Below are 230,686 nucleotides of genomic sequence, written 5' to 3'. Positions count from 1 at the left end.
GGACACTGCCCGATCTCGCCTACGCCCACTGGCTGCGCATCCGCGCCCTGACACTCCTGGACCGCCTCGACGATGCCGTGGCCGCCGGACGCCAGTGCCTGGACTTGCTGCGCATCGCCGCCTCCTCCTCCCTCCCGCACCTTGGGACGCTGGTGACGGCCCTGGAGCTGACCTCCGACCTGCTGGCCGACGCCAAAGAACACGATGAAGCCCTCGCGCTGGCCGCCGAGGCCCTCGAGGCGGCAGACCGGACGGAAAATTCCTTCCTCCAGCTCTTGGCGCTGTGGCTGCACAGCCGCCGCATCCTGGACCACCCGGGCGACTCCGAGGACTGGGACGACACCACGGTCGACGGACTCCTGTCCGCCTACGCCACCATCGTCGAGCACGCCCCCGCCCCATGGCTGGAGGAACTGGCCGTCCAGCTCATGACCCTGCACGGGCGCCTGGCTGACCTCACCCGCGTTGGTGACGCGGCCACCGCCGTAGCCCTCGCCCTGACGCCCTACCGACAACTGGCCGCCGCCGATCCCGACTGGGCACCTCCCTACTGCCACGCCCTGGGCGTGTATGCCGAACTCTGCCTGCGCATCGGGGCACAGGACCAAGCCCTGCCCATCGCCGAGCACCACGTGTCCGTTGCCTCGGCATATGACCACGGCAGCGCCGTACATGCCCGCGCACAGGAGACCTTGGCCACCTGCCTGGCCAGTGTCGGACGCGCGGAAGAGGCCGAACAGGCCAGCCGTGCCGCCGTCGGCCTGTGGACCGCGCTCGCCGACGCGGGCGACGACAACCCCGACGTCCCCGGTGGCCTGGCGCACGCCTGGAACACCCTTGCCAACCGCCTACTCGGCCTGGACCGCCCCGAGGAGGCTGCCGCCGCGGCCGCCCGGGCCAACGCGCTGTGGCCCGCCGACAGCATCGGCCGCGGCAGCGCCCTGTACCTCGTCGGCGTCGCCCTGGCCCGACTCAACCGCCACCGGCAGGCCGCCGAAAACTTCCGCGAAGCCGTCGCGGTCTACGACGGTCACGCACCGCTCGCGCCGCACCAGGAAACCCAGCTGAGCGACGTGCTCCACAACCTCGCCGTCAGCCAGGGCCGATTGAGGGAAAACGCCGAGGCCTTCGCCTGTGCGTCCCGCGCCGCGGCGATCCTGCACCGCCAGTGGCAGGCCGACCCGGTCGCGCACCACGCGCACCTGCTGAGAGCCCTGGTAACCCTGATGCACTGCGGTGCCCAGGCCGACGAACTGACCACCGCGGCCGAGGCCGCGCGACTGCGCGTTACCGTGCTTGAGACGCACCCGGGAACCGAGCCCCTCCAACTGGGCATGGCCCTTGGCGATCTGGGCGGACTCCAGCTGGACATCGGTGCTGCGCAGGACGCCATCGAGTCCTTTACTCGCAGCGCCAAGGCCGTCCCCGAGGACCCACACGCACGCGCCATGATCCACTGCCGAGGGGCCCTCGCACTGCACCGCTGCGGCCGAACCAAGGACGCGATCCATCTGGCCCGGCACGCCATCGATCTGCTCGGCCCGATCGAAAACGAAACCGACCACCCCTACCTGCTCTGGCTCGCCCAACTCCACCACGATCTCGCTGTCTACCTGCTCGCCGATGCACGTCCCCTGGAAGCTCTCGGCGCCGTCGGCCGGGCCGTCCCGCTGCGCGAACGCCTCGCCGAGACCGATCCCGGCATGCACACCGCCTCCTTGATCTCCGACCTTGAGCTGACCGCGACCCTGTTTTACGCCCTCGACCGACCCGACCAGGCCCAAAGAACCCGGGCACGCATCAAAGACCTCACCTGTTGACGGATACCGGGAGGCATTGAGGAGCTACCTCCCGGCTCAATAAGATCACTGCCCCTGTAGGAAGCTAGCCTCCGAAGGTGCGCTGCGCTGGCGTCCGGGAAACGAGATCGGCATCGTCATGTTCGACACCGTACCCGGCGGCGCTGACGCCGCGGTCGCAGTATGGCTACGACGCTGTCTCAGAGAGACCGGCCGCATCGACGTGTTGCTGCGCGAGCATGCGGAGGGGGGATGTCTTGTCCCACACGTGCCAGCGGGCACCGCACACGGGGTTCGTCCCATAGGCAACTTCGGCGGGAAAGCCCTTCACAGCCACTCTCAGCGCTGCGGGCGGTTCCTGGAGGGACCGTCCGCAGCCTGGACAGGTCTTGGGTGTGGGCATGGGGTACATCCCCATTGCGATCTTCCTCCGGGGGTGATGGTTGGTGCGCAAGTCCTTCGTCTTTGGCGCTGTCACATGCATGGGCCGGCGCATCTCCGCCTAGGTTCATCCCTGGCCGGCGCCCAGGGCGGTTTCCGCCTCCTGGCCGCCCCAGCTGTCCCGCGTGCGCCATATGACGTGGACGCCGAAGACGCCGTGCACGGCGTCGCCCGACCAGTCCTCGGCGGGCGGCTCCGAGAGGACCAGGTAGAGGCGGTCGGCAGGAGTCGACAGGGTGTGGTTGATCTCCAGGAGGCGGGTGGCTCCCGAGCGGAGGTCGGCGTAGGTGGAGCGGCCGGCACCGAGGACCTCGTAGAGGAAGTGGCCGTCGTCGGCGACGCGGCTGACATCGATGACCGGGGAGTCGGTCGGCAGGAGGTCGGCCCACAGCAGGGCCGACATCAGGGCGTGGCGGACCGCTTCGTGCTTCTTGCAGGCGCGGTCCTCGGCCGCCGCGGCCTCCAGCGCGTGCAGGAGATCCTTAGCGGGTGCTGCCGGTGTCGCAGGGGTGTCATCGACGGTGGTCACGGACTCGGCTTCCTTCGGATCGGGGTGCTGCTCAGCGGGGGCGGGCGCCTGCTCGGATTCCGGTTCGACCATGGCGGCCAGTCGGTGCTGGAGCGTTTCCCGGGCGTCGGCCAGGGCTTGCGCCCAGCCGGAGCGGGTCAGCTCGTTCTGGAGCTGGGTCAGGTCCAGGTCGTCGTCCTTGAGCGCGCGGTTGGTGCGTCCCGCGAGGTCGCGCAGGAGTCGCAGACGATGACGGTCCGGGGAGCCGAGGATGCGCTGCACGTCCACCCAGTCCGCCTGGTCACGGCGCAGGATGCGGTTGGCCATCCCCTTGAGTTCGGAGAGGTGATCGCGGGCGTTCTCCGGGATGGCGTCGGCGCCGCTGATCAGCTCGTCGAGAACTCCGAGGGCCGGCACATAGCGTTCCGCCATCCGGCGTGAGATGGGCTGGCGGCCGCGCGGATCGGCCGTGAGTACCGAGTGATTGGTCTCGTGGGCGAACACCCAGCAGTCCAGTTCATCGCCAGGGCGCGGAGGAACCGAGCCGTGGCGGACGGTCAGGAAGAGGGGGCCCTGGACGGCGGGGGACAGAGCCTTGACCTTGTAGCGGCCGCCGGGTCCTGTGCCGATCACCCGGACTCGTATGTCCGTGCCGATGTCGGGCACGTCGCCCGTGCCCTGCGCAGGGGATTCGTCGGGCGCATGGTTGGTGGCGCCGTCGCTGTTCGTGAGCGACTCCGGGAGGGGGGAGGAGTGGAGGACAGTGAGGCTCTGGGTGCTGCGGGTGAGGGCGACGTAGAGCTGGCGCAGTCCGGCCGGGCCGCGGTCGGCGATGGTGGCCGGTTCGACGACGAGCACGTGGTCGTATTCCATGCCCTTGGCCTGAGCGGCAGCCAGGACGGACACCGCCTCACGTTCTTGGGCGGTGATGCCGTGGGCCTGGTCCAGGCGGAGGCCGATCTCGTCCAGCCAGCCCGAATCGTCGGGAACGATGACAGCGACGGAACGCAGCATGTTCCCGTCGCTGGTCCCGACGAGACGAGTGACCTGGGCGACTGTCTCGTCGAGGAGCTTCCACGGCTCGGTCGCCATCGTCCGTACGGCGTCCGCTCCGGCCTCCCGTACCGCCTGTGGATGGGGCAGCGTGGGTGCGATCGTGCGGGCCAGGGGCGCGACGAAGTCCATGATCTCGGCGGGCACGCGGTAGCTGGTGTTCAGCTCGGCGACGTGCCAGTCGCCGTGATCGGAGAGGAGGTCGCCGAGGCGGTCCCAGTCGGTGTAGGCGTGGGGGCCGGTGGCCTGGGCGAGGTCGCCCAGGACCGTCATGGAGCCGTTCACGGCGGAACGCCGGCGCAGTGAGCGAGCCTGCATGGGCGTGAGGTCCTGTGCCTCGTCGCAGACGATGTGCCCGTACCGTTGCGGCGTCTCCCCAGTGATGAGGTACTGCAGTTCTTCGAGGCAGACGTGGTCGTCGAGGGTCCAGGGTTCTGTCTCGGCCTTCTCAGCCCGGGCACGGTGCAGAGAGGCCTGTTCTTCCTCGTCGAGAATGCCCTCGGCGCAGGTGCGCAAGAGGTCTTGCGAGTCGTAGAGGGTGCGCAACGCCTCCCTGGCGCCCGGTGACGGCCAGACGCGCTCGATCAGGCGCTCGACTTGGCGGTTGCGTTCAAGATCGCGGCGGATCGTGTCGTCCCGGCTGCGGCGCGGCGCGACGGCGACGAGTTCCTGCAGCAGGCGGTCGACGAGCAGGCTGCGGAAGCGGTCGCGGCGCTCACGGTAGGAGCCGTCGCTCTCGCGCACGTCCTCGAGGAGGGCGAGTACCTCGGGCCCTGGGATACGCAGGGTGGTGCTGCCGACCGAGACGGTGACCTCCGGCTTGGCCCCTTCGTAGGAGGGGGTGCTGGTGAACTCGTCGACGGCCTCAGGTCGGCACTCGATCTCCACGCGCCGCCGCAGGACGGCCGCCATGCGCTCGTCGGACTTCACAGCCCGAGCCCACGGCGAGTCAGTGCCGAGGATCTCGCCTTCCCACAGGCGGGTCATCTGCACGGCGTTGACGTTCCGGGTGCCGAGGGTGGGCAGGACCCGGCTCACGTAGTCCAGGAACCGCTGATGGGGGCCGACAACGAGGACTTCCTGCGCCTTGAAGTGCTCATTGTTGACGAGCCAGGAGACCGACCGCGGACTTTCCGGTACCCGGACCGCCCTGCACCACCAGGATGTCGGAGGGCCATCCGGTGACCAAAGCCATCTGGTCGCGTCGTATGGTCTCGACGATGTCCCGCATGCTGCCGCTGCGAGAGCGCTGGAGCTCGCGCAGGAGGAAATCGTCCGGCTGCTGCGGCTTTCGCCGGTGGAGGCCGGCGATGTCGGTCGGAGTGAGAGCGGGCTTGCCTGCCTTGTCCTCCTGCTGTGCAACGGTGACCCCATCGGTGACCGGACCGGCGTCACCTGTGGCGGGCCTCAGGCCGGGGACGGCGATCTCGTCGAAGAAGTCATCGACGACATGCTCCGTGCAACGCAGTTGCCGGCGGAGGAGCACATCCCCTGGAGCATCGGGCTGCGCCTCGTACCACTTCTTCGCGAGCGGGCTTGTCCACAGGACGACGACGGCGTCACGGGTGTGGACGTCGGAGACGGCACGGCGACCGACGTACCAGGTGTCGGGTTCGCCACCGTCAGCGCACCGTTCATCGATGCGGCTGATGACGAGTGATTCATTACCGAGTCCGCCGTAGTCGGCGGCCCGCTCCTCAGCCGCGAGACGGTTGGACACACTGTCCTTGCCACTGGCGGATGCCGAGGCGACCGATCCTCCGGTTAGTTCGGCCAGCCGCTCGGCGTAGCAGTCGTAGGCGCGGTCCACCGCCTTCTGTTCTTCGGTGATGATCTCGCTGCGCGTGGTGGTTCCCATGTACATCCCCTCCCTTGCAGCACCTCCCCAGGTGCCGCACCGGGCTATTGCCCGTACCCCGGCGAAAGAACTATCAGAGACCAGCTGGTAGCAAGCAGTCAGGCGGCCAATGCCTGGACCAGCTCCCCGACCTCCGCCCGCCTGGTGCGGACCTGGGCGTGGGTGGGGCCGATCCCGTGCCTGGACGTCATGTGCGTGAGTGCTTGGCGGGCGATCTCTCCTGTGCGCGGTACCCTGCGGCGGAAATGGCAGACCCATAAGGTCGGTTCGGCATACGTACGCCTATGGAGTGTGCCTGCGTCTGACGCAGGCACAGCCGCTGAACTCGGTCATCCTTGAGACTCCTTCCGTGTAAGCGCGCCCAGCAGTGCGGCCACTTCGTCGCGCCAGGCACGCAGCTCACCAGCGGTGGGGGAGAGTTCGTAGGAGTGGTAGTGGCAGGCCTTGCTGAGGCCGGACCAGACGGCGGACCAGCGGCGGGCGAGCTCAGCGCCTGTGTACGACTCAAGGCAGAGTGCCTGCGCGTGCGTCGGGCAGCGGGCCAGTTCGGGGCGGACGGTGCGCCAGTACTGCCGCAGTCCCTCCTCGAGGGCCAGGCGCAGCAGGAGAGCGGCGGCGCGCGGCCAGACGCCAGTTGTGGAGTTGGTGACCTGGGCAGAGCCGAGCAGCCGGTCGGTGCTCGACAGGAGGTCCATGGGGGAGGTGGGGAGCGCCGCGGCGGCAGGGCTGGGCTGCGCTGGTCGCGGCGGCGTCGGCTGAGGTACGGCCGAGGGCGCCGGTCGATGGGTGGGCGAAAACCTCGGTGTCGGGGTGGTCACAGCTCTTGCACCTTCCCGGCGAGCCGCTTGGTCTCATCGATCAACTCGTCGACATCGGGGACTGGTACGGCTTCGTGAGAGCCGCGGTTGCATAGCCGGATCAGTTCTGCGGCCCAGCTGCCGTAGGCGCGTTCGAGGTCACGGAGCACGTCGGCGCTGCGGGCCCGGTCGCCGTACATGGCCAGACCGGCGAGCTCGGTCAGCTTGTGCGCACGGGAGATCTCCCGCTCGACAGAGGCATGGTCGCGGCCGCTGCGGAGCAGCCGACGGCGGGCGGCGGGCAGGAAAGCGGCCTCCAGTGCGGTGCGGCACAGGCCCGGGAGCACCCGGGAGACGACCTCGGGAGGCATGTTGCGGGCCTTCGTGAGCGCCTTCGCGTCGTACAGGGCCTGTTTCACCGGTTCGTCTCCCTGTTTCACCTGGACGACGGACCGCTCGCGCCGTACGACCTCCAGGACGGTGGCGGGCAGCCGCAGGTACTTCAAGGCCTGGGGGAGGCGGGTGTCATGTGTGAAGACGACGACCTGCTGCTCCAGGGCGAGCGCGGACAGGACCGTGGCCAGGCCCTCGACCTTCGCAGGGTCCATGGACTGGACAGGGTCGTCGATGACCAGGAAAGGGAAGGGATTCTCCGCGAGTGTGGTGCGGGGCAGGAAGAGGGACAGCGCGAGGGAGTGCAGCTCGCCCTGACTCATCACACCGAGAGCGGGGGCGTCGATGTCGTCGACGGAGACGTCCAGGACGACGCGGCGCTGGGTGCCGGTACCGCCGAGCTGCACCGGTCCGAGGCTGACGTTGCTCTGCTGCCGAAGCGCGGCCCAGGTGGCCTGCGCGCCATTCGCTATGGGCCGCATCCGTTCGGCGCGCAACTCGTCGTGAGCGTCCTTGAGCCATTTGCGGGCCGCTTTCACCTGGTTCAGGCGAGGGCGGCCGGCCTCCGCGGTGCGGGCCCGTTCCAGCCAGGCCGCGAGGCGGGCGGCGTGGCCGCGCCACTCCTCGTCGTGCTCCGCGAGCTGCTTGGCGGCCTGCTGGGAGGTGAGGCGACAGGCGTCGGCCAGCGCGGCGGCGCTGGCCTCGGCGCGCGATGCCAGCTCGGCGGCCCTCGCTTCGGTGAGGCTGCGGCAGCCGGCCCATGCGCGCCACAGGTCGGAGAGGTCGGGTGGCAGCCAAGCCGGGGGAGGCACGACCAGGTTCCGCAAGGCCGCGGCGGCGTCACTCAGCTCGCGGCGGGCGGCACGGGCGTCCTCGGCCTCCTCGCGCAAACGATCGACCTGCTCGGCGGCGGCCGCCGCCCAACGGCCGTCGATCCGGCCCTCGCTGCCGCAGACCGGGCAGTCGGGGCGGGCGGGGCGGCGGCGATGATGGTCCAGTGCCGCGGACAACAGCTCCGCACGCTGCCAGGAGTCCTCGGCCGAGGTGGCCCGTGCGTCCTCGGCACCCGCGGCCGCCTCGCGCAGCCGAGCCACCGCCGCGTCGACCGCGGCGAGGTCGGGACCGGTCAGATCGGCGAGGCGGCGCAGTCCGGCGAGGGCGTCACCGTCGACGGCAGACTGTCCGGCCACCAGCGCCGCGGCCTTGTCGAAGTCCTGCGTACGCCCGCTCAGCGCCGATACGGCCGCCGCGGCGCGCGGGTCATCGACGGAACCCAACTCCGCCATCAGCGCAGGAAGTTCAGCAGCAGCCTGCTTGAGAGCGCCGTCGAGCTCCTTCGACTGGTCCATCAGCCGTTTGTCGGCTCCCGCGAGCTGCTCCAGCCCGAGGATGGCCGCCACCGCGTCGTACATCTCGCTCGGCTTGCCGCCGATCAGCGCGCCGAGCTCGGAGTAGGAGAGGAACGGCCGGTAATGGGCGAGGTCCCGCTCCCACCCCAGTGCGGTCAGCGGCGCGGATTCGTGGCCGGGCCGCTCCCACTCCGCATGCGACTCGGCGACGTCCTGACCGGTCCAGGCGCGGTAGACGGTGCTGGGCGCGGTGTCACCCTCGACCAGCAGCTCCACGGCGACTTGCGGGTCGTTCCCCTCGTGCAGGTTGCGCCAGCTGCGCCGCCAGATGTCGGACCTGGTCTTCCAGCGCGCGTTGTCACCGGTGAGCGCGATCTCGATGGCCTCGGCGAAGCTGGACTTGCCGGAGCCATTGCGGCCGACGACCAGAGTCAGGCCGGGGCCGGGCTTGAGCGGGAGCCGGGCGGTGCGGCCGATTCCGCGGAAGCCGCTGACGGTGACCGACTGGAGGTAGGCGCGCGACGCGCGGTCCCTCGAGGAGGTCGTTTCCTCACCAAGGCATTCGAGCAGCAGTGCCTGGGCCTCGGGGGCGAGGGAGGAACCGGCCAGCCGGATCCGGATCAGGTCGCGCAGGGAAGGGGGTGCTTCGGCGGAATTGGCTTCGGGCTGAGTTGCGCCGGAGGGCTGCTCCGGGGGTGGGGTGGTCACGACGGTCTCCTGTGGGCGCGGTCCGGCGGCGAGATGGCTTTCGGGGTCGGCTGATCGCCCCCCGCGGAGCACACGAGGAGGGCGAGGCGACCGGAGTATGGCGACGGAGGGTCGTGCGGGGTCAGCCGTCCGTGGGGCCCGTGCGCTGCGCGCCACGACGCGGTGCCGGGAGCCCCAGGTGGGTGATGACATGTGAGTGGAAGCGGTCCACGGCGGTGTCGACGCTGCGGATGAAGCCGCTTTCGGCGTTGCCGCGGGTGTTGCCCATGGTCTTCGAGAGGGTGAGCCGGAAGCCCTTGACCTGAGCGGAGTCCTTGGGCAGCAGGTCGCCGGGTTCGGGGCGCAGCTTCTCCAGGGTGCCGCGCGGCCCGGCCCCCTGACCCTCGGCGAGCAGCGTTTCGACGTGCAGGTCGGCGGGCGCCTCGGCAAGCTGGCGGACCAGGCGTTTGGCCCAGGAGAGGGGGTAGCCCTGCTCGGGCACGGGCACGTCGATCGAAGTGCGGAGCCTTCCGGTGCGCAGATCGGCGGTGATCGCGAGGGTACCGATCGCGTTCTCGATGTGGATCTCCGCGTGCAGTTGCCCGTTGTCGGCGAGGCGGTCCGCGAGTTCGGCGCGCCGGACCTGAAGGTCGGTACCGCGTTTGGCGCGTACAGGGGACACCTTCTCGCCCAGTTCGCCGCTGAGACGGAGGCTGACCTGCTGGATGAGACGCTCCCAGCTCTCGACGACCTCCACGGCCTGCTTGTCGCCGCGGACCAGGGTGTCCTCGCTGATGGCGTTGCGGAGGGGCACCCAGGCCGTGCCCATGTTCTGGAAGCCGTGACAGCCGGAGTTCTCGTGCTGGAGGTAGTGCAGGAGTTCCTGGAGCAACCACGCGTGGGCCAGGTTGGCGACGCCTTCGTGGCGGACGAGCATCTGGGCCTGGTGGACGACCTCGGCCCAGGAGAGGTGCCACAGGGCGACCTTGTGCTTGCGTCGGCCGTCGACCTTGACGTTGACGACAGGGCTGCCGGGCAGGGCCACGTCATTGGAAAGCGTGATCACTGCCTCGTAGCCGCGGCGGCCCGCGATGTCCATGTAGGACTGGACCTGCTCGTCCTTGAGCGGATTGCCATTCGTCTTGGTTTCGACCAGCGCGGTCCAGATCTTCCCGGCGCGGGAGGCCCGGATGACGCCGTCGGGGCGGACCGTGGTTGCACCGTACGTGAAAGAGGTCTCGACGAAGGTCTCCATAGCACCGGCCGGGGCGTTGAACCCGGCGGTCAGGCGGCGGCCGAACTCCGGTACCTGCGCCATGACGGACAGCAGCACCGAGGTGGCGCGGACCTCACGCTCACGGTCGCTCTTGAGCTGCGGCACCGGGAACAGCCGGGCGGACCGCCAGGTCTCGTTCTCGGCCAGTGACTTCTTGGGGCTTGCGGGCAGCGTCACCTTCTTCTTCGCGATCCGTACGCGCCGCTGCGGTGCCGCCGGCCGGGCGGCCTCTGCCGGCTCCGGTGCTCGCGGAGCGTCGTCCTGCGCCCTGGCGGCGTCGGACTGCGCGGGGATCAGGGCAACGGCCGGTTCCGGGGCGGCGGCCTCAGGCTCGTCCTCCGTGACGTGGATGCCGTAGTCGGTGGCCAGTCCCGCGAGGCCGGAGTGGTATCCCTGGCCGACGGCCCGGAACTTCCACTCCCCGTTGCGGCGGTAGATCTCGCCGAAGACGAAGGCGGTCTCCACGCTCGCGTCCTTGATGGAGAAGTGGAGAAGCGGCTCACCGGTCGCGTCGGCCAGGGTCAGCCGCAGGTCCTCCAGTTCGCCGAACGGAGCGCTGCCGGTCCGACTGGCGGCGACCACGATGCACTCGATGTCGGCGGGGATGGCCGTCAGGTCGAGGCTGATGCGGTCCTCGCTGCCGTCCGCGGTCGCCGTCGAGCCGAGCACCTGGACACTGCCGTCCGCACTGGCGGGGTTGTTGTAGAAGTAGAAGTCCTCGTCGCTGCGGACCTTGCCATTCGCATTGAGGAGCAGCACGGACACGTCCGCTTCTCCGGTCCCCGAGGGATCGGTCCAGCCCAGGGCGACCTGGATGGATCCGGTGTCCTCGCTGAGCGTGGCCAGGCCGATGTTGGCGCCCTTGGATATCTCGTGCATGCGGTGTCCTTGTCGCGTGTGCTGCTGCGTCCAATGTGTATCAGGTATGCGCAAGTCGTGGATGAACGGTGTACAGAAGAGGAACGTGCCCAGTTGGCGCCCCCGCGATGGAGCGGTTCCGACCGGCGGACTCGTCAGCCGAGGGTGTTGGCGAGAGGCGGGCGAACGAGATGTCGCGCGGCGGTGGAGGACGTCAGTCAGCCGACCTGCGTCCACTTCGGAGCGACGTCCCGCAGGGTGTCGTTCAGGGGAACGCTTCGTCTCCGCTTGCGGGCCGTCGGGGTCAGGGTGCGGGGTCGGCCTTGGCGGTGTCGTTGACGTTGGTGAGGCAGGCCTTCATGAAGTCGTCGCGGTGGACCGTGCCGCCGGTGGGTTCCTTGGAGATCTGGGAGTACTGCAGCGAGCAAGTGGTGTCACTGGCGGTGAACGTCACTGTGCCGTCGTCGGTGTAGACGCCGCCTGCGATGACGCCGGCCGCGTAGCTGCCGAGCAGAGTTGAGCGGCCGAAGACCGGCTTGTCCACGGTCTTGGTGATCGTCTGGGTGACGACCTTGGGCGGGCGGGCCGCGGCCTGCTCGGCACGGTGCGAGGCAGAGGCGGCTTTGTGGCGGGCGGCGTCCAGCGCGGAGTGGGTGCGCAGATGGTCGACCACGGCCGCGGTACCGCAGGCGGCGGCCAGTCCGCAGGCAGCGATGGCGATGATCTTGTCTCGGGTCACCGGGTGTTCCTTTGCGAAGGAAGAGTGAAGTGGGACGCCGGCTGCGGCGACCGGTGGGTGGCGGGCGGCGCGGGGCCACCCGCCACTGGGCGGGACGAATGGCTAGGCGTGGAAGGTGCTCCGTGCGGGGTCAGGCGGTGCGGGCCGCGACGGAGCGGACTTGCGCGTAGACAGTGAAAAAGAGCTCCAGTTCGGCTGCCTCGTCCGGCGTGGCGCGGCCGGTGGCGAGCCGGGTACGGGCGTCGCGGTGGGCCTGGCGCAGGTACCCGCTGCGGTCCAGGTGGTGCCACAGGAGCCGGAAGGCCTGCTGGTGGTCGTACAGGCCCGTCTCGTACTCGCCCCGCGAGACGCGGCGGGCCTGTTCCAGAAGGGCGCGGAAGTTCTCCTCGTCGCTGCGCTGAAGCAGCGCGGCCAGGTGCCGGTAGTAGACGTTGAGCTCGGGCTCGCCGGACTCGGTCAAGCTGTGATTCTCCCTCTCGCTTGGGTGATGGCCGGGGGTTTGGGGGCAGCGGGTGTCGGGCGGTCAGCCGACCTTGGCCCACTTCTGGCAGCCGGTCGTCTTGAACACCTCGCCCTTGCGGACGGTCACCCGGCCGCTTCCCTGCAGGTTGTTGTTGGCGATGATCGAGTCGAAGTCGCCGGTGGAGTCCTTGGTGCGCTCCCAGTAGCACAGGGAGCCGTCGGGGCCGGCGGTGCGGTAGGTGCCGGCCTTCATGTCGCTGCCGACCAGGTACTCGCCGTCCCCGGCGACGCTGGTGGCGGGGCCCTTGGGCTTGGGCGGCTTGGCGGTCACCGTCTTGGTGGCGGTCACGGTCACCGTCGGGGCCGGGGCGGCGGCCGCCTTGGTGGTGGCGGTCACCGTGGCGGCCGGAGCGGGGGCCGAGTTGCCGTCGGCTTCGGCGCCTCCGCCGCCCGCGGCGGTGCCGAGGAATAGGGCGACGACTCCGACCGCGCCGTGGGTGATCCAGGCCTTGCGCCGCGAGGGCTTGCCCTGCGGCTGCGGAGCCGGGAAATGGGCGGTCGGGTGCTGCGTCGCCCACTGCGGGGTGGACGGGTTCGGCGGGTACGGAGGCATGGCAGAGCTCATGGCGGTTCCTTGGTGAAGTGGCCTGGGTAGCGCGAATGGCGCCAGTGGGCGTGGGAGTGCGCTGTGGCCGCCGGCAGGGTGGGGCCTGACACGGCGCATGGCAAAGATGTGCGCAGGCTCTGCCCGTTGGGCTGGAGCCGTGCGGTTGCCAGGAGCGTAGCGCCATCCGGTCGAACTTTGGAACCCTTTGGAAAACATTGGAAGCGAGTGGAGTCTGGGCTATGCTGCCGTCATGCCCGAGTCACTCGAAGCACTCGAACAGCGGATGACGGACCTGCGTGCCTCACTGCGCGAAGCAACGCGCGCGGGCGACAAGGCCGCCGCGACGAAGGCCCGACGTGAACTGAGCGACGTGGAGCAGGCGTGGAACGACGCTTTGGACGCTGAGGCAGCGGGCCCGGGCGCGGCGCCGCAGGCCGAAACCCCGCTGCGGCCACGACCGGACGCTCCGGCAAGGACCCTCGCCCGCGCCGTCGGCGGCGTGATCCCCGTGCGTGAGCAGGTGCACCAGGCGCTCACCGTCCTCGGCGCCAGCGCCGCTCCCAAACTGATCTCCGCCGCTCACGAGGCGTTCTTCGCCGACACGATCGTCACCACCCGCCTGGCGTCACTGCGACGTGACGAGGAGCGCTCCTTCGCCGCACAGGCCTACGCGCGCCCCTACTACATCTGCGCGGCCCTCACCCACGACCGGCTGACCCCTGCCAGAGGGCTCCTCGCCCTGTCCACCTGGCCACTGGAACAGCGCATCGTCGGGCCGCTCGGCCCGCGCACCGACTTCCTCACCCAAGCCGTCAAGGTCGCCAAGCAGATCCAGCGCATCCAGGCGACCGGCGAGCAGCCATCGGACGCCGCCTGGCGGCTCCTGCACCGCTTCGCGCAGAACGTACCCGGAGCCCACGAAGGCTTCGGTGCCGCCGACCCCGAACGGGTCATCCGCGCCGCCACCACGGAATCCGAGGTCCACGCTGCGGATGACGCCGAACATCGGCAGGCCGCCGCTCAGCGCGCGCGCAAACTGACCGATACGCAGAAACTCTTCGGCGCACCAGCGCTCGGACTCGCCGACCACACGGGCACCGACGGCTCATAACCACCTGCCCCATCCCGGTTCCATCACTGCTCACACGCACCACCCAGGAAGATGCCATGGCGCCGCCGCCCAGCACCGATGACAGGCTCTCGCACCTGCGCGGACCGATCGCCCCGCAGGCGTACACCGCGCGGAAGATCACTGCACTGACCGCCAACCCCGGCTGCGCCCGCCGTGCTGTGCTCGACGCCGCGGGCGTCGACAAGAACGCGCTCGCCGCTCGCGTCGGCTTCGACGCCCGCTTCGGGCAGTCCCCGTTTGCGATATCCCGGGGCAACGCGTTCGAAGACCTGGTCAAGGCCGATGGCTACGCCGCCCTGTTCACCCTGCTGCGCACGGAACTCGACGTACCCGTCCGCGAGGCCGGGGTGGCCGACCTCAACTCGGTCGGCCAGAACCCTGATCTCAAGCTCCGCGCCGCCGAGACCCGCCGATTGCTGGGTCGCGTCACGAAAGGCACCGACGAGCGTCTGATCCTGGACCACCCTGTCCTCACCCTCCAGGTCGCCGGGCAGACCGCCTACCTCGAGCCCGACGCCGTCACCCACCGCATCGGCGGCAGGTTCTACATCGCCGAGATCAAGTCGTTCGCCGCGATCGACGGACAGGCCGACCCGGGCAAGGTCGCCGAGGCGGCCAAGCAGGCCGCCGTCTACGTCATGGCGCTGCGCCAGACCCTCCTTGCCGTCGGCCTGGACGCGCAGGCGGCCGCCGACGCCGTCGCCCACCAGTTCCTGCTCATCTGCCCCAAGGACTTCGCCAACCAGCCGTACGGCAGTCTGGTCGACCTGCGCCAGAAACTCGACGCGATCGAGTTCCAACTCGGCCGCCTCGACCGTGCCGAGGACCTCGCCGCCATGCTCCCGGCCGACGCCAGCTTCGACCTGTCCGTGGGCCGGGACGGCAGCCCGGCCCGTACCGGCCGGGAACTCGCCGACGCCCTCGACGACCTCACCGCCGCCTACAGCCCCTCCTGCCTCGACTTCTGCGAACTCGCCCAGTACTGCCGGGACCAGGCCACCACCGCCTGCGAACCGGCCCGCTTGGGCACCTCCGTGCGCAACGAGCTGCCCGGAATCGACTCCACCCGCACCGCGCTCAGTCTCATCGACGCCGCACTCGAACCCGACCCCACCCAGGCCGACATCGTCGAGCGCCTCCGCGCCGCCGACCGTCTGCGCGCACGCCGGACCGGAGGCGCCGCATGAGCACCCTCACCGCCCTCGCCAAACTCCGTGCCGAGCAGGCGGGTCGAGCCCAGCCGGTCACCACCGTGCGGCACACCCACATCGCCGAGCGGCCCTTCGTCCTCATCCCGCTCAAGCTGGCCGGTGAGGCCTGCGCGCCGCTCGCCGCCATGGCCGGCACCGACCGCGACCAGCCGCACCTGCTCGTCGTACCCCAGCCGCGCAACCGCACCCAGCGCTTCCGCTTCACCGAACGACTCGCTGCGCTGCTCCTGCCGTATCTCGACTCGTGCCGTGAGCAGACCGAGACCTATGCGGCTGTCCGTGGCAAGGAAACCCGCGAACGCTACGCCGACGCCCCGCAGATCCTCCTGCCCAACCCCGGCGGTCTGGCCTTCACTCGGCTCCTGGGCCGCTCCACCCGCCTGCGCCGCACCACCGGCGAACACGCCGTCGACCCGGCCGTGCCGCTGCTCGGCAATTGGCTGACTTGGGCCTGCGACCAGAGCGAGTTCCCCGGCTCCAGCCTGCTGCTGAGCATGACGGGGCTGCTCACCGCGCACTGGGCCACCGGTCAGAGCAGCAGCGAGGACGGCAACCTGGCCGCAACTCTGGGCTGGATCGACCCGCCGTCCGACCTGACCGGCCCCGAAGCCGCTCTCCTCGCCGAGGACCCGGGCCAGCACCCGCCCGCCGGCCCCGCTACCGACCCGCTCTTCGACCGTAAGCTGGTCGAGCTGATCGCGGCCTACGACGCCGCCAGCGCAGGCGACGACGAGCAGCGCCAGGCCGCCGTCCGCAACCTCGAAACAGAACTGCGCACCCAACTGCAGCTCACCTGGCAGGACATGTGGCACGGCATCGACCTATTGCGCGACCTGCCGGCCGGCCGGAGCGTCGCCGACCGCTGGGCGTACGACCGGACCGCCTTCACCCTGCGCTCGCAGTACATCGCCGAGGGCGGAGCACCACAGCCGCGCCGCGACCACGCCGCGGGCGCCGCCCGCCGCCTCGCCCGCCTCGAGGACGCCGTCGCCCGCTACCAGACCGACCGCGCCTTCGACGATCCGCTGGTCATGGCCGAGTACGAACTCGACGGCGCCGCCTTTGCCGGCCAGGTGGTGGCCAGGGACGCCGAGCGCATGGTCCAAGGTCCCAAGCGCGCGGTGTTCCGGCCCCTGATCACGCTCCGAACCGAGACCAGGCCTCGCACCGGAGACGGCAAGGACGTGCGCAGTCCGGCCCGCACCGGCCAGAAGGCCGTGGTCATCGGCATCCGCGAGGTTGAGGACGGATTCCACGTCGATCTCGAACTCTCCGGCGGGCTCGGCAAGCAGAAACCGCCGGCACTTCCCGGCGCCATCCCCGAACTCGGCGAGGAACTCCTCTACACCGTCCTCGGCGGCCACTTCACCACGGCCTCCGTTCCGGACGACACCGACGTCCCCTGGACGCACGGGGGCCCGCGCGAGGGCTACCAGCCGACCGACGACGATGCCCAGGAGGTCTGGGAATGACCACACCGACGTCCCCCGCCCCTCAGAGCCCGGACAGCCCCGGTGCTCGAGCCGACGCCGCGGTCTCCGCCGTGCTCCACGACCTGGACACCACCGGCGAACGCGGCATCGTCGTCGACTCGCCGCCCGGCGCGGGCAAATCCACCCTCGTCGTCCGCGCCGCCGGACACCTCGCCGACCAGGACCGCCCCGTCATGATCGTCGCCCAGACCAACGAACAGGTCGACGACCTCGTCACCCGCCTCGCCACCGACCGCCCCGACCTGCGCATCGGCCGCCTCCACGCCAGCGGCTACACCGCCCCGCGCCGGATCCTCGACCTCGACAACGTCGCCTTGTCCGCCGACGTCAGCGACCTGCGGGACTTCCCGGTCGTCGTCGCCACCGCGGCGAAGTGGGCCTTCGTCAAGGATGCCTCGTGGGACTGGGCCATCGTCGACGAGGCCTACCAGATGCGCTCCGACGCGCTGCTGCGCACCGCCAAACTCTTCGACCACGCCCTCTTCGTCGGCGACCCCGGCCAGCTCGATCCCTTCGCCACCGTGGACACCGACCGCTGGGCCGGCCTCACCTGGGACCCGCTGCGCAACGCCGTCGACGTCGCCCTCGCCCACAACCCCGGCATGCCCCTGCACCAGCTGCCCATCTCCTGGCGCCTGCCAGCCTCCGCCGCGCCTCTGGTGGAGCAGGCCTTCTACCCCTTCTACCCCTTCACCCCCGGCACGCGCGACGGCGACCGGATCCTCACCCTGGCCACCTCCGCCCTCGGTGGCATCCCGATCGACCAGGTCCTCGAAAAGGCTGCCGCTACCGGCTGGGGCTACCTCGAACTGCCCCACCGCCACGCCCTGCGCACCGACGGCGAGCTTGCTGCCGCCCTCGCCGACACCGCCAACCGCCTGCTCCAGCGGGGCGCCGTCACGTACTCGTCCGGCGAAGCCTCCGAGCTCACCGCTTCCCGCATCGCCATCGGCGCCGCCCACAACGACCAGGTCGCCGCGGTCCGCGAACACCTCGACCGTCAAGGCCCCCACCTTGCTGACGTTACAGTCGACACCGCCAACCGCCTTCAGGGCCGAGAGTTCGACGTCACCCTCGTCTGGCACCCCCTGTCCGGTCGCGCCGACGCCAGTGCGTTCCATCTCGAAACCGGGCGCCTCTGCGTCCTTCTCTCCCGACACCGCCACGCCTGCATCGTCATCGGCCGCGCCGGCATCCGCGACCTCCTCGACCGCCACCCGTCCACCTCACCGGTCTACCTGGACGTCCCGCCGAAGTTCCCCGACGGGTGGCGGGCCCACCAGACCGTGCTGCAGCACCTGGGACAGACGGAGTACAGCGTCCCGGGCGGCTGAACGAACGGCAGGGTTGCCGAGGCGGCCAGGTGTCAATCCCCTCGCAACGTGCCGAACAGAACTCCCGCTCGACGGGGCACTGAGGTTGAACCGCTGGCCCCACATCGTGGCACGATGGCGGAACGCGTCAGCTCGGAGCCGTGTGATGGACGATGGACCGAGCCTTTAGAAGAGGCAAGCATGCGGTCCCTGATCAGCACGGTGCTGTCTGTCTGTCGAGGCACTCGCACGAAAACAACTGGGCTACTGGAGTAGGGACTCCGAGGGCACTCGAGGGTTGGTTCCTGGCATGATGTTCGGATGCAGCAGCTTGAGGCGCAGGAAGTCCCTCTGCACAAGGTGTTCAGTCACGACTACGACTTCCGAATACCAGATTACCAGCGGCCCTATGCCTGGGACGTCGAGCAGGCCGTTCAGTTGCTCTCCGATCTGGAGGAATCACTGGACCGGAGCTCGGACGAGCCGTACTTCCTAGGCTCAGTGGTACTGGTGAAGACGAAGGGCGTTCCCAAGGCCGAGGTCATCGATGGGCAACAGCGCTTGACCACCCTCACCATCCTGCTGTCGGTCCTACGAGACCTGGCTGAGAATTCGAACGTGCAGGGGTCTCTGGACAAGTTTGTCACTGAGCCGGGCGACCAGATGCTCGGGTTGGCGCCGAAACCCAGGCTCAGGCTACGCAAACGCGACGCTGGGTTCTTCGGGGACTACGTCCAGACCCCTGGGGCCATTACGGCACTGCTCGAGCTGAAGGAGCACACGCTGCCCACGGATGCTCAGAAGGCCGTGCGGCGCAATGCAGCGGCCCTGAAGGGCATCCTGTCCAGCTGGCCGGACGGGAGGCGGCTGCAGTTGGGCCAGATGCTCGCCCAGCGAACATACTTGGTCGTAGTCAGCACACCGGACCTCGACAGCGCACACCGCATCTTCAGCGTGATGAACTCCCGAGGACTGGACCTTTCGCCGACCGACATCTTCAAGGCGCGGATCATCGGCGCCCTCGGGGCCAGGGAGTCCGAGGAGTGCGCACGCAAGTGGGAGGACGCGGAGGAGGCACTCGGGCGCGAGGATTTCGCCGACTTGTTCCTTCACCTCCGTATGGTGTTCTCCGGGCGACGGGCCGAGCGGGAACTGCTCAGGGAGTTTCACGACCAGGTGCTCAGCCAGTACCTGGCCGGCCGGGCCGAGTCGTTCGTCAATGATGTTGTCGTACCATATGCGGACGCGTATGCGCAGATCCGCGATGCGAACTACGCAGCGCCGAACGGCGCGGAGAAAGTCAACGCCTGGTTCAAGAGGCTTGGGCAGATCGACAACAACGACTGGCGGCCCGCGGCCCTCTGGGCGGTGCGCAATTACGCGGACAATCCCGAGTGGCTTGACCATTTCTTCCGGGCTCTGGAGCGGCTGTCGGCTAGCATGTTCATCCGACGTGTCTACACAACCCCGCGAGTGACTCGCTACGCGGACCTCATACGCGAGTTGGACGCCGGCAGGGGCCTGGCATCGTCCTCCCTCCAGCTCACGGAGGAGGAGAAGGCCGACACTCTTGCCCGCCTGAATGGTGACGTGTACTCAGTCACCAAGACGCGCAAGTACATCCTGCTACGGCTGGATGAGCTATTGGCGGCCGCCTCTGGCGTGGTCTACGACCACAAGGTGATCACCGTCGAACACGTGCTACCGCAGTCCCCCAAAGCGGGCTCCCAGTGGCTCAAGGACTTCGATGACGAGCAGCGCGCTCACTGGACCCACCGGCTCGGCAATCTCGTACTGCTCAACCGGGCGAAGAATGCTTACGCCCAGAACTATGACTTCGTCGAGAAGAAGGGCAAGTACTTCACGGGCAAGCATGGCGCATCCCTCTTTGCCCTGACCATCGAGGTGATGCATGCCACCGAGTGGACGCCGGGACTGCTGCGGAAGCGGCAGGAGGAACTCGTCGGCCGGCTCGCCACCGAGTGGGGTCTTCTCCCGGACTGACTGTCCGGCGGAGCTTAGCCGACCGACGGCTCGGTGGGTGGTGCGCGGCCACCCGGCCTTCGTTCTAGTGGCTCGGTGTTGCAACGGGCGGCTAGCTGGTCGGCGGGCGCCATTGGGACTGGACTACCAACCATGTGCCTACCTATCAGAGAGGGGCAGCGATGTCTGACGACGACTACGAGGAGGGCGACGAGGAGCGGGACATTCACGCTCGCATCCGCGATGTGGACACTGACAAGGAGATCCACATCTCCACGATTCGCGATGACGACTACGAACGCTTTGTGGATTGCCGGATGTACAACGCCTCCCTGAAGGAGTACGGCGCAGGGGTGACCATCCCTCTCATGGAGCTCCATGACTTCCTGGAAGTTGTCGAGGATGCCGCCCGGCAAAGGGAGCGGCGGGGGCAAATTGAGCACCACTTCCGCGTCTATATGTCCGACGGCATGGAGATTCACGTCTCCACGATTCGCGATGACGACTGCGAACGCTGCGTCGTCCTCCGGGAGTACAACGTCTCCCTGAAGGAGTACGGCGAAGGAGTGACCATCCCTGTCGGGGTACTCAATGACTTCAGGGACGGCGTGACTGACGCCTGGCATGCCAACGGGTCGGGGAACTGGGGCCCTACATGGGGGCAGAGGGGCCTGATGAGTGAGTAGTTCAAGAAACCCCGTATAAGTCGCGGTTAAGGTGCTTTGGGATGCAATGTCCGCAGCCACACTAATGCTCTGCCGGTGAGTACCTGGCAGAGTAGGGCGCGGTCAATCTTCGATACATCAGCCACCTGATCCTGCATCATAATTCTGGCCATCGGTGAAGTGCGCGGTCAAGTCCAGCAATACCGCGAAGCGGCTTTCCAAGCAGCAACAGGAACTCTGGCGCCTGCGCGCATTACAGGACCTGGAGTTCGCCCGTGACGCCGAGCGACGGCGCAACGGACTGGGGGCTGCTCTGGTGAGAAGCCGTCGAAACCCGGCGAGGCCTGTACCCGTCAAACCGCAGGGGAAGCGGTCGAAGAACGCCACGGATGCCCGCGGCAATGCCTTCGCGGCCTCACGCGTCAAGAACAGCGGTGAGGGTGGCCTGCGCCTACCCCACGTGGTCGCGCATGCCAACATGTGACTGACCCCGGAGGAGATGCAGCGCGAGCGGCGGATTCGGCTCACCCGGGAGAAGAGGCAGACGGAGCGGAAACTGGCGAAGAAGAAGACGCAGTCCGCCAAGAAGTCCGGGGAAGCCCTCAACTGAACGAAGACGAGCGGAACAAGATCGCAGGACAAGCTCAGTCCCGCCGCCAGCGGATGAGGTACGCCGGCAGCCGTGCGGCCGGACAGGCCGACGCCTGTCACCTGATCAGGAATGGGCGCCGCGCCAGCTTCTGCCAGGGCTGTTCACCATGAATGCACAAGCCACTACGCTGCTCACGCGGTCGCCCCGACCTCACCCGCCTCTGTGGTGCGGCTTCGGCGTGACCACTTGGGGACAGCCCGGGGAGGGCCGTCCGTATGCCGGGGGGAGCGCGGTGACGCGTGCCGGTATGGGCGGATCGTGCGGCCTGCAAGGGGGAGGGACATGAACCGCTGGGTCGGCATCGTGTCGCTGCGGGAAACCGCGGCGCCGACACCCGTGCACCGGATCGCGCTCGCCATCGAGGCGGCGCGGCAGCGGACGTCGTACGTGATCGGCGGACGGCAGGTGTCGTACGCGCGGATGCGGGCGGCGCTGCGCAGCGTCGGTCAGGCGTACGCGCAACGCTCCGAATGGGATCGGTACACGTACTGCATGGACCTGGCCGGAGCCTTCTTCAACGGGGTTGAGCCGCCCCAGGGGCTGCCTGGCTGGCTTGTCGCAGACCTGCGCGACGCGCTGGACCGCATCGACGGTTCACGGACTGACCGGGCGCGGAAGAAGGACGTTCGCAAGTCGACGCCTGCGAAGCACGAGCCTCGGCGGACCCGGCCGGCTCGGCCCGAGCCCGCGGGCCAAGGTCGGAGCGCTCCTGCCCGGCCCGCACGGTCTGCGTCCCGTGGCGACCAGCGCACACCTGAGCCCGTCCGGCCCTACCAGCGGGTCGGACGACGGACGGTTGCCCGCGACGTCACGTACCCGCCGCTCCCCGCACCGCCGGAAGAATTGGTCGCCGAGCCCGGTGCTGCGGTGAGCGCGGCCGTACGGGAGGCCGTGGGGCAGTGGAGCCCAGGGGCGGAGGAGACCGCGTGGCTAGGGCTGGCCGCCGAACACCGCAGTCACCTATATGAGAGCTGTCAGGCCGACCAGGTCACGCCCTATGTTCTTCGCCTGCTGGACCGGCTTGGGGCCACCACACTCGACGTGATCCTGCTCGATGCCTACGCACGGTGGGCCGCCCCACAAAAGTCGGGCGAGCAGTCAGCCGAACACGTCCGGCGCCGTCATGCGGCCGACCTCGCGCTGGGCCAATGGATTTTCGACCACAGTTTGGCCCGAATGGGCACAGGCGAGGCGCAGCAGCCCGCCCGTTCCGTGTTCGAAGGGGTCGGCCGTCAGATCCTCGGTGCGCTCAGCATCTTCGGCGAGCACGACGTCGCCCGCCGGCTCGTCGCCGCCGTCTGGCGCGACCTGGACCGCCCGTCGGCCGAGCCCGATGCTGATCCTGTTGCGTTGGCTCACACGGCCTTTTACAAGGAAGGGCTGAGCTACGACTACGACGAGGAAGGGCCCGACCACCAAAAGGCCTTCCGTGCCATCGCCCGCACCGACAGAGGTCGTACAGCCGAGGGCACCGGGCCGTCGAAGAAGGCCGCACGGGCGGCCGCGGCCCGAGCGTTCCTGGAGCGGTACCCACAGGCGGCCGGGCCGGTAGGCAAGGGGCAGAAAACGACACTCACCACGGACCGGACTCTGCGTCCGCTGCCGTATGCGCAGCCGGGGAACAGTCACTTTGACGCCGTCAACGACCTGGCGGCGATGTTCGAGGTCGGCCACCGGGCGGACGGACTCCTCGCCCAAGCCCTCACCCACGCTTCGTGGATCCTTGAGAACCAGGCTGCCGTGGCTGCCGCACATCAGCGCAACAATCAGCTCCTCGCGCATCAGGGCTCGCACGTCATCGCCTACCTTGCCGCGCATGTCAGGGCACGTCGCGTCCTGGCACAGGGGCTCACCCCCGACGAGGACGAGGCCCGTATCCACACCACCGCGGACGAGGACACCGCCCGGCTTGGCGCGGCCCTCCACCTGGCGGAAGGGCTGCTGACCAGCCACGGAGAGAGCGGGCAGGGTCGCACGACGGTGTCGGACGCCGCCCAGGCGGTCGTCGCTGCGGCTTGGCGCACGCGGGGGCCGGGCCTGCTGCTGCGGCGGCCCGTGGTCGTCGACGAATGGCTCGACGGGCTGGAGCACCCCCTTGACCCGGTGACCGTCCTCGCCACCATGGCCACCACGTACGGCGTCGCCCACGACTACGAGTACGACTTCTCGGGGCCGGACCACCTCAAGAGCTTCACGGCCACGGTCGTACTGCGCGACACACGTGGCCGCGTTTACCAGTGGACCGAACAACTGCCCGGTACGCCCGGGAAACCGGAGGCCAAGAAGGCGACCGCCCAGGCCATTCTCGACGTCCTCGGCGCACCAGCCGACGACCTCGTCGACGCCCTCCTCGACCCGGAACGTGACCTGCTCGGCTACCTGCTGCGTGCCCAGCTCGATGGCCTCGGCCCGACCTCGGAACGGCAGCGCGCCCGCATCGTCGCTCGCGGCGACCTCGGCACCGACCTCCTCGCCACCGGCGACACCGAGGCGTTCGTCGCCTGGGCCGACCGCGTCACGGCCCTGCTCGGTCCGGACGGCAAGAGAGCATGCGAGACGCTGCGGGAGCTGTACCGCAAGATCGTCGACGACGCCCGGCACGGGCCGCGTTCCCTGCTGCGCCGGATGGCCGCGGATCCGGGCACCGACACCGGCAGCACGGTGCGGCGCCATGCTTCCGACGCTGTCCGGCGTGCAGCCGGAACCGGGCCTTGGGCCGCGTCCGTACGAGACATCGTGCAGGACTGGTGGCGCGACCAAGCCCCGCGTACCGGGGTCACGGTCCGCGACGACATGCGCCAAGGCACGTTCCTGCCGCTGCCGGTCCACCTCGGCGCGCTGAACGAGGCATTGACGTGGTGCGGTGAGGCGGCCGAAGCAGCAGGCACCCAGATTGACGCCGAGCTGACCATCCGGGACGGCACGCTGCACGTCTGGATTGGGCTCCCCAACGTCGACGTGCCGACGGCCTGCGACGACTTCGGGCGGCTGCTTTCCCGCACCCTGCCCTACACCGACTGCCTGGTCGCCGAGGACCACGTCCTGCTGCGGCTGCACGGCGCCCATGACACAGCTCGACTGTCGCCCCTGGCCGCAGCGGGACTGGACGCCTATGCGTCCGCTACCAGGTATCGGCAGAGGCCCGCCGAGGAGTTTCCCGAGGCGTCCATGGCGGAGGAGCGAGAGGGGAACATCTGACAACGCGCCGAACTGCCCCCGACCTCAGACAACACCGAGAGGAATCAGGTTTCTCGTGCCACACCGCACCTCCCGCTCCGTTCCGGACCACGGCGACTGGGCGGTCCCGTACCAGCCCGCCGACGTTATCGATCTCGACCCGACCGCCGGCTCTCACGGCGGGATCCCGAAGCCCCCACTCGTCGACGCCGTGTACCGGGTCGTCGAGGCCGAGGGGCCGATCCACCGGGAGGTGCTCCTGCGACACCTGGGCGAACTGCTGTACGCGCTCCGGCCGGTCAGAATGAAGTCGTCCGTGAATGCGGCGGCGGACCGGCTGCGAGATGAAGGCCGTATAAACGAGACCGGCGACTTCCTCGACATCCCCAACCGGCCCTGCACGTACGCCCGCTGGCCGCTGCCTGGGCTCACCCGCCGGCCAGTCGAGCACGTCGCACCCGTCGAGCGTCAACGCGCATTGCTCGGCCTCGTCGAAGACCGGCCGCGCGGCCTCGGCGCCGAGCAGGCCGTTGCCGCAGCCATCTCTCTCTTCGGCTGGTCGGGGGGTAATTCAGCGGCACGGGCCAAGCTCATGGCGGACCTGTACCGGCTGCGCGACACCGGGGCGATCACCGGTTGGCCGGACAAGTTGGAGCCAGTCGGCTGACCAGGAGCGGCGCTGGTTCGGTCAGGTCTGCAGATGGCCGGGCACGATCTGCCGAACCAGGCGCCACATCCCGCTCGACGGGTTGGCGTCTCTTCGCCGTCTCACTGGCCGGGGGCGCCATCAGTCGCAGCGCCGGCGCCCAATCCTGATCAACGCCAGCATGTGAAATTTCTATGGAGAAGATGATTGAATGCTACACGTCCCGTGTTCTGACTGTGCTCGTCAGTGACGCCGGGCACGCGTGACTGCGTCTCCAAGGAAGCATCGACTTCTAAGGCGGTCGGCGTCGAGGTCTCCTGGCGCCTGGTTGTGGGGGGAGAAGAAACCTATGCGCGCCGATGACGTCGAGCCTGGGGTTCGTCTGAGTGGGCTGGCCTCGGGGGCGGCCACGATCGTGGCTGTCACGCCGATCGGTGATGCCCTGCAGGTCACGATCCGTGACGACATCGGGAAGCTGACCGATCAGGTGCTCTTTCCCGATGACATTGCTGCGCTGCAGCCTGAAGCGCCGAAGTCGCGGTGGTCGTTCGATGCCGACCCCGGGCAGTTCCGTCTGGCGGCTGAGGCGCTGCGTATGCGGCACGCGGGGCTGTCGGACCCGATGCTGGCAGTGGAGACCAGCGACATCGACCCGCTGCCCCACCAGATCCGCGCTGTCTACGGCACCTTGCTGGCCCAGGCGGGCTCCCTGCGCTTCCTGCTCGCGGACGACCCAGGTGCCGGCAAGACGATCATGGCTGGCCTGTATCTCAAGGAGTTGCTGCTGCGCGGGGACGTGCAGCGTTGCCTGATCGTCGCCCCCGGTGGGCTGGTCGAGCAGTGGCAGACCGAACTGGCGGAGAAGTTCGGCATCGAGATGGCGATCTTGACCCGCGACCTGGCGGACGCCGACCGCGACGGCGACCCGTTCCGGCACAACCCGATGCTGATCGCGCGCATGGACCAGCTGGCCCGCAACGGAGAGTGGCAGACCGTACTCGCGGAGTCGGCGTGGGACCTCATCGTCGTGGACGAGGCCCACCGCATGAGCGCCTCCTGGTTCGGCAACGAACTCAAGCGCACCCGCCGCTACGAGCTGGGCCAGCTGCTCGGCAGCATCACCCGGCACTTCCTGCTGATGACCGCGACCCCGCACTCGGGGTCGGAAGCCAACTTCCAGACCTTCCTTGCCCTACTGGACCCCGACAGGTTCGCCGGCCAATACCGCCAGGGCGTGCATTCCACCGACACCACCGGACTGATGCGTCGGATGATCAAGGAGGACCTGCTCACCTTCGACGGTAAGCCGCTTTTCCCCGAGCGGGTGGCCGAAACCGTCGAGTACACGCTCTCCCCGCTGGAGATGCGCCTGTACGAGGAGGTCACCGAGTACGTACGCACGGAGATGAACCGGGCCGAGCAAGCCGACGGCAAGCGACGTACCGTCGGCTTCGCGCTCACGGTCATGCAGCGGCGCCTTGCGTCGAGCCCCGAGGCGATCTACCAGTCGATCCGACGCCGCGCCGCACGCCTGCGCGCCCACCGTGAGCAGACGCTGGCGGGGCCGTTCGTTCCCCCACCCGAGACGCTGTCGTTCGACCCGGACGACTTCGACTCCGACGAGCTGGGCGCCGCCGAGCGGGAGCAGCTGGAGAACGAGGTCCTGGACGCCGCTACCGCCGCGCGTACCGCAGCCGAGCTGGACACCGAGCTCGCGGTCCTGGCACGTCTTGAAGAGATCGCCCAGCAAGTCCGTGCCTCGGGTGAGGACCGCAAGTGGCAGGAGTTGCGTTCCCTTGTCCTCAAGGCCCGCGAAGAGGGCCTGAGCGGTGGCAACCACGCCCCGCACAAGATCATTGTCTTCACCGAGCACCGCGACACACTCAACTACCTCGCAGGCCGGATCACCACCCTGCTGGGCGGCGATGAGGATGCCGTGTGCACCATCCACGGCGGCACCGCGCGACAGGCTCGTCGGGAGATCCGCACCAAGTTCACCAACGACCCGCACTGCCACGTCCTGATCGCCACCGACGCCGCTGGTGAAGGACTGAACCTGCAGGCCGCACACCTGATGGTCAACTACGACCTCCCCTGGAACCCCAACCGAATCGAGCAGCGCTTCGGACGTATCCACCGCATCGGCCAGCGCGAGGTCTGCCGCCTGTGGAACCTCGTGGCCTCCGAGACCCGGGAGGGCCAGGTCTTCCAGCGCCTGCTGACCAAGATCGAGCAGCAGCGCCGCGCCTACGGCGGCAAGGTCTTCGACGTCCTGGGGGAGAACGCCTTCGCAGACGAGCCGCTGCGTGACCTGCTCATGCGAGCCATCCGCTACGGCGAGCAGCCCGAGGTCCGCGCCTACCTGGACCAGGTCATCGACAAGTCCGTGGCCGACGGCCTGCAGGAGCTGATCAAGGAACGCGCCCTGGCCACCCCGGAAATCGGGCTGGAGGAGTTGGCCGAGCTACGCCGGCAGATGGACGAGGCCCGCGCCCGGCGTATGCAGCCCCACTTCGTGCAGGCCTTCGTCATGGAGTCCCTGCGTGCCCTGGGCGGGCGGGCCTCCAAACGGGAGAAGGACCGGTTCGAGCTGACCCAGGTGCCCGCAGTCCTGCGAGAAGGTCGGCGTACTGTCAGCCCGCGCTATGGACGCATCACCTTCGAGCCCTCGGCCGTGGTGATGCCCGGCCGCCCGGACGCCGAGCTCATAGCGCCCGGTCATCCGCTGATGGACGCGATCATCACCGAGATCCTGAACAGGTACGGCGACGCCCTCACTCGTGGAGCGACCTTCCTGGACCGAACCATCACCACTCCCCAACTCGTGTTCGCCCTGCTTGAACAGCTCTCGGACGGGCGCGGCACCGCAATCAGCAAGAGGTTCGAGTACGTCTCCGTGCTGCCCGACGGAACCGCACAGCCGGCAGGCCCCGCCCCCTACCTCGACCTGTCCCTGCCCACAGACCTGAACCTTGAGCAGCACACCGCACTGACCCTTGCCATCAACTCCGAGCTGTCCTCGGCCTGGCTTGCCGACGGCGTTGAGAAGATCGCCCAGAGCTGGGCGATCCAGCACGGCCTGCCCGAGCACCGCGCCAACGTCGTGGCTCGCGTCGTCCCGGCTCTCGAGCGGACGCGCAAGCTTGTGCGTCAGCGGCTGCTGGCTCAGATGAACTACTGGGACGGCGAGTCGATCAAGCTCGCCGAAGCGCAGGCGGCAGGCAAGAAGATCCGTATCTCGCCGGCCACCGCACGTGATCGCGCCCGGTCGCTGGAGGCCCGGCTCGAACGCCGTCAAGGCGAGCTCGACCTGGAAATCCAGGTCAATGTGCACCCGCCGCAGATCATCAGCGCAGCGCTCGTCCTGCCGGTCGTCCCGGGCGCCGCGGGCGAACAGCCGACACCTGACAGCTTCGCACTGGACACCACCGTCACCGAGCGTCGTGCCGTAGACGTCGTACTGGCTGCCGAGCGTCGGCTCGGCCGGGTGCCCGAGGAGATGGCGCACTCCAACAAGGGCTTCGACATCCGTTCCCGCAAGCCCGACGGCCACCTGATCTTCATCGAGGTCAAGGGGCGTGTGCTGGGCGCTGACAACTTCACCGTCACCACCAGCGAGGTCGGCTACGCCAAAAACGCCGAGCCCGACTACCGGCTGGCGCTCGTCGTCGTCGACCCCGACGCCCCCGACGGGTCGAACGACCGGGTCCGTTACGTGCTCAACCCCTTCGCCGACCTCGTCCTGGACAGGTACGTCGACGACCTGCGCCGCAAGTGGAAGGCCGAATGGGACCGCGGCGTAGAGCCCCTCTGACACACAAGATCCACACGTTTCATCCGCTCGACCGCCACCCGAGGCACGGTTCGAGCGCCTCGGAATCTAGATTGAGCAGGTGAATACCGCAGTGCAGCCCGGAACGCCGTCAGGTTCTGTCCCTCGACGCAAGCTCATCGAGGTCTCCCTTCCGCTGGAAGACATCAACGCCGAGTCCGCCCGCGAGAAGTCGATCCGCCACGGGCACCCCTCCACGCTGCACCTGTGGTGGGCCCGCCGGCCGCTGGCGGCGGCCCGGGCGGTGCTGTTCGCCCAGCTCGTCGACGACCCTTCCAGCCACCCGGAACTGTTCCCCACCGAGGAGGAGCAGAAGGTAGAGCGTGAGCGGCTGCACGGGATCATCCGCAAGTTGGTGAAATGGGACAATGCCTCCAATGAGGGACTGTATCGGGAAGCACGCGAGGAGATCTTCAAGAGCACGAGGGGGAACCCGCCGGCAATCTTGGATCCGTTCGCAGGTGGCGGCACGATCCCGTTGGAGGCGCAGCGCCTCGGCCTGGAGGCTCACGCCAGTGACCTCAACCCCGTGCCCGTACTGATCAACAAGGCGCTCATCGAGATCCCGTCCAAGTTTGCAGGTCAGCCGCCCGTGTTTCCAGGGGCTGCAGAGGCTCGCATGGGGCCTTGGCCGCGCGCCAAAGGTCTTGCAGAGGACGTCCGCCGCTACGGCGCCTGGATGTGCGACCGAGCGCAGGAGAGTATCGGGCACCTGTACCCCAAGGCGCAGGTGCCTTTGCTGGGACCCGATAAGAAATTCACTGGGAAGCTCGCCGAAGCCACTGTCATCGCGTGGATCTGGGCCCGGACGGTGACCTGCCCGAACCCAGCGTGCGGCATCCGGATGCCGCTGGTGCGTACCTGGTGGCTCGGCAAGAAGAAGGGCAACGAAGCTTACGTAGTCCCCATCGTCGTGGATGACGCCACCGCGCCCGGCGGGCGGAGGGTGGAATTTAGCATCGAGCATGACCCGAAGCAGGCACCGACTGCCACTGAAGATGGCACAGTAGGACGCAAGGGGGCGAACTGTGTCGCTTGCGGCACAACGGTGGAACTCAAGTACATTCGCCTTGAGAGCCGCGCCAAACGCATGTTCGCCCAACTCGTGGCAATTGTAGCCGATCGAGACCGTAGGCGTATCTATCTTGAGTCAACCGGCGAGCACGTTGCCGCAGCAGATCTGCCCACGCCCGACGGCATCCCCGCTGGTGGAATTTCCAACTGGCCTGGCCGAATCAACGTCCACACGTATGGTTTGACCGAGTGGACGGAGTTGTTCACGAAGCGTCAACTTACCGCCATGACCACGTTTAGCGACCTTGCCGTCGAGGTCCGTGAGCGTGTCCTAGCCGATGCGTTGGCGGCGGGCCTTCCCCGCGGTGAGCGCCTGGCCAACAGCGGCGATAGCGCGGAAGCATACGCGGATGCAGTAGCTACTTACCTCGCATTCGCCCTAAGCAAGTTTGCTGCACGCAATAACACCATGTGCACCTGGGAAGCTCCAATGAACCGGCTTCGCGGGTCGTTTCAACGTCAGGCAATCCCAATGACTTGGGACTTCGCCGAAGCACACCCGTTGGAGGAATACGGCGGAGGATTCACCTCCGTAGTGACCTCCGAAGCTGAAGTTCTTGATGGAATGCCTGCCGCACGGGTCACTGGATCGGCGCAACAGGCGGACGCCGCGGGTCGGTCCTACGATGGTTTCCTTATTTCAACCGACCCTCCGTACTACGACAACATCGACTACTCAGACCTCTCTGACTTCTTCTATGTTTGGCTCCGTCGATCTCTCCGCAGCGTTCATCCGAACCTTTTCGGGACGATGCTCGTCCCGAAAGCAGAGGAACTCGTCGCTAACCCCTACAGGCACGGCGGAAAAGAGCAGGCAGAGGCTTTCTTCGAGAAGGGCTTCGAACGTGTCTTCTGGAACGCTCGACAGTCCGCATCTGCCGAATATCCAATTACCGTATTCTACGCCTTCAAGCAGGCAGAGCTGGAAAAGGAGGGCGTCGCAAGCACGGGGTGGTCAACGTTCCTGGACGGAATGATTAGATCTGGCTGGACCATCACCGCAACTTGGCCTGTTCGATCTGAACTACCAAATCGTATGATCTCCGTCGGGATGAACGCGCTAGCTTCATCTATCGTGCTAGCTTTGCGGCCTCGAGAAGAGGCAGCGTCTGCGACTGATCGCGCCGGTTTCCTTGTTGCTCTCCACAACGATTTGGATGCGGCCCTTCCAAAGATCCGCGAGGGCGCAATTGCGCCAGCGGACCTGCGCCAGACGATCCTGGGCCCAGGTATGGCGGTTTTCTCCCGCTACTCTCGTGTGTTGGAGGACGACGGTTCCGCCATGTCGGTGAAGACCGCGCTTGCGTTGATCAATCAGACGTTCGATGCCCTGCAGAATGAGCATGACGGCGAACTCGACGCCGACACCCGATTCTGTCTGGACTGGTTCCGCTCCTACGGCTGGGATACCCGCCTCTACGGTGACGCTGAGTCCATGGCTACGCCACTGGGTCTGTCAGTGGACGGGATCGCCCGTGGCGGGGTGCTCACCTCTGGCGGAGGCAAGGTCGCGCTGATCAAGCCACAGGATCTCGACCCCCAGTGGGATCCGGCTCGCGATGACCGTCTGTCGTTGTGGGAGGTCACCTGCCACCTGGCCCGCGCGTACGCGGCCGAGGGGCGTGAGGAGGCCGCCAGGCTCATGGCCGGGGTAAGGGGGCGGATAGACCTGGACGAGGTCAACCGCCTGGCCACCCGCCTGTATGAGCTGATGGAGTCTCAGGACTCCTCGACCGCTGGCTTGTTCAATGGGCTCGGAGGGGGGTGGGCTGATGTCTCCGCGACATCGTCCACGATTCGCCCGGCTGCTGTGGCCGAGACGCTCTTTGGGGAGGAGATCTGATGGCGCTGACGAACAATGAGAAGGTGCTGCGCAGCTTCGACCAGCTGCTCGAAGGCATGCGGCCGTGGGTCGATATGCGTATGTCCGCCCAGGCGCCGACCGGCAAGGACTGGATCGAGCTGATCGCCGCTGAGGACGAGGCAAAGTTCGGCACAGCCAAGGCGTACTCGCGGGACGACGTGCGGTTCCTGCTGCGCATGGTCACGGAGAGGTGGAAGGTCTTCGAGAAGGACCTCTCGCGCCCGCAGTCCGCGTTGGCTTCCGAGCTGCGGGAGACAGCGAACGCGGCTCACCACGGACAGAAGTTCTCCTCGGACGACACCTACCGTGCCCTGGACACGATCGAGCGTCTGCTGACGGTCATCGGTGCCAGCGACGAGGCCGATACGGTCGCAAAGATGCGCATGGAGCACCAGCGGGAAGTCTTCGAGAAGCAGACCCGAAACCGGCTGACGCGTGAAGCGCAGGCGGTCAAGGTGGCCGGCATGCAGGCCGGTACGGCTATCAAGCCGTGGCGTGAAGTCATCCGGCCGCACGCTGACGTGATCCGCGGGCAGTTCTCCGCCGCAGAGTTCGCCGCCGACCTGTACGCGGTGGCCCATGGTCACACAGCGGCGCCGGAGTATCTGAACCCGGCTGAGTTCTTCTCCCGCACCTATCTCACCAGTGGCCTGTCCGACCTGCTGACTCGTGCCCTCAAGCGCCTCTCCGGGGACGCCGGCGCAAGCCCGGTGATAAATCTGCAGACCCAGTTCGGTGGCGGCAAGACCCACTCGATGCTGGCCCTGTACCACCTGTTCTCCGACGGCCTGGCCACGAGCGCACTGTCTCAGGCCGTGCAGGACGTCGTGCATGCCTCACTGCCCACGGCCGAAGGTGACCCGCTGAGGTCCTTGGACGTGAAGCGGGTCACCTTGGTGGGCACGAAGCTCTCCCCGAGCCAGCCGATCATCAAGGACGACGGCACGCAGGTGCGCACGATCTGGGGGGAGCTGGCCTGGCAGCTCGGAGGCCGTCAGGCGTTCGACCGCGTCGCCATGGCGGATGCGACCGGCACCGACCCCGGCGACGCACTGGACGCCGTCGTACGCGACGTCGTCGCCGGCGGCAAGAGTGTGCTGATCCTGATCGACGAGTGGGTGGCCTACGCCCGCCAGCTCGTGGGGCGCGACGACCTGCCCGGCGGATCCTTCGCCACGCAGCACACCTTCGCCCAGCACCTGACCGAGCTGGCCAAATCCATCCCGGGCGTGATGCTCGTGGTGTCCATCCCTGCCTCCGACTCCCTGGACAACGGGGGCGGCGGCTCGGCACTGGAGGTGGGTGGTCCTAACGGGCACGTCGCTCTGGAGACCCTGCAGCACACCATCGGCCGCAACGCCGACGACTGGCGGCCGGCCAACAACATCGAGTCCTTCGAGATCGTGCGGCGGCGCCTGTTCGAAGAACCCAACGCCGTGGCTCTGGCGGACATCGCCGCGGTGGCCAAGCAGTACGTGAAGTACTACCAGGAGAACACCGGGTTCTTCCCGCGCGAGACAACCACCGGCGAATACGAACAGCGCATCCGAGCGGCGTACCCGATCCACCCAGAACTGTTCGACCGGCTCTACGAGGACTGGTCGACGCTGCCGAAGTTCCAGCGCACCCGCGGCGTGCTGCGTCTGATGAGCGTGGTCATCAACTCGTTGTGGGCCGCCAATGACACCACACCGCTCATCACTCCTGGCGCCGTGCCCGTCCACGACACCCAGGTCTTCAGCGAGATCACCAAGTATCTCGACGACAACTGGAAGCCGGTGGTGGACAAGGACGTCGACGGCGAGGGGGCCACCCCCGTTCAGATCGACCGCGAGCGTCCGTCGTTCGGGCAGCGAGCCCTTACCAGGCGTGTCGCCCGGTCGGTGTTCATCGCGACCGTCCCGACGCTGCGCTCGGCGCACAAGGGCGTGGACATCCAGCAGCTCCGCCTGGGCACGGCAGTGCCCGGCGACGTCATCAACCACATCGGTGACGCCCGCGCTCTGCTGGGCCAGCGTGCCACCTACTTCTACGAAGACGGCGATCGCTCCTGGTACGACCTGGCTGCTTCGGTCTCCCGTGTGGCCGCCGACCGCGCAGCCGGCTACAGCGAGGCCGACGTATGGGCCACGATCGTCGAACGCCTCAAGTCCACGGAGAAGGCACCCAAGGCTTCCTTCGGCGCAGTGCATGCGGCGCCTCTCGACACCGGGGACATCCCCGATTCCGAGGTGCTCAAGCTCGTTGTCCTGCATCCGAAATTCACCTGGGGCAAGGACGCCTCCACCGCCACGGACTTCGCCGCGCGTCTCCTGCGGGAGGCAGGCACCGGGCAGCGGCAGCGCCGCAACATGCTGGTCATGGTCGCCGCCGATCGCGACACCTACCCCGAGCTCGAAGGAGTGGTGCGCGAGTACCGGGCTTGGCAGTCCATCGCCGACGAGGCCGAGGAGCTCGAGCTCAGCGCCCAGCAGCGCAAGCAGTCCGTCACCCGCGCACGCCAGCTGGACGCGGCCGTCGACGATCGCGTTCGCGCAGCCTTCACCGCAGCGCTGATCCCGACCGAGCTGCCCGGCCAGAAGCCGACCATCTCCTTCACCCGTGTCGCCAAGGACGGTGGTTCCCTCGCCGAGCGCGTCACCGCGGCGCTCAAGGCCAAGGGCTGGATCACCCCGGTGCTCGGGGCCACGCTCGTGCGCATGGCTCTGGAAGGTGCCCTGGCCAACGCCTGGAGCAAGGGGCACGTGAGGTTCGGCGACCTGTGGTCCTGGTACACGCAGTACCCCTACCTCAAGCGCCTGCCTAACCGGCAAGTGCTCGAGCAGGCCGTACTCAGCGCTGCCGATGTCCTCCTCTGGCAACAGGACGCCTTCGCCCTCGCCGATGGCTACGACGAGACCACCGACGATTACCAGAACCTCTGGATTCACGGCGACAAGCCCGAGCCCAGCTTCGTCACCGACGGCACACTCCTCGTCCAGCCGGCACGAGCAGTCGCCCAACGTGCACGAGTCGTCGCCACCCCACCGATCGAACCGGTCACCCCGGCGGACGGCGACAACGGCAATGAAGGCAGCACCCCGCCCCCCGGCCCAGGCGCCATCGTGCCTACTCCGGGCCCCGGCTCTCAGCCTCCGATGCCTCCGGTCAAGAAAGTCACGCGCAGGTTCTGGGGCGTCAAGACCCTCAGCCCCAACCGCCCTGCCGCCGATTTCGCCAACATCCAGCAGGAAGTCCTCGCACACCTCGAGGCCGCCGACGGCGTCCAGCTCGAGGTCCGCATCGAAATCACCGCAACCACCACCGACGGATTCACCGAACAGCAGGTGCGCACCGTCCGAGAGAATGCCGCACAGCTAAAGTTTGAAGACAGCGGGTTCGAAGAGCACTAGCCCTTGTCCGGCAATACGCGCTACATGCGGCCTCAGCCGACCATCTGGGCCCAGATGGTCGGCTGAGGTGCCGTCTTGCTGGTCCTACCGGCCCGAACAGGCCTCTGAGCGGTCCTTCCCGCAGAGAAGTGCCTTCACCATCATCTGCCGCATGAGTACCCTTGATCACATCGTCATTGCGGCCCGACGGGCTTCCGCTCCGCTCCGGTGGAGTCTCGAAGGACATGCCCCCACCCGCACGAGTCACTTCGTGCTGCCTGGGGGAAGTCGTTGTTGCTCCGCGCGTCAGCCAGGACGGTCGCCGTCATGGCCCATGACGGATCGCTCCTCCATCACCTCACCGAGCGGTTCGTCCATATGCACGGCTACCGCCCCGGGCCTTCCGAGGCCCGCTCCTGGGAGCGCAGCATCCCTGTTCTCGCCGCGGCACTCAATGACGCCGGCCTCGGTGACGTGGAGATCATGCTCGAGTACGCGCTGCCCCTGAACAGCAAGCGCGCCGATGCTGTGCTTGCCGGGCTGCACCCGGTCAGCGGGGAACCCTCCTACGTCGTGGTCGAGCTGAAGCAGTGGAGCCAGGCCACACCGCACGATGACGACCCGGAACTCTGCCACGTCGACGCCTACGCCCGGCCCGTTCTCAACCCCATCGAGCAGGTACGCCGCTATTGCGAGTACCTGGTCAACTTCAACGGAGCGGTCGCTGAGCACCCGGAGCGCGTCAGCGGAGTCGCGTACCTGCACAACGCGACCGAGTTCGGCGTGAGCGGACTGCGCGACATCGAACGCGAAGGCCGGGGACAGTTGTTCACCGCCGGTAGTCGAGGAGCGTTCCTCGACTACCTCCGGACCAAGTTGAGCGACAAACATTCCGGCGCCCGCGCGGCCGACGAGCTCCAGGACGGCAAGACGGTCCCGTCCAAGCAACTGATGGCCGTCGCGGCACAGGAAGTGCGCGAGCGTGAGCAGTTCGTACTGCTCGACGAACAGCAGGTCGCCTACCGCATGGTGCTCAACGCCGTACGCAAGGCGAAGCACTCCGACCGCAAGGAGGTCGTGGTCGTCACCGGCGGACCTGGAACCGGCAAGAGCGTCATCGCGCTGTCCCTGCTGGGAGAGCTGTACCGGCAGGGTGCCCCAGCACTGCACGCCACCGGTTCTCAGTCGTTCACCAAGACGATGCGCAAGGTCGCGGGCGCCCGCAAGCGTGAGGTGCAAGACCTCTTCAAGTACTTCAACAGCTTCATGACGGCAGAGAAGAACACCCTGGACGTGGTGATCTGCGACGAGGCCCACCGTATCCGGGAGACCTCGGCGAATCGCTACACTTCGGCTGCCCACCGCACCGGCAGACCGCAGATCGACGAGCTCATTGACGTCGCCCGCGTCCCCGTCTTCCTGCTCGACGAGCACCAGGTGGTACGCCCCGGCGAGATGGGCACGGTGGCCGAGATCACGGCGGCCGCTGCCCGCAAGGGGCTCGAGTGCCATGTCGTTCCGCTGGACAGCCAGTTCCGCTGCGGCGGCAGCGACGCATACCTGAGGTGGGTGGTGCGGCTCCTCGGGCTGGAGCCCAGTGGTTCGGTGACGTGGGAGCCCGACGACCGCATGCAACTCCTCGTCACCGACAGCCCACAGGAGATGGAGGCGTTCCTCGAAGACCGCCGCGCGAAGGGTTACGGGGCTCGCATGTCCGCCGGCTACTGCTGGCCGTGGTCCCCGGAGCCCAAGCCCGGCGATCCGCTCCCCGCGGACGTCGTGATCGGCGACTGGGCCCGCCCCTGGAACCTGCGAGGCGAACGCGCCATCTCCGGGGCGCCCCCGTCCGCACTCTGGGCGACGGACCCGACCGGCTTCGGCCAGATCGGCTGCGTCTACACCGCACAGGGCTTCGAGTACGACTGGTCCGGGGTCATCATCGGCCCCGACCTGGTCTGGCGCACGGACCGCTGGGTCACTGACCGTACGAAGTCCAAGGACCCGGTCTTCAAGAAGTCCACGCCCGACGCCGACGTGGACCGACTAATCCGAAATACATACAAGGTCCTGCTCACGCGCGGCATGGTCGGCACGGTGGTGTACTCGACGGACCCGGAGACGCGGGACAAGCTGCGCGAGCTGGTGGGCCTGGAGCGACAGGCTGCCGCCGTGTGACGAAGTGAGCCTCGTCGGCAGCTGGTTCGGTGGTGGGCCGGACAAGGTGGGGACCGAGGGTCGACTGGCGCGAGGCCCTGCGGCAGGTCGAGTTCGGCCAACACCGTCTTGCCCACGTGGGAGCGTGGTTTGGCGCATTTGGATGCGAGTGCGGCGGCCAGCAGGTGGCCGTGGCTAGCGGAGTGGATGGCGACAGACGCAGCATCCGACCGTTCCACCCCGGGGCGTATGCGCCGCTCGGTCCGCACGCCGAAGATCTGTCTGTCGATGGGACGCCATGACGAGGTCAGCTCGCTGAACGCCATCGACTCGCGAAGCACGTTCCCCCCGACGAACCTGCCCAGGGTCAGAAGCATGATCTCGGGCCCGTCAGGTGTTCGCCACTGCGCACTCTGACGCACGCTGCTTGCGCATCAGGCAAAGCGCCCCGCACCAGGCAGTCGGTGACCGCAGTGTTTCCCGATTGCGCACCGTTCGATTGATGTTCGAGTATCTCCTCTGTGCCTGATTGCGATGCAGCAGTAAGGGGTCGGCCGGAGTGCTCACTCACCAACCACTGCGGCCGAACTCACCGTCTGCGATGGGGAGGAGGGCGGCGGGTGAGTGGCGCGTGACCTATGAAATGAGGACCACTTGGTCCCCGTTGGTGGGCGACGAGCAGGCGGGCGCGCTGCTCCGCCGACCATCGATCGGGCATGTCCGGAGGCTGGCTCGGGGCCGGAGCGGGCGGCGTATGCAGAATGCGCGGTATCCAGCGGAGGGGCGTCGAGGTTGCCAAGGCCCGTAGCGACCCAGGCCGTGCGGGCCGCTACGGTCCCTTCGTACGGGTGGATCGCTATGTGCGGTGCAGCCTCGGCACGCATCGGCGGCACTCGCACGGTGGCCACTCGGAAGACTGGAGGGGCTTGAGGTTGTCGTTGCTGTGGAAGTACAGGCGGCGCCCCCAGGTTTGGCCGCCGTCGCGCGATACGCGCATGGTCATTCGCGGAGCTTCGCCCCTACTCATCGGTGCATCCGGTCGTGAGGCGCATGCCGCGCGACTCGGCGACCCGTAGCGTGTTCGACAGCGCGTCGCAGAGACGTGCTACGACGAAGCGCGATTGGTCCGAGGTCAGTGGCTCGGTAACGGCGAGCATCTGACGGGTGAGCTGAAGCAGGTCTGATGCTGTGGTGAGTTGTTCGCGTTCCATGCGGTCGGCGAGTCGCGCGATCATGCCATCGGGATTGTTGTCGGGGGTGTATGCGGGCTTTCCATTGGGACCGTCCCACGGCAGTAGACGGAGCCCCGCCACAGCGTCAGTCATGCCGTGCGCTCCGGCACGTAGTCCTGCCCCATCGTGGCGAGTGCCAGTGCCCTTCGCCGGTCGCGCTGCCGCCGTGTTTCCTGGGCGCACTCGTGGTGGACGAGGAACCGGGGCACGAGCGGAAGGCTGTCAGCGTCGATCCACGCACTCGGACGTAAGGGCTGAGGCGTGGACAGCGGAACGAGATGGACTGCCTGCGCCGGCTCGGTCTTCGTGCGGCGCTTTCCACGAGCGGGTCGGAACCAGGCGGTAAGCGCGGCGATAAGGTTTCGCATAGCCGAAGCTCCATTCTTCGGTCAGCCCCTGAGCGATCCCTAGCCCGGATCTCCCAGGGGCGTCTTCATTTGAGGCTTCAGTGTACCTCGGTATACCTCAGTGCGCTTCGGATGCTGAGAACGCTTCGGAGCGCTTCAGTAGACCCATGATCGATCGCACCCGGGCCATGTGGCCGCAGATCGCTGACGTGATCATTGAGCGGATCGCGGACGGCACCTATCCGCCTGGCAGCAAGGTCCCCAGCGTGGTGCAGATTGCGGCTGAGTTCGGTGTGGTCAACTCGACGGCGCAGCGTGCGATGGAGCGGGTACGTGCTCAGGGGCTGACGCGCTCCGAGAAGGGCATGGGCACGTACGTGTTGAGACCGGAGGAGCGGGATCAGCCGTAGGTGGGCGCTGTCGCCGCGCTGGCCCAGACCAGACGCCGAGGAGTGCTGATCGCCCCATGGTGGTCTGACCTCCAGACGTCCACACGCCCCGGAACCCGCGAGAACGATGGCGTGCTCAGCGGGAGGACCTACAGGTAAACCGGTCCCCGCGTCCTCACGATGTCCGACGGTCGGCTGATGCCAAGTGCGCCCGCCTGCTCGTCGTCGAGCGTCGCGAACCACCGGGGCGCTCAGTGCGTTGCCCGACACCACTCACCGATTACCGCCTCAGCCGTGGACGGTGAGTGCGGCCGCAGTAGTCGGTGAGTTCCCACTCGGGCCGGCCACTCTCCGTCGTGCTTCAAGCAGGCCCGATAGCCGGGAGTGCGTTTCGTGGTGCGTGGGCTGTCGGGGAGTCGGGCGGTGAGTGGCGGGGCGGCTAGGACGCCGTGCACGGCGCCTGTGGGCCTGCCCGGTCAGTGACCCGCCGTTGCCGTCGGTGCGTACAGACGCCCCAACAGCGTTCCCTACAGTCCTCCCTACACACCGCCCTACGGTGACCTTCCACGTCCTGTGCAGGGTTGCCGCAAGTCAACCCGTGCATTGGCCGGTGGTGATTGCCTCGACAACCCCTTTGCTCCGTCTGTTCCTGGTCTTGTGTGTCAGTGGGGGGTGGTGGAGTGGTCGTGCAGGGGTCGCGAGGTGGGGCCCCGGGTGCCCGCCCCAGCCCCGGATCACCGGCTGCCGCCGTGGCGGCGCGGACGGCGGGTCCGCGGATGGGGTAGCGCGGCGCCGAAAGCTTGGGGAGGGAGAGCGTGATGACGGGCACGACGCGGTGGCGGTTCGGGTCGACGGCGCGGACGCGGAGTCTTGTCCTGCTGGCGCTCGGAGTGGTGAAGGTCGCTACTGTCGCGCAACTGCGGCAGTTGATCCTGCCGGGTACGTCCGATGTCCAGACCGTCCGCAACGCGTGCAAGGACCTGCGCGACGCCGCGCTGTTGGAATCAGTCGGCAAAGTGACCGGCACGAACCCGTCGGGCCAGCCGGTCAGCGAGCAATTGTGGAATCTCACCACGGCTGGATTGGCGGTGGCCGCGACCGAGCTGGACCGGCCGCTCGGTGAGATGGGTGGTACCGCTCGGGAGGCGGCCAGGGCCGGCGCGACGCACGCGGTGAAGGTGACCGACACCATCGACGCGTTCCTGCAAACATCGCCGCAGCCGACCAAACCGGTTGCCCGCCGCGGCACACCGCCCGCCGCCGGGCTGACTAAGCCGCTGCCTGCCAGGCCGCCAGGGCTGGGCACACTTGACGGGTGGCACACCGAGCTTGCTCTCCCCGTCACCGGCACGTTCGCCGCGCCGGGCAAGGGCAGCCTGCGCGCCGACGCGGTTCTGACCGCGCCGGAAGCCGGGCTGCCGGTGGTGTTCGTAGAGGTCGACAACGGCACCGAACCACCGGCCAAGGTGGCAGACAAGATCGTTCGCTACCGCCGGTTCTTCCAGCGCACCGTGAAGGACCAGGGCGGGCAGCAAGTCCCACTGTGGTCGACCCTCTGGCAGGCGTCCGGTCGCGACGGTTTCCCACCAGTGGCGTTCGTGTTCACCAAGCAGGTCGGCCCCAAGGCCCTGCAAGCACGGATACATGAGGTCGCACGCTTATCCGAGGAGCACTGGCAGGGCATGTGGCGTCCTGGCCGCCCGATAGGGAACACCGGAGAGCGGGACGGGTACCGGGACTACGACGGCACGGTGCCCGTCCTGGCCACCGCACTGGACCGGCTGCAGCAGCACGGCCCGTGCGGGGCGATCTGGTGGCGCTTCGGCCACGGTTCAGCCCAGACACTCACCGATGCCCTGCGCAACGCCGACGACCTGCATGCCTACGGCCGTCGAGACGAACAACGTCGCGCCGCCCAGCAGGCAGCTGAGGAGGAGGAAGCACGTCGGCAGGAGGACGAGCACCGGCAATGGGAGGCCTCGCTGTGGCCTTGCCCGACCTGCGGCGGCGACGTCGACCCTGACGATGCCCCTGGCTTGGCCCGCGGCGATGAATGCCCGCGCTGTCGTACGCAGCGCGAGCGCGTCGCGGCCGAACGAGCCGAAGCGGAGGCGGAGTGGGAGCGCGAACGGCGCGGCAATGGGCTGTTCGGATGGCTCCGCGGCTGACTCAAACCTTGGGTGCACGGCCGGTAGGCTGCCAAGTCGTGAGCGAGTACCAGTACTACGAGTTCCTCGCGCTTGACCGCCCGTTGGACGAGGACCAGGTCAGGCAGGTACGCGCGCTGTCCACCCGCGCCGACATCACCCCGACCCGCTTCGTCAACGAATACCACTGGGGCGACTTCCGCGGCGATACGACGAAGCTGGTCGAGCAGTTCTACGACGCTCATCTGTACTACGCGAACTGGGGCAGCCGTCGCCTCGTCCTGCGTCTGCCCGACGGCTCGCTCCCGGCCAAGGAAGCCACCGCGTACGCGATGGAGGATGCGCTCGGCGTCTGGACCCGGTCCGGACACACGCTGCTGGACTTCTCCGTGTCCTCGGAGGACGGCGGCGAGTGGGAATTCGATACGTCCTACACACTCTCTGCATTCGTGGGGCTGCGCGCCGAACTCGCGGCGGGAGACCTGCGGCCGTTGTACGTGGCGTGGCTTGCCGGGCTCACCGCCTGGGAGCTCGCGGAGGACGACGAGGAGAACTACGCCCGCGAGGTCGAGCCGCCCGTCCCCGCGGGACTGGCCTCGCTCACCGGCCCGCAGCAGGCCCTGGCGGACTTCCTTGGCGTCGACGCGGACCTGCTGGCGGTCGCCGCCGAGGACAGCCGGCCCGCCACCGCGGACGTCCTGGACCGGAAGGCCCTGGCGGCCTTCGTCGCCGGTCTTCCCGCCGCCGACAAGGACGCCCTGCTGGTCGAGGCCGCGCTGACCACCGCGTCCCCAGGGCCCCGACTCCTGGCCCGCTATCGGGCGGCGACCACTATCCCGGGCCCTCGTGACGTAATTGGCCGGCGCACTGCGGCCCAGCTCCTCGACATGGCCTACCGCCGTCGTACCGACTGCAGGCGGCGAGAGAAAGTCGCCCAGGCCGCGGCCGAGCAGGCTCGGGCGCGGGCCGCCGCCGAGGCGCAGGAGGCGCGCTTGGACAAGCTCGCCGAGAACACCGAACAGGCGTGGCGTGAGGTCGACGACCTGATCGCCCGGAAGAACGCCAGCGCCTACGACGCCGCCGTCGCACTCCTGGCGGACCTGCGCGCCCTGGAGGCCCGCGCCGGTGGCACCTCGGACTTCGACCGGCGGGCCGGTGAACTGCGGGCCGCCCACCTGGCCAAGCCCGCCCTCATGCGCCGCTTCGACTCCCTGGACCTCCCCCGGTCCTGATCCGGCTGCCTCCGGGACCCACCGCACCCGCGATCCGTCGCCACCGCTCGGGACCGATGGACGAGGAGAAGTGCTCCCGATCTCCTCGGCTGGGAACGCCCCCGGTCCCAGGGCCACGGGGGCGGACACGCGAGGTGGACACCGGGAGGAACAAGGCAGGGCCGGGTCCCGAGTTCCTGGTCAGAGGGCGGAAAGCGAGCTTCTGTCTGCTTGGTCCTTGGACGTGGGGCAGGTGTGCAGGTCAGAGCGCATTTGTTGAGGGTTGCGGGCTGCCGGACTCAAGGTGTCGGCCAGCAGGCAGGCTCGCCGGCACCCACCTGATGCGAGAGTCGGGCTCCCGGCGCAGCCGTCGAACTCCCCGTAGGGTACGGTCCCATGTCCTTCGCCGCGCGGCTGACCGCGTACAGCGCCGTCTCCACTTCCCTGGCTCTGCTCAGCGATCACGCGCTGGCGAAAGCCCTGGATGCGGCCGCGCCGATCGGATCCGGGATCGGCGGGAAGTCGGCGCTGTTGGAGGTCGCCGGGATGCCCGTGTTCGTCAAGCGGGTGCCGCTGACCGACCTGGAGCGGTGGCCGGAGAACGTCCGGTCCACGGCGAACCTGTTCGAGCTGCCGCTATTCTGCCACTACGGCATCGGCGGGCCGGGCTTTGGAGCGTGGCGGGAACTGGCTGCGCACGCCATGACCACAAGCTGGGTGCTCGCGGGCGACTACGAGGGTTTCCCGCTGATGTACCACTGGCGGGTGGTGCCGGATTCGACGCCGCTGCCCGAGGAGCTGTCCGACATCGAGGGCACGGTCGCCTTTTGGGGCGGCGGATCGCAGGTGCGCCGGCGTATCGAGGAGCTGCGGGACTCCTCGGCGAGCATCGCGCTGTTCCTGGAGTACATCCCGCAGAACGTGCATCAGTGGCTCGGTGAGCAGATAAATGCCCGTGGAGAGGCCGCCGATCGGGCGTGCGCGATGGTGGAGCGGAACCTGGAGGCAGGGATCTCGTTCATGAACGCCCGCGGACTGCTGCACTTTGACGCCCATTTCCAGAACATCCTCACCGATGGTGAGCGCCTGTATTTCGCGGACTACGGGCTGGCCATCTCCTCCCGGTTCGAGCTGTCGAAGGACGAATCCGCCTTCTTCGAACGGCACCAGAACTACGACCGCTGCTACACGGCCATGTACACGTCGCAATGGCTGGTCACCGCACTTTTCGGGTCCGGGCGGGAAGATCGCGAGGCCCGGCTGCGCGCGTACGCCCGGGGCGAGGTCCCTACCGGAGCCCCCGCGACGGCCGCGGCGATCCTCGCTCGCGACGCGCCGGCCGCCGTCGTGATGACGGACTTCTTCCGCAGACTCCAGCACGAGAGCAGGCAGGCGCCGTACCCGATAGAGCTTTGAGGGGTGCGGGGAGCGGGTTCGGCCTGGTGTGTCACCGAGCCCGGATCAAATCCCCGGCACGTGGCGTGGAGCGGACGTGATCATCGGCTGCAGAGTGCAAAAAGACCAGGCTCGTTCTCGGCGATCAAACCGCGGGCAACCAGCCGCTTGAGCTTGCAGCGCATTCCTTCGATGTTCTTCGGCTCAAGGCCGAGGTCGAGCACCTGGCACAGGTCTTTCGCGCGCACGGGCCTGTCCGCGTCGGCGAGGGCGGAAAGGATGTACTGGTAGACGGGATTGTCGGGCAGGGACCGCGGCTGCGGGTCGTGCTCGTCGATCCCTAGGGTGAGCAAGACCTTGCGGGTCGTGGCCAGGTCGGCGAGTTCGGCTTCCAGTTCGCTGATCTGGGCGGTGAGCTGGGCGAGTTGCACTCGTAGATAGTCGGCGTGGGTGCGTACGGCTTGCTCGCGGTCGGCGAGTTTGTCCAACAGCGAGGTCACCGTCATCGTCCTTCTATAGTCCGCGCCAGGTCGGGGCACTCGTGGCGGTCAGCCGACGGATCATGATCGAGCTTATGACCCAGTAGATCCGGGACTCGCTCGAGCGCGGGTTGCCCTCGTAATCACGGGTCAGCCGCCGATGCAGCATCAACGTGCCGAGGGTCTGCTCCACCCTCCACCGGATCGGCTGCGGCACGAAGCCGGTATCGGCCGGGTTGCGCTCGACGATCTCGACGTCGATACCGATCTCCCGGCCATGTTCGACCACGGTGTTCTTGAACCCCTGGTCCACCAGCGCCTTGCTCACCGTGCTCGTAGTGGTGGCGAGCTTGTCCAGCAGTGCGGTGCCGATGGCGTTGTCGTGCACGCTCGCGGCCATCACCACGACCGCGATGATCAGCCCTATGACATCGACCGCGATCCCGTGTTTGCGGCCCGGCACCTTCTTACCGGCGTCCTTGCCCGTGGTGGACGCATGGAGATTGACCGCCGCGTGCACCGACTGCGCGTCGAGCACCACCAGCGACGGGTCCTCCGCGCGCCCGGCGCGCTCGCGCACCTGGCAGCGCAGGAGCTCACAGATCACCTGATCCAGGCCGTCGTCGCGCCACCGGTAGAAGTAGTACTTCACTGCCGAGGCCGGCGGGAAGTCGCCCGGGAGCAGCGACCACTGGCAGCCGGTGCGATTCTGGTAGATCAGCGCGTCGACGATCCCGCGCATCGCATAGCGCCCGGTGTGCCCGCTGACCGACGAGTGCTGCGCCTTCCATGCCGCGATCACCGGCTCGATCAGCGCCCACTGTTCGTCGGTCGTGTCCGTGTAGTAACCGCGGCGCTCGCTCACCGCGCCAGCCTGGCACCACCTACTTGCGCCCTGCCGCCGGTTCGTGCAGGCGTCACTGAAACGCGCGACGACAGACCAGGACAAACAGAGTGGATCGACGTTGATCATCGGACCTGACCCACACCCAGCGGCAAACCGGGCAAAAACTCGCTCCCTGCCCTCTCAGGGCTTCCGCTCCCAGCCTGCAGTCGGACACGACGACCTGCGAAGACTCATTCTCCACCGCACCAGCGACAACCCGCCCCCGTATACGGCCCCGGGCGACTGCTGCGTCAGGCCGGCCGATCAGACTCGCGGTGCATGTGTTCACCAGGGGTTTTTCAGTCCGGGAGGCCACCCCTCGGTCAACGGCGCACGTGGTACCGCTCGCCGCGGAAGGCGGCCCCTTGCAGTTTCACCGGCCAGGAAGAGGGCTTGGCCGGGGCAGGGTCAGGAGACAGCGGACGTCAGGTACGTCAGGTACACCCCTCCCTCGCAGTCGGACATCTTCCGCAGGGTCCAGCGGCCCCGGACGTTCGTGGAGGAGAAGTTCGACTCGGCGTCGTCCTCCTCCACTTCGCCCTCCTTGGGGATGTAGCCGGCCTTGGGGAGCCGCTTGTGCAGGAACGCCAGCGTGGTGTCGAAGCCGCCCCGTATGACGGTGGCGACGACGAGCCGGCCGCCGGTGCGGTGCTCCACCGAGGTCACGACCGCGCCGTCGGGCACCGGCAGGTTCTCCGGGAAGTCCTTGGGGAGCGGCAGTGACGCGGCAGTGGGGCAGCCGCCGGGCGCGGCGCCGACCGCGTTCCCGGCCGGCGGATCGGTCGCATGCTCTGCCGCGTACGGTGTCGCCCGCGGTGGCTCGGCGTGCTTGTTCGCCGCTGAGCATCCGGTGACCGCGGCCAGGCTGAGGACGGCTGCTGCCAGTACGGCAGCCGGGGGCGATGGCTTCATCGAGTGGTTTCCTTAGGGCTTCTTGTGCGGCCGAGGATCAAGGCGTCGTACGCGCCGTACAGCGTGTTGCCTGAAGACTGGCGGGCGATGGACGCCAGCGCGTCGTAGTTCTGCGCACCTCCGGTCGCGCAGGTGCCGGTGCAGCCGTCGGCGTAGGCGGCGAGCACGCGACCCTGGGCGTCGGTGGTGACGTCGATGAAGTCCAGGAGATTGCGATCGTTGCCGCACGTGGTGCCGCCCGTGCAGATCGACCCCTTCTGAACCGGGTCGGTGGGGGTGGCGTCGACGGTCACCCAGGACTGGCCGCCGTCGTAGGTGGTGGCCACGTACAGGTGCCAGACGCCCGTGAAGTTGGCCGCGTCCTGATAGTTGCCGCCGGTGGTGGTGCCCAGGAAGGCGAACGCGGCGCGGTTGTCGTCGCCCGCGGTCACGGCCGGAAAGACGATGTTCTTGATGCCGAGGGCCGCGCCGACGTTCTGGTCGTACAGCCACGTCTTGCCCTTGTCGTGGCTGACGGCGGTACGCGGCGTGCCGTCGCTGTTCTGGTAGCCCATGTAGACGGTCCCGCCGGCCCCGACTCCCACGCTCGGGTCCGAGTCACCGGGGGTGCTGGACGGGTTCTTGCGGACGGTCCACGTCAGCCCGTTGTCCTCGGAGACGGCCACGGCCTGATTGCCACCGCAGCCCTTGTTGGGCACGTACACCGTGCCGTCCGGGGCGACCTTCACATGCCCGTGCAGGCCGCCGCAGTCCAGCAGCGAGTACATCGGAACGGCGGGACCGTACGTCAGACCGCCGTCCCGACTGACCGCGCAAGAGGCGTCGGCGATGTCCTGGGAACAGTAGTAGACGGCGTTCGGGTACGACGTGACGGTGCCTGGACCGCCCGTGGCGAAGGGGCCGCCACCGATGGTCTGGTGGTCCACACCGGAGTTGATGCCCGAGCCGCCCGTTGGCGTCCACATGTCACCGTCGTCGTCGGTGTAGCAGGTCAGGGCGGTCTTGCCGGCGAGCTGCGACTCGAAGGTGCGGTGGGTGACCGGGTCGGTGAACAGGATCGGGTCGAGGCTGGTGGTGCTTCCCTGGGGGCAGCCGTTGGCCGCGCTCGCGCTCTTGTCCTGCCATGTGGCGGCACCGGCACTGTCGTAGGTGACCTGGAGTGTCGACGTGTACGCCTGGAACATTGCGGCGCCACTCGCACGGTCGACGCCGATCGAGGGTTCACCGGCGTTGTGCGCATCCGCGATGCCGTCGGGTGCCCGGGAGTTCGCGTACGTCGGCGGCGTGGCCGTACTCGGCGGCGGATCGGCCGGAGTGGCGATCAGGCTCGCGGTGCCGGTGAAGCTGTTGCCGAGCGGCGCGTACGGCACCACGCGCACGGTGTACGACGCCGACACCGCCGGGAGCAGCACGGTCTCGGGGTCGCTGGAAGAGGCCGAGGTGGCCACCTCTCGGCCGTCCGCATCGAGGACGTACAGGTCGAAGTCGGCGGCGGAGCCCGGCCATCTGACGTCGATGCGCAGGCTGTGACCGGCGTCGTAGCCCGCAGGCACCGACACCTTCAGGGCGTAGTCGTCGCAGGGTTGCCCATGCCCGCAGCTCACCGTCCCGGCAGTGCCGGAGACATTCGGGACGGCGAAGGGCCCGGCGCTCCACGTGGTCGTCAGCGCGGTGTCGCTGACCGATCCGGAGGACGGGGTCGCGGCGCCGGCCGGCGCACCCGGCAGGGTTCCGGCGACGAGCACCAGCAACCCGACGGCGCGACGCCCCCGCGACCGCAGGTGGAGGTGAAGACGACGTGCGAAGAGGAGAGCCACAGGTACCTCGTGAATTCGCGAGTCGGATGAAGGGTGGCGGTACGGGTGAAGCCTTCATCTGCTCTACGGGGAGGCAGGCGGTGTCCGTCGCGAGCAACCGAACTCTTTTCGAAGCGGGCCGGACGGGTGCTGAGGGGGTTGGCCGGAGTCGGTGAGGCAGACCGCTCGGGGGCAAGAACGTCGCCCGGCCCACCACAGCCCGACCGCAGTGAAGCCCGCCGGCCCAGCCCGGCCGCGCCCGTTCCTCTGGAAAAAGTGCCCCCGCGCGACCGCGCGAGGGCAGTTACGGAGGCCTGGTCAGAGGGCGTCGACGCCGCTCACCTTCCAGCCGTCGGTGGTGTGGGTGAGCGTCATGCGCACCCGGTTCAGGTCCAGCCGCGGCTGTGGGACCTGAGTGCTCCGGGTGATCTGGTTGACGAAGAGCAGGACGACGGCCCGGTCCGGTGTGGCCGACACGACGGACACCGCCGGGGCGTCACCGTCGGGGGGTGTGGCCACGGTCGCCTTCACCACACCGTGGTACTTCGTCGCGGTCGGCGCGACCACCGCCTTCGTGGTCTTGCCGTACTGGTCGCGGAAGCGCCCGGTCAGCAGGATGCGGGCACGAGAGAAGTCCCGGTCCAGGTGACGGTAGTCGTACGACAGCACGACCGGCGCCGCATTCCGCGCGGCTGCGAGGGCCTCGTCGCGGGCTTGCTCCGCCTGCCGCCCCTGCTGGTACTCCCGCCCGAGTACGGCGGCCGCGACCAGGGCCGCCACGAGGACGATGCCCAGCGCCGCGGTGAGCACGCCCCGCCCGGCGTTGCGCGGGGACGCACCGACCTCCGTCTTCCCCTCGAACGACTCGGGTGACTCGGGCTCCGGCGGGTCCTCCCAGCCGTTCGGCGGGGGATCGACGAGCAGGGTGCGCCCGGAGCGGGTCTGCTCTTCCTGGTGGGCACCGCATTCGCGAGGCGCGGGCCGTCCGGCGCGCTTGGCCGCCGCGCGGGCGGCCGCGGTCATGGTGCGGCGGGCCGGTGAGCCGGTGCCGCGAGTGCTGCGGAAGGCCGGGTTCGCCACGGTGTCTCTCCTCATTGTTGGTCTCACGGCCGGGTCAGCCCACGAACACGACGTCGGAGGTCAACCAGCGACCTGCTACATATGCGAGGTCGAGCTGGAGCCGGTAGGTGCGCGCCTGGCCCTCGGGCGCGGCGGTGTTGGTCACCTCGCTGTCGGCCACGACCAGGACCCGGGCCGAGCGCCCGTCGTACCGCACGATGCCCGCTTCCAGGACCTGTCCGTCGGACACCGACTTGTTCTGTGCAACCAGCCTCGTCAGTTGTTCGGTCTGCGAGGCGAACTCCTTCTTGAACTCGCCGGTGGCGTTCGCCAGCACATTGGCGCTGTCCCGGTCGTAGTGCCGGTAGTCGAGCGAGGTGAAGCTCAGCGCCGACTGGCGGGCCGCAGCCAAGATGTCCTGACGGCGCTGTTCCGCCGCGCGCTGGTCGGACAGCTTCCAGCCCAGCCAGACACACAGCACGGTCGTCAACACGGTCGCAGCGACGAGCCCCGCAGACAGCAGCCTCATGCCGCCTCTCACACCATCGGTCCCACGAGCAGCCATTGCCACGACTCCTTTCCGAACACGGCCTGTTCCCCGCCCGTCGAGCCGATCTCGAGGAGCGTTCCGTCCGGGCCGGTCACGGTGCCGGTCTCCGGGTCGTACGGGGCCACGAACGCGGCCTGGTCACCGCTGTGCGGGCCGGTCGTGGCGCCGGGCGCGTTCTGCGCTCCGCGCACCGAGGACTTGCTGCCACGCGGTAGCGTGCAGCGCGCGTCGGTGTTCGCATGGCGCGTCCCGGTGTCGGCTGGGTCGCGCCGCTGGGTGTTGTAGCCCTTGGTGCAGGCGGGAGGGTCGTCGGCGTTCACGGTCAGCCCGAAGTGGGTGGTGCCGTCGCCGGGGATGACCGTGTAGCTGCCCGCGACAGTGAGTGGGAGCGTGACCAGGGCCTGTTCGACGCCGGGCAACCGGGCCACGGTGATCTGGCCGCCGCTGATGAGGTTGGCCAGCAGGATCGGCACGTGCGGCCGCGTGGACTTGAGCAGCGAATCGACCTGCCGTGCGGCGGGCACGGTGCTGCCGATCAGCCGGCGAAGGTCGCCGTCGCTCGACTTCAACTGTGCGGTGAGCGTGGCGAGATCGCGGGAGAACGACTTGATGGCCGAGCCCTGGTCGGCCTGTGTCCTGAGTACCTTCCGCGAGTCCTCGATCAGCGAGACCGTCTGGGGGAGCGACTCGGACGCCGCCTCCACCAGCGCGTCACCGGAGTCCACCAGCCGGCTCAGGTTCGGTCCGGTGCCGGAGAACGCCTTGCCCAGCTCGTCGACGGTGACCCGCAGATCGTCCTTGCCGACCGAGTTGACCAGCCGGTCGAGGCTGAGGACCAGGTCGGTGACCGGCAGTGGGGTCCGGGTGCGGCTGCGCGGGATCGGGCTGCCGTCCCTGAGGTACGGGCCGCCCGACCGCCACGGCTGGAGGTCGACGTACTGCTCACCCACCGCCGATCGGGCGGCGACCACTGCGAGCGTGTCGGCCGGGATCCTCGGGGCGCCGTCCTCGATCCTCAGCGCCACCGAGACCCCGGATCCGGTCAGCTGCAGATCGCCCACGCGGCCCACCGGCACCCCCCGGTAGGTGACCTCGGCACCCGGGAAGACGCCCCCTGACTCGGCGAAGTCGGCGCGCACGGTGTACCCGCGGTGCAAGACGTCGTCCACCAGGCCCGTGTACCGGGCGCCGACGTACGCCACCCCCAGAGCGGTGATGGTCGCGAAGGCCAGCAACTGGGCCTTGACCGTACGTGTGATCACGGCAGTATCCCCTTCAGCATCAGCTCGGCGAGCGCGGGATCGACCCCGGGCGGGAAGCGACGCGCGCCGTCCCCGGTGCCGTAGGCGGCGGTGCACACCGGCGGGCACAGCAGGGTGCTGCCGTGGGAGGGCGTCGACGGCACGGCGGGCGCGGAGGGAACAGAGGGCACAGGGGGCACGGACGGGATGCCCGGCAGGGAAGGGACGGACGGGAGAGGGATGGGAGTGGGGTGGCCGGGAAGATGCGGTGTCCCGGGGGCCGGGGACTTCCCGCCCTTGCCGGGCTTGCCGGTGACGTTGCCGTAGAGGTCCGCCAGGTCGAGGTCGGCGGTGATCTTCAGGTTGACGTAGTCGCCCTTGACGGCGTCCGTCGCGTTGCGCGGGAACGGGTAGGTGGTGAGGAGTTCGAGGGAGTTGGGCAGGTCGTCGCCTGCTTTGTTCAGCTCCTGCAGGATGGGCTGGAGCTTCTTCAGGTTGGCGACGGTGTCGTCGTGGGAGGCGTTCACCACCTTGGTGCCGGTCTTGCCGAGCCTGGACAGGGCGGTGAGCATCTTCGTCAGGTCCTCGCGCTGGTCGGCGAGGGCCTTCAGGGCGGGCGGCATGGTGTCGACGGCCAAGGCGATCGTTTTCTTCTCCTTCTTCAGCCGCTGCGCGAGCCGGTCGACGCCCTTCAGCGCGCGCACGATGTCCGCCCGCTGGCCGTCGAGGCCGCCGAGGAAGATGTCGAGCTGCTTCAGCAGGGACCGGACCCGGTCCTCGCGGCCGCTGAGGGCTTGGTTCAACTCGATGGTGATCGTCTTGAGCTGCGCCACCCCGCCGCCGTTGAGCAGCGCGGACAGCGCCGACAGCACTTCCTCGACCTCCGGGTTGCGGCCGCTGCGGGACAGCGGGATGCGGTCGCCGTCGCGGAGACGTCCGACGGGGCGTGTGTCGGCCGGTGCGGACAGGGCGACGTACTTCTCGCCGAGCATGCTGGTCTGCCTCAGATCGGCGACCGCGTTGCCAGGCAGCTTCACCGAGTCGGCGATCCTGAGCCGTACGCGGGCGTGCCAGCCGTCCAGTTCCACCTTCTCGACCGTGCCGACGGTGACGTTGTTGACCTTGACCGACGACTGCGGCACGAGGTCCAGGACGTCCCGGAACTCGACGGTGACGTGGTAGGCGTGACCGTCCGAGGCCGCGCCGCCGGGCAGCGGGACGTCATACCAGCCGTTGAACTCGCAGCCGGTCAGCAGCAGCGAGCAGACCGCCGTCCAGGCGGCCACCCGCCCCTTGCGCCGCACGCTCATGCAGGTGCCCCCAGAATGCCGCCGAGGGTCTTGTCGACCGAGCCCGTCGACGCCGGGACCTGCGGAACCTCGGGCAAGGAGGCGAAGAGCTTCTTCAGCCCCTCGCAGTTGTCATGGTCGTCGCCGGTCGTCTTCAGGATCGAGCAGAGAAGGGACGACGGGTCCTGGGAGGTTTGCGCGTTGTTGCGGGTGTCGAGAGTGCCGGCGGAGGGGTTGTAGGCGTTCTCCAGGTTCGACAGGCCCGTGGGCGCGACGGTCAAAAGCTCCTCCAAAGCGTCTCGTTGGGTGACGAGGACCTTGGTGACCTCGGCCAGGCCCTGCACGTCCGAGGCCAGCGCCTTCTTGTTTCCCTTCACGAAGCCGGACACGTCGCCGAGTGCGGCAGCCAGGTACTTCAGCGCGGCCGCGAGATCCTTACGCTCCCCGGCGAGCTGCCCGGCCACGTCGGCGAGGTCGGTGTTGAACGACCGCACGCTGGTGTCGTCCGCCGCCAGCGCGGCCGTGAACACCTGAAGGTTCCGCACGGTCCCGAACAGGTCGCCGCGCCCGTCGGACAGCGTGGTGACCGCCTGGGACAGGTCCTGCACCGTCTGGTTGAGGCTTGCGCCCTGCCCCTGGAGGTTGTCCGCGCTCACCCCGAGCAGTCGGGACAGCGAACCCTTGTTGTTGGCACCGTTCGGGCCGAGCGCCTCGGCGGTGGTGTGCAGGCTGTCGAAGATCCGGTCCAGCTCGACGGGAACAGCCGTACGGGACTCGGGGATGACAGCTCCGTCCCGCAGCACCGCGCCCTTGCGGTACACCGGCAGCAGCTGCACGTAACGGTCGCTGACCACCGAGGAGTTGACGATGGCGGCCTGTGCGTTGGCGGGGACCTTGCGGCCCCTGTCGTATTCCAGCTCGACCCGTACCCGGCCCCCCTCCGGCGTGATCTTCCTGACCTCGCCGATGCGGACACCGAGGACGCGGACGTCGGAGCCGGGGTAGATGCCGACAGTCCGAGGGAAGTACGCCGTGACGCGGACGGGGCCGGGGCCCGGCCAGAGGACGACGGCGAGGCCGACGACGATCGCGAGCGCGGTGAACAGGGCCAGGAGTCTGCGGGTCATCGGGTGCCTCCCGTACGTGGCGTGACCGGGGCGGCGACCATGTTCTGGATATAGGAGTCGAACCAGCGGCCGTTGCCGAGGGTGTTGGTGAAGAGCCGGACGTAGGGGGCGAGCAGCCGGACGCTGCGGTCGAGGCTCGCCTGGTTGCGTTCGAGCATCCTCAGGAAGGTGTTGAGGTTCTTCAGAGCGGGTCCGATCTCCTTGCTGTTGTCGTCGACCAGGCCGGACAGCTCGATGCCCAGCAGCGCGGAGCTCTTGAGCAGCTTGTGGATCGCCCAGCGCCGCTTGTCGATCTCCTTGAACAGGGCGTCGCCGTTCTTCACCAGTGCGGAGACGTCATTCGTGTGATCGGCCAGCACCTCGGTGACTCCGTTCGCGTGGTCGAGCAGCTGGCGCAGCGCCTTGTCACGGGCGGCGACGGTCCGGGATATCCGCGACAGTCCCTTGATCGACGCCCGCACTTCCTCGGGGGAGTCCTGGAAGGTGTCGGCGATCGTGTCCAGTGCCTTCGCGAGCCGGCCCGTGTCGACCTTCTCGGCGGTGGTCGTCAGGTCGCTGAAGGCCTGGACGACGTCGTACGCCGACACGGTCCGCCGAAGCGGGATCTCGCTGCCCGGCTTCAACTGGCCGGGCCCCTTTGGGTAGAGGGCCAGGTACTTCGCGCCGAGGATCGTCTTGACACGGATCGACGCCCCCGTGTCGGTGCCGAACGCCGGCCGGCCCTTCACTTTGAAGGTCACCTTGACGTGGTCGCCGTCCAGGTCGACGTCCTCGACCTTGCCGACCTTGACCCCGGCGATCCGTACCTCGTCGTCCGGCTTGAGCCCGCCGGCCTCGGAGAAGGCCGCGCTGTAGGTGTCGCCGCCGCCGATCAGCGGCAGGCTGTCGGCGTTGAAGGCGGCGACGGTGAGCAGCGCGAGGACGGTGAGGCCTACGGCGCCGACGACGACCGGGTTGTGCTCGCGGAAGGGTTTCAGGCGTGGGCGTGTGAGCCGGATCCTGGGCAGCTTCGGCGGTAGGACGCGCACCTTCGCGAGGGGTCCTGGTCGTGGTTTGGGCTTCGGCAGCAGCCTCGGCAGCTTCGGCAGCTTCGGTGGCAGGACCGGGAACCTCACCAGCGGCTCGGGGCGGCGGCCATCGCGCCGCCTGATGCGGAGGCTCATCCGCCACACCTCGCCCGTGCCACGTGCAGCTCCGGGGTGATCACCTGCTTGGTCTTCGGCAGCACGATCCGGCCGTCGAAGTCGCAGAGGTAGAAGTTGAACCACGAGCCGTACGAGGCCGTCCCCGTCAGCTTCTCGAGCTTGTTCGGCAGCCGTTTCAGGACGCCCTCGACGGTGTGCTCGTTCTTGTTCAGCGTTCCGGTGAGATCGCCGAGCCGGGCGATGTCGTCCTTCAGCGGTGGACGCGCGTCCTTGAGCAGCTCCGACGTGACGTCCGTGAGGTCGCCGATGCTCACCAGCGACTCCCCGATGGGCTTGCGGTCGGCGGACAGCCCTGCAACCACTCGGCGCAGCTGCGTCAGCAGCCCGGAGAAGCGGGAGCCGCGCTCGTCGAGCGTCGCCAGGACGGTGTTGAGGTTGTCGATCACCGATCCGATCAGCTTGTCGCGGTCGGCGAGGGTGCTCGTGAGCGAGGCCGTGTGCGTGAGCAGACTGTTCACCGTGCCGCCCTCGCCCTGGAGGGTCTGGACGATCTCGGTGGCCAGCTGGTTGACATCGTTCGGGCTGAGCGCCGCGAACAGCGGCTTGAAGCCGTTCAGCAGGGCGTTGAGGTCCAGCGCCGGCTCGGTCCGGGACAGCGGGATGGTGCCGCCCGGCCGCAGCCGGGCGGTGCCGTCGCCGGTGACCTCGGTGAGTGCGACGTACCGCTGCCCGACCAGGTTGCGGTAGCGGACGACCGCGTGAGTCCCAGCGAGCAGCGGCCGGTCCGCGCTGACGGTGAACGTGACCTCCGCCAGCGTCCGGTCCTTGATCCGGATACCCTCGACCTGTCCTACCCGTACTCCGGCCACCCGGATGTCGTCGCCGGTCTCCAGCCCGGTGACGTCGGTGAACACGGCGTGATAGGTGTCCTTGGGGGTGAAGGAGACATTGGCGATGGTGGCGGCGAGAAGCGCCGTCGCCGCGATCGTGACCAGCGCGAAGAGGCTGAACTTGACCAGCGGGGCGGCGGTCTGCCGCGCTCCGGACCCGCTCATCGGGACTCCTTCGTGGATACCACGGCCTTCAGGCCGGGGAGGAAACGAAGGTCGCGCGGAGTAGGGCAGGGAGAGGCGAATCGCCTCCGGGGTGATACGGCGTCTGCGGCCACCGGCGGACAACGGTCACTCGCGCGGGAGTTGATAGAGTGTGAGGTGTGACACAGCAGGTCAAGCGGGCGTTCAAGTACCGCTTTTACCCCACGGATGAGCAGGCAGCTGAGCTGTCTCGCACGTTCGGCTGTGTCCGCCTGGTGTACAACAAGGCGTTGGAGGAGCGCACTCGCGCTTGGTACGGCGAGCAGCGCCGGGTCTCCTATGTGCAGTCGTCCGCCGCGCTGACAGCGTGGAAGAAGAGCGAGGAGCTCGCCTTCCTGACGGAGGTGTCCTCCGTCCCGCTCCAGCAGGCTCTGCGTCACCTTCAGGCGGCTTTCGGCAACTTCTTCGCCAAGCGCGCGCGGTACCCGCGCTACAAGTCGCTGAAGAAGTCGAGGCCGTCGGCTGAGTACACCCGGAGTGCCTTCACGTGGCGGGACGGGAAGCTGACGCTGGCGAAGATGGCCGGTCCGTTGGACATCCGCTGGTCGCGTCCGCTGCCGCAGGCGGCGGAGCCGACGACGGTGACGGTGTCCCGCGACGCGGCGGGACGCTGGTTCGTGTCCCTGTTCTGTGAGGATGTTACCTCCCCGGCCCCCGCCACCAGTGCGGCGGTCGGTGTGGATGCCGGGATCACCTCCCTGGTGACGCTGTCCACCGGGGAGAAGATCGCCAACCCCCGCCACGAGCGCCGTGACCGCACACGGCTCGCGAAGGCGCAGCGTGAGTTGTCCCGCAAGGCCAAGGGCTCTAGCAACCGGGCCAAGGCCCGGCTGAAGGTGGCCAGGGTGCACGCGCGGATCGCCGACCGGCGCCGGGACTTCCTTCACAAGCTGTCGACTCGTCTCGTCCGTGAGAACCAAACGGTCGTGATCGAGGACCTGACCGTCCGCAACCTGCTGAAGAATGGCACGCTCGCGCGCGCCATCTCCGACGCGGCCTGGACGGACCTGCGCATGTTGCTGGAGTACAAGTGCGCCTGGTACGGGCGCGAACTCGTGGTGATCGACCGATGGTTCCCGTCCAGCAAGCTGTGCGGGAGCTGCGGTGCGGTCCGTGGGAGGCTGCCGCTGAACGTCCGTGAGTGGACGTGCGTCTGCGGCGCCGTGCATGACCGCGATGTGAACGCGGCACGCAACATTCTGACCGCCGGGCTGGCGGCGTCTGCCTGTGGAGACGGTGTAAGACCTCAACGGGAGTCCTCCCGGACGGGGCGGCCATCGGTGAAGCAGGAACCCCAGCGGGCGACCGCTGGAATCCCCCGCCTTTCGGCGGGAGAGGAAGTCAAGCGACAGTCACCGCCGTTCCGCGCGCCAGCGGCCCGAACAGTAGGGTCGCCACGGGCGGCACCTCGTCCGCGGGGACGCCCATGACGGGGGCCACGAGCGAGCCCACGGCCCGCTGCTCGGCACGGGTGGCGGACACGTCGGCACCTCCGGGGAGTGCGCCGCCGGAACCTCCGGCCGACGTACCGTCGTCGAGATGGGGCTTCGGCCCGGGCACCTGCGGATGCGGCAGACCGCGGCAGTTCGGGCCGGACCGGGCGCCGTACGCCGGCTCCTCGCCGGGCCGGTACGCCTCCTGCGGCCGGACGACCTCAAGGGTGATCCGCATCTCGCCGCCCCGGAACGCCTCCTCGGAGGCCTTCTCCTGCCGGACCAGGCCCTGGAACACGCACGGGTACTCGGGGGAGTACCGGGCGAACAGCTCCAGCGTGGGGCGGGAGACCCGGCCCAGGGTGATCAGCCGGTCGCCGTTCTCGGACAGGAAGTCGTTCGCTGTGCCCGCCACGGAGGCGGTCGCGCGCAGAGCCGACACCAACTGCTCCCTCTTCTCGACGATCGTCCGGCTGGTGGTGACGGTGTTGCGCAGGATCCGCATCAGGTCGGGCGCGGCGTCGCCGTACACCTCGGCGACGTCCGCGAACCGTGTGATGTCCTCCTTCAGGGAGGGCATGTGCGGGTTGAGGCGGCGCAGATAGCCCTCGACCTGGGCGAGATTGCCTCCGATCCGGTCGCCGCGGCCCTCCAGCGCAGTGGCGAACGCCGACAGCGTGGCGTTGAGCTCACCCGGCCGGACCGTGCGCAGCAGCGGCAGCAGGTCGTTCATCAACTGCTGCACCTCGATGCCGACCTTCGTTCGGTCCTGGGTGATGACGTCACCCGCACGGATAGGCCGAGCCGACGCGCGCGCAGCGCCGGCAGGAGCGACCAGGTCGACGTACTTCTCGCCGAACAGCGTCTTGGGCAGCAGCCGCGCGTGCACGTTCGAGGGGATGTACGACACGTACTGCGGCTTCAGCGCGATGTCCAGGGTCGCCCTGGTGCCGTCGGCATGCACCTCGCGCACCTCGCCGACCAGCAGCCCGCGCAGCTTGACGTCGGCGCGTGCATCGAGCTGGTTGCCGAGGGTGTCGGCCTCCAGGGTGATGGGCACCACCGAGGTGAACGCCTGCTGGTAGACGGCCACCGCGAGCGACAGCAGCAGTGCGAGCACGGCGAGGAAGGCAATGCCGTAGAGCCTGAACCGCATTCTCTGCATGCGCACCGCTCTCACCCCGCCACCCGTACCGTCGTGTTGGCGCCCCAGATCGCCAGGCTCAGGAAGAAGTCCAGGACGTTGATGGCGACGATCGAGGTCCGCACCGCCCGGCCCACCGCGACGCCGACACCGGCCGGTCCGCCACTCGCGTGGTAGCCGTAGTAGCAGTGCACCAGGATGATCAGCAGGGCGAAGACGATCACCTTGCCGAAGGACCAGAACACATCGACGGGCGGCAGGTACTGGTGGAAGTAGTGGTCATACGTGCCGGTCGACTGCCCGTAGTAGCCAGTGGTGATGGTGCGGGCGGCCAGGTACGAGGACAGCAGCCCGATCACGTACAGCGGGATCACCGCGACGAAGCCGGCGATCATCCGCGTCGTCACAAGGAACGGCAGCGACGGGACGCCCATCACCTCCAGCGCGTCGGTCTCCTCGCTGATCCGCATCGCACCCAGCTGCGCGGTGAACCCCGCCCCGACCGTCGCGGACAGGGCGAGTCCGGCCACCAGCGGGGCGATCTCCCGAGTGTTGAAGTACGCCGACAAGAACGCCACGAAGTTCGAAGTGCCGAGCTGGTTGAGGGCCGCATAGCCCTGAAGGCCGACCTCGGTGCCAGTGAAGAAGGAAAGGAACGCGATCACACCGACCGTGCCGCCGACGACGGCGAGCGCACCGCGCCCGAAGCTCACCTCGGCAAGGAGCCGCAGGACCTCCTTCTTGTAGCGTCGCAGGGTGCGGCCCGTCCAAGCCAAGGAGCGCCCGTAAAAGGACAGCTGGGCACCCAGCTCTTCGAGCGAGCGCAAGGGGCGATCGAGGAGGTTTTGCGGTCTCATCGGCTAACCCCTCTGCGGGACGACTTGGAAGTACACGGCCGTCATCACGAAGTTGGTCACGAACAGCAACATGAAAGTGATCACCACGGACTGGTTGACGGCATCGCCCACGCCCTTCGGCCCGCCCTGCGCCGTCAGCCCCTTGTACGAGGCGACGATCGCAGCGATGGCCCCGAACACCAGCGCCTTGATCTCCGCCGCCCACAGGTCAGGTAGCTGAGCGAGGGTGGTGAAGGACGCCAGGTATGCGCCGGGCGTGCCGTGCTGGAGAACGACGTTGAAGAAATAGCCGCCCGCAACACCAACCACCGAGACGAGGCCGTTGAGCAGTACGGCTACCACCATCGACGCCAGCACCCGCGGTACGACGAGCCGGTGGATCGGGTCGATGCCGAGCACCTGCATCGCGTCGATCTCGTCCCGGATCTTGCGCGCCCCGAGGTCCGCGCAGATCGCCGTGCCGCCCGCGCCCGCGATCAGCAGCGCGGTGACGATCGGCGATGCCTCCCGCAGCACGGCGAGCACGGACGCAGCACCAGAGAAGGACTGCGCGCCCAACTGCCGGGTCAGACTCCCGATCTGCAGCGCGATGACCGCCCCGAACGGAATCGAAACCAAAGCCGTCGGCAGGATCGTGACGCTCGCGACGAACCAAGCCTGCTGAATGAACTCCCGCGCCTGGAAGGGCCGTCGGGGCAGGGACCGGACGACGTCCAGCGCCATCGCGAAGAGGCTGCCCGAGTGCCGCAGCACACCCGTCGGGGAGAGCCTCATGTGCCCCTCACCCCCCTCCCGTGCAGCTTGGCCTCGCGCCTCGCGATCGCATCCCAGCGGGGCGAGCGGGTGATGCCGGAGCTGGGCAGCAGGCGCGGGGTCAGCACATCGGCCCGAACACCCTCATCGATCTGGGCCAGCTCCTGCTCGACCTGGGCCGCGTCCTTCTCCTCCGCCATGCCGATCGGCCCCTGCATCCGGCCGTTCAGGAACTGCCGTACGACGGGCTCGTCACTGGCCAGCAGCTCCTCGCGGGGCCCGAACATCACCAGCTCGCGCCGGAACAGCAGCCCGATGTTGTCCGGCACCTGACGGGCCGAGGCGATGTCGTGGGTGACGATGAGGAAGGTCGCGTCGATCTGTGCGTTGAGGTCGACGATGAGCTGATTGAGGTAAGCCACGCGGACCGGGTCCAGGCCCGAGTCCGGTTCGTCGAACAGGATGATCTCCGGGTCGAGGACCAGCGCACGGGCGAGCCCGGCCCGCTTGCGCATACCGCCGGAGATCTCGCCGGGCAGCTTCCCCTCAGCGCCGATCAACCCGACCATGTCCATCTTTTCGAGAACGATCCGCTTGATCTCGCTCTCGGACGTGCGGGTGTGCTCGCGCAGGGGAAAGGCGATGTTGTCGTAGAGGTTCATCGAGCCGAACAGCGCGCCGTCCTGGAACAGCACGCCGAACAGCTTCCGCACCTCGTACAGGTCGCGCTCGCGCAGGCGGGTGATGTCCCGGCCCGCGACCTTCACAGATCCCCGCTCCGGCTTCAGCAGCCCCACGAGCGTTTTGAGGAACACCGACTTGCCCGTCCCCGAGGGGCCGAGCATCACCGAGACCTCCCCGGCAGGCAGCGTCAGCGAGACGTCCTGCCAGATGACCTGGTGGCCGAAGGACTTGGTCAGCCCTTCCACACAGATCTCGACACCCATCCGGTTCCATCCTTCGCCCGTGGAGCAGTCCCGACAACTGCTCTACGGGGAAGAGAGGTGCGTCCGTCGCGGCGAACCAATAATTTTTTGCGGACGTGTGTGCGGGGCGCTACGGCAGCTTCGGCGACGACGTGAGCGAAGGCGTCCCCGGGCTGGAGACAGACAGCGAAGGTACGACCGAGGTCGGGGGAAGCGACGGGAGCGACGGGAGTGACGAGGCGACCGACCCCGTCGGCAGACCCGGCACGACGGTCGGCAGGCCCGTCACGGCAGTCGGCAGCCCCGGCACCTTCGGAACCCCGGGCACCTGAGGGACCTGCGGCGCCGAGGGCGGAAACGCGGACACGTCCGCCAGGGATGGCACCGGCACCGGCAGAAACGTTCCCCCGGTGGGTGAGGGCGTCCGGCCCCATGGCCCGTGCGCCGGCGACGACGGGGTGGGTGTTGCGGGGGTGCGCCCCCGGCCCGTGACCTCGCCGTGCAGGAGCCGCGGGTCGCTGGACACGGCCGGCCGCGGCGCCGGACCAGTCCCGTTTCCGCCCGCGTCGAGCGCGTACGGCAGCACGAACCCCGCCACCACCAGGGTTGCCGCCGTCGTAGTGAACGCGACCGCCTGCGCATTGCCGCCCCCGCGCAACCGTCCGCGCCCGACCAGGAACAGCACCAGCCCGAGCGTTCCGGCCAACGAGGCACGCAAAGTCCGCCGGGCCCGGGCCAACAGCGACTCGACGGTCCGGTAGCTGAGCCCCATCCGCACCGCGACCTGGTTCACGTCCAGGTCCTCGGACCTCAGCCGAAGCGCCTCCGCCTGCCGGGCGGGCAATTCGCCGCTGCGCACCGCCAGCCACTTCGCCTCGGCCCGGTCGCACACCGCCTCCTCGACGGGTACCGGGCCCGGTGTCATGAGTGCGGGGCGGCTGCCCACCTCGGCCTCGCGGTTGACCTGCCGGTGCCGGTCAACGCACAGCCGCATCGTTACCGTCGTCAACCAGGCGCCGAGCCGCTCGTCGTCGAGGTCCGGGCGCTCCGCGGCTCGCAACATCGCCTCATGAACGGCGTCCTCGGCGTCCTCCCGGCTCACCGATCGCCGCCGGGCCACCTTGAGCAACTGCTCACGATGGCTCCACAGGCGCTGCCAGCGCTCGTCGGCGGCCGCTGTGTCCGCAGGCATATCCGTCGCCATGAGGGCCCGCCCCTTCGCACTCACCCGCCGGTACATGCTTCCGACGTGGCGAGATTACCGCCGAGTAGTGGCAGTTGTGGAGAGGCGGACACCCATCGCGTTCCGGCCCTAGCCAGTGGTCAGCGGCCAACCTCAGGCAGCACCCCGCCCCCGGGCAGCGAGAGGGTCAGTTCGGGGACGGGAACCAGCGGCGTCGCGGACACCTTCGGGACTCCGGCCGCGAGGGACGGCCTGGGGGAGGGTGAGGCGGGCGACGTCGACGGCATGCGCGAAGGACCAGTGCTCGGCTTCCGGTCGTCCGACGGCTTCGGCGGCGCAAGCTTCTGCCTCTTCGGGCCGGACGGCTTCGGCCGGACTGGCCGGGATCCGGTGGATGCGTCCGGCACCACGCGGTGACCGGTCAGGTAGTACACATACCACGCCTTGACGGCGCGCAGATAGGCGTCCGAGTGGTTGTAGCCCAGTATCGCCCGGTCCAGGTCGGCCGGGTTCGACAGGTCCCGGTCGCCCGCGCACAGGTAGCGGCCGGCTGCGAGCGCCGCGTCGTAAACATTGTTCGGATCCGTCCGTCCGTCCCCGTTACCGTCCGCTCCCCAGCGGGCCCAGGTGGACGGGATGAACTGCATCGGACCGACCGCGCGGTCGTACACCGCGTCCCCGTCATACGCGCCGCCGTCGGTATCCGCCACGACAGCGAAGGCGCCGCCGGTCAGCCGCGGGCCGAGGATGGGCGTCACGGTGGTACCGTCCCGAGTCACCCAGCCGCCCCGTGCCTGCCCTGACTCCACCTGGCCAATCGCGGCCAACAACTGCCAACGCAGGTGGCAGCGCGGCGCGGTACGCGCCAGATCCTCCTCGGTACGCCGGTACGCGGCGAACACACTCGCAGGCACATTGCCGCCAGTCACTCCCTGTGCCATGCCCTTCTTCCGCGTCCGCAGCGGTGGAAGTTCGGTGCGGTACGGGGTATCGCCGGAAACGCTGAGGCCGTGCTCGGCGGGTGCCGCCTTCCGTGCGGGCTCTGCGGCTTCGGCAGTGACCGCCCTTGGCGCTTGTGACGCGGTCAGCACGGCAATCGCCGCCGCCGCGATCGCCGTACCCCTGGCACCCCTCAGTGTTCCGATGAGCGCACGCACTGTCATCGTGCAGTCCCCTCCGTGCATGAATCCGTCGTCTGCTCTACGCGGCCGGAGGGCAGGTCCGTCGCGCAAAAAATTTGGGGATCGGGCGGGCGCCCCTTCAGAGGGCGTGGCGGCGGGCCAGACGTGTGGACGATGTGAGGCGGACCGGGGCAGGCAGACCAGCTGGACCTGGTTGGCGGCAGCCCACGCGCGGACGTTGGGGTGCTTGTGCGGGGAGAAGTTGTCCAGCACGACGTGCAGCTTCTCCCCGGGCCAGCGGGCACGCAGGGCCTTGAGCAGGCCGAGGAACTCTTGCCACCGTTTGCGCTGGCGGATCCGGTAGTAGATCTTCCCGGTGGCCAGGTCGAGGGCGGCGATCATGTGCATCACGCCGTCGTAGCGGTGGTAGGCGGCCCGCATTCGGCGAGGCTTGCCGTGTGGCCGCCAGGCCTTGCCTCTGCGGGGGACCAGGTTGAGCGGGCCGAACTCGTCCACGCAAATCACCCGGCCGTCCGCGGGAGGTGCGTCGTACAGCTCCAGGACCCGGTGCATCTTGGCGATGAAGTCGGGGTCGCTGGAGGCCTTCCAGGTCGTGGTGGCCTGCTAGGAGACCTTGCCCTCGCGCAGGATCTGGCGCAGGGTCTCCCGGCTGATGGCGGGCACGACCTTCCGCTGGACCAGGTGTTCGGACAGTTTGGCCAGGCTCCATGTGGAGAAGGCGGCGATGCCCCAGTCGGTGGGGGACGTCCGGGCGATCAGACAGATGCGCTCACGCATCCGTTCACTGATCGCCCTCGGGCGTCCCCCGCTCCATTTTGGGTCCAGTGCGTCGAACCGCTCGTTGAAGGCGTGGATGACATCGCGCACCTAATCCTCTCTGACCTGCATCAACGAGGTGATGTCCTTCACCGACTGGCCCTGGGCGGACATCATCACCACGATGGCCCGCCGCAGCCTGACCGGGTCCTTCGTAGTCCGACTAATCTGCTGCAGTCGCCGGCCCTCCTCCATGCTCGCCAAACCGGACCAACACACCAGTCCGGTACACCGGGCGGTCCGCCGCTCACGGGACACGATGCTCGCCACTGCTAGGCGAGCGCGAGACCAACCGCGAAACCCCGCGCGCCGACGACGTCGCCGACGCATCGGCGGCCTGTCGAAACCGATTTCATACGCACAACATTTGCGTGGGGCCGAAGACTTGTTCTACGGTTCGCGAAACGTGGCCGCGCACCCGCGGGTCTTCGCGACCTTCACCGCACCCGGCTTCGGGCCCGTCCACAACCGCCCCACCGACAGCCGCGGGGGCAGGTTCGCCCTGGACCTTGATCGGGCCAGACGCGGCGAATCGGACACCCACCGGTCACTCGGCGTGGATGTCCGGCCGGACCTCCACGATGATGTCCGCGTCCGCCTCGTCGCCCTCCTCGTCACGCCAGAGGAGGACGCGCACGTGCCTCGCCCGGGAAAGGCCGCGCACCTCCCACTCGGTCATCAGGTCGGCGACGACGAGGGCGATGGCGTACCGGGGGCCCTCGCTCGAATCATCGGCGGTGATCGCGCCCCGCCACCGCTCGGAATCCCTGCCATAAGGGCGCCATCCCTCCGAGCCGTGCGGCTCGAAGACCCGGTACACCCAATCCGTCTCGGTGCCCATAGCACCGATCCTGTCACTGCTAGGAGTCCCCTGTGCCGTATCGGATCGACGCCCGCCGAGCGCGGGTCGACCGGCTACAACAACTGCCCCGACGTTCTGGGCTGGACGACGGCGAATTCCTCGTCATCAGGGAGCGGCTCGGCGCCGGACGTGACCCCCCGGGCGACTGACAGTGAGACCCGACTACCCACGGGATCTCGCCACCCTCTTCCCAGCCGCATTCCGGCCGGCAGCGCACCCCTGCGCACACGTCGTCTCGCGCGTGATCTAGCGCCCGCCAATGCTCCTCCTTCGAGCTGGGCGAACCGCAGCGAACACAGCCAACGGCCACCCTGGCGACCTTGGGGTACTTCGCCTCATAGGTCCGGCGCTGTACACCGCGGCGCCTCGGCTCCATCCCTCTGCACGGATGCTGTACGGCGCGAGGGTCGCCAGTTGGTCGAACTGCGCGTTCTCATGGACGGCCACTTCGATCCCCATCCTGGGGTCGTTGTCGAAGCCGCGGGCTTCGCGGCCAGCACCGATGTGTGGAGCCTTCGGCGGTCGCTAATCCCACTCGACCACGCTCAATAAACAATGGTGCGCATTGCGTCACTCCAATGGGGGCATCGAATGGCGGTTCCCTTCCGCCCCGCTCAGTCTGGTGGTCGTGCGTTCGATTCGTCGCGAATGCATGAGCCACTCAAGGAGGTCGAACCATGACCCGCACCAAGCTCCTCGCCCTGGTCGCCGCCCCCGCGCTGGCTCTTAGCCTGGCGTCCCCTGCGCTGGCTGTGGAAGTGACCGCCGCGTCCCCCGACACCGTGAACAGTCCGGTCGGGTCGATTGCAGCCAACCAAAGCAAGATCGTCACTGTCACCTGCCCTGCGGGCACCAATGCCGTCAGCGGTGGCTGGAAGGTGTCCTCCGCCAGCATCGACGTGACGGACAACCGTCCGATGAGCGCCACCCAGTGGCAGATCACGTTCCAGAACGAGGCGAAGACCTCCGGCACTGTGCAGGTCTTCGCCCGTTGCGTGGCCTGATGGCCAGTGCTCGCCAGGGCAGGTTGGTCCGTTCACCGCGCCGCCAGACGCGGTGAATGGGAAGGCCGAGCAGCCCCAAGCGTCGTAACCGGCTGACAGCGAGGAACGACGAGGACGCCGCGGACGGATACGGACGGCTGTATTGCTCTGGACGGCACAAGACCCAGGTCGGGAACCCATCTCCCGACCTGGGCCTTGCCTTCTGGAGCGCGTGATGAGAATCGTTGCGAGCGTGAGGACGGGGAGGTGCCGCAGTCGGAGATCGCGCGGGGCTGGGAGCGGCTCGACGGCTGCACGGTGGTACTCCTCGACGGCGCCGCCGGTCCGTGATCTTGTAGCGGCCCTTGCTGCGGCGAGCCGCGATCGAAGTCCTACGAAGGGCCGACCTGGCTGGTGCACGTGAACGGCTCGTCGATCCAGTAAGTATCGTGCTGCTTGTCGTAGACGATCGGGTACTTGGTGGTCGGATCGCAGAGCTTGCCGATCTGGGCCTGGTCCGCAGAGCTGATGGTGAACCAGTACTTGTTGGTGTCCGGGCCAACCCCCTGGCATTTGTAGAAGAACCCCTTCATGCCATGACCGAACACGTCGTCGCGGAAGTTGGCGGCCAGCTTCTTGTTGAGATTGATGTTGTCGCAGTCGGCCTTCATACCCTTGACGCTGGTGGTCTCGGCCGCCGCGGTCGTATATCCCTTGGCCGTGTGGGTACCCGACGCCGTCCAGGTCCGCGCCGGCAGAGAGATCTGCTCGGCGACCTGGGCGAGCAACGGGCTGCCGGGTGCGGCCGCCTCGGCCCGTGTCGTGGTGCCCGCATCCGCAATATTGCCGGAGTGGGAGCATCCGGCGACGGCGACACCGGTACCCAGAGCCGCCAGCAGGAGGGGTGCGATCCGGATCCCGTTTCGGACCAGGGATGAGGACGTCACTTTGCGCTCCATTCCGGGCAGGCCCGGCGGACGACTGGCGCCCGGGTACCCGATCGCACCCTAGCCACTCGGGCGAGTGACCGGTGGGATCGACGGCCGGTCGAGGTTCTTCTCCACCCGGTCGACCCAGACAGGCTGGATTGCTGCACCGCCGCCAAACAGCGCCTGAAGGCCAGGCCACCACCCCCGGCGCGGTGCAACAGCAACACCACCAGCGGTGTCATCGGGGCCGCGCCGGTTGCTTCCCGCCGTAGTCCGCGAATGGCAGGTGGCCGAGGGAGACAAGGAAGCGGAGTCCCGGTACTTCGACCGCTGGGCCGAGCACGCCCCTGAGCCTCCCGCCCACGTGAAGCCACAGGCAGGAGGCTGAGGGGTCGGGGAGCATTCATCTGCCAGGTGTAGCCACGCCCCCGCCGGCGCCGCGATGTCCGGTGGCGGCCCGCCGTCGTCTCCGCCGGTCGCCGGGGAATGCTGGCGGGCCGCCGGGGGCGCTACGACAGCCGGAGGTAGTCGATGTTGAAGCCGCCCGTCTCGCAGAAGAGCCTGACCACCTGGTCGCCCGCCGCGAGGGTGACCGGGGCGTGCACGGACTGGTAGGAGGCCCAGCCGCCCGTGTCCGGGACGGTCACCGTGGCCAGTGTGGTGCCGCCGGCGTCGCGGAAGGTCAGCGCGTCCGTGACGGGGGCGCCGGTGCCGGTGGCGACGCGGAGTTCCAGGTCGTACGTGCCGGGCTGCGGGACGTCGACGGCGTAGTCGAGCCAGTTGCCGGCGGCGGTCCAGCCGACGTTCGCGCCGCCGCTGGCGGCGGGGTTGGTCTCGATGAAGTTGGCCCCGCCGGCCGTCCAGCCGTGCTGGGCGGCGTAGGACTCCGCTTCGACCCGCACCCCGACCGGCGCGCTGTGCGGGCGCACCGTCACGTGCAGGGTGACCTGGGCGTGCGCCGTGCCGTCGGTGACGACCACCGTCACGTCGTTCTCGCCGGCCGTGGTCGGTTTGAGCGTTACCGTTCCCGTGGTGGGGTTGACGGTGACGCCGTCCGGGAGGTCGGTCGCGTAGAAGGCGAGCCGGTCGCCGTCGCGGTCGGTTGCCTTGAGCGGGACCTGCACCGTGCTGTACTGGTCGGCCACGACATCGGGCACGGGAGCCAGCACGGGCGCCCTGTTGTGCGGGGGCCGGGGGATGCGCTGCTGCCAGCGGTAGGTGGCGTAGGAGTTCGCCGGGACCTTCACCACGAACGACTTGTTGGCGAGGACGACCCGCACCGTGGTGTCGGTGCTGTTGCTGTTGCCGAGGACCGCGACGAACCTGTCGGCGCCGTGCCGGTAGACGACGTTGCTCACGCCGTCCGTCGTGGTGCTCGACTCCAGCCGGACGTCGCCGGGCGTGAGGTATTTGGCGAACTGCCCCATGGTGTAGAGCTCGTCGCGGACGGTGAAGTCCTTGGTCGTGGTGTTCACCTTGACCAGGCGGTCGGGCCACTTGGTGGTCGCGGCGACCTCGTCCCAGTCGATCTTGTTGTCCCGTGCGGGCGTCCAATGGAGCGTGCCGCCGTCCTGATCGGTGGCCTGCGCCCACAGGATGTAGGAGCTCGCGTCGAGGCGGAAGTCGTTCAGGATGGTGGCCGCGGACAGGTCGCTGGTCTCGGTCATGTGGACCGGCTTGCCGGTCTGCTCGAACGCGTCGCGCATGACCTTCGGGTCGCCCCAGTAGGGGTGGAAGGCGACGGCGTCGGTCGCGTTCAGGACCTGCTTGCCGGTCACGGACCCGTCGGGGGCGTCGTTGAAGATGCGGTAGTAGTTCTTGGTTGCGGTGCTGTTCGGGTCGCGCCAGTCCCAGAAGTTGAAGTCGTGGACGTACAGTCCCGTGTTCAGGTCGGCTTTGTGCAGGGCCTTCTTGATCGCGAGGGCGAGCTTCTGCTGCTGCGCGACGCTGATGTCCATGGCCGGGTAGACCACGTCCATGCCGGGCTCGTTCAGCAGGGTCAGGGCGTCGACGCGGATGCCCTGCCGGGCGTACGCCTGGACGAACTTGACGTAGTAGCGGGCGAAGACGTCGATGCAGTCGTCGCGCAGCTTGCCGACCTGGTAGTAGTCCGTCGTGCTTCCGGGCTTGAGCGCGACCTCGCCCGTGAAGCGGTTGTTGGTCTTCATCCACGCCGGGGCGCTCCACGCGGACGCGAAGAACGTGGCCTTGGGGTTGTAGCGCTGGATCAGCTTGATGGTGTCGACGATGTGCAGGTCGATGTCGCGCTGGATGGAGAAGTACTTCAGCCGGAAGTCGTCGGTGACACCGGCGGGGAGGTCGTCCTCCGACCAGAAGGGCAGGTGCTCGATGAGATCGGGGCTGCCGATGGTGAGGCGGAACCGGTTCAGGCCCGCCCCGGTCTTCGGGTCGACGAGCAGCCGGACGGCCTCCTCGCGCTTGGCGGGGGTGAGCTTCCACAGATTGGACACGCTCGTCTCGTCCAGGGAGAACCCGATGCCCGAGTACTTCTGACGGGAGGTGCTCGGGTCGACGACGACGGTTGCGTCGGCGGGGGCGCCCGGGCTGACGCTCGGCAAAGGCTGCCACGCGTGGCCGGCCCCCGTGGAGTAGGTGCCCGTTGCCGAGGAGCCGTGGTGCGGTACGGCGGCCGGGGCCGCCGACTCGGTGCCGACGAGAACGACCAAGGTGAGAGCTGCGGCTGCCCCGATGAGGGAACGTCTCACGATGTCCTTCCTTTCTGCTGGGATGCGCGGGTCGTACGCGGTCCCGATCCCACGGACAGCCGGCGCCCGGCCACTGGCGGTGGCTGGGGAGGACGTGTCCTGGGATCCCGTGCAACCCGCTGCTGACAGGGGTTCGTTCGGACGGTGACGTCGCGCCCCCTGCTGGGGGCCGGGCGGCGTACGGGGAAGCCCTCCTTCCTCCGGACGCGAGCAGATCGAAACAGCTTGTCGATGTTCTGTCAAGACATGAATTAAGGCGTGAGGAAAGTGGCCGCGTGCCTGATCGGTGAGATCTTGGAGGTGTGCCCGTGGAGGTACGGGGTGCGAGTGCGACGGCTTCCGTCCCCCCGTGGAATGCTCAACCCGGCTCGATTCAGGGTTGGTTGAGGTTCGCTACGATCACCGCAACGTGCCCCGGAGCGAAGGAGAACCTCATGACCGACCGGTCCGTGCACACCGTGGAAGTGCCGTTGGGCGATGGCACTGACGACGTGGTGCGGGTCCAGGTCCGCGAGGTGGACGAGGGGCTCGTCCGGGTCGGTCGCGGCAGCCGGGCCGTGCCGCGGGCGGAACGGACCCTCGGGCAGATGCTGGACACCGTGCGGCCCGTGGCGGACAGCTTCGTGGGGCGCTTCCGCGGGATGGTGAACGCCCCGGACGAGGTGACCCTCGAATTCGGCGTCTCCATCTCCGCCGAGGCGGACGTCGTGATCGCCAGCACCGCCACAGCGGCCAACTTCGCGGTCACACTGACCTGGAACAGAGGTGACCGCGTGGACAGCAACGGCGATACTCCGTAGGGCGGTTGGGTATATCGGGAGCCACGGGGACGCGGAGGCCACAGTGACGGCTGCGGTAACGGGGACGGGCACCGGATCACGCAGCCCCGAAGAGGCACTGGCCGCAGCCGTGGTCCGCGTCAAAGGCCCCGACGGCGAACTCGCCGGCGCCGGCTTCCTCGTCGCCCCCGACCTCGTCCTGACCTGCGCCCACGTCGTGAACGACGCCCTCGACCGGCCCCGCGAGGACGAGGTGGCCACAGGCACCGAGGTCCTCGTCGACCTGCCCTTCGCCCATGGAGGTGGCGCCGCCGAGGTCGAGCGCTGGGTGCCGGTACGGGAGGACCAGACCGGCGACATCGCGGTCCTCCGGCTGCGCGCCCCGATACCCGGGGCCCACCCGCTGTACATGGCCGACACCGAGCAAGTGTGGGGCCACGACGTACGCGTGCCGGGCTTCCCCTACCGCTCCCCGGGCGGCGTCTGGCACTACGGACGGCTGCGCGGCGCCACCGCGGAGGGCTGGGTGCAGCTGTCGCAGGCGGATCCGCACGGCGTACCCGTCGAGGAGGGGTTCAGCGGCAGCCCGGTCTGGGACGAGCAACTGCGCGCCGTGGCCGGGATGGTCGTCGTGATCCAGCCCGGCGGGGTGCAGCAGAGCTTTCTGATGCCCACCCGCACGCTCGTCGCCGAACTGCCGGAACTGGCGACGGTGGTCCGTCCGGCCTCGCCGTTCCGCGGCCTGTCGACCTTCCAAGAGGGCGACGCGGAGGTCTACTTCGGGCGGGAGGACGACGTCGCCGACGTCACCGCCCTGGTCGCCGGCTCGCACCCGTGCGTCACCCTCGTCGGACCCTCCGGCTGCGGCAAGTCCTCGCTCGCCCGCGCGGGCGTGGTGCCGCGGCTGCGGGAGCGGGGCCACGTCGTGCTGATGGTGCGCTCCGGTGAGGGCGCCACCCTGCGGGCGGCGCTCGCCTCGGAGCTCGTCACCGCCGTACGTCCCGGACTGCGCGGAGCCGCGAGGGTGCGGGAGGTCCGGCAGCTGGAGGAGCTTCTCGCCGAGCGCGGCCTCATGGACGCCCTGCGCATGGCCGGCGGCCAGGGGGAGCAGCGGCTGCTCGTCGTACTCGACCAAGGCGAGGAACTGCTCGCCGGGCCGGACCCCGAGATCGAGGAGGTGGTCCGTCTGCTCTTTCCCGAGCGCCATCCCGACGGACTGCGGGTGCTGGTCACCCTCAGGTCGGACTTCACGGACGCGGCCCTCAGCCATCCGCTCCTCGGCCCCGCACTCGGCCGCGGGCAAGTGCGGCTGCTCGCCCCCATGTCCCGCTCGCAGCTGGAGCAGGTGATCCGCCGCCCGCTCCGGCTGACACCTGCCGTGACGTACGACGACGGGCTCGTGGAGCGGATGCTGGACGACGCGGGGGACGGCCCCGGAGCGCTGCCGATGCTGGGCTTCGTCATGGCACAGCTGTGGGACGGGCAGATCGGGGGACGACTGCGATTCGACACCTACCGTGAAGTAGGCGGTGTCCAGGGTGCGCTGGGGCTGTACGCCGAGACCGCCTGGCGAAGTTGCGTGGGTGAGGCCGACGAGGCCGAGGCCATGCGGCTGCTCACCGACCTCGTCCGGTTCCTGCCGGGCGGCGATGTACCGATGCGCAATGCCCTGAGACAGCAGGACGCGGGGGAGGCACGGTGGCGGATCGCGACCGCGCTCGCCGAGCGGCGGTTGCTCGTGCTGCGCGGCGGTGGCGGTGAGGCGGTGACCGCCGAGCTCGCCCACGAGGCACTGATCGGCGCCTGGAAGCGGCTCGAGGAGCGCGTGCGGCAGGACCGCGAGTTCCTGGCCTGGCGGGCGGAGCTGCGGCACGACGTGGAACGCGGGCAGCTTCTGGAGGGCGAACAGCTCACGGAGGCGGAGCAGTGGGTGACGCGCCGGGGTCCCGTACTGACCGACACGGAGCGGCAGTTCGTCGACAGCTCGGCCGCGAGGCGGGTGGCGCAGGAGGAGCGGGCGCGACGGCGGGTGCGGCAGAAGCGCGGGGCCATCGGCGCACTCGTCGTCGTTACCGTGCTCGCGGTGGTCGCCTCCGGGCTGTTCTTCTGGCGCAACGCGCAGCTCGACGGGCAACTGCGGCGGGCGGCCTCGAAGCAGCTGGCGGCGCGGGCGGCGCAGCTCGACGACGTGTCGGTGGTGACGTCGGCGCTGTTCTCGGGGGCGGCGTACCGGACCGCCCAGGAGCCCGAGGCCCGCACCGCGTTGATCAGTCAGTATCTGCGGTTGCGCCATGTGGAGCGGGTCGTGTGGGACAACCACGCTCCGGTCCGTGATGTCGCGATGAGCGAGGACGGCAACCGGATCAATGTGGGCATGACCTCCGGCGACGCCGTCGGCCTGACGCTCGGCGCGGACCAGGTGCAGCGGAACTGGCTGCCGGCGGGATCGCGGATCGTCGCGCTCTCGCCCGACGGGCTCATGTCCGCGCGGGCCTCGGTCAACGGGAAGGTGTCCGTGGGAATCGGGCCGGACGGCGGGGGCAAGTGGCGCACAGTGATCCTGCGGGGTGTCGACGCCGTACGGAAGAACGCCCGCGCCCCTGTCGACCTGCGCTTCGATGCCACCGGGCGCAGGGTGCTCGCCGTGCTGCCCGGCGAAGGGGTCCTGGTCTGGGAGTCCGAGAGCGGCCGGCGCGTGGGCAAAGCGCTGCGCGCCCCGAAGGGATGGGAGGCGGCCCAGGCGTGGTTCGGCCCTGAGGGGACCGTGATCGGCAGGATCACCCAGGAAGGCGCGGCCGAGGGGGCCCAGGGCCGTCTGGTGCGCTGGAACCTCGCCGACGGCCGGCAGGACCCGGCGACGTGGGGAACGGACCTGACCGGTGCCGTCACGGTCAGCGGAGACGGCCGGACGCTCGTGCGGTGCACCCCGGACGGGGTCTTGCAGTCCTGGGACCTGACCGGCCGGCCGAAAGTGCGCCATCAGTACAGCACGCGGCAACTGGGGCTGGTCTGCCCGCTGAACGTGCCGCGCCTGGACCGGACCGGCCGGTTCCTCGTCAACCCGGTGCAGCGCTTCGGCGCCTCGCTCGGCAGGTTCCGGTTCCTGGTGTTCGACCTCGTCCAGGCACGCGCCGGCACCTTCGACCTGCCCGCGCCCGCACAACAGGACGCCTCGTTCACCGGCGAGTCCCAGCTGCCCGCAGTGTCACTCACCGGACCGCCGGGCAAGCTCCGGGCCGCGGTCGGCATCGCGGGGTCGGTGATGGTCGCGCGCGTCCCGGAGCCGTCCGCCTTCGACACCACCATGCTCACCGCCCGGATCAGGACCGTCGACGCCGACCACAACCGCGTCATGAGCGTCGACACCGACGGCAACGGACTGCGCCTGTGGGACCTGCGGACGCACCGGATGCTGGCCGCGGTGCGTCCGTCCCGTCCGCTGGCCGCCCTGTACGCCGCGTACAGCCGGGACGGCACACGGGTCCTCACGACGGCGGCGGACGGCAGCACCGTTTTGGTCTGGGAGGTGGGCGGGAGCACACTGCGAGAGCTGGACCGGATCGATCTGCCACGACCGCCGGACATCGACCCCACGGACCCCGACCCGCGCTCCGGGCGCACCCCGGCCTGGGTCGACGTCACCTTCGACGGTCCGGACCACGTGGTGATCTCTGCGCTGTCGTACGTCGAGCGATGGGACCTGGCCCAGGGCCGGGAAGTCGGCACGGCCTACCGACCCAGGGTCCAGGAGCCGGCCGAGGTCTCGATCGCGGCCGCCGGCACCTGGGCGGTGGCACGCCCCGGCCACGGGCAGGCGGCGGTACGCACCCCCGCCGGGAAATCCGACATCGTGATCTGGGACTTCGAAGAGGGCCGGGAGGTCGAGTCGCTGGACGTCGGGGGGTCCGACGGCGTCAAGCAGCTCGGCTTCGACCCGACGGGCCGGCTCCTCGCGGTGCTGACCTACGACGGCGCCGTACGGGTGTGGGACATGGACAAGGCAGGCAAGGACAAGTGGCTGGAGCCGCTGACGTACCGGGGCGTCCAATGGCTGAGCGCCTTCTCATCGGAGTCCACCCTGAGCACCCAGAGCACGCAGAACGAGTACACCGCCTGGGACGTCAGCGGCGGTACCGAGCGCTACCACTTCACACCAGGGTACGGAGCGACCGCCGATCTGACGGCGGACAGCGCGTCGATGGGCCTGGTCGACGGGTCCGACGGCTACGTCCTCACGCTCGATCCGGAGCGATGGCTGGAGAAGCTGTGCGCGGTCGCGGGACGCGGCCTCACGGCGGGGGAGAAGGCCTTGACCCCGCCGGGCAGCCGGACGGACCACGTCTGCGACTGAGCGGGTAGGCGCGAGGGAGTCGCAAAACCCGAGGCAGGCAGCCTCGTCGCATACCGCCTCGTTCGACGAGGTCCGGGCCGGTCGGGCGACGCCTGGTGGCGCGCAACGGCGACCATCAGCCGCGGAAGGTCACCACGTCGGCCGGCGCCGCCGGGCCGCCGGCTGACCGCGCAGTGGCAAGCCGACCACCAGGTCTTCAGGGACCGCGACCTCTCACCAACGGACTCGCCGACGCCCGGCACGCGGAGTGACCAAAGACACCCATTGTGCCCCCGGCCGGGCGGAGCGTGGAGAATGGCCGGGCCGCTCCGGGCCGTCATCCCGAGGTCGAAGCGGGGACAGCGTTCGTGGTTGACGAGAGGCCCGGCGACATGGGTGCACCACCATTGCTAGAGCTCAGCGGCGTCAGCCGGGTCTACGGCAAGCGCACGGCGCTGGCCACCATGAACCTGCGACTGCGGTCCGGGAAGTGCGTGGCGCTGCTCGGCCACAACGGCTCGGGCAAGTCGACGCTGCTGCGCATAGCGGCCGGCCGGGACAGGCCGAGCACCGGCACGGTGACGTTCGGCGGCAAGCCGATGAACGAGAACGACCCGGCGGTCCGGGCCCGGGTGGCGGTGGTCGGCGACACCGCGGCCTGTTACCCCGACCTGACCGTGCGCGAGCATCTGCAGCTGGTGGCGGTGGCCCACGGGGTGGAGGACGCCGGCGACTGGATCGGCCACGTGATGGCCGAGCGGAAGCTGACCGACCACGCCGACGCGCTGCCCGGCGCACTGTCCTCCGGGCAGCTCCAGTCGCTGCTGCTGGCCTCCGCGATGGTCCGGCCGCGCGACCTGCTGCTGCTGGACGAGCCGGAACAGCGACTGGACCCGGGCGCGCGGCGGCAGCTCGCGGACCTGATCAAGAAGGAGACCGCAGAAGGCGTCGCCGTGCTGCTGGTCACACACCACGGAGAACTGGCCCGTGCGGTCGCCGACCGGGTGCTGGTCCTCAGCGACGGCAAGGTGGTGGCCGACGGCCACCCGGACAAGGTGCTCGCCACCGGCACCGACGGACTGACCTGGCTGGCCGAGAACCCGGACGGTGCCCGGTGACCACCCTCGCCGAGGAGACCGAGGGGACCGGCGAGCACTCCGCGGCCTGGTCCGACGAGGACGACTGGACGCGGGAGACCTTGCGGCTGGTCCGTGACCTGCGCACCCCGCACCGCCGCAAGAGGACCGGCCAGATCGGCTACACCGTGTACTGCGTGGTGCTGCTCCTTGTGGTGTGGGGAGCGCTGCCGAGCATGGGGCTGTTCCTCGAGAAGTCGATGGGCGCCGACTACTCCGGTCACGGACCGGCGATTCTGGCCGCGCTGCCGGCCGGGTCCTGTGCGCTGGGGCTGGGATGGCTGCTGGTCGCGGCCTGGGACGCCCAGTGGCGCGGGCCTGTGGTCCCGCCGCGGGAGACCGTGGACTGGCTGCTGGCCCAGCCGGTGGACGTCGCCCGGGTGCTGCGGCCGTGGTTCTGGGGGTCGGCCGCGATCTCCGGCGGAGCCGGGCTGCTGGTCGCGGCGATCGGCATGGTCGCGCTGGGCCTGACGGTCGGTGTGGGGCTGCCGGCCGCGTTCGGCTGGTGCCTGCTGGGCGGCTGCGGTCTGCCGCTGCTGGCGACCGCGCTGGCCATCGCGGTGGAGGGCAGCGAGCGGGTGGCCCGCTGGGCCCGGCTGGCCACTCCGTACGTCGCTATGGCGGTGCTGGCGCTGGTGGCGCAGACCGTGCTGGCGGTCAGCGGCGACCGGCTGCCGGGACTGGAAAGGGTGGAGCTGTGGTCCGGGCCTTGGGGCTGGGCCGGGCTGGCCGCGCTGGCCCCCACGCCGGCCGCGCTGCCGGGCGGCTGGGCCGCGGGCGTCCTGCTGGCGGTGGTGGTGGCCGGCGCGTTGGCCGCCGCACACCGCTTCACCGGGTCGCTGTCCTTGTCCGCGGTACGGCGGCGTTCGCGGACCGCGACCGGGGTGATGGCCGCCCTGCGCACGGTGGAGTTCCGTACCGCGCGGCAGGCGGTGGCCGGGGTCACCGGCGGGGGCCGGTCGGCGCGATGGCGGCTGCCGGCGCCCCGTTGGGCGGAACTGGCGGTGCCGTGGCGGGACACCCTCGCGTTGCTGCGGACTCCGGGCAGGCTGGGCCGGGCGGTGGTGCTCGGGGTGCTTGCGGTGCTGGGCGCGGTGCTGGCGGCCTCAGCGCACCGCGGGACGGGCGTGGCGGCGGCGCTGGCCGCACTGATCTTCGGCTACTGGTCGCTGACCCAGCTGATGGAGCCGGCCCGGGTGGAGACCGACGACACGCGGCGCGGGTCGTGGGCGCCCTACCCCTACCGGGGCCTGATGCTGCGGCACACGGCGGTGCCCGTCGTGCTGGGGCTGGTGGGCGCGCTCGCGGCGGCGGGCGTGCTGGCCGCGGAGGGCGCGGGGGCTCGCGCGTTGCTGGCACCGGCGCTGGTGCCGTCGCTGGTCGGCGCCTCGCTGGTCAACGCCTGCCGGGGGGCGACCAAGCATCATCTGCTGATGTCCTCGGCCCAGTCCCCTGCGGGCGGCATGGGCCCGGTGCTGTTCCTGGGCTGGTACGGCGCCGGGATGCTGGCGGCGGTGATCACGCTGGTCGTCCCGTTCCTGACCGCGCTGCATTCCGGCTCGGCCGCCTCGATCGTCACCGCTGTCGCGGCAAGCGCCATGGTGACGGTGATCATGGTGCGCTGGGCGGTCACGCGGATCGGGAACCTGACGGCTCCCTTGGCGGACTGACAGGGGTGCCGGTGGCCTGTGCCGCCGGCATCCCTCACGCCGGCCGGCCGTTGACGTCCTGCTGCCCCTCCAGCGGGATGCCGGAGCACCCCCGGCGCGCGCGGAGCAGGGCGCCCGCGATCGCCGCGACGGCGTCGGTGTCCGTCCCGGCCCGCCGCCTCGACAGCCGGCTGTAGGTACTGGGTGGTGGGAAGCGGTCCACGGCCGGGCTCAGTTCGGGCGCGGCGGTGCGGGTGATGGCCGGCCAGGCGGCCTGGAACGCGTGGACGGCCCAGCCGTTGCTGTGGAACCGGTGCGGCGGGCGGCCTCCGCTTCGTCCAGCCGCTTCGCGGTCTCCCGGCGCTCCGCGGGCAGCAGGTCCAGGCCACCGCGTACACCGTCGAGGGTCCCGTGCAGCACCGCGGTACGGATGCCGGAGCCCCACAGGACACAGGCGTCGGCGCAGTCGGGGCCGGGGTGGGTGAGCGCGCTGACAGCGATGGCGGCCCTGGCGGGTCGCCGAGGCCGACCGCACCGCCGCCCTCGGCCACGGTGAATCAACCCCCTGGCCAGGGCGGGATGTCCGCCGGTGATGCTTGCCGCGGCGTTCACGTGTGCGAGCCCCACCGATGTCCACCCCTCGTCGAACGTGACCGACGGCTCCCAGTCCACCTACTCGGAGAGCGCCAACAACACGTTCCCGCAGTGGGTCCAGGTCGACCTCGGGTCGGCGCACAGCGTGTCCAGGATCGTGCGGCAACTGCCCGCAGGCTGGGGCGCACGGACCCAGACCCTGTCCGTGCTGGGCAGCACCGACGGCACGAACCTCACCACCATCAAACCCTCCACGGCCTACACCTTCGACCCGGCGACCCAGAACACCGTCACCATCACCTTCCCCGCCACCACCCAGCGCTACTTCCGCCTGAACATCGGCGCCAACACCAACACCGGCCGGCCGGCCGGACAGGTCTCGGAGTTCCAGATCTGGACCACCTGATCACCCCGGGACTCCCCGCCGGACGCTCCTGCCCCGGACGCTCCCCTGCGTCGGGGGCAGGAGAGCCGGTGTCCCCGTTCAGTCAGCGCGTACCGCCGGGCTCGCGACCGCGCTGAGAAGGCCCTCACCCTGCGGGACCGTCGCCCGCAGTTCCCTCACCAAGGCGCGCACGACAGCGGATCCGGCCAGTTCGGAGGTGGTGACATAGCCGACCTGGCGTGTCGGGCGCGCGGGGCCGAGATCACAGATCCCGACGGAATCCGGTGCTTCGACCAAGGAGAGCGCAGGCATGATCGCCATTCCGTGCCCCCCGCTCACCAGGGAGAGCACCGCACCGTCGTCCTCGGCCTCGACGGTCGCCTTCGGGATCCAGTCCTGCGCGGCCCACCACTCGCGGGTGTACGAGCCGCAGTTCTCGGCCCAGTCGACCAGCGGCAGTGAGCGCGGGGCGGCGTGACCCGCCGGGTGCACCAGGGCATACGGCTCTTCAAGGAGACGGCTCGCGACCAGACCCGCGGGAAGCGGCACCGAGCCGCCAAGTGTGGCAATGGCTATGTCGGCCTTCCCGTCGGCCACTTCGCCCGCAGTGCCGCGCCCGACCTCGCGTACGATCCGCACCCGCGGCTCGATCCCGGGGTGTCGGGCGCGCAGCCGCTGCAGGACGGGCGGCAGCAGGTGGAGAGCCGCGCTGCGGAAAGCCGCGATCCGCAGCGGCCCCTCCGCAACATCGGGCCGGCCCGCGCCGCGTGCCTCGGCGGTCAGGACGTCCAGCAGGCGGAGGATGCGGCGGGCGTGCGCGACGGCCTTCTCTCCGGCAGGAGTGGGGCGGGCGCCGGTGCGGCCGCGTTCGAAGAGGACGGCCCCGATCTTGCGCTCGCTGCCGCGCACCGAGTGGGAGACCGCGGACTGGGTCAGCCCGAGTGTGCCGGCCGCGGCCGAGAAGCCGCCGGTGTCCGCGACCGCCACCAGGACGCGCAGTTCGTGCGGGGCGAGATCGGAATCCGTCGTACGGGCCACGGGGCGTTCACCTCAACGTATGAGAACTGCTCATGGAACGGGGTGTCGCATGAGCCCAACCGGCTGCCCGGGTGGCGCATTCCCGCCCTACGGTCCGGTCATGAACGAGACCGCGCTCACCGTGCACCAGACCGCCCGCCCGCACGGCTTTCCCACCGCCGGGCACTTCGCCATCGTCGAGTCCACGCTTCCCGAGCCCGCGGCCGGCAGCGCGCTGGTGGAAAACCTCTACTGGTCCGTCGACCCCTACCACCGCGAGCTGATGGACGACGTGCCCGGCGGTTTCGCGCTCGACGCACCGCTGGAGGGCCGCACCATCGGGCGGGTGATCGCCTCGCGCACGCCTCGGCTGGCCGAGGGCGAGATCGTGTTCCACCGGCAGGGCTGGCGTACGCACGCGGTGGTCACGCCCGAAGTGATCCGGCGGCTGCCCCGCTTCGACGGGGTGCCCCTGACCGCGTACTTGAGCACCCTCGGCGGCACCGGCCTGACCGCCTACGTGGGCCTGACCCGGATCGCCCGGCTCCAGGAGGGCGAGGACCTGTTCGTGTCGGCCGCCGCGGGCGGCGTCGGCACGGCGACCGGGCGGTTCGCCAGACTGCTCGGCGCCGGACGGCTCGTGGGCAGCGCGGGCTCGGCAGCGAAGGCCGACCACCTCACGCGGGAGGTGGGCTATGACGCCGTCTTCGACTACCACGACGGGCCCGCCGCCGACCTGCTCGGCAAGGCCGCGCCGGACGGCATCGACGTGTTCGTCGACAACGTCGGCGGCGAGCAGCTGGCCGCCGCGGTGGGAGCGCTGCGCGAGTTCGGGCGCATCGTCCGCATCGGCACGATCAGCCAGTACAACGCCCCCGACGCGCCGTCACCGCGCTTCAACTATGCGGACATCGTGGAGAAGAGCATCCGCATGGAGGGCTTCCTGGTCAGCAACTACCGCGATATGCAGGATGAGTTGTACGAGTTCGCGGTGCCGCATCTGCAGAGCGGCCGGCTCGCTCTGGACGAGACGGTGGTCGACGGTTTCGAGCGCATCGTGGACGCGTTCCTGGGAATGCTGCGCGGCGAGAACACTGGCAAGGTCATCGTGCGGGACCGCACGCGAGCCCGTCCGCGAACCGGCACCCGAACTCCATCGTCATGAGGCGAATCCGCGCCCCCACCTCATCGAAGGACTCGGTACCGCAAAGCGGCGCCGCTTCCAAGACCCCGGCACCCGGCATCGTGACGGGCCCTTCGCGCTCTTCCTGAACCAGGTTCGGCCTCCGGCACCCACCCGTCCAGGCCCAGGCGGGGCGAGCCCCTGGACCGGAAGGGTCAGGCTGTGCGCGGTCGTACCGCGCTGGGGCGGCGTATACCTCCGCAGCCGCGTGGAGGGGAGGAGGAACGCCTCTGACGCTCGCTCCAGAAGTTGCTCCCGGCTCTTCCGCGAGCCGGGAGCGGGGTCGCTCAGTACCGGTCGAGGATCAGCTGGGTCTTGAGAATGTCGCCGTGGTACAGCCAGCCGTGCCCGTCGGCGACCGCGATGGCGTCGCTGTGCAGCCGGGCCGCGTCGGCGTAGTCGTCCGTCTTGAACGACAGCTCGACGATGTACTCGGTGCCCGTCCCGGCGGCGTTCTTGACGGGCAGCACCTCAATGCCGGCGTCGTCGGGCAGCCATCGTCTGGGTTCCTCTCATGAGACCCGTCTGACCCGCTGTCACCTCCCCCCCGCGTCTCGGGGGAACCTCAGGCCGCCATCGGGCCGCAAGCTCCTTTCCGACCGCGCTCCGGACCGTGTCGTCTCCCCGTCTTTCGAAGCCATCCCGAAGAAGTCCCCGTAACCGGAGGATCTGCATGGCCGCAACGCCCCTTGTCGCCACGGCCTTTGGCTGGGGGAGAACCTCCCCTCGGCCGGGCTGACCCGGCGATTTCCTCGCCCGATGGCTGCGGCAGGATACGCGGGCGTGCCGCTGCCGCCCCGTGGGTCCCTGTCGTCGCGAGGCTGCAGGGTCAGCCCACCGCCACACCATATGGGCTGGCTCCGACGGGCACCGTCGCAAGGACCTTGCGGGATGCCGCGTCGATGACCGTGAGGGTGCCTGCACCTTGGTTGGTGACGTAGATGGCGCGGCTGGTGACTTCCAGGTTGAAGGGGTCGGTGCCGGGAGGGCCGACGTCAATGGTCGCTGTCACGCGATGGCTGCCCACGTCGATCACGGAGATGTGGCCCGGGCCGAGATCGGCGGAGTAGGCGAGGCGCTCGTCCGGGCTGATGGCCACGTCAAAGGGGCCCTGGCCAACGGTCACGGCGGTCGGTTTCCCGGTGCGGGTGGCAATGGCCAGGACGTGTGTTCCCACTTCGTCGGCGACGTAGGCGGACTTGCCGTCTTTGGTGACGGCGACCGCGACGGGAGCATGGCCTGCAGCGAGGGTTCGTGTGACCCGGCGAGTGTGGGTGTCGATGACCGAGAGGTTGCCTGCTCCGGAGTTCGCCACGTAGGCCGTGGCGCCGTCGCCGCTGAAGGCCACGTTCAGCGGCGATCTGCCGACGGGGATGGTGGCGGAAGCTCTGTTGGTGCTGGTGTCGATCACCGACACGGTGTTCGAGCCGCCGTTGGCGACATAGACCGACTTGCCGTCGGGGCTGAGGGCGAGTCCCGTGGGGCTCTTGCCGACCGGCACTTTCGCCACGATCTTCCGGCTCCGCGTGTCGAGGACCGAGACCCGCGCCGACCCGCTGTTGGCGATATAGAGGTGCGCGCCGTTCTTCGTGACGGCGACGCCTTCGGGCGCCGTACCGGCGGGCACGGTCGCGATGACCTTGTAGGTACGGGCGTCGATCACCGAGACGGTGTTGTCCTGCTGGTTCGTGACGTAGACGTGTCCCGTGGAGTCGGCGCGCGCAGCCTCGCCCGGCACCCGCGTGGCACCCTGGTGGGCCGGGGCAGAGGCCGTGCAGGAGACCAACAGCGTCCCGAGGCAGGTCACTGCAACGAGCCCGTACGGTCCACCGGGTGGCCGTCGACCGCCATCGGCTCGATTCCGCAGGGCAGAGAACATCACGCCTCCTGTACGCAGTGCGATGGCAAATCCAGCGGTCGGGTGGTCTCCGGCCCGCTCGGGCGGCCGGATCAGGTCAGGAGCCCGCGGGCGTAGTAGTCCTTCTCGTCCCGGACACCTGGCAGCGCGAAGAAGTAACCCCCTCCGCGCGGGCTGATGTACGGCACCAGCGCTTCGCCTTCCAGCCGCGTCTGCATGGCGATGTAGGTGTCGAGCTCCTGCTGAAAACAGACGAATGCGTGTCCCATGTCGAGTTCCGGGACGTTGGGACTGCGGTCGTAGTCGTAGCTGCGGCGCAGGATGGTGCTGGTGGCCGCGGTCTGCGGGGTCTGCGGGTTGGCGAGGCGGATGTGGGAATTGAGTGGGGTGATGAGCCCCTGAGGGTCATTGGTGTAGATGGGGTCGAGAAGATCCGAGGCGTCGTCGCCCACCGCGTACAGGGGGGCACCGCTGGCCTTGCGGCGGCCGAAGACCCGTTCCTGCTGTGCGATGGGCACCTTCTGCCACGCCTCGATGAAGAAGTGCACGATACGCACCACGTGATAGGTGCCTCCCACGGCCCATTGCGGTTCGCCGCTCTTGGGCTGCACCCACACCACCTGGTTCAACTGAGACTCGTCGGTGACATCCGGATTGGCGATTCCATCCTTGAAGCCGAACCAGTCGCGCCGGACACCAACTGGGCGCTCGGGATTGCGCTGGCCGTCGATGCGCCAGCGCAATTTCATGGAGGACCTGGTGTGGGTCAGGATGTCGATCAGGGCGTGCACGGTCGTGTCGCGGTGGTCGGCGCAGATCTGCAACAGTAGGTCGCCCTGACTCAGCGCGGGGTCCAGATCGTCATGACGGAACGGCTTCATCGTGACGAGCTGCGCCGGCTTGCGTGGGCCCAGTCCGTAACGGTCGTCGAACAGGGACGCTCCTACGCCGACGGTCACCGTGAGACCATCAGCGACGACCTTCGGGCCCAGGATGCCGCTGTCTGACGGTGTCTCGGTGGGCGACACCTTCGCCGGTGTGCCGCCAGCGGTGAGGAAACGGGCCCTTGCCGTCAGGGTGCGGAACAGGTCGGTCAGTTCCTTGCGACTGGAGGCGGTCACATCGCACGAGACGAAGATCGCGTCCTGTTGCGGCAACGTGGCGATACCCGCCTGGTGACGGCCATGAAACGGGATCACGCGGGAACGGGGTTGCGCGGTCTGCCGGGCCGCAGTGCCGGCCACAGCCGCGTTCCCTCCCAGGACCGATCCACCCGCTGCCCCGGCCAGGCCCGCAGCGGACCCCTGCAGAAGCGATCGCCGGGCGAGCACACCGAACGGGCACCCTCCACTGCTCCATGCGTCGCCCAGCGGTGCAGATGCCCCATCCGTCATGTTCACTCTCCGTGATTACGTCATCACATGAACTGATATTGGGCATACTGTCGTACTTTCCTGCGGGACGCTCCCCCTGTCCCCTGCGCCCAAAGGCGGCGAGACGGCAACCCCGCGGCTGACACAAAGGGAGCGAACCTCACAGGTCATCCGGCTCTTCGGCTCTGCGGACGGCCGGGTCGAAGATGGTTACTGACGTTGAATGACACCCGGAGGAAGCTGCCCCAGTAGAGGCAACAACCGCTCAGGTCAGGGCCGGCGTAATTGCGGAGATGCTCCATGCCCGGCGCCTCACGCAAGAAGGTCAGAACCGTTCACCCAGCAGCCCCTCCCATGCCGTGCCTGCCCGATTCGCGAGGTGTGCTGCGGCTGAGCGCCGTCACTCCCCTGCGCTTGTAAAAGTGACAGCCCCTCATCAGCTGAAAAGACTGGCGTTCCAGCCCCAGGTCCGGGGTGCTGAGGCCCCCATGCGATGGAAGACGGAACACAGGGAGAAGGAATGGCACGCACAGCGCACCGTCGGCTCCGCCTCACCGGAACCGCAGGGGTCGTCGCACTGGGGCTGGTTGCTTGCCAGGCCTCCGAGCAGCGAGCGGCGGACGGGATGCATGCGCATGCTGCTCACGCAGGCGGGTCCGCGCCGTTCGCCCACGAGATGGACTCGAGCATGCAGGCCATGATGAAGGCCATGGCGGGCTCGTCCAAGACCGGTGACCCCGACCACGACTTCGCGGCGATGATGGTGCCTCATCACCAGGGGGCCATCGCCATGGCCAAGGCGGTTATGGAGCACGGCAAGGATCCTGTTCTGCACAGGCTGGCCCAGGAGATCATCGTCACGCAGCAGCAGGAGATCGGGGTGCTGAAAAGCCGGCTGTCGACGAAGCCCGCGGCCCGGCGGAACGCGTCGCCCCCCGCGGCGCAGCCGGGCAAGGAGAAGCCCCAGCCGCAGGCAGATGCTGCGGGTCCGCTGTTCCCGATATCCAGCCAGGACCGCGTCTACACCTCCGACCAGACGTCCAACACCGTCTCCGTGATCGACCCCGTCGCCAATCGCTTTCTCGGGGTGATCCGCCTGGGTGATCCGGTGCCCGGCGCGCTCAGTCCGCTGTACAAGAACCAACTGCTCGTGCACGGCGGCGGCTTCTCCCCCGACCACCGCACTCTTGCCACGGTCTCCGTCGGCTCCAACTCGGTCACGCTCATCGACACCGCGACGAACAAGGTGAAGGGCGTGGTGTACGTCGGCCGGTCCCCGCACGAGGCGTTCTTCACGCCCGACGGCAAGGAGCTGTGGGCCACCGTGCGCGGCGAGAACTACGTGTCGGTGATCGACCCCGTGCGGATGCGGGAGAAGCGCCGTGTCACGACCGCCAACGGGCCGGGCATGGTGCTGTTCCGCCCGGACGGCAAGTACGCCTTTGTGCCGTCCAGCTTCACCCCGGAAGTCGACGTCATCGACACCCGGACCTACCGGGTGGTGGCCCGCGTGCCGCAGGCCAGCCCCTTCTCCCCGAACCTGGCCGTGAGCCGGGATGGCACCGAGGTGTGGTTCACGCTCAAGGACAGCGGCAAGACCCAGGTCATGAGCGCGCGACCGCCGTTCCGCATCCTTGCCACGATCGACAGCGGGCCCATCAGCAACCACGTCACCCTCGTCGACAACAGTGCCGGCCATTTCGCCTACGTCACCGTGGGCGGCGAGAACGTCATCAAGGTCTACCGACGCGGCTCCGAACCGGCCCTGGTCGCCACCATCCCCACCGGGGACCTGCCGCATGGGATCTGGGTTTCCGGCGACGGCACGCGCGTCTACGTCGGACTGGAGAACCAGGACGCCGTTGTGGCCGTCGACACGCTCGAGAACAGGGTGATCGCGACCATCCCCGTGGGCCAGCAACCCCAGCAGCTGCTCTACGTGCCGCGTGCCGTCCCGCACGGCAAGGGAACCGCCAACCTGCAGCCGCCGGGAATCGCGGGCAAAGCAGGCCACCTCACGCTGTCCGCTCCGAAGGGCGAGGGCGGACATGCCCATGCGACCGTCTCGGTCAACGCGCTCGGCGCCCTGGACCTCCTCCAGGTCGCGGCCGCCGGCCTGGAGCCCGGCAAGAACTACAAGGTGTGGCTCACCGAGCACCGCACCGCGCCCTTCGGTCGCAAGCAGGCACTCACCATGTTCACCACCAACGCCGCCGGCGCGCAGGTCGGCCAGGCCATCGGGCTCCTGCGCGATGTGCTGACGCCGCCGAAGTCCGCGGCCTCCGCACCGTCCCAGCGCTACCTGATCATCACCCCGTCAGACGGCGACTCTCCCGTCGCCATTCAGGACCACTACAAGCCCATGCCCCGCCCGGAGGGCCCGTCCGCGGAACCCGCCCCGGCAGCAGGAGGCTCATAACCCGGGCGTCCTTCCCCTTGCCGCGCGGGTCGACGGGGGTGTTCCCGGGGACGAGGCGGGTTGGGCGCAGGAATGTCCGGTCGAGGCGGCTGGCCTCCGAGGCCGTATCTCAGCCGATCATGGAACGTGCAGGTCGAATAGGAAACCACGGATCGGACGCTCGCGAGGGCTCGCCCGCCCGCCGGTCAGGTGCGGCGGGGAAGGCTCCAGTGGTGCGGCGCGATCAGCCGGTGGACGCTCTCCGGGCCCCACGAGCCGGGGGCGTACGGCTGGACCGGGGGTGGGTCGTCCAGCAGCGGGGTGGATGCTTCCCACAGGCGCTCGATGCCGTCGGAGCGGGTGAACAGGGACTGGTCGCCGAGCATCGCGTCCAGGAGGAGGCGTTCGTAGCCTTCGAGCGCGTGCATGGTGTTGAAGGAGTCGGCGTAGCCGAAGACCATCTCCGCCGTGCTCAGGCGCATGGCGGGGCCGGGTTCCTTGACCAGGAAGGAGGTGGTGATCCGGCCCGGGTCGTCGAAGTCGATCACCAGCGCGTTGCTGCGGGCCTCGGAGCCGCCCCGTGCGGCCAGCGGGAACATGCGCAGGGCCGGTTCGCGGAAGCCGAGCGTCACCACATGGCGGGCCTCGCCCAGCGACTTGCCCGAGCGCAGGTAGAAGGGCACCCCGGCCCAGCGCCAGTTGTCGATCGTCGCGCGCAGGGCGACGAAGGTCTCGGTGTCCGAGGCGGGATCCACGCCCGGCTCGGCCCGGTATCCCTCGTACTGTCCCCGCACGACATGGGCCGGGTCGATGGGCTTCAGCGACTCGAAGACCTTCTCCTTCTCGTCCCGCATGGAGTGCGCCTCGAGTGCCGTGGGCGGCTCCATGGCCACGAATCCCAGGAGCTGGAAGAGGTGGGTGACGATCATGTCCCGGAACGTGCCGGTGCCCTCGAAGAACTGCGCGCGGCCCTCGATGCTGATGCTCTCCGGCACGTCGATCTGCACGTGGCTGATGTGGTCGCGGTTCCAGATCGGCTCGAAGAGACCGTTGGCGAAACGCAGGGCGAGGATGTTGTCGACGGACTCCTTGCCGAGGAAGTGGTCGATGCGGAAGACCCGGGACTCGTCGAAGACGGCGTGGATGGACGCGTTGAGCGCGCGGGCCGAGGCGAGGTCCGTGCCGAAGGGCTTCTCCACGATCACCCGAGCGTTGTCGGAGAGTCCGCTCGCCCCGAGCGTCTCGATCACGGAGGTGAAGGCGCTCGGCGGCACCGCGAGGTGGAACAGGCGCCGCGGGCTGCCCCCGATGGCCTGCTCGGCCTCCCGTACGGCCGCGAGCAGCGGCCCGGCGGCGCCGGGATCGCACGCGCCGAAGGACAGGGCGGCCTCGAACTCCTCCCACGCGCGGCCCTGGGGCTTCGACCGGCCGAACTCGGCGACCGCGTCCCGCGCGTGCTTGCGGAAGTCCTCGTCGCTCAGCGTGCTCTTGGCGGGCGCCGAGCCGACGATCCGGTAGCGGGCCGGCAGCAGCCCCGCCTTGGCGAGGTGGAAAAGACCGGGCAGCAGCTTGCGGCGGGCGAGGTCGCCGGTCGCGCCGAACAGCACCACCACGTGGTCCTCGGGGACCGGACCGTGACTGGGTGAGGGGGAACGATGGGACACGGCGCCTTCACCCGGTCTTCTCGGCGTGGCCGCCGAACTCGCCGCGCATCGCGGAAAGCACCTTGTCGCCGAACTCGCCGAGTCCGCGCGACGCGTACCGCTCGGCCAGCGAGGCGCTGATGACGGGGGCGGGCACGCTCTCGTCGATCGCGGCCTGGACCGTCCAGCGGCCCTCTCCGGAGTCCGAGACCCGGCCGGTGAACTGGTCCAGCTGCGGTGAGCGGGCGAGCGCGTCGGCGACGAGGTCGACCAGCCAGGAGCCGATCACCGAGCCGCGCCGCCACACCTCGGCGACCTCGGCCACGTCGATCTCGTACTGGTACGCCTCGGGCTCGCGCAGCGGCGCCGTCTCGGCGTCGACGGTCCTGCGGCCCAGACCCGCGTCCGCGTGCCGGATGATGCTGAGGCCTTCGGCGATGGCGGCCATCATCCCGTACTCCACGCCGTTGTGGACCATCTTCACGAAGTGGCCGGCGCCGCTCGGCCCGCAGTGGAGGTAGCCCTCCGGCGCGGTCCCGTCGGACCTGGTCCTGCCGGGCGTGGGCTCGGCGTTCCCGCGGCCGGGCGCGATGGTGCGGAAGATCGGGTCCAGCCGCGCGACCGGGTCGTCCTCGCCGCCGATCATGAGGCAGTAGCCGCGTTCGAGCCCCCAGACGCCGCCGGACGTGCCGCAGTCGACGTAGTGGATCCGATGCGGGGCGAGCTGCCGGGCGCGGGCCATGTCGTCGCGGTAGTAGGAGTTGCCGCCGTCGATGACGGTGTCGTCGGGTTCCAGCAGCGCGGTGAGCTCGTCGAGCGTCGACTGCACGACACCCGCCGGGAGCATCAGCCACACGTTGCGGGGCGGCGCCAGCTTCTCCACGAACTCCCGGAGCGAGGCGGCGGCCGTCGCCCCCTCCTTCTCCAGCTCCAGCATGGCGTCGCGGTTGAGGTCGTGGACGACGCATGGATGGCCGTCGCGCATCAGCCGGCGCACGAGATTGGCGCCCATGCGGCCGAGGCCGATCATGCCGAGTTGCACGGGTGAGTCAGTGGCCATCGTCGGTTTCCCCGTTCCTCAGCGGCCACCACGGGCCGAAGGTCTCGCTGTACGGACGGGCGGCGGCCGCCGCCTGGGTGCTGTGGATGACGGGCGTGCCCGTCCGTCCGCCCGGGCGGGGCACTCGGTGTGGTGCGACGGAAGGCGTCACGAGCGGCCACGCCCTGGGCGACTACAAGGAAATCTACCTATTTACGACATTTGACGCGAAGAGAGGGAGCGCTTCCCGTTGGCCGGGGCGCGACGGCGCGGTCCGCGTTGACCTGCGATCCCCCAGCGCGCTGGGGGCCCTGCCTCGCCAGGAACGCCCCTGCCGCACTGCGCCGTCCCGGTGACGTGCCCGCCGGGCGCCACGCCGGTCCGGCAGCCCGCGGTCGCTCGGCAGGGAGTGCGCTTCGGTGATCCCAGGCGTCGGGATCCAGCCGGTCGTTTCACCCGAGTGCGCGTGGCGGTCCTCTGGGGTCACCCTTGCCATCCCTTTCGGTGTCGCTGCGTCGAGGTCGCGGAGGTCGCCGTCGTCGGCCTGTTCGGCCGGCTGATGGTACGGGGAGCCGCCCCGCCCGCTGAATCCACCGGCCCGGCGGGCCGCGCGCGGGGCCACCGGGGTCACCCGGCGCACCCGCCGGTCCGGGTGACGACTTCCGCACTGGTCCGCGACGGAACCCCGATGGGCCCTGGAGGCGCCCTTGGTCCTGCCGCGGTTCGCGGTCCGGGGAGCACGGGGTCCGGAGGCGGCATGCCGCCGAGGCGACCGCCTCGGCGGCATCCTCCACGCGTACGTCACATGCTGCGAGACGGAACCTCCGTGAGGCCCGTCCGGTCCGGCCCGCCTGATCTTCAGGCGGGCCGGACCGGGACGGATCAGGTCACCGGCTTGTAGCCGAGCACGAAGGTGGCCGGCGCACCGCTCGCCGGGTTGCCCGGGGCGCTGGGCATGGCGAGCGAGTAGACGGGCGCACCCACCGCGGTCAGCGCTTCCAAGGCCTTGGCCTGGCCGGGCGCGGCGCCGTAATAGAGATGGAACTCGCCGACGAGGCCGGCGTCCGGATCACCCGGTACGGGTTCCACGGGGACGTTGAGATCGAAGAGAGTCCCCTGGTCGTACGGACCCGCATCGGTGAACGAGCCCTCGTGGTGGAGTTTGGGACGGCCGGAGGCCGGGTCGGGGTCGCCCAGGCCGTAGTCGCTCGCGAACTCCACATTCGGGTGGTCGGCCTTGACGGTGACGTACTCCTGGGTCGCGGTCGGTTCGACGTCCCAGTCGACCACCCGGCGGTAGGTGATGTGCGGCTGGTCGCCCGGCGGCGCGAGAGAGGTGACAGTGACCCTGACGTCGTACAGTTCGGGCCGGGATGACGGCTCGAACTCGTGGGTGACATAGAGGGGATAGTCGGTGCCCACGAGCCGTACGACGGACTTGGCGGTGGTCGCCGTGGTGGTGAACTCCATGACCTCCGCGTTCGTGGACAGCCCTCGTACGCCGTGAGACCAGCCGCTCCACTGCCCGACACCGCCGGGCGGCGTGACCTGGATGCCCCAGCCCTCACAGTGGCAGGCGACGGCGGAGACGGCCTCGTAATTCGTCGGCTTGTGGCGCAGGCCGAGCTCGGTCGTCCTGGTGCCGGCGCTCGGCCTGCCGCCGGGGGTGATCAGATTGCCGCCCGGCTGGACTCCGATCTCGACCTCGGAGCCGCCGACGGAGCCGCCGAAGAGTGAGGTGTACCGGGTCTCCCAGCGTCCTTCCTCTTCGTCCTCACCGGGGCGGCCATGGCTGAACATCAGCGTCACCACGTTGCAGGACCCGCCGATCCTGGTGTCGAGAGTCTTGTCCTCCTCGCGTGCGTCGTGGTCATCGGCGAAGCAACGCCTAGGAATCTTCTCCCAGTTGACAACGGTGAATGTGAGCCGCTTGTCGTCGTCCTGCATCGTCCTGACGGCCATGTTCCACAGTTTCGAGGGGTCGGCCTGGCCCACCAGGTCGACGTAGTGCACGCCGCCACCCTTGACGGTCCACTTGCCCGAGGCCTTGCCGTCGGCGGGGAGAGTGACGGTCTCGTGCTTGGGGCGCGCAACGGAGAAGGTGGAGTCCGAGCCGGTGCCGCCGAGCTGCGTGCACCATTGGGAGACGTCCGCGTCCTGATAGCGCCAGTATGCGCCGTAATCAGCAGCCGTACCGCCGCCGCACAGCTGGTAGTTGGCGACGCCGAAGACCCGGAATTCCTCGTTGGAGTCGCGGTCGTAGTCGTCCTCGATCAGGTCCTTGATCTCGGTCGCCCCGTCCGGGAACCAGGCGTCCCCGATCCGCTCCCAGGAGTGCCTGATGGAGTCCGTGCCGAGCCGCTCCTGGAGGAACTCCGCGAAGATGAAGGCCCCGTACTGGTGGCCCGATCCGAAGCCGTCCTGCTTGGTCAGCTCGTCCTCCGGCCGCTCGAAGAATGTGTCGAGTGCCTTGGCGTAGTCGTACTTGCTGGCCGTGGGGACCGCGTTGTCGGACAGCAGCGCCTGGTGCGCACCCCACTCGGCGGTGGCCTCCATCCAGGCGTTGAGGCTGCGCATGTTGAAGATCAGACTCCAGCCGATGTACCGGTACTGCATCGAGTGGAAGAGCTCATGCCTCGGCAGATAGAACTCCTCCGCCTCTTGGCCCGAGCTGAACTTGGTCCCGATGTGGATGATGTTCGCGTCAGCCAGCTCGTACGGCTGCACGAACCCGACGCCGGGAGGCACATGCGTCGAGCCGAGGAAGACCGCGACCTTCTTGTCCGTGTCCTCCCGGGGCTTGTACCCGAGAGAGGTGTACGTGGTCCAGGCCACCTCGAGGGAGCGGGACACCCGCTCGACGTAGTTCGGCACCCCGTTGCCCTGGATATCGCCCTGGTCGACGCTGCCGGCACCGTCGTAGGGATTGACGTTGTTCTCGCCCCCGACGCTGTAGAAGACCGAGAAGTCGGCTGTCTGATGGAGGCACTCGAACTCTCCGGGAAGCTGCCCCTGCTGACCGCACTCACCGGTCGGCGCCAGCGCCATCGCATCGGCCGAAGGTTCCGTCTGGTTCCGTGCGATCAGCGGCGCCAGCAGGTCGGCGTGCGCCATCTGGTTCTGGACGCTTCGCCGGACAGGGTGCGGCAGCCGGTCCAGCTCACGGCCGAGCGCCATCCCCAGGATCGCGCGCTGCGCCTGCGGCAGGTTCGCGTCCCTGTAGCGGTCAGGAACACCGCCTTGGTAACCGAGCTTGGCGTACGCATGGTTGACGAACGCCTCCTCCTGCAGCCGGCCTGAGCGTAGATCCTCCATCAGTAGCCGGAGCCCTGGTTCGAAGTCCCCGTAGTCCTCGGGCGCCGGCGTCTCGGGAGGGTCTTCGGACCTCGTGCGCGGCACAGGATCATACTCGGGCAACTGGTATGGAGCGGAGCCGGCCGCCTCTGCCGCTGCGATACCGGAGGTCTTCTCTATGGCGCCTCCTGTGCCGCCGCCGTTGCCTTCGGCGGACGCAGGAGGCTGGAACAGTGAGACGGACAGCGTGGCTATGGCGACCGCGACAAGTGCTGCACGACGTACAGGTCTGCGCCGAGAGGCGCCTAAGGAACGCCACATGGCGGATCCTCCCCCCAGGATCAACAACCCCTGCCAGCCTGGCGCCGGCGGGCGGCTGTGCGTGCGTGATGCAGGGAAGAGAGTAGAGCCAGCCCGATGGAGAACGCCATGGCCCTGACAAGCGATGAGATCCTCGGGCACCGAAGGTCCTCGGCGGAGCGGCCGCGGCCGGGCAACCGCTGCGCCCGCTCCGTCCTGCCACGGGTCCGGAGCAGCTCAGTCCCGGGCCGGGCGGGAAACCGCGGGGCCGCCAGATCAACGTCCGTGCCCTGAGGTTGCCTTGGGTCCGGGATCGTCCTGCCGGAGGTCCCTGGCACCAGGACGGCATCAACGACCCCCTCGAACTCGACCGACGTCGACGAGACGACCGACTGCCCGCACGTCGTGCTCGGCGCAGTGCTCCGGTTACCTGCCGCACGAGACCGAGACCAGAGTCCGCCACAGGGGCCGCGCCCGCGCCCTCGGCGACCGCGTCGACAACCCGATTTCGAAATCGCCCTGGACCCGCACGGCCTGCCCACCTCAATGAAACTGCCCTGAGTGCCTCACGACCCGTGCGGTTACTGCCTCACTTACAGGCTTCGGCGGAGCGCCACATAGGAAGGCAACCCAGAAACTCGGAAGAGTCCGCTCGAGTTGAGGGCACCATTCCGCTGCTTGTTTACCTGTGCTTTAACCGCGTTCATCTGCGCCGCCCAGGATCCGCCAGGGGCATGCCACAGCTCGACTCGGCGTGCCCTTCACCGTGCAGCGATCGGGAGGGACAACTGGTGATGCGGCCAACAGGGCGGTACAGACGGCCGGGTGGCGGATCCGGCGGGCGGCGGTTCGCCGGGGCGGCGCTTGCCGCGGCGCTCCTCGTGAGCGGGAACCTGACCGGGGCGTACGCCGACGCCGGTTCGGAGAAGCACCCGCCGGGGCAGAACCAGCCGGCGGACGCCACGAGCCTGCCGGCGCTCACCCCCGGGGACGGCGCGTACCTGGAGGGCACCGAGAAGGTCGCGGCCACGCCCACGCTGGCCGGCGACTCCGTGACACGGCTCGCGGTCGACGGCAAGGCCGTCGACGCCGAGCGGACGGTCGGGACCTCCCGGCTCAGCTTCGACGTCGGGTCCAACTCGACGGAGGCCCGCTACCACAACTACGTCCTGGTCAACGGCGACTACCGGGCCGACATCGGCGACCTCGTCAACCAGCGCGGCACGATCGAGATCCCCAACGACGAACTGGTCAAGGGCGAGAACAAGGTCGAGATCCTCGCCGGAACCGTCGACAGCTCCTGCGGCACCAACTTCGACGACTTCGTGCTCTCCGACATCAGCCTGGACCTGCTCGGCGAGGTCGCGGACGGCGAGGAGAACGAGTACACGTACTCCTTCGGCGATGGCAGCTGCGGCACCAACACCACGCTGCTCACCAAGGCCACGCTGACCTTCTTCGTCCTGGGCGACCCGCAGCGCACCACCGGCCTGCGCGCCGACCTGGACACCGCCGGGCTCGCCAACGGCACGCACGCCCTCACGGCGACGACGACCTCGGGCAAGACCGTCACGAACACCGTGACGGTGAACAACGCCCCCGCTGGCGCCCCCCGGCTGCTGCCCAAGGACGGCACGCTGGTGAAGGGCCGACAGCCGGTCTTCGCGAACTTCCCCGCGGGCGCCGAGGGCGAGCCGACGACGCTCACCGTCGACGGCAAGGAGCCCGCCACCGCCGCCAGTCTCGGCAACGGCGCGGCCACCTTCTCCTTCGACGTCGGGTCGAACTCGATCGACGACAAGTACGACAACCACCTCCTCGTCAACGGCAAGCGCATCGACCTGGGCGGCACCTGGATCAGCCAGCGCGTCGACATCGCCGTCCCCGCACGCTTCCTGGTCCCCGGTGACAACACGATCACGGTCGTGACCAGCGCCTACAAGGAGAGCTGCGGCAACAACCGCGACGACTTCGACATCTCGGGGCTCACGCTCGCCCTCGACGGCGGCACCGTCACCGGCCACGGCATCGCCGACTCGTACGCCATGGGCGACGGCAGCTGCGGCAACAGCGACACCCGCCTGCGCGAGGCCGAGCTGCACTGGACGATCGACGCCCCGGCCGTGCACGTCTCACCGACCCTCGGCTCCGGCAACGCGACCCTCGGCTTCACCGTGGGCACCAACTCGATCGAGGCCCGGTACCAGAACCACATCCTGGTCAACGGCCAGAAGCAGGTGCTCGACGCGGACTTCGTCAGCCAGCACGTCGGCCTGACGTTCCCCAACGAGTGGCTCGTCCCCGGCTGGAACACGATCGACTTCGTCACGGGCACCTTCCCGACCTCCTGCGGCGACAACCGCGACGACTTCGCCGTCTCCGACATCACCCTCACCCCGGCGAACGGCACCGCCGCCGGCCGGATGCTCAAGGGCTCGTACGGTCTCGGCGACGGCAACTGCGGCGACAACGTCAACCCGCTCACCGAGATCGACCTGGAGTTCTTCGTCGACGGCCCCGCCCAGGGCCTGTACGCCGACCTCGACACCGCGAAGACCGCCGACGGCAAGCACACCCTGGCCGCGACGTCGAAGAGCGGCAAGACCGCGACCCGCTTCCTGGTCACCGACAACTCCGCCCCCACGGTGGCGTCCAGCGTCCCCGCCGCCGGGCAGCGGATCACCGCCTCGGTCGTCCTCGACGTGCGGCTCCAGGACCTGTCCGGCGTCGTGAAGGGCCCGGACGTCACGCTCGACGGCAAGCCCGTCGAGCCCGGCGCCGCGGTGGGCCCCGGCCTGTCCGCAGGTGAGCACACGCTGAAGGTCTCCGGCACCGACGGCCTCGGCAACACCGGCACCCGCGAGGTGACGTTCACCTCCGCCGGCGTCCCCGACGCCCCCGCCGGCCTCACCCCGAAGTCCGGCACGACCGACGCGGGCGGCAGCGTGAAGCTCTCGGCCACGGTGGCCGAGCCCGACGGCGGTGACGTGACCGCCACGTTCTCCGAGACCGAGATCATCACGCCGGACCAGGTGTACCAGGGCACGGCGACGTCCGTCCCCACCACGCTCGAGGTCAAGGGCGAGAAGAAGGTCAAGGCCGCCGGCCTCGCGCCCGCCGACGGCAGGACGCTGCCCGCGCCCGCCGGCCCGGACGTCACCTTCCAGCGGTACGACGTCAAGGTGAAGGGCCACGTGGACGCGCCGGTTCTGCGCTGGGAGGGCGTCATCGACCCCGAACGGCTCGCCGCGCTGCGCGTGTGGAACACCAGGACCGACGCCTGGGACGTGCTGACCAGCGCCCGCGGCGCCGTCGAGGGCAACACCGTGCTGACCGCCGTCGTCGACCGGAAGTACGTCGACCGGCAGCAGGTCCACGTCATGGTGACCGGCGAGGACCCGTTCGCCGACGACATCGACGCCGGTGACCCGGACCGCTTCGCCGACCCCGGCTCGTACGACTTCTCGATCGTCCACTACACCGACACCCAGTACCTCTCCGAGGGCGCGGTGGAGCAGGAGACGCCCGAGGAGCGCGCGGTGTGGGAGAAGGCCTACGGCGACGTCTCCCGCTGGATCGCCGCCAACAAGGAACAGCGCAAGATCGCCTACGTCGCCCACACCGGCGACATCATCGAGAACAACATCCGCAAGCCCGCCGACGAGGCCACGCAGCGCCAGATCACCGGCGAGCTGGAGCTCTCCTCCAAGCAGCAGAAGATCCTCGACGACGCGGGGATCCCCAACGGCGTGATCGCGGGCAACCACGACAACCAGTCGGGCACAGAGAACGGCCCCGGCGCGATCTACAACAAGTACTACGGCCCCGACCGCTACCAGGCCCTGTCCAAGGGCTGGAAGCACGCCGAGTACGGCGGCCCCTGGCGGCCCGGCGACAACCAGAACCACTACGACCTGTTCTCCGCCGGCGGCCTCGACTTCGTCGTGGTCGGCCTGTCCTACGGGGTGACCCGCGAGGAGGCCGAATGGGCCGACTCCGTCTTCAAGCGCTTCCCCGGCCGCAACGGCATCCTGCTCTCGCACGACTACCTCGCGCCGAGCGGCAACCCGGACGGACGCGGCGCCCCGTTCTCCGCGCCCGACGGTTCGATGCTCTACAAGACGGTGGTCCAGGACAACCCGAACGTGTTCCTGATCCTCGCCGGTCACGAGCACGGCGTCGGCACCAACGTGAAGCCCAGGGTCGGCGAGGTCGAGCACGACGTCGTCGAACTCCTCGCGGACTACCAGTTCTACACGGTCTCCGCGGACCGGCTCGGGCTCACCGAGATCGGCGGCTACCAGCCGGACGACCAGCTCCAGTTCGGCGCGAGCTTCTTCCGGATGCTGCAGTTCGACGTGAAGCGCTCGGAGGTGACGGTGGACACCTACTCGCCGCTGCTCGACGAGTTCGGCGCCACCGAGTACGACACCGACCACCGCTACGACGGCACCGAGGACAACATGGTGCTGCCGGTCGACCTCACCAGCCGCAAGACGACCTTCACGACCGACTCGCTGGCGCTCTACGACCCCGTGAGCGTCATCGGCAAGGCCAAGGCCCGTTCCGGCGAGGTCGCCTCGGTGACCTGGCGGGGGCTCAAGCCGGGCACGACCCACGCCTGGTTCGTCACCGTGCGCTCCACCGGCGGCGGCGTCACCGCCTCCGAGCCGAGCGTCTTCGTGACCAAGGACGCCTACGGCCGCCCCGGCACGTGGGGACCGGACGCGCCCGCGTACCCGTGGTTCGCGCCGTCCACCGGCCGGCGGTGACCGGCTGACACGCCGGTAGGACCGCAGGCCCGCCCACGCCCGCCGTCCCGGACCCGACCGGTCCGGGACGGCGGGCCGCCGCCGTTCATCCCCACCCAGAGGACCGACCTCATGCGTTCCACCACCGCGCCCCGGCTCTTCGCCGTGCTCCTCGCGGCCCTCGTCGCCGTGCTCGCCGCGTCCCTCGCCTCCGCCGCACCGGCCGCCGCGCACGACGCGACCTCGAAGGCGTACGTCGAGGTCGAGGGCGCCGGAAGCCACGTGGAGGCGACCCTAGACCTCGAGTACGACCTGCTCATGAAGTCGGCCTGGCTGTACGAGGAGGCGTACGGTGCGAAGGGCCGCACCGAGCAGCTGCACCAGCTCAAGACCAACGCCGACGCGGTGCACGCGTACGTCACCGGGCGCTTCGCCGTCGGCCACGAGGACGCCGCCTGCTCACCCCGCCCCGCCCGCGACGCGGACGTCCACACCCGCGGCACCCGCCCGTACGCCGTCCTCACCCTGGCCTACGACTGCCCGGGCGGCGCCGGCGGCACGTACACCGTCTCCAGCGCCCTCTTCCCCGACGCCGAGAGCTTCGTGCACAGCACGCAGACGATCGTCCACTACGACATCGACGGCCGGCGGGGCTCCCAGGTGCTGACGGCCGCCGAGCCCACCCTGGAGACCACCGGGCACCACGAAACCCGGCAGATCACCGACTTCTTCCTGCTCGGCATGGAGCACCTGCTGTTCGGCCTCGACCACATCCTCTTCCTGCTCTCCCTGCTCATCGGCGCCCGCGGCCTGCGCGACGTCGTCCTCGCGGCGACCGCCTTCACCGCCGCGCACAGCGTCACCTTCCTGCTGGCGGCCATGGGCCTCGTCCACGTTCCCGGATCGGTCGTCGAGCCGGTCATCGCCGCCTCCATCGCCGCCGTGGCCCTCGCGGGGCTCCTCCTGCGCAACCGCGAGGCCACCGGCCGCTGGCGGCTCCCGGTCGTCTTCCTCTTCGGCCTCGTCCACGGCCTGGGCTTCGCGGGCGCCCTCGGCATCGACGAGAGCTGGTCCTGGGAACTGCTGCTGTCGCTGCTCAGCTTCAACGTCGGCATCGAGGCAGTGCAGCTCGGCATCATCGCGGTCACGTTCCCCCTGCTGGTCCTGCTGCGCCGCACCCCCGCCCACCGCTGGGCGCTGCCCGCGATGACGGCTCCGATCGTGGTCGTGAGCGTCTACTGGTTCTGCGAGCGGGTGGCCGTGCCGGCGTGACGGGGTGCGGCCGGGCGGTCAGGCCTCCAGGCGGACGGGCATCAGGACCGAGAAGGCGCCGTCGTCCTCCGCCCGGCGGATCGTCAGGGGCGCCGTGGGTGCGCCGAACTCCAGCACCAGCTGGTCGCGGTCTCCGGCGGCCAGGGCCTGGAGGAGGTACTCGCGGTTGACGGCGACGTCGTCCGGGCCCTCGTCGCCGTCCTCGCACACGCCCACCGTGCCGTCGCCCGCCACCGTGAGGACGCTGATGTCGGGGGACTTCCCGTCCTGCTCCCGGCTCTCGCCGGCGCGTACGGGTCCGGTCTCCAACGCGGCGCGCAGCGCCGGGACCTCGACGGGGACGCGCCGTCCCTCCGGCAGGCGCACGATGCGGCGGTAGTCGGGGAAGTCGTGGTCGAGACAGCGGCCGGCCGCCTGACGGTCGCCTGCCGCCAGGGCGACACGGTCACCGTCCACCGTGAGCTCGACGGACGCCTCGCCGCCGGCCAGGAGCGCCCGCATGGCGTCGGCGAGCGGGGACGGCACGACGACCTGACGGCGGGGCCCGCCGTGCCCGGCGACACCGGTCTGCGCGACGGCCATCCGGTACCGGTCGGTGGCCACGACATGGAGCGTCCCGCCGTCGATGTCGAACAGGACACCGCCGAGCACGGGCAGTTCGGGATCGGTCCCGGCGGCGAAACGGACCGCGTCGAGTGCGGCGGCCAGGCCCGAGGCGGGGACGGCCAGGCGGACGGTGGCGGAGGCGAGGGGCGAGGACATGGGGTTCTCCTTGCGGTCGAGTAGTGCGCGGATCGCGGAGAACTCGACGCGGGCGTCGGAAAGCCCCCGTTCGAGGCGGCGCAGTTGCGCCTGCAGCAGTTTCCTGACCAGGTCGGTGTCGGCATTGGACCAGCCGGCCAGCACCAGGCGGATGTCCGCCAGGGGCATGCCGGTCCGGCGCAGCCGTGCCAGCAACCGGGCCTCTTCGAGCTGCTCGGGGCCGTACCAGCGGTAGCCGCTCGACGGTTCCACCCGGGCCGGGACCAGCACCCCGGCGCCGTCGTAGAACCGCAGCGCGCTCACACCCAGGCCGCTGTCCCGGGCCAGCTCACCGATACTGCGCATGTCGTTCTCCACACCCGGGACTCTGCCCCCTCCACCAGGTCGAGGGTCAACCCGCCTGCCCGGAGGGGCCGCCCCAGGCCCCCACCAGACCCGCAGGTCGGCGGGTTGAACGGGGCGTGACGTCCGGCACCGGGGAGGGGAGGTGGACTTCACCTCCCCGTCACGCGTCCGCCAGGAGGCCCGGACACGATCGTGATCGTTCCCGCTTGCCGTCCCCCGGGAGGACCCCGTCATGCTGCGCCGGACCCTGTCCGCACTCGCCGTCGTCTTCGCGTTCATTGCCGCCACCACCGGCACCGCCGCCGCCACGACGGGCAAGGCCCCGGTCGCCGAGGGCCGCGGCGCGCGTGTGCTGGACGTGATGACGTTCAACATCCACCACGCCCAGGGCACGGACGACGTGCTCGACGTCCCGCGGGTCGCGGACGTCGTCCGCAGGAGCGGCGCCGACGTGGTCGGGCTGCAGGAGGTCGACAACCACTACTCCGCGCGCAGCGACTGGGCCGACCAGGCCGCCGACCTGGCGAAGCTGCTCGGCTACCACGTCGTCTTCGGCGCCAACATCGACAACGCGCCCCCGGCCGGCAGCGACCACCGGATCCAGTACGGCACCGCGATCCTGTCCCGCTACCCGATCACCGCGTCGGAGAACACCTGGCTGTACAAGTCGCCCGGCCAGGAGCAGCGCGGGCTGCTGCACGCCACCCTGAACGTGCGCGGCAAGGCCGTTCACTTCTACTGCACGCATCTGGCCGCCAGTTCGCAGACCGACCGCCTCCAGCAGACCCCGCAGATCGTGGACCTGATCGGCGACAAGGAGCCGGCCGTCCTCGTCGGCGACTTCAACGCCCTGCCGGACGCCCCCGAGTCGCAGCCGCTGCAGTCCCGCTACACCGACGCATGGGCCCGTTCGCCGCACGGCCGCGGCGACGGCGCGACCTACCCCGCCGAGGCGCCGACCGAGCGCATCGACGCCATCTACACCACCGACGAGGTCAAGCCGCTCGTCACGCGCGTGGTGCAGGCCGACCCGACGGCCTCCGACCACCTGCCGCTGATCAGCAAGGTCCTGGTCACGCCCTGATCAGGAGCCGGGGCCCAGCCGTTCCACGACCGAGCGGAGCTGGTCGCGGTCGAGCTCGTAGACCGTCTCGCCCGCCCGTGGGTCGCGTGCGTGGAGCACGTGGAACAGCGGGGCGTACGGACCGCCGAGGTCGACGAGGGTCGCCGAGGCCCCGCGTACCGCCCGCTCGGTGCCCTGCGGGCCGCTGAGGTCGATGCGGCTGAGAACGCCCGGGGTCACCCACACGGGGACCGACGCGAGGTGGCCGAAGAGCTGCAGGTGGAAGTGGCCGCACAGGACGAGCCGTACGTCCGTGCCGCGTACGGCGTCCGCCAGTTCGGCCCCGTCCTGCAGCCCCAGGGCCTTCTGGGTCGCGACGTCGAGGGTGACGGGCGGGTGGTGGAGGACCACCACGGATCCGTGCGGCGCGGGCTCGGCCAGCACCTCGCGGAGCCAGCCGAGCTGGCGCGGGCCCACCCGGCCGTACACCTTGCCGGGGACGAGCGAGTCGAGCGTGATGAAGCGGTGGCCGCCGATCACGCTCACGGCGGCCCGCTCGCCCTCCGGGGAGTCGACGACCGCGGTCGCCAGGTCGTCGCCGTCGGCTCCCAGGTGGCCGCTGCCCAGCACCTTGGCGAAGGCGCCGCGCTCGTCGTGGTTGCCGGTGCAGAACACCACGGGCGCCCGCCTGCGCGCGGCGAACTCCCGCACCATGTCGCGGGCCGCGGCGTACGCCTCCGGAGAGCCGTCGTCGGCGACGTCGCCGCTGACGACGACGGCGCCGACGTCCGGGACGGAGTCGAGGGCGGCCAGCATACGGCGCAGGGACTCCCGCGCGTCGATCCCGCGGGAGTTGGGCCCGTCGACGGGGCCGATGTGGATGTCGGACAGGTGAAGGATCCGCATCCCGACCACGGTACCCACCGCCTGACGCGACGTCACCGGGGCCGGGGCCGGGCGCGGGCCTCAATCGTGCCGGCGGGTACTCACTTCAACGGTTCCAGGCAGAGCGTGAAGTCCCGGCCGGAGCCGCCCTGGGTGTACCGGCGGTACTTGTCCTCGCAGGTCCCGTCCGTCCCGGACTGCCTGTCGACGACCTTGAACTGGGCCTTGGCGTCACCGCAGTCCACGATCTCGAACTCCGGGTCCCCGACGGAGATCACGCCCGTGGCCGCCGCGTTCCCCGCGTGCAGGCAGTCGCCCGCGTCGGCGGTCGAGGCGCCCCCGAACCAGGTGGTGTAGCCGCCGTAGACCACGAAGCCGATCACGACGAGGCTGATCACCCCCCTGACGATGCCCTTCACGCCGATGCGGCGTGCGGGCGCGGGCGCCGGAGGGCCGGGCACGCTGTACGGGTTGCCGGTCGGCGGACCGTACGGCGCGGGCGGCTGCTGGTTGTACGGGTTGGTGCCGGGTGGCGGCGGCGGAGTGCTCATCGCGATTCCCCCTGGATCTCGTAAAGACAAGGTCAAGTAGCCGGTGGAAGTTACCACCGGGACCCGCGCTGGGGACCGGATCACCGGAAATCTGTGGCCTTGACGTGACCCTCGGCCACGTCGGCCGCGCACGGGAGGCGCTCCGGGGTCCCGACCCCGGTGGACGTCGCTTTTGTCAAGCCCCGAATTCCAGGGGCGTGACGCGACGCACCGGGCCGGGCTCAATGGAGGCATCGGTTCACGCAGAACGGGTGGCCCTCCCGGAACCATCCGGTGTTGCCGTCATCCCTCAGCAAGGAGAATTCTCATGGCCCGCACACCTCGTTCCCGGCGTCTGGCGATCTTCACGGCCTCCGCGGCCCTGGCGGCAGGGGGCGCTCTGATCCCCACCACGGCGTTCGCCGCCCCCGCGTCGGCGCAGACAAGCGCCGTGTCCACCCAGGCACCCCAGCAGCAGACGAAGACCACCGGCTACGGCGGCGACAGCGATTGCTGGGAGTCCGACTACGAATACTGGGAGTACACGGAGTACTGGGACTACACGGATTCCTACGACTACTACGACGAGTACTGGGTGTACTACTGATCCACGGTTGCCCGAGACACACGGGTGCCGGCCCGGCGGTGGAGACCGCCGGGCCGGCACCCGTCCTCCGCTCAGGCGGCTCGCGTCTTCGCAGGGGCCGCTGAGGAAGTTGCTGACGACGAGCGCTACCGCTTCCCAAATTTCGCAGCTCGTCTCATCAGGGGGAGCCGGCATTCCGGGGGTGAACCTGCATGACAGACAGGTACTGGAACCCCTGGTACACGGCATACCGCCCATCCGCTCCCGCCGAGGACCACGCCGGCGAAAGCCCGCCAAGCCCCACGTCCCCGGCCCGCACCGTGCGGCGCGGGCCGGGGACGGATGCGGTACGGCCGTCAGGCGGTTCGGGTGCGCAGCCGGCGGGTCTTCCAGGCGAGCAGCGCAGCCTGTGCGATGAAGAAGACGCCACCGCCCGTGGCGTACGTCGACAGCACGTCGAGCGAGGGGTTGTCGCCCACGGCCTGGATGTTGTAGAAGACGCCGACCAGGAAAGACAGGCCGCCCGAGATCAGGGTCGGCCACTGGTTGCCCAGCTCGGAGCCGCGCCGCCGCAGGCCGACGACCAGCTGGGCCGCCCCGGAGATGATCGCCCAGGCGCCGAACGCATGGAGCACCGGCTCCACGCCGCCCGCTCCGGCGATGCCGACAGCGAGGGCGGCGAACGTGCTCAACACGCCGTTGAACGCTGTGACTCCGCGCTCCGAACCGTCGGGGGTGGCGCGGTAGTCGATCAGCGACGACACCGCGTCGATCAGCGGGTAGACGACCAGCAGCGTGATCGCCGTGGCGTCGACGGAGTCATGGGCGCGGGCGAACACCAGGGCCCACACCACAGCCAGGACGCCGCGGCACAGGTACAGCCTCAGCAGGGAGGAACGTTCTCCCGTTGTTGCCCGGGTGGTGGAAGTCGCCGTCTGCGTCCTCATGATGTTCGGCCTTTCTCGGGTTGTCGGATGGTCGGCGACGGTGTCAGTGCCGGGGCGGGAGGACGCACCGGAAGCTGGAGGCGACGTCCGGGTCTCCGTGGCCCTTGTAGCGGGACACCCCGGGGTAGCTGCACAGGTCTCGGGTGACGCTCCGGCCGGAGGCGTTGATCAAGGTGGCGGGCAGGGTCTTGGGGGCCTTGCCGTGCTCGACCCAGGCGGTCAGCGCAGCGAGGCCGTCGGCCGAGCCGTCGGTGCCGTTCAGACCGCAGTGGTCGGTGCCCGGGGCGAGGAAGAGGCGGTAGAAGTCGTCGACCCGCTTGGGGCCGCCCATCTTCCGCTCGACCTGCTTGCGGTACTCGACGGTGCCCTGGGTGGGGATGAACTGGTCGGCCTGACCGTGCCAGGTCAGCAGTTTGGCGCCGGACTTGCGGAAGCCGGACAGGTCGGGGTCGTCCGCGCCGATCACCTTGTCGTACTGGGCCTCGGACTGCCGGAACAACTGGGTGAACTGGCTGTAGGTGATCTTCGAGAGGTCGAAGGTCGGGTCCTTCTTCAGCCAGAGCTGGACCCACGCGGCGGGTACCGGAAACGGCGCACCCGTGATGTTGCCGTTCGCGTCCGGCTTGTTGGTGGCCGCAAGGCCGTTCAGGTCGGCCCCGATCGGGACGCCGGACCACAGCTCCTCACCGGTGGCGGTGCGCGGGCCGTCCCAGATCTTGCGCACCACGGCCGCGTCGGCCGCCGTGATGGTCAACTCCCGGCCGTCGCAGGCGACCTTGGTGCCGATCAGCTTGCGAGGGTCGAAGTCGCACCGCTCCGGGTCGTTGACCAGGCCGTCCTTGACGCGGTCCAGGGAGTCACAGGCCTTGACGGCGGCATCGGTGAACGCGTCGAACTCACACCTGGTCGGGTAGGCCTTCTCGTTGTTCATGACCACCTGCGGCCACAGGGTGGCGACCTCGAACTCGTCCCAGTTGACGGCGGGCGCGTCGGCGAGGATGCCGTCGTAGTCGTCGGGATGACGCTGGGCCTCCATGTAGCCCTGGCGTCCGCCGGTGGAGCATCCGGTGAAGTAGGAGTAGGCGGCGCGCTTGCCGTAGACCGCGTCGACGACCTCCTTGCCGACGACTGCCGCCTCGTGCTGGGAACGGGAGGCGAAGTTCTTCAGCGGAGTGGTGTTGACCTCGCCGTCGCCGTTCAGCGCCCAGCTGACGTCGAGGGCGTCACCGACGCCGGCGTCCGTGGTGGTCGCCGCGTAGCCGCTCTTGACCGCGGTGCCCATCCCGACACCGTTGTCCCCGGCGAGGTAGGCGCTGCCGCCGAGTGCCTGGAAGCGGCCGTTCCAGCCTTTCTCGGGCAGCCAGGTGGTCACCTTGGCGTGGTCACCCTCGCCCGGGTGGGTGAGGGTGACGGTCACCTTGCAGAAGGCCGGGACGCCGGTGACCTCGCCTTGGAGGACGCCGGTGCCCTTGATGGTGCCGCCCTCGTCGCGGACCGTCGTCACGGCCTCCACCTCGGTACCGGCCGGGGCCTGCACCGGCGTGTAGGCGCAGTCGAACGGCGCGGCCGGGGCGGGGGTGCGGGGCTCCGCCGATGCGGTCGGCAGGTAGACCGCCGCGGCCAGCGGCACACCGGCCGCGAGCACGGACAGAAGTTTCTTCTTCATTGCTTTCACATCCGGTAAGTAGGTGTGCGCCTGACTGCAGCGACACATGTGCACATCACACGATGAGAAGGGCGGGGGTGGGTCTACGGACGGGCTGCCCCGTGACCTCGACGGGTGCCCCGAGGCAGCCTCGGGGCGCCAAGACTGATCAGAACGTATCACCGGTTAAGGGGGTGACGAAAGTGAGTGAGGTGCATCCAAGGGTGTGACCCACGGTCTCGATGCGATCCCATGCCGAGCGGTGCCGTGGCGGCCGGGGTGTCTGGGCGTCAGCTGTCGCCGTTCGACGGACCGGGCGAGCCGGTCGGCATCACCGGTGTCCTCGACTTCCTGGCCGGTCCCGACGCGCGGTCAGTCCGCGGCCGGAACCTCCACGTCCATGGCGGAGCGACCCGGCTCGCCGTCTGACCCGCGCGGACCGGCCGGCGGGCGTCAGCCCAAGGTCAGCAGCCCGGTGACGGCGACGTGCAGGGTACGACCGAGCCGTTCGGCGAAGTCGACCCGTGTGCCGGCGAGCTCGGGGTCCCGCTGGGCCTCGGCGACCGCCTCCGAGGGGTGGGCGAACGGCCAGAGTCCGGCCGTGCACACGACGGTCAGGGAGACCAGCTCCCGGGCGGCCGTCGGCGTCAGGGCGGTGATGTTGCGCTGCACCAGATCCGCCAGCGTGCCCAGCAACCTGCCGTGGGCGAGCTTGAACTCGCGCGCGGACTCGGCGGAGAGGTTCCGCTCCAGTTCCGACCCCAGCGCGCTCAGCAGGTCGCACAGCAGGGACCGGCGGGCCAGGGACCGGGCCAGGGCGTTCGTCACGGCCACCGGTGAGGCGGCACCGTGAGCCCCCGCGGACGGGAGTTCGGCGGGCAGCTCCTCGATCCACTGCGCCAGGGACCGGTTGAGCAGTTCGAAGAAGACCGCTTCCCTGGTCTCGAAGTACCGCACGACGTTGGTCTTCGAAAGCCCGACCCGCCGGCTCAGCTCGCGCAGGCTGATCTCGCCGACCGGCATCTCCGCCAGGAGCTGTGTCGCGGCGTCGATGATGGCCTGCTTGCGGATCTCGCGCTGCTCGGCGCTTCGCGCCCGCTGAAATTCCGTCGACCGGTCGTCTGCCACTGTCACTTCCCCGGGAAACTTCCTCGGCCTGCACTCAGCGCCGCCTGCGGTAAGCCTAAGCCCCGACCGGGGAGGCAGGCCTGATGCCCCGGGTCATACGGACTCGCTCACCTCACGCCACTTGGCGTCGGAGGCAGCGAGGGTCTCGGCCACGAACCGGCCGACCCGGACCGCGTCCTTGCCGAGAAGCAGACGCAGCGGCGGCTCCTCGGCCTCCGTGATGGCCAGCAGGATCTGCGCTATCCGTGCGGGGTCGCCGGTCTGGTTGCCGTCCGACGCCCGCTGGCGGGTGATCGCGGGTTCGACAACCGGCTTGTAGGGCTCGCTGACCGGCGGGGTGGTCATCGAGGAACCCGCCCAGTCGGTGCGGATGGCGCCCGGCTCGGCGACGGTGACCTTGATGCCGAGGTGGGCCACCTCCTTGGCCAGGACCTCGGAGAAGCCGCCGACCGCCCACTTGGCCGCCTGGTAGGCGCCCAGACCAGGGCCGCCCACACGGCCGCCGACGGAGGAGATCTGGATGATGTGCCCCGAGCCCTGCTCGCGCATGACGGGCAGGGCGGCCCGGGTGACGTTGACGACGCCGTAGAGGTTGGCGTCGATCTGGTCACGGAAGGCCTGCTCGGAGATGTCCTCGATGGCGGCCATGTCGGCGTAGCCGGCGTTGTTCACGACGACGTCCAGGCGCCCGAAGGTCTCCACGGCCGCCTGCACGGCCCGCCGTGCGGCGGCGGCGTCGGTCACGTCAAGGGTGACCAGGCGGACCTTCTCGCCGTACGTGCCGACGAGGTCGTTCAGGGACTCGACGCGCCGGGCGGTCGCGACCAGATTGTGGCCCGCCGCCAGGACCGCCTCGGCAGTTGCGCGGCCCAGGCCGCGGGAGCTTCCGGTGATCAGCCAGGTCTTGCTCATGGTGGTGCCTCTGTCTCTGTTGCTCGGTGAGGGAAAGGGGGTCGGAATCTTCGTGGTTCAGATGAGGAACCCGCCGTCGACCGCGAGGTGGGCGCCGGTGACGTAGGAGGCCTCGTCGGAGAGCAGGAAAGCGACGGCCTTGGCCACCTCCACGCCGGTGCCGAGCCGACGGGCCGGGATGCGCTCGGCGATCTTCGCGACCTCGTCGGGGTTGCCCTGCTGGCGAGGCACCGGGATGACGCCGGGCTGGAGCTCGTTGATGCGGACACCGTGCCGTGCCCACTCGGAGGCCGCCGTGCGGGTCAGTCCGCGCATGCCGTGTTTGCTCGCGCTGTAGGCGGCGCGGGCGGACAGGCCTCGGTCGGCGAAGACGCTGGAGATGTTGACGATGGCGCCGCCACCGGCCTCCCGGATCGCCGGGATCTGGTACTTCATCCCGTAGAAGACGCCGGAGAGGTTGATCCCGATGGTCTTGTTCCACTCCTCCTCGGGGAGGTCGGGGACTTCGTGGAAGACCCCGGAGGTGCCCGCGTTGTTCACAGCCAGGTGCAGGGCGCCGAAGTGGCGGACGGTCTCGGCGACAGCGCGCTCGACGGCATGCGCGTCGCTGACGTCGGCCGGCAGGACGAGGGCCCTGCCGCCCGCCGCGGTGATCTCACCGGCGAGCTCCTTCAGGGGCTCCTCCTGGCGGCTCACCAGGGCGACAGCGGCCCCGCGGGCCGTGAGCAGTCGGGCGATGTCGGATCCGATGCCGCTGCCCGCGCCCGTCACGAAGGCGGTCCGGCCGGCGAATTGGTCGTCGAAGTTCATGAGGTGTGCTCCTTGCCCAGAGGGCCGGCCGGTCTCGGCCGGGCCCCTGCGTGCGGTGTCCGGTGTGGACGTCACTTATCGGTGTCGTCCTGGAGGGTGTTGAGGGCTCCGTAGCGGGCGCCCTTGACCCGCACGGGGTCGAACAGGGCGCCGAGGCCGGCCACGTCGTCGGCGCTGAGCCGGACCGAGGTGGCCGCGAGGTTCGCGCGGACGTTGTCCGGACGCTTGGAGCCGGGGATCGGGACGATGTCGTGGTGCTGGGCCAGCAGCCAGGCGAGGGCGATCTGGCCGGGGGTGGCGCCGGCGCCTGCGGCGAACCGCTCCAGCTCACGGACGAGCCGCAGGTTGTGCTCGAAGTTCTCACCCTGGAACTTGGGCAGCGTCGAGCGGAAGTCGTCGCGGCCGAACTCGGCTCCCCGGCGGAAGGCTCCGGCGAGCATGCCGCGGCCCAGCGGGCTGTAGGGCACCAGGGTGATGCCCAGGCGGCGGCACTCCGGCAGCACCTCGGCCTCGACGCCGCGTTCCCAGAGCGAGTACTCGCTCTGCAGGGCGGAGACGGGGTGGACGGCGTGGGCCCGTCGCAGAATCTCCGTACCGACCTCGCTCAGGCCGATTCCCCGGACCTTGCCCTCGACGACGAGGTCGGCCATGGCGCCCACGGTGTCCTCGACAGGGACGGCCGGGTCCAGGCGGTGGTAGTAGTACAGGTCGATCCGGTCCGTTCCGAGCCGCTTCAGGCTGGCCTCGCAGGCGGCCCTCACGTACTCGGGGCGGCCGTCGAAGAAGCTGCGGCCCTCGGGCGTGGGGCGCGCGGAGAACTTGGTCGCCACGACCGCCCGGTCCCGGCGGCCCTTCAGGGCCCGGCCCAGCAGTTCCTCGTTGTGCCCGAAGCCGGGCACCGGCCGGCCCGGGGTGGCACTGCTGGCCCCGTAGTAGTCCGAGGTGTCGAACAGCTCCACGCCCAGCTCGATCGCGTCCCGGATGGTGACGACCCCGGCGTCCGGGTCCGCCGCTCCGTAGAACTGCGACATCCCCATGAGTCCGAGGCCGACGGGCCGCACGGAGATGCCGGAGCTGCCCAGCGGCGCACGCGCTGCCGCGGTGGTGTCTTCGTTCACGCCCTGTACCGCCCTTTTGTGGAGCCTGTCCGGCAACCCCTTTAAGAGGCCACTGGAACCTTATTGCCTCCACGGTAAAGGTCCACTGGCCTCTTGTCGAGTCCCAGCGGTCCGGAGTGAGGTGCGCAACGTTTCCTGCGGGAGACAGCCGCTTTTCAACAGGCCCCCGACGTGGGTTCCTTGACTGTGCGGACTTAGGGTGTCCGCCGACGGGTTCGCGTCACGACGAGCTCGAGGGGTCACAGGGGGAGGACACAGATGTCGCCTACCGTGAAAACGGGTCGCAGAAGACGCCGGACACTCCGCGTGGTGAGGCTGACGGCGCTGGCGGGCGCCGCGGCCATGGCATCGGCGCTGGTCGTCTCGGGCGTCGGCGTCGGCGCCGAGTCGGCGGCGGGGTCCGAATCCGCGCGGGGCCGTGGCGTGGTCGGGGCGGTCGCGCAGATGAAGGACGCCCGGGACACCGCCCGGCTGGCGACCGGGGAGCGTGTGGACCTGGTCGGCGGCAGGTATCTCGACATCGCGCAGCGAAACGGGCAAGGCGCGGGGCAGTACGCCATCACTTCGACGGACGGCTCCATCGGGGTCCGCCCGGTGAGCCGGAACCGGCCCGTCGCCGGGACGCGAATGCGCGTCGGTACGACGCCGTCACTCACGCCCGTGGCGGCGGTCCAGGCGACGACGACGTACTCGGTGAAGTTCTCCATCACCAACGCAGACGTTACGACCAAGTCGATCGCTCTGTGGAACCGTTCCAACTGGGCCGCGGTACCGGTGAACGACGACGGCTACGGCCCGGACGCCACCGCCAAGCTCGCGCCGGGCAGCTACTTCGCCGTCGCACTGCATGCCGACTACGGGCAGCCCAGTTACCTCCTCACCCGTGCGTTCACCGTGACGACCTCCGGTCTGACGGTGAAACTCGACCAGAAGCTGGCCAAGGAGACGGCCATCAGGACCGACGACACCACCGCCGCCCGTGCCGCGGCCGCGGTGTGGATCTCGGTCCCCGGCGGCAACCTGGCGGGCTTCGCGGGCGGCGGCATGGGCAAGGTCTACACCACGCCCTTCTCGGTCACCGGGGCGTCCCTGCGCATCCATGAGGTGCTGACCAAGAAGGGGTCCTCCGCCTCCGCTCCCAGTCCGTACCGGTACGACCTGCTGCACTCCTTCAACAAGACCGTGCCCTCTTCGCCGATCGCGTCAGTAAGCCAGGCGGGTCTCGCCAAGGCCACCACTCCGATCCGTGCCCAGGGCGTCGCCATACGGGGGCTCCTGGAAACCGTGCCGCAGACCGGCGAGTGGACCGGCGTCTTCATCGGCGACTGGGTGAAGACCGCGGCGACCACCACCGAATACGTCACCCCGGGCATCTCGTACTCGCGGCTGGTCGACTACGGCAGCGGCGAGCACCAACTTTCGCTGCCTGACCGCACCCTGGCCGGCGGCACCACCACGGCCGGGCCCACCGTCGGTGCGGCCCCCTTCGGTCCCGGCACATCAGGCAACCGCTCCACCCGCAGCTCCACGAAGATGAGCCTGACCGAGTCGGCGACCATGAGCGACGCGGCAGGCAACCCCGGCACCGACGGCCGCTCGAAGTCCTCCTACCAGCTCACCTCCGGCGGGCAGACCCTCGCGTCGGCCGACGGCCTGTCGCCGTATTCGGGGCTGTCCGCCACCGTCCCGAGCACCACCGCCGCGTACCAGCTGACACACACCGTCACGCGCAGGAACGGCTACTCTCGCCTGTCCACGCTGGTGCGCAACGAATGGACCTTCACCTCCACCGGAAGCAGCACCTCCCGCGCGCTGCCCCTGATCGACACCTCCTTCGCCGTACCTGCACTAAATGCCCGCAACGCGGCCGGCACCGCCCCCGTGACCGTGGACGTCACAGCCGCGACCCGCAACTCCGAGGCGGCGGCGACGGTCACCGCCCTGGAGTACTCCACGGACGACGGCACCACCTGGACCCAGCTCCCGCTCACCCCCACCGACACCGGCACCACCGCGACACTGGCCGTCCCGGCCACCGCGGCATACGTCTCGCTGCGCGCCACGGCCGTCAACGACGAAGGCGGCAGCGTCCGGCGCACCGTGATCCGTGCCTTCGGCGGACCGGGAATTCAGGGTGACGAGCAGGCCGGCACGACGAAGATCTCGAATCTGGTCGTCAACGGCGGGAAGCCGGTGGTTCTCACCACCGCCGAGTTCCAGGAGTTCAAGGCGACCTTCACCGCCACCGACCCCTCCGGCGTCGCCGAAGGCGACCTGTTCCTGTACCACGGCTCGTACGACGCACCCGACGGCGTCCTCTTCGGAACCTGGCCCGCCACCTGCACCGCGCAGTCCGCCACCACCTCGATCTGCGAGACGCACGTGGCCTACGTCTGGCCGCGTTCCACGCTGGGGCTCAACTCCCTCGCGGGCACCTGGAAGGTTGCCGCCTGGGCGTGGTCGAAGGACGGCACCAGCCACACCGACCTGCACGCCGCCAAGAGCGTCCTCGTGCAGCGCCACTCCAAGCTCACGGCGAACGCCTCTCCCGAGCCGATCGCCAAGGGCAGGACGCTCACGGTCACCGGGACCCTGACCCAGGCGAACTGGCAGTCGGACACGAAGGCCTACGCGGGCTACGGCAGCCAGCCGGTGAAGCTCCAGTTCCGCAAGAAGGGCACCACCACCTACAAGACGATCAAGACGGTCAAGTCGTCGTCCACCGGCGCCCTGAAGACCACCGTCACCGCCTCTACCGACGGCTACTGGCGCTTCAGCTTCGCCGGAACGACCACCACCCCGGCCGTCTCGGCGACCGGCGACTACGTCGACGTGCGGTAGCGAGCGGCACGACAAGAGCAGCGCCCCGACCGTCCGCGGTCGGGGCCCTGCGTGGCGACCGGACTCCGGTCGGCGCACATCGGCCTGCAGGGGCCGTGGGCTACCACCAGATGACGACGTATCCCGGACCGCCGGGCCCGCCGTCGTTCCCGAAGACCCCAGGGCCGCCGTTGCCGCCGATACCCGCAAACGCTGGTGCCGGTTGGATGACGCCGTCCACTGCCGGACGGCCCCCCAGGCCCGGAATGCTGGTCCCGCCGGCCCCGCCGATGTTGCCTTGACGGGTCGTGCCCTGGCCAGGACAGGAGGCGCCGCCGCCCAGGCCGCCGCCATTGCCCGAGGCGGCCAGGCCGCCCTCTGCGACCACGACGCCGCCGAGACCGTTGTTCACCGTGCTCGATGTGCCCGGCTGGCCGCTCGTGCTCGCGGGCCCGCCTGCTCCTCCTGCGCCGATGTCCACCGTGACCGGTGTGCCCGCCTGGACGGCGAGGACGCACCAGGCGAAGCCCCCGGCGCCGCCGCCCGATCCAGAGTTGATGTCACTTCCCGAACCGCCTGCGCCGGCACCCCATGCCTGGACGAAGACCGTCGTGACCCCGTCGGGCGGCTCGAATTGACCGTCGCCGGTGAAGTCCTCCAGGCCGTGAGCGGGCGCGACACCAGGCTCTCCGGGATCACCCTTCGGCCCCTGGTCTCCGGGATCGCCCTTCGGCCCAGCGGGACCCTGCTGTCCGGGGGGCCCGGCAGGGCCAGGGGGCCCAGGAGGGCCGGGAATCCCGGGGCGCACCGGGTGCCAGTGATACCCGGGGCGGCTGGGGCAATACCCAGGGAAGAACGGGAACAGCAAGCACGGGTCCGCGAGAGCGGTCTCAACGCCGGGCTTCACGGCGCCGGCCTGACCACCGTCGGCACTCTCCGCGTACGCGGCACCTGTAAGGGCGCTGGACGCCAGGGCCACGCACGCTGCCATCGTCCACAAACGCAGACCACCTCGACGCCGCCGTATGGGCGCCTGAGACACGGATACTTGAGACAACACGTCACCTCCGCAAGGGGGCCCGCAACGCGCGGCAGACGCCGCCCACCAGGAGAGAAGAGCTGTCGAGACAGCGGCGAGCCCACAGCAAGAATGACTCTACGTAGCACGAATCGCACATTTGGTAGCCGACCGGGTGATCGCCCGGCCTGGTGTCCCGGCCCGGCCGGGCCTGCCTGGCCAACCGGCGCCTGCGGCGGATGTGCCCGGACCGCGACAGCGAGCCCGCAGGAGCGGGCGAGTGAGCAGCATCGGGACCTCGGCCCTGGCCGTCCTCGGCATGGTCACCGGCCTGACGGTCGTCGGTGTGTCGTCGGCATCCGCGCCGGACGGACCAAGCCGTGGCGGCCGCCGTCGCATGACGGCTCCGAGCGAACGCCAGCCCCCACCCTTCCGGGGCGGGCGTTCTGACGTGCGCAAAGCGCCCGCCTCCACCGCTGGGACGGGCGCTTCGGGTGCGCCGGGCCCGTTTCACGCCGGGCCGATGGCCACCGCCGGCACGGGTGATCAACCCGTGCCGGCGCAGACCGCACTGTCATACAGCCTGCGCCTACGGAGACCGGACAGCCCGCCGGCGTGTGACAACGAGCCGTCAACGCAGGCGATCTGACGCCCTACGTCATCATCCGGGGCCCTGCGGCAACGTCCGGTCTGTTCGAATCCCAGGCGCCTCGGACCCGGTAGCGCCGGGGGTCGAAGCGGGTCCGTCCGCCGCACGTCAGCGCACCGTGTCCGGCAGGAGGCCCTCCTCGCGGAACTGCGTGCGGTACAGCTCCGCGTACCGGCCGTCGGCCGCCAGGAGTTCGGTGTGGGTGCCGCGCTCGACGATGCGGCCGTCCTCGACGACGAGGATGAGGTCGGCGGCGCGCACCGTGGAGAGGCGGTGGGCGATGACGACGGCGGTGCGGTCGGCGAGGGCCTCGGCGAGGGCTTCCTGGACGGCGGCCTCGGAGGTGCTGTCGAGGTGGGCCGTGGCCTCGTCGAGGATGACCACGCGCTGGCCGGCCAGGAGCAGCCGGGCGATGGTCATGCGCTGGCGTTCACCGCCGGAGAGGCGGTAGCCGCGTTCGCCGACGACGGTGTCGAGGCCGTCGGGGAGCTCGGTGACCAGCCGGTCGAGACGGGCGCGGCGCAGGACGTCGCGCAGGTCGTCGTCGGTGGCGTCGGGCCGGGCGAGCAGGAGGTTGGCGCGGATGGTGTCGTGGAAGAGGTGGCCGTCCTGGGTGACCATGCCGACCGTGGCGCGCAGGGAGGCGGCCGTCAGGTCGCGGACGTCGGTGCCGCCGACGCGGACGGCGCCCCCGTCGGCGTCGTAGAGGCGGGGCAGCAGCTGCGCGATGGTCGACTTCCCGGCGCCGGACGAGCCGACGAGCGCGACGGTGTGGCCGGGTTCGGCGCGGAAGGAGATCCCGTGGAGGACCTCGCCGCCGGCTCGGGTGTCCAGGACCGCGACCTCCTCCAGTGAGGCCAGCGACACCTTGTCGGCGGACGGGTAGCCGAAGCGGACGTCCTCGAACTCGACGGAGACCGGCCCGGAGGGCACCGGGCGGGCGTCGGGGCGGTCGGTGATGAGGGGCCGCAGGTCGAGGACCTCGAAGACCCGCTCGAAGCTGACCAGGGCGCTCATGATGTCGACGCGGGCGCCCGCGAGCGCGGTCAGGGGCGCGTAGAGGCGGGTGAGGAGGAGGGCGAGGGTGACCACGGAGCCGGCGTCGAGGGCGCCGGTGAGCGCGAAGTGGCCGCCCAGGCCGTAGACGAGCGCCAGCGCGAGGGCGGAGACGAGGGTGAGGGCCGTGATGAACGCCGACTGCGCCATGGCGGTCCGTACGCCGATGTCCCGTACCCGGCGGGCGCGTTCGGCGAAGCGGGCCGACTCGTCGGCGGGCCGGCCGAAGAGCTTCACCAGGGTGGCGCCGGGTGCCGAGAAGCGCTCGGTCATCTGGGTGCCCATGGCGGCGTTGTGGGCCGCGGCCTCGCGCTGGAGGCGGGCCATGCGGGTGCCCATGCGGCGCGCCGGGACGACGAAGACCGGGAGGAGGACGAGGGCGAGCAGGGTGATCTGCCAGGACAGGGTGAGCATGACGCCCAGGGTCAGCAGGAGGGTGACGAGGTTGCCGACGACGCCGGAGAGCGTGTTGCTGAACGCGCGCTGGGCGCCGATCACGTCGTTGTTGAGACGGCTGACCAGGGCGCCGGTGCGGGTCCGCGTGAAGAAGGCGACGGGCATGCGCTGGACGTGGTCGAAAACGGCGGTGCGCAGGTCGAGGATGAGGCCCTCGCCGAGGTTCGCGGACAGCCAGCGGTTCAGCAGCCCGAGGCCCGCCTCGGCCAGGGCGATCACGGCGATCAGCAAGGCCAGCGTGGTGACCCGCCGGGGGTCGCCGCCGGAGACGATGGCCTCGACGATCCAGCCGGCGAGGACCGGGGTCGCCACGGCGAGCAGCGCGGTCACGGTGCTCAGCAGGACGAACTGGGTGATGCGGCGCCGGTGGGGCCGGGCGAAGGCGCCGACGCGGCGCAGGGTGTCGCGGGCCAGGGGGCGTCGGTCCTGCGTGGCGTTCATGACGCTGTGCAGCTGGGTCCAGGCGGTGGTCTCCATGCTCATGGAAGGACCGTAGAACCTCGACCGGCCTTGAGGTCAAGGAATATCCGACGGCGGGCAGGGCGGCGGCGCGAGGCGGCGTCCCACGATACCGGCGGGAGATCGATATCCTCACGATCAGTTCGGCGGAGCACCTCTCCAGGGAGCAGTTCATGCCACATTCGGGAGAAACCGCGGACGGAATTCCCCGGCCGCAGCGGTTCGCGGACGTCGAAGGCTGGTTCTGGCCGGTGGACCAATTGCTCTTCGACTGGTTCCTGCGGCGGCAGAACGACCGGGAACGCCCAGGTGACCTGCTGGAACTCGGCGCCTACATGGGGAAGAGCGCCATCTTCATGGGCCGCTACCTCCGCGAGGGGGAGCGGTTCACGGTGTGCGACCTGTGGGATTCGCCGGCCGTGGACGATCCCAACAGCGCCGAGATGAACAAGGCGTACGGGACACTCACCCGGCGTGCTTTCGAGGCCAATTACCTGTCGTTCCACGACCGGCTCCCCATCATGGTGCAGGGCCCGACCTCGGTGATCACCTCGCACGTCGGCGCCCGCAGTTGCCGGTTCGTGCACGTCGACGCCTCGCATCTGTACGAGCACGTCTCCGGCGACATCGCGGCCGCGCGCGAGCTGCTCGTCCCCGAGGGCATCGCGGCCTTCGACGACTTCCGGAGCGAGCACTGCCCGGGTGTCGCCGCCGCCGTGTGGGCGGCGGTGGCGACGGTCGGGCTCAAGCCCGTCGTGGTCACGAGCACCAAGCTCTACGGCACCTGGGGGGATCCGGAGCAGGTCCGCGAGGAACTGCTGCGGTGGCTGAGGACGCGCCAGGACCTGTGGCACGCCGTGGACCAGGTGGCGGGAGTGCCCCTGATCCGCATCAGGGGCACGAAGGCGAAGTCCCCGGCTCTGCCGGTCTCCCGCCACGAGCCGCTCCACGGGTACCCGTCCCCGTTCGGGGAACGGGCCTCCGCCGCCCGCCGCCTGGCCAAGGACCTCGTCCCGCCGGTCCTGGCCCGCGCCCTGCGGTCGGCGTCCGGCCGGCGCCGGACGTCATGAGGCGCTGAGCACGGCCTCACCTCGCAGGAACCCCGCGACGGACGTCACGAAGCGGCCGGCGTCGTCGAGCCAGGGGAAGTGCCCGGCCCCGGGCTGGACGACGAGCCCGGCGTCCGGGAACAGCGCGGCGAACTCGGCGACCGTGGCCGGGGGCGCCCCGAGGTCGACCTGCCCGGCCAGCAGGAGGACCGGTGACGCCAGAGCGGCGAGCGCGGCACGGGTGCCGTCCGGGTCGAAGGCGCCCTCGGCGCCGAACGCGGACACGACCTCGTCGCGCATCTGCTCCCGTTCCGCCGCCTGGTGGGCCCGCGCCGGCTCGTCCCAGCGGCCGTAGGAGAACGGCGCGACGGCCTGCCACCGCTCGGCGGTGGCCTCGCCCGCCACGATCGCCTCCAGGGCCGCGAACGCCTCCGGGAACCACGGCTCGTCCCGGCGCAGCAGGGCCGTCTCGCGCCGGAGGCCGCCCGTGATGGGGAGGCCGACGGCCCGGACGCTCGGCGTGACGAGGACGAGGCTGCCGACCCGGTCCGGATGGCGGCCCGCGTACCGCGCGGCGAGGTTGGCCCCCGCACTGTGCGCGAGCACGTCCATCCGGTCGAGGCCGAGGTGCTCGCGCAGGGCCTCGACGTCGTCGACGAGCCGGTCGCAACGGCAGGAGGCGATGTCCCGCGGCATCCCGGACAGACCGGTGCCCCGGAGGTCCAGCCTGATCAGCTGCCGGTGCGCGGACAGGCCGCCGAGGTCACCGAGGTACACGGAGTCCTGCGGCCCGCCGGGCAGGCAGACCAGCGGGCGGCCCGAGCCGAGGACGTGGTAGGCGAGCTGGGTGCCGTCGTACGAGGGGAAAACGGGCATGGCGGAGATCCTTTTCTGCGGTGTTGAGAGAAGCGCGGTACCGGGGCGCCCGGAGGGTCAGTGCTGTGCCTGTCGCGCGCCGGGGTGGTCCCGGACCAGACGGCTGGCGAAGAAGCGCTGTTCGCTCTCCACCTCGGACGTCGGCAGTTCCATGTGCCGGCCCGGGTTGGCGCGGAGCGTCTTGTCGCGGGAGGCGAAGGCGTCGAAGAGGGCGAGCGACGACGACCGCGGGACCAGCTCGTCGTCCCACTGCAGGAGGAAGCGGACCGGGACGGTGATCCGGGCCGCCGTCTCGGTCAGGGACTCGTGACCGAGCAGCCCGAACACGGCGGCGGTGATCCGGGGTTCGGCGGCCACCAGCGGTACGCCGACGGCGGTGCCCAGCGACACGCCCCAGAACCCGACGGGGACGTCCGGGCCGACACGGCCGTCGGCCTGCAGGGCGTCCAGGGTGGTGCGCCACTCCGGGACGGCGCGGGTGGCCAGTGCCGCGTTGTGGGCCGCGATGAGCGGGGCGACGGGTCCGCCCGAGGCCATCGCCTCCCTGATGCGTACCGCGGCGGCCTCGTCGTCGGCGGTCCGCGGGCGGTCGCCGTGCCCGGGCGCGTCGATGGCGGCGACCGCGAAGCCTCCGGTCGTCACATGGTGGTGGGCGCGGGCCAGGAGGCCCGGGGCCTTCTTGTCCCTGCCGCCGCCGTGGGCCAGCAAGATCAGCGGGCGGTCGCCGTCCGCGTCGGCGGGGGACCAGAGCACGCCGGTGATGTCGCCGAGGACGAAGAGGTGTTCCGAGACGCCGTTCGCGGTCGTCTCCGAGAGGAAGCGCATGGCTCGATGCCTTTCGGGATGCCTTCGGGCACTCCCGGGGACACCTGCGTCAGAGGGTCCGCGCAGCCGTGCGGGAGGGGAGTACCCGGCCTGTTACAGCGTTGATGGGTCTCACCTCCTCGGTCGTCACTGCACGGTGACGCTATCAGGTCCCGTGATCGTGGGGCAGCCGGTTTTCCCGGCCGCTTCCCGGCCCCTTTCCGACGGTCCCGTCACCCCCCGGCGGTACGGGGGGCGACGGGAAAGGGCCCTAAGGCTGCGGGGAGCTGAACGCGGTCAGGAAGCGGTCGCGGAAGGCGTCCATCCGCCAGACGGGCGCGTCGTGTTCGGGCTGCAGCCCGTCGCTCCAGCCCCAGTCGGAGACCTGGTCCAGCACCTTGGGGTCGTGGGCGACGATCGCGACCGGAACGTCCCGGCTGGCGTCGAGGCCGACGACCGTCGACACCGGCTGGTGGTCGCCGAGGAAGACCAGCACGGTGTTCTCGTTGCCGTACTTCGTCACGAAGTCGATGAGGTTGGTCAGCGAGTACTGGATGGCCTTGCCGTACTCCTGCCGCACCTGCCGGGGGTCCTTCCAGACCTCCTTGCGGTCCTTGCCCTCCTTCACGATGGTGTCGTAGACCGAGCCGTCGCCGACCTGGTCCCAGCCGATCGTGCGGGGGAGCGGTGCCCACGGGTTGTGGCTGGAGGTCAGGATGACCTCCGACATCATCGGCTGGTTCGACGCCTTCCCGTGCTCCAGGCGCTCGAACGCCGACAGGGTGTACTGGTCGGGCACCGGCGACCAGCCGAACTTGGGCCCCTGGTAGCCCATGGTGCGTGAGTCGTGGACGTGGTCCAGGCCGAAGAACTTGCTCTCCGGCCAGGCCCGCGTGACGCCGGGCATCATGCCGACCGTCCGGAAGTCGCCGGTGCGCTTGAAGGCACTCGTCAGGGTCATCCGGTCGCTGGAGCTGACGTAGCGGTAGCGCTGCTGGTCCGGGACCCACAGCCCGGACAGGAAGGTGGTGTGGGCGAGCCAGCTGCCCCCGCCGGTGACGGGCGAGGTCAGCCAGCCGCTGCGGGCGGAGAAGCCCGCGTCGGCGAGCTGCCGGGTGCCCTTGCCGAGCACCGCGTCGACGTCCGGCGCCATCGCCGGGTTCTCGACCGCGTCGCGGCCGTAGCTCTCGATGAACGTGAAGATGACGTCCTTGCCCCGCAGTCCGGACAGCAACTGGTCCGACGGCACCTTCGCGAAGCGGTCGTCGGCCACCTCCTTGGCGAACACCTTCTGGTCGGCCAGTCCCTGCTGCACCATGGCCACCTGGCCCCGGAGCCGCTGGCCGGCGTCCTTGGCGGCCACGCTCAGCCCGGAGACCTGGAGGCCGAGCGTCGCGCACGTCATCCAGACCACGCCGGCCACCAGGGTGCTGCGGCGCGCCACCGAGGAGTGCCGCACCATCAGCTTGGAGAGCCGCACGATCGCCAGCGGCATCAGCACGACCAGCGCGAGGACGGCGAGCAGGGCTCCGGCCAGGGTGCCGTACGCGGTCGTCGCCCCGGCCGTGTCCTTGAGGAACGACAGCCCGTCGGCGAACAGGGACCAGTCGAACAGCAGGTAGAACGGCCGTCGCAGCGTCTGGTAGAAGCCCATGTCCACGCAGTTGAGGACGACCAGCAGGGCGAGGAGGACACCGCTGAGGACCGCCACCACGCGCCGGGGCCTGGGCGGCAGCACGAGCAGCAGGGCGGCCAGCAGGATCGGCTCCGCCGGGACGCGGAGGAAGCGGGAGGCGGTCAGCTCGGGGAGCTGGTCGGGCATCAGGAAGGCGAAGAGCACCAGGGCGGCGGCGAGGACCGTGAGGCTCCACGACACGGCGCGGGTGACGTCCGGATGCCGCTCCCGCCACCGGGCGAGGGCGCTGCCCGTGGCAGGAGCCGGTTCGCCGGAGTCCTCCTCATGGGCCTTCCCGTCGTCCGTCCCGCCGGCGTCGGCGGGGGCTGCCTGGGTGGCCGCCTCCGCTTCGGGCCCGGGCTCGGGCTTGGCTTCGGGCTCGGGTGCCTCCGTGGCCGCCTCCTCCTCCGGCGCGTCGCCCGGGGGTGGTTGCTCCGTCGTGTCCGCCTGGTCCGTTACCGGTCGCTGATGAGCGCTGGAGAGCGACAACCCGAAGTTCCTTCCAAAAGCGAGCCACACAGATGGGGGCGACCCCCGCGGGAGGAGCTTGGGCCACCGACAAGTCTGTACGGCTCGCCCCACGCCCCGGTTCACCCATCTCCCGTACGCCGGGGAAAAGGGACCATTGCATGGGGATCTCTTTACGGAAGTGGGAGGGTTTCCGCCAGGGCGTCCTCGCGGGGCACGCACCGCATCGGCATCGCGGTGGGGTGGACGACCGCGCCGCGGGCGAGTTCGCGCACGTGCGGGCCGGCGTCCGCCGGGCGCAGGCGCCACCGGGCGGCGACGGTGGCGACCTGGATGACGGCCTGCGTGAGGGCGAAGACGTTGCCCGGGCACTGGCGGCCGCCCGCGCCGAAGGGGATGGACGCGGCCCTGGGCAGGCGCGCGGCGCGTTCGGGCAGCCAGCGGTCGGGGTCGAAGGAGAGGGGGTCGGGGTGGAGTTCCGGCAGGTGGTGCAGGACGTACGGGCTGAACAGCACCGTCGCGCCCGCCGGGACGCCGACGTCGCCGAGGAGCACCTCCTCCGGGGAGAGCCGCAGGATGATCCACGGCGCGTACCGGCGCAGGGCCTCCTGGACGACGCGCCGGGTGTGGGGGAGGCGGGGCAGGTCCTCGAAGACGGCCGGGCGCCCGCCGAGGACCCGGTCCGTCTCCTCGTGGAGCCGGTGCTCCACCGCGGGCTCGCGGGCGAGTTCGTGGAAGACCCAGGCCAGGGTGGCGCCGGTGGTCTCGGTGCCCGCGACGAGCATGTTGACCAGCTGGTCGTGGACCTGGTCGTCGGTCAGCCGCTCCCCGGTCCCCTCGTCCGCGGTGAGCAGCAGGACGGAGAGCAGGTCGCCGTGGTCGGTGCCGTCGGCGCGGGCGGCCTCCACCACGTGCCGGGTCGCGGAGCGCAGACGCCGTACGGCCCGGTCGAAGCGCCGGTTGGCGGGGGTGGGCAGCCGCAGCAGGGCGTCGGGGAGCATGGAGCGGCGGGGGATCTCGTCCAGGACGACGGGCAGGGAGCGCTGCACCTCGGTGACGGCGTCCGCGCCGAGGTCCGAGGAGAACAGCGCCCTGGCCACGGTGGTGAGGGCGAGCGCGTTCATCTCCTCGTCCACGCGCAGGATCCCGCCGGGCCGCCAAGCGGCGGTGCGCTCGTCGGCGACGGCGGTCATGGTGGCCGCGTAACGGGCGATGCGGGCCCGGTGGAAGGCGGGCTGCATCAGCCGGCGCAGCCTGCGGTGCTCGGCACCGTCGGCGGTGCCGACGCCGGAGCCGAGCAGGGGGCGCACCTTCTCGATGAGCACGCCCTGGTCGAACCGGCCCGCTTCGCCGACCAGCACGGCGCGGACCAGTTCGGCGTCGTTGACGACGTACGCGGGCAGGCCGCCCAGGCGGATGCGGACCACCGGGCCGACGGCGGGGAGCGAGCCGAGGAACTCCAGGGGCCGGCGCAGCAGTGCCGGGCCGTGGCCGAGCAGGGGCAGCGCGCCGGGGGCCTCGGGAGCCCGCCGGACGGCGGAGGGCGCGCCGGCGGTCGCGGTGCTGGGGAGGGGGGTCACGGCGTCCCGTCTTCCGTCGGGCCGGCGGTCGCCGCCGCCGGCGGGGCCAGAGGAGTGAGAGGGGTGAGATGGGTGAGCGGGGCGAGGTGGGCGCGGTACCAGGGTGCGGCGGCGGCGAAGCGGGTGGCGAAGGCTCCCGGGGTGTGTCCGGTGCGCCGCCAGACGCGGCCGCTGTCGTAGTGGTGGTCCTGGCCGAACAGTGCCAGGTGGCGCAGGTCGCGGGGCCGCCCGGCGAGGAGTTCGCGGGCCTCGTCGTACGTGAGGTCGGCCGCCGGGGCGGGCACGCCGAGGTGTTCGGTGAGCGCCGCGGTCAGGTCGCGCACGGCGACCGGCTCCGGGTGGCCGACGTGATGGACGGCCCCGCCCGGCACCGGACCCCAGTCGGCCACGGCCAGCGCGGCGATCGCGGCCGCCAGGTCCTCGACGGCGACCAGGGAGAGCAGGGCCCGGCCCCCGTCGACGGAGACCGGGAGGGCGGTGAGGGTGCGCACGAGCCGGGGGACCAGCCATCGGTCGCCCGGCCCGTACACGAACATCGGCCGCAGCACGACGCCTCCGGCGGCCCGGACCGCGCGCTCTCCGGCGAGCCGCGAGCGGCTGACGGCGGAGACCGGCGCGGGGACGAGGTCGCCCTCGACGGCGCCGCGGTGCGGGCCGTCGCCGTAGACGGCGGCGGTGCTGAGGTGGACGATCCGCCGCACCCCCGCACGCCGCGCCTCGGCGACCAGGGCGGCGGTGCCCCGGTCGTTGACGAGGCCGCAGGCCCGGGGATCGTCCTCGTCCACGGTGCAGGCCAGGTGGAGCAGGGTGTCCACGCCGTCGCAGACGCCGCGCAGGGTGCCGCGGCGGGCGAGGTCGGCGTGGACGAGGCGGGCCGCGGGGTCGGCGACGGGTGGACGACGGTGCGTCAGCAGCCGCAACTCCACACGCTGGTCACGGAGCAGGCGGTGGACGGCACGGCCGGTGAACCCGGCGGCGCCGGTGAGCAGGACGGTCGTCATCGGGGACCTCCGGGGGCGGACGGGAAGCCGACGACGAAGGCGATCGCCGCGGGTACGGGCCGGGCGCCGGTGCGGTGGCGCGGGAAGCCCGGCGCTGCCGAGTGCGGGAGGGTCGGCGAGGCGCAGGGCAACCCCGTCCGGTGGTTGCGGAGTTGCCGGTTGCCAACGGTCGTCATCGGGGGCCTCCGGGCGCGGCCGACTGGATCAGCAGCGCCGAGGTGAGCAGGGCGGACAGGAAGCCGACGACGAAGGCCATCGCCGCGGGCACCGGCCAGATCGCGGTGCGGTGGCGCAGGAAGCGCAGCGCCGCCATGACCGGCAGGGCCAGGAGGGCGCAGGGGAGCAGCGCCCGGGCGTCGCGCAGCAGGGCCGCCGCCAGCACGGCGGCGAGCACAGCCCAGCCCAGCGCCGCCAGGGCGCTGGGCACCGGGCCGATGACGCCCGAGTACGTCCGGGAGCCGGGCTCGGACCGCCAGCGGGTCTTGCGGGCGAACTCGAAGTGCAGGAAGACGCAGGCGGGGACGAGCAGCAGCGGTAGCGCCTGCCAACGGGCCGGCACGGGCGTGGAGTCGGTCAGGGAGACGTAGACGTACACGCTGAGCAGCAGTTGCACCGGGTGCGTGACGGCGAGGTTGAGCAGGACGCCGTCCCGGAGCCGGGGGGACCACCGCTCCAGCACCACCAGCAGCCAGGAGTACGCGAGGCAGGCGGCGAGCGGGAGCAGCGACACCGGTGACAGTGCCGCGTTCGGCGTGACGAGGAGCACCGCCACGACGCCCATCGCGCACCGCAGTTGGGCGACGGTGACCGTGCCCCGCACCAGGGGGCGGTCCGGGTTGTGCTCCCGGTCGTAGTCGAGGTCCTTCTGCTCGTCGACCACCCGCAGCCAGAAGAGCACCAGGACGGCCGAGGCGCAGCGCACCGCCGTGCCGGCGCCGGGGTGCCAGGGCGTGCGGGTCGCCGCCGCGGCGGCGGCCTCCAGCGACAGCACCCACAGCGTGGCGTAGGGGACGTACACGTACGGGGTGAAGACCTGGACGGTGAAACGGAAGAGTGCGGTGGCCGTCCTCATCGGCCCGCCTTCCGGTCCGGCGGGGGCGCGAGGATCTTGACGCGCCCGGTGGAGCCGTCCATCTCGATGAGCGCGCCGTCGGGGATGGCGGTGGTGGCACCGGAGACGGCGACGACCGTGGGGATGGCGAACTTGCGGCCGGTGATGGCGGTGTGCGAGAGCAGGGTGCCGCGTTCCACGACCAGCCCGCGCGCGCCCAGCATGAGGAAGAGCCAGCCGGGGTCGGTCTCCCGGGCCACCAGGATCATGTCCGGGCACGGTTCGACGGGCCGCAACGGGTCGAGGACGACGCGGGCGGTGCCGCGGACGACCCCGCCGCTGGAGCCCAGTCCCGACAGTTCCCCGTCGCCGTGCCCGCCGGAGGCGGTCGTCGTCGCCGGGCCGCCGGGGAGCCGGTCGCGGACCGGGCCCAGGGTGGTGAAGCCCGGCGGGAGGTCCGGCCCGGGCGCCTCGTACTCGGCGCGGCGGACGTCGGCGAGCGCCTGGAGGTCGCCGCTGACCCCGCTGCCGTCGTACCAGCCGAACAGTTCGTCCTGGGTGAGGTGGACGACGTCGCCGGGGTCGCGCAGCAGCCCGCGCGCGTGCAGGTCCTCGCCCAGCGAGGCGAAGACCGCCTTGCTGTAGCCGAAGAGCTCGCTGCGGAAGTAACGGGAGTTCTCCCGGTGGGTGATGGCCCGGCGCAGGGCGGCCAGCAGGGCGCGTACCAGCCGCAGCCGGGGCGATCGGGCGCCGAGCGCGGCGGCCAGCCGTTGCTCGGCCGCGGCGCGCACCCGCAGTTCGGCCGTACGCAGGGCGGGCCCGTCGAGGCCGCCGGCGGCGTGCTCCCCGGCCATCCGCAGCAGCGTCCAGGGGGTGCTGCGGAGGTTGGGCTGCTCCATCTTCAGTTCGTGCAGGCCGCGGTCGCCGTAGCGGTCGAGGTGCTCCAGTGCGGCCGCCCGTGTTTCCTGCCCGTACGCGCCGTCCCGTACGGCCCGCCAGAGCTCCGGGCCCGGCTCCGGGCCGGAGCGCAGGGCGGCGGACAGCCGCGGGTCCCGGCGTACGGCTTCGGCCAGCCGCAGCAGCGACATCACCGCCTCGCTGCTGCGGTTGGACTCGTCGCCGCAGAGCAGGTCGCTGAGGAGGCCGGGGCCCTCGTGCGGCGCCCAGCGCGCGAGCAGCCGGCCGGTGATGCCGGCGGCGGTGCCGAGCACGGAGTCGTTGAGGAGGGTGACGCCCCAGTGGTTGCCGGCCTGCCGCCACACCTCGCGGTGGTCCTGGATGCGGGCCAGCGGGTCGACGGCGGACCAGTCGGCGCCCCGGCGATCGGCGATCAGCGCCTCCCACCAGCTCTCGAAGGCCGTCATGGACCGGTGGTGACCGGCGATCAGCCGGACGACCCGGGCCACCGGACGGACCAGCCGCACGGGGGAGGGGGCGGGCGCCGCGGCGGGGCCGCTGCCCTCGGCCAGGCCCATCATCGACTCCCACGAGGCGCGGAACCACGGGAAGACGGCGAGCCGGCCGTGCAGCCGGTACCAGGACTCCAGGTCGTAGTGGATCCGGTTGCGGTGCAGGCCGATCATGCGCTCCAGGTACGGCTCGTCGTCGTGGAGGGTCCGGGCCGGCACGCCCAGCCTGCGGTACAGGTCGTGGAAGATCGCGCGGTAGAACCGCTGCGCGAAGGAGTAGGTCAGCGCGGTGGTGGGTCCTGGGAAGCTCTCGGTGACGTTGGCGCTGCTCCACAGCCGGCGAAGCCGCAGGTCGACCGCGACCGGGCGGGACTGGACGAGGTGCACCCGTCCGTCGGCGGTGACGGCGCCCTCGACGTCCTGCGGCCGCCCGCCGAAGAGCTTCTGCACGGTACGGCCGAGGGCCGCCAGTTCCCGTACGAGCGGGTCGTCGAGGACGGGCGCGTCGCGCAGTTCCGGCGGCACGGCCTGCGGCACCGGGCCGGCGTCGGGGCGCCGCGGGTCGGGGACGAGGCGTTCGGGCTTGGTGGCGACCACGCGCTCCAGCCGCTGCTCCGGGCCGCGCAGGAAGTAGTGGTCGACGCCGACCTTCTCCTGCACCACGCCTTCGCCCAGGCCCAGGCCCGCGGCGATCAGGGTGTCGGCGGCGCCCGTCCCCGGATCGCAGGTGAACATCACGAAGGAGCGTTCCGCGGGCACCATCCGCTGGACGCCGACGGCGACCGCGATGCCGTCGGGGCCGCCGGAGTCCACCGGCAGGCCGCGGGCGTGCCGGTAGAGCAGGGCCTCCGCGTTGTGCCCGGAGGCCCAGCAGGCCCGGACCCGGTCGACGACCGCGGCGCGGCGCACCTGCAGGAAGCTGTCGCTGAGCCCCGCGAAGGGGTCCTCGGCGGAGTCCTCCCCGTGGACGCCCACGGTGCAGGCCCGTACGGCGGCCGGCGCGCCGGGACCGATCACCTCGTCGAAGGCGGCGAGCAGCCGCCGTTCGGCCTCCGGCGGCAGGGGCGCGCCGGCGTACAGCTCGCGGATGCCGGCGGCCGCGGCCCGGACGGAGCCGGGGTCGGCGAAGTCCGCCGACCGCAGCAGGGCGTCGATGCGCGGGCGCAGCGGCCGGGTGAGGGCGTGGTGCCAGTCCGTGGGCAGGACGAAGAAGGCGGGTACGGTCAGTCCGGCCTCGCGCATCCTGGCGAGCCGCGCGAACTTGTGCCCGGAGTCGTCCGGGGTCATCCGCCTCCCGTCGAGCAGCGGGGCGAGGGCGGAGGGGCGCCGGCGGGCGCGGTGGCCCCTGTCGTCGGTCACGGTCACCACACCGCCGGGATCAGCCGCTTGCGGTGCCGGGCGTACGCGGCGTATCCGCGCAGGTCCGTCAAGGCCCGCTCCTCGGCACGGATGCGCAGCACGACGGCGGGCAGCAGCAGCGCGAGGAACGCGGCCACGCTCAGCGGGTTGGCCAGGACCCCGACGAAGCCCGCGTGCGCCAGCACCATGCCGCTGTAGGCGGGGTGGCGCACCACCCGGTACGGGCCGTCGGTCACGACCTCGTGGTCGCCGAGGGTGCGCACCTTGTGCGAGTAGAAGCGGCCGAGCCGGCGGATCGCGGCCAGGCGCAGCGCGGCACCGCAGACGAACACGGCCGCCGCGAGCCACTGGCCGGGCCCCCAGCCCTGCCACCAGGGCGCCACGAAGAGGGCGGCGGCCACCACCGCGCCGCGGGCCGCCCCGTACCACTGCATGGTGCCGCGGTCGTCGCCGCCGGCGGCCTGGGGGGCGGCACGGAAGGTGACGCGCAGTTCGAGGAGGGTCCACAGCAGGTAGAGGCCGATCACCACGGCCTGGGCGCGGTGCCGGGGCTCGGACCCGTGGCCGCCCTCGCGGACCAGGGCCCAGCCCAGGGCCACCAGTCCGGCGGTGAACAGGGCCGGCGGGAAAAGGCTCTCCAGGCGGGGGCGGCGCTCGTGGTGCGGCCGGGGTGCGGGGCGGGTGTCCGTGCCGGCGTCCGGGGTCATCGGGTGCCTCCCGCGGAGGCGCCGCGCAGCCTGCGGTACGCGGCGGGGGACATCGCGTACCCGCTGAAGCGGGCCTCGCCGACCGGACCGCCGCTCGCGCTGAACCGGACGCGGACGTCACCGCCGCATACCGGGGGCAGGGAGTCCGTCCACAGCCGGACCCGCTCCGCGCGGCGTACGGGACGGGCGGTGGCGGCGCGCAGCGAGGCGACGACGTAGCGGCGGTCGAAGTCCACCCGGCGTGACTGGTGGCCCAGCAGCGTCACGAACTGCCGTGCCGCCTCGGTGAGTTCGGTCAGCGATCGCAGCTCCACGCCGGTTCCGCCGGAGCGGGCGCGCAGATGGTGACCGCGGGGCGGGGAGAGCAACTCGGCGCTGTAGCCGCCGGGGCCGTGGTTGCGGTAGCCGGCGAGCAGGACGTTCTCGGGCCGGTGGCGGTGGACCAGTTCGGGGGCGACCATGGTGTCCCGGCGCGGCCCCCGGTCCTCGCCGGCCCGCGGTCCGGGCAGCGTCGTGGCCCCCGGGCTTCCCGGGGCCGGGACGGACACCGCGTGGATCCGTCCGTCGCAGACCGTGCGGTCCTGCTGCAGGCCGTGGACGCGCCACCCGCCGGGCGTCCCGGGCAGGGCACGCGCGCTGATCTCCACGGGGAGGTGCTTCTCGGCGAACCGGCCGAACTCCAGTTCCAGCGCGTGGACCCGCCAGGCGGGACGGGAGTCCGCGTCCGCCCCGGCGACGCGCTCGACGAGTTCGGTGGCCCCGTCGATCAGCAGGGCCGCGGGCAGGTGGTCGAGGGGGTGGTCGAAGAAGAAGGGGTCCTGTTCGACCGTCCGCAGGCGGGCGGTCCAGGTCACCGTGGGGTCGCCGCCGCGGTGGCCGGCGCGCTCGTCCGTGGGTGCTTGTAAGACTGGCATCGGACAACAACTCCGTTGGTCTTCCCGGCGTTTCACCGTGCATGGGCAGGTTCGGTCGATCGGACCAGTTGTGTGTTGCGCGCTGGAGTCGACGCTACTACCCGTGGGTAATAACTATCGGCGGGCCGCCCAGGGCGGGTGGATTCCGGCCACGGCCCGGCCCCGGCGTTGCCGGGGGTCCGCCGTCGCGGTCACCGGGCGGACGGCGGCACGGGGTGCCGCGGGACCCTGGGGTGCGAGAAGGTCAGCGTTTGCTGTTGCGAACAAAGTTGGCGCGATCCGAGCCCTCGAACAGGACCGAATTCCCCGGGGATTTCCCTTTCGTTCGCCGCGGCGGGTGTTCGCGCGGTGACGTGTGGTGAGGCCGAGTCCCTCGGGAGTCAGTTCCCGGGTGCGGACCAGGCGTTCGGCCCGAGCCGGTCGATGATCGTACGGAGCTGCTCCCGGTCGAGCTCGTAGATCGTCTCGCCCGCCCTCGGGTCGCGCGCGTGGAGGGTGTGGAACAACGGCCCGCCGTGGGCGCCGATCTGGACCAGGGTGGCCGAGGCCCCCCGGACGGCACGCTCGGTACCGGGCGGCGCGGTGAGGTCGACCCGCCCGACGACCCCCGGGGTCACCCACACCGGCACCGACTCCAGGTGCCCGGACAGCTGGAGGTGGAAGTGGCCGCACAGGATCAGCCGCACGTCCGTGCCGCGGATCGCGTCGGCCAGCTCGCCGGGGTTCCGCAGCCCCAGCGCGTGCTGCACCTCGACGTCGAGCGCGATCGGCGGATGGTGCAGCACCAGCACACTGCCCATGGGGGCCGGGGTGGCCAGGACCTCGCGCAGCCAGTCGAGCTGGGCCCCGCCGAGCAGGCCGTACCCCATGCCCGGCACGAGCGAGTCCAGGGTGATGAAGCGGAAGCCGTCGACCACGCTCACGGCCGCCCGCTCCCCGGCGGGCGAGGTGAGCATCGCCCGGGCGTGGTTGCCGCCCTCGGGGCGCAGGTGCCCGCTGCCCAGCGCCCGCGCGAAGGCGCGGCGCTCGTCGTGGTTGCCGGTGCTGTAGAACACCGGCGTCCGCCGCCGCAGGGCGAAGTCCCGGACGATGTCGCGCACGGAGATGTACGCGTCCAGCGACCCGTCGTCGGCGATGTCGCCGCTGACGACGATGACGTCGATGTCCGCGACCGGCTCCAGGTCGTTCAGCAGACCGCGCAGCGACTCCCTCGCGTTGACACCACCCGCCCTCGGCGCACCGAAGCGATCGAGATGGGTGTCGGAGAGATGCAGGATCCGCATTGCGCGTACGGTACTCGGCTCGCGGCGCGACGTCACCGATCATTGCGCCGCGCACCGGACGGCGGCGCCGCGAAGCGGAACGGAGTTGCGGGGGGACGCGGCGGTTCGTGACGCTTGGACCCGGCGACGGGAATCCGGAGAAGAGGGGGGCCGCGTCATGGACCGGTCGTGGAAGCGCTTCGGCTGGAGGGCCACCGAGGTGCCGCAGGCGCCGCTCGACGACCGGCAACGGTTGCGGGCGGGCGTGCCGTTGACACTGCGGGCCGTCCAGGACGCGCGGGCCGTGCAGCGGCCGGTGTTCGACCCGGCGTTGCAGCAGTACCCCAACGCGTACCGGGCGGCCGACCCGCGCTTCCCGGACCCCGGGGTGGAGGCGGCGTGGCTGGAGGCCCGCCGACGGGCGACGGACCTCGTGCTCGCGGCCGTCGCGGACTCGCCGTGGGCGGAGCATCTGGTGCTGCGCGGCAGCAGGCTGCTGCGCGCCTGGTTCGGGGACGCCGCGCGGGAGCCCGGCGACCTGGACTTCGTCGTCGTGCCCCGGGAGTGGCGGATCGAGGAGCTGCGCACGACCGGGCTGTTCGAGGGCATCGCCCGCGCGGCCGGGCACGTCTCCGCGTCCGGGCCGGTACGGCTCTCCGCCGGGGACGTGGTCGCGGAGGACATCTGGACGTACGACCGCGTGCCCGGGCGCCGGCTCGTCCTGCCGTGGACGGCGGACGGGCTGCCCGGCGGGATCGTCCAGCTCGACGTCGTCTTCAACGAGCGGCTGCCCACACCGCCGGAGCGCTTCCCGCTCCCCGCCCTGTCGGCGGGCGGCCCGCAGGCCGCGGTGCTCGGCGTCTCCCCGGAACTGTCACTGGCGTGGAAGCTGATGTGGCTGGTCAGCGACAGGCATCCGCAGGGCAAGGACCTGTACGACGCGGTGCTGCTCGCCGAGTCCTGCCGCCTGCGCCCGGAGGTCCTGCGTGACGTCTTCCTCGACGCCGAGGGCTGGTACGCGCTGCACCCCGTCACCGCGGACGCGCTCGGGGACCTGGTGCCGGAGGTGGAGTGGCGGCACTTCGCGGCGGAGTACCCCCGGCTCGGCGGCGACGCGGCCGCGTACGGCCGCCGCCTGACCGCGGCCCTGGCCCCGACCTTCGACGGCGCCCCGCAGGGCGCCGCCCTTCGGGCCTGGTGGATGGCGCCCTGGCTCGCCGAGTACCGCGGCGTCCACGACCGCGAGGGCATGGCGGGTCTGCAGAAGCGGCTGGCCGCCGAGGTGGGTCCGCCGGTCGCCGTCGTCATCACCCGCCAGGTGCTCGGCCCCGGGCGGTGCAGCCCCGAGGACGCCCTCGACATCATGCTGGCCGACCCGGCCTGGTCCCAGTGGGTCGAGATCTACGAGCGGCACCCGCAATGGCGCCGGGAGCACCTGTCCGAACCGGGGGAGTGACGGCCGGGTCCCGCCGGGGGCGTTGGCCGCGGGCGCGGGCGGGTGCGGCGGCCTGCGTGAGGCGCCGCACCCGCCCGGGGGGTGTCCGTCAGCCGCGGGCGCCGGACGCCACGGGTTCGGCTTCCGCCGGGGCCGGCGCGGTCGCGGCCGCGGCGTGGCGGGCGGTGGCGCGGTGGACCGGGACGAGGAGCGCGGCCAGGGCGGCCGCCAGGCAGAGCACCGCCAGCAGGCTGAACGCGTGGGTGTAGCCGGAGGCGTAGGGCAGGCCGGAGGGCTGGAGGCGGCTGGTGACCAGCACGCTGGTGACCGCGGCGCCGATGGAACCGCCGATGGTGCGGATGTTGGCGTTCATGCCGCTCGCGGCGCCGGTCTGCTCGGCCGGGACGCTGCGCACGATCAGGTTGGCCATCGAGGCGAAGGCGAGGCCGATGCCGAGGCCGAAGATGCCGGCCGCGAAGGCCACCTGCCACTGCTGGTCGTGCCAGGCGGCGAGGAATCCGCAGGCCACGGCGCCCAGCGCGGCGCCCGCCGTGAGCAGGCGCTTCGCGCCGACCACGGGCTCCAGGCGGCCGCTGAGGACGCCGGAGAGGAACATCGCCACCAGCATCGGCAGCATCAGCAGCCCGGCCCCCGTCACGCTGGCGCCGAAGCCGTAGCCCGCGGCGCTCGGGGTCTGGGCGAAGCCGGGGAGGAAGGACCAGATCGAGTACATGCCCGCGCCGAAGAGGAGGCCGGCGGCGTTGGTGGTCCACACGGCGCGCAGCCGCATGATGCGCAGGTCGATCAGGGGGTGGCGGGAACGGGCCTCGGCCGTCAGCCACAGGGCGAACAGGACGACCGCGGCGGCGAACAGGACGAGGGCGCGGCCGGAGGTCCAGCCCCACTGGGTGGCCTGGCTGAGCGGCAGCAGCAGCGCCACGAGCCAGCCCGACAGGAGGACGGCGCCGAGCCAGTTGACGCGTCCCTCGGCCCGGCTCGGGGACTCGGGCACGTAGCGGAAGGCGATCAGCGCGGTGATCGCGACGACGCCGACGGGCAGCCAGAACAGCCAGCGGTAGTCGAGCGCCGAGACGATCGGGCCCGCCGCCACGATGCCGACGCCGCCGCCCGCGGCGATGACGGCGGACAGGTTGCTGATGCTCGGGCCCACCTCGCTCGCGGTGAACTCGTCCCGGATGATCCCGAAGGACAGCGGGAAGAGCGCGCCGCCGATGCCCTGGATGACGCGGGCGATGATCAGTACGCCGATGGACGGCGCGAGCGCGGCGAGCAGGCAGCCGAGCGTCAGGACCACCAGGACGGCGACGAGGGTGCGCTTCTTGCCGACCAGGTCGCCGACCCGGCCGAGGATGGGGGTGAAGACCGAGGCGGACAGCAGGTAGGCCGTCATCACCCAGGTCGCGGTGGACTGCGAGGTGTGCAGGGCGTGCTGGACGGTCGGCAGGGCCGGCGCGATCAGCGACTGGAGCATGGAGAACACGCCCGCACCGGTCGCGAGGACCGCGAAGGTGAGGCGGGTGGACTTGCGTGGCATGGAAAGCCTCTCCGATTCCGAACGGGGGCGTGGCCGGGACCGTCCGGCCGTGGTCGTACGGGCCGCGTGGGCAGCCTGGGAGACGGTGACCGCGCGCGGCGGCCGCCGGGGAAAGTCGGGGGACGGGCGATGCGTCGGCGCAGGGCCCGTGGAAGGGGTCACACCGGGGTGCGTACGCCTGACCGCCGCGTGCCGGGCACGCGGCGACGGGAACGACACCCCGACTGGTAAAGTGGAGGTATGCCTCCACTGTAGCGGAGGCCACCCTCCACTTCAAACGTTCCGGTCAGGAGGCAGCAGTGACGGCCGACACGTTCCCCGTCAGCGCGATCGTCGCGTCCCAGCGCCCGCACCGCAGGGACGCGGCGCGCAACTACGACGCCCTGCTCGCGGCCGCCCGCGAGGCCTTCGCCGAGAACGGCGCCGAGGCCTCGCTGGAGGACATCGCCCGCCGCGCCGGCGTGGGCATCGCCACCCTCTACCGGAATTTCCCCACCCGGCGGCACCTCTTCGAGTCCGTCTACGCGGACGAGGTCAACGACCTGTGCCGGGTCGCCCAGGAGGTCGCCGACCGCGAGCCGTGGGAGGCGCTCACCTCCTGGCTGGGCCGCTTCGTCGACTACACCGTGACCAAGCGCGCCATCCGCGAGGCCCTCAACAACGAGTCCGACGTCTTCCTGGCCTGCCGCGACTCCATGTTCCAGGCCGGCGGCCCGCTCTTCGACCGCGCGCAGCAGGCCGGCGAGGCACGCGCCGACATCTCCTTCGACGACCTGCTCCGCATGGTCTCCGGCATCTCCGCGACGCACTTCGCGGACGACGCCCAGCGCGACCGCATCCTCTCCGTCGCCCTCGACGGCGTCCGCGTCCGCCGCTGAACCGCGGCGGACGCGCCGGTCAGCCGCCCGGTCGCGGCGCGGCGTAGGCGCGGACGGCCACCCGCCGGTCCGGGCCCCACCGCTGCTCGACGGTGGCCAGCAGCGTCCATCCCAGCCGCTCGTACAGGGCGGCCGCGGCCGTGTCCGACGCGACGACGTCGAGCACCGGGTGCAGGCCCCGCAGTCGCGCCTCCTCGACGGCCGCGGCCATCAGCAGGGCCCCGATGCCGTGGCCCCGGGTCCCCGGCGCGACGAACAGTCGGCCCACGACCGCGGTCGGTCCGGCGCCCGCGCCCTCGCGTGCGCTCCACAGGCCCGGCGCGGCGTCGCTCCCGGTGCCCGTCCCGAGGCCGACGTGGCCCACCACGACACCGTCCGATTCGGCGACCCACGCGGCGAGCGATGCCGCGGAGAGCCACGCGGCCGGTGCGGCGGGCCAGTCGACCGGGTAGCCGTCCCGGTCGTGGACCGCGGCGAGCACCCGCACGCACGCGTCGAGGTCGCCCTCCTCCCGCCGCCGGACCCGGATCGCCGCACCTGCCGTCGCCTCGTCCACCCGGGAATGCAACCACAGGTGGCCCGTCGCGCGGGCAACGGGAAACCGCCGGGAAACCCCCTGGGTGGCGGCGGCCCGTTCGCCCGGGAGCGGCACCCGTACGGCGAGATCAAGACAAGTGCCCGCCGTGACGCGGGCGCCGGCTCCCCGGTGCGGGCAATCCACCCCATTACCGGAGGACTTCGTGCGCACGACCCGCACATGAACCGACGCCCTGCGCGGACCCGCTGCGGCCGCGCGTCACCTTGAGATGCGGGCCTCAATGCCGTCGAGCAGGAAGTCGAGGCCGGTCCGGAAGGTGTGGTCGGCGTCCAGGTGGGCGGCATCGCGCACCACCGTGGCCAGTGCGGGGAATCGGCCGGTGGCGAACGTCCGCTCCAGATAGGGCCCGAGTGAGGCCTGCCAACGCTTCTGGTCCATCCCGGTGGCCCGCTCGGCACGCCGCTCGGCGACCTCACGGCGTACCGCGCCGATCGCGTACGCGTTGACCGCGGCGACCACCGGCATGACGGCGTCCACGTCGACGCCGCCCAGTGCGGCCACCACGGTCTCGCCAGTGGCCAGCGCGTGCGGCCCGAGCTGGGGTCGGCCACCCAGGAGATCGGCGAGCCATTCGTGCTCGTGGGCGGCGTGCCGAGTGGCTTCGGCGAGCGAGCGGAGCACCTCCCGCCAGCCGTCCCCGACCGGCCGGATCTCGGCGTGGACGGCGTCGACCATGAGGTCGAGCAACTCCTCCTTGCTCGCGATGTAGCCGTACAGCCGCATCGGACGGACGTCCAGCGCGGTGGCGACCTTGCGCAGCGACACCGCGTCCAGGCCCTCCGCGTCGGCCAGCTGGATCGCCGCTCGCACGATCCGCTCCCGGCTCAACGGGGCGGGCACAGGTCGATTCGGTGGCTCCGGCCTCTCCCACACCAACATGCCGCTCACCATACATCGCATCGGTCGATACAGTGTATCGATCAGTACGGTGTATCGAGAAGGAGCAACCATGACCATCGCCATCGTCGGAGCCGGCCTCGGCGGCCTGGCTCTCGCCCGTGTGCTGCACGTGAACGGCATGGATTGCGTCGTGTACGAACGTGAGTCGTCACGCGGTGCGCGCGGTCAGGGCGGCATGCTCGACATCCACTCCGGCCAGCGGGCGCTGCGCGAGGCCGGTCTGATCGACCGGTTCCACGCGATCGCCCGTGGTGAAGGCCAGGACATGCGTCTTCTCGAGCCGGACGGCACCCTGCTGCTCCAGGAGGACACGCCCGACGACGCCCCGCTCGAGCGACCCGAGGTCGACCGCGCCGATCTGCGCGACCTGCTGCTGGATTCCCTCCCCGACGACGTGGTGCGCTGGGGGCACGCGTTCACATCCGCCGGCAACGGCCTGCTGCACTTCGCCGACGGCAGCAGCGCGACGTATGACCTGCTGGTCGGAGCGGACGGCGCGCAGTCCCGGGTCCGCCCGCTGCTCACCGACGCCCGCCCGGCGCACATCGGCCAGAACGTCGTCGAGGTCGGCATCCCCGACATCGACCGCACGCACCCCGACCTCGCGGCGATGGTCGGGCGCGGCAACTACTGGGTGCTCGGCAACGGACTGTCCCTGGCGGCGCAGCGCAACGGCGACGGCCGCGTTCGCATCGGCCTCAGTTTCTACAACACCCCCCAGGACTGGTTCGCCACCAGCGGCATCCCGTTCGACGACCCGGCCGCCGCCCGGGCGCGGCTGATCGACCTGCTCCCCGGCTGGGACCCGCGGTTCACCGCGTTGATCGCGGCCTGCGACGACACGGTCGTACCGCGGTCGATCACCACTCTCCCCGTCGGCCTGACCTGGCCGTCGACGCCAGACGTCACGCTGGTCGGCGATGCCGCGCACCTGATGCCGCCGGTGGGAGAGGGCGCCAACATGGCGCTGCTCGACGGCGCCCTGCTCGGTCTCGCGCTGGCCGCGCACCCGGACGACTTCCCCGCCGCCGTCGAGGAGTACGAGCGCGAGATGTTCGAACGCACCAGCGCTGCCGCCCGGATGTCCGCGGACATACAGGAACTGCTGATGTCGCCGGACGCAGGCAAGAAGATGCTCGCGTTCTTCCAACCCGGCTGAACGCGACCGAATACGCGGTGGTACGGCCCGACCGAGGTCCGATCGGTCCGGCGCGGCCGACCCCATCCACCAGGGGTTTTCCGGCCGGGAGGCGAAGAGGAAACGGGAAACCCCTGGTGCCGGCGGTCCGTCCGGGGTCACCGTGAGGGCCGACACGCGACCGAGGGCGGCGCCGGGCGCCGCCCCGTCTTTGGGGGAAGACCGCATGAGAGCACGACGCTGGGGAGGCGGGCTGGTCGCCGCCGTGGTGACCGCCCTGCTCCTCGCGCTCGTCCCGGCCGCCGCCGCCCACGCGGCCGGGACCGGGGAGCAGAACTGGTGCAGCCTGCAGGGCATCGCCTCCGACGAGGCACACCGGGCGGTGGACGCGGCCTGCCAGGAGTGGCGCAACCGCACGCTGTACACGTGGGGCGGCGGGCACGGTCCTGCGCCCGGCATCAGTTACGGCACCATCGACATCCACGACCTGGAAGAGACCTGGAACGACCCGTACACGCGCGGCTTCGACTGCTCGGGGTTCGTCCGCTGGGCCTGGTACAAGGCCGTCGGGTGGGACATCCTCGGCGGCGGCACCGCCGAGGCGATGTACCGCAGCGCCGGGCGCACCTACCAGGCGGTCCACGGCAGCGGCGGCGGCAAGCCGGCCGTCTCCGACCTGCAGCCCGGGGACATCGTCTTCACCGGGGTCGGCGGCACGGTAGAAAGCATCAGCCACGTGATGCTCTACCTCGGCGGCGGCTACGTCGTGGAGGCGTACCAGTCGCAGCGCCCCATGCGGGTGATCGACATCAACGCGCGCATCGACAACAACCGCCTGGTCGGGGTGGCGCGCATGCCGCAGGGCGGCCCCTTCACCGAGCCACCCGGCTACGACGGCACCCTCCAGGTGACCTGGGGCACCGACGTGGCCGTACGGCAGCACCCCAACAAGACGGCGGCGCTGGTGACCCGGCTGTCCGGGCCGGACCTGGTGTACGCCACGTGCCAGCAGCACGGGGAGACCGTCACCGCCGAGGGCTACACCAACGACGCCTGGACGTACCTGTCCAACCGCGGCGGCTGGATCAGCAACATCTACCTGAGGGGGCCGGCCTGGCTGCCGGAGGTGCCCGCCTGCACCGGCTCCGCCTACGACCCGCAGACCGGTTCCGGGGGCGGCGGCGACGTCTCGCAGGGCGGCGCCTACAGCACCTGGGGCACCGGCGTGGCGGTCCGCTCGGAACCGTCCACGACCACCGGCACCACGGTGGCCCGGCTGGCCGGCCCGACGAGCGTCGCCGTGAGCTGCCAGACGCACGCGCAGACCGTGACGTCCGAGGGGTACACCAACGACGCCTGGTCCTACCTGCCGCAGTACGGCGGATGGGTCACCAACATCTACATGCGCGGCGACGCCTGGCTGGCCGGGGTCCCCGCCTGCGACGGCAAGGGCACCTCCACGCCGGCCGGGGCGAGCCCGTACGGCACCTGGGGCACCGGCGTGGCGATCCACAGCTACCCCTCCGCCGGGTCCGCCGTGGTGGCCCGGCTGGCGGGTCCGACCAACGTGGCGGTGTCCTGCCAGAAGCACGCGGAGCAGGTGACGGCCGAGGGGTACACCAACGACGTCTGGTCGTACCTCCCGCAGTACCAGGGCTGGATCACCAACATCTACATGCGCGGGGACGCCTGGCTGTCCGGCGTGCCGAGCTGCGGCGCCCCGGGCGGCGCCATCTGAGCGACCCCGGTCCGCCACGGCCGGCGTGGTCCCACCGCTCACGGGGGCGGTGGGGCCCGCCGGCCCGTGGCCATTTCTCGACCGTGCGCACCCCTTCTCCCGCGACCCTGGGAACCACGCCCCGCCCCGCGCACTCCTCACCTTCCGACGGGCACGCCGGCGAGGCGGCCGGGGACAGGGGACGGCGCCCTCCGCGCCGTACGCGGCGGGGACGGGATGGACCGGACACCACACAGGCCGATCGAGCCCTTCGGCCGGGCACTGCGCGAACTGCGCCTGGAGCGGGGCCTGTCGCTGTCGGCGCTGGCCCGGCGCACCCACTACAGCAAGGGGTACCTGAGCAAGATCGAGACGGGCGGCAAGCCGGTCAACGCCGACGTCGCCCGGCGCTGCGACGAGGCACTGGAGGCCGGCGGGACACTGCTCGCCCTGCTGCCGCCCGAGTCCGGGCCGCGAAGTGCCCGGCTGTCAGGGGCCGATGACGAGGCGTCACCCTGCCCCTATCCCGGGCTGTCCGCCTACGGCACCGAGGACGCGGGACGCTTCTTCGGCCGCGAACGCGCCGTCGCGGACCTGGTGGAACGCCTCGGGCGACGGGCCGGCCAGGGCCCGCTGGCCGTGGTCGCCCCCTCCGGGGCCGGGAAGTCCTCGCTGCTGCGGGCCGGGCTGCTCCCCGCCCTGGCCGACGGCCCGTACGGCCGGTGGCCGGTCGCCTTCTGCACCCCCACCGCGCGGCCCCTGGACTCTCTCGGGCACGCGCTGGAGCAGGCGCTGGAGCCCGCCGCGGGCGGAACGCCGCGGGACCCGGGCGAACAGGCGCCGCCCTCCGCACGTGCCGCCGCCCTCGTCGCCGCGCCGCGCGGAGGATGCGTCGTCGTGGTGGACCAGTTCGAGGAGACGTTCACGCTCTGCGACGACGAGGCCGAGCGGCGCTCCTTCATCGCCGCCCTCACCGGGCTCGCCGCGTCCGGTGACGCCCTCGTCGTCCTCGGGATCCGGGCCGACGTCACCGGACGCTGCCTGGAGTACCCCGCGCTCGTCCCCGTCATCAGCGACGGGCTGTTCGCGCTGGGCGCGATGAGCCCGGACGAGCTGCGCGAATGCATCGTGCGCCCGGCGCGTGAGGAGGGCACCGAGCTCGAACCGGGCCTGGTGGAGGTCCTGTTGCGGGACCTGGGCGCCGCCGAGTCCCCGGCCTCCCCGGGGCACCCGGCGGGTGCCGTCCGGCCCGGCGGCGACCCCGGGGCGCTGCCGCTGCTCGCGCACGCCCTGATGGCCACCTGGCGGCAGCGCGCGGGCCGCACCATGACCGTCGAGGGCTACCTCGCGGCGGGCGGCATCCACGGCTCCGTCGCCACCGCCGCCGAGGCGCTGTTCACCGCCCTGTCCCCGGCCGAGCAACTGGCCGCCCGCAGACTGCTGCTGCGGCTGGTCCGGGTCGGCGAGGACAACGAGCAGTCGCGGCGCCCCCGCGACACCGCCGACCTGCTGGACGGGCTGCCGGACACCGCCGCCGCCCGCACCGCGCTCGACTCCTTCGTCGCCGCGCGCCTGCTGACCGTCGGCACCGACCACGTCGAGATCGTCCACGAGGCGCTGCTGCGGGCCTGGCCGCGCCTGCGCACCTGGATCCACGCCGCCCGCGCCGACCTGCTGCTGCACCAGCAACTCGCCGCGGCCGCGCGCGAATGGGAACGCGAAGACCGCGACCCCGCCCTGCTCCACCGCGGCACACGACTGGCCGCCGCCCGCGAGTGGGCCGCGGGCCCCGGCCGCCGCGACGGCGAACTCGCCCCCGTGGAGACGGACTTCCTCGCCGCGGCCGCTCACGAGGAGGACCTGCGGCGCACCCTCGTACGGCGCCGGGCCCGGCAGCAGCGGACCGGGCTGGTCGTGCTCGCCGTCCTGCTGGTGCTGGCGGTACTGGCGGGCGGCGTCGCCGTCGAGCAGCGGCTCGGCGCCGACCGGCAGCGCGCCACGGCGCTCTCCCAGGCGATGGCCGCCCGCTCCGCCGAACTGGCCGCCGGGCGGCCGGAGGCCGCGATGCTGCTGGCCGAGGCCGCCTACCGCACCGCCCCCACCACCGAGGCCCGCAGCGCCCTGCTCAGCACCCAGGCCAACGCCTTCGCCGGGCGGCTGACCGGCCACACGGCCGCCGTGAACGCCGTGGTGTTCTCCCCGGACGGCCGGCTGCTGGCGTCGGCGGGCTCCGACCGGACGGTACGGCTGTGGGACGTCGCCGGACGGACCGCGGCGGGCGTCCTCACCGGCCACCGCGGCCCCGTCCGGTCGGTCGCCTTCTCCCCGGACGGCCGCACGCTGGCCTCGGCGAGTTCCGACGGCACCCTGCGGCTGTGGTCCGTGCCGGAACGCCGGACGGTCGCCGTGCTGACGGGACATCAAGGACCTGTGCGAGCCGTGGCGTTCGCACCCGACGGCGGCACGCTGGCCTCGGCCGGAGCCGACGGCACCGTACGGCTGTGGGACGCCTCGACCGGACGCCGGAAGGCCGTCCTCACCGGGCACACCGATGAGGTCCTCGCGCTGGCCTACCGCCCCGGCGGCCGGACGCTCGCCTCCGCGGGCGCCGACCGCACGGTGCGCCTGTGGGACACCCGGACCCGCCGGAACACGGCCGTGCTGCGCGACCACAGCGGCGACGTGCTCGCCCTCGCCTTCAGCCCGGACGGTCGCACCCTCGCCAGCGGCGGCGCCGACCGCACCGTGCGCCTGCGCGACGTCACCGCGCCGCGCCGCACCACCACCCTCGCCGGGCACGACGACGACGTGAACGGGCTCGCCTTCGGGCCCGGCGGCCACACGGTCGTCTCCGCGGGCGGCGACGGCACCGTCATCCGCTGGGACGTCCACACCCACCTGCCCGTCGAGACCCTCACCGGCCACACCGACTACGTGCTCTCCGTCGCCGTGGCCGCCCACGGCGACCTCCTCGCCACCGCGGGCTTCGACCGCACCGTCGTCCTGTGGGACCTCAGCCGCAGCACGCTGGGCGCCTCACCCGTCACCGAGGTGTGGAAGGCCGCCTACGCCCCCGACGGGCGCACCCTGGCCTCCGCCGGCGGCGACGGCACCGTACGGGTCTGGGACATGGCGCGCCACGCCCCCGCGTACACCCTCACCGGGCACAGCGGCCCCGTCTACGACGTCGCCTTCAGCCCCGACGGCCGGCTGCTCGCCTCCGCGGGCGCCGACCGCACCGTACGGCTGTGGGACACCCGGACCCGACGGAGCCGCGCCGTGCTGCGCGGCCACGACGGCGCCGTCTTCGCGGTCGCCTTCAGCCCCGACGGGCGCGCCCTCGCGACCGGCGGCGCCGACCGCAGGGTGCGCCTGTGGGACACCGCGACCGGGCGCCGCACGGCCACCCTCACCGGGCACACCGACTTCGTGAACTGCCTCGCCTTCAGCCGCGACGGCCGATTGCTGGCCAGCGGCAGCGACGATCTGACGCTCCGTCTGTGGCACCCCGCGACGGGGCGCCGCGCGGACGTCCTGACCGGTCACACCGGCTCCGTACGCGGCGTCGCCTTCGCCCCGGACGGCCGGACCCTCGCCAGCAGCGGCAACGACGGCACCGTCCGCCTGTGGGACGTCCCCCGGGTCCGCGCCGCAGGGGTCCTCACCAGCCACACCGGGTCCGTCCGGGGCGTCGCCTTCTCACCCGACGGCCGCACCCTCGCCAGCAGCGGCAACGACCGCACCGTGCGGCTGTGGGACCCGGCGGCACGGAGCCTGACCGCCACCCTCACCGGGCACACCCGCGCCGCGTGGAGCGTCGCCTTCAGCCCCGACGGCGCGACCGTGGCCAGCGCCGGCAACGACGGCACGATCCGCCTCTGGGACCCGGACGTCCACCACCGCACCGCCGTGCTCTGCCGCCTCGCCGGCCCCTCCGTCCCGGCCCGCTGGCGGCACCTGCTGCCCGGCTACGCCTGGCCGGGTGCGTGCGGTTCGTCCAGCGGCTGAGCTCCGGGGGGTTCCCGAGGGCCGGCGCCCGGGGGTGAGGCGGCCGGGACGGTTCAGGGCCCGCCCCCGGAAAACCCGGTGCCCCCATCCCGTCCCGCTCACTACACTCGCGTTGATCGCGCGCCGCCCGACACCGTGGCGCGCTCCGTGACGAACGAAGGGAGCCCGGCCGTGCGTTGCCGCACCGCAGCCGTCGTGCCCCCGTCACGCCATGAGGTGATCCTGGTGTCTTCGCAGGCCCGGTGCCCGCTGCGCGGCCGGCACCGGAAGTCCGCGACGACCATCTGACCCCCGCACGCCCGCAACCCGCACCAGCGGAGCCGGGGCCGACGGCCGGGTACGCCCTGCCTCGGCGCCCCGGTCCGACGTGCACGGGGGCATCGCCACGGCCCGCACGCGGGCCGGCTCGTCCGGGAATCGCGCCGCCCACTCTCCGGATCACCCGAAAGGCCACCGGGCCATGCGCACCGTCAATCCGCTGACCGCCGTCCGCAACCTGGGCATCCTCGCCCACGTCGACGCGGGCAAGACCACCGTCACCGAACGGATCCTCTACCTCACCGGCGCCACCCACAAGCGCGGCGAGGTCCACGACGGCACGACCGTCACCGACTTCGACCCGCAGGAGCGCGACCGCGGCATCACCATCTTCGCCGCCGCCGTGAGCTGCGACTGGGACGGCCACCGGCTCAACCTGATCGACACCCCGGGCCACGTCGACTTCTCCGACGAGGTGGAGCGCTCCCTGCGCGTCCTGGACGGCGCGGTCGCCGTCTTCGACGCCGTCGCGGGCGTGGAGCCGCAGAGCGAGTCGGTGTGGCGGCGGGCCGACCGGCACGGCGTGCCGCGGATCGCGTTCGTCAACAAGCTGGACCGCGCCGGCGCCGACCTCGACGCCGCCGTCGGTTCGCTGCGCGAGCGGCTGCACACCGTGCCGCTCGTCGTCCAGCTGCCGATCGGGCGTGAGGACGCCTTCACGGGCGTCGTGGACCTGCTGCGCATGCGCGCCCTGATGTGGGCCGACGGCCACGGCACGTACGCCGAGGGCCCGGTGCCGGAGGACTTGCGCGAGGAGGCGGTGCGGCGCCGCCGTGCGCTGGAGGAGACGGTGGCGGAGCTGCACCCGGCCGCGTTCGAGGAGTTCTGCGAACGGTCGGCGCTGTCGGAGGCGACGCTGCGCTCCGCGCTGCGCGACCTGACGCTGTCGGGCGACGGCGTCGTGGTGCTGTGCGGCTCGGCGTACCGCAACCGCGGGATTGAGCCGCTCCTGGAGGCCGTCGTCGACTACCTGCCGTCACCGCTGGACGTCCCGGCGGTACGTCAGGCGGCCGACCCCGCTGCGCCGTTCGCGGCGCTGGTGTTCAAGGTGAACGTGACCGCCACCGGGCGGCTGACCTACCTGCGGGTGTACGAGGGGACGATCAGGAAGGGGGACGCCGTGCTGGACACGCGCGCCGGACGCACCGAGCGGATCGGCCGGATCCTGCGGGTGCAGGCCGACCGGCACGTCGACGTCGACGCCGCGGTCGCCGGGGACATCGTCGCGGTGGTCGGGGTCAAGTCCGCCGCCGCGGGCGCGACCCTGTGCGCCCCGGGGGCACCCCTGGTCCTCGAACCGCCGTCCGTGGCCGAGCCCGTCGTCTTCGTCGCGGTCGAGGCCGCCCGCAACACCGACACCGACCGCCTGGCGGTGGCCCTGGCCCGGCTGGCCGAGGAGGACCCCTCGCTGGCCGTGCGGACCGACCCCGAGACGGGGCAGACCGTCCTGTCCGGCATGGGCGAACTGCACCTGGAGGTTGCGGTGGAGAAGATCCGCCGCGAGCGGGGGCTGGACGTCCGCGTCGGGCGGCCGCAGGTCGCCTACCGGGAGACACTCGTGCGCGGCGTGTCGGGGATGGTCTTCCGGCACGTCAAACAGGAGGGCGGCGCGGGGCAGTTCGCGCACGTCGTCCTGGACGTCGAGCCGGACGGGGAGTCCGCGTTCGCGTTCGCCTCGACGGTCGTCGGCGGGCGGGTGCCGAAGGAGTTCGTCCGCGCGGTCGAGGCCGGCTGCCGGGACGCCCTTGCCGAGGGCCCCCTCGGCGGCCACCCCGTCACGGGCGTGCGGGTCACCCTGACCGACGGCGCCACGCACTCCCGCGACTCCTCCGACACGGCCTTCCGCACCGCGGGCCGCCTCGGGCTCCGGGAGGCGCTGCGCAGCGGCGTCATGGCCCTGCTCGAACCGGTCGTCGAGCTCACGGTCACCGTCCCCGACGCCGCCGTGGGCACCGTCCTCGGCGACCTCGCCGCCCGCCGCGGCCGCGTCACCGGCTCGACGACGCGCTCCGGCACGGCGGTCGTCACGGCGACGGTGCCGCTGGCCGAACTGTTCGGCTACGCGACCCGCCTGCGCAGCCGCACCCAGGGCCGCGGCACCTTCACCACCCGCCCCGCCGGGTACGCCCCGGCCCCCGCGGGCACGGTGACCCGCTAGCCGGCGCGCCCGGCCCCGCCCCCACACCGATCGTGGGGGCGGGGCCGGACCGCGCCGGGCCGGCTCACACCTCCGCCATGAGGGCCTCGTTGACGGCCGCCACGCGGGCGTGGAGCGGACCCTCGCGCACGATGTCGTCCCCGAGCCCCCGGCGGTGCGGCGCCACGTCGATGACGGTGACCAGGGTGTCGCCGAACCCGATCACCGCCCACCAGTCCTGTCCGGCCGCCCGGACACGCCACGTCGCCTTGACCCACCTCCCGGTGTCGGTCCGCACCTCCGCGGAGACCAGCTCCCAGGACGCGGGGTCGAAGGCGAGGAGCGCCTCGACCGGTGCTCCGCGGCGCTCCAGGCGCTCGGTCACGTGCGGGCCGCGCGCGGTGAGCCGCACGGGCTCGCGCAGCACGTGCCGCACCCGCGCGAAGAGCGCCGCGGGGCCGGTGGCCACGTGGAAGCGGGCGGTGTCGAAGCGTGGTGCCAAGGGGGAGTCCTCACCGGGAACGCCGCGACCGCCGAAGGGCGATGGGCATCGTGACCAGGAAGGATACCGGCACACCCGCCGGCGGCGCGTCCGGCCGCGGCGACCGTGGCGGGATCGGGCCACCGGGGTGGGGGCCGTATGCGGACGGCGTCGCCGCTGCGGCAGGATGTGTCACCTCGCGCCTGGACGACTCCTGTTCGGCGCGACTCCCCCGAACGTCCCCGAACGATGAGGCGACCAGTGACGACACAGCACCCCCCGCGCCCCGTGCGTGAATCCGTACGCACGTGGGGAGGCGACCGGTGAACCGCGCCCTCACGCTGCACGACCTGATCGTCGCCGGTGCCGCGATCGCCGCCGGCGCCCTGGCGGGGCTGCTGCTGCGGCTGGCCCTGAAGTGGCTGGGCGAGCGGGCCAAGTCGACGAGGTGGGGCGGTGACGACATCGTCGTCGACGCCCTGCGCACCGTCGTGCCGTGGGCCGCACTGGCGTCGGGCGTCTGGGTGGCCGCCGCGGCGCTGCCGCTGACCCGCATCGTCGACCGGACCGTCAACCAGGTGCTCGTGGCGGTGCTGATCCTGACGGCCACGATCGCCGCGGGCCGCATGGTCGCCGAGACGGTACGGTCGCTGGCGCTGGCCCGGTCCGGGGTCGCGGCCTCCGCGACGATCTTCGTCAACATCACCCGTGTCGTCGTGCTGGGGATGGGCTTTTTGGTCCTGCTGCAGACCCTCGGCATCTCCGTCACGCCCCTGATCACCGCCCTCGGCGTCGGCGGTCTCGCCGTCGCCCTGGCCCTGCAGGACACCCTCGCCAACCTCTTCGCGGGCGTCCACATCCTCGCGTCCAAGACCGTGCAGCCCGGGGACTACATACGCCTCAGCAGCGGCGAGGAGGGCTACGTCGTCGACATCAACTGGCGCAACACCGTGGTGCGCCAGCTGTCGGACAACCTGGTGATCATCCCCAACGCCAAGCTCGCGAGCGCGATCGCCACCAACTTCCACCAGCCCGAGCAGCAGATGTCGCTCATCGTCCAGGCGGGCGTGGGCTACGGCAACGACCTCGAGCACGTGGAGCGGGTGACCATCGAGGTCGCGGGCGAGGTCATGGCCCATGTCGAGGGCGGCATCCCCGAGCACGAGACGGTCGTGCGCTTCCACACCTTCGGCGAGTCGCGGATCGACTTCTCGGTGATCCTGCGGACGTCGGAGTACGGGGAGCAGTACCGGATCAAGCACGAGTTCATCAAGCGCCTGCACCGCCGCTACCGGGAGGAGGGCATCGAGATCGCTTTCCCGACGCGCAACGTGGTGCTGCGTCAGGAGCAGCCCGACGCGATAACGCTGCCGCACCAGCGCACGGTCCCGGCGCCGGACCACACCTCCGGTAACTGACGGCCGTCCGCCGGGCACGCACTTCGGTGCGTGCCCGGCGGACTTCCTCCCGCTGGGACAGGACGATCCGATGTACATCCTCCACCTCGTCGACCGGCCCTCCGACGAAGCGGTGGCCGCTGCCCTGGCGCGGGTCTTCGGCGTGCCGCCGAGCGAGGTCGACATCGCCGCCGACGGCGTGATCGAGCGCAACTGGGAGGCGCTGGTGTCGTGCACCACCGGGGAGCCGTTCGGTGACGTGACGCTGTCGCTGGACATCTACGTCCTGGCCGCCGTGACGGCGGACCGGCCCGCCGAGCACCAACTCGCCGCCGAGCTCGCGGAAGTGCTGCGCACGCCGGTCCTGTTCGCGGCGGAGGGCGTCCGGCCCAGTGCCTTCTGGGTGGCGACACCGGAGGGAGTCGTGGCGCGGGCCAGGGTGGGCGACACCGACGAGCCGGGCGAATTCATCGTGGCCGCGGTGGAGGCGCCGGTGGCCCGACTGCCGCACGTGCGGGTCATACGCATCCCGGAAGCCGTCTGGGACCTGGAGATGGCCACTCCCATCGCCGACGCCTTCCGGGACCGGCCGGCGGGGGAGTGGGAGGAGCGTCCGGGCGACCGCCTGGCGGCGTGGGAGATGCTCGTCCGGATGATGGCCGACGGGTGGCGGCCCGCGGGATGGTGCCCGTCCGATCTCTACGGCTGGCGCCTTGAGGCCCGCGATGAACTCGCGGAAGCGGCAGCCGCGCTGCCGTCAGAGGCCGCGGAACCGCTCCGGAACGCGCTGGCCGAGCTGGACCGGCTGTTCGTGGCGTACACCGTCGAAGACCCGGAACACCTCCTCGCCCGGGAGATCACCGGCGGCGACGACACGGGCGGGCGGGGCTGGTGGTGGTACCGGCGGCCGGAGCCGCTTCCCTGGGACGAAAGCCTGCGGCCCTGTCACCAGCCCGGATAGCGGTCCCGCCAGTGGGGGTCCCAGCCCGGTACGTACTCGCTGCCGCTCGGGCCGTCGAGGTTCTCGGCGACGAGGTCGCGGGCCAGGGTGTCGACGACCCACACCAGTTCGTGGCGGCTCACCACGTCCACGGGGAAGGCCTCGAAGCCGTGGGCCGCGCCGAGGAAGGCGCCGGTCACGGTGGCGACGGACTCGCCGTCCGGCGCGGCGGCCGCGAAGCGCAGCGCCGCGACGAGGTCCGCGCGGTCCGGGAAGGACGCGGCGGCGTAGAGGCCGCCCAGGAGCGCCGAGGGCGCGGTGGCGTCGGGGGCGAGCCGGGCGAGGCGGGCCGGGTCGGCGGAATGCGCGACGGCCTCCTCCAACACGGCGCGCAGACCGGCGTGTTCCTCGTCGGTGACGACCGCGACCCGCTCGGAGGGCCGCAGCGCCGTCAGGCCGGCCTCGAGGGCGCCTCGTATCTCTTCCCCGGCCAGGACGTGCCGGGCCAGGACGGTCGCCTGGGAGGTGGCGGCCTGCGCGGCGGGGTCCCCATGGGTGAGGGCGGCGACGTTGCGGGCGTGCGCGTCCCAGCTCTTGACCGCCGCCGGCTCGCCGAGGGCGGCGATGGGCAGGGTGCGGCCGAGCGCGTGCCAGCCGCGGCTGGTCGTCGTGGGCTTGTCGACGGTGCCCTGCTCCGGCCGGGACAGTGCCTTGACGGTCGCCGGCGCCGCACCGCGCCGCTCGGCCAGCGCGGGGATTTCGGCCAGCCAGCCGGAGGGCCAGCTCGCGCCCGCCCCCTTGCCCCAGTGCTCGGTCAGCCGGTCGCGGTCGATGCCCTGGATCGCGGCCCAGCGGCAGTACGCGTGCCACAGCACGGACGGGGGATGGCAGATGCCCTTGTGGCTCCCGCGGACCAGGGCGCGGATGGAGCCCTCGACGGTGAAGCAGGCCAACTGCGTGCAGACGCCGGCGCGCAGCGGGCCCGTGGCGGGCAGCGTGCCGCGTGCCGCCCCCGTGGTCTCGCCGACGGCCAGCCCGATGAGCATGCCGCGCACGCGCGAGGTGGTGCGTCCGCGGTCGGCTTTGTTGTCCTGGCCCTCGGTCGCTGCGCTCAAGACGGCGTCCCTTCCCCGGATTCCGGCAGGTGGCAGGGGGCCGACCCTATCGGGAGCGCCAAAGGTGACGGAGGGGGCACGGAGGGTGTGCGTGCAGGAATAATTGGGGCAGATTACTCCATAAGTGGACATGGTGAACCCGGCTCGATACGGTCGTCTGTGGGCGAGACCCGCCCTTCGAGCCGGTGCCCCGCCGCTCCCCAATGGCACACCTAAAATTGTGGATTTGAGCCTGACCAGGGACGAGGCACCACCCCCGTACGCTTCCGAGAGGGGAAACAGCCATGCGCGCACAGCGATTTCTCGCACTGCTCGCAGGCCCGGTAGCCGTGGGAGCCCTGGCGGTCCTGCCGGCGGCGCCCGCGCAGGCCGCGACCGCCGGCCATGTCACGGCGGGCACGGTCCAGACGCAGGCCGCGGGCACCCTCGCCCCACTGGCGGGCGACCGGTACTGGCGCGGTTACCGCGACGGCCGGGACGACGGACGCTACGACGCCCGCTCACGCCCCCGCTGCCGGAACCAATGGGACTCCTACCGCCCGCAGAGCTGGAACTCCGAATACCGCCGCGGCTACCGCGACGGCTACCGGTCCGGCTGGAACTCCTACTGCTGAGCCCGACCCACTTCGCGACCTGGGCCGTGCGATGACGGCCACTACTGGCACACGCGCTTGAAGTCGTCCGCCCCCACCCTTGCGCGGAAGCGCACCTCGTGGCCCGCGGAGTCGGTGAAGACCGCCGACGTCGGTGACAGCAGCGTCATCGTGCCCTGCTGCGTGGGGTTGTCCCAGTCCGGCGGGGGGTTGGCGGCGCCGCCGGAGAGCGGGGTCACCGCCTCGAAGTACGTCGAGCCGATCAGGGCCTCGTCGATCCCGCAGTGGGTGTACAGCTCGTAGGGGATGGAGGTCGGGGCCGGGGCGGTCGGGAACCGGACGGACGGGGCCGGGGCGGTGGGGAGCGCCACGCGGGGGGCGTCCCGGTCCGCGCAGCCCGCGAGCGCGGCGGCGAGGGCGGCGGCAGCGGCCGCGAGGGCGGCGGTGCGTGCGAAGTGCCTGGTGGTCATGGCGGTTGGACGCGGTTGCCGCGGGGCGGGTTCCGTCGGCGCCGCCCGTTCAGTGCGCCGCTGCCCGCGGGCTGACGCGCCCGACCGGGACGCAGGTCGCGGCGACCAGGAGCGCGGCCGCGACGCCCGTCACGAGGACCGGTGCCGGGGTGAACGTGGCGGCGAGGATCGCCGCCACGGCGAGCGCGTGCACCACGTCGGGCGCGGTGGGGTGCCCGGCGGTCCGGCGGTGCAGGAGCCACACGGACAGGACGAACCCGGCGACGGGCACCGTGTAGGCGGCTGCCGCGCCATGGGCGCTCAGATGGCCGTGCCCGGCCGCCCGGGCGACGTTGACGGCGAGTCCGGCACCCACCGCAGCGGCGCAGGCGAAGACCGCGTAGTGGCCGTAGCCCCACAACGTGGCCGTGGTGAAGCTGTTGAGGCGGCGGGACGCGTTCTGCGCGAAGTACAGCCACCACAGGGCGCAGACGGTGAGGGTGCCGCCCAGCACGAGCGTGGCGATGTCGCCGAACGTGGCGTCGGTGTCGAGGGCGGTACGCACCGCCCCGGCGGCGGCCGTGATGGACTCGCCCAGCACGATGAGGGTGAACAGGCCGAAGCGCTCGGCGATGTGGCGCGGATGCCAGGTGGTGTGGGCCGTCCGCTCGGCCCACACGGGGACGGCGAGTTCGGCCAGGGCGAGGACGGCGTGCGCCGGGAGGCGGATGTCGCCCGGCACCACGAGGTGCGCCAGCCAGCCGGTCTGCACCACCAGGATCCCGGCGGCGTACCGCAGACAGCACCGGCGCCGTTCGGGGTCGGAGCCGGCGGCCCGCAGCCACTGGCTGACCATGGCGAGCCGCATGACGACGTAGCCCCAGGTGATGACGGTGTAGTCGCCGTGCTGCAGTGCGGCCGCCGTGCCCGCGGACATGACGAGGGCGCCGCTGATCTGCACGACGGTGAGCAGGCGGTACGGGATGTCGTCCGTGTCGTAGGCGGAGGCGAACCAGGTGAAGTTCATCCACGCCCACCAGATCGCGAAGAACACCAGCGCGTAGCCGAGGACACCGCGCCCGACGTGCCCTGCGGCCAGTTCCTCCTCGAACGCGGCGGACGTCTGGGCGACGGCCACGACGAAGCAGAGGTCGAAGAAGAGCTCCAGCGCGGTGGCGGTGCGGTGCTTCTCGTCGGCGACGCGGGCGACCATCCGCCGCCGCCATGCCGTGGCGGCGGTCTGCGGCGCGCTCACGCCGCTCCCGTCCCCGCGGCGCACGCCGCGCCGCGCCGTCGGGGAACCGCTTCCTCGCTCACGGCACGCTTCCTCACATTTCCGGGGACAGGGCTCTGCTTCCTCCACTGAGACCGGACGTCCTGCGCGCGTGTGACACACCCCGGGGAACGGGGCGTCGCCGGGCGCGCCGTCCCGTCCCGCGGTGCCGGGGTTGTCACACTTCGCGGGCGGCGCCGGTCGGTAGCAGTGGATGCCCGGTCGTCCTCGTGTGACCGCCTCCGGTTCCCGAGGCCGTCTCCCGTTCACCCCCGAAAGGTTTCTCATGGCAGGCCATGGCGTTCCCGAACCTGTCGGCGACGATCCCCTGGCGCGGTCGTCCACCGCCGGGGAACCGGCTCCCGCGACGAGCGCCGGTCCCATGAGCGTCGACAAGTACGGGGTGCTCGTCGGGTACAGCGGGTCCGCCCCCAGCAGGCGGGCGCTGTCGTACGCGGCCGGAATGGCGCGGCGCACCGGCGCGGCGCTCCTCATCGTCCACGTCGCGAAGGAGAACCCCGTCGCGTCGCTGCTCGGCTACGAGAACCCGGGCGGCGGGTGCGGGCCGCACGGCGGCGGCACGCACACGCTGCTGGGGCAGCTCGCCTGCGAGGACCATCTGTCGGGGCTGCCGTGGACGCTCATCCACCGCAGGGGCGCCGTCGCACAGGAGCTGGAGAATGCCGGCCGCAAGTACCGGGCGAACGCCATCATCGTCGGCCGCAGGCGCGGGGCCGGCATCCGGCTCTTCCGCTCGATCTCCGACCGGCTGGCGCGCAGCGCCCAGCGGCCGGTCATCGTCGTCCCCTGACGGCAGCCCTCGGGACCCTCTGCGCGGACCGCCTGGCCGGGGGCCGGCCTTCCTTCGGGAAGGCCTGCCCCCGGCTCGGCATGAATATGGTCAGCACATCGGTCTGCGGTCAGCGGGAACTGATCAGCAGACCGGGTACGACGGTTCGGCCGGTGCGGAACTCGGTGTACGCCCACTGCTCGACGTCGGGCTGCGGGCCTACCGGGTTCAGTGTCACCTGCGCGTTCCCACCCCGCTGCACCGCGGACGGTGTGGTCAAGGTGGCGTTGCGCCGGTCGGCCTTCTCAGGGATGACGGTCACCCCGAGCCGGTAGGGAACGTCGGGCGACGTGGCCGTCTGGGCGTGCACGTAAGCGGTGTAGACGCCGGGTTCGGGGAAGAACCGGACGCTGCGCTCGTTGCTGTGCCACGACGCCCAGCTCCGATCGACGAGTTTGCCGTCCTTGTAGAGGTAGAGGTCGAGATTGGTGTTGGGGTCGTCCGAGGCCGTCTGCACGACGAGTCCGGCCGCGCCGCGCGGCACGGTGATCTTCGTGCCTTGGGTACCCACCCCGCCGGGGGAGAAGACGCCGCCGCTGACGGAGGTCGTGAGCTTCTTGTCGGTCCAGGTCACGGGGGTGTACCCGGTGGTGCGGCCGGCCAGCGGGCCGGTGAAGCCGGGCTCCAGGAAGCCTTGGCCCTGCCCGCCGGTGCGGCCGAACTCGATTCCCGTGTCGTCGTACGGCCGCGGCGTGAAGCCCCACGGCCGGCCGGCGACGGTCAGCCGCACCCGGTGCTTGGCGCTCGTGAACACCAGTGAACCGGTGGTGTAGCGGTCCCAGGTCGCGGTGCCGCGCGCCAGCGTGATGGTCACCGTGGCGGTGGCACCGGGCTTCACCGAGATCGTCCGAGGGCTGACCGTCACCTTCATACCGGCCAGTCCCTCGACGCGCGCCGTGTACGTCTCGGTCCGCGTGCCGACGTTGGTCAGGCGTCGCGTGAGGCGCACCGGCTTCGTCCCGTCGTACTCGCGCAGCGCGATCGAGGGCAGGTTGATCTCCTTGCCGTCCGGAGTCGCCGCAGAAGCGAAGGCGGTCAGTTCGGCTGCGGAAGGCTCGATCACCAGGCCCGGGTCGTCGGCGGACGAGGTACGGGGCATGCCGGAGCCCTGCTGCAGCGGGCTGGCCGTGCCCTGGGTGTCGCTCGCGGTGGTGCGCAGCGCCGAGGCGGTCGCGCCGGGCGACCACTTCGGGTGCCGGGCGCGCAGCAGCGCGGCCATGCCGGCCACGTGCGGGGCCGCCATGGAGGTACCCGAGTACGCGTCGAAGAGACGCCCGCCGTCCATCGGCGAGACCGCCGCCACCACGTCGATGCCGTCCGCGACGAGGTCGGGCTTCTGCAGACCGGTGTGGACCTGGTCGGGGCCGTACGACGAGAGGCCGGCCACGCTAGGCAGTCCCACGAGGCTGCTGCCATCCCCGCCTTCGACCAGCGACGCGGTCCCGTCAGTCCGGTGCGCCCACAGGTAGTTGAAGAGCTTGCCTGCCTGTTCGGCGCTCCACAGGTAGACGGTCGGGAAGTCGTAGATCACGTTGAGCCGCGTGTTGCCGGTCGACTGGAACAGCACCACGCCGACACCGCCGGCGGCCTTGACCGTCGCCACCGCGTCGACGGGGTCGATGAAGTCGCAGGCCACGATCTTGCCCTTGACCTTGGCGGGGTCGAGACTTCCGGACCAGCAGTACTGCGCGCCGTCGTCGAGCGATCCGGCCTGGTCGGCGAAGACGATGGGGGTGCTGCGACGGGACGGCAGCTGGTCCATCGACGTGCCGACGATGCGGGTGCCGTCGCCGAGCCGCACGGTCGCCTCGTGGGAACGCTCCACCGTCGCGCCCACCGTGGTCACCCATGGTTCGGCGTTGCTGACCATTCCGGACATGCCGTCGTTGCCGGCCGCCGCGGCGACGAAGACGCCGGCGAGGTAGGCGTTGAGGAAGGCGTCCCCGATCGGGCTGTTGGGCTGGTAGTCGCCCATCGAGTTGCCGATCGAGTAGTTGATGACCTGGACGCCGTCGGCCACCGCCGCGTCGATCGCCGCGATGATGTCGGCGTCCGTGCCCGAGCCGCCCCAAAGGGCCTTGTACACGGCGATGCGCGCGTCGGGCGCCACTCCCGAGATCGCGCCGTAGTCATGCCCGAGGACCATCGCGTGCTTGACGGGAAGACCCGCCGCGGTCGAGGCGGTGTGGGTGCCGTGCCCGTTCATGTCGCGAGGCGAGAGGGTCTCCCCGTCGGGGAGCGAGCCGTAGGCGCTGAGCCACCCGTCGGCGAAGTATCGGGCGCCGACGATCTTGCCGTTGCAGGCGCCGGCGGGGAAGCCCTCACCGGTCTGGCAGGTGCCGTGCCAGCCCGCGGGCCGCGGCATGGTGGCGGCGAAGGAGGCGCTCTCCGGCCAGATGCCGGTGTCGATCACGCCAATGACCACATCGGAGCCATGGGCCGGTTTGGTCTGCGCCGCCGTCCGCGCCGCCGTCCGCGCCGGCGCCTGTGCCGGGGGCTGCGCCGCCTGCGTAGTCCCGGTCGTCGCCGCGTCGGCCTTCACGAGACGGGCCGGGGTGACCGCCGCGACGCGCGGGTCCTTGGACAGCTTGCCGGCCTGCGCGCCGGTCAGCTTGGCGGCGAAGCCGTTGAAGGCGGTGGTGTAGGTCCGCTGCGCCCGTACGCCGAAGTCGCCGAGCACGTCACGCTGCGCGTCGCCCAGGTGCTTGCGGTACTTCTCGGCCGCGGCCGAATGAGGCTGGAGCTCCTGCCCGGCCACCGGTCTCGTCGCCGCGAGTCCCTTGACGCCGCCCGTGTACGAAGTGACGGGCGCTTCCCGCAGCCGCACGACGTACTGCCCCTTGATGGTGTCGGGCTGCGCGGCGGTGTGCAGGGCGCCACCGCCCGTGAGGGCCGCTCGGGAGTGGTCGTACTGGCCCAGCTTCAGGTCCGGCAGCGGAGCGCCGGTCTGTGCCGCGGCCGGCCCGATGTTCCCCAAGCTGCTGAATATGGTGGCGAAAACGGTGATTGCCGACGCCGCGACGATTCGGCGTCGTCGTCGAAGGCTCGCGCTCGTGACCACGAGTCTCCTCCCATGAAGTTAACGGTGTGAATGTCCGTCACACCCAACCTCCAACCGATCACGCGAAGATCACATTCGAATGACGATCCGTCGCGCCCGGCGTTGCCGCGGCCGCCTGTTGGGGGTGTTTCGCCGCCGCGGGCGCGGTGGGTTCCCCGCGACGGGAACGGCGCCCGGTCGATCGCCCAGGTGCGGGGACTCGAGCCCCTCAAGGCCCTGAGCTGCACGAACTCGGATACGGGGGGCGGTGGTTCGGTCCGTGCTCCTGAATGCTGATCGCGGGGTTCTCGGGGGGCGGCACGTTGCCGAGGCCCTGAGCGACTTCCGCACCCGACTGCCTGTCGTTTTGCAGACAGGTGTCGGGATGCCGACACCGTGAGCACGTTCACGGCTGACCGAGTGCACCAGCAGGGCGCCTGATCTAACTCATCTGACGGCGCACCAGTTCGTGCAGCCGGCCGCCGGGGTTCGCCAGCAGGTCGGCGGGGCGGCCCTCCTCGACGACGCGGCCGTCCTCCATGACGACGACGCGGTCGGCGTCCATGACGGTGGAGAGCCGGTGGGCGATCACGACGCGGCTGGCGCGCAGCCGCCGGGTGCTGTCGATGACGGTGCGCTGGGTCTCGTTGTCGAGGGCGCTGGTGGCCTCGTCGAGGAAGAGGATGCGGGGCCGCCGGATCAGGGCCTGGGCGATCATCAGGCGCTGGCGCTGGCCGCCGGAGATGGTGCTGCCGCCCGCGATCATGGTGTGCAGGCCCATGGGCATGCGCTTGATGTCCTCGGCGAGGCCGGCCATGGCGGCGGCCTCCATCGCCTCGTCCTGGGTGTGGACCTCGGCGCCGCAGATGCAGTCGAGGATCGAGCCGGTGAACGGCTGGGCGTTCTGCAGCACCACGCCGCACTGCCGGCGGACCGCGCCCTGGTCGAGCGCGGCCAGGTCCTGGCCGTCGTAGAGGACGCTGCCGGAGGCGGGCCGGTCGAAGCCGATGAGCAGGCGCAGCAGGGTGGACTTGCCGCAGCCGCTGGGGCCGACGATCGCCACGAACTCGCCGGGCCCGACCCGCAGGGAGACGTCGTCGAGGACGAGCGGGCCGTCGCCGGAGTAGCGGAAGGAGAGGTTGCGGGCCTCGATCGCGCCGGACAGGACGCCCGGCTGGGTGCTGCCGCCGCGCACCTCGGGCGCCTCGTCGAGGATCGGCTTGACCTGCTCGTACATCGGCAGCACCGCCGCGGCCGACAGCAGCGCCCCGGTGAGCTGGGTGACCGAGGTCAGCAGCATGGTCATGGCGGTGCTGAAGGTGAGGAAGCCGGACGCGGACAGCGAGCCCCTGGCCGGGCCGGCCAGCAGCATGAACATGATGAGGGAGCACAGCGGCAGGTAGACCGCGTTGAGCACGGTGGTGATGTTCTTGATGCGGCCCGCGCGCTGCTGGAGTTCGCGGCTGCGGGCGAAGCGGCGGGCCCAGGCGGCGTAGGCGAAGCTCTCGGCGGCGGCGACGCGGAGCTTGGGCAGGCCGCGCAGGGTCTGGAAGGCCTCGTTGTTCAGCTGGTTGCCGAGCACCACCAGCCGTCGCTGCCAGCGCAGTTCCCACAGCCCGAGGCCGAGGAGCAGGACCCCGATGACGACGAGCATGCCGAGGGCGGCGAGTGCGAGCGGGACGCTGTACAGGAGCAGCAGGACGAGGTTCATCGCGCCGACCGTCGTCGCCTGGACGGCGACCGGGCCCACCCCGGCGAGCACCCGGCGGATGGCGCTGATGCCCATCGCGGCACTGGCGAGCTCGCCGGTCGAGCGGCCGGCGAAGAACCCGGTCGGCAGGCGCAGCAGACGGTCCCACACGGCGGGCTGCAAGGTGGCCTCGATGCGGCCCTCGATGCGCAGCACGGTGAGGTTCTGCATCAGCATGAAGACGGCGCACACCAGGCCGGTGACGACGACGGCCAGGGCGGCCTGAACGATGAGCCCGGTCTCCGCGTCCGGTACGTACGTGCCCAGCACCTGTCCGGTCGCGATGGGCACGAACGCACCGAGGCCCACGGTGACGAGACTGCTCAGGACGAGGTTGCGCAGATCGCCCGCGGAGCCCCGGAGGCTGAAGCGCAGCAGCCGCGTCAGCCCGGTGCCCCGTTCGGGGAGCGGCCGGTAGAGCATGACCGCGCGCTCCTCGAAGTCCTCCGCGTTGTGGTCGGCGACCCGCACGCGGCTGCTGCCGCCGGGCCCGACCGCCTCGTAGCCGCCGCGCCGCCACAGCAAGGCCACCGGCGCGCCGGACGCGGCTCGCCGGCCGACCAGGGGGCCGGTGTTCTCCCGCCACCAGGCGCCATCGAGCCGTACCGGGCGGGTGCGGATGCCGGAGGTGACGGCGACCCGCTCGACCGGGTCCATGTGGTCGCTGACCGCGCCGCTGCGCGACGGCGGGGTGAGGGTGATCCCGGCGGCCTCGGCGACCTGCCGGCAGACGGCGTACGTCGTGTCGTCGGAGGCCGCGGCGGTACGCGTGGGGGCCTTGCGGGAGGTGGCGATGGAGGCCACCAGATCGCGGTCGGCCTGCTCGCGGACGGCCTCCCCGGCCCTGATGCCCGCGGCCGTGCGGTCCTCGTGGGCGCGCTCCAGGCCCTCGATCCAGCCGTCCAGCGTCGACAGCAGCCGGTACTGCTGGTTGACCATGCTCTGCCACATCGCGCCGTCGACGAGCAGGTCGCCCGCCGCCTCCGCGGAGTACGCGGCGCCGTACTGCACGCTCCCCGGGGAGACCGGCAGCCACAGGATGTCGTCGTCGGCGACGTGCTCGCCTTCCGTGGTGCGGCCGGTCAGCGGGGCCTCGTAGAGCACCCGCTGGCTGCGCCCGACACCGAGCGCGAAGGCGTGCTCGAGCAGGCTGAGTGCCAGCTCCTGGGTGTCGTGGCCGGCGCCGTACGGGCCCTGCTGCGCCCAGCCGTCGCCGTGCGCCGCCTGGTGCGGATGGGGCGGCCGGTACAGCTCGCGCAACGGGACGCGGCGCAGGAAGCAGCCCTGCAGCGGGCGTCCGACGAGGGTGTGCCGGGGCCCCTCGACCGGGCCGAGGAGGAGGGTGCCGGGTTCCAGACGGCCCAGGTAGTGCCAGTGGCCCTGCTGGGCGGCGTCGACCGCGAACAGGTCGAGGGCGCCGGCCACCACGAGCCACAGGACGTGTGGGCCCTCCAGGGGCAGGCTGCGCAGGCCGGTGCAGTCGACGGGGCCGCCGAGCCCGCCGAGGGCGGTCAGGACCGGATCGCCGGCGGCGGTGCCGGGCTGTACGGGGATCACCTCAGTGCTCCTTGACCAGGGCGGCGTACGCACCGCCCGCCGCGATCAGCTCCTCGTGGCGCCCGCGCTCGACGACCGTGCCGTGGTCGAGGACCACGATCTCGTCGCTGTCGCGGACCGTGCTGAGCCGGTGCGCGATCACCACGCAGGCGCAGCCGCGGCGCCGCAGGTTGTCGATGATGACCTGCTCGGTCTCCGCGTCGAGGGCGCTGGTCACCTCGTCGAGCACCAGCACGCTGGGCCGCCGGACGAGGGCCCGGGCGATCTCCAGCCGCTGTCGCTGCCCGCCGGAGAAGTTGCGGCCGTCCTGCTCGACGTGACTGTGGACGCCGCCGGGGCGACGGGCGACGACCTCGTACAGGCAGGCGTCGCGCAGCGCGGCCTCGACGTCCGCGTCGGGGATGGAGGGGTCCCACAGCGCGACGTTGTCGCGCACCGTGCCCTCGAAGAGGAAGACGTCCTGGTCGACGAAGGAGACGGAGGCGGCCAGGGCGCCGCGCGGGATGTCCTCCAGGCGCTGCCCGTCGATGCGGATCGTGCCCTCCCAGGGGCTGTAGAGCCCCGCGATCAGCCGGGAGACGGTGGACTTGCCGCTGCCGGAGCCGCCGACGAGCGCGACCTGGCGGCCGGGCGCGACGGACAGTGAGAAACCGGACAGCAGCGGCTTGTCGAGGGGGCTGTAGCCGAAGGTGACGTCCTCCAGCGTGACGTGGCCCTTCAGCCGGCGGGTGCTCGCCCCGGACTCGGGGCGCGCGTACAGCGAGTCGACGGGGAAGTTCTCGACGTCCTTGAGCCGCACCACGTCGGCGGCGAAGTCCTGGATGCGGCCCGCGACGCCGTTGAGCCGGGTGATGGGCGCGGTGAACCGGACGACCAGGGACTGGAAGGCGACGAGCAGGCCGATCGAGATGTGCCCCTCCACCGCCCGCAGCCCGCCGATCCACAGGATGAGCGCGCTGTTGAGCGTCGCGAGGGTCGGGGCGACGACCGACAGCCAGGCGCTGGGCACGCCGAGCCGCTGCTGCTCCTCCAGGGTGGCGGCGTGCTGTCCGGCCCAGCGGCGGAAGTAGCCGTTCTCGCCGCCGGTGGCCTTCATCGTCTCGATCAGCTGCAGGCCGGTGTACGAGGTGTTGGTGAGCCGGGCGCTGTCGGCGCGCAGCTTCTGTGTCCGGGTGGCCCGCAGCCGTGTCACCACGCGCATGGCGACGGCGTTGAGCAGGGCGATCCCCACCCCGAGGACGGTGAGTTGCGGGTCGTACGTCCACATCAGCAGCGCGTAGAGCACGACGACGACGCCGTCGACGGCCGCGGCGGCCAGGTCGCGGGCGAGGGTCTCGGCGACGGCGTCGTTGGACTGCAGGCGCTGTACGAGGTCGGCCGGGTTGCGCTGGGTGAAGAAGGTGACCGGCAGCCGCAGCAGGTGGCGCAGGAAGCGGGCGCTGCCGAGGGTGGAGGAGATGATGCGGCCGCGCAGCAGGTTGGACTGCTGGACCGCGGTGAGCGCGGCGGTGAGCGCCACCATCGCGGCCATCGACGCGAACAGCGTGCCCAGGAGCGAGGTCTGGTCGCCGATCAGGAACAGGTCGATGTACGTGCGGCTGAGCGCGGGCAGCGCGGCCCCGACCGCGACCAGCAGGAGGCTGGCCACCAGCGCGGCGAGCATGGTGCCGCTGGTGCCGCGCAGCCGGGCCGGGAGGGCGCCGAGGACGCCGGGCCTGCGGCCGCCGCGGTGGAAGTCCGGGCCCGGCTCGAAGGTCAGCACGACACCGGTGAAGCTGGTGTCGAAGTCCTCCAGGGGTACGAACCGCCGCCCCTTGTCGGGGTCGTTGACGTGGACGCCGCGCCGGCCGAGGCGGCGGCCCATGCCGTCGTAGACGACGTAGTGGTTGAACTCCCAGAAGAGGATGGCCGGGGCGCGCACCTCGGTCAGGGCCGCGGTCTCCATCTGCATGCCCTTGGCCTGCAGGCCGTAGCCGCGGGCCGCCTTCAGCAGGTTGCTGGCGCGGGAGCCGTCGCGGGAGACGCCGCAGGCGATGCGCAGTTCCTCCAGCGGTACGTGCCGGCCGTAGTGGCCCAGCACCATCGCCAGGGAGGCCGCGCCGCACTCCACGGCCTCCATCTGCAGCACGGTGGGGGTGCGGACGCTCCGGGGCCTGCGGCCCGGCCGCTGCCGGGGGGTGCGTGCGGGCTCGGGGCGGTGTCTGCGACGGCCGGCGGGCGGCAGCGGCCGCTGCTGGGGCCGGGCGGGCGCGGTCAAGGGAGCAGCCAATCGATCGGGCGCTGTGCGGCCAGGTGGACGGCGCCGGTGGCCAGGGTCATGGAGTCCAGCTCGTACGAGGGGCCGTCGCCCTTGGACCAGCGGTAGCCGGTCGGGGTGCGGGAGGAGGCGTCGAGCGTCACGACGACGGCCACCGGGCGTCCCGCTCGGGTGAGTTGCGCGGCGAGTTGCGGGTCGCCGAGGTCGGCGGCGATCTGCCGGGCGGTGCGCGAGGTGCGGCCGACGGCCCGCACATGGCCGCGCAGCACCCCGTACCGGGCCTGGGGTGCGGACTCGACGGCGAGGTCCACCGCGGCGCCCACCGGCACCGAGGAGGCGCCGGTCGCCGGGACGTAGAGGGTCGCGACGAGCGGGTCGCCGGTGCGGGCGGCGCGTTCGACGGTCGCCACGTCCGCGCCGACGGTCACGACGGTGCCGATCGAGGCCACCAGGGCGCTGACCCGTCCCGCGGCCACGGTGCGGACGACGGTGTCGCCGCGCGGTGTGCGCACGCTGAGCAACGGGGCGTCGGCGGGCAGGCGCTCCCCTTCCTCGGCGAGGACCCGGGTGACCTGTCCGGCGACCGGACTCTGCAGGACGTAACTGCCCTGCCCGTAGCCGATAATTCCGGGCGCGCTCAATTTCGAGGACACGGAACCGTTTACCGCCCAGGAACTCGCGGCGGCCATCACGAGAATGGCGACGGAGAGCACGAGACGGCCCTGCGGGCGCGCGAAACGCACCGGGAGATCGAGTTCTTCCGGTGACTGGAGCTTGGCAAGGGCCTTTTGGCGAAACTGCACGGAACTCTTCCCTCAGCCGCATCCCTCGCCATTGGGACACAAGGCCTCAATGGCGTCCGCGGGCCCCGGAAGGGAGGCCTCCGGGACCCGCGGATCCATCAGTCTCAGAGACCCGCGATCAGGCCGGTGGCCAGGCCGGTCACGGCGCCGGTGTTGACGCCGGAGAGGCCCTCGACGGTGCCGACGACACCGGACACGGTGCCGGCGACCGGGGCGATCGACTCGACGGTGCCGGTGGCGTTGGCCACGAGCCCGCCCACGAGACCGCCGGAGACGTTGTCCAGGTCCGCGTCGGAGATCTCGCGGGTCTCAACCTGGGGGGTGAAGTCCATGGGGGGTTTCCCTTCGTGTGAACACATTTCATGTGGCGAATCATCAGGGGGGCAACCTCTTCGCCACGGCACGGGATACAAGCATGGGAGCAGGTGGGACGGCCAATTGGGGATTGCCGCGTTCGAATTTGGTTCGGATCCGCGGCTTCACCGGTGTGCCGTATTTCCCACGCCCCGGTGGCAATTCCTTCACAGACGGGCTTCCCGCCGGGACTGCGGAACCGGGCACTCCGGATCAAACCGCGCACACCGGCGGGGGATGTCCCGTGCGTACGTGCGGGCGTATGTCGCCCGCGTGTGCGGTGTGCAGATTTACCGAAGGTAATGTTCAGCCCTGCGCTTGAGCTGCTCCGTCCGCCCGTGACCAGGGCGGATCCACGGCGCGCGGGGCGTCGGGGCCGGTGGCCGGAAGGGTTCAGCCGGTGGCGTCGTTTGCGGCGGCCGACAGCCCGAAGTCGCAGAGCCGGCCGATGAGTTCCAGGGCGGTGTCCGTGAGGTCGGCGGCCTCGCGCGGGTCGTCGCAGGCGACGAGTTCCCGTCCGATCTCGGCGATCGTCGTCGTGAGCGCGATCAGCAGGGCGCGGTCGCCCGGCCGCTCCTGCGTGATCCCGAGCAGGGTCGCGTTGTGGCTGATCCAGGTCCGGAGGTTCTGCCGGCCCAGCAGGTCGAAGCCCGGCGGGGTGTCCCCGGTGTAGAAGAGCCTGGCCATCTCCCGCCGCGTCCAGGTGTGCTCCAGGTACGCGCGGGTGCCGGTGAGGAAGAGCGCGCGGGGCCGGTTCTCCCCGCTCTCGCGGAGCCGGGCCACCGCGCGGGCCGTGGTGTGGACCTGGGCGGTGCGGAACTCCTCCCACAGGGCCAGGAAGAGGTCCACCTTGCCGTCGAAGTGGTGGTAGAGCCCGCCGACGCTGGCGTCCGCGCGGCGGACCACCTCGGCGATGCCGGCCGCCGCGTACCCCGACTCCCCGAAGACCTCGCGGGCGGCCTTGAGGAGCGCCTGCCGGGTGGTCGCCGCCCGGCCGGGCGTCCGGGCCGGGGCCGGCCCGGACGCCCCACCGGTGGTGGGGAGGTCCGCGGGATCGCCGATGACCAGCTCGTCACCGCGTCTGTCGCCCATCCCGGGACCTTCCGTCCGTCACGGTCGCGTCGCGCCGTGGACCCACTGCCTGGAGGGGCAGCACACTACCCCTCGCCCCTCAGGACGCCGGGATGCCGTCGGCCGGGGCCTCCGGCTGTGCCGTGGTGTACGGCGTGATGGCGCCCTGCTCGTCGTCCGTCACCAGCGGCGTGCCCTGCAGGGCGACCTCGGTGCCCTTCAGGATGCCGATCTGGACCCCGGTGTAGCCGGCGTGCGAGTCCCCGCTGAACCGGAACGGCACCAGCCCGGGCCCGGTGAAGCCGCCCTTCTCCACGGCCTTCACCAGCGACTCCCGCGTCGGGTTCTCCCCGGCGGCCTGCAATGCCTGGACGAAGGTGTAGGCCATGGACATCCCGAACTCGACGTTGCCGTCGAAGGGCAGCTTGGGGATGTACTTGTCGTGGATCTCGCGGTAGAGCTTGATCCAGCTGTTGGAGGCGTCGGTGGTCGGCGGCATGTAGGTGTCGGTGATGATGCCGTTCATCAGCGCGGCCGGGTCGGCCGTGCCGCCCGCCTGCTTCGCGAAGGACTCCAGCAGGCCCGCCAGGGTCGTCGGGTCGGAACCGACGTTGGTCACCACCATCTGCGGGTTGTACTGGAGCTTGAGCGAGGTGAGCTTGAACAGCGCGGTGTACGTCGGGATGGTGAACAGCACCACCACGTCCGCCTTGGACTGGGCGATCGCCGTGACCTGCGGGGCGATGTCGGTGCCGCCGGGCTGGTAGCTCTGCCTGCTGACCACCGACTCCTTGGGGATGTACTGGTCCAGGCCCTCGACGCCGTCCTTGCCGAAGTCGTCGCCCTGGTAGAAGTAGGCGACCTTCTTGCCGGCGAAGTTCTCCTTGATGTACTGGCCGAGGATCTTGCCCTCGACGAGGTAGTCCGGCTGCCAGCCGAAGGTCTGCGGGTGCTTTTCGGGCTCGTCCCAGCAGCGGCAGCCGGAGGAGACGAACAGGTCCGGCACGCCGCGGCTGTTGAGGTAGTCGACCACCTTGGTGTGGGTCGGCGTGCCGAGACCGCCCACCATCGCGAAGATCTTGTCCTCCAGGACGAGTTCCTTGGTGACCTTCACCGTCTGGGTCGGGTTGTACGCGTCGTCCTTGTACTTGAACTCGATCTTCCGGCCGTTGACCCCGCCCTTGGCGTTGACGTGGTCGAAGTACGCCTTCGCGCCCGCCGAGACGTTGCTGTACCCCGGCGCCGCCGGGCCGGTGAGCGGCTGGTGGCTGCCGATGACGATGCTGTCCTTGGTGACGCCCGGCGCGGCGGAACCGCTGCCGGAGCCGTCGGAACAGGCAGTGAGCACCAAGGCGAGCACGGCCAGCGCGGCGCCGCCGCGAAGGCGCAGGCCGTGTCGGTGACTTCTTCTCATGACCCCTCCTGGAACCGAATCGGATTCGGTGGGTGTTGGACGGATTTCAGGTGACGTGCCGGTGGTCGAGGGAACGGGATACCGGCGGTCAGGTACCGGAGCCCCGCGTGCGGAGCCGCCGGACCAGACGGATGAGGGCCCCGTGGATCCCCTGCGGGAACAGGAGCATCGACAGGACGAGGGCGAGGCCGTACAGGGCCAGCGGCAGGTTCGCGTAGAAGCCCCGGGACAGGTGCAGGGCGTCCGCCACGTCGCCCGTCCAGTTGGGCAGCAGGACCAGGAGCACCGAGCCGTACACGGCGCCCGCCAGGCTGCCGAGCCCGCCGAGCACCGCCGCCGTCAGCAGGGACAGGGAGAGCGCCAGCGGGAACGCCCCGGGCGCGGCCAGCGAGCTGACCACCGCGAGGAGCCCGCCGCCCAGCCCCGCGCAGGCCGCGCTGACCACGAAGGCGAGCACCCGCAGGCGCGCCACGTGGATGCCGGCCAGCGCCGCGGAGACCTCGTCGTCCCGGATCGCCCGCCACGACCGGCCGACGCGGCTGCGCCCGAGGTCGGCGAGGAACACCAGCACGACCACCGCGCACAGCACGCAGACCCAGGCCTGCCAGCGCTCCAGCGGGAAGTACGGGCCCAGCGCCTCGGGCGGCGGGGGCGAGGCCACCACGAGCCCGTTCTCGCCGCCGAGCAGATCGGTCAGGTGCCGGTAGTTCGCGAGCGCCGGCAGCCCGACGGCCAGGGTGAGGGTCGCGCCCGCGAGGTACGGGCCCTGCAGCCGCGCCGCCGCGGCGCCCACCAGCGCGCCCAGGGCGGCCGTCACCGCCGTGCCCGCCAGCAGAGAGACGGCCAGCGACCAGCCCAGTTCGGTGAGGAACAGACCGGTCCCGTAGGCACCGACCGCCATCAGCGCCCCGTGGCCCAGCGAGATCTGGCCGTTGGTCCCGGTAAGGACGGTCAGCCCGGCGACCGCGCACACATAGGTGGCGACGCCGGCGACCTCCAGGTTCTGGTACGGCGACAGCAGGGCGCTGACGGCGCAGACCACCAGCAGCCCGAGCAGCGCGGGCACCAGGTGCCGTACCGCGGTGCGGTCCATCGGCCCTCTCAGCCGGGCCGTCAGGCCGGTCGCGGCCGGGCCCCCGAGCGGGGACCGCAGGTCCTTCGTGTCGGTCGTCTCGGTCATGAGCCCCTCACACCCGTCGCACGGAGGTCCGCGAGAACAGGCCGTTGGGCCTGATCATCAGCACCGTCATCAACACCGCCAGCGCGCCCAGCAGCGCGACCTCGGACCCCAGGTACCCCGAGACGTAGGAGAGGGTGAGCCCGACCACGAGCCCGCCGACCACCGCACCCGGCGGGCTGTCCAGCCCCCCGACGACGGCGGCGGCGAAGCCGAACACCAGCACCGCGTCGAACTGGTTGGGCCCGACGAAGGTCGCCGGCGCCACGAGGACCCCGGCGAGCGCCCCGACCGCCCCCGCCAGCGCCCAGCCCAGCGTGAGCACCCGGCCGACCCGCACCCCGAACATCCGGGCCACCTCGGGGGAGAACGCCGCCGCCCGCATCCGCAGCCCCACCGGCGTGACCCGGAAGAGCAGCACGAGCAGCGCCATCACCACGAGCACGGCCCCGATGACGAACAGGTCCGAGGGCGAGAGCAGCAGCCTCGCGCCGCCCACCGTGAAGCCCTTGATGCCGAGCAGCGGCGGGAAGGAGCGCGGCGAGCCGCCCCACACCATCCCGGCCACCGCCTGCAGGAACAGCAGCAGTCCGAGCGTGACGATGACCGCGTTCATCGGCGGTCCGTTCTCGACCGGCCGGACCAGCACCCGTTCCACGACCGCCCCCAGGACGAACCCCGAGGCGAGGGCGGCCAGCAGCCCGAGCCAGTACGAACCGGTCGAGTGGATCACGCCGAGGGCGACGAAGGTCGTGATCATCAGCATGCCGCCCTGGGCGAAGTTGACGATCCGGGTCGCCCGCCAGATGAGCACCAGGGCCAGCGCGACCGCCGCGTAGACGACGCCGCTGCTCACCCCGCCCAGTGTCAGATTGATGAAGTACATTCAGAACCCCAGGTAGGCGTGGCGGAGGTCGTCCGCGGTGGCGAGGCGCGCGGCCGCGTCGGCCGCGACCACCCGCCCCAGGTTCAGCACGACGCCGTGGTCCGCGACGGACAGGGCGCTGCGCGCGTTCTGCTCCACCAGGAGCACGGTGAGCCCCTGCCGCTCCCGCAGGTCCCGCAGGACGGCCAGGATCTGGGCGGTGACCCGGGGCGCGAGCCCCAGCGACGGTTCGTCGAGCAGCAGCAGCCGTGGCCGGGTCATCAGTGCCCTGCCGATGGCGAGCATCTGCCGCTCGCCGCCGGAGAGGGTCTCCGCGGGCCGCGCGCGCCGCTCGGCCAGGGCGGGGAAGAGGGCGTAGACCTCCTCCAGGCCGGCGGACTGCAGCGCCCTGCGCTCGCGCCGGCCCCGCCACAGCCCGCCCAGCCGGAGGTTGTCGTGGACGGTCAGCTCGGTGATGACCCCGCGGCCCTCCGGCACGTGGGACAGGCCCAGCCGCACGACCTCCTCGACGGGCAGCCTGGAGATGTCGGTGCCGTCGAGCAGGACGCTGCCGGAGCGGGGCCGGACGAGTCCGTTGACGGTGCGCAGCAGCGTGGTCTTGCCGGCGCCGTTGGCCCCGAGCACGGCGGTGATGCTGCCCTGGTCCACGGTGAGGGACACCTCGTCCAGGGCCCGCACCATGCCGTAGGAGACGACGAGTTCGCGGACCTCAAGCACGGGAGGACTCCTCTCGGGACCCGGGCGCCCCCGGTGCCGCGGTGTCGGTCGGCGCCGCGGCCGCTCCCGCGGTGACCTCGTCGCCGAGGTACGCCTCCGTCACCAGCGGGTCGTCGCGCACCTCGTCCGGGGTGCCGTGGGCGATGACCTTGCCGAAGTCCAGGACGAGGACCCGGTCGCAGACCCTCATGACCAGGTCCATGTGGTGCTCGACGAGGATGACCGCCATCCGTTCGCGCAGCCCCGAGATGACACCGCCCAGGTCGCGCATGCCGTCCTCGGACAGCCCCGAGGCCGGTTCGTCGAGCAGCAGCAGCCGCGGTTCACCGGCGAGCGCCCGGGCGAGCGCCACCTGCTTCTGCACCCCGTAGGGGAGTTCGCCGGGGAGTCGGCCGGCGGCGTCCTCCGCGCCGAGCTCACGCAGGACGGCCAGCGAACGGTGGCGCAGCAGCCGCTCGTCGCGGTCCGAGCGGGGCAGTCCCAGCAGCGCGGAGGTGAAGCCCGCCCGCGCGTGCCGGGTCGCCCCGACCATGACGTTCTCCAGCACGGTCAGCCGGGGGAACAGCCCCAGACCCTGCAGGGTCCTGGCGATGCCGAGCCGGGCCAGCTGGTGCGGCCGGGGCCAGGGCAGTGCCCGGTCCTGCCAGTGCAGCGTCCCGGCGGCCGGGCGTACGAAGCCGCACACCGCGTTGAACAGGGTCGTCTTTCCGGCCCCGTTGGGCCCGATGACGCCGAGCACTTCGCCCGGCCGGACCGACAGGGACACCGCATCGAGCGCGGACAGGCCTCCGAAGGAGACCTCGAGTCCGTCGATGCGCAGGAGGCTTTCCACCAGTCACCCTTCCTTGGGAGTTCGGCGGGGTGGTACGGGACGAGGGGGGCGGGGGTCGGGGGGTCGGGGGAACGGGGATCGTGGATCGTGGATCGGATCGCGCGGGCGGCCCGGCGCTCCGGCGGCGGGGCCGGCCTGCCGTCCGGGAGGGCTCCTCCCGGCCCGACCGAATCAGAATCGGATTCGGTTCCGACTGAGGGTGACCCCTGTCCGAAGCGCTGACAAGCCCCCGGTGACGAGGAGTTGGGCTAGCCGGCGCCCGCCAGCAGCCGTGCCTCGCCCGCCTCGTAGCGCCGCCTGCTCTCGGCGGCCGTCCCGTCGCGGCGCCGCCGGTCGTAGCGGCTGCCGAGCCAGCCGGCGAGGAAGCCGAAGGGGATGGACACCAACCCGGCGGTCTGCAGCGGGAACCAGTGGAAGTCACGGTCCGGGAAGAGCGCCGTGGGACCGCCGGACACCGCCGTGGAGAACACCGTCAGCAGCAGGACGCACCCCGTGCCGCCGTACAGCGCGGCCAGCAGGCCGGTGCGGCCGAAGCCCCGCCAGAACAACGAGTACGTGAGGGCCGGCGCCACCGCCGAGGCGCCGATCGCCAGCGCGGTCGTCGTCATGACGGCGACGTTCCAGTCCTGGACCAGCGCGGCCAGGGCCACCGCCGCCGCGCCGACACCCACGGCCGCCCAGCGGGCCACCGCCAGTTCGGTGCGCGGGGCGGCCCGCCCGTCGCGCATCGCGTGCCCGAACAGGTCGTGCGCCAGTGACGAGGCCGCGGCGAGGGTCAGTCCCGACACCGACGACAGCAACGTCACGAACACCGTCCCGCAGACCGCGGCGTACAGCAGCGTCTCGCCGATCGACGGCGCGGCCTCCCCGAACGCCCGGGCCAGCATCAGCACCGACGTACGGCCCTCGGGGTCGGCCCCCGTGATCAGCCGGGCGCCGACCATGGCGGCCGCGCCCGCCCCCATGACCGTGCCCAGCAGGCAGAACGTGGTGACCGCGCCGACCGCCCAGGACATCGAGCGGCGCACGGCGGGGGCGTCGGGCGCCGAGTACAGACGCATCGTCACGTGCGGCAGGCAGGCCACCCCGAGGACGACCGTGAGCTGCAGCCCGATGAAGTCCAGCTTCCCCTCGGTGGTCCGCCCCAGCTCCAGGCCCTGCCGCAAGTACGCCTCGCCGGCCCCGCTGCCCGCCTGCGCGGCGCGCAGCAGGGCGTCGGCGCTCCAGCCGAAACGGCTCATGACGAGCGCGGCGACCACGGCGCTGCTGCCCAGCAGCATCACGATCTTGATGATCTGGATGAGCGCCGTGCCCCGCATCCCGCCCATCGCCGCGTAGACGACCATCAAGGTGCCGATCATGGCGATGGAGACCGTGCGCGCACCGTCGAGGTGGATGTCCAGGATGGCGGTGAGCAGCGAACCCGCCCCCGACAGCTGCACGATGAGGAACGGCAGGCACGCGGCCAGGGTGACCACGCTGGCGGCGATCCGCACGGACCGGCCGCGCATCGTACGGGCGAGGACGTCGCCCATGGTGAACCGCCCCGCGTTGCGCAGGGGTTCGGCGAGCAGGAACATCAGCACCACCAGCGACATGCCGGTGCTGGTCGCCAGCACGAAGCCGTCGTAACCGAAGAGCGCGATGATGCCGGTGGTGCTGAGGACGGTCGCGGCGGAGATGTAGTCGCCCGCGATGGCCAGGCCGTTCTTGAACGGGGTGAGGGTGCGGTAGCCAGTGTAGAACTCCGCGAGGTCGTCCCGTTCCGGCCCGGCGAAGACGCTGAGCAGCAGCGTGCAGGTCACCAGGAACGTGAAGAAGAGCAGGACGACGGTCTGCGTCCCCGAGTCGTATGCGGCCGCGAACTGGTTCACCGGGCGGCCCCGTCGGCCGTCTCCCGCTGCCGTACGCGCAGCGCCAGCGGGTCCACCGACCGCCGCGCGCTGCGCTCGTACCAGCGGATCGCCGCGAACGTGACGGCGAGCTGCGACAGCCCCATCAGCGTGCCCAGCGTCAGCTGTCCGGCGACCCTCGTGCCCATCGTGTCCCGCGCGAGCACGGAGAGCAGGAGGAAGGCCAGGAAGTAGCCGAGCGCGGTGAGCGCCGAGACCCGCCGCAGCAGTCGGTAGGCCGAACGCAGCCGCCTGAGCTCGACGGGCCGCACGGGTGGTCGCGGTGGTGGTGCCGGCTCCGGTGCGGGCGGCGGTGGTTGCCGGTGGTGCCAGGTGTCGCCGTAGTACGTCATCGCGCGATCTCCAAGCGGCTTGCGTGGCGAGGGTGTGCGGGCGCGGTGGGGGGACGGGCAGGTTCGACCGGTACGCCCCGGGGCGTCGGTGCCCCGGGGTGGCCGCACGATACCGACTGGTCGGCATGTCGGGAAGAGGTGCTGCAGGTCACGGTTGGAGCACCAAGCCGACCGGCCCCTCGCGGACCCGCTGCCGGCGCCCGGCCCGGCGGCAACCTGCCTGTGTGCGGGGCGGGTTCGGAGCGGTGCTGTGGTGCGTGCGTGATGGCGCGGGAGCTTCTCGTGGCGGGGACGCGGGGCCTTGTGCATGGGCGGGCGATGGCCCGGCGTGACGGGGTTGCCGCAGCCGGGCCGCCGGCCGGGGCCGTGTTGCCTGAAGCGACTCCCGCCCGGCGCGGCGCTGTCTCCGCGGGGACGGTCGGAGGGGCCCGCGCAACCGCCACGCCGGGTTCCAGCGTCGCGCTCACGACGCCCGGACCGCAGGAACTATCCGTTGCCCCGGCCGAGTTCAGGGGGTCGGCCGGTGCGGGCACTGCCCAGCCGTCGGGACCCCCGCCGGGTGCGGGAACACCCCGCGGCAGGGGACGCGCGTCGCCCGGCGAGGGCTGCCGCAGATGCTCCCGCCGACGCGACTGCCCCCGGCGGGCGGGGGACTCCTGCCCTCGGGAGGCTTTCCATGGTCGTGTCGGCGCGCGGGCACACGTGGACGGCCTTAGGGGTCTGGGCGAAGGGGCACGCCGGGCGTGGCATCGGGTCCTTGGACCCGCAGAGGCGGCTGCTGGCGGCGACTGCGCGTCACCAGCGCCCCGGTGCCCGAGGCCCACGCGATCCGGCCGGGGGCACCTCGTGGCGGGGACGCGTGCCGTCGCCCCCGGCCGCGTCATGCGCCGGCGCAACTGCCGCCCGCGCACCGGGTTCCTCGCGCGCACCCACGGCGGGCCGCGTCAGCTGCCGCTGCCCGGGTCGATGTGCGGGGGGTGGACGGGGATCTCGCACCACACCTGCTTGCCGCCGCTGAGCGGCATCGTGCCCCAGGCCGCCGACATCGCCTCGACGAGGAGGATGCCGCGGCCGCCGGTGTCGTGCCAGTTGATGATCGCCGGCTTGACCGGCGTCCGCGGCGAGCCGTCGCCCACGGCGATCCGCAGCCGGTCGCCGGTGAGCGTGATGTCCAGGCGGACCTGGCCCTCGGTGTGCACCAGGGCGTTGGTGACCAGCTCGGAGACGACCAGCAGCACCGTGTCGGCCGCCTCGCCGAGCCCCCACGCACGCAGGGTGCGGGCGGTGAACCGGCGGGCGTGCGAGGCGGCGTCGGGGAGCCGCCACACCGTCCAGCTCTCGCGCACGGGCTTGACGGCCATGCCGTCGTAACGCATCAGCAGCAGCGCGATGTCGTCGCTGCGGGTGGCGTTGCTCAGCAGGGCGTCGGCCATGCGGCCCAGGTGGGAGGGGTCGGCCTCGGACAGCTCGCGCGACATCCGCGCGACGCCCTCGTCCATCGGGAGCTCGGCGGACTCGACCAGGCCGTCCGTGGTCAGCGCGAGGACGGTGCCGTTCTGCAGCCGCAGCGGGATCAGCGGGAAGTCCGCGTCGTCGACGACGCCCAGCGGGGGCCCGCCGTCGCCCTCCACGGTCAGGGTGGTGCCGTCCGGGAGCCGCAGCACCGGGGGCAGGTGACCGGCGCGCACGCACCAGGCACTGCCCTCCTCCATGTCGATGCTGACGTAGCAGCAGGTCGCGAAGAGGTCGGTCTCCATGCCCATGAGCAGGCGGTTGGCGTGTGACACGACGACGTCGGGGGAGTGGCCCTCCACGGCGTAGGCGCGGATCGCGGTGCGCATCTGGCCCATGAGCGTCGCGGCCCCGGCGTTGTGCCCCTGGACGTCGCCGATGACGAGGGCGACGTGGTGGTCGTGCAGGGGTATGACGTCGTACCAGTCGCCGCCGACCTCCAGCCCGCCGGTCGTCGGCAGGTACCGGGCGACCGCGACACCGCCCGGCAGCACCGGGAGCCGGCGCGGCAGCAGGGTGCGCTGGAGGGTGCCGACCAGTTCGTGCTCGGCATCGAAGGCCCGTACGCGGACCAGCGCCTGGCCGACCAGCCCGGCCGCGGCGGTCAGCACGGCGCGTTCGTCCGCGCCGAACTCGTGGGGCTCGTCCCAGCCGATGAGGCAGCAGCCGACGACCCGTCCGGCCGCGGGGAGCGGCAGCACCGCGAGTCCGCCGGGGCCCACCCCGGCCAGCGTGGACTCCAGCGGTGCCCCGGCCGGCCAGAAGGCGACCCGGCCCTCGCGCAGCGCGGTCGCCAGCGTGGGCATGGCCCGGGTCGGTGCGTCGGGCCATTCCGAACGCCATTCGGTGCGCCACACCTCGGGCCACGCGGAGGGGTCCGCAGGGTCGAGGACGGTGACCACCAGCCGGTCGTTCTCCAGTTCGGCGAGCGCGACCCGGTCGGCGTTCAGCGGGCGGCGCAGCGCCGTCACCACCACAGCGCTGACGTCCCGTACGGTCGCGGCGTTGGCCAGGTCGGCGGCGAGCTGCTGCACCCGGCCCACGTCGTTGGCCCCGGCGCGCATCCGCGAGGCGTCCCCGACGGTGCCCAGCAGTCGTACGGGGCGGCCGTCCGGGGCGAACAGCACACGCCCGCGCAGCCGTAGCCAGCGCAGTTCCCCGGAGGGCCGGCGGATGCGGAACTCCAGCTCGCGGTCGCCGGTGGCCATGTGCCCGGCCTCCACCACCGACATCAGCGCGGGCAGGTCCTCGGGGAGGGTCAGCGCGAGCAGGGTCTCCACCCGGCCGTCGAACCCCGAGGGCTCCAGGCCGAACAGGGCGAGCACGTCGTCGCCCACGTTGATCCAGCCGGTGTCCATGTCGAGGGTGAACCCGGTGCCCCGGGACTCCGCCCCGGCCATCGGGTCGGTGTCGCCGCACGCGTCGCCGGGCGTGGGGCCGGGGTGGCCGATCGCGGTGGCGAACAGTTCGAGGCGCTGCCGGTCCTCCGTGTCGAAGCCCCCGGGCTGGTCCGTGACCGCCACCAGGCAGCCGACGCTCACATGGTCCGCCCGCAGCGGCAGGGCGGTCATCGAGACCTCCAGCGGCTCCGGCGTCCCGTTCCCCGTCAGCCGGGCGACCTCCGCGGGCCCCGCGGACACCACGCGGTCCTGGCGCACGGAAACGGCCATGGGGGAACCGCCGTCCGTCGCGTAGCTCTGGCGCAGCCCGTGCAGGGCGCGCGGCACCCCGGCCGAGGCGACCAGGCACAACTCCCCGCCGGTCTCCGAGGGTGCGTACACGGCGACGTGGGTCGCACCGGTGAAGACCAGCACCTGTTCGATGACGGATCGCAGGCGGGCGGACTGACCAAGGTCGGATCGGAGCGTTTTGAGCGCGAGCTCGGCGGACAGCGCCCGAACTCTGCGTCCTTTCGCGCCGTCGCTGACCACGTGGTCATTACACCGCCTCCGGGGCCCCGGCGCAGCCCGTGTGCAGGGAATCGTCACGGGGTGTGAGAAGAACGCGGGTCGTGTCCTCCCTTTCCCCCATCCTCGACCAGCTCCGCACGCAGGCGCGCCGCGGCGGGGCCGGGTCCGGGCCGCGGATCTAGCGCTGGGGGAAGGTGTAGGTGTAGCCGGCCGCGTCGAGCCGGTCGAGCAGGGTCTCCAGCGCCTGCACGGTCTGGCCGCGGTCGCCGCCGCCGTCGTGCATGAGCACGATGGCGCCCGGCTTCAGCTCGGAGTTCACGGTCGCGAGGATGGCGTCCGCGCCGGGGCGGCGCCAGTCGTCGGAGTCGACGGTCCAGCCGAGCGGGCGCAGTCCGTGGTCGGCGGCGATGGCGCGGATCGCGGGGGAGAAGTCGCCGCCGGGGGCCCGGTAGTACCACAGCGCCCTGTCGCCGGAGCCGGCGGCGCGGGATATCTCGCTCTGGGCGTCGAGTATCTCGTGGCGGTTGTACTCCTCCGACTTGCGGCTCTGCGCCTCGTCGTGGTGGACGGAGTGGTCGCACAGCCGGTGGCCCCCGGCGGCGATCCGCCGCACCAGGTCGGGGTGGGCCCTGGCGTTGGGGCCGATCTCGCAGAAGGTGGCCTTGGCGTGGTGCCTGGCGAGCACGTCCAGGACCTTGGGGGTCCACACCGGGTCCGGGCCGTCGTCGAAGGTGAGGGCCACGGACCTGCCCGGGGCCTCCACGCCGTGCTGGATCGAGCGCGCGGTCACGGACGTGCCGTGGGCGGGGGCCTGGACCGCGGTGCCGTGGGCCCCCGTGCCGCCGCGCCGCGGGTCCGCGCCGGGCGCGGGGGCCTGCGGCCGGGCGGTCCCCGGGGCGGCGGCCTCGTGGTGCGCGGCGTCGTGGTGCGGGTCGTCGTGGTGCGCGGTGCCCGCCGGGGTGCGGGCCGTGCCCGGCGTGCCGGACGGGGCGCCGGGCGCCGTTGACGGCGTCGCGGCGGGGGCCGACGAGGGCGCGGACGACGGCGCGGAGGGCGCGGCGGGCCGCACGGAGGGCGCCGAGGCGGCGCTGCCGGCGCTCTGCATCATGTGCTCCGTGCCGCAGGCGGCGAGCGTGGCTCCGGCGAGCGTCACCGCCGCGACTGCTCCGAGGGCTCGGGTCGCGCGGGTCGTCAGTGCCACGGTGGTACCTCCTGGGGCCGGCTGCGTGCATGCCGGGCATGCGGATCAGCCCCCACCGTAGGGGGCGCGCGGCGGCGCGCCCTCGGTCTTTCGGTCATCTTCGGGTCCTTCACCGGCGGGACCTTCGTCCTCTTGGCATGACCCCGACAAGATGCCAAAGTATGGGTTAGGAAAGTTTCCTAACGGAAGGAGTCCCTCGTGCGCAAGCGCCTCGCACTGGCCACCGCCGGGGCCGGAGCCACCCTGCTGGCCGCCCTCCTCACCCCCGCCGCCGGCGCCGCCGGGTCGTCCCCCCGCAGTCCCCAGGAGGGCTCGGTCACGGCCGCCCAGTTACTGGCCAAGGTCAACGGCTGTACGCAGATCTCGGGCGGCAGGTACCGCACCGACGAGGAGACCTCCGCCACCGTCCCGGTCTGCGGTGCCAACGGCGCCGTGTTCTGGAAGGCCGACATGGACATCGACTGCGACGGCCAGGTCACCGCCCGCTGCAACTGGGACACCGACCCCTGGTTCCAGGACGACACGGCCTTCCACCAGTCGGACGGCCGCCCGCTCAACGCCGAGACGCTCCCCTACGTCGTCGTCCCCAGCCCCAGCGGCACCTGGGACTACCGCGGCGCCGGCATCAAGGGCGGCGGCGTGGTCGCCGTCGTGTACGGCGGCCGGGTCGAGTACGCCGTCGTCGGCGACACCGGCCCCACCGCGATCATCGGCGAGGCCTCCTACGCCACCGCGCAGGCCCTCGGGATCGACCCCGACCCGGAGACCGGCGGGGCGGAGTCCGGCGTGACGTACATCCTCTTCAAGAACTCCTCCGTCGCGCCGATCGAGAGCCACGCCCAGGCGGTCTCCGCCGGTGACGCGCTCGCCCGCCAGTTCGTCGCGAACAACTGATCCGCCCAAGACCCGGACGTACGCCGGGCGGCCGACGTGACGCGGCGGACGCCACCCCCGTGTTGCGCGGCCGCCCCCGGCGCGTGATCGTGGGCGACGGGACCGTCCGGCCCGCTCGAGCTTCCGCACCGTGGTCCACACAGGGGTCGCCGCATGAGCACACACGTTGACGTCGTCGTCCTGGGCGCGGGTCCCGGGGGGTACGTCGCCGCCATCCGGGCCGCCCAGCTGGGCCTGCGCACGGCGATCGTCGAGGAGCGCTACTGGGGCGGGGTGTGCCTCAACGTGGGGTGCATCCCCTCCAAGGCCCTGCTGCGCAACGCCGAACTGGCGCACATCTTCACCAAGGAGGCCAGGACCTTCGGCATCCGGGTGAACGGCGAGGTCAGCTTCGACTACCGCGAGGCCTTCGCGCGCAGCCGCAAGGTCGCGGACGGCCGGGTCAAGGGCGTCCACTTCCTGATGAAGAAGAACGACATCACGAAGTTCGAGGGCCACGGCACCTTCACCGACGACCACACCCTGCACGTCGCGCTGGGTTCCGGCGGCAGCGAGACCGTCACCTTCGACCACTGCATCCTCGCCACCGGCGCGACCACCAGACTGCTCCCCGGCACCTCGCTCAGCGAGCGGGTCGTGACGTACGAGGAGCAGATCATGACGGACACGCTCCCGCGGAGCATCCTCATCGCCGGCGCCGGCGCGATCGGCGTGGAGTTCGCGTACGTCCTGCACAACTACGGGGTGAAGGTGACCCTCGTGGAGTTCCTCGACCGGATCGTGCCGCTGGAGGACGAGGAGGTGTCGGCCGAACTCGCCCGCCAGTACCGCAAGCTGGGCATCGACGTGCTCACCTCGACCCGGGTGGAGGCGATCAACGACGCCGGCGACTCGGTCAAGGTCATGGTGACCACCGGCGGCCAGCGGCAGACGCTCGAAGCCGACAAGGTGCTCCAGGCGATCGGCTTCCAGCCGCGGATCTCCGGCTACGGCCTGGAGCAGACCGGGGTCAGGCTCACCGAGCGCGGTGCCATCGACATCGACGAGTTCTGCCGCACCAGCGTCCCGCACATCTACGCCATCGGCGACGTCACGGCGAAGCTGATGCTCGCGCACGCCGCCGAGGCCATGGGCGTCGTCGCGGCCGAGACCATCGCGGAGGCCGAGACCATGTCCCTGGACTACGTGATGATCCCGCGTGTCACCTTCTGCCAGCCGCAGATCGCCAGCTTCGGGTGGACGGAGGCGCAGGTCCGTGAGCGCGGACTCGACGTGCGCGTGGCCAAGTTCCCCTTCACCGCCAACGGCAAGGCGCACGGCCTCGGCGACGCGAGCGGCTTCGTGAAGCTCATCAGCGACGCGAAGTACGGCGAGCTCCTGGGCGGCCACCTGATCGGCCCCGAGGTCACCGAGCTGCTGCCCGAGCTGACGCTCGCCCAGAAGTGGGACCTCACGGCGACCGAACTGGCCCGCAACGTCCACGGCCACCCCACACTCAGCGAGGCCGTCCAGGAAGCGGTCCACGGCCTCGCCGGCCACATGATCAACTTCTGAGTCCGCCCGCACCACGGCCAACGCCCTGCTGCCCACCGTCCCCAACCAGGTCCACGCAGGCCTCTCGCTGCCCACCGGCACCGGCCAGGCACCGGCCGGGCATCACCCGCATCCGCGTCAGCGGCGGCGGCGCAGCACGAAGACGACGAGCGCACCGACGGCCGCGGCCAGCAGACCGGCGGCCGCGGCGCGTTTGGCGACCGGGGCGCCGGCGATGCGCAGGAGGTCGATGGGTTCGTCCTCGCGGTTCGCCGGTGCGGGAGACGCGTCCTCGGTGGCGTCCTCGCCCCCGGCAGGGGGCTGCGGGGCGGCCAGTCGGCCGGCGAGGCAGTCGGCGAACTGGCCGATGATGCGGTCGCCGACCTCCGCCATCACACCGCGCCCGAACTGCGCGGGCCGGCCGGTCACGGCGAGGTCGGTCGTCACCGAGACGACCGTCGCGCCGTCCTTCTCCGCCAGGGTGCCGGTCACCGTCGCCCGCGCCGTGCCCTGGCCGCGGACCTCCTTGCCCCGGGCGGCCAGCACGACGCGGTGCGCGGTCCCGTCCCGCTCCTCGAAGACCGCCGTGCCGCGGTAGGTCACCGTCACCGGGCCGACCTTGACCTTCACCGCGCCCCTCACGGTCTCGCCGTCGTACTCCTCCACCGTCGCGCCCGGCATACACGGCGCGACGCGCTCGATGTCCAGCAGCGCGCGCCAGGCGTCCGCCACCGGGACGGGGACCTCGAACTCGTGGTGCAGTTCCATTGATCTCCTCCTCGTCACACCGGCCTGAGCACCGGAGGGTGGATCGCGCCGGCCGTGCCCGACAGCGGGGTGCCGCTGCCGCCCCAGCGCAACGCGATGATCTCGGCGGCGATCGACACCGCGACCTCCTCGGGGGTGCGCGCGCCCAGGTCCAGCCCGATCGGCGAGCGCAGCCGGGTCAGTTCGGCCGGAGCCAGCGTCGTGTCGCGCAGCCGCTTGAGCCGGTCGTCGTGCGTCCGCCGGCTGCCCATGACGCCGATGTACGCGGCGGGCCGGCGCAGCGCGACCTCCAGCAGCGGCACGTCGAACTTGGGGTCGTGGGTGAGGACGCACACCACCGTGCGGTCGTCGGTCTCCGTGCCGCCCAGGTAGCGGTGCGGCCAGTCCACGACGACCTCCACGCCGTCGGGGAAGCGCTTGGGGGTCGCGAACACCGGACGGGCGTCGCAGACGGTCACCCGGTAGCCCAGGAACAGCCCGATCCGCGCCACCGCCGCCGCGAAGTCGATCGCGCCGAACACCAGCATCCGCGGCGGCGGGGCGAAGGACTGCAGGAACACCGTCACGTCGTCCTCGCGCCGTTCGCCGTGCCGTCCGTAGTGGCGCTGCCCGGTCGCGCCCTGGGCCAGCTCACCGCGGGCGTCGTCGGTGACCGCCGCGTCCAGGCCCTCCGAGCCGAGGGTGCCCGCGACCCGGTCCGGCCACACCGTGAGCGTGGCGCCGCGCGGCGCGGGACCGTCCAGCACCGTCGCGGTGACCACGGGGCGGTGCGCGGCGACGGAGGCCGCCACCTCGCCGAAGCCCGTGTCCGTGGCCGGGGACACCGGACGGACCAGCAGGGTGATCTCACCGCCGCAGGTCAGGCCGACCTCGAAGGCGTCGGCGTCGCTGTAGCCGAAGGTGTGCAGCCGGGCCTCGCCCGACTCGACGACCTCCTTGGCCAGTTCGAAGACCGCGCCCTCCACGCAGCCCCCGGAGACGCTGCCGACGACCTCGTCGTCCGGCCCCACCGCCATGGCCGCGCCCGGTCCGCGCGGCGCGCTGCGGCTCACCGCCACGACCGTGGCCAGCCCGAAGGGGGTTCCCGAGGCGTACCAGTCGTTCAGCGCCGGAAGGATCTCACGCACCGTCGGCTCCTCTCACCACGGCGGCCAGACGTTCCAGCGCGCCCAGACTGTGCCCCTCCACGAAGGCGTCGACGCTCGGCAGCGCCGCCGCCATCCCCGCCGCCAGCGGTGCGTAACCGGGCCTCGCCTTGCGCGGGTTGGCCCACACCACGCGGTACGCCAGTCGTGCCAGCCGCCGCATCTGCGCGGCCAGCAGGTCGGGGTCACCGCGCTCCCAGCCGTCCGACAGCAGCACGACGACCGCGCCGCGCGCCGTCCCCCGTGCCCCCCAGCGGTCCAGGAACGCCCGCAGCGTCTCCCCGAGCCGGGTCCCGCCGCTCCAGTCCGGCACCGCCGCCCCGACCGCGGCCATCGCCGCGTCCGGGTCCCGGCGCGCCATCTCGCGGGTGACCCGGGTGAGCCGGGTGCCGAGGGTGAAGACCTCGGTGGGCGTGCGGCCGCGCGAACCGTGGGCGGCGGCGTGCGCGAACCGCAGCAGTGCGTCCGCGTACGGGGCCATCGACCCGCTGACGTCCAGCAGCAGCACCACCCGGCGCGGCTTGCGGGCCGGGGCCCGCCGCGGGAGCGCGGCAGGCTCGCCGCCCCGGCGCAGCAACTCCCGTACGGTACGCCGCGGATCCACGTCCCCGCGGCGCGCCGGACGGCGCCGGGGGGTACGGCGCGGTTCGCCGTCCAGGGCGAACACCGCCAGCAGCCGGTGTAGTTGGGCTCGCTCCGGCGCGGTCATGGCGGCGACGTCACGGTGCCGCAGCACCTCCGTCGCGCTGGCGAGCGCGGTCGCGGCGGGGCCGTCACCCGCCTCCTCACCGGCGGTGCGCTCCCCGGGCACGGCACGCGGCACCGCCGGCGGGCGCACCGGGCGGACCGCCGGCCGCACCCGGCGGTGCGGCGGCCGCCCGCCGTCGAAGAAGGCCGCGAAGACCCGGTCGTAGCGCTCCAGGTCGTCCGGGCCGCCGCAGAGCGTCAGCCGTCCCGCCCAGTACACGTCGCGGCGCCGCGACGGGTCGAGCCTGCCGAGCGCGGCCAGGAACGCTGCCACCCGGTCCGGGCCGGCCGGCACCCCGGCGGCCCGCAGGGCGCGGGCGAAGCCCACCACCCCCGCCGTGCCGTCCGCCGTGACCGTGCGCATCGTGCTCACCGCGACCCGCCCGCCCGCGCGGCAAGGATCTCCGACAGGTCGAGCGAGCGTGCCCGCTCCGCGTCCTCGCGGTACTTCAGCACCGAGCCGAGGGTGGTCATCGCCAGGTCCGCGTCGAGTTCCGTCGCCCCCAGCGCGGCCAGCGCCTCCGCCCAGTCGATGGTCTCCGCCACCCCGGGCGGCCGCACCAGGTCCTGCTCCCGCAGGCACTGCACCACGGCCGTCACCTGCGCCGCGAGCCGCGCCGCCACGTGCGGCTGCCTGCGCCGTACGATCGCCAGCTCCCGCTCGAAGCCGGGGTGGTCGAACCAGTGGTAGAGGCAGCGCCGCTTCAGGGCGTCGTGCACCTCGCGCGTCCGGTTGGACGTGAGCACCACCACGGGCGGCGACTGCGCCCGCAGGGTGCCCAGTTCGGGGACGGTGACGGAGTACTCCGACAGCAGTTCCAGCAGGAAGGCCTCGAACTCGTCGTCCGCGCGGTCGATCTCGTCGACCAGCAGCACCGAGGGGCTGGTCTCCAGGGCCCGCAGCAGCGGCCGCGCCAGCAGGAACCGCCGGCTGTAGAGCTCGCCCTCCAGGGTCTCCGGGTCGCTGACGCCCGCCGCCTCGGCCGCCCGCAGGTGCAGCAGCTGCCGGGGGAAGTCCCAGTCGTACAGTGCCTGCGACGCGTCGATGCCCTCGTAGCACTGCAGCCGGATCAGCGGCGCGCCGAGCGCCTGGGCGAGCGCGTGCGCCAACGCGGTCTTGCCGACGCCCGCGTCGCCCTCGCAGAAGATCGGGCGGTGCAGCGTCAACGCCAGGTAGCAGGCGACGGCCAGGCCGTCGTCGACCAGGTAGCCGGTCTCCTCCAGCCGGGCCCGCATCTGTTCGGGGCCGGCGATCCCCGGAGGCGGGCCGGTCGTGTGCGCCGGGAGCCCGGCGGTGGCGGCGATGGGCGGGGCGGCATCGCGGGGCGCGGCGGCGGGTGCCGGGGCGCCGGGGCCGTGGGGTCCCACCGCCCCGGCGCGTGCCGTCGTCACGGGAAGCCCGCAGGAGGGTCCCGCCGGGGCGGTCCACCCCGGCGGAATCCCGTGCGCCGGCCAGGTCATGCGCTGCGTCCGCTCCTCATGTCATGTCCGCCGCGGCGAGGACGGCCCTGCGGGTCAGCACCCTCACCAGGTGCTCCCGGTAGTCCGCGGACGCCGACAGGTCGGACGCCGGACGGGTGCCCTCCGCCGCGCTGTCGGCGGCCGAGGCCACCGCCTCCGGTACGGCGTCGGCACCGGCGAGGGCCGTCTCGCAGGCGGTGGCGCGCACCGGGGTGGGCCCCATGTTCGACAGTCCGACCCGGGACTCGACGATGCGGCCGTCGTCCCTCCGTACCAGTGCGGCCACCCCCACCACCGCCCAGGCCTGCGCGCTGAGCTGGAACTTCTCGTAGTGGAAGCCCCAGGCGTCCGTCTTGGGCACCCGTACCTCCACCAGCAGTTCGTCGGGCCGCAGCACCGTCTGCAGGTAGTCGGTGAAGAACTCCCGCGCCGGGACGGTCCGCCGCCCGTCCGGCCCCTGGACGACCAGCTCGGCGTCCAGGGCGAGGACGGCCGCGGGCACGTCCCCCGCGGGGTCGGCATGGGCGAGGGCGCCGCCGATCGTGCCGCGGTGACGCACCGCCGGATCGGCCACCGTGGCCGTCGCGGCGGCCAGCAGTCCGGCGTGCCGCCGCACCAGCGGGTCGTGCACGACGTCATGGTGCGAGGTCAGGGCGCCGATGACGAGGGTGTCCCCGTCGGCCCGCACCCCGCGCAGGCCGGGGATCCGGCCGACGTCCACGAGGAGTTCGGGGAAGGCGAGCCGCATCCGCAGGATCGGCAGCAGGCTCTGGCCGCCGGCCAGCACCTTCGCGTCCTCCCCGGCGAGCGCGAGCTGCCCCACCGCCTCCTCCACGGAGCGGGGCCTGGCGTAGTCGAACGACGCGGGAATCATGAGCCGTCCTCCTCCGGCCGGGCGGACCGCGCGTCCCGCAGGGCCCGCCAGACCCGTTCCGGTGTGCACGGCATCCTCACGTCCACGACGCCCAGCGGCCGCAGGGCGTCTACCACGGCGTTGACCACCGCGGGGGTCGAGGCGATCGTCCCGGCCTCGCCGACGCCCTTCACGCCCAGCGGGTTGGTGGTCGCCGGCGTCTCGGTGCGGTCGGTGAGGAAGTCGGGCAGGTCGGCCGCGCAGGGCACCAGGTAGTCGGCCATGGTGCCGGACACCAGGTTGCCCTCCGCGTCGTACACGGCCTCCTCGAACAGGGCCTGGGCGATGCCCTGGGCGAGACCGCCGTGCACCTGGCCCTCCACGATCATCGGGTTGACGACCTTTCCGACGTCGTCCACGCACACGTAACTGCGGATCCGGACCCGGCCGGTCTCGGTGTCCACCTCCACCGCGCACAGGTGCGTGCCGTGCGGGTAGGAGAAGGCCTCCGGGTCCTCCACGTGCTCGGCGTTGATCGTCGGTTCCAGCCCGTCGGGCAGGTCGTGCGAGGTGAACGTCGCGAACGCCACCTCCTGGATGGTCTTGCGCGCCTCCGGCGAACCCTTGACCGAGAAGACGCCGTCGGCGAAGTCCAGGTCGTCCTCGCTCGCCTCCAGCAGGTGCGCGGCGACCTTGCGGGCCTTGTCCACCACCTTCCGCGCGGCGCGGTGCACGGCCACCCCGCCGACGACCAGCGAGCGCGAGCCGTAGGTGTCCATGCCCTGCGGCACCGTGCGCGTGTCGCCGTGCAGCACCTCGACGTCCTCGAAGGGCACGCCCAGCACGTCCGCCGCGATCTGGCTCCAGCTCGTCACATGGCCCTGGCCGTGCGGGCTGGTGCCGGTCAGCACCTCCACCTTGCCGGTGGGCAGCATGCGGATGGACGCCGCCTCCCAGCCGCCCGCGCCGTAGCGCAGGTCGCGCAGGATCCGGCTGGGCGCGAGCCCGCACATCTCCGTGTACGTCGACACCCCGATGCCGAGCCGCGTCCGGTCGCCGCGCTCCTCCCGCTTGCGCTGCTCGGAACGCAGGTCGTCGTAGCCGAAGAGGGCGAGCGCCTTGTCCGTCGCCGACTCGTAGTTCCCGCTGTCGTAGGTCAGTCCGCCGATGGTGGTGTACGGGAACTCGTCGTGGCCGATCCAGTTGCGGCGGCGCACCTCCACCGGGTCCATGCCGAGTTCGGCGGCGAGCTCGTCCATCATGCGCTCGATGGCGAAGGTGGCCTCGGGGCGGCCCGCGCCGCGGTACGCGTCGGTGGGGGTCTTGGTGGTGAAGACACCCGTGCAGGTGAAGTCGTAGGCGTCCATCTTGTAGATGCCGGGGAACATGAACGCCCCGAGCAGCGGGACGCCCGGCGTCACGATCATCAGGTACGCGCCCATGTCGGCGAGCAGGTCGACCTTCAGCCCGAGCAGCCTCCCCTCGCGCGTCGCGGCGAGTTCGAGGTCCTGGATCTGGTCGCGGCCGTGGTGGGTGGCCAGGTAGCCCTCCGAGCGGGACTCGGTCCACTTCACGGGGCGGCCCAGCTTGCGGGCGACGGCCAGGCCGAGCGCCTCCTCGCCGTACACCTGGAGCTTGGAGCCGAAGCCGCCGCCGACGTCCGGCGCGACCACCCGGAGCCGGTGCTCGGGGATGCCGGTGACGACGGCCATCATCACGCGCACGATGTGCGGGATCTGCGTCGCGGAGTACAGGGTGTACTGGTCCGAGGTGTCCGGCGGCACCGCCACGACGGCCCGCGGTTCCATGGCGTTGGGGATGAGCCGCTGCTGGACGAAGCGCCGGCGCAGCACGACGTCGGCCCGCTCGCGCACGGTCGCGTAGTCCTCGCCGGTGGCCAGCGGCCAGGTGTAGCAGCGGTTGGTGCCCTTGTCGGCGTGGACCAGCGGGGCGCCCTCGGCGAGCGCCGCCTCCATGTCGAGGACCGGAGGCAGCGGCTCGTAGTCGACGTCGATCGCCTCCAGCGCGTCGGCGGCCGCGTAGCGGTCCCGGGCGACGACGACCGCGACCGGGTCGCCGGTGTGGCGGACCTCGTCGACGGCGACGGGCGGGTGCTCGGGCAGCACGATGTCCTCGGTGACGGGCCAGGCGCACGGCAGCGACCCGAGCCCCTCGGCCAGGTCGCGGCCGCTGTAGGCGGCGACGACCCCCGGCCGCTCCAGGGCGGGCGTGACGTCGATCCGCTCGATGCGGGCGTGCGCCATGGGGCTGCGCAGGATCGCCATGTGCAGCAGGCCCGGGACGGTGATGTTGTCGGTCCAGTTGGTCCGGCCGGTCACCAGCCGGGCGTCCTCCTTGCGGACCCGGGCGCGGCCGACCTCGGGCTCGCGTCCGGTGAGCTGGTCGGTCATACCGGCGCCCCGCTTCCGGCCGTGCTGGGCTCGGCGTGCTCGGTCACGGCGCCGGGCTCGGGCGCCTGGTGCCGGCGTTCCTCGGCGGCGGCGGCCAGCACGGCGCGCACGATGTTCATGTAGCCCGTGCACCGGCAGAGGTTGCCCTCCAGGCCCTCGCGGACCTCCTCGGGCGTGGGGTCGGGGTTCTCCCGCAGCAGGTCGCGGGCGGCCATGATCATGCCCGGGGTGCAGAACCCGCACTGCAGGGCGTGCTGCTCGTGGAACGCCCTCTGCAGCGGGTGCCACTCGCCGTCGGCGGAGGCCAGCCCCTGGATCGTCGTCACCTCGCCGCCGTCGGCCTGGACGGCGAGCACCGAGCAGCTCTTCACGCTCTTCCCGTCGAGGTCCACCGTGCAGGCACCGCAGTTCGTGGTGTCGCACCCGACGGGGGTACCGGTCAGACCGAGCCGGTCGCGCAGGTAATGGACGAGCAGGAGGCGGGGCTCCACCTCGTCCTCGTAGGCCGTGCCGTCCACCTTCACCGAGATGCGGGTCATATGCCCTCCCAGAGGCGCCGCGTGGCGAATCCCCCGTTCTGCTCCGATACGCGCAACTGTAAGTCGCGCCCGGGGACAACGCGACGCCTCGGACGCGAGTTTCAGGGGGCTCTTGCGCTCGGAAATCCGAGGCGTAATGTTGATTACATGATTACCAGCGAACAGAAGGAAGCGCTGCGCGGCTGGCTCGCCGGGCGGCTCCCCGACGGACTGTTCGAGGCGCTCGTGGACGTGGCCGTCGACCGCGAGGAGATCACCGTCGTCGGCCGCATCCCCGAACCCGCGGTCGGCGCCGACGCGTCGCAGGTGGAACGCGAGGCCGCGCTCGACGGACGGATCGCCGAGTTCCGGGAGCGCACCCGCGAGGACCGCGTCGCCGTCGCCCGCGAGGCGGAACACCGCTTCGGCCGCAAGGTCTCCTGGGGCGTGGAGTGCGGCGGGCGGCGGGCCATGTACACCACCGTCTCCGTCCCCGTCATGACCCGGCTCCGCCAGCCCGAGCGCCAGGTCCTGGACACCCTCGTCGCCGGTGGCGTCGCCCGCAGCCGCAGCGAGGCCCTCGCCTGGTGCGTCCGCCTCGTCCGCGGCAACACCGACACCTGGCTCGGCGACCTGCGCGAATCCCTGGAACACGTCCAGCGCGTCCGCGCGCAGGGACCCGACCGCGACACCGCGGCGTCCGCCGAGGACGACTGACGGTCCCCGCTCGCCCGGCCCGGGTGCCCCGGCGCTCAGGCCCAGCCGCGGCGGGCGGCGTGCCAGCCGAGCTGGATGCGGCTGTCGACGCCGGCCTTGGTCATGAGTTCGGCGATGCGGCGCTGAACGGTGCGCCGGGAGACCCCGAGGCGGCTCGCGGCCGCCTCGTCGGTGAGCCCGGAGAGCACCAGCGCGAGCAGGCGGGCGTCGAACTCCTCGATGCCGTCCGGGCGCTCCTCGGCGACGCCGTCCCCCGCCGCCCGCGGCGACAGCGGATAGGCCTGTTCCCAGGCCAGTTCGAAGTACGCGACCAGCGCGTCGAGCAGCCCGCCCGCGTGCACCAGCACCGACGCCGCGGCGGTGTTCCGGCCGCTGAGCAGCGGCAGCATCGCCAGGTCCCGGTCGGCGATCATGAATTTCACCGGGACGACGTCGGTGACGCCGATCCGCTGGCCCGCCGCGAGGTCCGCGAGCGCCCGCGTGACCATGCCGGGCTCGTTGAGGGCGTCACGTTGCACGATCGTGCGGTAGAGGACCCCGCGGCGGACCCCGGCGCTCTCGGCCGCGTTGTCGTCCGGCCGCACCACGGCGAGCTCGGGCACCATCATCGACCGCACCTCGTGCCGGGCGGACTCCTGGAGCTGCCGGAACCGGTGCCGTACGGCGCCGACCTCGCTGATCACCTCGACGACGCCGCTCCCGGCGGAGGTCCGGTGCTGCTCGGCGAGTGCCAGCACCGCGTGCTCCGCCGCGCCGAGCTCGTCGCGCCGTCGCCGCAGCTCGCCGCCGAGGGCGACCGTGGGGGGTGCCGCCGTGAACCTGGCCGCCGTACCCGTCACGGCCTCGTGCACGGCGAGGCCGCGCCCGGTCAGGGCCGTCAGCAGTTCCCGTACCTCCCCGGTGGCCCGGCCGCTTTCGGCCGCGAGTTCGTGGACGGCGGCACGGCCGCGGGCCACCAGGAGACGGTAGATCTCCTCTTCGGCCGGGCCGAGACCGAGCGCGGCGAGCATGGGACTCCTCGGAGCGGATTTTTGGGGACGCCGGGCGGACCCCGGCCTGTGGATGCCCGGGGCCCGCCCTTGACGCGGATGCGGAAAGTTACTTCAGTCCGTAGGCCCGCGTCACCTCCTGCGCGAGGCTGTTGCCCGCGTCGTCCCAGGTCCGGGCCTTCAGCGACACGAACCCGCGGTGCGGGGCGTCGAAACGGGCCGTCCAGTGACCCGTCGCCGTACGGTCCAGGCGGACCGGACGCCAGTGACGCCCGTCGTCGTAACTGACGGCCAGCGTCGCGCCCGCGACCCGGCCCGCCCCCGCCGCGTGCGGCAGGTGGCTGCCGGTCAGGCGCAGGGTCTGCCGGCCGCCGCGTGCGTTCCCCGAGAGGTCGGTGGCGATCCCGTAGTCCAGTTGCATGAGCGCCATCCGGTCGATCCCCAGCGGATCGGTGACCGGCTCGGACCTGACCCGCCACACACTGTGCGTCCGGGGGGAGAGGCGATAGGCGGCCGCGTCCCGCTCCGCGTGCAGGTCCAGGGTGTACGTGGAGGGCACGGTCGGGATCGGCCAGAGCGTCGCCGACGCGTACGCCGAGGTCTTCACCAGCTCACCGTCCTGGTACACCTTGAGGTCCAGGCCGGCGGTGCCGTCCTGCATGGTGCCGCCATGGCCGCTGCCGCTGTCCGTCCAGGGCTGGACGTTGAAGGACAGGAAGCCCTGCTGACGCTCGGACCACCAGTAGCCGCCACCGTTGCGCGGATGCGCGACGGGGGCGAACCAGTCGCTCGCCACCCGGGTGCCCGCCCGGTACGTGGTGAGGGCGCCGTTCGACTCAAGGGCCAGACCGGGCCCGGTGATCGCGTCCTCGGCCCACGAGGTGCCGGGCTGCGCGGAGAGGTAGTCGGTCCGCGTCCCGGGCATGTCCATCCTCAGCGGGAACCCGACCGCGTAGGTGCGGTAGGGCCGGTAGTCCCAGCGGTACTCGCCACTGGGGTACCCGGTGGTGCCGTGGAAGCGCATGTCCACGACGGCCAGTTCCGAGGCGCGCGGCCGGTAGGTCAGGCCCGTCGCCGGGATCCGGCCCGGGTGCGGGTCGACCAGGTCGTAGACGTACGGCGAGTCGGGCACGCCCTCGACGTCCAGGCGCAGCGTCCCGTGCCGGGCCCGCTCGATCAGCGGCCTGCCCTCGCGGGTGGTCACCGAGGCCACCGGGACGCCGCTGTAGCCGCCCTCGTCGGTGCCGACGTACTCCAGGAGCTTGCCCGGTCCGTCGTTGACGACGATCAGCAGGGCGGCGCCGGCGTCGGCCGCCGCCTCGGCCCGCTGCGAGCCGGTGAGCGCGTCCGAGCGGTCCACCAGCACGGCCTTGCCCTTGACACGCAGCCCGGCGTAGTCGGCGGGCGCGCCGGAACCGGCGTACACCACACCCATGCGCTCCCGGCCCTCGTAGAAGCCGGTCCCGGCCTGGCCCAGGATGGTGACGGGCCTGCCGTCACGGGACAGGGACAGCAGCGGGTAGGCCTTGCGCCAACGGGTCTCGTACTCGAAGGTGCCGCGGGTCACCTTCCGGGTGGGCAGGACGAACATGCTGTCGTACGTCGACGGCAGGAGGTACTGGGAGTCCACGGTGCTGATACCGCCGTCCGAGCGGTACCAGTTCATGTAGAGCATCCGGTCCTCGGTCCTGCGCGGTACCTCGGCGGTGACCTCGCGGGTCCTGCTCGCGTCCAGGACGAGCGTGCGGCCCCGGTCCATGACGAGTTCCGGGTCACCCATCAGGGCCATGCCGAGGGAGTCCGGGCCGTGGCTTCCGGCCACGGCGAGGTAGCTCAGCGCGCTGTAGGTGCCGGCCCGCAGTCGCACGGTCGCGCGGCCGGTCTCGTCCACGGGGACGATCTGCGGGTCCGCGTCGGTGCCGAAGCGCTGCAACTGGACGAAGCCCGGGGCGGGCTTGCCGGACCGGTCCTTCAGCGTGACGTCGAGGGGGTGACGCTCCTCCTCCCGGTACAGCCCGACCTGGGTGCGCGCCCGCACGGCGCCGGACGCGTCGCTCGCGGAGATCTGCCCGAGGTAGCGGCGGCCGTCGGCGCCGAGCCCCGGCCGGGCGGTGGCGGTGACGGAGCCCGTCCCGTGCGCCGGGACGGTCACCGAGTCCGCGGAGAGGGCGAACATCCCCTCGGGTGCGGGGGTCCCGGCGTCGGCGCCCGGATCGACGTCGTACGGGCCGCCGGCCACGGATGCGGTCATGCCGAGGGAAAGGGTGACGGGGGAGTCGCCGCTGTTGCGGTAGGTGACCGTGCGTCCGACCGCGGCCGGGCCGCCGTGGGGCCAGGCGTCGAAGCCGAAGTACGCCGAGCCGGTGGCGGTGACCGTGGCCGCGGTGGAGGCGGCCAGGTCGGCCCGGCCCGCCCCGATCTGATAGGCCGTCAGGCCGGGGAGCGGCTTGGCCGTGCTCATCAGCGCGTCCTTGAGCTGCGGGGCACTCCAGTCCGGGTGCTCCTGGGCCAGGATCGCCGCGGCGCCCGCGACGTGCGGAGTGGCCATCGAGGTGCCGCTCATCGTCCGGTACCAGCCGCTGTCGGCGCTGCCCCCGGCCTTCGCGGCCAGGATGTCCACGCCGGGGGCGGCGATGTCCGGCTTGAGCGCGTAGTCGCCGTACCGCGGGCCCGTGGTCGAGAAGTACGCGAGCTTGTCCTCGGAGTCCACCGCGGCCACGGTCAGCGCGGAGCCGGCGGTTCCCGGGGCGCTCATCGACGCCTCGTAGCCGGTGTTGCCGGCGGCCACGACGAACAGCGCGCCGCTGCTCTCGCTGAGCCGGTCCAGGGCCTGACTCATCGGGTCCGTGCCGTCGGTGGGCTCGGACCCGCCGAGGCTCATGCTGACCACCTTGGCGCCCTGACCGACCGCCCACTCCATGCCCGCGATGACCCAGGAGTCCTCGCCGTACCCCTCGTCGGCGAGCACCTTGCCGATCAGCAGGTCCGCGCCGGGGGCCACGCCCTTCTCGGCGCCTTCGGAAGCGGCGCCGCTGCCGCCCACGGTGGAGGCGGTGTGCGTGCCGTGCCCATTGCCGTCCTCGGCGGACTCGCCGGGCACGAAGCTGACCGCGCCGCTCACCCGGCCCGCCAGGTCCGGGTGGTGGGTGTCGGCCCCGGTGTCCAGCACGGCGACCTTGACGCCCATGCCGTCGAGGCCGGAGCCCCAGGCGGCGGGCGCGCCGATCTGCGCGGTGCTGTCGTGGAGCGTGGCGCGGACCCGGCCGTCCAGCCAGATCCTGGACAGGCCGCCGCGCAGGGCGGGCCGGTCCGCGGGGGCGTCCGTGGCCACCGAGGTCCACAGTTTCCTGACCTGCTTCTTGGCCGCCCTGACGGAGGCCCCGTTGACGCTCCTGAGCGACCGCACCTTGGTGGTGCCGGTGGGCGCCGTGGCCGCGACCTTGCCGCGGTAGCCGAGTATCAGCGGGATGCCCGTGCTGTGCTGGTCGTCGTAGCCCTGCTCGATCAGCGAGGTGACGTCGAACAGCCGTCGGTCCAGGCGGTTCGCGGCGAGGTAGGGCAGGGCCTCGTCCGGGTAGACGTACAGGTCGCCGCCGACGGTCTCGGTCCGTACGCCTCCGGTGGAGCCGTGCGGGCGCCGCACGTCGACGGACTTCTTGCCGCCGCCGACGTCCGTCACCCGGACGACATGGCCGGTGATCAGCGTGACCGTGCGGGTGGCGACGGAGAGACGGGGTGCGGCCGATGCCGGCGGCGTGCCGTCCGCCGCCGCGGGCCCGGCCGGGCCGGTCAGGGTCGTGAAGACGGCGACGACGCCGACGGCGGCCGCGAGGGCCCGTCCGCCTCGTGGGCGACGGGATATGAGGGAGATCATGGCCCGGTCCTACCGGCCCCGCCCGGACCGGGGGAACGACCGGCGACTGGCGTCAAAGCGCCACGTCTCACATGTGCCAGCGGGCCGGCCCCGCACCGGCGACACCGTCCGGTCCCGCCCGGCGGACGGCACGCCGTCGTCGCACCGGGGCGCACCGCGTCGGCCGTCCGGAAGTCCACCGGCCCGCACGGCACTTCGCGGACGTCCGCGTGCCGGCGGTCCGGCCGGGCCGCCCGGTCCGGGGGAACGTCAGCCGCTTCGCCGCCCGGACGCGCGCCGGCCGGGGTACGGGGCGGTCTGCGGCGGGCCGGGCCCGCCGGGCCGGCGCGTCGTCCCCCTGCGCCCGAGCGCCGCGCGAGACCCCGTCACCCGGTGAGGGCTCCTGCGCCGGTGAGCCGTACGGGTTAGATTCGGAGGCGTGTTGCGCATCGTGGACGGCAGGAGCGGCGAGCCGGTGGAACTGGACCCGGGGCGGCGCTTTCCGCTGCGGGTGCTGGCCCACACCGGTGCCGTGGGCGGGACGACCGCGCTGAGGGTGCTGCTGCTGGCGGACGTCCTGGCGCGTACGGCGGAGACCCACGGCGGGCAGGTGCTGGTGGCCTCGGTGGGCCCGGCCGACCCCGCCCTGGACGCGGCCGCGGCGGCACTGGGCATCAAGCCCGGCGCGGCACGCGGCGACGACGTGACCGAGGCCGAGGAGGCGCTCGCCGGACCTGCCCGGGTGCACGTCGCACCCGCGGGCACCGAGACCGGCGGCCCCCGCCTGGACGTAGGACCGGTTCACCCGGACGAGGTAACCGCGGGGCCCGGCGTACGGCTGGCGCTGCTCCGTCTGGACCGCCGGGCCCCGGCGGAACTGACCCCGCGGACCCTTGAGGCGGCGGACGCGGCGCTACGGCACTGGCGCGGTGCCGTGGCCCGCTGGGCCGAATCGCCGTCCAGACCGATGTGCGCCGAGTACGTGGAGCGTCTCCAGGCGGCCCTGAGCGCGGACCTCGACACCGCCGCCTACCTGGCCGCCCTCGACCGGCTGGAGACGGAGACCGCCCTGCCGGACGGCTCCCGCTTCGAGACCTTCGCCCAGGCGGACCGCGTGCTCGCCCTGGAGCTGACCGGCGAGGTCGGCGGGGTGAGGTCGTGAGGCGCCGCATGGAGGGACCGCGACGGCTCGTCGTGCTGCGGCACGCCAAGTCCGCCTGGCCGCCGGACGTCCCCGACCACGACCGCCCGCTCGGCCCCCGCGGCCGGCGCGACGCCCCGGCCGTCGGCCGCTGGCTGCGCGAGGGCAAGCACACCCCCGACCTGGTGATCTGCTCGACCTCCCGGCGCACCCAGGAGACCTGGGAACTCGCCGCCGAGGCCCTGGGCGCCACGCCGCCCCCGCCGGTGCGCCTCGACGAGCGGGTCTACGCGGCCACCGCCCGCGCCCTCCTCGACGTCCTGCGCGAGGCCCCCGACGACGCCGCGTCGCTCCTGCTGGTCGGCCACAACCCGGGGGTCCAGGACCTCGTCCTGCGCCTGACGGGCGAGGCCCGTGCCGACGCCCTGCTCCGCGCCGCCGACAAGTTCCCGACCTCCGCCCTCGCCGTCCTCACCTGGCCCGGCCCCTGGTCCGCCCTGACCCCGGAACGCGCCCGCCTCGACGACTTCGCCGTCCCCCGCGGCTGAAGCGCGGCACCGGCACCGGCACCAGCGCCGCCCGCGTCAGGCGGAACGCCGGTCGAAGCCCCGGGTGTTGTCGGCGCGCGCGGGAGCGCCGCTGCGGCCGCCGGCGTCCCGTCGTGCCGCCGGTTCCCGGGCGCTCCAGCTGGCGAGCAGCTTCCAGGCGTCCTGCGAGGTCTGTTCCTGCGCCGGCAGGTACATGAACAGGGTCTGGTCGGGCTCGCCCGGCATCGTGAACGCCTGGTAGTCGACGGTCAGGTCGCCGATGACGGGGTGGTGGTGACGCTTGGTCCCGTGGGTGCGGTCGAAGACCTTGTGGTCGGCCCACCAGCGGCGGAAGTGCTCGCTCTTCATGGCCAGTTCGCCCACCAGCTCGGCGGTGCGGGTGTCCTCGGGGTGGCGGCCGGCGTCGAGACGCAAGGTGGCGGTCATCTCGGCGGCGACCTGCTCCCAGTCCGGGTACAGGGCGTGGGCGGCCTCGTCCAGCAGGATCCAGCGGGTGAGGTTGCGCTCGCGTACCGGCATGGCGTCGAAATCGGCCATCAGCGCGCGGGCCAGGTGGTTGGTGGCCAGCACGTCGGTGCGGCGCCCGAGGACGAAGGCGGCCTGGTCGACGAAGGAGTCCATGAACCGCCGCATCCCGGGCCTGACGCGCTGGACGGTCGGCGCCGAGCGGCGGCGGGCGGTGCCGGGCCTGGGCCCGGCGAGGTCGAACAGGTGGGCACGTTCCGCGTCGTCGAGCCGCAGCGCGGCGGCCACCGCCTCCAGCACACCGGCCGAGGGGCTGATCTGCCGCCCCTGCTCCAGCCGCGTGTAGTAGTCGGTGCTCACTCCGGCCAGTTGGGCGACCTCCTCCCGGCGCAGCCCGGGCACCCGCCGGTAGGCGCCCCGTTCGGGCAGCCCGGCCGATTCGGGGCAGATGCGGGCGCGTGATCGACGCAGGAACTCGCGGAGCTCGACGTTGCGGGCCATGCGTCCATTCTCGCTCGCCAGGTGACGCGGGCGACCCGGGAAAGGGGGTCGCCGAGTCCTACGCAGCCGATTCCCCGGCAGGTCAGGGCCGGAAAGCGGCCCCTGCGGCCCGGTTCCCGCGTGGTGTCCTGGATTGCGGAGGCCCACCGGGCAGGCACGGATCCAGCCGAGCCCCCCGTTCCCGGTCCCCCTCCCCTCCCGCAGACGGCATCCCCGAGCGCATCGAGGCTGCCGCCGCCTGCCGCGATCACCGAACGTGATGGCATCAATCCTTGAGGAGACCACGGACATGACCAGCACCACCCACGCGTACGCCGCTCACGCTCCCAAGTCCCCGCTGGAGCGCACCACCATCGAGCGTCGCGAGGTCGGCGAGTTCGACGTCCTGATCGACGTCAAGTACGCCGGCATCTGTCATTCCGACATCCACCAGGTCGACGAGGGCTGGGGTGAGGCGATCTTCCCGATGGTCCCCGGCCACGAGATCGCCGGCGTCGTCTCCGAAGTCGGCCCCGGCGTCACGAAGTTCCAGGCCGGTGACCGGGTGGGCGTCGGCTGCATGGTCGACTCGTGCCGCACCTGCGACAACTGCAAGGCGGGCCTGGAGCAGTACTGCACGGGCGGCGGAATGATCTTCACGTACAACGCGGTCGGCAAGGACGGCGAGCCCACTTACGGCGGCTACTCCCGGGCCATCGTCGTCGACGAGAACTACGTCCTGCGCATCCCCGACGGCCTCTCCCTGGACGTGGCCGCGCCCCTGCTCTGCGCCGGCATCACCACCTACTCCCCGCTCCGGCACTTCGGCGCCGGACCGGGCAGGAAGGTGGCGGTCCTGGGCATGGGCGGCCTCGGTCACCTGGCCGTCAAGATCGCCCATGCGCTCGGCGCCGAGGTGACGGTGCTCTCGCAGTCCCTGCGCAAGAAGGACGACGGGCTGCGGCTGGGCGCCGACCACTACCGCGCCACCAGCGACCCGAGGACGTTCGAGGAGCTCGAGGGCACCTTCGACATCATCCTGTCCACCGTCTCGGCCCCGCTCGACTTCGGCGCCTACCTCAAGCTGCTGAAGACCGACGGCGCCCTGGTGAACGTCGGCCTGCCCGAGGAGCCGATCTCCCTGGACCTCTTCTCCGTGATCACCGGCCGCAGGACCATCGCCGGTTCCTTGATCGGCGGCATCGCGGAGACGCAGGAAATGCTGGACTTCTGCGCGGCGCACGGCTTCGGCGCGGAGATCGAGCTGATCCCCGCGGACCGGATCAACGAGGCCTTCCGGCGCATCCTCGCCAGCGACGTGCGCTACCGCTTCGTGATCGACGCGTCCACGATCTGACCGGGCCGCGGCCCGCACGGGACGTGACCGCCACGAGGCCGCCCGCCGACCGCACCGAGCCGGCGGGCGGCCCCGGCCGACCACCACCCCCGGTGGCCGACTGATCCAGGGGAGCAGAAGGCATGCACACCACCATCGACCGGCAGCACCCGGCCGGCCCCGCGACCTGCGCGGACCAGTGGCTCGTGGGCCTGCGCCGCCACGCGGCCCGCAGCGGCGAGACCTGGCACTACTACGTCGTCGACGACACCAAGGAAGGAGCCGGCGCCGCCGTGGCCGCCGCGATGGGGCGAGCCGCGGCCCGCGACCAGGCCGACCAGGACGCAGCCGCGTCGATCACGGACCTCGAGGTCCGGCGGCTGCGCCACAGTCCCCTGGGCCAGGTCTACCTGGAGCCCGGCACGCGCGGGCGTCAGGCCGACGCCGCCAGGGCCGCGGCCGTGGCGGCGGCGAGACGGTCGAGGTAGCGGGGGGTGAGGGGGGAGCGGAGGACCGCGAGGCGCCAGTAGAGGGGGCCGGCCATGAGGTCGAGCGCGAGGTCGCAGTCCGTGCCGGCGGGGAGCTCGCCGCGTTCGACCGCGGCCTCGACGATGGCGGTGGCGATGCCGCGCTGGGTGTTGCGCAGCGCCGTCTGCAGGGTCTCGGCGATCTCCGGGTTGCGCGAGGCCTCCGCCAGCAGGTCGGGGATGATCTGCGAGGCGACGGGGTGCCGCAGCGCCCGCGCCGTCACCTCCAGCAGCATCCGGATGTCGCCCGGCAGGCTGCCCGTGGCGGGCGCCGGCACGCCGAGCGCCGCGACCGCGGAGACCACGTCAAGGACGAGCGGCAGCTTGGAACGCCAGCGCCGGTAGACCGCGGCCTTGCCCACGCCCGCGCGCCGTGCGATGCCCTCGATGGACATCCGGCCGTACCCGACCGCGGCGAGCTCCTCGAAGACGGCCGCCCGGATCGCCTCCGTGACATCGTCTCGGAGCACAGCCGCCCCGGCGGGGGCGCGTCGTGGGGGTGCGGTGTCCGGTGCCATGTCCGGCAGCCTACGCGACGACGGGACGGAACGGTTGCGTTCCAACGCTCGTGTGGTCTAACGTCCTGGTAACGACGATACGGTCTCGTTCCGTCGGCGCACAACCACCCCCCCTTGCGCCTCACCCCCCGAACGGAAGCGCCCCCCTCGTGAGCCTTGACATCGAGTCCTCCTCAGCGGCGCCCGCGCCGCCCGGCGCTCCGGCGCCGTCCCCCGCAGAGCTGGCGGCCAAGTACGGCCTCACGGTGAGCGGGGCCCGTCCCGGTCTGGGCGCCTACGTGCGGCAGCTGTGGGGACGCCGGCACTTCATCACCTCGTACGCCACGGCCCGTGTGTCGGCGCAGTACACGCGGGCGCGCCTGGGCCAACTGTGGCAGGTGCTGACCCCGCTGCTCAACGCGGCGGTGTACTACCTGATCTTCGGCCTGCTGCTGGGCACCGACCGCGGCGTGGACAACTACATCGCGTTCCTGGTCACCGGCATCTTCGTCTACACCTTCACCCAGTCCTCGGTGATGGCGGGCGTGCGTGCGATCTCGGGCAACCTCGGCCTGGTGCGGGCCCTGCACTTCCCCCGCGCCAGCCTGCCGATCGCGCAGACGATCATGCAGCTGCAGCAGTTGCTGATGTCGATGCTCGTGCTCTTCGCCATCGTGCTGATGACCGGCGAGGTGCCGAGGCCGTCCTGGCTGCTCGCGATCCCGGCGCTGATCCTGCAGTCGGTGTTCAACGCGGGCCTGGCGCTGGTGATGGCGCGGCTCGGCAGCAAGATGACCGACCTCGCGCAGCTGATGCCGTTCATCCTGCGGACCTGGATGTACACCTCCGGTGTCATGTACAGCATCAGCCACGTGGCGGCGCACGCGCCGCAGGCCGTGAAGATCCTGCTCGGTCTGAACCCCGCGGCGGTCTACATCGACCTGATGCGCTTCGCGCTGATCGACAGTTTCACCTCCGAGCAGCTGCCGCCCCACGTGTGGGCGGTCGCCCTGGGCTGGGCCCTGGTCATGGGTGTCGGGGGCTTCGTGTGGTTCTGGAAGGCTGAGGAGAGGTACGGCCGTGGCTGAGCGCATCCCCACCGTGATCGTGGACGACCTGCACATCGTGTACCGGGTGCACGGCGCCGGGGCCGGCCGCGGCACCGCGGTCAACGCCCTGTCGCGGCTGGTCCGCCGCAAGGGAGGCAACCCGAACGTCCGCAAGGTGCACGCCGTGCGCGGCGTGAGCTTCACCGCCTACCGGGGCGAGTCGATCGGGCTGATCGGCTCCAACGGCTCGGGCAAGTCGACCCTCCTCAAGGCGGTCGCGGGGCTGCTGCCCGCGGAGAGCGGCAAGGTGTACACCCAGGGGCAGCCCTCGCTGCTCGGCGTGAACGCCGCCCTGATGAACGACCTGACCGGCGAGCGCAACATCATGCTCGGCGGCCTCGCGATGGGGATGTCGCAGGACGAGGTGCGGCAGCGCTACGACTCGATCGTCGAGTTCTCCGGCATCAACGAGAAGGGTGACTTCATCTCCCTTCCGATGCGGACCTACTCCTCCGGCATGGCGGCCCGGCTGCGCTTCTCGATCGCCGCGGCCAGGAGCCACGACGTCCTGATGATCGACGAGGCGCTCGCCACCGGCGACAACCGGTTCCGCAAGCGCTCCGAGGCGCGGATCCGCGAGCTGCGCAAGGAGGCCGGCACCGTCTTCCTGGTCAGCCACAACAACAAGTCGATCCGCGACACCTGCGACCGCGCCATCTGGCTGGAGCACGGCACGCTGCGGATGGACGGCCCCACGGACGACGTGCTCAAGGCCTACGACGCGTTCACCCAGGGGAAGTGACGCCGCCCGGCGCGAGCCGGGCACCGGTGCCAGACTGAACACGGACACCGGGACCACGGCAGCACCGGGCACGCACGCAGGCCAAGGAGACCGCCATGCTCACCACCCAGTACGTCAACGGCGCCCCGAACTGGATCGACCTGGGCAGCGCGGACCTCGGGGCGGCGGTCTCCTTCTACACCGGGCTCTTCGCCTGGGACGCACAGTCGCTCGGGCCCGAGGCCGGCGGCTACGGCTTCTTCCGTCTCGGCGGGAAGACCGTGGCCGCGTTCGGGCCGCTCAGCGAGGAGGGCATGCGGTCCTCCTGGACGCTGTACTTCCAGACGGCCGACGCCGACGCCACCGCCAAGGCGGTCGAGCAGGCCGGCGGCACGGTCCGCTTCGCGCCCTTCGACGTCTTCAGCAACGGCCGGATGGCCGGTTTCACCGACCCCGGGGGAGCGGAGTTCGCCGTGTGGCAGCCCCGCGACACCAAGGGCCTCGACGTGGTCACCGAGCCGGGCAGCCTCGGGTGGGCGGAGCTGTACGCGCCGGACGCCGCCGCGGCCGGCGCCTTCTACGGCGCGGTCTTCGAGTGGCAGGCGCAGGACGTGCCGCTGGGCACCACCCGCTACGCCGTGCTGTCGACCTCGGGCGGCGGCCGGGAGGCGTCCCTGGGCGGCATCGTGGAGATCACCGAGGAGATGAGGGCCGCCGGCGTCACCCCGCGGTGGCTGCCCTACTTCGAGGTCGAGGACGCCGACGCGGTCGTCGCCAAGGCCGGACAGCTCGGCGGGACGGTCGTCATGGCGCCGCAGCACGCCGAGGGCGTCGGGCGCTTCGCGCACCTCGCGGACCCCTTCGGCGCGCTGTTCGCGGTCATCGCCAGCCAGCCACGGCAGAGCTGACGGAGCGGCACGGGGCCACTGTCAGTGCCCGCTGCAAGACTGGGAGCGACCAGGGCACAGCATCCCCGTCGAAGGAGCACACCATGCTCAGCACCAACTACGTTCCCGGCGCCCCCAACTGGCTCGACCTGGGCACTCCCGACGTCGAGGCCTCGGTGGCCTACTACCGCGAGGTCTTCGGCTGGGACTTCCTCTCGGCCGGACCGGAGGCCGGCGGCTACGGCATGTTCCGTACCGGCGACCGGACCGTCGCGGGCATCGGCCCGAACAACGAACCCGGCGTCACCACCGCCGCCTGGGAGCCGTTCTTCCAGACGGCCGACGCCGACGCCACCACCAAGTCCGTCGAACAGGCGGGCGGCGGCGTGCGGTTCTCCCCCATGGACGTCTTCGACCTCGGGCGGATGGCGGCGTACGCCGATCCGACCGGGGCCCGGTTCTGCGTGTGGCAGCCGGGCGCCAACAAGGGCCTGGACGTCGTCAACGAGCCCGGCTCCCTGTACTGGACCGAGCTCTACACCACCGACGCGCCCGCGGCGCTGGCCTTCTACCGCTCGGTCTTCGAGTGGAAGACCGAGGACTCCCAGATGCCCGGCAACGTCTACACCATGGTCTCCCCTGCGGGCGGCGGCGAGAGTGACGCCCACGGCGGCGTCATGCAGCTCGACGAGGAGATGCTGGCCGCGGGCGCCGGCGGGCACTGGCTGCCGTACTTCGCGGTGGCCGACTGCGACGCCACGCTCGCCAAGGCCGTCGAGGCCGGCGGCACGATCCGCGTCCCCGCGATGGACATGCCGGAGGTCGGGCGCTTCGGCCAGGTCGTCGACCCGCAGGGCGCGGCCTTCGCCGTCATCACACCCGTGCCCTCCGCGGGCTGAGGGCGCGCGCGGCGCTACTCCGGTGGTGTCGGGGTGTCGTGGCTGGAGAACATGGCCTGGACGTCGAGTTCCAGCTTGATGGTCGGGCCCACCACCGCGATGCCCCGCGCCAGCATGCTCTGCCAGTTGAGGGTGTAGTCGTCGCGGTGCAGTTCGGCGGTGGCGAGGGCGGCGCAGCGCAGCTCCTCGCCGTAGCCGCCGGTCGCCATGCCCAGGTAGTCGGTGTCCAGGGTGACCGAGCGGCTGGTGCCGTGCATGCTGAGGTGGCCGTGGACGGCCCACCGCGAACCGCCCTGGTGCACGAAGCGGTCGCTCGCGAACCGGATCCAGGGATGGGCGGCCACGTCCAGGAAGTCGCCGGAGCGCAGGTGGTTGTCCCGGGTCCGGTTGCCGGTGTTGATGCTCGCGGCGTCGATGGTGATCTCGACGTGGGAGTCCTCCATGCGTTCCGCGACGCGTATGCCGCCCTCGAAGCGGTCGAAACGGCCGTGCACATGGGCCATGCCGACGTGCTTGGCGATGAACCGGACGGCCGTGTGCGGCGGGTCGAAGAACCAGGTGCCCGGCGGCGGCAGTTCGAGTCCCGGTGCGGGCGCCAACCGCACCGTGCCGATGGGGGACTGGAGTCCCTCCGCGATCTCCACCGTGCCCCGGTAGGGCCGCATGCCGTCCGCGCTGATCATCACGGAGTGGTGCCCGGGCGGCAGGGTGGCGAGGAACGTCCCGTACGGGTCGCTGATCGCCCTCACCTGCGTGCGGTGGGTGCGGGCGTCGGACACGGTGACCTCGGCTCCGCCCATCGGCCGGCCCGCGGGGTCGAGCACCTGACAGCTGATCAGTCCCGCGCCCCTGGCGATCGGTGGCAACAGGGCCGGGTTCGTGGTGCCGTTGGCCGTCCGATTGCGCCGAAAGAGTGCGAAAGCCATGCGACCACCCTAGATGGTGGGTCCACGCAAGTGTCAATTCGCCCTCAGACGTCCAGCCAGTGCCGACGTCCCAGGTGGATCAGGTAGAGCTCCTTGCGGGCCCGCTCCGCGATGTTCTCCTCGGTCGCGGCGTCGTCGGCCGGCGCCTCCATGAAGGCGATCGCCGTCATCAGCATGCGGTCCACGTACAGCTCGGCGAGCATGCGTACGTCCTCGGCCGTCCAGCCGTGCGAGACGGGTTGCGCGCCGAGCGCCTCGGCCACTTCGTCGGCGAAGAGCGAGAGTTCGGCGGCGATGGCCTCGCGGACGGCCTGCACCCCGCCGTGCCGCTCGCGGGCGATGAAGCGGATGTGCGACCGGTGGCCGCGCACGTGCAGGGTGATGACGCGGACGGAGCGGGCGATGACCTCCTCGGCGTCGTCCTGCTCGGCCAGGATCGCCCGGATCATCGCGTGCAGGCTGCCCAGCGACTCGGCGACCAGGGCCACTCCGAGATCGCCCATGTCGCGGAAGTGCCGGTAGAACCCGGCGGGCGCGACCCCCACTTCGCGGGTGACCTCGCGCAGCCCCAGGCTGCTCAGGCTCTGGTTCTCCAGCAGGCGCAGGCCCGCGTCGAGGAGGGCCCGCCGGGTCTGCTGCTTCTGGGCCTCACGGACCCCGAGGGTGTGACTCATGTCATCCAGTAAACAGCCGTTCGCCGAGTTGCGCGAGAGTAGAGTACCGACTCAGTGAACAACTGTTATTCCAGTTGTTCACTGAGCTGTGACGTCGTCCGCAGCCCGCAGTGCCATCCGGCAACCGAGAAAGGCACACGTCCGTGACCCTCCTCGTCGTCCTGGTCGCCATGGGGATCCTCCTGGGCACCGTCTCGTACACCTCGTTCCCCGTCTTCTTCGTCGCCGCGGGCGTGGTCGGTGTCTGGCTGCTCACGTTCTACGTCCGCGAGCGCGTCGGGCACCACCGCCACCGCTGACCCCACGTCTCCCAGGGGGGAACCCACCCATGGACTCCTACGTACCCGCCCGTGAGCGCGAACTGCGCGCCAAGGAAGCCCGGTCGGGCTCGGACGGCTCCGACGGCATGGCCGTCGCCTCGTTCGTGCTGGGCCTGGTCGGCCTGCTGGCCTTCAACATCGTGCTCGGCCCCTTCGCCCTGATCCTCGGTGGCGTCGCGCTCGTCCGGGGCACCCGGCGTCCCGTCCGGGCGATCCTCGGCCTGGTGCTCGGCGCGGCCGACCTGATGGTGCTGGTCGTGCTCATCACCATGAACAAGGGCCTCATCTGGCCGTTCGGCCTCTGACCGCGAGGGACGCGGCCGACGGGAAACGGGGGAGAGGGTCCCCACCCTGCACGGGGAGGGTGGGGGCCCTTCGTCACGTCCCGGAGCGGGGGACGCGGGACGGGCACGGGGACGGGGCGTCGGGACACGGCGCGGAGCCTAGTTGCGGGTCCAGCCTCCGGAGGACCAGTAACCGTACTCGGGGCGGCCCTTGACGCCGCTGGTGCGGAAGGGGCGCCCGCCGTCGTCGATGCGGACCGTGTCCGTCAGGCCGCCGGCGCTCCACTCCAGTTCGAGGAACCAGTCGCAGTCGCAGCGCACCGTGCGGGCGTGCACCCTGAGCACCAGCGGATCCTGTGCGGAGACCTGGTAGGGGAGGCGGACCGCGGGAAGGACGTGCTCGCTGTCGGAGCCGTCCCGCGGTCGCGGCTGCGGACGCGCGGCGTCGAGGTCAACCGCGTACTCCGCGGGGGTCAGCGCTCCACCGCAGCCGTTGTCCATCGAGTACGACGACCAGCGCAGCGGGTCGCGGCGTTCGACGACGCGGATGTGCAGGGCCTGCACCACCACCGGCGTCGACCCGCGCCCCCGGATCGTGGCCTCGACGATGGTCGTACCGCCGTGCACGGCGCCGAGGGCGGTGGCCCAGGCGCGCGCGTCCTGGGAGACCGGCGGGGGAGGGACGTCCGCGGGGGGCCGGTCGATGAGGTAGTCGTGACCGCAGCCGTTCTCCCAGACGTGCGAGCGCACGCTCCAGACCAGAGGCCGCGCGGGCACCGGGGCGTGGGAAGCCGTGATGCTTCCGGGGGAGCGCGGAGCGGTGTCGGTGCCCTTCGCCGACGGCTTCGTGGACGAGGCGTGCCCGGAGGGGGACGCGCCGGGCGAGGCCGGGACCGTGCCCGTCCCACCCGGCGAGGGGGATGTGCCTCCCGCTCCGCCGGGGCGCGCGGAGGGCGAGGACGCGGCGTGGGCCGGCGGACCCTCGCCGCCCGTGCCGTCGGTCATCGCCAGCGCGGCGCCGGTGAGCACGAGCGCCGCCACCGATCCGGCGACGGCGGGCCGGGACAGACGGCGGCGCCAGGAGCGCCGCGGGCGCGGCGCCGGGACGGTGCCGATGGGGTCGAGTTCGGCGGGCGCCTGCGGGGCCGAGTCGGGGCCGGGCGCAGGCGCCTTTCCGACGGGGGCGTTACCGGTGGCGTCGTCGTCGCTGCCGTCCGGCGGGTCGGCTGCCCCGTCTCCGCTCCCGTTGCGGCTCTCGTCGCGCTCGGCCACCGCACCGCCGCCGCCGCGGTTGCCGACCCGCCGGACGGCGTCCGCGAGCACCCACCGGCGGTGCAGCTCGACCAGCTCCTCCGGCCCCGCGCCGCACAACCGCGCCAGGCGTTCCACGACCGCGTAGTCGGCTGGTACGGCGTCGCCGTTGCAATAGCGGTGCAGGGTCGACGTGCTGACGTGGAGCCGGGTCGCCAGCTGCCCGTAGCTCAGCCCCGAACGGTCCTTCAGGTCACGTAAATACCGGGCGAAGTGCTCGCTGCCCGCCGCCGTACCACCCATGTCCCGCGCCCCCGACGCCTTCCCGTGTCCCGGCCGCCCGTTCCAGGGCGCTCACGTCTCCCCAGGCCAGGGTACGCGCAACCGTTCCGGTGTCCCGGAACCCGCCGCTGCTGTTGCCGGGTCGTGACGGCGCCGCGCAGGCTGAGGTGCAGTACCGCCGCCGCTCGGCGACGGTCCTCGTCCACGACCTGACCACGGGGGAAGCACCTTGAACCGCACACCCACCCGCCGCGCCGCCGTGACCGCGCTGGCCGCGGTCGCCGCCACCTCGCTCCTCGCCGCCGGCTCCGCCGAGGCCGGGGCCGCCGCGCCCACCGCGGCGCCGAGGTTCCTCACACCGAAGGAACTGCCGCCGTACCCCCTCTCGCCCTGGTACGCCGACCGGGTCACCGGCGGGCTGCCCGAGGGCGGCACCGCCTGCGCCCTGCGCGGCCTGCCCCGCAAGGGCGTCTCGCACCGCTCGTTCTGGACCGAACTGGACACCAACGCCCAGCAGGTCACCTTCACGACCAAGAACACCAAGGCGGCGCGTGACCTGGCCGCCAAGCTCCGCGCGTCCGTGCGGGGCTGCGTCGGCCGCTTCCTGGAGCAGAACCCGGGCTCGGAGGCCGACTGGAAGGACTTCGGCGCCCTCGACGTGGAGGAGGGCGCGCACGTCTACGGCGTGCACGTCGCGCCCCCCGAGTCCGAGCACAACGTCCGGCTCTACGGGATCGGCCGCGACGGCCGCACCGTCACCGTCGTCGAGTGGGGCCAGATGGGAACCCTCGACCGGATCCCGCTGAAGGCCTTCAAGAAGACCACGCGGACCGCCGTGAACAAGCTGTACCGCTGACGCCGCCACGCGGCCCACGGACACCGGCGGCGGGGCCCCGGGGGGAGCCCCGCCGCCGGAGCGGCGCCGCATCCGTCACAGCGGCTCGACGCGGGTGAGCCCGCCGGCGTCGAGCCGCAGCCAGCCCGTGATGCCGATGCCCCGCAGGAACGGCAGGTCGTGGCTCGCCACGACCAGTGCCCCCTCGTAGGAGGCCAGCGCCGTCGTCAGCTGCCGTACGCTCGCCATGTCCAGGCTGTTCGTCGGCTCGTCGAGCAGCAGCAGTTGCGGAGAGGGCTGGGCGAGCATCAGCGCCGCGAGCGACGCCCGGAACCGCTCCCCGCCCGACAGCGAACCGGCCGCCTGGTCGGCCCGTCCCCCGCGGAACAGGAAGCGGGCCAGCGACGCGCGGATGCGGTTGCCCGACGCCTCCGGGGCGAACCGCGCCACGTTGGCCACGACCGACAGCTCGTCGTCCAGGACGTCCAGCCGCTGCGGCAGGAAGCGCAGCGGCACGTGCGTCTGCGCCTCGCCCGCCGCCGGTGGCAGTTCGCCGGTGATCGTCCGCAGCAGCGTCGTCTTCCCTGCGCCGTTCCGGCCGACCAGCGCGATCCGTTCCGGGCCGCGCAACTCCAGGTCACCGGCCGGTGCCCCGTACGCCGTCCGCAGGGAACGCAGCGTCAGCACGGTCCGGCCGGCGGGGACCGCGGTGTGCGGCAGGTCGACGCGGATCTCGTCGTCGTCCCGCACCGCCTCCACGGCCTCGTCCAGCCGCTCCTTCGCCTCCGCCAGCCGCTCGGTGTGCAGCACGCGGTGCTTGCCCGCCGACACCTGGGCGCTGCGCTTGCGCAGTTTCATCACGGCGCGCGGTTCCCGCTTGGAGTCGTACATCTTCTGCCCGTACCGCACCCGGCGGGCCAGTTTGACGTTGGCGTCGGCCAACTCCCGCTTCTGCCGCCGCACATCGGACTCCGCGACGCGCAGCATGCGCTCGGCGGCCTCCTGCTCGACGGCCAGGGCCTCCTCGTAGGCGGCGATGTCGCCCCCGTACCAGCGGACCCCGCCGTCGCGCAGCTCGGCGATCCGGTCCACGTGCCGGAGCAGTTCGCGGTCGTGCGAGACGACCACCAGCACGCCGTTCCAGGCCGCGACCGCCTCGTGGAGCCGCTGCCTGGCCGCCAGGTCCAGGTTGTTGGTCGGCTCGTCGAGCAGCAGCACGTCCGGACGGCGCAGCAGCAGGGCCGCCAGCCGCAGCAGGACGCACTCGCCGCCCGACAGTTCGCCGACGACCCGGTCGAGGCCGACGTGACCCAGCCCGAGGCCGTCCAGTCCGGCGCGGGCCCGCTCCTCCACGTCCCAGTCGTCGCCGACCGCCGCGAAGTTCTCCTCGCGTACGTCGCCGGCCTCGACGGCGTGCAGCGCGGCCCGCGCGTCCGCGATGCCCAGGGCCTCGTCCACCCGCAGCGCGGTGTCCAGGACGACGTCCTGCGGCAGGTAGCCGACCTCGCCGGCGACACGAACCGTCCCTTCGGCGGGCGTCAGTTCGCCCGCGAAGAGCCGCAACAGGGTGGACTTCCCCGAGCCGTTGAGCCCGATGAGGCCGGTGCGGCCGGGGCCGACCGCGAGCTGGAAGCCGTCCAGGACGGGAGTGCCGTCCGGCCAGGCGAAGGAGAGGTCGGTGCAGGTGATGGAGATCGTGGGATGTCCCATGTGGTCCTCCGGGGTGCTCGTGAATGACGACGGGTCGGCACACGGGGACACCGGAAGGCGGGCGCTGCACGCAGGCGGCTGCTCACGGCCGAGGTCGCACACGGGCCCGCGCGGACGCCGGTTCGGCGAGCCGCGGACACGGTGTCCCTGACCTCAGAAGAGCAACGGCCTTCTCCAATCGGACGGTGGCAGGCCGGAGCAGAAGCTACGCCGGTGCCGGGGCCCCGGCAACGCATTTACCGGGCGCCCGGTCCGTGGGAGTGTGACGCCGTGACCTCCCGGACCACCGCGCCCGACGGCCGCGTCGCCTCCGTCCTCCGCTTCACCACCGAGCTCGTGGCCTGGGTCGCGACCCCATGGGCCCTGGCCGGGCACTCCTGGCCGCTCGCCGCGCTCTCGGTGGTCGTGCTCGTCGGCCTGCCGACGGTGTTCGCCACCCCCGGCGACAAGGAGCAGGTGATCGTCCCCGTCCCCGGCGCGGTGACCGTCGCGCTGGTGCTGCTGCAGCTCGGAGCGGCCGTCGTCTCCTCCTGGGCGGCCTGGCCCACCCCGGTCGCGGTGCTGGTCGGGGTCCTCGCGGCCGCCACCGTCGTGGCCGAGATCCCCCGCTGGCGGTGGCTGACCGGGAATGGATTTGGTCCTGGCGCCGACACCCCGTAAGGTTGCGTTCAACGACGCGGGGTGGAGCAGCTCGGTAGCTCGCTGGGCTCATAACCCAGAGGTCGCAGGTTCAAATCCTGTCCCCGCTACTGAAACCGAGGGCCCGGTGCATCAGCACCGGGCCCTCGGTCTTTGCCTGCCCGTGCGTGTCCGGCCGTGCGCTCAGCGTTTGCGGAGCGGTTCGTAGGGCGGGACATCGCGACCCGGCTGCCAGTGCGCGCCCTGGCGGATGTGCCGGACGATCACCACCAGGTCGGTGCCCGCGGCGAGCGCCAGCACCCCGAAGAAGACGGCCCACCCGGTACGCCCCAGGTCGGCGAAGAGCACCGTTCCCGCGATCGCCCAGACCAGCCCGAAGGCCGCGAGTGCGAGCCGCATCCGCAGTGCGCTGCGAGCCCGCAGGGGCTCGTTCCCGCTCCGTCCCATGCGCATGGAAAACGCCTCCTCATCCGGTTCGTACCCGGCTACGCTCATCCCATGACATGGCGACATTGATCCTCACCCGAGTCCCCACTGGCGCGCAGGCTCTACGCCTACGCCTTCCTCGAGGACCTGATCCCGCTCTACCCGGTGTACGCGGTGCTCTTCGCGGGCGCCGGGCTGTCCGAGGCGGGGATCTCCTCGCTCTTCGCCGTGTGGTCCCTCACGGCGTTCCTGCTCGAGGTGCCCTCGGGCGTGTGGGCCGACCGCTTCTCCCGGCGTGCCCTGCTCACCGTCGCGCCGCTGCTGACCGGGGCGGGCTTCACGCTGTGGACCCTGTGGCCGTGCTACGCGTCCTTCGCCGCCGGGTTCGTCCTGTGGGGCGCCGGGTCCGCGCTGCGGTCCGGGGCGCTGCAGGCCCTGGTGCACGAGGAGCTGACCCGCGTCGGAGCGGCCCACGCGTACGCCCGCCTCACCGGCCGGGCGCAGGCCCTGGGCACCACGGCGGCCCTGGCCGCGACCGCGCTGGCGGGGCCGCTCCTCGCGGCCGGCGGCGACCGAGCGGTCGGGCTGGTCAGCGTCGCGGTGACCGTGCTGACCGCGCTGGCAGCCCTCGCGCTGCCGGAGCCCCGCGCACGCGGTGCCGGTGCGGACGAGGACGGCGGCGCGGCCTCGTACGCCGGGCTGCTGCGCGAGGCCCTCGCCCAGGCCCGGCACACCCCCGGCGCCGGGCGCATGGTGGCCGTCGTCTCCCTGGTGGCCGGCGCGACCGCGCTGGACGAGTACGTCCCGCTGCTCGCGCAGGCGACGGGCGTGCGGCCGTCCTTCGTCCCGCTGCTCGTGCTCCTGGTGACCGCGGGGGCCACGGTCGGCGGCTGGCTCGCCGGCCGCGGCACCCGCTGGGCCCCGCTCGCACCGGCCGTCGCCGTGGTGTGCCTGACCGCGGGCGCGGCGGGCACGCATCCGGCCGGCCTGGCACTGGTGGCCGTGGCCTTCGGCCTCCTGGACTGGGCGACGACGGCCGCCGACGCCCGCCTCCAGGACCGCATCACCGACCGCACCCGTGCGACGGTCACCTCCCTGGCGGGCCTGGGATCCGAGGCCGGATCGCTCCTGCTCTTCGGCTGCTGGGCCCTGGGCTCCCACTGGTCCGGGCCGGGGCCGCTGTTCGCCCTGGCGGCGCTGCCGCTCCTAGTTCCTGTGCTCTTGCTGTGGGGGTGCAACATTTCCCCACCCTCACGACGTCAGTGAGGTGAAGGCGACGCCGAAAGACGACGGGGTGGGACATGCACGAGGACCGTACGAAGGACTTCCTGGACTTCGCGAGGACCCGCGCTGCACATCTCTTCCGGTCGGCCTGCCTGCTCACCGGCGGTGACACCCATCTCGCCGAGGACCTCGTGCAGGAGACCCTCGGCAAGCTGTACGTCACCTGGTGGCGGGTGTCCCGGGTGGGCAACCCCGCCGGGTACGCCCAGACCGTGCTCGTCCGCACCTTCCTCAGCCACAGGCGGCGGCGCAGCAGCGGCGAGTCCCCCACGGGCGAGCTCCCCGACGTGCCCGCGGGCGCCGGCGGCTCCGACAGCGACACGGCCCTGCTGCGACTGACCCTCCTGGACGCGCTCGCCCGGCTGGCGCCGAAGGACCGCGCGGTCGTCGTCCTGCGCTACTGGGAGGACCGGAGCATCGAGGAGACCGCCGACGCGATGCGGGTCAGTTCGAGCGCCGTGCGCAGCCGGTCGGTGCGTGCCCTCGCCAGGCTCCGCGAACTGCTCGGCGACAGCCTCGCGGAACTCGTCTCCTCTCACTGATTCACCCCCCACCGGCTTCCCCTTCCCCTTACGACCTCTCCTCTCCTCCGGACGGTGGTTCACCATGCCCTTCGAAGACGACCTCGGCGCCGCTCTGCGGAGCACCGGCGACAGTTTCAGCACCGACAACCGCGCACTCGTCGCGGCCGGCCTCGCGCAGGGCCGCAGCCTCCACCGCCGCCGTACGGCCGCCGTCGCCGGCACCGTCGCCGCCGTGGCGGCCGCGGGGGTCACCGCCGCCCTGGTCGTCCCCCGCGGCGGCGCCCAGGACGTGGGCCCGGCGACGACGGACACGATCGCGGACTTCGGATGGGGCCCCGAGACGGCTTCCGACCGGAAGATGCTCGCCCTCTTCGAGGACCTGCTCCCCGCGGGCAGGATCCTGGCCGGGCACGCCACGGACACGCGGCCCTCGGCGCACATGGTCCCCAGGGCCCAGGTCGTCTGGGACGACGGTCACGGCGCGTCGACGATCGCCGTCGCCCTCAGTCGCGCCACGCCCGGCCAGGAGCGCACCCGTTGCCCCGACCTCACGCTCATGAGGGAGGGCAGCACCTGCACGCGCACGGAACTCCGGGACGGGTCGGTGCTGGTGGTCATCAGGACCTGGGAGTACCAGGACGATCGCACGGGGCCCAAGAACTGGCGGGCCGTCCTGACCACCCGTGAGGGCCACCAGATCGAGGCCGACGAGTGGAACGCCACCGAGCAGAAGTCCGAGCACACCACCCGGGACGACCCGCCGCTCAGCGCGGCGCAACTCGGTGCCCTCGTGCGTGCGACGGAGTGGAAGCGCCTGTTCGCCGTGTTCCCGGAGCCTTCGGCCTCGTCCGGGGCGCCCCGCCCCGGATCCGGCGAGGTGAGCGGCACGGAGATCCTGAAGCGCCTCAAGGCCGTCATGCCGGCGGGCCTGAAGATCACCGCGCCGGTGGGGGAGGACGGCTACGCCCACCTCACGGTGGACGACGGCCACGGGCCCACGCTCGTCGAGGTCAACGTCCAGCACTGGGCCGAGGAGGACTTCGGGGACCTGCAGTTCTCCGACCCCCAGACCCTGCCCGACGGCACCAAGGTGCAGACCACTCAAGGGGCGGGGGACAAGGGCGGGGCCGGGATCCAGCAGTGGACCGCCGACACCCTGCGGCCCGACGGACTGCGGGTCGTCATCTCGGAACTCAACTCCGGTGGCTACCACCGGCCTCCCACGCGCACCACGCCCGCCCTCGGCATGGACGCCCTCGTGAAGGCGGCGACCGACCCCCGGTGGAAGTCGCTCGGATGATCACCCGGGCGGCCCGCCCGGCGGGCCGCCCGCCGTGGGGTCGGCTAGCGTCGCCGGTGGCCCCACGGGATTCCACGAGTCGCTGCTGACGGGGGGACAGCAGGCCTAGAATCCGGGACTGTTGCAGTGTCCACCGACCCGTTCAGGGGGAGCGCGCATGTCCCACCTCCCGTCCAGACGTGCGATGTTGCGGACGGCGGCGACGGCCGCGGGCGCCGTGGTCGTCGGATTCGACCCCGTGGGCCGCAGTTGGGCCGTGGCCGCGACGGCCGCGGACCGGGCGGACGGCACGCTGGTGGGGCTGCCGCACCTGGACGGGACGCTGTTCACCGACGACGCCTCGCTCGGCGCCGCCGCGGACGACTTCGGGCACATCGTGCACCGCAGGCCGGTCGCGGTGCTGCGTCCGGGGTCGGTCGACGACGTCGTCGCCATGGTGCGCTTCTGCAACCGGCACGGGCTGAAGGTGGCGCCGCGCGGCCAGGGCCACGGCACCTTCGGTCAGGCGCAGGTCGACGGCGGGCTGGTCATCGAGACCACGCCCCTGGCGGGGATCGGCCCGGTCGGACCGCACAGCCGTACCGTCACGGTCGGCGCCGGGGCCACGTGGAGCGAGGTCACCAGGGCCACCGTGGCGCACGGGCTCACGCCGCCCGTCTTCACCGACTACCTCGAACTCTCCGTCGGCGGCACGCTGTCCGTGGGCGGACTCGGCGGGCAGAGCCACCACCACGGCGCCCAGGTCGACAACGTCACCGAACTGCACGTCGTCACCGGGGCGGGCGAGTCGCTGCGCTGCTCCCCGTCGCGGCACCGGGACCTGTTCGAGGCGGTGCTGGCGGGCCTGGGGCAGTGTGCCGTCATCGTGTCGGCCACACTGCGCCTGGTGAAGGCCCCGACGACGGTCCGGCACTACCTGCTGCCGTACCACGACCTCGGCACCTTCCTCGCCGACCAGCGACTGCTGGTCACCGACGGCCGGTTCGGCTACGTCGAGGGCCAGGTCGTCCCGGACGCGAACGGCGCGTTCCGCGGCTACGTCCTGGAGGCGGTCTCGTACGACGCCTCGCCCGACGACGCCGCGCTGCTGGCGGGGCTGCACCACGACACCGCGGGCGTGCAGACCGAGGACCTCGGCTACTTCGCCTTCCTCGACCGGCTCGCGGCCTCGGTGGCGGCGCTCAAGGCCGCCGGCCTGTGGGACTTCGCCCACCCCTGGCTCAACCTGCTCATCCCCGGGGAGAAGGCCGCCGCCGTGGCCGGCGGCATCCTCGACGCCCTCACGCCCGCCGACCTGGGCCCCGGTGTCGTGCTGCTCTACCCGCTGCTGCGCGAGCGCCTGCACCGCCCCCTGCTGCGGGCCGGCCAGGACCCCGTCCCGTATTTGCTCGCCGTGCTGCGCACCACCCCTCCGCAGGACACCGCGACGGTCGACCGCCTCCTGGCCGCCAACCGGGCCGCGTACGAGGCCACCCGGGCGGCCGGCGGCACTCAGTACCCGGTCGGCTCCATCCCCTTCGGCCGCGCCGACTGGCGCGCCCACTTCGGCTCCGCGTGGCCCGCCCTGGCGGCGGCCAGGCGCCGGTACGACCCCCGGGGGATCCTCGTCCCCGGTCAGGGGATCTTCTGAGCGGGCGGCCCGCCCCGTAAGGTCCCCCCATGGGGAGACACATCGCGTTCGAGCGACTGCACAACTTCCGCGACCTGGGCGGCTACCGCACGGCCGGCGGCCGCACGGTCCGCTGGGGGCGGCTCTACCGTTCCGACGCGCTCTCGAAGCTCGGGGGCACGGATCTGGAGCGCTTCGCCGCCCTCGGGGTGCGCACGGTCATCGACCTGCGCTACCCGTTCGAGATCGAGGCCAAGGGGCGCGTCCCGGAGGCCACCGGGGTCGCGTACCACAACCTCAGCATCGAGCACCGGCCCGTGGACCAGACCGCGTTCGGGCCGGAGGTCGAGACGACCGCCTTCTACGCCCGGCTGCACGCGGAGGTCGCGGCCGACGGCGTCAAGGAGCTGGCGCGGGCGCTGGAGGTGATCGCCGCCGGCACCAGCGGGCCGCTGGTGTTCCACTGCGCGGCGGGCAAGGACCGCACGGGGCTGCTCGCGGCGCTGGTGCTCGGGCTGCTGGGGGTGCCCGAGGAGGACATCGTCGCCGACTACGCGCTGAGCGAGCTGGCCACCGCCCGCCTGCTCGCGGACTGGACCGCGGCCAACCCGGAGCGGAGCCTGCGCTGGCCCGGCTGGGGGAGAGCGCCCGCCGACGCGATGCGGATCTTCCTCGCCGGGCTGGCCGCCGAGCACGGTTCCGTCGAGGGGTACGCCCGCGCACGGCTCGGCACGGACGACGCCCTGCTCACCGCCCTGCGGGAGGTGCTGCTCACCGACTGATCCCCCAACGCGCAACCCATCGGTTGCGCGATACGGCCTTACGTGCAACCCTGGAGTTGCACATAAGGCTGTCCAGCGACGGAGGAACCATCATGAGCACCCAGACCCAGGACCGGATCGAGCGGGAGATCAGCATCGCGGCGCCGGTCGAGCGCGTGTGGGAGGTCCTGACCAGGCCCGAGCACATCGGCCGCTGGTTCGGCGAGGACCTGGGCGGTGGCGGCGCGCCCGCGGACGTGGACCTGCGGCCGGGAGGCGCCTTCGAGATCGACCACGGCTTCGGCGTCTACCCCAGCCGCATCGTGAACGTGGAACCGCCGCGCTACTTCTCCTACCGCTGGGCCACCGCCTTCCCCGGCACGGAAGCCACGGAGGACAACTCCACCCTCGTCGAGTTCACCCTCACCGCCGACGGGGACGGCACCCGTCTGCGGGTCGTCGAGAGCGGCTTCGCGGCCCTCGACATCCCCGAGGACCGCATCCCGTACGCCGGGTACGAGAGCCATGCGCAGGGCTGGGCGGACGTCACGGCCGGACTCGCCACGTACGTGGAGAAGCTGCCCGCATGACGGAGACCCGCACCGAGGGCGAGGAGGACGTCTTCGCCGCGCTGGCCGACCCGATGCGGCGTCGCATCCTGGACGCCATCGCCGAGCACGGTGACGCCACCGCCACCGTGCTCGCGGCCGAACTCCCCGTGTCCCGCCAGGCGATCGTCAAGCACCTCACCGTGCTGGACCAGGCGGGACTGGTCGCCGGGCGGCGCGCGGGCCGCGAGATGCGGTACGCCGTACGGCCCGAGCGGCTGGTGGCGGCGGCGCGGTGGATGGACCGCGTCGCCGCCCGCTGGGACGCCCGGCTGTCGGCCATCAAACGCCTTGCGGAGGAACCCACTTCGCGGGACACCGGTGTAACCTGAGCGCCGTGAACGGGGAGAGGCCGCCGGACAAGTTCTCCGGCCGCATAGGCGACGGTCAGATCAACTGGCAGGTGGGCTTGCTGCTCGTCGTCGTGAACGTGGTGCTGCTCGCGCTGGGCGTGGGCTCCACCTTCTGGTTCTTCGGGCAGGACATCGGCATCGCGGGTCTGTCCGTGGCGCTGCCCGCCATGAGCCTGTGCACCTTCCTGGTGCTCTTCACCGACTCCCGCGACGTGCGCACCGCCGTGATGTCCGCCTTCACGGTCCTCTACTTCGGTTTCGTCGCGGCCTCGTTCAACAGCGAGGTCGCGCGGGCGATGGCCGACACCTCCGGCTTCCTCGACGACGTCTACGGCAGCTTCAACACCTTCATGATCGTGATGGTGGGCTTCTACTTCGGCGGCAAGACCGCGGAGAAGGTCGTCGAGAAGAAGCACGCCGGCGGGCAGGCCCCCGCCGCCGCCCCGCCTCCGGAGCCCGTCGGGGACGAGCGCGGCACCGTCACGCCGCTGCCCGCGCCCGCCCCGGCCGTGGACGCCAATCCGGCCTGACCGGCCCGGACGCCACAGCCGGCCCTGCCGCACCTCGGCGCGGGCGCGTCAGCCGGGGACGATCAGGTCGATGCCGTAGGCCGCCACCGCCAGGCACGCCGCGAAGCACAGGGCCGCCACGGCCAGGGCCGTCTTCTCCTGGGCGTCGCGCGGCTGCCCGTCGCGCGGGCCTCCGCCGCCGGCGCGGCCCCACGCGGCGACGCCCAGCGAGAACATCACCACGAGGGCGATCGTGATGCCGAGGCTGGCCCCGAACACGCTGCCGAGGTTGCCCCACGGGATGTCCATGCGGATCCGCTCCTCACCGCTACCCGGCCGAGTGGCCGGCGGGGCTCGGCGCCGGCGCACCGGGCCGCGTGTCGTTGACGTTCTCCGCGTTCACCGGGCGACGGCGCGACAGGAGGTAGAAGCCCGCGGCGGCGGCGACGGCCACACCCGCCACGAGCGCCACGCCCAGGTCGCCGTGGTCCGCGACCCATGCCGCCACCCCGCCCACGGCCGCCGCCGCGGGGAGCGTCAGCACCCAGGACACGGCGATCCGCCCGGCGACCCCCCAGCGCACCTGGGCCAGTTTGCGGCCCAGCCCGGCGCCCAGGATGCTGCCGGTGCAGACCTGGGTGGTGGACAGTGCGAAGCCCAGGTGCGAGGAAGCGAGGATCACGGAGGTCGCGCTCGTCTCGGCGGCGAAGCCCTGCGGGGACTCGATGTCGGTCAGCCCCTTGCCCATGGTGCGGATGATCCGCCAGCCCCCCACGTACGTGCCGAGCGCGATCGCCAGCCCGGCGCTCAGCACCACCCACCACGGCGGACCGGAACCGGGCGCGAGCAGTCCCCCCGAGATGAGCGTCAGCGTGATGACCCCCATCGTCTTCTGCGCGTCGTTGGTGCCGTGGGCGAGCGCCACGAGCGAGGCGGAGCCGATCTGGCCGGCCCGGAAGCCGCGCTTCACCTCGTTGCCCCGGGTCCGTCTGGTGATCACGTACGCCAGGTACGTCGCCAGCATCGCCACCACGCAGGCCACGACGGGTGAGGCGACCGCAGGGATCACGATCTTCTCCAGGACCTCGCCGGCGTTGACCGCGGACGCGCCCGCACCCACCCAGACCGCGCCGATCAGCCCGCCGAACAGCGCGTGCGAGGAACTGGAGGGCAGGCCGAGCAGCCAGGTGACGAGGTTCCACAGGATGGCGCCCACCAGCCCGGCGAAGATCATCACGGCGGACACCTTGGCGTCGTCGACGATGCCGTTGGAGATGGTCTTGGCGACCTCCGTGGACAAGAACGCGCCCAGCAGGTTCAGCACACCGGCCACCGCCACCGCCACCCGGGGCGTGAGCGCGCCCGTGGCGATCGACGTCGCCATGGAGTTGGCCGTGTCGTGGAACCCGTTGGTGAAGTCGAAGGCGAGCGCCGTGACGATGACGATGACGATGAGAAAGGAGACAGTGCCCACCGCATACCTCCCACCCGGGTGCGGTGCAGTTCACCGGGCCCTTCGTAGCGATGTCGTGTCGGGATTCCAGGCTAGGCGAGGTGCCGGTGGGCCGCATGGCACGGGCCGCCGGACGGGCACGCCGCCGGAAAATGCCTGGCGGCGGGTAGCCCGTGGCAGGCACGATGCCCGCATCATGGAGAACACCGAGATGCCGTACCGCCTGATCAGGGCCGCGCACACCGAGGACACCGTGACGGTCTATCAGGCGTACCGCCCCGAGATCGGTGACCACGCCGCGCAGCACGGACGCTTCCCCGCGAGCTGGAGCCGCTCCCGGATGACGTGGATCAAGCCGTCGTTCCTGTGGATGATGTACCGCAGCGGCTGGGGCCGCAAGGACGGGCAGGAGCGGGTGCTCGCCCTCGACATCAGCCGCGACGGCTTCGACTCGGCACTCCGGCAGGCCTGCCTGTCGCACTTCGACCGCGCGGTCCACCCCGACCGAGGGACCTGGGCCGAGCGCGTGCGCACCACGCAGGTCCGCGTCCAGTGGGACCCGGAGCGGGACCTCTCCCTGCGCCCGCTGCCGTACCGCTCGCTGCAGCTCGGGCTCACCGGCCGGGCGACGCGCGACTACGCCGACCACTGGATCGTCCGGATCCGGGACGTCACCGCGCTCGCCCACCGCGTCCACGGGCTCGTGCGCTCCGGCGACCACGAGGCCGCGACAGCGCTGCTGCCGCAGGAGCGGCCCTATCCGGTCGACGCGGCGACCGCCACCGTGATCGGCGCGACGACCGGGCTCAGCGGCCGTCCAGCTCCGCGATGAGCCGCTTCGGGGCGACCACGCGGTAGCTCTCCTCCACCCAGTCGCACAGCACCTCGGCGGCCGGCGCCTCCCCGGTCAGGGGGACCGTGACCCAGCCGGCCCCGCCGAGGCCGTAGCCGGAGGGCTCGGCGCCGGGGACCGACAGGGCGTGCTCATGGACCTGTGGGTCCTTGAGCTTGACGTTGATGCCGGGAGGATGGCTGCCGTCGCCGGTGCCGAGGAAGACGAAGACCTTCTTGTTGACCTTGACGACGCTCTCGCCCCAGGGGAACTCCTCGGCCGCGCCGGGCAGCGTGAGCGCGAAGGCGCGCACCTGCTCGCGCACGGCGAGCGGGTCGTGGACGGTGGTCACGGGGCCTCCCCGGGGCGGGCGCGGACGGCGGACGGCGGGCACGCGTACGCCCCGATCGTAGGACGGGGGCGGCCCGGATCCCGGGCAGGCGGGCCCCGCGACGCGCCACGCCCCGCGACGCGCGAGGCGCCGCGGGGCCCGGCTGTAGCGTCCGTACCGGCTCGCTCAGGAGCAGTACTGCGCCTCCTTGCCGATGGCGCGGTACATGCAGTCCGCGTTCTCCAGGAGCAGCAGCACCGCCTCGCGGTTGCGGCTGGTCTGGGCGGGGATCACCTCGTCGGGCGGGTAGAAGCCCGAGGAGCCGTTCGGGCCCGGGTACATCTCGAAGGTGTACGCCCAGATCCCCTGGTTGCCCCAGAGCCAGTCGTCGATCGACCCGTCGGTGATGTAGAGGTCGCTGGACTGCTCGGGGGTGTAGCCGTTGGTGGCGGCCATGGTGCGGCCGAAGGTGGCGAAGGTGTTGTACTGGTCGGCCGTCATCCCGGTGGTGGTGTTCGCGGTGGTGTAACCGAAGGGCCACAGCACGAGCTGGCTGTAGGTGTGGAAGTCGATGCCCGCGGTGATCTGCTGCCTGCCGCCGACGACCCGGCCGCGTACGAAGTCCGCGACGAGCCTGACCTCGGGTGCGGACTCGGGGGACGCGCCGCGGTAGGTCTCGCTCGACTTGGTGCCGGAGGAGCCGCCGCAGCAGCCCCACCGGTAGTTCCAGTTGCGGTTGAGGTCGGTGCCGACGGCGGTGGAGCCGGAGTTGGGCTGGCGGTTCTTGCGCCAGCTGCGGTAGGAACCGGTCGCGATGTCGTACTCGCCGCCGTCCGGGTTGAGGTCCGGGATGATCCAGATCTCGCGGGAGTCGACGATGCTCTTGACGCGGCTGTCGGTGGCGTAGGTGTCGCCGAACTGGTGCAGCAGGTAGAGCGCCATCTCGACGGTGAGGTGCTCACGGGCGTGCTGGTGGTGGGTGAACAGCACCTCGGGCTCGGCCTCGTCGGTGCCGACGTTGTCGCTGACCTTGACGGCGACGATGTTCCGGCCGCCGTAGGAGGTGCCGATGACCTGCTGCCTCATGATGGCGGGATGCGCGGCGACCAGGGCGCTGATCTCCGCGGTCATCTCCGCGTGGTTGTGGTAGCCGGAGTCGGAGCCGGGGAAGTCCAGCACCGAGGCGCCCCCGTCGGCGCCGCGGTTGCCGTCGCTCCCGGCGGGCGGACCGGGGAGCGCGGTGAGGCGGTAGCCCGCGGAGCGGAGTGCGGCGGCCTGGGCGGCGTTCGCGGTGACGACGGTGGAGTGGGTGCGGGCGGCGTCAATGGAGACGCCGTGGGCGGCGAGCGCGGTACGGGCGGCGACGGTGCCCGCGCCGGCCACCTCGTACTGCCGGACGATCTCGTCGGCGGCGGCCGCGACGGGACGGCCGTCGGCGGTGGACGGCGAAGCGTCGGCCTGGACGGCGAGCGAGGTCGCCAGGGCGCAGGCGAGCAGTGCGGCGGTGACCGTCGCCCGTCGGCCGGTTCGGGGGATGTGCATGGACGTCCTCCTGGGTGTGGGGGTAGCGCAGGAGTTCGACCCGATCGTGCGGTCATGGCATGTGCTCGTCAAGAGTGTCTGGCGTCTTCGGCCGTGAACGCCCGGAACCTTCCCGTGGATTGGCCGGTGGGCCGCCCTGAGGGGCCCTGCGCGGCGCCGGTACGATCAGCGCAACGCCCGGACGTAGCGCAGAGGCAGGCGCACCGTCTTGCCAAGATGGATCACGCCGGTTCGAATCCGGCCGGATCCACCGGGCAGTGCCGGACGTCGGGCAGGGGCAGTGGGGGACACGCGCGACATCACGGAGGCGGAACTCGCCGCCTTCGACGCGGTGGTGGGCAAGCTGCGCACCCTGCCCGTCGACGATCCGGTACGGCTGCGCGCCGAGCAGGTGGCCACGTCCTTCGCCCGGGACGGACGCCGGCGCCGCAGGAAGGCGCGGCGGGACGACCGGGTGGCGGCGGACGCCGGCGTCGTGGCGGCCACCGCGACCGGTGCGCGGGAACGTTACCAGGGGCCACTGACAACGGGCCGTCAGCTTCTCCCTCACCCGCCACCGACAGGGGGAGACTCAGATTCCGCGGCGCAGCACCCCGTCCAGGACCGCCGACCACTCGCGGACGATGCCCGCCCGGCGGGCGCTGTCGTCGCTGAGGAGGTTCGCCAGCCCCAGGCCCCGGGCCATGTCGAGGGTGGCCTGGACGGTCTCCCTGACCCCGGCCACCGCCTCGTCCGCGCCGAGCATCTCCACGGCGAGCCGGTGCGCCTCCCGCCCGATGCGCGCCTCCAGTGAGGTGACCCGGGGCCGCAGTTGCTCCTCGTTCGCCGCGGCGACCCACAGGTGCAGGGCGGCCCGGAAGATCGGCCCCGTGTAGAGGTCGACGACCATGCCGACCACGGCGTGCGTGCGGGGCACGCCCTCGCGGGGGAGGGCGTGCGCGTGTTCGCGCAGGGCGACCAGCCACTGTTCGGCGACGAACTCGATCGCCCCGGTGAACAGGTCCTCGCGGGTGGGGAAATGGTGCTGGGCCGCGCCCCGCGACACCCCCGCGCGCTCGGCGACCACGGTCACCGTGCTGCCCGCCCAGCCGCGTTCGGCCAGGCAGGCGACGGCGGCCCCCAGCAGCCGCTGCCGGGTGGCGCGGCTGCGGTCCTGCTTGGGCGTACGGGTGCCGGCGCTCACAGCGCCCATGGTGCGGCCCGCCGTTCGAGGAACGCCCGCATCCCCTCCGCGGCCTCGGGCGAGCCGAACAGCCGGGCCGACTGCTCGGTCAGCGTCGCCGCGTCCCGGTCGAAGACGCGCAGCACGGCGGCCGTCGTCAGCGCCTTGGACTCCGCGAGCCCCTGCGGCGACGCCGCGCGCAGCCCGGCGAGGATGCCGTCCAGTGCCTCCTCCGGTGCGGCGACCAGGCCGGTGCGGACGGCCTCCGCGGTGTCGAAGACCTCGCCCGTCAGGTAGTGCCGCGCGGCGGCCCGGGCGTCCATGCGCGGCAGGACCGTCAGCGAGATGACGGCCGGGGCGAGGCCGAGCCGCGCCTCGGTGAAGGCGAAGCTCGCCCCCGCCCCCGCCACCGGGACGTCGCAGGCCGCCAGCAGCCCGAGGCCGCCCGCGCGCACGTGACCGGTCACGTGCGCCACGACCGGCTTGGGCAGTTCCACGATCGCGCGCAGCAGCGCCACCAGCCGCCGCGGCCCCTCCGGCGACGCCGCCTCCTTCAGGTCCGCGCCCGCGCAGAAGGTGCCGCCGGTGTGCGTGAGCAGCACCGCCCGCGTGGCCGGGTCCTTGCCGGCCCGGGCCAGCGCGTCGGACAGCTCGTCGACCATGCGTGCGGACAGCGCGTTGCGGTTGTGCGGGGAGTCCAGCGTGAGCGTGGTGATCCCCCGGTCGTACACGCTCCGCACGCAGGGTGCCGCGGCGTCGTCGGTCATCAGGTGGTTCCCCTTTCCCGGGCGCGCAGTTCACGCCGGAGGATCTTGCCGCTCGCGGCCCTCGGTATCGCGTCGGTGAACTCCACCCGGCGCACCTTCTTGTACGGGGCGACCTGCGCGGCCACGTGGGCGATCACGTCGTCCGGCGTGAGGTCGGAGCCCTGCTGCGGCACCACGTACGCCTTGGGGATCTCGTTGCCGTCCTCGTCAAGCACGCCGATGACCGCGGCGTCGGCCACCCGCGGGTCGGTGAGCAGCACGGCCTCCAGTTCGGCGGGCGGCACCTGGTAGCCCTTGTACTTGATCAGCTCCTTGACCCGGTCGACGACGTGCAGCCATCCGTCGGCGTCCACCCGGCCGACGTCGCCGGTGTGCAGCCAGCCCTCGTCGTCGATCATGGCGGCGGTCTCCTCGGGCCGGCCCAGGTAGCCCTTCATGACCTGCGGACCGCGGATGTGGATCTCCCCGGTGCCGTCGGCGGCCGCGTCCTCGTCCTCCTCGCCGAGCGGCACGATGCGCATCTCGGTGCTGGGCAGCAGTTTGCCGACCGCGCCGGGTGGCGCGTCCCGTGAGTCCAGCGGCACCACGTGCGTGCCCGGGGAGAGTTCCGTCATCCCGTACGCCTGCAGGATCGGCGGCAGTCCCAGCCGCTTGGAGCAGGCCTGGGCCAGCTCCGCGTCGAGCGGGGCCGCCGAGCACAGCACGTACTCCAGCGAGCTCAGGTCGTGCGCGGCGACCGCCGGGTGCTTGGCGAGCGCGAGCACGATCGGCGGGGCCACGAACAGGCCCTGTACCCGGTGGGTCGCCACCGCCTTCAGGAACTGCTCCAGGTCGAAGCGCGGCAGCACCACGACGGTGGCGCCCTTGCGCAGCGGGGCGTTCATGAGCGCGGTGAGCCCGTAGATGTGGAAGAACGGGAGCACGGCCAGGATGCGGTGCCCTGGCCCCATCGACAGCGTCGGGTCCAGCTGGGCCAGGTTGGTGGCGATGTTGCGGTGGGTCAGCATCACGCCCTTGGGCACGCCGGTGGTGCCCGAGGAGTACGGCAGCGCGGCCAGGTCCTCGCCCGGGTCGAAGGCGATCTCCGGCTCGGGGGCGGTGGAGCCCAGCAGGTCGAGGACCGAGCGGTGGCCCTCGGCGCTGTCGCAGACGAGGATCTCCCGCACGCCGCCCGCCTGCTCCGCCGCCTTGCGTGCGGTCTCCAGCAGCGGCGAGACGGTGACGATCCACGAGGCGCCGCTGTCCCGCAGCTGCCGCGCGAACTCCTCGGCGGTGGCGAGCGGATGGACGGTGGTGACGGCCGCCCCGGCGCGCGTGGCGCCGTAGAAGACCGGCGGGTAGGCGATGGTGTTGGGGCTGTGCAGGGCGAGGACGTCGCCCTTGCGCAGGCCCGACTCCGCCAGCGCCGCGGCGATGCGGCGGGTGAAGGAGTCGAGCTGCGCGTAGGTGAGCGTCGTGCCCTCGACCCCGTCGACGAGCGCGGGCCGGTCGCCGAACTCGGCGGCGTGGCCCAGCACGGCCTCGTGGATCGGCAGGTCGATGGCGGGAACCGCGGGGTACTCGCTGTGGAACACGGCCGGCTGTGCCATGGCCGTTCCCCCCTCCTCGGTAGGACGTGCTCAGTAGGACTTGGGCAGACCCAGCGTGTGGTGCGAGACGTAGTTGAGAATCATCTCCCGGCTGACCGGCGCGATGCGACCCACGCGCGACGCCGTGAGGAGGGAGGCCAGCCCGTACTCGGCCGTCAGCCCGTTGCCGCCCAGGGTGTGCACGGCCTGGTCGACGGCCTTCGCGCCCGCCTCGGCCGCCGCGTACTTCGCCATGTTGGCGGCCTCACCGGCCGCCATGTCGTCCCCGGCGTCGTACAGGAACGCGGCCTTCTGCATCATCAGCCGGGCCAGTTCCAGCTCGATGTGGGCCTGTGCCAGCGGGTGGGCGATGGCCTGGTGCGAGCCGATGGGGGCCTTCCACACCTGCCGGGTGCGGGCGTAGCCCACGGCGGCGTCGAGCGCGAAGCGGCCCATGCCGATCGAGAAGGCCGCCGTCATGACGCGTTCGGGGTTGAGGCCCGCGAACAGCTGCAGCAGCCCCGCGTCCTCGTCGCCCACCAGGGCGTCGGCGGGCAGCCGTACGTCGTCCAGGTAGATGTGGAACTGCTTCTCGGGCGCCGACAGTTCCATGTCGATCGGCCGGAACTCGAAGCCGGGCGTCTCGCGCTCCACGACGAACAGGCACGGCTTCAGCTTTCCCGTACGGGCGTCCTCGGTGCGGCCCACGATGAGCGTCGCGTCGGCGATGTCGACGCCGGAGACGAAGACCTTGCGGCCCGTGAGCAGCCAGTCCGAGCCGTCCCGGCGGGCCGTGGTGGTCAGGCGGTGCGAGTTGGAACCGGCGTCCGGCTCGGTGATGCCGAACGCCATCCGGAGGGAGCCGTCCGCGAGCCCGGGCAGCCACCGGCGCTGCTGCTCCTCGGTGCCGAAGCGGGCGATGACCGTGCCGCAGATCGCGGGGGAGACGATGAGCAGCAGCAAGGGGCAGCCCGCGGCGCCCAGTTCCTCCAGCACGATGGAGAGCTCGGCCAGGCCGCCGCCCCCGCCGCCGTGCTCCTCCGGCAGGTTGACGCCGAGGTAGCCCAGCGCGCCGGCCTCCTGCCACAGCTTGTCGGTGTGCCGCCCCTCGCGCACGGCGTCGAGGAAGTAGGAACGCCCGTAGCGGCGCCCCAGGTCGGAGACGGCCTTGCGTAGCGCGCGCCGCTCCTCGCTCTCCAGCAGGACGTTGTCGAAGGTGCCTGTCGGTCCGTTCACAGCGGGCGTACCGCTCATGGGGAGTCCTCCTGAACGACGGCGAGTACGGCTCCGACGTCGACCTGGCGGCCGGCCTCGGCGTGCAGTGCGGTGAGCACACCGTCCGCCGGGGCGGCGACGCGGTGCTCCATCTTCATGGCCTCCAGCCACAGCAGGGGCTGCCCCGCGGCCACCTTGTCGCCGACGGCGACGTCCGCGACGCGGACCACCGTCCCCGGCATCGGGGCCAGCAGCGAGCCGGGCGCGAGCTGGGCCTCCGGGTCGGGGAAGCGGGGGAGCGCGGTGAAGCGGTGGGAGCCCGACGGGCCGTCGACGCATACCTCGTCCCCGTAGACCGCGACCTCGAAGGCCCGGCGCACCCCGGAGACCTCCAGCACCACGTGTCCCGGCCCGTGCTCCAGCAGGCGTACGTCCGGGTGGCCCTCGGCGGCGAGGCCGTCGCGGCCGAGCCGGTAGCGGACCTCGTACTCCCCGCCACCCGTCGCGGCGCGGTAGGTCTTGGACTGCGGCGCCGACCGCACGTTGCGCCAGCCGCCCAGCGGGTGGCGTCCCGAGGCGTCGGCGAGCGCGGCGGCCAGGGCCGACAGCCGCACCGCGGCCCCGTCCTGCGCGGGCGCCGGGCCGAGCCGGTCGAGGAAGGCCGTCGACAGCCGCCCCGCGGCGAAGTCCGGGTCGCGCAGCACCCGTACGAGCAGGTCGCGGTTGGTCACCAGGCCGTGCACGCGGGACCGCTCCAGGGCGCCCGCGAGCAGCCGCAGCGCCTGCGGGCGGGTGGGGGCGTGGGCGACGACCTTGGCGAGCATCGCGTCGTAGTGCACGCCGATCCGGTCGCCGTCGCCGAAGCCCGCGTCCACCCGCAGCCCCGGCGCCCGCGGCACCCGGAAGCGGTGCAGGACTCCGGTCTGCGGCTGCCAGTCGCGGGCCGGGTCCTCCGCGTACAGCCGGGCCTCGACCGCGTGCCCGGAGGGCGCCGGGGGAGCGGCCGGGAGCCGCCCGCCCTCGGCGACGTCGAGCTGGAGCGCGACGAGGTCCACGCCGAAGACGCACTCGGTCACCGGGTGCTCCACCTGGAGACGGGTGTTCATCTCCAGGAAGTACGGCCTGCCGTCCGCCGACACCAGGAACTCCACCGTTCCCGCGCCGACGTAGCCGATGGCCCGGGCCGCCGCCCCGGCCGCCTCGTGCAGCGTCCGGCGCAGCCCGTCGGTGATGCCGGGCGCCGGGGTCTCCTCGACCACCTTCTGGTGACGGCGCTGTACCGAGCAGTCGCGCTCGCCGAGCGTCCACACGGTGCCGTGCGTGTCCGCCAGCACCTGCACCTCGATGTGCCGGCCGTCCTCGACGTACGGCTCCAGGAACACCTCGCCGTCCCCGAAGGCGGACAGCGCCTCCGCGCGGGCGGCGGCCAGCTCCTGCTCCAGGGCGGCCGCCTCGCGGACGACGCGCATGCCGCGTCCGCCGCCGCCCGCCGCCGCCTTGACCAGCACGGGCAGGTCGTCAGGACCGGCCTCCAGCACCGGGACGCCGGCCTCGGCCATCAGCCGCTTGGCCCGGGTCTTGGAGCCCATCGCCTCGATGGCTTCCGGCGTGGGCCCGATCCAGGTCAGGCCCGCCGCGATGACGGACCGGGCGAACTCGGCGTTCTCCGACAGGAACCCGTAGCCCGGGTGGACGGCGTCCGCGCCCGCGGCGAGGGCGGCCTTCACGATGAGGTCGCCGCGCAGATAGGTGTCGGTGGGCGCGTCGCCCGGCAGCCGCACGGCGGCGTCCGCCTCCCGTACGTGCGGGGCGGTCGCGTCCGCGTCCGAGTGGACGGCGACGGTGGCGATGCCCAGGTCGCGGCAGGTACGGAAGACACGGCGGGCGATCTCGCCGCGGTTGGCCACCAGCACTGATGCGATCACGGTCAGGTGCTCCTCACATCCGGAAGACGCCGAAGCCGCCACGGGCGCCCTCGACCGGTGCGCTGTGGACCGCCGACAGGCACACGCCGAGCACCGTGCGGGTGTCGCGCGGGTCGATCACCCCGTCGTCGTACAGCCGCCCCGACAGGAACATCGGCAGGGACTCGGACTCGATCTGCTGCTCCACCATCGCCCGCAGCCCGGCGTCGGCCTCCTCGTCGAAGGGCAGGCCCCGGGCGGCCGCGGACTGCCGCGCCACGATGGACAGCACCCCCGCGAGCTGCGCCGGTCCCATGACGGCCGACTTGGCGCTGGGCCAGGCGAACAGGAAGCGCGGGTCGTACGCCCGGCCGCACATGCCGTAGTGCCCGGCGCCGTAACTCGCGCCCATCAGGACGGAGATGTGCGGGACCTTCGAGTTGGACACCGCGTTGATCATCATGGCGCCGTGTTTGATGATGCCGCCCTGCTCGTACTCGCGGCCCACCATGTAGCCGGTGGTGTTGTGCAGGAACAGCAGCGGGATGTCGCGCTGGTTGGCGAGCTGGATGAACTGCGCGGCCTTCTGCGACTCGGCGCTGAACAGCACGCCCTGGGCGTTGGCGAGGATCCCGACGGGATAGCCGTGCACCCGCGCCCAGCCGGTCGCCAGGCTCGGCCCGTACAGCGGCTTGAACTCGTCGAACTCCGAGCCGTCCACGACCCGTGCGATGACCTCGCGCGGGTCGAAGGGGGTCTTCAGGTCGGGGGGGACGATGTCCAGCAGCCCGTCCTCGTCGTACAGCGGCGGGTCGTAGGCGGCGGCCGGGGCGGGGCCCTGCTTGCGCCAGTTGAGCCGGGCCACCACCCGGCGGGCGGTGCGCAGGGCGTCGGGCTCGTCCAGCGCGAAGTAGTCCGCGAGGCCGGAGGTACGGGCGTGCATGTCCGCCCCGCCCAGCGACTCGTCGTCGCTCTCCTCGCCGGTGGCCATCTTCACCAGCGGCGGGCCGCCGAGGAACACCTTGGAGCGCTCCTTGACCATGATCACGTGGTCGGACATCCCGGGGACGTACGCGCCGCCGGCCGTGGAGTTGCCGAACACGACGGCGACGGTGGGGATGCCGGCCGCCGACAGCCGGGTCAGGTCCCGGAAGAGCGCGCCGCCCGGGATGAAGATCTCCTTCTGGCTGGGCAGGTCGGCGCCGCCCGACTCCACGAGGTTGACCAGCGGCAGCCGGTTGGAGAGCGCGATCTCGTTGGCCCTCAGGGCCTTCTTCAGCGTCCACGGGTTGCTCGCCCCGCCGCGCACCGTGGGGTCGTTGGCGGTGATCACGCACTCGGTGCCCTCGATCACGCCGATCCCGGTCACCAGCGACGCGCCGACCGGGTAGTCGCTGCCCCAGGCCGCGAGCGGCGACAGCTCCAGGAACGGGCTGTCCTGGTCCAGCAGCAGCTCCACCCGCTCCCTGGCGGTCAGCTTCCCCCGCGACCGGTGCCGGTCCACGTACTTGGGGCCGCCGCCCGCGAGCGCCTTCTCGTGCTCGGCCTCCAGTTCGGCGAGGCGCTCCAGCATGGTCGTACGGTTCTCGGCGTTCACGCCGTTCCTCCCTCACGCGGCTCGCGACCCCGCCCGGGCGGTCCCGCGAACGCCTGGGCGATGTCCAGCCAGCGGTCGGCTTCCTCGCCCTCGGCACGTACGGCCAGGTCGGCGCGGTGCCGGCGGCGGGTCGCCAGCAGGCACAGGTCGAGCGCCGGGCCCGTGACGCGCTGCGCGGCGTCCTCGGGGCCGTACGCCCACAGCGTGCCGTCGGGGGCCGACAGTTCGACCCGGAACTCCTCGGCGGGCGGGGTCAGCCCGTTGACGAAGTAGGCGTAGTCGCGGGCCCGTACGGCGATCCGCGCCACGTGCCGCAGCCGCGCGGTCGGCGGACGGCGGACGCCGAGGGCGTCCGCGACGTCCTCGCCGTGCGCCCAGCTCTCCATGAGCCGGGCCGAGGCCATGGACGCGGCGCTCATCGGCGGCCCGAACCACGGGAAGCGCGTCCCGGGCGGCTGCGCCCGCAGCGCGGCCTGCAGCTCCGCCCGCCCCGAGCGCCAGCGCGCCAGCAACTCGGCGGGCGGCAGCGCCGCGCCCTCCTCGGCGCCGGCGTCCACGAAGGTGTCGACCGCGGCGGCGGCCTTCTCCACCACGGAGCCGAAGCTTTCCGGGTCGGTGACCGCCAGCACGGACTGCCGGTCGGTCCAGGCCAGGTGGGCGATCTGGTGCGCGATCGTCCACCCCGGAGCGGGCGTCGGCGCCGTCCAGGCGTCCTTCGCGAGTGGGGCGACCAGGGCGTCCAGGCCCTCGCTCTCGTCCCGTAGATCGTCCAGTACGGGTGTGGGGTCGGACAAAGGTCCCCCTGAATGACGCAGCGTCAGCGAAGCCGTGCGCGTCACAGGCTGGCACCGCGGCAGGAAACAATCAAGCGTGCTTGCATGATTTTCCGCCCGGGGCCCCGGTGCGGCGGCCCGGAGGCCGCCTGATTGACTGCACCGGGCCGCCCGGCGATCCCGGGACCGCGCCCTACGGCTCACCGGACGACCCGAGGTTCCATGCACGCCCTGCCGCCCCTCCTGTCGGGCTTCATCCCCATATGGGCCCTCAGTGCGGCGGGCTACGTGGTCGGCCGGACCGGGCTGCTGGGGCAGCAGGCGGAGTCCGTCCTCGGGCGGTTCGTCTTCCATGTCGCCATGCCGGCCGCCCTCTTCGCCACGGTCGCCGGAACACCGTTGGACGCCTTCGCGAACACGTCCGTGATCGCCTTCGCGGCCGGAACGGCCCTGGCGTGCCTGCTCGGGTTCGCCGTCAGCCGGTGGCTCTTCGGGCGGCGCCTGCCCGACCAGGCGATCGGCGGCATGGCGGCCGGATACGTCAACTCCGCCAACCTGGGCATCCCGGTCGCGGCGCAGATCCTCGGCGACGCCTCGTTCGTCGCCCCGGTACTGCTCTTCCAGGTGCTGCTGGTCACCCCGGTGATCCTGACCGTCCTCGACGCCGGTACCGGCGCCGCCGGGCGGAGGCGGGCGGGTGGCGGTGCCGCGCACATGCTTCTGATGCCGCTGCGCACCCCGGTCATCCTCGGTGCGGCACTCGGCTGCGCGTTCTCCGCGGCCGGCTGGCGGCTCCCCGCCGCGCTCGGCCACTCCGTCGAGTTGCTGGGCGACGCGGGTGTGCCGACCGCGCTGATCACCCTCGGCATGTCGCTGCACGGCCGCCCGGCCGCCACGGGCCCGGCGATCCGGGCGGAGATCGGGGTCACCGTCCTCATCAAGACCCTCGTCCAGCCCCTGGCCGCATGGGCCGTCGGCAGCCTCGTCCTGCACCTGCCGGCGCAGCAGCTCTTCGCGGTGGTGATCCTCTCCGCGCTGCCGAGCGCCCAGAACGTCTTCATCTACGCACGCCAGTACGACCTGAGCACGGCCCTCGCCCGGGACGCGGTCATGCTCTCCACGCTGCTCTCGATGGCGACGCTCTCCGCCGCGGCCTGGGCCCTGGGCCCCGCCCACGGCTGAGTCCCGTCGTCAACGAGCGGCCACGACCAGGCGGCTCAGGGCGGGAAGCACTTCTCGCAGGTCCTCGCCGTCCACCGGGACGGTCGCCGCGGCCCGGGCGTCCGCCGAGGCGTTGAACGCCACGCTCAGCCCGACGGACGCGAACAGCGGCAGGTCGGAGCGGCTGTCGCCGACGGCCCCGCAGGCGCCGGGGGCCAGGGCCAGCCCTCGCGCGTGGGCGAGGGCGAAGTCCCTCTTGCCGTACTCGTCGAAGTGCCGGGCGACCCGGCCCGTGAACCGGCCGCCGGAGGTCTCCAAGCGGGGACCGCTGAACGCGTCGAAGCCGAAGCGCTCGCTCAGGTAGCCGCCGACCGGCGACCAGGCGAGGGTCGCCAGCACCGGCGCCAGTCCGTTCCGCCGGCACCAGGCCACCGTCTCGGTGATGCCCGGGACCAGGGGGAGCCCGTCGAGCCACCCGGCGACCCGTCCCTCGGGCACGCCCGCCCAGCCGGCGGCGTCCAGCTCGGAGACCTGCCGGTTGTCCATGGCGCCCCTGGCGTAGGCGTCCTCGGCCTCGGTCAACTCGTCCCGATGGCCGAGGAAGCCGGCCAGAAAGGCCGACGAACTCGTGCCGGGCACGAGGGTGCCGTCGACGTCGAAGAACACCGCGCCGGTGTGATCGGAGGGGAACACCGCTCAAGGATGTCATCGGAGCACACACCCCTCCCCGTTGGGTCGCGGAGCCGGCCCGGGGCGACCGGGTCGGCCCGGGGCGGCGAACCGATGACGCCGCGGCCCGCGCGCTGTCACGCTCGTGGCATGGAAGGTGTCGTGATCCGTCCGGCCCGCCCGGAGGAGCTGCCGTTCCTGGACGCGTTGGTCCTGAGGTCGAAGTCCCACTGGACGGGCGGTCGCGTGGAGGACGTCCCCGACGTCACGCCGAAGCTCACGGCGGCGGACATCGACTCCCGGCACGCCACCGTCGCGGAGCGGGACGGCGTGCCCGTCGGCTTCTACCTCTGATCTTGGCCAGTGCTCCGTCCTTTAGGGCGGGGGTGAAGGCCAACCTTGGCCCGGAGCCGCGAAGCGGCGGAGTTCGCTACCGGCTCCGGGGTGACGGTCAGGCAGGCCGCTTCTGGCTCTCGATGTACTGGCGTACGACGGTCACGGGGCGCCGCCACAGGAACCGGCGAAGTAGGAGCCGGACCAGAAGTGCCCGCCCCACAAGTACCGCCGGACGTGCGCGTCGTATTCCTTGCGCAGCATTCGGGCGGACACGCCCTTGAGGGAGTTGACCAGCTTGGAGAGCTGGACTTTCGGGGGGTAGTGCACGAGCAGGTGCACGTGGTCGTCCTCGCCGTTGAACTGCTTCAGTTCGGCCTCGAAGTCCGCGCACACCTCCCGCATGATCTGCTCGCACCTGGTGAGCATGGTGTCCGTCATGGCTTTACGCCGGTACTTCGTGACGAAAACCAAATGGACATGCAGGTTGTAGACCACGTGACGACCCGCACGTACGTCGGGATTGGGATTCCACCGTGGTGACATAAACCAAAGGGTATGGTGATCGTCATGCAGCTTCGGTACAGCTTCCGCGTGTACCCGAGTACCGGTCAGCGCACAGCGTAGGCACGGGCGTTCGGGTGCGCTCGGGTTGTCTTCAACGACGCGCTCCGCGTCCGCGAGGAGGCTCGTGCGGCGGGGCTGCCGTTCGTCCCTTCGGCCGAACTGTCCAAGCAGCTCACCGTCGCTAAGAAGACTCCCGAGCGGGCATGGCTCGACGAGGTGTCCTCGGTCGTGTTGCAGCAGTCCCTTCGGGACCTGGACGCCGCGTACCGAAACTTCTTCGACGGCCTCAGGGGCAAGCGCCCCAAGATGGGACCGCCCCGCTTCAAGTCCCGCAAGGACACCCGGCAGGCGGTCCGGTTCACCGCGAACGCCGGATGGAAGATCACGACCGGCGGGAAGCTCCGGCTACCCAAGGTCGGTGACGTGGCCGTGAAGTGGTCCCGCTCCCTGCCATCAGCACCGTCCACGGTGACCGTGGTCAAGGACAGTGCGGGCCGGTACTTCGCCTCGTTCGTGGTCGAGACCGACCCCGAGATGCTGCCCGCCACGGACAACGTCGTCGGCATCGACGTGGGCCTGACCCACTTCGCGATCCTCTCCGACGGAACGAAGATCGACAGCCCCCGCTTCCTACGCCGGGCCGAGAAGAAGCTGAAGAAGGCTCAGCAGGATCTCAGCCGGAAGGCCAAGGGATCGAAAAACCGGGCGAAGGCCCGAATCAAGGTTGCACGCGCCCATGCACGGACCGCCGACGCGCGGCGCGAGTTCCACCACCAGCTCTCCATGAAGATCATCCGCGAGAACCAAGCGGTTGCAGTGGAAGACCTGGCGGTCAAGGGACTCGCCCGCACCCGCATGGCCAAGTCTGTGCACGACGCCGGATGGTCGACATTCACCGCGATGCTGGAGTACAAGGCCGTCCTGTATGGGCGGACTTTCCACCGCATCGGACGCTTCGAACCGACCTCTCAGGTCTGCTCGGCCTGCGGCGTCAAGGACGGCCCCAAGCCCCTCAGCCTCCGCGTGTGGACGTGCGGGGCCTGCGGGACCGTCCTTGACCGGGACATCAATGCGGCGGTCAACATCGCGAAGGCGGCCGGACTGGCCGTATCAGCCTGCGGAGCGCGGGTAAGACCGGTACTCGTACCGGCGCAGCGCGAAGAAACAGGAACCCACCCGAAGCCCCAGCCGGTGACCACCGGCAGGCAGGTGGGAATCTCCGTCCTTTAGGACGGAGAGGATGTCAAACGCTCAACGAGCACGAGGACTATCTCGGGATCGGCCTGCTGTTCGTCGACCGCCCGTTCATCGACACCGGTGTGGGGCGCCTGCTGTGGGGGCACTTGGCGGGGCGGGCGGTCGCGCTGGACGCACGCCTGCTCGGGGTCGGCGCGGAGCCGCGGGCCGAGGGCTTCTACCTGCGGATGGGCATGGTGCGCCGGCACGAGTTCGAGCACAACGGCGAACGCCTGATCTGGATGGTGGGCGAGGTCGCCACGCTGGCGCGCTGACCGGACCGCCACGGTGGGGCGCCTCCGGGGAGGCGCCCCACCGCGCACCGCTTCGTCAGGCGCGCGCGGCCCGCCGGGCCAGCAGGGCGTCCCGGCGCTCCTCGAACTTGCGGGCCTGGCTGTCCAGCTCGCCCATGAAGAAGCCCAGTTCCTCCTGTGCCTTCAGGCCCTCGGGGCCGAGCCCCGTCGTCTCCAGCACCTTCAGGT

Annotated in this window: 180 protein-coding genes, 2 tRNA genes and 5 pseudogenes (2 of these 187 running past the window's edge); 76 read left to right on the top strand and 111 right to left on the bottom strand. The window is 71.5% G+C overall.

The features are described from left to right. On the top strand, positions 1-1,820 hold the 3' portion of the coding sequence (locus OG937_10380; protein ID WUD72074.1) for a hypothetical protein. It extends 691 nt beyond the left edge of the window; only the last 1,820 of its 2,511 coding nucleotides appear in the window; its start codon lies off the left edge, out of view; its stop codon occupies positions 1,818-1,820. Positions 1,821-2,307: 487 nt separating this feature from the next. Here the strand turns inward: OG937_10380 and OG937_10375 are convergent. From OG937_10375 to OG937_10345, 7 genes and pseudogenes are all read right to left on the bottom strand, one after another. Continuing rightward, a pseudogene (locus OG937_10375) lies at positions 2,308-5,659 on the bottom strand (ATP-binding domain-containing protein). Positions 5,660-5,988: 329 nt separating this feature from the next. Next, the gene (locus OG937_10370) at positions 5,989-6,354 is read right to left on the bottom strand and encodes a hypothetical protein (GenBank protein ID WUD72073.1); all 366 of its coding nucleotides are present in this window, start codon (positions 6,352-6,354) and stop codon (positions 5,989-5,991) included. 119 nt (positions 6,355-6,473) lie between these two features. Then, the gene (locus OG937_10365) at positions 6,474-8,906 is read right to left on the bottom strand and encodes an AAA family ATPase (protein ID WUD72072.1); all 2,433 of its coding nucleotides are present in this window, start codon (positions 8,904-8,906) and stop codon (positions 6,474-6,476) included. Between the two features lie 121 nt (positions 8,907-9,027). Continuing rightward, on the bottom strand, positions 9,028-11,040 hold the full coding sequence (locus OG937_10360) for a TerD family protein (GenBank protein WUD72071.1): 2,013 nt from the start codon (positions 11,038-11,040) through the stop codon (positions 9,028-9,030). A 283-nt stretch (positions 11,041-11,323) separates the two neighbouring features. Beyond that, positions 11,324-11,758, bottom strand: coding sequence for a hypothetical protein (locus OG937_10355; GenBank protein WUD72070.1), 435 nt, complete (start codon positions 11,756-11,758; stop codon positions 11,324-11,326). A gap of 130 nt (positions 11,759-11,888) precedes the next feature. Continuing rightward, the gene (locus tag OG937_10350) at positions 11,889-12,218 is read right to left on the bottom strand and encodes a hypothetical protein (GenBank protein ID WUD72069.1); all 330 of its coding nucleotides are present in this window, start codon (positions 12,216-12,218) and stop codon (positions 11,889-11,891) included. Between the two features lie 63 nt (positions 12,219-12,281). Beyond that, entirely contained in the window at positions 12,282-12,845 is a 564-nt protein-coding gene (locus OG937_10345) for a hypothetical protein (GenBank protein WUD72068.1), read from the bottom strand. Positions 12,846-13,077: 232 nt separating this feature from the next. Between OG937_10345 and OG937_10340 the strand changes: the two genes are divergently transcribed. From OG937_10340 to OG937_10280, 13 genes are all read left to right on the top strand, one after another. Next, positions 13,078-13,938 carry a hypothetical protein gene (locus OG937_10340; protein ID WUD72067.1) on the top strand — a complete coding sequence of 287 codons (861 nt, stop codon included), beginning with the start codon at positions 13,078-13,080 and terminating at the stop codon, positions 13,936-13,938. Between the two features lie 56 nt (positions 13,939-13,994). Further along, positions 13,995-15,146: a hypothetical protein gene (locus tag OG937_10335; GenBank protein WUD72066.1), complete on the top strand. Its 1,152-nt coding sequence runs from the start codon at positions 13,995-13,997 to the stop codon at positions 15,144-15,146. Next, positions 15,143-16,642, top strand: coding sequence for a hypothetical protein (locus tag OG937_10330; GenBank protein WUD72065.1), 1,500 nt, complete (start codon positions 15,143-15,145; stop codon positions 16,640-16,642). Before OG937_10335 ends, OG937_10330 begins: the two co-directional genes overlap by 4 nt. Further along, a complete protein-coding gene (locus OG937_10325) occupies positions 16,639-17,997 on the top strand; it encodes an AAA family ATPase (protein WUD72064.1) in 1,359 nt (452 codons plus the stop codon). The genes OG937_10330 and OG937_10325 overlap by 4 nt, the downstream gene beginning before the upstream one ends. Positions 17,998-18,297: 300 nt before the next feature. After that, positions 18,298-19,980: a DUF262 domain-containing HNH endonuclease family protein gene (locus OG937_10320; GenBank protein WUD72063.1), complete on the top strand. Its 1,683-nt coding sequence runs from the start codon at positions 18,298-18,300 to the stop codon at positions 19,978-19,980. A gap of 161 nt (positions 19,981-20,141) precedes the next feature. Next, positions 20,142-20,645: a hypothetical protein gene (locus tag OG937_10315; protein WUD72062.1), complete on the top strand. Its 504-nt coding sequence runs from the start codon at positions 20,142-20,144 to the stop codon at positions 20,643-20,645. 154 nt (positions 20,646-20,799) lie between these two features. Further along, on the top strand, positions 20,800-21,108 hold the full coding sequence (locus OG937_10310) for a hypothetical protein (GenBank protein WUD72061.1): 309 nt from the start codon (positions 20,800-20,802) through the stop codon (positions 21,106-21,108). A gap of 450 nt (positions 21,109-21,558) precedes the next feature. Then, positions 21,559-24,474 carry a hypothetical protein gene (locus OG937_10305; GenBank protein ID WUD72060.1) on the top strand — a complete coding sequence of 972 codons (2,916 nt, stop codon included), beginning with the start codon at positions 21,559-21,561 and terminating at the stop codon, positions 24,472-24,474. A gap of 55 nt (positions 24,475-24,529) precedes the next feature. Next, the gene (locus OG937_10300; GenBank protein ID WUD72059.1) at positions 24,530-25,120 is read left to right on the top strand and encodes a hypothetical protein; all 591 of its coding nucleotides are present in this window, start codon (positions 24,530-24,532) and stop codon (positions 25,118-25,120) included. Between the two features lie 241 nt (positions 25,121-25,361). Then, positions 25,362-28,913 carry a helicase-related protein gene (locus OG937_10295; GenBank protein ID WUD72058.1) on the top strand — a complete coding sequence of 1,184 codons (3,552 nt, stop codon included), beginning with the start codon at positions 25,362-25,364 and terminating at the stop codon, positions 28,911-28,913. Positions 28,914-28,992: 79 nt separating this feature from the next. Beyond that, complete coding sequence (locus OG937_10290; protein ID WUD72057.1) at positions 28,993-31,848, top strand: DUF1156 domain-containing protein; 2,856 nt, start codon at positions 28,993-28,995, stop codon at positions 31,846-31,848. Next, a complete protein-coding gene (locus tag OG937_10285) occupies positions 31,848-35,261 on the top strand; it encodes a Swt1 family HEPN domain-containing protein (protein ID WUD72056.1) in 3,414 nt (1,137 codons plus the stop codon). The genes OG937_10290 and OG937_10285 overlap by 1 nt, the downstream gene beginning before the upstream one ends. 270 nt (positions 35,262-35,531) lie before the next feature. Then, positions 35,532-37,415: a DUF2075 domain-containing protein gene (locus OG937_10280; GenBank protein ID WUD72055.1), complete on the top strand. Its 1,884-nt coding sequence runs from the start codon at positions 35,532-35,534 to the stop codon at positions 37,413-37,415. A gap of 998 nt (positions 37,416-38,413) precedes the next feature. Here OG937_10280 and OG937_10275 read toward each other — a convergent pair. Beyond that, positions 38,414-38,719 (bottom strand): hypothetical protein, encoded by a 306-nt coding sequence (locus OG937_10275; protein WUD72054.1) that lies wholly within the window; start codon positions 38,717-38,719, stop codon positions 38,414-38,416. 421 nt (positions 38,720-39,140) lie between these two features. Here OG937_10275 and OG937_10270 point away from each other — a divergent pair, with 421 nt between their 5' ends. The 4 genes from OG937_10270 (at position 39,141) to OG937_10255 (ending at position 44,136) form a co-directional block, all read left to right on the top strand. Further along, positions 39,141-39,383, top strand: coding sequence for a winged helix-turn-helix domain-containing protein (locus OG937_10270; GenBank protein WUD72053.1), 243 nt, complete (start codon positions 39,141-39,143; stop codon positions 39,381-39,383). Between the two features lie 797 nt (positions 39,384-40,180). Next, positions 40,181-41,530, top strand: a complete 1,350-nt coding sequence (locus tag OG937_10265) for a replication-relaxation family protein (protein WUD72052.1) — start codon at positions 40,181-40,183, stop codon at positions 41,528-41,530. Positions 41,531-41,568: 38 nt separating this feature from the next. After that, positions 41,569-42,741 carry a hypothetical protein gene (locus tag OG937_10260; protein ID WUD72051.1) on the top strand — a complete coding sequence of 391 codons (1,173 nt, stop codon included), beginning with the start codon at positions 41,569-41,571 and terminating at the stop codon, positions 42,739-42,741. A gap of 375 nt (positions 42,742-43,116) precedes the next feature. Beyond that, positions 43,117-44,136 carry a protein kinase family protein gene (locus OG937_10255; protein WUD72050.1) on the top strand — a complete coding sequence of 340 codons (1,020 nt, stop codon included), beginning with the start codon at positions 43,117-43,119 and terminating at the stop codon, positions 44,134-44,136. An 80-nt stretch (positions 44,137-44,216) separates the two neighbouring features. On the opposite strand, the gene OG937_10250 is transcribed toward OG937_10255, so the two are convergent. The 11 genes from OG937_10250 to OG937_10200 form a co-directional block, all read right to left on the bottom strand. Then, on the bottom strand, positions 44,217-44,621 hold the full coding sequence (locus OG937_10250) for a hypothetical protein (protein WUD72049.1): 405 nt from the start codon (positions 44,619-44,621) through the stop codon (positions 44,217-44,219). A gap of 7 nt (positions 44,622-44,628) precedes the next feature. Further along, positions 44,629-45,459: an IS5 family transposase gene (locus tag OG937_10245; protein ID WUD72048.1), complete on the bottom strand. Its 831-nt coding sequence runs from the start codon at positions 45,457-45,459 to the stop codon at positions 44,629-44,631. Between the two features lie 429 nt (positions 45,460-45,888). Beyond that, a complete protein-coding gene (locus OG937_10240) occupies positions 45,889-46,392 on the bottom strand; it encodes a hypothetical protein (protein ID WUD72047.1) in 504 nt (167 codons plus the stop codon). Then, a complete protein-coding gene (locus tag OG937_10235; GenBank protein WUD72046.1) occupies positions 46,389-48,209 on the bottom strand; it encodes a glycoside hydrolase in 1,821 nt (606 codons plus the stop codon). The genes OG937_10240 and OG937_10235 overlap by 4 nt, the downstream gene beginning before the upstream one ends. 297 nt (positions 48,210-48,506) lie before the next feature. Continuing rightward, complete coding sequence (locus OG937_10230) at positions 48,507-49,268, bottom strand: hypothetical protein (protein ID WUD72045.1); 762 nt, start codon at positions 49,266-49,268, stop codon at positions 48,507-48,509. Positions 49,269-49,302: 34 nt separating this feature from the next. Further along, the gene (locus OG937_10225) at positions 49,303-49,776 is read right to left on the bottom strand and encodes a hypothetical protein (GenBank protein ID WUD72044.1); all 474 of its coding nucleotides are present in this window, start codon (positions 49,774-49,776) and stop codon (positions 49,303-49,305) included. Between the two features lie 8 nt (positions 49,777-49,784). Continuing rightward, on the bottom strand, positions 49,785-51,059 hold the full coding sequence (locus tag OG937_10220; GenBank protein WUD72043.1) for an MCE family protein: 1,275 nt from the start codon (positions 51,057-51,059) through the stop codon (positions 49,785-49,787). Then, a complete protein-coding gene (locus OG937_10215; protein ID WUD72042.1) occupies positions 51,056-52,348 on the bottom strand; it encodes an MCE family protein in 1,293 nt (430 codons plus the stop codon). The genes OG937_10220 and OG937_10215 overlap by 4 nt, the downstream gene beginning before the upstream one ends. Then, positions 52,345-53,454 carry an MCE family protein gene (locus OG937_10210; GenBank protein ID WUD72041.1) on the bottom strand — a complete coding sequence of 370 codons (1,110 nt, stop codon included), beginning with the start codon at positions 53,452-53,454 and terminating at the stop codon, positions 52,345-52,347. Before OG937_10210 ends, OG937_10215 begins: the two co-directional genes overlap by 4 nt. Further along, positions 53,451-54,431, bottom strand: coding sequence for an MCE family protein (locus OG937_10205; GenBank protein WUD78695.1), 981 nt, complete (start codon positions 54,429-54,431; stop codon positions 53,451-53,453). Before OG937_10205 ends, OG937_10210 begins: the two co-directional genes overlap by 4 nt. Before the next feature lie 182 nt (positions 54,432-54,613). Further along, the gene (locus OG937_10200; protein WUD72040.1) at positions 54,614-55,654 is read right to left on the bottom strand and encodes an MCE family protein; all 1,041 of its coding nucleotides are present in this window, start codon (positions 55,652-55,654) and stop codon (positions 54,614-54,616) included. Between the two features lie 158 nt (positions 55,655-55,812). On the opposite strand from OG937_10200, the gene OG937_10195 reads away from it, so the two are divergent. After that, complete coding sequence (locus OG937_10195) at positions 55,813-57,123, top strand: transposase (protein ID WUD72039.1); 1,311 nt, start codon at positions 55,813-55,815, stop codon at positions 57,121-57,123. On the opposite strand, the gene OG937_10190 is transcribed toward OG937_10195, so the two are convergent. From OG937_10190 to OG937_10155, 8 genes are all read right to left on the bottom strand, one after another. Then, complete coding sequence (locus OG937_10190; protein ID WUD78694.1) at positions 57,035-58,291, bottom strand: MCE family protein; 1,257 nt, start codon at positions 58,289-58,291, stop codon at positions 57,035-57,037. The genes OG937_10195 and OG937_10190 overlap by 89 nt on opposite strands. Before the next feature lie 11 nt (positions 58,292-58,302). Next, positions 58,303-59,127: an ABC transporter permease gene (locus OG937_10185; protein ID WUD72038.1), complete on the bottom strand. Its 825-nt coding sequence runs from the start codon at positions 59,125-59,127 to the stop codon at positions 58,303-58,305. 3 nt (positions 59,128-59,130) lie between these two features. Continuing rightward, the gene (locus OG937_10180) at positions 59,131-59,901 is read right to left on the bottom strand and encodes an ABC transporter permease (protein ID WUD72037.1); all 771 of its coding nucleotides are present in this window, start codon (positions 59,899-59,901) and stop codon (positions 59,131-59,133) included. After that, complete coding sequence (locus OG937_10175) at positions 59,898-60,827, bottom strand: ABC transporter ATP-binding protein (GenBank protein ID WUD72036.1); 930 nt, start codon at positions 60,825-60,827, stop codon at positions 59,898-59,900. The genes OG937_10180 and OG937_10175 overlap by 4 nt, the downstream gene beginning before the upstream one ends. A gap of 109 nt (positions 60,828-60,936) precedes the next feature. Next, on the bottom strand, positions 60,937-62,010 hold the full coding sequence (locus tag OG937_10170; GenBank protein WUD72035.1) for a sigma-70 family RNA polymerase sigma factor: 1,074 nt from the start codon (positions 62,008-62,010) through the stop codon (positions 60,937-60,939). A gap of 119 nt (positions 62,011-62,129) precedes the next feature. Further along, a complete protein-coding gene (locus OG937_10165; GenBank protein ID WUD72034.1) occupies positions 62,130-63,683 on the bottom strand; it encodes a transposase in 1,554 nt (517 codons plus the stop codon). A gap of 51 nt (positions 63,684-63,734) precedes the next feature. Then, entirely contained in the window at positions 63,735-63,998 is a 264-nt protein-coding gene (locus OG937_10160; GenBank protein ID WUD72033.1) for a helix-turn-helix domain-containing protein, read from the bottom strand. Between the two features lie 496 nt (positions 63,999-64,494). Beyond that, complete coding sequence (locus tag OG937_10155) at positions 64,495-64,788, bottom strand: hypothetical protein (protein ID WUD79092.1); 294 nt, start codon at positions 64,786-64,788, stop codon at positions 64,495-64,497. A 698-nt stretch (positions 64,789-65,486) separates the two neighbouring features. Between OG937_10155 and OG937_10150 the strand changes: the two genes are divergently transcribed. After that, positions 65,487-65,813, top strand: a complete 327-nt coding sequence (locus OG937_10150) for a hypothetical protein (GenBank protein ID WUD72032.1) — start codon at positions 65,487-65,489, stop codon at positions 65,811-65,813. A 371-nt stretch (positions 65,814-66,184) separates the two neighbouring features. Here the strand turns inward: OG937_10150 and OG937_10145 are convergent, their stop codons facing one another. Together OG937_10145 and OG937_10140 are read right to left on the bottom strand one after the other, a co-directional pair. Further along, positions 66,185-66,739, bottom strand: coding sequence for a hypothetical protein (locus OG937_10145; GenBank protein WUD72031.1), 555 nt, complete (start codon positions 66,737-66,739; stop codon positions 66,185-66,187). Positions 66,740-67,230: 491 nt separating this feature from the next. Next, a complete protein-coding gene (locus tag OG937_10140; protein WUD72030.1) occupies positions 67,231-69,447 on the bottom strand; it encodes a carbohydrate-binding protein in 2,217 nt (738 codons plus the stop codon). A 434-nt stretch (positions 69,448-69,881) separates the two neighbouring features. On the opposite strand from OG937_10140, the gene OG937_10135 reads away from it, so the two are divergent. From OG937_10135 to OG937_10120, 4 genes are all read left to right on the top strand, one after another. Beyond that, positions 69,882-70,247 carry a hypothetical protein gene (locus OG937_10135; GenBank protein WUD72029.1) on the top strand — a complete coding sequence of 122 codons (366 nt, stop codon included), beginning with the start codon at positions 69,882-69,884 and terminating at the stop codon, positions 70,245-70,247. A 43-nt stretch (positions 70,248-70,290) separates the two neighbouring features. Next, positions 70,291-74,577: a trypsin-like peptidase domain-containing protein gene (locus OG937_10130; GenBank protein WUD72028.1), complete on the top strand. Its 4,287-nt coding sequence runs from the start codon at positions 70,291-70,293 to the stop codon at positions 74,575-74,577. Between the two features lie 371 nt (positions 74,578-74,948). Continuing rightward, complete coding sequence (locus OG937_10125; GenBank protein ID WUD78693.1) at positions 74,949-75,674, top strand: ABC transporter ATP-binding protein; 726 nt, start codon at positions 74,949-74,951, stop codon at positions 75,672-75,674. Next, positions 75,671-77,362 (top strand): hypothetical protein, encoded by a 1,692-nt coding sequence (locus tag OG937_10120; GenBank protein ID WUD72027.1) that lies wholly within the window; start codon positions 75,671-75,673, stop codon positions 77,360-77,362. The genes OG937_10125 and OG937_10120 overlap by 4 nt, the downstream gene beginning before the upstream one ends. A gap of 34 nt (positions 77,363-77,396) precedes the next feature. Here the strand turns inward: OG937_10120 and OG937_10115 are convergent, their stop codons facing one another. Then, positions 77,397-77,564 (bottom strand): ADP-ribosylglycohydrolase family protein, encoded by a 168-nt coding sequence (locus OG937_10115; protein WUD72026.1) that lies wholly within the window; start codon positions 77,562-77,564, stop codon positions 77,397-77,399. A gap of 8 nt (positions 77,565-77,572) precedes the next feature. After that, entirely contained in the window at positions 77,573-77,953 is a 381-nt protein-coding gene (locus OG937_10110) for an ADP-ribosylglycohydrolase family protein (GenBank protein ID WUD72025.1), read from the bottom strand. Between OG937_10110 and OG937_10105 the strand changes: the two genes are divergently transcribed. Beyond that, the gene (locus OG937_10105; protein ID WUD72024.1) at positions 77,934-78,341 is read left to right on the top strand and encodes a discoidin domain-containing protein; all 408 of its coding nucleotides are present in this window, start codon (positions 77,934-77,936) and stop codon (positions 78,339-78,341) included. The genes OG937_10110 and OG937_10105 overlap by 20 nt on opposite strands. A gap of 78 nt (positions 78,342-78,419) precedes the next feature. Here OG937_10105 and OG937_10100 read toward each other — a convergent pair whose 3' ends face one another. Then, a complete protein-coding gene (locus tag OG937_10100) occupies positions 78,420-79,358 on the bottom strand; it encodes a LysR family transcriptional regulator (protein WUD72023.1) in 939 nt (312 codons plus the stop codon). A 100-nt stretch (positions 79,359-79,458) separates the two neighbouring features. Here OG937_10100 and OG937_10095 point away from each other — a divergent pair, with 100 nt between their 5' ends. Then, the gene (locus OG937_10095; protein WUD72022.1) at positions 79,459-80,502 is read left to right on the top strand and encodes an NADP-dependent oxidoreductase; all 1,044 of its coding nucleotides are present in this window, start codon (positions 79,459-79,461) and stop codon (positions 80,500-80,502) included. Positions 80,503-80,807: 305 nt separating this feature from the next. Here OG937_10095 and OG937_10090 read toward each other — a convergent pair whose 3' ends face one another. From OG937_10090 to OG937_10080, 3 genes are all read right to left on the bottom strand, one after another. Continuing rightward, entirely contained in the window at positions 80,808-80,990 is a 183-nt protein-coding gene (locus OG937_10090) for a hypothetical protein (GenBank protein WUD72021.1), read from the bottom strand. Between the two features lie 359 nt (positions 80,991-81,349). Then, positions 81,350-82,258, bottom strand: a complete 909-nt coding sequence (locus OG937_10085) for a beta-propeller fold lactonase family protein (protein WUD72020.1) — start codon at positions 82,256-82,258, stop codon at positions 81,350-81,352. A gap of 212 nt (positions 82,259-82,470) precedes the next feature. Further along, positions 82,471-83,622, bottom strand: coding sequence for a Dyp-type peroxidase (locus OG937_10080; protein WUD72019.1), 1,152 nt, complete (start codon positions 83,620-83,622; stop codon positions 82,471-82,473). Between the two features lie 754 nt (positions 83,623-84,376). Between OG937_10080 and OG937_10075 the strand changes: the two genes are divergently transcribed. Continuing rightward, a complete protein-coding gene (locus tag OG937_10075) occupies positions 84,377-86,170 on the top strand; it encodes a DUF305 domain-containing protein (GenBank protein WUD78692.1) in 1,794 nt (597 codons plus the stop codon). Between the two features lie 185 nt (positions 86,171-86,355). Here the strand turns inward: OG937_10075 and zwf are convergent, their stop codons facing one another. The 3 genes from zwf to OG937_10060 all read right to left on the bottom strand — a co-directional run bounded on the left by zwf (position 86,356) and on the right by OG937_10060 (position 92,146). Beyond that, complete coding sequence (zwf, locus tag OG937_10070) at positions 86,356-87,813, bottom strand: glucose-6-phosphate dehydrogenase (protein ID WUD72018.1); 1,458 nt, start codon at positions 87,811-87,813, stop codon at positions 86,356-86,358. 7 nt (positions 87,814-87,820) lie between these two features. Then, entirely contained in the window at positions 87,821-88,834 is a 1,014-nt protein-coding gene (gene gnd, locus OG937_10065) for a decarboxylating 6-phosphogluconate dehydrogenase (GenBank protein ID WUD78691.1), read from the bottom strand. 879 nt (positions 88,835-89,713) lie between these two features. Continuing rightward, positions 89,714-92,146, bottom strand: coding sequence for a hypothetical protein (locus OG937_10060; protein WUD72017.1), 2,433 nt, complete (start codon positions 92,144-92,146; stop codon positions 89,714-89,716). A 1,160-nt stretch (positions 92,147-93,306) separates the two neighbouring features. Between OG937_10060 and OG937_10055 the strand changes: the two genes are divergently transcribed. Next, positions 93,307-97,197 (top strand): metallophosphoesterase, encoded by a 3,891-nt coding sequence (locus tag OG937_10055; GenBank protein WUD72016.1) that lies wholly within the window; start codon positions 93,307-93,309, stop codon positions 97,195-97,197. A gap of 111 nt (positions 97,198-97,308) precedes the next feature. Then, positions 97,309-98,448 carry a HupE/UreJ family protein gene (locus OG937_10050; protein WUD72015.1) on the top strand — a complete coding sequence of 380 codons (1,140 nt, stop codon included), beginning with the start codon at positions 97,309-97,311 and terminating at the stop codon, positions 98,446-98,448. An 18-nt stretch (positions 98,449-98,466) separates the two neighbouring features. Here OG937_10050 and OG937_10045 read toward each other — a convergent pair whose 3' ends face one another. After that, complete coding sequence (locus OG937_10045) at positions 98,467-99,555, bottom strand: MerR family transcriptional regulator (GenBank protein WUD72014.1); 1,089 nt, start codon at positions 99,553-99,555, stop codon at positions 98,467-98,469. Positions 99,556-99,787: 232 nt separating this feature from the next. Here OG937_10045 and OG937_10040 point away from each other — a divergent pair, with 232 nt between their 5' ends. Next, complete coding sequence (locus OG937_10040) at positions 99,788-100,639, top strand: endonuclease/exonuclease/phosphatase family protein (protein ID WUD72013.1); 852 nt, start codon at positions 99,788-99,790, stop codon at positions 100,637-100,639. On the opposite strand, the gene OG937_10035 is transcribed toward OG937_10040, so the two are convergent. Both OG937_10035 and OG937_10030 read right to left on the bottom strand, forming a co-directional pair. Then, positions 100,640-101,524 carry a metallophosphoesterase gene (locus OG937_10035; protein WUD72012.1) on the bottom strand — a complete coding sequence of 295 codons (885 nt, stop codon included), beginning with the start codon at positions 101,522-101,524 and terminating at the stop codon, positions 100,640-100,642. 80 nt (positions 101,525-101,604) lie between these two features. Continuing rightward, positions 101,605-102,054, bottom strand: coding sequence for a hypothetical protein (locus OG937_10030; GenBank protein ID WUD72011.1), 450 nt, complete (start codon positions 102,052-102,054; stop codon positions 101,605-101,607). Between the two features lie 307 nt (positions 102,055-102,361). Here OG937_10030 and OG937_10025 point away from each other — a divergent pair, with 307 nt between their 5' ends. Together OG937_10025 and OG937_10020 are read left to right on the top strand one after the other, a co-directional pair. After that, a complete protein-coding gene (locus OG937_10025; GenBank protein WUD72010.1) occupies positions 102,362-102,640 on the top strand; it encodes a hypothetical protein in 279 nt (92 codons plus the stop codon). 184 nt (positions 102,641-102,824) lie between these two features. Further along, positions 102,825-102,923 (top strand): annotated as a pseudogene (locus OG937_10020) (IS5/IS1182 family transposase). 52 nt (positions 102,924-102,975) lie between these two features. Here OG937_10020 and OG937_10015 read toward each other — a convergent pair. After that, positions 102,976-103,566, bottom strand: coding sequence for a DUF308 domain-containing protein (locus OG937_10015; GenBank protein WUD72009.1), 591 nt, complete (start codon positions 103,564-103,566; stop codon positions 102,976-102,978). A gap of 43 nt (positions 103,567-103,609) precedes the next feature. After that, positions 103,610-105,232 carry a tannase/feruloyl esterase family alpha/beta hydrolase gene (locus tag OG937_10010; protein ID WUD72008.1) on the bottom strand — a complete coding sequence of 541 codons (1,623 nt, stop codon included), beginning with the start codon at positions 105,230-105,232 and terminating at the stop codon, positions 103,610-103,612. Between the two features lie 231 nt (positions 105,233-105,463). Between OG937_10010 and OG937_10005 the strand changes: the two genes are divergently transcribed. Beyond that, positions 105,464-105,640: a hypothetical protein gene (locus OG937_10005; protein ID WUD72007.1), complete on the top strand. Its 177-nt coding sequence runs from the start codon at positions 105,464-105,466 to the stop codon at positions 105,638-105,640. 24 nt (positions 105,641-105,664) lie between these two features. Here the strand turns inward: OG937_10005 and OG937_10000 are convergent, their stop codons facing one another. From OG937_10000 to OG937_09985, 4 genes are all read right to left on the bottom strand, one after another. Then, positions 105,665-106,339, bottom strand: a complete 675-nt coding sequence (locus OG937_10000; protein ID WUD72006.1) for a TetR family transcriptional regulator — start codon at positions 106,337-106,339, stop codon at positions 105,665-105,667. A 93-nt stretch (positions 106,340-106,432) separates the two neighbouring features. Further along, the gene (locus OG937_09995) at positions 106,433-107,251 is read right to left on the bottom strand and encodes an SDR family NAD(P)-dependent oxidoreductase (GenBank protein WUD72005.1); all 819 of its coding nucleotides are present in this window, start codon (positions 107,249-107,251) and stop codon (positions 106,433-106,435) included. Between the two features lie 57 nt (positions 107,252-107,308). Continuing rightward, the gene (locus OG937_09990; protein ID WUD72004.1) at positions 107,309-108,061 is read right to left on the bottom strand and encodes an SDR family oxidoreductase; all 753 of its coding nucleotides are present in this window, start codon (positions 108,059-108,061) and stop codon (positions 107,309-107,311) included. Between the two features lie 71 nt (positions 108,062-108,132). Continuing rightward, positions 108,133-109,179 carry an aldo/keto reductase gene (locus OG937_09985; GenBank protein ID WUD72003.1) on the bottom strand — a complete coding sequence of 349 codons (1,047 nt, stop codon included), beginning with the start codon at positions 109,177-109,179 and terminating at the stop codon, positions 108,133-108,135. Positions 109,180-109,488: 309 nt separating this feature from the next. Between OG937_09985 and OG937_09980 the strand changes: the two genes are divergently transcribed. Then, entirely contained in the window at positions 109,489-112,020 is a 2,532-nt protein-coding gene (locus OG937_09980; GenBank protein WUD72002.1) for a hypothetical protein, read from the top strand. 100 nt (positions 112,021-112,120) lie between these two features. Here OG937_09980 and OG937_09975 read toward each other — a convergent pair whose 3' ends face one another. Further along, positions 112,121-112,480 carry a hypothetical protein gene (locus tag OG937_09975; GenBank protein ID WUD72001.1) on the bottom strand — a complete coding sequence of 120 codons (360 nt, stop codon included), beginning with the start codon at positions 112,478-112,480 and terminating at the stop codon, positions 112,121-112,123. 1,294 nt (positions 112,481-113,774) lie between these two features. After that, complete coding sequence (locus OG937_09970; GenBank protein ID WUD72000.1) at positions 113,775-115,661, bottom strand: ABC transporter ATP-binding protein/permease; 1,887 nt, start codon at positions 115,659-115,661, stop codon at positions 113,775-113,777. 149 nt (positions 115,662-115,810) lie between these two features. Between OG937_09970 and OG937_09965 the strand changes: the two genes are divergently transcribed. Beyond that, on the top strand, positions 115,811-116,707 hold the full coding sequence (locus OG937_09965; GenBank protein WUD71999.1) for a class I SAM-dependent methyltransferase: 897 nt from the start codon (positions 115,811-115,813) through the stop codon (positions 116,705-116,707). Here OG937_09965 and OG937_09960 read toward each other — a convergent pair. The 10 genes from OG937_09960 to OG937_09915 form a co-directional block, all read right to left on the bottom strand. Next, a complete protein-coding gene (locus OG937_09960; GenBank protein WUD71998.1) occupies positions 116,702-117,562 on the bottom strand; it encodes an alpha/beta hydrolase in 861 nt (286 codons plus the stop codon). The two genes, OG937_09965 and OG937_09960, sit on opposite strands and share 6 nt — an antisense overlap. 57 nt (positions 117,563-117,619) lie before the next feature. After that, positions 117,620-118,387 carry a lysophospholipase gene (locus OG937_09955; protein ID WUD71997.1) on the bottom strand — a complete coding sequence of 256 codons (768 nt, stop codon included), beginning with the start codon at positions 118,385-118,387 and terminating at the stop codon, positions 117,620-117,622. A gap of 250 nt (positions 118,388-118,637) precedes the next feature. Then, the gene (locus tag OG937_09950; protein WUD71996.1) at positions 118,638-120,530 is read right to left on the bottom strand and encodes a sulfatase; all 1,893 of its coding nucleotides are present in this window, start codon (positions 120,528-120,530) and stop codon (positions 118,638-118,640) included. Positions 120,531-120,682: 152 nt separating this feature from the next. After that, positions 120,683-122,089: a cytochrome P450 gene (locus OG937_09945; GenBank protein WUD71995.1), complete on the bottom strand. Its 1,407-nt coding sequence runs from the start codon at positions 122,087-122,089 to the stop codon at positions 120,683-120,685. Continuing rightward, entirely contained in the window at positions 122,086-123,090 is a 1,005-nt protein-coding gene (locus OG937_09940) for an NAD-dependent epimerase/dehydratase family protein (GenBank protein WUD71994.1), read from the bottom strand. The genes OG937_09945 and OG937_09940 overlap by 4 nt, the downstream gene beginning before the upstream one ends. Before the next feature lie 172 nt (positions 123,091-123,262). Continuing rightward, positions 123,263-124,162, bottom strand: a complete 900-nt coding sequence (locus tag OG937_09935; protein ID WUD71993.1) for a hypothetical protein — start codon at positions 124,160-124,162, stop codon at positions 123,263-123,265. After that, positions 124,159-126,909 (bottom strand): PEP-utilizing enzyme, encoded by a 2,751-nt coding sequence (locus tag OG937_09930; GenBank protein ID WUD71992.1) that lies wholly within the window; start codon positions 126,907-126,909, stop codon positions 124,159-124,161. The genes OG937_09935 and OG937_09930 overlap by 4 nt, the downstream gene beginning before the upstream one ends. A gap of 2 nt (positions 126,910-126,911) precedes the next feature. Continuing rightward, the gene (locus OG937_09925) at positions 126,912-127,616 is read right to left on the bottom strand and encodes an isoprenylcysteine carboxylmethyltransferase family protein (GenBank protein ID WUD71991.1); all 705 of its coding nucleotides are present in this window, start codon (positions 127,614-127,616) and stop codon (positions 126,912-126,914) included. Then, positions 127,613-128,530, bottom strand: a complete 918-nt coding sequence (locus tag OG937_09920) for a hypothetical protein (GenBank protein WUD71990.1) — start codon at positions 128,528-128,530, stop codon at positions 127,613-127,615. Before OG937_09920 ends, OG937_09925 begins: the two co-directional genes overlap by 4 nt. 380 nt (positions 128,531-128,910) lie before the next feature. After that, a complete protein-coding gene (locus tag OG937_09915) occupies positions 128,911-129,813 on the bottom strand; it encodes a metallophosphoesterase (protein WUD71989.1) in 903 nt (300 codons plus the stop codon). A gap of 157 nt (positions 129,814-129,970) precedes the next feature. Between OG937_09915 and OG937_09910 the strand changes: the two genes are divergently transcribed. After that, on the top strand, positions 129,971-131,248 hold the full coding sequence (locus tag OG937_09910; GenBank protein WUD71988.1) for a nucleotidyl transferase AbiEii/AbiGii toxin family protein: 1,278 nt from the start codon (positions 129,971-129,973) through the stop codon (positions 131,246-131,248). Between the two features lie 88 nt (positions 131,249-131,336). Here the strand turns inward: OG937_09910 and OG937_09905 are convergent, their stop codons facing one another. Continuing rightward, positions 131,337-132,782, bottom strand: a complete 1,446-nt coding sequence (locus OG937_09905; GenBank protein ID WUD71987.1) for an MFS transporter — start codon at positions 132,780-132,782, stop codon at positions 131,337-131,339. Between the two features lie 299 nt (positions 132,783-133,081). Between OG937_09905 and OG937_09900 the strand changes: the two genes are divergently transcribed. Further along, on the top strand, positions 133,082-133,660 hold the full coding sequence (locus tag OG937_09900; GenBank protein WUD71986.1) for a TetR/AcrR family transcriptional regulator: 579 nt from the start codon (positions 133,082-133,084) through the stop codon (positions 133,658-133,660). Between the two features lie 19 nt (positions 133,661-133,679). Here OG937_09900 and OG937_09895 read toward each other — a convergent pair whose 3' ends face one another. Next, positions 133,680-134,216 (bottom strand): GNAT family N-acetyltransferase, encoded by a 537-nt coding sequence (locus tag OG937_09895; GenBank protein ID WUD71985.1) that lies wholly within the window; start codon positions 134,214-134,216, stop codon positions 133,680-133,682. Between the two features lie 240 nt (positions 134,217-134,456). Next, positions 134,457-135,137, bottom strand: a complete 681-nt coding sequence (locus tag OG937_09890; GenBank protein WUD71984.1) for a TetR/AcrR family transcriptional regulator — start codon at positions 135,135-135,137, stop codon at positions 134,457-134,459. A 70-nt stretch (positions 135,138-135,207) separates the two neighbouring features. Here OG937_09890 and OG937_09885 point away from each other — a divergent pair, with 70 nt between their 5' ends. The 4 genes from OG937_09885 to fusA all read left to right on the top strand — a co-directional run bounded on the left by OG937_09885 (position 135,208) and on the right by fusA (position 144,497). Next, entirely contained in the window at positions 135,208-136,317 is a 1,110-nt protein-coding gene (locus tag OG937_09885; protein WUD71983.1) for an FAD-dependent monooxygenase, read from the top strand. Positions 136,318-136,522: 205 nt separating this feature from the next. Further along, positions 136,523-138,034 (top strand): NlpC/P60 family protein, encoded by a 1,512-nt coding sequence (locus tag OG937_09880; GenBank protein WUD71982.1) that lies wholly within the window; start codon positions 136,523-136,525, stop codon positions 138,032-138,034. Positions 138,035-138,250: 216 nt separating this feature from the next. Then, a complete protein-coding gene (locus OG937_09875) occupies positions 138,251-142,021 on the top strand; it encodes a helix-turn-helix domain-containing protein (GenBank protein ID WUD71981.1) in 3,771 nt (1,256 codons plus the stop codon). 460 nt (positions 142,022-142,481) lie between these two features. Beyond that, positions 142,482-144,497: an elongation factor G gene (gene fusA, locus OG937_09870; GenBank protein WUD71980.1), complete on the top strand. Its 2,016-nt coding sequence runs from the start codon at positions 142,482-142,484 to the stop codon at positions 144,495-144,497. A 64-nt stretch (positions 144,498-144,561) separates the two neighbouring features. Here the strand turns inward: fusA and OG937_09865 are convergent, their stop codons facing one another. Beyond that, complete coding sequence (locus OG937_09865; protein ID WUD71979.1) at positions 144,562-144,978, bottom strand: hypothetical protein; 417 nt, start codon at positions 144,976-144,978, stop codon at positions 144,562-144,564. A gap of 302 nt (positions 144,979-145,280) precedes the next feature. Between OG937_09865 and OG937_09860 the strand changes: the two genes are divergently transcribed. Beyond that, on the top strand, positions 145,281-146,375 hold the full coding sequence (locus OG937_09860; GenBank protein WUD71978.1) for a mechanosensitive ion channel family protein: 1,095 nt from the start codon (positions 145,281-145,283) through the stop codon (positions 146,373-146,375). 70 nt (positions 146,376-146,445) lie between these two features. Beyond that, a complete protein-coding gene (locus OG937_09855; protein WUD71977.1) occupies positions 146,446-147,315 on the top strand; it encodes a hypothetical protein in 870 nt (289 codons plus the stop codon). Here OG937_09855 and OG937_09850 read toward each other — a convergent pair. Beyond that, positions 147,300-148,409, bottom strand: coding sequence for an ADP-ribosylglycohydrolase family protein (locus OG937_09850; protein ID WUD71976.1), 1,110 nt, complete (start codon positions 148,407-148,409; stop codon positions 147,300-147,302). The genes OG937_09855 and OG937_09850 overlap by 16 nt on opposite strands. Positions 148,410-148,693: 284 nt before the next feature. Here OG937_09850 and OG937_09845 point away from each other — a divergent pair, with 284 nt between their 5' ends. Then, on the top strand, positions 148,694-149,023 hold the full coding sequence (locus tag OG937_09845) for a hypothetical protein (GenBank protein WUD71975.1): 330 nt from the start codon (positions 148,694-148,696) through the stop codon (positions 149,021-149,023). A gap of 41 nt (positions 149,024-149,064) precedes the next feature. On the opposite strand, the gene OG937_09840 is transcribed toward OG937_09845, so the two are convergent. Together OG937_09840 and OG937_09835 are read right to left on the bottom strand one after the other, a co-directional pair. After that, a complete protein-coding gene (locus OG937_09840; protein WUD71974.1) occupies positions 149,065-149,472 on the bottom strand; it encodes a hypothetical protein in 408 nt (135 codons plus the stop codon). A 49-nt stretch (positions 149,473-149,521) separates the two neighbouring features. Then, positions 149,522-150,706 (bottom strand): low temperature requirement protein A, encoded by a 1,185-nt coding sequence (locus tag OG937_09835; protein WUD71973.1) that lies wholly within the window; start codon positions 150,704-150,706, stop codon positions 149,522-149,524. 400 nt (positions 150,707-151,106) lie between these two features. Here OG937_09835 and OG937_09830 point away from each other — a divergent pair, with 400 nt between their 5' ends. Then, a complete protein-coding gene (locus OG937_09830) occupies positions 151,107-151,535 on the top strand; it encodes a universal stress protein (protein ID WUD71972.1) in 429 nt (142 codons plus the stop codon). 109 nt (positions 151,536-151,644) lie between these two features. Here the strand turns inward: OG937_09830 and OG937_09825 are convergent, their stop codons facing one another. The 15 genes from OG937_09825 to OG937_09755 form a co-directional block, all read right to left on the bottom strand. Then, positions 151,645-154,551, bottom strand: a complete 2,907-nt coding sequence (locus tag OG937_09825) for a S8 family serine peptidase (protein WUD71971.1) — start codon at positions 154,549-154,551, stop codon at positions 151,645-151,647. A 505-nt stretch (positions 154,552-155,056) separates the two neighbouring features. Then, entirely contained in the window at positions 155,057-157,921 is a 2,865-nt protein-coding gene (locus OG937_09820) for an NHLP bacteriocin export ABC transporter permease/ATPase subunit (protein WUD71970.1), read from the bottom strand. A 1-nt stretch (position 157,922) separates the two neighbouring features. Then, positions 157,923-160,178, bottom strand: a complete 2,256-nt coding sequence (locus tag OG937_09815) for an NHLP family bacteriocin export ABC transporter peptidase/permease/ATPase subunit (GenBank protein WUD71969.1) — start codon at positions 160,176-160,178, stop codon at positions 157,923-157,925. Then, positions 160,175-160,981 carry an HlyD family efflux transporter periplasmic adaptor subunit gene (locus OG937_09810; protein WUD71968.1) on the bottom strand — a complete coding sequence of 269 codons (807 nt, stop codon included), beginning with the start codon at positions 160,979-160,981 and terminating at the stop codon, positions 160,175-160,177. The genes OG937_09815 and OG937_09810 overlap by 4 nt, the downstream gene beginning before the upstream one ends. A gap of 104 nt (positions 160,982-161,085) precedes the next feature. Further along, complete coding sequence (locus OG937_09805; protein WUD71967.1) at positions 161,086-161,313, bottom strand: type A2 lantipeptide; 228 nt, start codon at positions 161,311-161,313, stop codon at positions 161,086-161,088. A 415-nt stretch (positions 161,314-161,728) separates the two neighbouring features. Beyond that, on the bottom strand, positions 161,729-162,427 hold the full coding sequence (locus OG937_09800; GenBank protein WUD71966.1) for a TetR/AcrR family transcriptional regulator: 699 nt from the start codon (positions 162,425-162,427) through the stop codon (positions 161,729-161,731). 79 nt (positions 162,428-162,506) lie between these two features. Further along, positions 162,507-163,820 carry an ABC transporter substrate-binding protein gene (locus OG937_09795; protein ID WUD71965.1) on the bottom strand — a complete coding sequence of 438 codons (1,314 nt, stop codon included), beginning with the start codon at positions 163,818-163,820 and terminating at the stop codon, positions 162,507-162,509. A gap of 88 nt (positions 163,821-163,908) precedes the next feature. Further along, a complete protein-coding gene (locus OG937_09790; protein ID WUD71964.1) occupies positions 163,909-165,000 on the bottom strand; it encodes a branched-chain amino acid ABC transporter permease in 1,092 nt (363 codons plus the stop codon). A 7-nt stretch (positions 165,001-165,007) separates the two neighbouring features. Then, on the bottom strand, positions 165,008-165,853 hold the full coding sequence (locus OG937_09785) for a branched-chain amino acid ABC transporter permease (GenBank protein ID WUD71963.1): 846 nt from the start codon (positions 165,851-165,853) through the stop codon (positions 165,008-165,010). A gap of 30 nt (positions 165,854-165,883) precedes the next feature. Further along, positions 165,884-166,600, bottom strand: coding sequence for an ABC transporter ATP-binding protein (locus OG937_09780; protein WUD71962.1), 717 nt, complete (start codon positions 166,598-166,600; stop codon positions 165,884-165,886). Beyond that, a complete protein-coding gene (locus tag OG937_09775) occupies positions 166,593-167,432 on the bottom strand; it encodes an ABC transporter ATP-binding protein (GenBank protein ID WUD71961.1) in 840 nt (279 codons plus the stop codon). Before OG937_09775 ends, OG937_09780 begins: the two co-directional genes overlap by 8 nt. 248 nt (positions 167,433-167,680) lie before the next feature. Beyond that, positions 167,681-169,306, bottom strand: coding sequence for a cation acetate symporter (locus OG937_09770; GenBank protein WUD71960.1), 1,626 nt, complete (start codon positions 169,304-169,306; stop codon positions 167,681-167,683). Beyond that, a complete protein-coding gene (locus OG937_09765) occupies positions 169,303-169,677 on the bottom strand; it encodes a DUF485 domain-containing protein (protein ID WUD71959.1) in 375 nt (124 codons plus the stop codon). The genes OG937_09770 and OG937_09765 overlap by 4 nt, the downstream gene beginning before the upstream one ends. 944 nt (positions 169,678-170,621) lie before the next feature. Next, positions 170,622-173,120: a SpoIIE family protein phosphatase gene (locus tag OG937_09760; GenBank protein ID WUD71958.1), complete on the bottom strand. Its 2,499-nt coding sequence runs from the start codon at positions 173,118-173,120 to the stop codon at positions 170,622-170,624. A 157-nt stretch (positions 173,121-173,277) separates the two neighbouring features. Beyond that, a complete protein-coding gene (locus OG937_09755) occupies positions 173,278-174,300 on the bottom strand; it encodes a polysaccharide deacetylase family protein (GenBank protein ID WUD71957.1) in 1,023 nt (340 codons plus the stop codon). Between the two features lie 198 nt (positions 174,301-174,498). Here OG937_09755 and OG937_09750 point away from each other — a divergent pair, with 198 nt between their 5' ends. Together OG937_09750 and lpdA are read left to right on the top strand one after the other, a co-directional pair. Continuing rightward, positions 174,499-175,194, top strand: coding sequence for a glycoside hydrolase family 75 protein (locus tag OG937_09750; protein ID WUD71956.1), 696 nt, complete (start codon positions 174,499-174,501; stop codon positions 175,192-175,194). 153 nt (positions 175,195-175,347) lie between these two features. Next, a complete protein-coding gene (gene lpdA / locus OG937_09745; GenBank protein ID WUD71955.1) occupies positions 175,348-176,748 on the top strand; it encodes a dihydrolipoyl dehydrogenase in 1,401 nt (466 codons plus the stop codon). A gap of 117 nt (positions 176,749-176,865) precedes the next feature. Here lpdA and OG937_09740 read toward each other — a convergent pair whose 3' ends face one another. The 7 genes from OG937_09740 to OG937_09710 all read right to left on the bottom strand — a co-directional run bounded on the left by OG937_09740 (position 176,866) and on the right by OG937_09710 (position 184,651). Continuing rightward, positions 176,866-177,495 (bottom strand): SRPBCC family protein, encoded by a 630-nt coding sequence (locus OG937_09740; protein ID WUD71954.1) that lies wholly within the window; start codon positions 177,493-177,495, stop codon positions 176,866-176,868. Between the two features lie 14 nt (positions 177,496-177,509). Next, positions 177,510-178,622, bottom strand: coding sequence for an XdhC family protein (locus OG937_09735; GenBank protein ID WUD71953.1), 1,113 nt, complete (start codon positions 178,620-178,622; stop codon positions 177,510-177,512). Further along, complete coding sequence (locus tag OG937_09730; protein WUD71952.1) at positions 178,615-179,751, bottom strand: VWA domain-containing protein; 1,137 nt, start codon at positions 179,749-179,751, stop codon at positions 178,615-178,617. Before OG937_09730 ends, OG937_09735 begins: the two co-directional genes overlap by 8 nt. Before the next feature lie 5 nt (positions 179,752-179,756). After that, a complete protein-coding gene (locus OG937_09725) occupies positions 179,757-180,623 on the bottom strand; it encodes a MoxR family ATPase (GenBank protein WUD78690.1) in 867 nt (288 codons plus the stop codon). Between the two features lie 241 nt (positions 180,624-180,864). Continuing rightward, positions 180,865-181,722 (bottom strand): xanthine dehydrogenase family protein subunit M, encoded by an 858-nt coding sequence (locus OG937_09720; GenBank protein ID WUD71951.1) that lies wholly within the window; start codon positions 181,720-181,722, stop codon positions 180,865-180,867. Next, positions 181,719-184,112 (bottom strand): xanthine dehydrogenase family protein molybdopterin-binding subunit, encoded by a 2,394-nt coding sequence (locus tag OG937_09715; protein ID WUD71950.1) that lies wholly within the window; start codon positions 184,110-184,112, stop codon positions 181,719-181,721. The genes OG937_09720 and OG937_09715 overlap by 4 nt, the downstream gene beginning before the upstream one ends. Then, positions 184,109-184,651 (bottom strand): (2Fe-2S)-binding protein, encoded by a 543-nt coding sequence (locus OG937_09710; GenBank protein WUD71949.1) that lies wholly within the window; start codon positions 184,649-184,651, stop codon positions 184,109-184,111. The genes OG937_09715 and OG937_09710 overlap by 4 nt, the downstream gene beginning before the upstream one ends. A 147-nt stretch (positions 184,652-184,798) precedes the next feature. Here OG937_09710 and OG937_09705 point away from each other — a divergent pair, with 147 nt between their 5' ends. Continuing rightward, positions 184,799-185,347, top strand: a complete 549-nt coding sequence (locus tag OG937_09705; protein ID WUD71948.1) for a hypothetical protein — start codon at positions 184,799-184,801, stop codon at positions 185,345-185,347. A 35-nt stretch (positions 185,348-185,382) separates the two neighbouring features. Here OG937_09705 and OG937_09700 read toward each other — a convergent pair whose 3' ends face one another. Together OG937_09700 and OG937_09695 are read right to left on the bottom strand one after the other, a co-directional pair. Further along, positions 185,383-186,357, bottom strand: a complete 975-nt coding sequence (locus OG937_09700) for a helix-turn-helix domain-containing protein (GenBank protein ID WUD71947.1) — start codon at positions 186,355-186,357, stop codon at positions 185,383-185,385. Between the two features lie 88 nt (positions 186,358-186,445). After that, positions 186,446-190,210 carry a S8 family serine peptidase gene (locus OG937_09695; protein ID WUD71946.1) on the bottom strand — a complete coding sequence of 1,255 codons (3,765 nt, stop codon included), beginning with the start codon at positions 190,208-190,210 and terminating at the stop codon, positions 186,446-186,448. Between the two features lie 418 nt (positions 190,211-190,628). Between OG937_09695 and OG937_09690 the strand changes: the two genes are divergently transcribed. Further along, positions 190,629-191,351 (top strand): hypothetical protein, encoded by a 723-nt coding sequence (locus tag OG937_09690; GenBank protein WUD71945.1) that lies wholly within the window; start codon positions 190,629-190,631, stop codon positions 191,349-191,351. 8 nt (positions 191,352-191,359) lie between these two features. Then, complete coding sequence (locus OG937_09685; GenBank protein WUD71944.1) at positions 191,360-191,878, top strand: histidine phosphatase family protein; 519 nt, start codon at positions 191,360-191,362, stop codon at positions 191,876-191,878. A 36-nt stretch (positions 191,879-191,914) separates the two neighbouring features. Here OG937_09685 and OG937_09680 read toward each other — a convergent pair whose 3' ends face one another. Next, positions 191,915-192,844 (bottom strand): helix-turn-helix transcriptional regulator, encoded by a 930-nt coding sequence (locus OG937_09680; GenBank protein WUD71943.1) that lies wholly within the window; start codon positions 192,842-192,844, stop codon positions 191,915-191,917. A 289-nt stretch (positions 192,845-193,133) separates the two neighbouring features. Here OG937_09680 and OG937_09675 point away from each other — a divergent pair, with 289 nt between their 5' ends. After that, positions 193,134-194,180: an NAD(P)-dependent alcohol dehydrogenase gene (locus tag OG937_09675; GenBank protein ID WUD71942.1), complete on the top strand. Its 1,047-nt coding sequence runs from the start codon at positions 193,134-193,136 to the stop codon at positions 194,178-194,180. Between the two features lie 122 nt (positions 194,181-194,302). Further along, positions 194,303-194,647 carry a hypothetical protein gene (locus tag OG937_09670; GenBank protein WUD71941.1) on the top strand — a complete coding sequence of 115 codons (345 nt, stop codon included), beginning with the start codon at positions 194,303-194,305 and terminating at the stop codon, positions 194,645-194,647. Here OG937_09670 and OG937_09665 read toward each other — a convergent pair. Beyond that, positions 194,593-195,204 (bottom strand): TetR/AcrR family transcriptional regulator, encoded by a 612-nt coding sequence (locus OG937_09665; GenBank protein ID WUD71940.1) that lies wholly within the window; start codon positions 195,202-195,204, stop codon positions 194,593-194,595. The genes OG937_09670 and OG937_09665 overlap by 55 nt on opposite strands. 161 nt (positions 195,205-195,365) lie before the next feature. Here OG937_09665 and OG937_09660 point away from each other — a divergent pair, with 161 nt between their 5' ends. The 4 genes from OG937_09660 (at position 195,366) to OG937_09645 (ending at position 198,799) form a co-directional block, all read left to right on the top strand. After that, the gene (locus OG937_09660) at positions 195,366-196,271 is read left to right on the top strand and encodes an ABC transporter permease (GenBank protein WUD78689.1); all 906 of its coding nucleotides are present in this window, start codon (positions 195,366-195,368) and stop codon (positions 196,269-196,271) included. Beyond that, entirely contained in the window at positions 196,264-197,034 is a 771-nt protein-coding gene (locus tag OG937_09655; protein ID WUD71939.1) for an ABC transporter ATP-binding protein, read from the top strand. Before OG937_09660 ends, OG937_09655 begins: the two co-directional genes overlap by 8 nt. A gap of 95 nt (positions 197,035-197,129) precedes the next feature. Beyond that, positions 197,130-197,921 (top strand): VOC family protein, encoded by a 792-nt coding sequence (locus tag OG937_09650; protein WUD71938.1) that lies wholly within the window; start codon positions 197,130-197,132, stop codon positions 197,919-197,921. 83 nt (positions 197,922-198,004) lie between these two features. Beyond that, a complete protein-coding gene (locus OG937_09645) occupies positions 198,005-198,799 on the top strand; it encodes a VOC family protein (protein WUD71937.1) in 795 nt (264 codons plus the stop codon). A gap of 14 nt (positions 198,800-198,813) precedes the next feature. Here the strand turns inward: OG937_09645 and OG937_09640 are convergent, their stop codons facing one another. Then, positions 198,814-199,725, bottom strand: a complete 912-nt coding sequence (locus OG937_09640) for a YceI family protein (GenBank protein ID WUD71936.1) — start codon at positions 199,723-199,725, stop codon at positions 198,814-198,816. Between the two features lie 44 nt (positions 199,726-199,769). Beyond that, on the bottom strand, positions 199,770-200,399 hold the full coding sequence (locus OG937_09635; protein WUD71935.1) for a TetR family transcriptional regulator: 630 nt from the start codon (positions 200,397-200,399) through the stop codon (positions 199,770-199,772). A 143-nt stretch (positions 200,400-200,542) separates the two neighbouring features. On the opposite strand from OG937_09635, the gene OG937_09630 reads away from it, so the two are divergent. Beyond that, a complete protein-coding gene (locus OG937_09630; protein ID WUD71934.1) occupies positions 200,543-200,698 on the top strand; it encodes a hypothetical protein in 156 nt (51 codons plus the stop codon). A gap of 29 nt (positions 200,699-200,727) precedes the next feature. Then, a complete protein-coding gene (locus OG937_09625; GenBank protein WUD71933.1) occupies positions 200,728-201,024 on the top strand; it encodes a DUF4190 domain-containing protein in 297 nt (98 codons plus the stop codon). A 138-nt stretch (positions 201,025-201,162) separates the two neighbouring features. Here OG937_09625 and OG937_09620 read toward each other — a convergent pair whose 3' ends face one another. After that, the gene (locus OG937_09620; protein WUD71932.1) at positions 201,163-202,557 is read right to left on the bottom strand and encodes a helix-turn-helix domain-containing protein; all 1,395 of its coding nucleotides are present in this window, start codon (positions 202,555-202,557) and stop codon (positions 201,163-201,165) included. 208 nt (positions 202,558-202,765) lie between these two features. On the opposite strand from OG937_09620, the gene OG937_09615 reads away from it, so the two are divergent. Next, positions 202,766-203,392, top strand: coding sequence for a hypothetical protein (locus tag OG937_09615; GenBank protein WUD71931.1), 627 nt, complete (start codon positions 202,766-202,768; stop codon positions 203,390-203,392). A gap of 75 nt (positions 203,393-203,467) precedes the next feature. On the opposite strand, the gene OG937_09610 is transcribed toward OG937_09615, so the two are convergent. Next, on the bottom strand, positions 203,468-205,081 hold the full coding sequence (locus tag OG937_09610; GenBank protein ID WUD71930.1) for an ATP-binding cassette domain-containing protein: 1,614 nt from the start codon (positions 205,079-205,081) through the stop codon (positions 203,468-203,470). 270 nt (positions 205,082-205,351) lie between these two features. Between OG937_09610 and OG937_09605 the strand changes: the two genes are divergently transcribed. Continuing rightward, entirely contained in the window at positions 205,352-205,741 is a 390-nt protein-coding gene (locus OG937_09605; GenBank protein ID WUD71929.1) for a hypothetical protein, read from the top strand. 15 nt (positions 205,742-205,756) lie between these two features. Continuing rightward, a tRNA-Met gene (locus OG937_09600) sits at positions 205,757-205,830 on the top strand. 73 nt (positions 205,831-205,903) lie between these two features. On the opposite strand, the gene OG937_09595 is transcribed toward OG937_09600, so the two are convergent. Beyond that, positions 205,904-206,173 (bottom strand): DUF6343 family protein, encoded by a 270-nt coding sequence (locus OG937_09595; GenBank protein ID WUD71928.1) that lies wholly within the window; start codon positions 206,171-206,173, stop codon positions 205,904-205,906. A 138-nt stretch (positions 206,174-206,311) separates the two neighbouring features. Here OG937_09595 and OG937_09590 point away from each other — a divergent pair, with 138 nt between their 5' ends. From OG937_09590 to OG937_09555, 8 genes are all read left to right on the top strand, one after another. Beyond that, positions 206,312-207,412 carry an MFS transporter gene (locus tag OG937_09590; GenBank protein WUD71927.1) on the top strand — a complete coding sequence of 367 codons (1,101 nt, stop codon included), beginning with the start codon at positions 206,312-206,314 and terminating at the stop codon, positions 207,410-207,412. 35 nt (positions 207,413-207,447) lie between these two features. Next, the gene (locus OG937_09585; protein WUD71926.1) at positions 207,448-207,972 is read left to right on the top strand and encodes a SigE family RNA polymerase sigma factor; all 525 of its coding nucleotides are present in this window, start codon (positions 207,448-207,450) and stop codon (positions 207,970-207,972) included. A 64-nt stretch (positions 207,973-208,036) separates the two neighbouring features. Next, a complete protein-coding gene (locus tag OG937_09580; protein ID WUD71925.1) occupies positions 208,037-209,254 on the top strand; it encodes a hypothetical protein in 1,218 nt (405 codons plus the stop codon). Between the two features lie 157 nt (positions 209,255-209,411). Continuing rightward, the gene (locus tag OG937_09575) at positions 209,412-210,884 is read left to right on the top strand and encodes an FAD-binding protein (protein ID WUD71924.1); all 1,473 of its coding nucleotides are present in this window, start codon (positions 209,412-209,414) and stop codon (positions 210,882-210,884) included. 29 nt (positions 210,885-210,913) lie between these two features. Continuing rightward, on the top strand, positions 210,914-211,645 hold the full coding sequence (locus tag OG937_09570) for a tyrosine-protein phosphatase (protein ID WUD71923.1): 732 nt from the start codon (positions 210,914-210,916) through the stop codon (positions 211,643-211,645). Positions 211,646-211,737: 92 nt separating this feature from the next. Further along, positions 211,738-212,214, top strand: a complete 477-nt coding sequence (locus tag OG937_09565; GenBank protein WUD71922.1) for an SRPBCC family protein — start codon at positions 211,738-211,740, stop codon at positions 212,212-212,214. Beyond that, positions 212,211-212,564 carry a metalloregulator ArsR/SmtB family transcription factor gene (locus tag OG937_09560; GenBank protein WUD71921.1) on the top strand — a complete coding sequence of 118 codons (354 nt, stop codon included), beginning with the start codon at positions 212,211-212,213 and terminating at the stop codon, positions 212,562-212,564. The genes OG937_09565 and OG937_09560 overlap by 4 nt, the downstream gene beginning before the upstream one ends. Before the next feature lie 5 nt (positions 212,565-212,569). Beyond that, complete coding sequence (locus OG937_09555) at positions 212,570-213,115, top strand: hypothetical protein (GenBank protein WUD71920.1); 546 nt, start codon at positions 212,570-212,572, stop codon at positions 213,113-213,115. 48 nt (positions 213,116-213,163) lie between these two features. Here the strand turns inward: OG937_09555 and OG937_09550 are convergent, their stop codons facing one another. Together OG937_09550 and OG937_09545 are read right to left on the bottom strand one after the other, a co-directional pair. After that, on the bottom strand, positions 213,164-213,403 hold the full coding sequence (locus OG937_09550; protein ID WUD71919.1) for a hypothetical protein: 240 nt from the start codon (positions 213,401-213,403) through the stop codon (positions 213,164-213,166). A 19-nt stretch (positions 213,404-213,422) separates the two neighbouring features. Beyond that, positions 213,423-214,568: an inorganic phosphate transporter gene (locus OG937_09545; protein ID WUD71918.1), complete on the bottom strand. Its 1,146-nt coding sequence runs from the start codon at positions 214,566-214,568 to the stop codon at positions 213,423-213,425. A 175-nt stretch (positions 214,569-214,743) separates the two neighbouring features. On the opposite strand from OG937_09545, the gene OG937_09540 reads away from it, so the two are divergent. After that, positions 214,744-215,379: a DUF4291 domain-containing protein gene (locus tag OG937_09540; GenBank protein WUD71917.1), complete on the top strand. Its 636-nt coding sequence runs from the start codon at positions 214,744-214,746 to the stop codon at positions 215,377-215,379. On the opposite strand, the gene OG937_09535 is transcribed toward OG937_09540, so the two are convergent. Together OG937_09535 and OG937_09530 are read right to left on the bottom strand one after the other, a co-directional pair. Beyond that, on the bottom strand, positions 215,354-215,731 hold the full coding sequence (locus tag OG937_09535; protein ID WUD71916.1) for an MmcQ/YjbR family DNA-binding protein: 378 nt from the start codon (positions 215,729-215,731) through the stop codon (positions 215,354-215,356). The two genes, OG937_09540 and OG937_09535, sit on opposite strands and share 26 nt — an antisense overlap. Positions 215,732-215,896: 165 nt before the next feature. Then, positions 215,897-217,252, bottom strand: a complete 1,356-nt coding sequence (locus tag OG937_09530; GenBank protein ID WUD71915.1) for a M14 family metallopeptidase — start codon at positions 217,250-217,252, stop codon at positions 215,897-215,899. Between the two features lie 179 nt (positions 217,253-217,431). Between OG937_09530 and OG937_09525 the strand changes: the two genes are divergently transcribed. Continuing rightward, a tRNA-Gly gene (locus OG937_09525) sits at positions 217,432-217,502 on the top strand. A 30-nt stretch (positions 217,503-217,532) separates the two neighbouring features. Further along, positions 217,533-217,775 (top strand): annotated as a pseudogene (locus OG937_09520) (short-chain dehydrogenase). A gap of 48 nt (positions 217,776-217,823) precedes the next feature. Here OG937_09520 and OG937_09515 read toward each other — a convergent pair. The 7 genes from OG937_09515 to OG937_09485 are packed head-to-tail and all read right to left on the bottom strand — an operon-like array spanning position 217,824 to position 226,259. Further along, positions 217,824-218,444, bottom strand: coding sequence for a TetR/AcrR family transcriptional regulator (locus tag OG937_09515; protein WUD71914.1), 621 nt, complete (start codon positions 218,442-218,444; stop codon positions 217,824-217,826). Further along, positions 218,432-219,181, bottom strand: coding sequence for an enoyl-CoA hydratase family protein (locus OG937_09510; protein WUD71913.1), 750 nt, complete (start codon positions 219,179-219,181; stop codon positions 218,432-218,434). The genes OG937_09515 and OG937_09510 overlap by 13 nt, the downstream gene beginning before the upstream one ends. Continuing rightward, positions 219,181-220,770: a 4-coumarate--CoA ligase family protein gene (locus tag OG937_09505; GenBank protein ID WUD71912.1), complete on the bottom strand. Its 1,590-nt coding sequence runs from the start codon at positions 220,768-220,770 to the stop codon at positions 219,181-219,183. Before OG937_09505 ends, OG937_09510 begins: the two co-directional genes overlap by 1 nt. Positions 220,771-220,800: 30 nt before the next feature. Then, positions 220,801-222,003: an acyl-CoA/acyl-ACP dehydrogenase gene (locus tag OG937_09500; protein ID WUD71911.1), complete on the bottom strand. Its 1,203-nt coding sequence runs from the start codon at positions 222,001-222,003 to the stop codon at positions 220,801-220,803. After that, positions 222,000-223,889 (bottom strand): ATP-grasp domain-containing protein, encoded by a 1,890-nt coding sequence (locus tag OG937_09495; GenBank protein ID WUD71910.1) that lies wholly within the window; start codon positions 223,887-223,889, stop codon positions 222,000-222,002. The genes OG937_09500 and OG937_09495 overlap by 4 nt, the downstream gene beginning before the upstream one ends. Positions 223,890-223,902: 13 nt before the next feature. Further along, a complete protein-coding gene (locus OG937_09490) occupies positions 223,903-225,441 on the bottom strand; it encodes an acyl-CoA carboxylase subunit beta (protein ID WUD78688.1) in 1,539 nt (512 codons plus the stop codon). A gap of 20 nt (positions 225,442-225,461) precedes the next feature. Next, a complete protein-coding gene (locus OG937_09485; protein WUD71909.1) occupies positions 225,462-226,259 on the bottom strand; it encodes a TIGR03084 family metal-binding protein in 798 nt (265 codons plus the stop codon). Between the two features lie 201 nt (positions 226,260-226,460). Between OG937_09485 and OG937_09480 the strand changes: the two genes are divergently transcribed. Further along, positions 226,461-227,420 carry an AEC family transporter gene (locus OG937_09480; GenBank protein WUD71908.1) on the top strand — a complete coding sequence of 320 codons (960 nt, stop codon included), beginning with the start codon at positions 226,461-226,463 and terminating at the stop codon, positions 227,418-227,420. 9 nt (positions 227,421-227,429) lie between these two features. On the opposite strand, the gene OG937_09475 is transcribed toward OG937_09480, so the two are convergent. Further along, complete coding sequence (locus OG937_09475; protein ID WUD71907.1) at positions 227,430-228,092, bottom strand: HAD-IB family phosphatase; 663 nt, start codon at positions 228,090-228,092, stop codon at positions 227,430-227,432. A 126-nt stretch (positions 228,093-228,218) separates the two neighbouring features. Here OG937_09475 and OG937_09470 point away from each other — a divergent pair, with 126 nt between their 5' ends. Next, the gene (locus OG937_09470; protein ID WUD71906.1) at positions 228,219-228,422 is read left to right on the top strand and encodes a hypothetical protein; all 204 of its coding nucleotides are present in this window, start codon (positions 228,219-228,221) and stop codon (positions 228,420-228,422) included. A 97-nt stretch (positions 228,423-228,519) separates the two neighbouring features. On the opposite strand, the pseudogene tnpA reads toward OG937_09470, so the two are convergent. Then, positions 228,520-228,947, bottom strand: a pseudogene (tnpA, locus tag OG937_09465) (IS200/IS605 family transposase). 24 nt (positions 228,948-228,971) lie between these two features. Here tnpA and OG937_09460 point away from each other — a divergent pair. Further along, a pseudogene (locus OG937_09460) lies at positions 228,972-230,198 on the top strand (transposase). A gap of 56 nt (positions 230,199-230,254) precedes the next feature. Further along, positions 230,255-230,479, top strand: coding sequence for a GNAT family N-acetyltransferase (locus OG937_09455; protein WUD78687.1), 225 nt, complete (start codon positions 230,255-230,257; stop codon positions 230,477-230,479). A gap of 55 nt (positions 230,480-230,534) precedes the next feature. Here the strand turns inward: OG937_09455 and OG937_09450 are convergent, their stop codons facing one another. After that, on the bottom strand, positions 230,535-230,686 hold the 3' portion of the coding sequence (locus OG937_09450; protein WUD71905.1) for an acyl-ACP desaturase. Its footprint extends 814 nt past the window's final position; the window shows 152 of its 966 coding nt (coding positions 815-966); its start codon lies beyond the right edge, outside the window — the gene reads right to left on this strand; its stop codon occupies positions 230,535-230,537.

The sequence above is a fragment of the Streptomyces sp. NBC_00510 genome (assembly GCA_036013505.1).
GTDB lineage: Bacteria > Actinomycetota > Actinomycetes > Streptomycetales > Streptomycetaceae > Actinacidiphila.
Note: the sequence above shows the minus strand (reverse complement) of the source record. Positions and strands in the feature narration are given on the sequence as shown.

Coding starts and splice junctions, on each gene's coding strand:
- OG937_10370 (WUD72073.1), bottom strand. CDS start 6,354: ATGGACCTCCTGTCGAGCACCGACCGGCTGCTCGGCTCTGCCCAGGTC.
- OG937_10360 (WUD72071.1), bottom strand. CDS start 11,040: ATGCACGAGATATCCAAGGGCGCCAACATCGGCCTGGCCACGCTCAGC.
- OG937_10345 (WUD72068.1), bottom strand. CDS start 12,845: ATGAGCTCTGCCATGCCTCCGTACCCGCCGAACCCGTCCACCCCGCAG.
- OG937_10340 (WUD72067.1), top strand. CDS start 13,078: ATGCCCGAGTCACTCGAAGCACTCGAACAGCGGATGACGGACCTGCGT.
- OG937_10335 (WUD72066.1), top strand. CDS start 13,995: ATGGCGCCGCCGCCCAGCACCGATGACAGGCTCTCGCACCTGCGCGGA.
- OG937_10330 (WUD72065.1), top strand. CDS start 15,143: ATGAGCACCCTCACCGCCCTCGCCAAACTCCGTGCCGAGCAGGCGGGT.
- OG937_10325 (WUD72064.1), top strand. CDS start 16,639: ATGACCACACCGACGTCCCCCGCCCCTCAGAGCCCGGACAGCCCCGGT.
- OG937_10320 (WUD72063.1), top strand. CDS start 18,298: ATGCAGCAGCTTGAGGCGCAGGAAGTCCCTCTGCACAAGGTGTTCAGT.
- OG937_10315 (WUD72062.1), top strand. CDS start 20,142: ATGTCTGACGACGACTACGAGGAGGGCGACGAGGAGCGGGACATTCAC.
- OG937_10305 (WUD72060.1), top strand. CDS start 21,559: ATGAACCGCTGGGTCGGCATCGTGTCGCTGCGGGAAACCGCGGCGCCG.
- OG937_10285 (WUD72056.1), top strand. CDS start 31,848: ATGGCGCTGACGAACAATGAGAAGGTGCTGCGCAGCTTCGACCAGCTG.
- OG937_10275 (WUD72054.1), bottom strand. CDS start 38,719: ATGACTGACGCTGTGGCGGGGCTCCGTCTACTGCCGTGGGACGGTCCC.
- OG937_10270 (WUD72053.1), top strand. CDS start 39,141: ATGATCGATCGCACCCGGGCCATGTGGCCGCAGATCGCTGACGTGATC.
- OG937_10265 (WUD72052.1), top strand. CDS start 40,181: ATGACGGGCACGACGCGGTGGCGGTTCGGGTCGACGGCGCGGACGCGG.
- OG937_10255 (WUD72050.1), top strand. CDS start 43,117: ATGTCCTTCGCCGCGCGGCTGACCGCGTACAGCGCCGTCTCCACTTCC.
- OG937_10250 (WUD72049.1), bottom strand. CDS start 44,621: ATGACGGTGACCTCGCTGTTGGACAAACTCGCCGACCGCGAGCAAGCC.
- OG937_10240 (WUD72047.1), bottom strand. CDS start 46,392: ATGAAGCCATCGCCCCCGGCTGCCGTACTGGCAGCAGCCGTCCTCAGC.
- OG937_10225 (WUD72044.1), bottom strand. CDS start 49,776: ATGAGGCTGCTGTCTGCGGGGCTCGTCGCTGCGACCGTGTTGACGACC.
- OG937_10215 (WUD72042.1), bottom strand. CDS start 52,348: ATGAGCGTGCGGCGCAAGGGGCGGGTGGCCGCCTGGACGGCGGTCTGC.
- OG937_10210 (WUD72041.1), bottom strand. CDS start 53,454: ATGACCCGCAGACTCCTGGCCCTGTTCACCGCGCTCGCGATCGTCGTC.
- OG937_10200 (WUD72040.1), bottom strand. CDS start 55,654: ATGAGCGGGTCCGGAGCGCGGCAGACCGCCGCCCCGCTGGTCAAGTTC.
- OG937_10190 (WUD78694.1), bottom strand. CDS start 58,291: ATGCAGAGAATGCGGTTCAGGCTCTACGGCATTGCCTTCCTCGCCGTG.
- OG937_10185 (WUD72038.1), bottom strand. CDS start 59,127: ATGAGACCGCAAAACCTCCTCGATCGCCCCTTGCGCTCGCTCGAAGAG.
- OG937_10180 (WUD72037.1), bottom strand. CDS start 59,901: ATGAGGCTCTCCCCGACGGGTGTGCTGCGGCACTCGGGCAGCCTCTTC.
- OG937_10175 (WUD72036.1), bottom strand. CDS start 60,827: ATGGGTGTCGAGATCTGTGTGGAAGGGCTGACCAAGTCCTTCGGCCAC.
- OG937_10170 (WUD72035.1), bottom strand. CDS start 62,010: ATGGCGACGGATATGCCTGCGGACACAGCGGCCGCCGACGAGCGCTGG.
- OG937_10165 (WUD72034.1), bottom strand. CDS start 63,683: ATGCACCGGGTCCTGGAGCTGTACGACGCACCTCCCGCGGACGGCCGG.
- OG937_10155 (WUD79092.1), bottom strand. CDS start 64,788: ATGGGCACCGAGACGGATTGGGTGTACCGGGTCTTCGAGCCGCACGGC.
- OG937_10150 (WUD72032.1), top strand. CDS start 65,487: ATGACCCGCACCAAGCTCCTCGCCCTGGTCGCCGCCCCCGCGCTGGCT.
- OG937_10135 (WUD72029.1), top strand. CDS start 69,882: ATGACCGACCGGTCCGTGCACACCGTGGAAGTGCCGTTGGGCGATGGC.
- OG937_10125 (WUD78693.1), top strand. CDS start 74,949: ATGGGTGCACCACCATTGCTAGAGCTCAGCGGCGTCAGCCGGGTCTAC.
- OG937_10105 (WUD72024.1), top strand. CDS start 77,934: ATGCTTGCCGCGGCGTTCACGTGTGCGAGCCCCACCGATGTCCACCCC.
- OG937_10095 (WUD72022.1), top strand. CDS start 79,459: ATGAACGAGACCGCGCTCACCGTGCACCAGACCGCCCGCCCGCACGGC.
- OG937_10075 (WUD78692.1), top strand. CDS start 84,377: ATGCATGCGCATGCTGCTCACGCAGGCGGGTCCGCGCCGTTCGCCCAC.
- OG937_10060 (WUD72017.1), bottom strand. CDS start 92,146: ATGGAGGATCTACGCTCAGGCCGGCTGCAGGAGGAGGCGTTCGTCAAC.
- OG937_10050 (WUD72015.1), top strand. CDS start 97,309: ATGCGTTCCACCACCGCGCCCCGGCTCTTCGCCGTGCTCCTCGCGGCC.
- OG937_10045 (WUD72014.1), bottom strand. CDS start 99,555: ATGCGCAGTATCGGTGAGCTGGCCCGGGACAGCGGCCTGGGTGTGAGC.
- OG937_10040 (WUD72013.1), top strand. CDS start 99,788: ATGCTGCGCCGGACCCTGTCCGCACTCGCCGTCGTCTTCGCGTTCATT.
- OG937_10035 (WUD72012.1), bottom strand. CDS start 101,524: ATGCGGATCCTTCACCTGTCCGACATCCACATCGGCCCCGTCGACGGG.
- OG937_10030 (WUD72011.1), bottom strand. CDS start 102,054: ATGAGCACTCCGCCGCCGCCACCCGGCACCAACCCGTACAACCAGCAG.
- OG937_10025 (WUD72010.1), top strand. CDS start 102,362: ATGGCCCGCACACCTCGTTCCCGGCGTCTGGCGATCTTCACGGCCTCC.
- OG937_10015 (WUD72009.1), bottom strand. CDS start 103,566: ATGAGGACGCAGACGGCGACTTCCACCACCCGGGCAACAACGGGAGAA.
- OG937_10010 (WUD72008.1), bottom strand. CDS start 105,232: ATGAAGAAGAAACTTCTGTCCGTGCTCGCGGCCGGTGTGCCGCTGGCC.
- OG937_10005 (WUD72007.1), top strand. CDS start 105,464: ATGCCGAGCGGTGCCGTGGCGGCCGGGGTGTCTGGGCGTCAGCTGTCG.
- OG937_09995 (WUD72005.1), bottom strand. CDS start 107,251: ATGAGCAAGACCTGGCTGATCACCGGAAGCTCCCGCGGCCTGGGCCGC.
- OG937_09990 (WUD72004.1), bottom strand. CDS start 108,061: ATGAACTTCGACGACCAATTCGCCGGCCGGACCGCCTTCGTGACGGGC.
- OG937_09970 (WUD72000.1), bottom strand. CDS start 115,661: ATGAGCATGGAGACCACCGCCTGGACCCAGCTGCACAGCGTCATGAAC.
- OG937_09965 (WUD71999.1), top strand. CDS start 115,811: ATGCCACATTCGGGAGAAACCGCGGACGGAATTCCCCGGCCGCAGCGG.
- OG937_09960 (WUD71998.1), bottom strand. CDS start 117,562: ATGCCCGTTTTCCCCTCGTACGACGGCACCCAGCTCGCCTACCACGTC.
- OG937_09955 (WUD71997.1), bottom strand. CDS start 118,387: ATGCGCTTCCTCTCGGAGACGACCGCGAACGGCGTCTCGGAACACCTC.
- OG937_09940 (WUD71994.1), bottom strand. CDS start 123,090: ATGACGACCGTCCTGCTCACCGGCGCCGCCGGGTTCACCGGCCGTGCC.
- OG937_09935 (WUD71993.1), bottom strand. CDS start 124,162: ATGAGGACGGCCACCGCACTCTTCCGTTTCACCGTCCAGGTCTTCACC.
- OG937_09925 (WUD71991.1), bottom strand. CDS start 127,616: ATGACCCCGGACGCCGGCACGGACACCCGCCCCGCACCCCGGCCGCAC.
- OG937_09920 (WUD71990.1), bottom strand. CDS start 128,530: ATGCCAGTCTTACAAGCACCCACGGACGAGCGCGCCGGCCACCGCGGC.
- OG937_09915 (WUD71989.1), bottom strand. CDS start 129,813: ATGCGGATCCTGCATCTCTCCGACACCCATCTCGATCGCTTCGGTGCG.
- OG937_09910 (WUD71988.1), top strand. CDS start 129,971: ATGGACCGGTCGTGGAAGCGCTTCGGCTGGAGGGCCACCGAGGTGCCG.
- OG937_09905 (WUD71987.1), bottom strand. CDS start 132,782: ATGCCACGCAAGTCCACCCGCCTCACCTTCGCGGTCCTCGCGACCGGT.
- OG937_09890 (WUD71984.1), bottom strand. CDS start 135,137: ATGTTGGTGTGGGAGAGGCCGGAGCCACCGAATCGACCTGTGCCCGCC.
- OG937_09885 (WUD71983.1), top strand. CDS start 135,208: ATGACCATCGCCATCGTCGGAGCCGGCCTCGGCGGCCTGGCTCTCGCC.
- OG937_09880 (WUD71982.1), top strand. CDS start 136,523: ATGAGAGCACGACGCTGGGGAGGCGGGCTGGTCGCCGCCGTGGTGACC.
- OG937_09875 (WUD71981.1), top strand. CDS start 138,251: ATGGACCGGACACCACACAGGCCGATCGAGCCCTTCGGCCGGGCACTG.
- fusA (WUD71980.1), top strand. CDS start 142,482: ATGCGCACCGTCAATCCGCTGACCGCCGTCCGCAACCTGGGCATCCTC.
- OG937_09855 (WUD71977.1), top strand. CDS start 146,446: ATGTACATCCTCCACCTCGTCGACCGGCCCTCCGACGAAGCGGTGGCC.
- OG937_09845 (WUD71975.1), top strand. CDS start 148,694: ATGCGCGCACAGCGATTTCTCGCACTGCTCGCAGGCCCGGTAGCCGTG.
- OG937_09840 (WUD71974.1), bottom strand. CDS start 149,472: ATGACCACCAGGCACTTCGCACGCACCGCCGCCCTCGCGGCCGCTGCC.
- OG937_09830 (WUD71972.1), top strand. CDS start 151,107: ATGAGCGTCGACAAGTACGGGGTGCTCGTCGGGTACAGCGGGTCCGCC.
- OG937_09805 (WUD71967.1), bottom strand. CDS start 161,313: ATGGACTTCACCCCCCAGGTTGAGACCCGCGAGATCTCCGACGCGGAC.
- OG937_09800 (WUD71966.1), bottom strand. CDS start 162,427: ATGGGCGACAGACGCGGTGACGAGCTGGTCATCGGCGATCCCGCGGAC.
- OG937_09795 (WUD71965.1), bottom strand. CDS start 163,820: ATGAGAAGAAGTCACCGACACGGCCTGCGCCTTCGCGGCGGCGCCGCG.
- OG937_09790 (WUD71964.1), bottom strand. CDS start 165,000: ATGACCGAGACGACCGACACGAAGGACCTGCGGTCCCCGCTCGGGGGC.
- OG937_09765 (WUD71959.1), bottom strand. CDS start 169,677: ATGACGTACTACGGCGACACCTGGCACCACCGGCAACCACCGCCGCCC.
- lpdA (WUD71955.1), top strand. CDS start 175,348: ATGAGCACACACGTTGACGTCGTCGTCCTGGGCGCGGGTCCCGGGGGG.
- OG937_09740 (WUD71954.1), bottom strand. CDS start 177,495: ATGGAACTGCACCACGAGTTCGAGGTCCCCGTCCCGGTGGCGGACGCC.
- OG937_09730 (WUD71952.1), bottom strand. CDS start 179,751: ATGCGCACGGTCACGGCGGACGGCACGGCGGGGGTGGTGGGCTTCGCC.
- OG937_09725 (WUD78690.1), bottom strand. CDS start 180,623: ATGCGGGCCCGGCTGGAGGAGACCGGCTACCTGGTCGACGACGGCCTG.
- OG937_09720 (WUD71951.1), bottom strand. CDS start 181,722: ATGATTCCCGCGTCGTTCGACTACGCCAGGCCCCGCTCCGTGGAGGAG.
- OG937_09715 (WUD71950.1), bottom strand. CDS start 184,112: ATGACCGACCAGCTCACCGGACGCGAGCCCGAGGTCGGCCGCGCCCGG.
- OG937_09710 (WUD71949.1), bottom strand. CDS start 184,651: ATGACCCGCATCTCGGTGAAGGTGGACGGCACGGCCTACGAGGACGAG.
- OG937_09705 (WUD71948.1), top strand. CDS start 184,799: ATGATTACCAGCGAACAGAAGGAAGCGCTGCGCGGCTGGCTCGCCGGG.
- OG937_09700 (WUD71947.1), bottom strand. CDS start 186,357: ATGCTCGCCGCGCTCGGTCTCGGCCCGGCCGAAGAGGAGATCTACCGT.
- OG937_09695 (WUD71946.1), bottom strand. CDS start 190,210: ATGATCTCCCTCATATCCCGTCGCCCACGAGGCGGACGGGCCCTCGCG.
- OG937_09685 (WUD71944.1), top strand. CDS start 191,360: ATGGAGGGACCGCGACGGCTCGTCGTGCTGCGGCACGCCAAGTCCGCC.
- OG937_09680 (WUD71943.1), bottom strand. CDS start 192,844: ATGGCCCGCAACGTCGAGCTCCGCGAGTTCCTGCGTCGATCACGCGCC.
- OG937_09675 (WUD71942.1), top strand. CDS start 193,134: ATGACCAGCACCACCCACGCGTACGCCGCTCACGCTCCCAAGTCCCCG.
- OG937_09670 (WUD71941.1), top strand. CDS start 194,303: ATGCACACCACCATCGACCGGCAGCACCCGGCCGGCCCCGCGACCTGC.
- OG937_09665 (WUD71940.1), bottom strand. CDS start 195,204: ATGGCACCGGACACCGCACCCCCACGACGCGCCCCCGCCGGGGCGGCT.
- OG937_09650 (WUD71938.1), top strand. CDS start 197,130: ATGCTCACCACCCAGTACGTCAACGGCGCCCCGAACTGGATCGACCTG.
- OG937_09645 (WUD71937.1), top strand. CDS start 198,005: ATGCTCAGCACCAACTACGTTCCCGGCGCCCCCAACTGGCTCGACCTG.
- OG937_09640 (WUD71936.1), bottom strand. CDS start 199,725: ATGGCTTTCGCACTCTTTCGGCGCAATCGGACGGCCAACGGCACCACG.
- OG937_09635 (WUD71935.1), bottom strand. CDS start 200,399: ATGAGTCACACCCTCGGGGTCCGTGAGGCCCAGAAGCAGCAGACCCGG.
- OG937_09625 (WUD71933.1), top strand. CDS start 200,728: ATGGACTCCTACGTACCCGCCCGTGAGCGCGAACTGCGCGCCAAGGAA.
- OG937_09620 (WUD71932.1), bottom strand. CDS start 202,557: ATGGGTGGTACGGCGGCGGGCAGCGAGCACTTCGCCCGGTATTTACGT.
- OG937_09610 (WUD71930.1), bottom strand. CDS start 205,081: ATGGGACATCCCACGATCTCCATCACCTGCACCGACCTCTCCTTCGCC.
- OG937_09595 (WUD71928.1), bottom strand. CDS start 206,173: ATGCGCATGGGACGGAGCGGGAACGAGCCCCTGCGGGCTCGCAGCGCA.
- OG937_09585 (WUD71926.1), top strand. CDS start 207,448: ATGCACGAGGACCGTACGAAGGACTTCCTGGACTTCGCGAGGACCCGC.
- OG937_09580 (WUD71925.1), top strand. CDS start 208,037: ATGCCCTTCGAAGACGACCTCGGCGCCGCTCTGCGGAGCACCGGCGAC.
- OG937_09575 (WUD71924.1), top strand. CDS start 209,412: ATGTCCCACCTCCCGTCCAGACGTGCGATGTTGCGGACGGCGGCGACG.
- OG937_09570 (WUD71923.1), top strand. CDS start 210,914: ATGGGGAGACACATCGCGTTCGAGCGACTGCACAACTTCCGCGACCTG.
- OG937_09565 (WUD71922.1), top strand. CDS start 211,738: ATGAGCACCCAGACCCAGGACCGGATCGAGCGGGAGATCAGCATCGCG.
- OG937_09560 (WUD71921.1), top strand. CDS start 212,211: ATGACGGAGACCCGCACCGAGGGCGAGGAGGACGTCTTCGCCGCGCTG.
- OG937_09550 (WUD71919.1), bottom strand. CDS start 213,403: ATGGACATCCCGTGGGGCAACCTCGGCAGCGTGTTCGGGGCCAGCCTC.
- OG937_09540 (WUD71917.1), top strand. CDS start 214,744: ATGGAGAACACCGAGATGCCGTACCGCCTGATCAGGGCCGCGCACACC.
- OG937_09530 (WUD71915.1), bottom strand. CDS start 217,252: ATGCACATCCCCCGAACCGGCCGACGGGCGACGGTCACCGCCGCACTG.
- OG937_09515 (WUD71914.1), bottom strand. CDS start 218,444: ATGGGCGCTGTGAGCGCCGGCACCCGTACGCCCAAGCAGGACCGCAGC.
- OG937_09510 (WUD71913.1), bottom strand. CDS start 219,181: ATGACCGACGACGCCGCGGCACCCTGCGTGCGGAGCGTGTACGACCGG.
- OG937_09505 (WUD71912.1), bottom strand. CDS start 220,770: ATGGCACAGCCGGCCGTGTTCCACAGCGAGTACCCCGCGGTTCCCGCC.
- OG937_09500 (WUD71911.1), bottom strand. CDS start 222,003: ATGAGCGGTACGCCCGCTGTGAACGGACCGACAGGCACCTTCGACAAC.
- OG937_09490 (WUD78688.1), bottom strand. CDS start 225,441: ATGCTGGAGCGCCTCGCCGAACTGGAGGCCGAGCACGAGAAGGCGCTC.
- OG937_09480 (WUD71908.1), top strand. CDS start 226,461: ATGCACGCCCTGCCGCCCCTCCTGTCGGGCTTCATCCCCATATGGGCC.
- OG937_09470 (WUD71906.1), top strand. CDS start 228,219: ATGGAAGGTGTCGTGATCCGTCCGGCCCGCCCGGAGGAGCTGCCGTTC.